General features: G+C 65.2%; 193 protein-coding genes, 4 tRNA genes, 1 other RNA gene and 2 pseudogenes (1 of these 200 cut by a window edge). 127 read left to right on the top strand and 73 right to left on the bottom strand.

Features of this window, described 5'->3' with window-relative positions; translation table 11 throughout:
- Positions 1-360 precede the first annotated feature (360 nt).
- Entirely contained in the window at positions 361-2,925 is a 2,565-nt protein-coding gene (clpB, locus tag HNP46_RS11035) for an ATP-dependent chaperone ClpB (RefSeq protein ID WP_184588752.1), read from the top strand.
- A 264-nt stretch (positions 2,926-3,189) separates the two neighbouring features.
- Here the strand turns inward: clpB and HNP46_RS11040 are convergent, their stop codons facing one another.
- Both HNP46_RS11040 and HNP46_RS11045 read right to left on the bottom strand, forming a co-directional pair.
- Entirely contained in the window at positions 3,190-3,543 is a 354-nt protein-coding gene (locus tag HNP46_RS11040) for a PilZ domain-containing protein (RefSeq protein WP_184588758.1), read from the bottom strand.
- 11 nt (positions 3,544-3,554) lie between these two features.
- Positions 3,555-5,849 (bottom strand): DUF1631 domain-containing protein, encoded by a 2,295-nt coding sequence (locus HNP46_RS11045; RefSeq protein WP_184588759.1) that lies wholly within the window; start codon positions 5,847-5,849, stop codon positions 3,555-3,557.
- 215 nt (positions 5,850-6,064) lie between these two features.
- On the opposite strand from HNP46_RS11045, the gene HNP46_RS11050 reads away from it, so the two are divergent.
- From HNP46_RS11050 to cyoE, 14 genes are all read left to right on the top strand, one after another.
- Positions 6,065-6,140, top strand: a tRNA-Asn gene (locus HNP46_RS11050).
- 9 nt (positions 6,141-6,149) lie between these two features.
- A tRNA-Pro gene (locus HNP46_RS11055) sits at positions 6,150-6,226 on the top strand.
- A gap of 6 nt (positions 6,227-6,232) precedes the next feature.
- Positions 6,233-6,308, top strand: a tRNA-Lys gene (locus HNP46_RS11060).
- Positions 6,309-6,731: 423 nt separating this feature from the next.
- The gene (locus HNP46_RS11065; protein WP_184588760.1) at positions 6,732-17,948 is read left to right on the top strand and encodes an Ig-like domain-containing protein; all 11,217 of its coding nucleotides are present in this window, start codon (positions 6,732-6,734) and stop codon (positions 17,946-17,948) included.
- 104 nt (positions 17,949-18,052) lie between these two features.
- Positions 18,053-18,958 carry an OmpA family protein gene (locus HNP46_RS11070; RefSeq protein ID WP_184588761.1) on the top strand — a complete coding sequence of 302 codons (906 nt, stop codon included), beginning with the start codon at positions 18,053-18,055 and terminating at the stop codon, positions 18,956-18,958.
- 444 nt (positions 18,959-19,402) lie between these two features.
- Positions 19,403-21,592, top strand: coding sequence for a type I secretion system permease/ATPase (locus tag HNP46_RS11075; protein ID WP_260403135.1), 2,190 nt, complete (start codon positions 19,403-19,405; stop codon positions 21,590-21,592).
- Between the two features lie 7 nt (positions 21,593-21,599).
- On the top strand, positions 21,600-22,904 hold the full coding sequence (locus HNP46_RS11080) for an HlyD family type I secretion periplasmic adaptor subunit (RefSeq protein WP_184588762.1): 1,305 nt from the start codon (positions 21,600-21,602) through the stop codon (positions 22,902-22,904).
- Between the two features lie 5 nt (positions 22,905-22,909).
- A complete protein-coding gene (locus HNP46_RS11085) occupies positions 22,910-24,517 on the top strand; it encodes a TolC family protein (RefSeq protein WP_184588764.1) in 1,608 nt (535 codons plus the stop codon).
- A 174-nt stretch (positions 24,518-24,691) separates the two neighbouring features.
- Complete coding sequence (locus tag HNP46_RS11090) at positions 24,692-24,940, top strand: hypothetical protein (RefSeq protein ID WP_184588767.1); 249 nt, start codon at positions 24,692-24,694, stop codon at positions 24,938-24,940.
- A gap of 510 nt (positions 24,941-25,450) precedes the next feature.
- Entirely contained in the window at positions 25,451-26,443 is a 993-nt protein-coding gene (gene cyoA, locus HNP46_RS11095) for a ubiquinol oxidase subunit II (RefSeq protein WP_184588770.1), read from the top strand.
- Between the two features lie 6 nt (positions 26,444-26,449).
- The gene (gene cyoB, locus HNP46_RS11100; protein WP_184588772.1) at positions 26,450-28,432 is read left to right on the top strand and encodes a cytochrome o ubiquinol oxidase subunit I; all 1,983 of its coding nucleotides are present in this window, start codon (positions 26,450-26,452) and stop codon (positions 28,430-28,432) included.
- 4 nt (positions 28,433-28,436) lie between these two features.
- Entirely contained in the window at positions 28,437-29,066 is a 630-nt protein-coding gene (gene cyoC / locus HNP46_RS11105) for a cytochrome o ubiquinol oxidase subunit III (RefSeq protein WP_015475724.1), read from the top strand.
- Positions 29,066-29,431, top strand: coding sequence for a cytochrome o ubiquinol oxidase subunit IV (gene cyoD, locus HNP46_RS11110; RefSeq protein ID WP_184588774.1), 366 nt, complete (start codon positions 29,066-29,068; stop codon positions 29,429-29,431). The genes cyoC and cyoD overlap by 1 nt, the downstream gene beginning before the upstream one ends.
- Positions 29,432-29,442: 11 nt before the next feature.
- Entirely contained in the window at positions 29,443-30,330 is an 888-nt protein-coding gene (gene cyoE / locus HNP46_RS11115; RefSeq protein WP_184588776.1) for a heme o synthase, read from the top strand.
- Between the two features lie 274 nt (positions 30,331-30,604).
- Here cyoE and HNP46_RS11120 read toward each other — a convergent pair whose 3' ends face one another.
- The 3 genes from HNP46_RS11120 to HNP46_RS11130 form a co-directional block, all read right to left on the bottom strand.
- A complete protein-coding gene (locus HNP46_RS11120; protein WP_184588778.1) occupies positions 30,605-31,903 on the bottom strand; it encodes an NAD(P)/FAD-dependent oxidoreductase in 1,299 nt (432 codons plus the stop codon).
- Positions 31,904-31,956: 53 nt separating this feature from the next.
- Entirely contained in the window at positions 31,957-32,127 is a 171-nt protein-coding gene (locus HNP46_RS11125) for a DUF3094 domain-containing protein (RefSeq protein ID WP_184588779.1), read from the bottom strand.
- A 94-nt stretch (positions 32,128-32,221) separates the two neighbouring features.
- Positions 32,222-32,851 (bottom strand): DUF1780 domain-containing protein, encoded by a 630-nt coding sequence (locus HNP46_RS11130; protein WP_184588781.1) that lies wholly within the window; start codon positions 32,849-32,851, stop codon positions 32,222-32,224.
- Between the two features lie 121 nt (positions 32,852-32,972).
- Here HNP46_RS11130 and HNP46_RS11135 point away from each other — a divergent pair, with 121 nt between their 5' ends.
- The 3 genes from HNP46_RS11135 to HNP46_RS11145 all read left to right on the top strand — a co-directional run bounded on the left by HNP46_RS11135 (position 32,973) and on the right by HNP46_RS11145 (position 34,415).
- The gene (locus HNP46_RS11135) at positions 32,973-33,407 is read left to right on the top strand and encodes an FAD/FMN-containing dehydrogenase (RefSeq protein WP_184589161.1); all 435 of its coding nucleotides are present in this window, start codon (positions 32,973-32,975) and stop codon (positions 33,405-33,407) included.
- Positions 33,404-34,093, top strand: a complete 690-nt coding sequence (locus HNP46_RS11140) for an energy-coupling factor ABC transporter permease (RefSeq protein WP_184588783.1) — start codon at positions 33,404-33,406, stop codon at positions 34,091-34,093. Before HNP46_RS11135 ends, HNP46_RS11140 begins: the two co-directional genes overlap by 4 nt.
- A 106-nt stretch (positions 34,094-34,199) precedes the next feature.
- Positions 34,200-34,415 carry a hypothetical protein gene (locus HNP46_RS11145; RefSeq protein WP_184588785.1) on the top strand — a complete coding sequence of 72 codons (216 nt, stop codon included), beginning with the start codon at positions 34,200-34,202 and terminating at the stop codon, positions 34,413-34,415.
- Positions 34,416-34,537: 122 nt separating this feature from the next.
- On the opposite strand, the gene yacG is transcribed toward HNP46_RS11145, so the two are convergent.
- The 5 genes from yacG to pilB form a co-directional block, all read right to left on the bottom strand.
- Positions 34,538-34,741 carry a DNA gyrase inhibitor YacG gene (gene yacG, locus HNP46_RS11150; protein WP_184588788.1) on the bottom strand — a complete coding sequence of 68 codons (204 nt, stop codon included), beginning with the start codon at positions 34,739-34,741 and terminating at the stop codon, positions 34,538-34,540.
- Positions 34,738-35,346, bottom strand: a complete 609-nt coding sequence (gene coaE / locus HNP46_RS11155; protein ID WP_184588790.1) for a dephospho-CoA kinase — start codon at positions 35,344-35,346, stop codon at positions 34,738-34,740. The genes yacG and coaE overlap by 4 nt, the downstream gene beginning before the upstream one ends.
- Positions 35,347-35,411: 65 nt before the next feature.
- A complete protein-coding gene (locus HNP46_RS11160; RefSeq protein ID WP_184588792.1) occupies positions 35,412-36,284 on the bottom strand; it encodes a prepilin peptidase in 873 nt (290 codons plus the stop codon).
- A 3-nt stretch (positions 36,285-36,287) separates the two neighbouring features.
- Positions 36,288-37,505 carry a type II secretion system F family protein gene (locus HNP46_RS11165; RefSeq protein WP_184588794.1) on the bottom strand — a complete coding sequence of 406 codons (1,218 nt, stop codon included), beginning with the start codon at positions 37,503-37,505 and terminating at the stop codon, positions 36,288-36,290.
- Positions 37,506-37,508: 3 nt separating this feature from the next.
- The gene (gene pilB, locus HNP46_RS11170; RefSeq protein WP_184588796.1) at positions 37,509-39,212 is read right to left on the bottom strand and encodes a type IV-A pilus assembly ATPase PilB; all 1,704 of its coding nucleotides are present in this window, start codon (positions 39,210-39,212) and stop codon (positions 37,509-37,511) included.
- A 135-nt stretch (positions 39,213-39,347) separates the two neighbouring features.
- On the opposite strand from pilB, the gene HNP46_RS11175 reads away from it, so the two are divergent.
- The 6 genes from HNP46_RS11175 to HNP46_RS11200 all read left to right on the top strand — a co-directional run bounded on the left by HNP46_RS11175 (position 39,348) and on the right by HNP46_RS11200 (position 44,509).
- Entirely contained in the window at positions 39,348-42,230 is a 2,883-nt protein-coding gene (locus tag HNP46_RS11175) for a hypothetical protein (protein ID WP_184588798.1), read from the top strand.
- Positions 42,231-42,302: 72 nt separating this feature from the next.
- Positions 42,303-42,779: a pilin gene (locus tag HNP46_RS11180; protein ID WP_409372429.1), complete on the top strand. Its 477-nt coding sequence runs from the start codon at positions 42,303-42,305 to the stop codon at positions 42,777-42,779.
- 154 nt (positions 42,780-42,933) lie between these two features.
- Positions 42,934-43,338 (top strand): pilin, encoded by a 405-nt coding sequence (locus HNP46_RS11185; RefSeq protein ID WP_184588800.1) that lies wholly within the window; start codon positions 42,934-42,936, stop codon positions 43,336-43,338.
- A 60-nt stretch (positions 43,339-43,398) separates the two neighbouring features.
- Positions 43,399-43,725, top strand: a complete 327-nt coding sequence (locus tag HNP46_RS11190) for a hypothetical protein (RefSeq protein WP_184588802.1) — start codon at positions 43,399-43,401, stop codon at positions 43,723-43,725.
- Between the two features lie 19 nt (positions 43,726-43,744).
- Complete coding sequence (locus HNP46_RS11195) at positions 43,745-44,392, top strand: class I SAM-dependent methyltransferase (protein WP_184588804.1); 648 nt, start codon at positions 43,745-43,747, stop codon at positions 44,390-44,392.
- Between the two features lie 41 nt (positions 44,393-44,433).
- Positions 44,434-44,509, top strand: a tRNA-Thr gene (locus HNP46_RS11200).
- 56 nt (positions 44,510-44,565) lie between these two features.
- Here HNP46_RS11200 and galE read toward each other — a convergent pair.
- Both galE and nadC read right to left on the bottom strand, forming a co-directional pair.
- Entirely contained in the window at positions 44,566-45,582 is a 1,017-nt protein-coding gene (galE, locus tag HNP46_RS11205) for a UDP-glucose 4-epimerase GalE (protein ID WP_184588806.1), read from the bottom strand.
- Positions 45,583-45,698: 116 nt separating this feature from the next.
- Complete coding sequence (gene nadC / locus HNP46_RS11210; RefSeq protein WP_184588808.1) at positions 45,699-46,547, bottom strand: carboxylating nicotinate-nucleotide diphosphorylase; 849 nt, start codon at positions 46,545-46,547, stop codon at positions 45,699-45,701.
- A 278-nt stretch (positions 46,548-46,825) separates the two neighbouring features.
- Between nadC and HNP46_RS11215 the strand changes: the two genes are divergently transcribed.
- From HNP46_RS11215 to HNP46_RS36185, 5 genes and pseudogenes are all read left to right on the top strand, one after another.
- Positions 46,826-49,117: a DUF1631 domain-containing protein gene (locus tag HNP46_RS11215; RefSeq protein ID WP_184588810.1), complete on the top strand. Its 2,292-nt coding sequence runs from the start codon at positions 46,826-46,828 to the stop codon at positions 49,115-49,117.
- A gap of 75 nt (positions 49,118-49,192) precedes the next feature.
- Positions 49,193-49,771, top strand: a complete 579-nt coding sequence (ampD, locus tag HNP46_RS11220) for a 1,6-anhydro-N-acetylmuramyl-L-alanine amidase AmpD (protein WP_184588812.1) — start codon at positions 49,193-49,195, stop codon at positions 49,769-49,771.
- Positions 49,768-50,604 (top strand): regulatory signaling modulator protein AmpE, encoded by an 837-nt coding sequence (ampE, locus tag HNP46_RS11225; RefSeq protein WP_184588814.1) that lies wholly within the window; start codon positions 49,768-49,770, stop codon positions 50,602-50,604. Before ampD ends, ampE begins: the two co-directional genes overlap by 4 nt.
- A 1,184-nt stretch (positions 50,605-51,788) precedes the next feature.
- A pseudogene (locus tag HNP46_RS36180) lies at positions 51,789-51,992 on the top strand (HAMP domain-containing protein); the annotation flags it as partial.
- A gap of 153 nt (positions 51,993-52,145) precedes the next feature.
- On the top strand, positions 52,146-52,850 hold the full coding sequence (locus tag HNP46_RS36185; protein WP_371318962.1) for a methyl-accepting chemotaxis protein: 705 nt from the start codon (positions 52,146-52,148) through the stop codon (positions 52,848-52,850).
- Positions 52,851-53,445: 595 nt separating this feature from the next.
- Here HNP46_RS36185 and HNP46_RS11235 read toward each other — a convergent pair.
- On the bottom strand, positions 53,446-54,225 hold the full coding sequence (locus HNP46_RS11235) for a TatD family hydrolase (RefSeq protein ID WP_184588818.1): 780 nt from the start codon (positions 54,223-54,225) through the stop codon (positions 53,446-53,448).
- Positions 54,226-54,229: 4 nt separating this feature from the next.
- Positions 54,230-55,222, bottom strand: coding sequence for a catabolite repressor/activator (gene cra / locus HNP46_RS11240; protein ID WP_184588820.1), 993 nt, complete (start codon positions 55,220-55,222; stop codon positions 54,230-54,232).
- Between the two features lie 202 nt (positions 55,223-55,424).
- On the opposite strand from cra, the gene ptsP reads away from it, so the two are divergent.
- The 4 genes from ptsP to HNP46_RS11260 all read left to right on the top strand — a co-directional run bounded on the left by ptsP (position 55,425) and on the right by HNP46_RS11260 (position 62,144).
- On the top strand, positions 55,425-58,319 hold the full coding sequence (ptsP, locus tag HNP46_RS11245) for a phosphoenolpyruvate--protein phosphotransferase (RefSeq protein ID WP_184588823.1): 2,895 nt from the start codon (positions 55,425-55,427) through the stop codon (positions 58,317-58,319).
- Positions 58,319-59,266 (top strand): 1-phosphofructokinase, encoded by a 948-nt coding sequence (gene pfkB / locus HNP46_RS11250; RefSeq protein ID WP_184588825.1) that lies wholly within the window; start codon positions 58,319-58,321, stop codon positions 59,264-59,266. The genes ptsP and pfkB overlap by 1 nt, the downstream gene beginning before the upstream one ends.
- Before the next feature lie 26 nt (positions 59,267-59,292).
- Positions 59,293-61,047: a PTS fructose-like transporter subunit IIB gene (locus tag HNP46_RS11255; protein ID WP_184588828.1), complete on the top strand. Its 1,755-nt coding sequence runs from the start codon at positions 59,293-59,295 to the stop codon at positions 61,045-61,047.
- 101 nt (positions 61,048-61,148) lie between these two features.
- On the top strand, positions 61,149-62,144 hold the full coding sequence (locus HNP46_RS11260) for a hypothetical protein (protein WP_184588830.1): 996 nt from the start codon (positions 61,149-61,151) through the stop codon (positions 62,142-62,144).
- A 39-nt stretch (positions 62,145-62,183) separates the two neighbouring features.
- Here the strand turns inward: HNP46_RS11260 and HNP46_RS11265 are convergent, their stop codons facing one another.
- The 8 genes from HNP46_RS11265 to arnB are packed head-to-tail and all read right to left on the bottom strand — an operon-like array spanning position 62,184 to position 71,073.
- The gene (locus HNP46_RS11265; RefSeq protein ID WP_184588832.1) at positions 62,184-63,572 is read right to left on the bottom strand and encodes a UDP-glucose dehydrogenase family protein; all 1,389 of its coding nucleotides are present in this window, start codon (positions 63,570-63,572) and stop codon (positions 62,184-62,186) included.
- 38 nt (positions 63,573-63,610) lie between these two features.
- Positions 63,611-64,039, bottom strand: coding sequence for a 4-amino-4-deoxy-L-arabinose-phosphoundecaprenol flippase subunit ArnF (arnF, locus tag HNP46_RS11270; RefSeq protein WP_184588834.1), 429 nt, complete (start codon positions 64,037-64,039; stop codon positions 63,611-63,613).
- On the bottom strand, positions 64,036-64,380 hold the full coding sequence (gene arnE / locus HNP46_RS11275) for a 4-amino-4-deoxy-L-arabinose-phosphoundecaprenol flippase subunit ArnE (protein ID WP_184588837.1): 345 nt from the start codon (positions 64,378-64,380) through the stop codon (positions 64,036-64,038). The genes arnF and arnE overlap by 4 nt, the downstream gene beginning before the upstream one ends.
- Positions 64,377-66,026, bottom strand: a complete 1,650-nt coding sequence (gene arnT, locus HNP46_RS11280) for a lipid IV(A) 4-amino-4-deoxy-L-arabinosyltransferase (RefSeq protein ID WP_184588839.1) — start codon at positions 66,024-66,026, stop codon at positions 64,377-64,379. The genes arnE and arnT overlap by 4 nt, the downstream gene beginning before the upstream one ends.
- Positions 66,023-66,907: a 4-deoxy-4-formamido-L-arabinose-phosphoundecaprenol deformylase gene (arnD, locus tag HNP46_RS11285; RefSeq protein WP_184588841.1), complete on the bottom strand. Its 885-nt coding sequence runs from the start codon at positions 66,905-66,907 to the stop codon at positions 66,023-66,025. The genes arnT and arnD overlap by 4 nt, the downstream gene beginning before the upstream one ends.
- Positions 66,907-68,928, bottom strand: coding sequence for a bifunctional UDP-4-amino-4-deoxy-L-arabinose formyltransferase/UDP-glucuronic acid oxidase ArnA (gene arnA / locus HNP46_RS11290; RefSeq protein ID WP_184588843.1), 2,022 nt, complete (start codon positions 68,926-68,928; stop codon positions 66,907-66,909). The genes arnD and arnA overlap by 1 nt, the downstream gene beginning before the upstream one ends.
- The gene (gene arnC / locus HNP46_RS11295; protein ID WP_184588845.1) at positions 68,925-69,926 is read right to left on the bottom strand and encodes an undecaprenyl-phosphate 4-deoxy-4-formamido-L-arabinose transferase; all 1,002 of its coding nucleotides are present in this window, start codon (positions 69,924-69,926) and stop codon (positions 68,925-68,927) included. Before arnC ends, arnA begins: the two co-directional genes overlap by 4 nt.
- A gap of 7 nt (positions 69,927-69,933) precedes the next feature.
- A complete protein-coding gene (arnB, locus tag HNP46_RS11300) occupies positions 69,934-71,073 on the bottom strand; it encodes a UDP-4-amino-4-deoxy-L-arabinose aminotransferase (RefSeq protein ID WP_184588847.1) in 1,140 nt (379 codons plus the stop codon).
- 285 nt (positions 71,074-71,358) lie between these two features.
- On the opposite strand from arnB, the gene HNP46_RS36055 reads away from it, so the two are divergent.
- The 4 genes from HNP46_RS36055 to HNP46_RS11320 all read left to right on the top strand — a co-directional run bounded on the left by HNP46_RS36055 (position 71,359) and on the right by HNP46_RS11320 (position 75,799).
- The gene (locus HNP46_RS36055) at positions 71,359-73,398 is read left to right on the top strand and encodes an aminotransferase class I/II-fold pyridoxal phosphate-dependent enzyme (protein ID WP_184588849.1); all 2,040 of its coding nucleotides are present in this window, start codon (positions 71,359-71,361) and stop codon (positions 73,396-73,398) included.
- 69 nt (positions 73,399-73,467) lie between these two features.
- A complete protein-coding gene (locus tag HNP46_RS11310; RefSeq protein ID WP_184588851.1) occupies positions 73,468-74,253 on the top strand; it encodes a transporter substrate-binding domain-containing protein in 786 nt (261 codons plus the stop codon).
- A gap of 72 nt (positions 74,254-74,325) precedes the next feature.
- Positions 74,326-75,036: an ABC transporter permease gene (locus HNP46_RS11315; RefSeq protein WP_184588853.1), complete on the top strand. Its 711-nt coding sequence runs from the start codon at positions 74,326-74,328 to the stop codon at positions 75,034-75,036.
- Between the two features lie 13 nt (positions 75,037-75,049).
- Positions 75,050-75,799 carry an ABC transporter permease gene (locus HNP46_RS11320; RefSeq protein ID WP_184588855.1) on the top strand — a complete coding sequence of 250 codons (750 nt, stop codon included), beginning with the start codon at positions 75,050-75,052 and terminating at the stop codon, positions 75,797-75,799.
- Between the two features lie 146 nt (positions 75,800-75,945).
- Here HNP46_RS11320 and HNP46_RS11325 read toward each other — a convergent pair whose 3' ends face one another.
- Entirely contained in the window at positions 75,946-76,569 is a 624-nt protein-coding gene (locus HNP46_RS11325; RefSeq protein ID WP_184588858.1) for a TetR/AcrR family transcriptional regulator, read from the bottom strand.
- Between the two features lie 130 nt (positions 76,570-76,699).
- On the opposite strand from HNP46_RS11325, the gene HNP46_RS11330 reads away from it, so the two are divergent.
- Positions 76,700-77,713 carry a succinylglutamate desuccinylase/aspartoacylase domain-containing protein gene (locus HNP46_RS11330; protein WP_184588860.1) on the top strand — a complete coding sequence of 338 codons (1,014 nt, stop codon included), beginning with the start codon at positions 76,700-76,702 and terminating at the stop codon, positions 77,711-77,713.
- 428 nt (positions 77,714-78,141) lie between these two features.
- Here HNP46_RS11330 and HNP46_RS11335 read toward each other — a convergent pair whose 3' ends face one another.
- Together HNP46_RS11335 and HNP46_RS11340 are read right to left on the bottom strand one after the other, a co-directional pair.
- Positions 78,142-79,725, bottom strand: coding sequence for a peptide chain release factor 3 (locus HNP46_RS11335; protein ID WP_184588862.1), 1,584 nt, complete (start codon positions 79,723-79,725; stop codon positions 78,142-78,144).
- 127 nt (positions 79,726-79,852) lie between these two features.
- Entirely contained in the window at positions 79,853-81,124 is a 1,272-nt protein-coding gene (locus HNP46_RS11340) for a cation:proton antiporter (protein ID WP_184588864.1), read from the bottom strand.
- Between the two features lie 434 nt (positions 81,125-81,558).
- Here HNP46_RS11340 and HNP46_RS11345 point away from each other — a divergent pair, with 434 nt between their 5' ends.
- The 5 genes from HNP46_RS11345 (at position 81,559) to HNP46_RS11365 (ending at position 86,890) form a co-directional block, all read left to right on the top strand.
- Positions 81,559-82,275: an ABC transporter permease gene (locus HNP46_RS11345; protein WP_184588866.1), complete on the top strand. Its 717-nt coding sequence runs from the start codon at positions 81,559-81,561 to the stop codon at positions 82,273-82,275.
- An 11-nt stretch (positions 82,276-82,286) separates the two neighbouring features.
- Positions 82,287-83,225, top strand: coding sequence for a glycine betaine ABC transporter substrate-binding protein (locus HNP46_RS11350; RefSeq protein ID WP_184588868.1), 939 nt, complete (start codon positions 82,287-82,289; stop codon positions 83,223-83,225).
- Position 83,226: 1 nt separating this feature from the next.
- Complete coding sequence (locus HNP46_RS11355; protein ID WP_024765896.1) at positions 83,227-83,892, top strand: ABC transporter permease; 666 nt, start codon at positions 83,227-83,229, stop codon at positions 83,890-83,892.
- Positions 83,893-83,894: 2 nt separating this feature from the next.
- Positions 83,895-85,061, top strand: coding sequence for a betaine/proline/choline family ABC transporter ATP-binding protein (locus HNP46_RS11360; protein WP_184588870.1), 1,167 nt, complete (start codon positions 83,895-83,897; stop codon positions 85,059-85,061).
- 665 nt (positions 85,062-85,726) lie between these two features.
- Positions 85,727-86,890 carry a type III PLP-dependent enzyme gene (locus tag HNP46_RS11365; protein ID WP_184588872.1) on the top strand — a complete coding sequence of 388 codons (1,164 nt, stop codon included), beginning with the start codon at positions 85,727-85,729 and terminating at the stop codon, positions 86,888-86,890.
- A gap of 669 nt (positions 86,891-87,559) precedes the next feature.
- Here the strand turns inward: HNP46_RS11365 and HNP46_RS11370 are convergent.
- The 3 genes from HNP46_RS11370 to HNP46_RS11380 form a co-directional block, all read right to left on the bottom strand.
- The gene (locus HNP46_RS11370) at positions 87,560-89,359 is read right to left on the bottom strand and encodes a phosphoethanolamine transferase CptA (RefSeq protein WP_184588875.1); all 1,800 of its coding nucleotides are present in this window, start codon (positions 89,357-89,359) and stop codon (positions 87,560-87,562) included.
- 97 nt (positions 89,360-89,456) lie between these two features.
- A complete protein-coding gene (locus tag HNP46_RS11375; RefSeq protein ID WP_184588877.1) occupies positions 89,457-90,251 on the bottom strand; it encodes a tetratricopeptide repeat protein in 795 nt (264 codons plus the stop codon).
- A gap of 6 nt (positions 90,252-90,257) precedes the next feature.
- Positions 90,258-90,938 carry a Fe2+-dependent dioxygenase gene (locus HNP46_RS11380; protein WP_184588879.1) on the bottom strand — a complete coding sequence of 227 codons (681 nt, stop codon included), beginning with the start codon at positions 90,936-90,938 and terminating at the stop codon, positions 90,258-90,260.
- Positions 90,939-91,139: 201 nt separating this feature from the next.
- Here HNP46_RS11380 and HNP46_RS11385 point away from each other — a divergent pair, with 201 nt between their 5' ends.
- Positions 91,140-93,443 carry a TonB-dependent receptor gene (locus HNP46_RS11385; protein ID WP_184588881.1) on the top strand — a complete coding sequence of 768 codons (2,304 nt, stop codon included), beginning with the start codon at positions 91,140-91,142 and terminating at the stop codon, positions 93,441-93,443.
- A 186-nt stretch (positions 93,444-93,629) separates the two neighbouring features.
- Positions 93,630-96,179 (top strand): sulfite reductase flavoprotein subunit alpha, encoded by a 2,550-nt coding sequence (locus HNP46_RS11390; RefSeq protein WP_221454936.1) that lies wholly within the window; start codon positions 93,630-93,632, stop codon positions 96,177-96,179.
- Positions 96,180-96,520: 341 nt separating this feature from the next.
- Here the strand turns inward: HNP46_RS11390 and lpxO are convergent, their stop codons facing one another.
- Positions 96,521-97,420 carry a lipid A hydroxylase LpxO gene (gene lpxO, locus HNP46_RS11395; protein WP_184589165.1) on the bottom strand — a complete coding sequence of 300 codons (900 nt, stop codon included), beginning with the start codon at positions 97,418-97,420 and terminating at the stop codon, positions 96,521-96,523.
- Between the two features lie 130 nt (positions 97,421-97,550).
- On the opposite strand from lpxO, the gene HNP46_RS11400 reads away from it, so the two are divergent.
- Genes HNP46_RS11400 through HNP46_RS11410 form a run of 3 tightly spaced genes read left to right on the top strand, consistent with a single transcriptional unit; the run spans position 97,551 to position 99,894 of the window.
- Positions 97,551-98,306, top strand: coding sequence for a 5-oxoprolinase subunit PxpA (locus tag HNP46_RS11400; protein WP_184588886.1), 756 nt, complete (start codon positions 97,551-97,553; stop codon positions 98,304-98,306).
- The gene (gene pxpB / locus HNP46_RS11405) at positions 98,303-98,980 is read left to right on the top strand and encodes a 5-oxoprolinase subunit PxpB (protein WP_184588888.1); all 678 of its coding nucleotides are present in this window, start codon (positions 98,303-98,305) and stop codon (positions 98,978-98,980) included. The genes HNP46_RS11400 and pxpB overlap by 4 nt, the downstream gene beginning before the upstream one ends.
- Positions 98,977-99,894, top strand: a complete 918-nt coding sequence (locus tag HNP46_RS11410) for a biotin-dependent carboxyltransferase family protein (protein WP_184588890.1) — start codon at positions 98,977-98,979, stop codon at positions 99,892-99,894. Before pxpB ends, HNP46_RS11410 begins: the two co-directional genes overlap by 4 nt.
- 2 nt (positions 99,895-99,896) lie before the next feature.
- Here HNP46_RS11410 and prfH read toward each other — a convergent pair whose 3' ends face one another.
- From prfH to HNP46_RS11425, 3 genes are all read right to left on the bottom strand, one after another.
- Positions 99,897-100,508 (bottom strand): peptide chain release factor H, encoded by a 612-nt coding sequence (prfH, locus tag HNP46_RS11415; protein WP_184588892.1) that lies wholly within the window; start codon positions 100,506-100,508, stop codon positions 99,897-99,899.
- Positions 100,508-101,644 (bottom strand): RNA ligase RtcB family protein, encoded by a 1,137-nt coding sequence (locus tag HNP46_RS11420; RefSeq protein ID WP_184588894.1) that lies wholly within the window; start codon positions 101,642-101,644, stop codon positions 100,508-100,510. Before HNP46_RS11420 ends, prfH begins: the two co-directional genes overlap by 1 nt.
- Before the next feature lie 211 nt (positions 101,645-101,855).
- Positions 101,856-102,338 (bottom strand): Lrp/AsnC family transcriptional regulator, encoded by a 483-nt coding sequence (locus HNP46_RS11425; protein WP_184588896.1) that lies wholly within the window; start codon positions 102,336-102,338, stop codon positions 101,856-101,858.
- A gap of 135 nt (positions 102,339-102,473) precedes the next feature.
- Between HNP46_RS11425 and HNP46_RS11430 the strand changes: the two genes are divergently transcribed.
- Positions 102,474-103,100 (top strand): LysE family translocator, encoded by a 627-nt coding sequence (locus HNP46_RS11430; protein ID WP_184588898.1) that lies wholly within the window; start codon positions 102,474-102,476, stop codon positions 103,098-103,100.
- A gap of 295 nt (positions 103,101-103,395) precedes the next feature.
- Here the strand turns inward: HNP46_RS11430 and HNP46_RS11435 are convergent, their stop codons facing one another.
- The 9 genes from HNP46_RS11435 to HNP46_RS11475 all read right to left on the bottom strand — a co-directional run bounded on the left by HNP46_RS11435 (position 103,396) and on the right by HNP46_RS11475 (position 113,804).
- Positions 103,396-104,064, bottom strand: a complete 669-nt coding sequence (locus HNP46_RS11435; RefSeq protein WP_184588900.1) for a hypothetical protein — start codon at positions 104,062-104,064, stop codon at positions 103,396-103,398.
- A gap of 160 nt (positions 104,065-104,224) precedes the next feature.
- Positions 104,225-105,196 (bottom strand): peptide ABC transporter ATP-binding protein, encoded by a 972-nt coding sequence (locus tag HNP46_RS11440; RefSeq protein ID WP_184588902.1) that lies wholly within the window; start codon positions 105,194-105,196, stop codon positions 104,225-104,227.
- Positions 105,193-106,170: an ABC transporter ATP-binding protein gene (locus tag HNP46_RS11445; RefSeq protein ID WP_184588904.1), complete on the bottom strand. Its 978-nt coding sequence runs from the start codon at positions 106,168-106,170 to the stop codon at positions 105,193-105,195. The genes HNP46_RS11440 and HNP46_RS11445 overlap by 4 nt, the downstream gene beginning before the upstream one ends.
- A gap of 121 nt (positions 106,171-106,291) precedes the next feature.
- Positions 106,292-107,203, bottom strand: a complete 912-nt coding sequence (locus HNP46_RS11450; RefSeq protein WP_184588907.1) for an ABC transporter permease subunit — start codon at positions 107,201-107,203, stop codon at positions 106,292-106,294.
- A gap of 12 nt (positions 107,204-107,215) precedes the next feature.
- Positions 107,216-108,226, bottom strand: coding sequence for an ABC transporter permease subunit (locus HNP46_RS11455; RefSeq protein ID WP_184588909.1), 1,011 nt, complete (start codon positions 108,224-108,226; stop codon positions 107,216-107,218).
- Between the two features lie 74 nt (positions 108,227-108,300).
- Positions 108,301-109,887, bottom strand: coding sequence for an ABC transporter substrate-binding protein (locus HNP46_RS11460; RefSeq protein ID WP_184588912.1), 1,587 nt, complete (start codon positions 109,885-109,887; stop codon positions 108,301-108,303).
- A gap of 11 nt (positions 109,888-109,898) precedes the next feature.
- The gene (locus HNP46_RS11465) at positions 109,899-111,272 is read right to left on the bottom strand and encodes an OprD family porin (RefSeq protein ID WP_184588914.1); all 1,374 of its coding nucleotides are present in this window, start codon (positions 111,270-111,272) and stop codon (positions 109,899-109,901) included.
- A 162-nt stretch (positions 111,273-111,434) separates the two neighbouring features.
- On the bottom strand, positions 111,435-113,042 hold the full coding sequence (locus HNP46_RS11470) for an ABC transporter substrate-binding protein (RefSeq protein ID WP_184588916.1): 1,608 nt from the start codon (positions 113,040-113,042) through the stop codon (positions 111,435-111,437).
- Between the two features lie 198 nt (positions 113,043-113,240).
- Entirely contained in the window at positions 113,241-113,804 is a 564-nt protein-coding gene (locus HNP46_RS11475) for a helix-turn-helix domain-containing protein (protein WP_184588918.1), read from the bottom strand.
- Between the two features lie 171 nt (positions 113,805-113,975).
- Here HNP46_RS11475 and HNP46_RS11480 point away from each other — a divergent pair, with 171 nt between their 5' ends.
- On the top strand, positions 113,976-115,193 hold the full coding sequence (locus tag HNP46_RS11480) for a M24 family metallopeptidase (protein WP_184588920.1): 1,218 nt from the start codon (positions 113,976-113,978) through the stop codon (positions 115,191-115,193).
- A 106-nt stretch (positions 115,194-115,299) separates the two neighbouring features.
- Here the strand turns inward: HNP46_RS11480 and HNP46_RS11485 are convergent, their stop codons facing one another.
- From HNP46_RS11485 to HNP46_RS11495, 3 genes and pseudogenes are all read right to left on the bottom strand, one after another.
- Positions 115,300-116,904, bottom strand: a complete 1,605-nt coding sequence (locus HNP46_RS11485) for an ABC transporter substrate-binding protein (RefSeq protein WP_184588923.1) — start codon at positions 116,902-116,904, stop codon at positions 115,300-115,302.
- 52 nt (positions 116,905-116,956) lie between these two features.
- A pseudogene (locus HNP46_RS11490) lies at positions 116,957-118,558 on the bottom strand (ABC transporter substrate-binding protein).
- Positions 118,559-118,780: 222 nt separating this feature from the next.
- Complete coding sequence (locus HNP46_RS11495) at positions 118,781-119,497, bottom strand: SIMPL domain-containing protein (RefSeq protein WP_184588926.1); 717 nt, start codon at positions 119,495-119,497, stop codon at positions 118,781-118,783.
- A 231-nt stretch (positions 119,498-119,728) separates the two neighbouring features.
- Between HNP46_RS11495 and HNP46_RS11500 the strand changes: the two genes are divergently transcribed.
- The 13 genes from HNP46_RS11500 to HNP46_RS11560 all read left to right on the top strand — a co-directional run bounded on the left by HNP46_RS11500 (position 119,729) and on the right by HNP46_RS11560 (position 136,800).
- Positions 119,729-120,985: an ATP-binding protein gene (locus HNP46_RS11500; protein WP_184588928.1), complete on the top strand. Its 1,257-nt coding sequence runs from the start codon at positions 119,729-119,731 to the stop codon at positions 120,983-120,985.
- Positions 120,986-121,009: 24 nt separating this feature from the next.
- Positions 121,010-121,570, top strand: coding sequence for a response regulator transcription factor (locus HNP46_RS11505; RefSeq protein ID WP_017518181.1), 561 nt, complete (start codon positions 121,010-121,012; stop codon positions 121,568-121,570).
- A gap of 70 nt (positions 121,571-121,640) precedes the next feature.
- Complete coding sequence (locus HNP46_RS11510) at positions 121,641-123,374, top strand: ABC transporter ATP-binding protein/permease (RefSeq protein WP_184588930.1); 1,734 nt, start codon at positions 121,641-121,643, stop codon at positions 123,372-123,374.
- Between the two features lie 190 nt (positions 123,375-123,564).
- Positions 123,565-124,545: a M23 family metallopeptidase gene (locus HNP46_RS11515; RefSeq protein WP_184588932.1), complete on the top strand. Its 981-nt coding sequence runs from the start codon at positions 123,565-123,567 to the stop codon at positions 124,543-124,545.
- Positions 124,526-124,903, top strand: a complete 378-nt coding sequence (locus tag HNP46_RS11520; RefSeq protein ID WP_260403150.1) for a hypothetical protein — start codon at positions 124,526-124,528, stop codon at positions 124,901-124,903. The genes HNP46_RS11515 and HNP46_RS11520 overlap by 20 nt, the downstream gene beginning before the upstream one ends.
- 28 nt (positions 124,904-124,931) lie before the next feature.
- Positions 124,932-125,366 (top strand): bactofilin family protein, encoded by a 435-nt coding sequence (locus tag HNP46_RS11525; RefSeq protein WP_184588934.1) that lies wholly within the window; start codon positions 124,932-124,934, stop codon positions 125,364-125,366.
- 69 nt (positions 125,367-125,435) lie between these two features.
- The gene (locus tag HNP46_RS11530; protein WP_184588936.1) at positions 125,436-126,377 is read left to right on the top strand and encodes an AEC family transporter; all 942 of its coding nucleotides are present in this window, start codon (positions 125,436-125,438) and stop codon (positions 126,375-126,377) included.
- A gap of 170 nt (positions 126,378-126,547) precedes the next feature.
- Positions 126,548-127,360 (top strand): YfaP family protein, encoded by an 813-nt coding sequence (locus HNP46_RS11535; RefSeq protein WP_184588938.1) that lies wholly within the window; start codon positions 126,548-126,550, stop codon positions 127,358-127,360.
- A gap of 38 nt (positions 127,361-127,398) precedes the next feature.
- On the top strand, positions 127,399-129,153 hold the full coding sequence (locus HNP46_RS11540) for a DUF2138 domain-containing protein (RefSeq protein ID WP_184588940.1): 1,755 nt from the start codon (positions 127,399-127,401) through the stop codon (positions 129,151-129,153).
- Positions 129,123-129,782 (top strand): DUF1175 domain-containing protein, encoded by a 660-nt coding sequence (locus tag HNP46_RS11545; RefSeq protein ID WP_184588942.1) that lies wholly within the window; start codon positions 129,123-129,125, stop codon positions 129,780-129,782. Before HNP46_RS11540 ends, HNP46_RS11545 begins: the two co-directional genes overlap by 31 nt.
- Positions 129,779-134,332, top strand: a complete 4,554-nt coding sequence (locus HNP46_RS11550) for an alpha-2-macroglobulin family protein (RefSeq protein WP_184588944.1) — start codon at positions 129,779-129,781, stop codon at positions 134,330-134,332. Before HNP46_RS11545 ends, HNP46_RS11550 begins: the two co-directional genes overlap by 4 nt.
- Before the next feature lie 3 nt (positions 134,333-134,335).
- Entirely contained in the window at positions 134,336-135,979 is a 1,644-nt protein-coding gene (locus tag HNP46_RS11555; RefSeq protein WP_184588946.1) for a DUF2300 domain-containing protein, read from the top strand.
- 5 nt (positions 135,980-135,984) lie between these two features.
- Complete coding sequence (locus HNP46_RS11560; RefSeq protein ID WP_184588948.1) at positions 135,985-136,800, top strand: YfaP family protein; 816 nt, start codon at positions 135,985-135,987, stop codon at positions 136,798-136,800.
- A 664-nt stretch (positions 136,801-137,464) separates the two neighbouring features.
- On the opposite strand, the gene HNP46_RS11565 is transcribed toward HNP46_RS11560, so the two are convergent.
- Genes HNP46_RS11565 through gatC form a run of 5 tightly spaced genes read right to left on the bottom strand, consistent with a single transcriptional unit; the run spans position 137,465 to position 141,521 of the window.
- A complete protein-coding gene (locus HNP46_RS11565; RefSeq protein WP_184588950.1) occupies positions 137,465-137,854 on the bottom strand; it encodes a carboxymuconolactone decarboxylase family protein in 390 nt (129 codons plus the stop codon).
- Positions 137,855-137,864: 10 nt separating this feature from the next.
- On the bottom strand, positions 137,865-138,248 hold the full coding sequence (locus HNP46_RS11570) for a septal ring lytic transglycosylase RlpA family protein (RefSeq protein WP_184588952.1): 384 nt from the start codon (positions 138,246-138,248) through the stop codon (positions 137,865-137,867).
- Positions 138,249-138,302: 54 nt separating this feature from the next.
- Positions 138,303-139,748: an Asp-tRNA(Asn)/Glu-tRNA(Gln) amidotransferase subunit GatB gene (gene gatB, locus HNP46_RS11575; RefSeq protein WP_184588954.1), complete on the bottom strand. Its 1,446-nt coding sequence runs from the start codon at positions 139,746-139,748 to the stop codon at positions 138,303-138,305.
- Between the two features lie 11 nt (positions 139,749-139,759).
- On the bottom strand, positions 139,760-141,214 hold the full coding sequence (gene gatA / locus HNP46_RS11580) for an Asp-tRNA(Asn)/Glu-tRNA(Gln) amidotransferase subunit GatA (RefSeq protein ID WP_184588956.1): 1,455 nt from the start codon (positions 141,212-141,214) through the stop codon (positions 139,760-139,762).
- 19 nt (positions 141,215-141,233) lie between these two features.
- Positions 141,234-141,521 (bottom strand): Asp-tRNA(Asn)/Glu-tRNA(Gln) amidotransferase subunit GatC, encoded by a 288-nt coding sequence (gene gatC / locus HNP46_RS11585; protein WP_184588959.1) that lies wholly within the window; start codon positions 141,519-141,521, stop codon positions 141,234-141,236.
- 239 nt (positions 141,522-141,760) lie between these two features.
- On the opposite strand from gatC, the gene mreB reads away from it, so the two are divergent.
- The 8 genes from mreB to tldD all read left to right on the top strand — a co-directional run bounded on the left by mreB (position 141,761) and on the right by tldD (position 152,914).
- On the top strand, positions 141,761-142,798 hold the full coding sequence (gene mreB / locus HNP46_RS11590) for a rod shape-determining protein MreB (RefSeq protein ID WP_017518164.1): 1,038 nt from the start codon (positions 141,761-141,763) through the stop codon (positions 142,796-142,798).
- 132 nt (positions 142,799-142,930) lie between these two features.
- Positions 142,931-143,956, top strand: coding sequence for a rod shape-determining protein MreC (gene mreC, locus HNP46_RS11595; RefSeq protein WP_409372430.1), 1,026 nt, complete (start codon positions 142,931-142,933; stop codon positions 143,954-143,956).
- A complete protein-coding gene (gene mreD / locus HNP46_RS11600) occupies positions 143,956-144,444 on the top strand; it encodes a rod shape-determining protein MreD (RefSeq protein WP_184588961.1) in 489 nt (162 codons plus the stop codon). The genes mreC and mreD overlap by 1 nt, the downstream gene beginning before the upstream one ends.
- Positions 144,445-144,505: 61 nt before the next feature.
- Complete coding sequence (locus HNP46_RS11605) at positions 144,506-145,090, top strand: Maf family protein (RefSeq protein ID WP_184588963.1); 585 nt, start codon at positions 144,506-144,508, stop codon at positions 145,088-145,090.
- Between the two features lie 47 nt (positions 145,091-145,137).
- Positions 145,138-146,595 carry a ribonuclease G gene (gene rng / locus HNP46_RS11610; RefSeq protein WP_184588965.1) on the top strand — a complete coding sequence of 486 codons (1,458 nt, stop codon included), beginning with the start codon at positions 145,138-145,140 and terminating at the stop codon, positions 146,593-146,595.
- 152 nt (positions 146,596-146,747) lie between these two features.
- Positions 146,748-150,566 (top strand): YhdP family protein, encoded by a 3,819-nt coding sequence (locus HNP46_RS11615; protein ID WP_184588967.1) that lies wholly within the window; start codon positions 146,748-146,750, stop codon positions 150,564-150,566.
- A gap of 54 nt (positions 150,567-150,620) precedes the next feature.
- The gene (locus tag HNP46_RS11620; RefSeq protein ID WP_184588969.1) at positions 150,621-151,469 is read left to right on the top strand and encodes a carbon-nitrogen hydrolase family protein; all 849 of its coding nucleotides are present in this window, start codon (positions 150,621-150,623) and stop codon (positions 151,467-151,469) included.
- 2 nt (positions 151,470-151,471) lie between these two features.
- Entirely contained in the window at positions 151,472-152,914 is a 1,443-nt protein-coding gene (tldD, locus tag HNP46_RS11625) for a metalloprotease TldD (protein WP_184588972.1), read from the top strand.
- A 40-nt stretch (positions 152,915-152,954) separates the two neighbouring features.
- On the opposite strand, the gene yjgA is transcribed toward tldD, so the two are convergent.
- A complete protein-coding gene (gene yjgA, locus HNP46_RS11630; protein ID WP_260403152.1) occupies positions 152,955-153,479 on the bottom strand; it encodes a ribosome biogenesis factor YjgA in 525 nt (174 codons plus the stop codon).
- Positions 153,480-153,595: 116 nt separating this feature from the next.
- Here yjgA and pmbA point away from each other — a divergent pair, with 116 nt between their 5' ends.
- From pmbA to HNP46_RS11660, 6 genes are all read left to right on the top strand, one after another.
- Positions 153,596-154,945 (top strand): metalloprotease PmbA, encoded by a 1,350-nt coding sequence (gene pmbA / locus HNP46_RS11635; protein ID WP_184588976.1) that lies wholly within the window; start codon positions 153,596-153,598, stop codon positions 154,943-154,945.
- A gap of 148 nt (positions 154,946-155,093) precedes the next feature.
- The gene (locus HNP46_RS11640; RefSeq protein ID WP_184588978.1) at positions 155,094-155,477 is read left to right on the top strand and encodes a FagA protein; all 384 of its coding nucleotides are present in this window, start codon (positions 155,094-155,096) and stop codon (positions 155,475-155,477) included.
- Complete coding sequence (fumC, locus tag HNP46_RS11645) at positions 155,470-156,846, top strand: class II fumarate hydratase FumC (RefSeq protein WP_184588981.1); 1,377 nt, start codon at positions 155,470-155,472, stop codon at positions 156,844-156,846. The genes HNP46_RS11640 and fumC overlap by 8 nt, the downstream gene beginning before the upstream one ends.
- A gap of 29 nt (positions 156,847-156,875) precedes the next feature.
- Complete coding sequence (locus HNP46_RS11650) at positions 156,876-157,325, top strand: hypothetical protein (protein ID WP_184588983.1); 450 nt, start codon at positions 156,876-156,878, stop codon at positions 157,323-157,325.
- 33 nt (positions 157,326-157,358) lie between these two features.
- A complete protein-coding gene (locus HNP46_RS11655) occupies positions 157,359-157,985 on the top strand; it encodes a superoxide dismutase (protein ID WP_184588985.1) in 627 nt (208 codons plus the stop codon).
- A gap of 22 nt (positions 157,986-158,007) precedes the next feature.
- On the top strand, positions 158,008-158,901 hold the full coding sequence (locus HNP46_RS11660; protein ID WP_409372431.1) for a ZIP family metal transporter: 894 nt from the start codon (positions 158,008-158,010) through the stop codon (positions 158,899-158,901).
- Positions 158,902-158,913: 12 nt separating this feature from the next.
- Here HNP46_RS11660 and HNP46_RS11665 read toward each other — a convergent pair whose 3' ends face one another.
- From HNP46_RS11665 to HNP46_RS11710, 10 genes are all read right to left on the bottom strand, one after another.
- Entirely contained in the window at positions 158,914-159,186 is a 273-nt protein-coding gene (locus HNP46_RS11665; protein WP_184588989.1) for an HPr family phosphocarrier protein, read from the bottom strand.
- A 34-nt stretch (positions 159,187-159,220) separates the two neighbouring features.
- Positions 159,221-160,078 carry an RNase adapter RapZ gene (rapZ, locus tag HNP46_RS11670; RefSeq protein WP_184588991.1) on the bottom strand — a complete coding sequence of 286 codons (858 nt, stop codon included), beginning with the start codon at positions 160,076-160,078 and terminating at the stop codon, positions 159,221-159,223.
- Positions 160,079-160,080: 2 nt separating this feature from the next.
- Positions 160,081-160,548, bottom strand: a complete 468-nt coding sequence (ptsN, locus tag HNP46_RS11675; protein ID WP_037009823.1) for a PTS IIA-like nitrogen regulatory protein PtsN — start codon at positions 160,546-160,548, stop codon at positions 160,081-160,083.
- A gap of 9 nt (positions 160,549-160,557) precedes the next feature.
- The gene (hpf, locus tag HNP46_RS11680; protein ID WP_184588994.1) at positions 160,558-160,866 is read right to left on the bottom strand and encodes a ribosome hibernation-promoting factor, HPF/YfiA family; all 309 of its coding nucleotides are present in this window, start codon (positions 160,864-160,866) and stop codon (positions 160,558-160,560) included.
- Between the two features lie 77 nt (positions 160,867-160,943).
- Positions 160,944-162,449: an RNA polymerase factor sigma-54 gene (locus HNP46_RS11685; protein WP_184588997.1), complete on the bottom strand. Its 1,506-nt coding sequence runs from the start codon at positions 162,447-162,449 to the stop codon at positions 160,944-160,946.
- A gap of 255 nt (positions 162,450-162,704) precedes the next feature.
- Entirely contained in the window at positions 162,705-163,430 is a 726-nt protein-coding gene (lptB, locus tag HNP46_RS11690; RefSeq protein WP_184588999.1) for an LPS export ABC transporter ATP-binding protein, read from the bottom strand.
- Complete coding sequence (gene lptA, locus HNP46_RS11695) at positions 163,430-163,966, bottom strand: lipopolysaccharide transport periplasmic protein LptA (RefSeq protein ID WP_184589001.1); 537 nt, start codon at positions 163,964-163,966, stop codon at positions 163,430-163,432. Before lptA ends, lptB begins: the two co-directional genes overlap by 1 nt.
- Positions 163,953-164,525: an LPS export ABC transporter periplasmic protein LptC gene (gene lptC, locus HNP46_RS11700; RefSeq protein WP_184589003.1), complete on the bottom strand. Its 573-nt coding sequence runs from the start codon at positions 164,523-164,525 to the stop codon at positions 163,953-163,955. The genes lptA and lptC overlap by 14 nt, the downstream gene beginning before the upstream one ends.
- Before the next feature lie 8 nt (positions 164,526-164,533).
- Positions 164,534-165,058, bottom strand: a complete 525-nt coding sequence (locus tag HNP46_RS11705) for a KdsC family phosphatase (RefSeq protein ID WP_184589005.1) — start codon at positions 165,056-165,058, stop codon at positions 164,534-164,536.
- Positions 165,059-166,033, bottom strand: coding sequence for a KpsF/GutQ family sugar-phosphate isomerase (locus HNP46_RS11710; protein ID WP_184589007.1), 975 nt, complete (start codon positions 166,031-166,033; stop codon positions 165,059-165,061). It lies immediately after the preceding gene.
- Between the two features lie 237 nt (positions 166,034-166,270).
- On the opposite strand from HNP46_RS11710, the gene HNP46_RS11715 reads away from it, so the two are divergent.
- The 10 genes from HNP46_RS11715 (at position 166,271) to hisC (ending at position 174,112) form a co-directional block, all read left to right on the top strand.
- Complete coding sequence (locus HNP46_RS11715; protein WP_184589009.1) at positions 166,271-167,080, top strand: ATP-binding cassette domain-containing protein; 810 nt, start codon at positions 166,271-166,273, stop codon at positions 167,078-167,080.
- The gene (gene mlaE, locus HNP46_RS11720; RefSeq protein ID WP_184589012.1) at positions 167,080-167,877 is read left to right on the top strand and encodes a lipid asymmetry maintenance ABC transporter permease subunit MlaE; all 798 of its coding nucleotides are present in this window, start codon (positions 167,080-167,082) and stop codon (positions 167,875-167,877) included. Before HNP46_RS11715 ends, mlaE begins: the two co-directional genes overlap by 1 nt.
- On the top strand, positions 167,877-168,350 hold the full coding sequence (gene mlaD / locus HNP46_RS11725; RefSeq protein WP_184589014.1) for an outer membrane lipid asymmetry maintenance protein MlaD: 474 nt from the start codon (positions 167,877-167,879) through the stop codon (positions 168,348-168,350). The genes mlaE and mlaD overlap by 1 nt, the downstream gene beginning before the upstream one ends.
- Positions 168,351-168,361: 11 nt before the next feature.
- The gene (locus tag HNP46_RS11730) at positions 168,362-169,009 is read left to right on the top strand and encodes an ABC transporter substrate-binding protein (RefSeq protein ID WP_184589016.1); all 648 of its coding nucleotides are present in this window, start codon (positions 168,362-168,364) and stop codon (positions 169,007-169,009) included.
- Positions 169,006-169,314 carry an STAS domain-containing protein gene (locus HNP46_RS11735; protein ID WP_184589019.1) on the top strand — a complete coding sequence of 103 codons (309 nt, stop codon included), beginning with the start codon at positions 169,006-169,008 and terminating at the stop codon, positions 169,312-169,314. Before HNP46_RS11730 ends, HNP46_RS11735 begins: the two co-directional genes overlap by 4 nt.
- 110 nt (positions 169,315-169,424) lie before the next feature.
- Positions 169,425-169,670 (top strand): BolA family protein, encoded by a 246-nt coding sequence (locus HNP46_RS11740; protein ID WP_184589021.1) that lies wholly within the window; start codon positions 169,425-169,427, stop codon positions 169,668-169,670.
- Between the two features lie 19 nt (positions 169,671-169,689).
- A complete protein-coding gene (gene murA, locus HNP46_RS11745) occupies positions 169,690-170,958 on the top strand; it encodes a UDP-N-acetylglucosamine 1-carboxyvinyltransferase (protein WP_184589023.1) in 1,269 nt (422 codons plus the stop codon).
- Between the two features lie 14 nt (positions 170,959-170,972).
- Entirely contained in the window at positions 170,973-171,608 is a 636-nt protein-coding gene (hisG, locus tag HNP46_RS11750; protein ID WP_169888221.1) for an ATP phosphoribosyltransferase, read from the top strand.
- A 122-nt stretch (positions 171,609-171,730) separates the two neighbouring features.
- Positions 171,731-173,053 carry a histidinol dehydrogenase gene (gene hisD / locus HNP46_RS11755; RefSeq protein ID WP_184589026.1) on the top strand — a complete coding sequence of 441 codons (1,323 nt, stop codon included), beginning with the start codon at positions 171,731-171,733 and terminating at the stop codon, positions 173,051-173,053.
- Between the two features lie 3 nt (positions 173,054-173,056).
- Positions 173,057-174,112, top strand: coding sequence for a histidinol-phosphate transaminase (gene hisC / locus HNP46_RS11760; RefSeq protein ID WP_184589028.1), 1,056 nt, complete (start codon positions 173,057-173,059; stop codon positions 174,110-174,112).
- A gap of 69 nt (positions 174,113-174,181) precedes the next feature.
- Here hisC and algW read toward each other — a convergent pair whose 3' ends face one another.
- The gene (algW, locus tag HNP46_RS11765) at positions 174,182-175,330 is read right to left on the bottom strand and encodes a Do family serine endopeptidase AlgW (RefSeq protein ID WP_184589030.1); all 1,149 of its coding nucleotides are present in this window, start codon (positions 175,328-175,330) and stop codon (positions 174,182-174,184) included.
- 113 nt (positions 175,331-175,443) lie between these two features.
- On the opposite strand from algW, the gene HNP46_RS11770 reads away from it, so the two are divergent.
- Positions 175,444-176,202, top strand: a complete 759-nt coding sequence (locus HNP46_RS11770; protein WP_184589032.1) for a Nif3-like dinuclear metal center hexameric protein — start codon at positions 175,444-175,446, stop codon at positions 176,200-176,202.
- 148 nt (positions 176,203-176,350) lie between these two features.
- Here HNP46_RS11770 and mltB read toward each other — a convergent pair whose 3' ends face one another.
- Positions 176,351-177,448, bottom strand: coding sequence for a lytic murein transglycosylase B (gene mltB / locus HNP46_RS11775; protein ID WP_184589035.1), 1,098 nt, complete (start codon positions 177,446-177,448; stop codon positions 176,351-176,353).
- A 337-nt stretch (positions 177,449-177,785) separates the two neighbouring features.
- Between mltB and cysD the strand changes: the two genes are divergently transcribed.
- The 6 genes from cysD (at position 177,786) to HNP46_RS11805 (ending at position 185,382) form a co-directional block, all read left to right on the top strand.
- On the top strand, positions 177,786-178,703 hold the full coding sequence (gene cysD / locus HNP46_RS11780; protein ID WP_184589037.1) for a sulfate adenylyltransferase subunit CysD: 918 nt from the start codon (positions 177,786-177,788) through the stop codon (positions 178,701-178,703).
- 59 nt (positions 178,704-178,762) lie between these two features.
- The gene (locus HNP46_RS11785) at positions 178,763-179,104 is read left to right on the top strand and encodes a four helix bundle protein (protein ID WP_184589039.1); all 342 of its coding nucleotides are present in this window, start codon (positions 178,763-178,765) and stop codon (positions 179,102-179,104) included.
- 53 nt (positions 179,105-179,157) lie between these two features.
- A complete protein-coding gene (cysN, locus tag HNP46_RS11790; protein WP_184589041.1) occupies positions 179,158-181,056 on the top strand; it encodes a sulfate adenylyltransferase subunit CysN in 1,899 nt (632 codons plus the stop codon).
- 281 nt (positions 181,057-181,337) lie between these two features.
- The gene (locus tag HNP46_RS11795) at positions 181,338-181,844 is read left to right on the top strand and encodes a sigma-70 family RNA polymerase sigma factor (protein WP_184589043.1); all 507 of its coding nucleotides are present in this window, start codon (positions 181,338-181,340) and stop codon (positions 181,842-181,844) included.
- Positions 181,841-182,821: a FecR domain-containing protein gene (locus HNP46_RS11800; RefSeq protein WP_184589045.1), complete on the top strand. Its 981-nt coding sequence runs from the start codon at positions 181,841-181,843 to the stop codon at positions 182,819-182,821. The genes HNP46_RS11795 and HNP46_RS11800 overlap by 4 nt, the downstream gene beginning before the upstream one ends.
- A gap of 101 nt (positions 182,822-182,922) precedes the next feature.
- Positions 182,923-185,382 (top strand): TonB-dependent siderophore receptor, encoded by a 2,460-nt coding sequence (locus HNP46_RS11805; RefSeq protein ID WP_184589047.1) that lies wholly within the window; start codon positions 182,923-182,925, stop codon positions 185,380-185,382.
- A gap of 222 nt (positions 185,383-185,604) precedes the next feature.
- On the opposite strand, the gene HNP46_RS11810 is transcribed toward HNP46_RS11805, so the two are convergent.
- On the bottom strand, positions 185,605-186,045 hold the full coding sequence (locus tag HNP46_RS11810) for a YhcB family protein (protein WP_184589049.1): 441 nt from the start codon (positions 186,043-186,045) through the stop codon (positions 185,605-185,607).
- A gap of 139 nt (positions 186,046-186,184) precedes the next feature.
- On the opposite strand from HNP46_RS11810, the gene HNP46_RS11815 reads away from it, so the two are divergent.
- From HNP46_RS11815 to zapE, 3 genes are all read left to right on the top strand, one after another.
- Positions 186,185-186,811, top strand: coding sequence for an alpha/beta hydrolase (locus HNP46_RS11815; RefSeq protein WP_184589051.1), 627 nt, complete (start codon positions 186,185-186,187; stop codon positions 186,809-186,811).
- A 60-nt stretch (positions 186,812-186,871) separates the two neighbouring features.
- Positions 186,872-188,212 (top strand): tryptophan--tRNA ligase, encoded by a 1,341-nt coding sequence (locus HNP46_RS11820; protein WP_184589053.1) that lies wholly within the window; start codon positions 186,872-186,874, stop codon positions 188,210-188,212.
- 94 nt (positions 188,213-188,306) lie between these two features.
- Positions 188,307-189,401 carry a cell division protein ZapE gene (gene zapE / locus HNP46_RS11825; RefSeq protein WP_184589055.1) on the top strand — a complete coding sequence of 365 codons (1,095 nt, stop codon included), beginning with the start codon at positions 188,307-188,309 and terminating at the stop codon, positions 189,399-189,401.
- Between the two features lie 162 nt (positions 189,402-189,563).
- Here zapE and HNP46_RS11830 read toward each other — a convergent pair whose 3' ends face one another.
- Both HNP46_RS11830 and HNP46_RS11835 read right to left on the bottom strand, forming a co-directional pair.
- Entirely contained in the window at positions 189,564-190,529 is a 966-nt protein-coding gene (locus HNP46_RS11830; protein WP_184589057.1) for a hypothetical protein, read from the bottom strand.
- Between the two features lie 91 nt (positions 190,530-190,620).
- The gene (locus tag HNP46_RS11835) at positions 190,621-191,520 is read right to left on the bottom strand and encodes a GlxA family transcriptional regulator (protein ID WP_184589172.1); all 900 of its coding nucleotides are present in this window, start codon (positions 191,518-191,520) and stop codon (positions 190,621-190,623) included.
- Between the two features lie 252 nt (positions 191,521-191,772).
- Here HNP46_RS11835 and HNP46_RS11840 point away from each other — a divergent pair, with 252 nt between their 5' ends.
- The gene (locus HNP46_RS11840; RefSeq protein WP_184589060.1) at positions 191,773-192,918 is read left to right on the top strand and encodes an acyl-CoA dehydrogenase family protein; all 1,146 of its coding nucleotides are present in this window, start codon (positions 191,773-191,775) and stop codon (positions 192,916-192,918) included.
- 96 nt (positions 192,919-193,014) lie between these two features.
- Here HNP46_RS11840 and HNP46_RS11845 read toward each other — a convergent pair whose 3' ends face one another.
- Positions 193,015-194,052: an NADP(H)-dependent aldo-keto reductase gene (locus HNP46_RS11845; protein WP_184589062.1), complete on the bottom strand. Its 1,038-nt coding sequence runs from the start codon at positions 194,050-194,052 to the stop codon at positions 193,015-193,017.
- Positions 194,053-194,298: 246 nt separating this feature from the next.
- Here HNP46_RS11845 and rplM point away from each other — a divergent pair, with 246 nt between their 5' ends.
- The 7 genes from rplM (at position 194,299) to HNP46_RS11880 (ending at position 199,095) form a co-directional block, all read left to right on the top strand.
- Positions 194,299-194,727, top strand: a complete 429-nt coding sequence (gene rplM, locus HNP46_RS11850) for a 50S ribosomal protein L13 (RefSeq protein WP_015475857.1) — start codon at positions 194,299-194,301, stop codon at positions 194,725-194,727.
- Between the two features lie 14 nt (positions 194,728-194,741).
- Positions 194,742-195,134 carry a 30S ribosomal protein S9 gene (gene rpsI / locus HNP46_RS11855; protein WP_015475858.1) on the top strand — a complete coding sequence of 131 codons (393 nt, stop codon included), beginning with the start codon at positions 194,742-194,744 and terminating at the stop codon, positions 195,132-195,134.
- A gap of 250 nt (positions 195,135-195,384) precedes the next feature.
- Positions 195,385-195,975 (top strand): ubiquinol-cytochrome c reductase iron-sulfur subunit, encoded by a 591-nt coding sequence (gene petA / locus HNP46_RS11860; RefSeq protein WP_184589063.1) that lies wholly within the window; start codon positions 195,385-195,387, stop codon positions 195,973-195,975.
- The gene (locus HNP46_RS11865; RefSeq protein ID WP_045209611.1) at positions 195,975-197,186 is read left to right on the top strand and encodes a cytochrome b; all 1,212 of its coding nucleotides are present in this window, start codon (positions 195,975-195,977) and stop codon (positions 197,184-197,186) included. Before petA ends, HNP46_RS11865 begins: the two co-directional genes overlap by 1 nt.
- A complete protein-coding gene (locus HNP46_RS11870) occupies positions 197,186-197,968 on the top strand; it encodes a cytochrome c1 (RefSeq protein ID WP_184589065.1) in 783 nt (260 codons plus the stop codon). Before HNP46_RS11865 ends, HNP46_RS11870 begins: the two co-directional genes overlap by 1 nt.
- A gap of 93 nt (positions 197,969-198,061) precedes the next feature.
- Positions 198,062-198,679, top strand: coding sequence for a glutathione S-transferase N-terminal domain-containing protein (locus HNP46_RS11875; RefSeq protein ID WP_184589067.1), 618 nt, complete (start codon positions 198,062-198,064; stop codon positions 198,677-198,679).
- 11 nt (positions 198,680-198,690) lie between these two features.
- Positions 198,691-199,095: a ClpXP protease specificity-enhancing factor gene (locus HNP46_RS11880; protein ID WP_184589069.1), complete on the top strand. Its 405-nt coding sequence runs from the start codon at positions 198,691-198,693 to the stop codon at positions 199,093-199,095.
- Positions 199,096-199,156: 61 nt separating this feature from the next.
- Here HNP46_RS11880 and HNP46_RS11885 read toward each other — a convergent pair whose 3' ends face one another.
- Genes HNP46_RS11885 through HNP46_RS11900 form a run of 4 tightly spaced genes read right to left on the bottom strand, consistent with a single transcriptional unit; the run spans position 199,157 to position 202,542 of the window.
- Positions 199,157-199,735, bottom strand: coding sequence for a BON domain-containing protein (locus HNP46_RS11885; RefSeq protein WP_184589071.1), 579 nt, complete (start codon positions 199,733-199,735; stop codon positions 199,157-199,159).
- Complete coding sequence (locus tag HNP46_RS11890; RefSeq protein WP_017518113.1) at positions 199,732-200,325, bottom strand: phosphoheptose isomerase; 594 nt, start codon at positions 200,323-200,325, stop codon at positions 199,732-199,734. Before HNP46_RS11890 ends, HNP46_RS11885 begins: the two co-directional genes overlap by 4 nt.
- A 28-nt stretch (positions 200,326-200,353) precedes the next feature.
- Complete coding sequence (locus tag HNP46_RS11895; RefSeq protein ID WP_184589073.1) at positions 200,354-200,731, bottom strand: YraN family protein; 378 nt, start codon at positions 200,729-200,731, stop codon at positions 200,354-200,356.
- On the bottom strand, positions 200,728-202,542 hold the full coding sequence (locus HNP46_RS11900) for a penicillin-binding protein activator (RefSeq protein WP_184589075.1): 1,815 nt from the start codon (positions 202,540-202,542) through the stop codon (positions 200,728-200,730). Before HNP46_RS11900 ends, HNP46_RS11895 begins: the two co-directional genes overlap by 4 nt.
- Positions 202,543-202,669: 127 nt before the next feature.
- Between HNP46_RS11900 and rsmI the strand changes: the two genes are divergently transcribed.
- The 18 genes from rsmI (at position 202,670) to lpxC (ending at position 221,979) form a co-directional block, all read left to right on the top strand.
- Complete coding sequence (gene rsmI, locus HNP46_RS11905; protein WP_184589077.1) at positions 202,670-203,518, top strand: 16S rRNA (cytidine(1402)-2'-O)-methyltransferase; 849 nt, start codon at positions 202,670-202,672, stop codon at positions 203,516-203,518.
- Positions 203,519-203,558: 40 nt separating this feature from the next.
- An RNA gene (gene rnpB, locus HNP46_RS11910) (RNase P RNA component class A) lies at positions 203,559-203,917 on the top strand.
- A 307-nt stretch (positions 203,918-204,224) separates the two neighbouring features.
- Positions 204,225-204,680: a division/cell wall cluster transcriptional repressor MraZ gene (mraZ, locus tag HNP46_RS11915; RefSeq protein ID WP_184589079.1), complete on the top strand. Its 456-nt coding sequence runs from the start codon at positions 204,225-204,227 to the stop codon at positions 204,678-204,680.
- An 8-nt stretch (positions 204,681-204,688) separates the two neighbouring features.
- Positions 204,689-205,630 (top strand): 16S rRNA (cytosine(1402)-N(4))-methyltransferase RsmH, encoded by a 942-nt coding sequence (rsmH, locus tag HNP46_RS11920; protein ID WP_184589081.1) that lies wholly within the window; start codon positions 204,689-204,691, stop codon positions 205,628-205,630.
- On the top strand, positions 205,627-205,920 hold the full coding sequence (gene ftsL / locus HNP46_RS11925; RefSeq protein WP_184589083.1) for a cell division protein FtsL: 294 nt from the start codon (positions 205,627-205,629) through the stop codon (positions 205,918-205,920). Before rsmH ends, ftsL begins: the two co-directional genes overlap by 4 nt.
- Positions 205,917-207,665 (top strand): peptidoglycan D,D-transpeptidase FtsI family protein, encoded by a 1,749-nt coding sequence (locus HNP46_RS11930; protein WP_184589085.1) that lies wholly within the window; start codon positions 205,917-205,919, stop codon positions 207,663-207,665. The genes ftsL and HNP46_RS11930 overlap by 4 nt, the downstream gene beginning before the upstream one ends.
- Complete coding sequence (locus HNP46_RS11935; protein WP_184589087.1) at positions 207,665-209,128, top strand: UDP-N-acetylmuramoyl-L-alanyl-D-glutamate--2,6-diaminopimelate ligase; 1,464 nt, start codon at positions 207,665-207,667, stop codon at positions 209,126-209,128. Before HNP46_RS11930 ends, HNP46_RS11935 begins: the two co-directional genes overlap by 1 nt.
- Complete coding sequence (locus HNP46_RS11940; protein ID WP_184589090.1) at positions 209,121-210,485, top strand: UDP-N-acetylmuramoyl-tripeptide--D-alanyl-D-alanine ligase; 1,365 nt, start codon at positions 209,121-209,123, stop codon at positions 210,483-210,485. Before HNP46_RS11935 ends, HNP46_RS11940 begins: the two co-directional genes overlap by 8 nt.
- Positions 210,486-211,568: a phospho-N-acetylmuramoyl-pentapeptide-transferase gene (mraY, locus tag HNP46_RS11945; RefSeq protein ID WP_184589092.1), complete on the top strand. Its 1,083-nt coding sequence runs from the start codon at positions 210,486-210,488 to the stop codon at positions 211,566-211,568. It abuts the gene before it with no gap.
- Positions 211,569-211,581: 13 nt separating this feature from the next.
- Positions 211,582-212,928, top strand: a complete 1,347-nt coding sequence (gene murD / locus HNP46_RS11950) for a UDP-N-acetylmuramoyl-L-alanine--D-glutamate ligase (RefSeq protein ID WP_184589094.1) — start codon at positions 211,582-211,584, stop codon at positions 212,926-212,928.
- Positions 212,928-214,127, top strand: coding sequence for a putative lipid II flippase FtsW (gene ftsW, locus HNP46_RS11955; protein ID WP_045209625.1), 1,200 nt, complete (start codon positions 212,928-212,930; stop codon positions 214,125-214,127). The genes murD and ftsW overlap by 1 nt, the downstream gene beginning before the upstream one ends.
- A complete protein-coding gene (gene murG, locus HNP46_RS11960) occupies positions 214,117-215,190 on the top strand; it encodes an undecaprenyldiphospho-muramoylpentapeptide beta-N-acetylglucosaminyltransferase (protein WP_184589096.1) in 1,074 nt (357 codons plus the stop codon). Before ftsW ends, murG begins: the two co-directional genes overlap by 11 nt.
- Positions 215,183-216,637 carry a UDP-N-acetylmuramate--L-alanine ligase gene (murC, locus tag HNP46_RS11965; RefSeq protein WP_184589097.1) on the top strand — a complete coding sequence of 485 codons (1,455 nt, stop codon included), beginning with the start codon at positions 215,183-215,185 and terminating at the stop codon, positions 216,635-216,637. The genes murG and murC overlap by 8 nt, the downstream gene beginning before the upstream one ends.
- Positions 216,634-217,581 (top strand): D-alanine--D-alanine ligase, encoded by a 948-nt coding sequence (locus HNP46_RS11970; protein ID WP_184589099.1) that lies wholly within the window; start codon positions 216,634-216,636, stop codon positions 217,579-217,581. The genes murC and HNP46_RS11970 overlap by 4 nt, the downstream gene beginning before the upstream one ends.
- A 3-nt stretch (positions 217,582-217,584) precedes the next feature.
- The gene (locus HNP46_RS11975) at positions 217,585-218,448 is read left to right on the top strand and encodes a cell division protein FtsQ/DivIB (RefSeq protein WP_184589101.1); all 864 of its coding nucleotides are present in this window, start codon (positions 217,585-217,587) and stop codon (positions 218,446-218,448) included.
- 21 nt (positions 218,449-218,469) lie between these two features.
- Positions 218,470-219,717, top strand: a complete 1,248-nt coding sequence (gene ftsA, locus HNP46_RS11980) for a cell division protein FtsA (protein WP_184589103.1) — start codon at positions 218,470-218,472, stop codon at positions 219,715-219,717.
- Positions 219,718-219,770: 53 nt separating this feature from the next.
- Entirely contained in the window at positions 219,771-220,955 is a 1,185-nt protein-coding gene (ftsZ, locus tag HNP46_RS11985; RefSeq protein WP_184589105.1) for a cell division protein FtsZ, read from the top strand.
- A gap of 112 nt (positions 220,956-221,067) precedes the next feature.
- Positions 221,068-221,979: a UDP-3-O-acyl-N-acetylglucosamine deacetylase gene (gene lpxC / locus HNP46_RS11990; protein ID WP_184589107.1), complete on the top strand. Its 912-nt coding sequence runs from the start codon at positions 221,068-221,070 to the stop codon at positions 221,977-221,979.
- A gap of 82 nt (positions 221,980-222,061) precedes the next feature.
- Here lpxC and HNP46_RS11995 read toward each other — a convergent pair whose 3' ends face one another.
- Positions 222,062-222,523 carry a DUF721 domain-containing protein gene (locus HNP46_RS11995; RefSeq protein ID WP_184589108.1) on the bottom strand — a complete coding sequence of 154 codons (462 nt, stop codon included), beginning with the start codon at positions 222,521-222,523 and terminating at the stop codon, positions 222,062-222,064.
- Positions 222,524-222,813: 290 nt separating this feature from the next.
- Between HNP46_RS11995 and secA the strand changes: the two genes are divergently transcribed.
- The 4 genes from secA to HNP46_RS12015 all read left to right on the top strand — a co-directional run bounded on the left by secA (position 222,814) and on the right by HNP46_RS12015 (position 228,779).
- Positions 222,814-225,567, top strand: a complete 2,754-nt coding sequence (secA, locus tag HNP46_RS12000) for a preprotein translocase subunit SecA (protein ID WP_184589110.1) — start codon at positions 222,814-222,816, stop codon at positions 225,565-225,567.
- A gap of 136 nt (positions 225,568-225,703) precedes the next feature.
- Positions 225,704-226,921 (top strand): bifunctional glutamate N-acetyltransferase/amino-acid acetyltransferase ArgJ, encoded by a 1,218-nt coding sequence (argJ, locus tag HNP46_RS12005; protein WP_184589112.1) that lies wholly within the window; start codon positions 225,704-225,706, stop codon positions 226,919-226,921.
- A 197-nt stretch (positions 226,922-227,118) separates the two neighbouring features.
- Positions 227,119-227,748 (top strand): glutathione S-transferase family protein, encoded by a 630-nt coding sequence (locus HNP46_RS12010; RefSeq protein WP_184589114.1) that lies wholly within the window; start codon positions 227,119-227,121, stop codon positions 227,746-227,748.
- Between the two features lie 71 nt (positions 227,749-227,819).
- Positions 227,820-228,779, top strand: a complete 960-nt coding sequence (locus HNP46_RS12015; RefSeq protein WP_184589116.1) for a Nudix family hydrolase — start codon at positions 227,820-227,822, stop codon at positions 228,777-228,779.
- A 320-nt stretch (positions 228,780-229,099) separates the two neighbouring features.
- Here HNP46_RS12015 and HNP46_RS12020 read toward each other — a convergent pair whose 3' ends face one another.
- Complete coding sequence (locus tag HNP46_RS12020) at positions 229,100-229,672, bottom strand: cob(I)yrinic acid a,c-diamide adenosyltransferase (RefSeq protein ID WP_184589119.1); 573 nt, start codon at positions 229,670-229,672, stop codon at positions 229,100-229,102.
- A gap of 3 nt (positions 229,673-229,675) precedes the next feature.
- Positions 229,676-230,686 carry the end of a sensor histidine kinase gene (locus HNP46_RS12025; RefSeq protein WP_184589174.1) on the bottom strand. It continues 1,041 nt past the right edge of the window, so the window shows 1,011 of its 2,052 coding nt (coding positions 1,042-2,052); the start codon falls outside the window, past its right edge; it ends in the stop codon at positions 229,676-229,678.

Consider the following 230,686-nt stretch of genomic DNA (forward strand, 5'->3'; position numbering starts at 1 on the left):
TCGTTCAACTGTTCGGGCTTTGGTCAGAGGACGGCGCAAGGCAGCTTGGGCTCCTACTCGTGCTCGAACACTGCGGACCTGCAGCTTGCCTTGCGCCGCTCTCACCTCCGATCGTATCGGGAAAGGCAGACACAAGCGGACTCCGTCCGCGATGTGTTACCGGCAGCTCGGAATAGTGGCTTATCGAACGCGGACAGAGTCCGCTCCTGCGCGGCTCTCAACAGCATCATCTGACGGGTGTCATGGCCAAATGGCTTGAACCGGCCAAAATCGTCCTTATCTATCTGGCATCCCGGCGGGTTAGTCGTGACCAGGGGCACTCATCGCTCCGGCCCGCCATAGAAAGGAAGGACGACCCTCATGCGAATCGACCGTTTGACCAGCAAGCTCCAGCTTGCACTCTCCGATGCCCAGTCCCTGGCCGTCGGACATGACCACCCGGCCATCGAGCCGGTGCACCTGCTGTCCGCCCTGATCGACCAGCAGGGCGGCTCCATCAAGCCCCTGCTGATGCAGGTCGGCTTCGATATCCCGGCGCTGCGTACCTCTCTGAATAAAGAGATGGACACGCTGCCGAAGATCCAGAACCCCACCGGCGACGTGAACCTGTCGCAGGACCTGGCGCGCCTGCTCAACCAGGCCGACCGCCTGGCCCAGCAGAAGGGCGACCAGTTCATCTCCAGCGAACTCGTGCTGCTCGCCGCCATGGACGACAGCACCAAGCTCGGCAAGCTGCTGACCAGCCAGGGCGTGTCCAAGAAGGCCCTGGAAAACGCCGTGGCCAACCTGCGCGGCGGCGAGGCGGTGAATGACCCTAACGCCGAGGAATCGCGCCAGGCGCTGGACAAGTACACCGTCGACATGACCAAGCGCGCCGAGGACGGCAAGCTCGACCCGGTGATCGGCCGTGACGATGAAATCCGCCGCACCATCCAGGTCCTGCAGCGCCGTACCAAGAACAACCCCGTGCTGATCGGTGAGCCCGGCGTCGGCAAGACCGCCATCGTCGAAGGCCTGGCCCAGCGCATCGTCAACGGCGAAGTGCCCGACGGCCTGAAGGACAAGCGCCTGCTGGCGCTGGACATGGGCGCGCTGATCGCTGGCGCCAAGTTCCGCGGTGAGTTCGAGGAGCGCCTGAAAGCCGTGCTCAACGAGCTGTCCAAGCAGGAAGGCCGCGTCATCCTGTTCATCGACGAACTGCACACCATGGTCGGCGCCGGCAAGGCCGAGGGCGCCATGGATGCCGGCAACATGCTCAAGCCGGCCCTTGCCCGTGGCGAGCTGCACTGCGTGGGCGCCACCACCCTGGACGAATACCGCCAGTACATCGAGAAGGACGCCGCCCTGGAGCGCCGCTTCCAGAAAGTCCTGGTGGATGAGCCGAGCGAGGAAGACACCATCGCTATCCTGCGTGGCCTGAAAGAGCGCTACGAAGTGCACCACGGCGTGACCATCACCGATGGCGCGATCATCGCCGCGGCCAAGCTCAGCCACCGCTACATCACCGACCGCCAGCTGCCGGACAAGGCCATCGACCTGATCGACGAGGCCGCCAGCCGCATCCGCATGGAGATCGACTCCAAGCCGGAGGCGCTGGATCGCCTGGAGCGCCGCCTGATCCAGCTGAAGATCGAGCGCGAGGCGCTGAAGAAGGAAGACGACGAGGCCACCAAGAAACGCCTCGCCAAGCTTGAGGAAGACATCGCCAAGCTCGAACGCGAGTACGCCGATCTCGAGGAAATCTGGAAATCGGAGAAAGCCGAGGTCCAGGGTTCCGCACAGATCCAGCAGAAGATCGAGCAGGCCAAGCAGGAAATGGAAACCGCGCGGCGCAAGGGCGACCTGGAAACCATGGCGCGCATCCAGTACCAGACCATTCCGGACCTGGAGCGCAGCCTGCAGATGGTCGACCAGCACGGCCAGACCGAGAAACAGCTGCTGCGCAACAAGGTGACCGACGAGGAAATCGCCGAAGTGGTCGCCAAGTGGACCGGCATCCCGGTGTCGAAGATGCTCGAAGGCGAGCGCGAGAAGCTGCTGCGCATGGAAGACGAGCTGCACCGGCGCGTCATCGGCCAGAACGAAGCGGTGGTGGCGGTTTCCAACGCCGTGCGGCGTTCCCGCGCCGGCCTGGCGGACCCGAACCGGCCCAGCGGCTCGTTCCTCTTCCTCGGCCCGACCGGGGTGGGCAAGACCGAGCTGTGCAAGGCGCTGGCCGAGTTCCTCTTCGATACCGAGGAAGCGCTGGTGCGCATCGATATGTCCGAGTTCATGGAGAAGCACTCCGTGGCTCGCCTGATCGGCGCACCGCCGGGCTACGTCGGTTATGAAGAGGGCGGCTACCTGACCGAAGCCGTTCGTCGCAAGCCTTACTCCGTGGTGCTGCTGGACGAGGTGGAGAAGGCTCACCCGGACGTCTTCAACGTGCTGCTGCAGGTGCTGGAAGATGGCCGCCTGACCGACAGTCACGGGCGGACCGTGGACTTCCGCAATACCGTGGTGGTGATGACCTCCAACCTGGGCTCGGCGCAGATCCAGGAGCTGGTGGGGGATCGCGAGGCCCAGCGGGCTGCAGTCATGGATGCGGTGAATAGCCACTTCCGTCCGGAATTCATCAACCGGATCGATGAGGTGGTGGTCTTCGAGCCGCTGGCCCGTGAGCAGATCGCTGGTATCGCCCAGATCCAGATGAGCCGCCTGCGCAAGCGGCTGGCCGAGCGCGAGCTGGGCCTGGAGCTGAGCGACGAGGCCATGGACAAGCTGATCGCGGTCGGTTTCGACCCGGTGTATGGCGCTCGCCCGCTCAAGCGTGCGATCCAGCGCTGGATCGAGAACCCGCTGGCGCAACTGATCCTCGCCGGCAAGTTCCTCCCCGGTCAGCAGATCCATGCCCGGGTGGAGAACGACGAGATCGTCTTCTCCTGAGCCGAGGCCTAAGAAAAAGCCCGCCAATCGGCGGGCTTTTTCATGGGGCTTTTGTAGGAGCGAGCTTGCTCGCGAACAGACTCTGCTGCGGGGCACGGGTTCGCGAGCAAGCTCGCTCCTACAGGCTGGCTCACCGGCCGGATCACGACGCACAGGAGCGGGCTTGGTCCGCGATAAGTCGGAATCGCGGCGGATGCCATCGCGGACGGAGTCCGCTTCTGCACAGGGTGGTCAGCGGCGGAATCTCCTGGTAGGAGCCGATGCTCAGTCGGTCTCGCGTGCACCGCCCAGCAGGCCCAACAGTTGCTCGATCAGCTCGGCCTGGTCCTCGGCAATATCGATGATGTGGAAGCCCGCCCAGCCCAGCTGGCCGTCCAGGCCCGCGCGGCTCCACAGGCAGTCCGCGCCCAGCTGGATCACGCCGATCTCGTCCAGCGGCGGGGCCGGCACCAACTGGCAATCCCACACCGAGTCGGCTTCCGGCACGTCCGCGCCGCAGAGCATGAAGCCCTCGGCGGACAGGTCGGCGAGCCGGCCCAGGCTGCGCCCGGAATGGCGGTCGAAGACTTCCACGGTCAGCCCGGTCTGCTGCCGGCTGTGCTGGCGACGTTCTGACATCGACTGCTCCTTCAGTTCTGAGCCGGGCTGCGCCCGGAGGTAAAGCGTTGCAGGACCCGGTAGATCGCGCTCAGGGCACGGTCCATCAGCGGGGCGGAGTGCTCCGTCGGCACCAGGCGGACCTTGCCGGCTTCCATTTCCTGGGCCAACTGCACTATGGGTTTGACCGCCACCCGCTGCCCGGTGTGGTCGACGAACATGTAGTTGCGGGTGGTCGGGCTGAACCACGACAGCTTGAGGCGCCGCGCCGGGGTGGTGTCGCTGAACTCGAACCAGGTGCCGAACTCCAGGTGGCTGAGTTCCTTCATCAACACTCGCACCCGTTCGGACAGCGCCTCGCCGCCGGGCTTGGCCAGGGTATGGCCCTCGGCGCCGAGCATGGCGCCCAGCGGGCTTTCCGGCAGTTCCTGCTTGAGCTGGGCGGCGATCTGCGGCTGCTTGGCCTGGATCGCGTGCTGGCAGGCCACCAGGTCCTGCAGCAGCCGGCGGATACCGTCTTCGTGGTAGCCGCCCAGCACCTCCAGGCCCTTGCGCAGGTCGTCCAGCAGACCGACGCGCAGGTCGCGCAGGTGCAGGCGGCCTTCCTCGTCCAGCGGCGTGACGCTCCAGGCCAGTTGTTCGGCCACTTCGCAGGCACGCTTCCATTCGTCGCTGTGTTCGCCGCTGCGCAGAACGATGAAGGTCAGAGCATCGCACCAGCTCATGTCGAGGAAGTTACGCACCAGCTCGGGCAGCTCGCGCTCGCGGGTGACCTTGCCGATCGCCTCCAGCGCCTGCTCGCGGGCCGCCAGCAGGCGGTCGCGCCCGCGCGCCGCCTCCATGGCGCGGCGTTCGCGCAGCTCGACCTTCTGCCGCAGGTTGCCGACGTACTCGTTGAACTCGCCCAGCAGGGTGTCGAACAGGCCGAAATCGCCGGCGAAGTCCTGGATCACCCGTTCGACTATCCAGTGCATCTTCGCCAGCAGGTTGCGCTCCTCGCCCTCGCCGCCGTACAGCACGCCGGCCTGGGCCATGGCGTTGAGCAGCTTGCGCGCCGGATGGTGGTGCTGGGTGAACAGCTGCTTGTCCAGCAGCGCGACCTTGAGGAACGGCGTGTGCAGGTGGGAAAGCGTGGCCTTGCAGCTGTCGGGCAGGTTCTCGTCGTCGAGGATGAAGTCGAAGACCATGCCGACCAGGTCGATCACGTCGGCTTCCTGCTCGGTCAGGCGGGTGTTGCCCGGCTGTGCGGCCTTGGCTTCCAGCTGGCGCTGCAGGTCGGCTTTGAGCGCCTGCACCGGTTGCGGCTGGCGCAGGCGCTGGGCCATTTCCTGGGCAGACTCGCGTTGCAGGCGGTTCAAGGCTTCCAGCAGCTCGTTGGCGCTGTAGGTCGTGGTGGCGGTGGCCGGGCCAAAGCTGACGATGCTCTGGCTGTTGCCGAACAGGGTCGCCTTGTCGCCGCGCCGGCGGTGCTCGGCGAGCAGCACGGCGAGGCCGCCGAACAGGGCGTTGCGGTCGGCCGGGGGCGTCTCCGGCAGTTCGCCGACGTTGTAGTAGGGCTGCAGCGGTGGCGGGCTTGGCATGCCGCCGGTCGGCTTTTCCGCCGCCGCGGGACGAGGCGGCGGGGCGGGGCGTTGCCCCTGGGGGCGGTACTTCAGGTTCGGCAGGATGCCGCCCTCGGCCAGGCGCTGGTTCAACTGTTCATATAAAGGCTGCAGGTGCTGCATGACCTGCTGATCGAACAGCACATAAAGGATGGTCTTGATCCGCAGCGGGAAGTCACTGCGCGCCAGGGTGTCGCGGAATGCCTGGGCGATGGCCTGGGGACCGAACGGATTGCGCTCCTCGCCCAGCTTGCTGCCGTTGTTGAGCAGCGCCAGGCGCTGGTCGAGGGCGAACAGCAGTTGTGCGCAGTGTGCGCGGACCTGATTCACCATGTTGGTGACCAGCAGCGTCTCCTCGTATTCCTCGTTGCCGACCAGGGTCAGCTGGTCCACGTCCAGCTCCTCCAGCGGCTCGGCGAGCGGCAGCTTGCCTTCCAGGAAGTCATTCAGGCCCTGGGCGATGCGCTGGTGGTAGTAACGCTCCAGGTTCGGCCGCTCGCGGCGGATTTCCCGCATGCTGTCGAAGAACAGCGCCTGGACCTGGTTGTTCTCGGCTTTCTCCGCGCATTCGAAAAGAGTGTCGTCCACCTGGGCGAAGACATTGCCCAGCAGTTCGGCGAGCCGATTCATCGCCAGCTGGCGGCAGCCCTGGACCAGTTCGCCGAAGCGGGGCTGGATCATGCGGCTGGCGATGGGGGAGGGGGGAGGGGTGTCCTTGCTGCTCATGGCCATCCTGTGCGTGATCGTGGCGTGTACGCCCGCGGGGATCACTCGTGTTTTTCCATGCAGATATAGCAACCAGTCCGGCTCCCTGCAAAGCACAGAAAAACTTTTTGGATCAGAGTGTTGACAGGCGTTTCGATATACGTAAAATGGCGCGCCTCTGATACGGGATTCCGGTGAAGCCGGAAGCGAAGTGGAGGAGATTGAAGGTTCTAAGTTCCGCGATAGCTCAGTCGGTAGAGCAAATGACTGTTAATCATTGGGTCCCTGGTTCGAGTCCAGGTCGCGGAGCCAACTTTCAAACGGGGTATAGCGCAGTCCGGTAGCGCGCTTGCTTTGGGAGCAAGATGTCGGGAGTTCGAATCCCCCTACCCCGACCAACATTTGGGTCGTTAGCTCAGTCGGTAGAGCAGTTGGCTTTTAACCAATTGGTCGTAGGTTCGAATCCTACACGACCCACCATATTAAAGGTGCCTGTGCAAAGCAGGCACTCGAAGCGGAGTCCAGCACTCCCTTCGCTGAGAAGCCCGCCTGAAAAGGCGGGCTTTTTTGTTTTCCTTCAGGGATTTTCTCGTTGCATGACGCCGGAAGTGCGCTGATTCCGCCTGGATGGTTGGAGTCCGACATCGACTTCAGTGGCTTTCGTTCTAAGGATCAGGATTCTGGGTGAAGGATTGGTTCTTCACATTCCTGGATGCTTTCTGATGCTTGAAGAGATTTCTCGTCGGAAGAATCCCTTTCTGATTGTGGTCGATTTCTTTCACCTTCCACGCAGGTGTTCAGATAACTCGGCCTGACGGTCAGAGTGTTCTGATCTCCCCCATTGCCCCTGCTGATTAAGCTCCCCCCCTCGAAAATTCTGTATCCCTCCCGAGGTGGGCTTAAATGGCAATCGAAAATATCGGCCTCATCGCCGTCACTCAGAACGCAGCCATGAAGGTGGCGGTCAAGACCGGCGGCAAGGTCAAGGCCAAGGCGGGCACCAAGTACCTGCTCCAGGTCGAGAATGGTGACATCGCGCCGGAGAACGTGACGGTCAAGCGCGTCGGCAAGGATCTGTTGATCTCCTTCGAAGGCAGCGACAAGGCTGATCTGACCCTCGAGAATTTCTATGCCGACGGCATGGAGCAGCAGCTCTATGGCGTTGCTGAGAACGGTCAGCTCTACGCGTACGTGCGCACGGACGGCGAAGGATTCTACGGTCAGTTGCTGCTGGCGGACGGCGAGAGTGCACCGATCGCCCTGGGTGGCGCGGGCCTTGGGCCGATGCCGGTACTGTCGGGTGAGACCGACGATGCAGCGGGCTTCCTGCTGTGGCCGATGCTGGCCCTGGCGGGCGTGGTTGCAGGCGTGGCAACGGCAGCGATCATCCATCACAACCAGCAGCAGGATGATAAGAAGAAGACCAGCGGCGTTCCGACGGACGTCAAGGCAATCGACCATGTCGGGCCGATCCAGGGCGAACTGCACAACGGTGATATCACCGACGACTCGCATCCGGAAATCTGCGGTGTCGGCATTCCTGGCGCGATCATCCGTGTGTTCGACAATGGCCAGGAAATTGGCTCGACCACGGTAGCGGCGGACGGCACCTGGTCGTTCTACCCGGCACTTGCCGATGGCGCCCACCAGATCGATATCACGCAGCAGGTACCGGGGCAGAAGCCCAGCGCCCACCTGCCGGTCGTGGATATTGTCGTCGATACCGGCGCACCTGCCGAGCCAACCGCGGAAATCGAAGGTTCCAGGACCGACAACGGTCATACCTACAGCAAAGACGATACGCCGACCATCCACGGTGGTGGCGAGCCGGGCGATACCATCATCATCATCTTCCCGTCTGGCGAGACGGTGATTGCCAAGGTCGACGACAATGGCGAGTGGGTGGCTCCGAAGCCGACCCAGCCGCTGCCCGAGGGCGAGAACGAGATCAAGGTGATCGCGCAGGATCCTGCCGGCAACCAGACCGAGATCATTGTTCCGGTGATCATCGACATCACCGCTCCGGAAGCGCCGAAGGCCGGGCTGGACCCGGATTCCGACACCGGCATCAAGGGTGACGGGATCACCAGTGAAACCCAGCCCACCATCAGCGGCAATACCGAGCCGGGTGCCGACATCAGCGTCACCATCCCGTCCACCGGCGAAGAGATCCACGTCAGGGCTGACGAGAACGGCGATTGGGAGATCACTCCGACTCTGCCGCTGCCCGAAGGCAATAACGATATTACGGTGATCGCCACCGACCCGGCGGGCAACCAGAGCGAGCCGGTCGTCATCCGCGTCGTTATCGACACCGATGCTCCGGCGGAGCCCGAAGCGCATCTGGCCGCGGAATCCGATACCGGCATCAAGGGCGACGGCATCACCAGTGATACCCGGCCGACCATCGAGGGCAATACCGAGCCGGGCGCCCAGATCACCATTGTCTTCCCTGGCGGCGAAAGCGTAATTGCCCAGGCTGACGAGAACGGCGACTGGTCGGCGAAGCCGACCCAGGATCTGCCCGAGGGCAACAACGACATCATCATCGTCGCCACCGATCCTGCCGGCAACAGCAGCGAGCCGCTGGTCATTTCCGTGGTAATCGACACCCTGGCTCCGGAAGCTCCGCAGGCCTGGCTGGATCCGGCGTCCGACACCGGCATCAAGGGCGATGGCATCACCAGCGACACGCGCCCGACCATTGATGGCAGGACCGAACCGGGCGCCGACGTCAAGGTGATCTTCCCCTCGGGCGAAGAGGTTCACACCAAAGCCGATGCCAACGGCGACTGGACTGTAACCCCGAGCCAAGAGCTGAGCGAAGGTGGCAACGACATCGTCATCACGGCGACTGACGCTGCCGGTAACGAAAGCAAGGCGACTCTCATTCACGTGGAGATCGATACCACCGCTCCGGACGCCAGCAAGCTGGCGATTACCGGCGTGCTCGATGATATCGGCCTGGTGACCGGTAATATCGAGAAGGGTGGCAGCACCGACGATGCACACCCGACCATCAGCGGTACCGGTACTGCTGGCGACACTATCGTGGTGTATGCCAAGGACAGTACCGGTGATCATCCGATCGGCAGCACCACCGTTGCAGCAGACGGCACCTGGTCGCTGACCCCGGAGCTGCCGCTGGTTTCTGGTCTGAACGAATTGACCGCGCATGAGTTCGATGCGGCGGGCAACGAGGCTATCAGCCAGCCTTACGCCATCACCCTGGACATGGGCAAACCGTCCGCTCCGACCATCGAGAGCGTATACGACGATGTGGGCGCCTATCAGGGCTTCCTGCAGAAGGGCGATGTCACCGACGACAACACCCCGACCGTGGCGGGCACTGCCCAGGCCGGCAGCGTCGTGCGCCTGTACGACACCAACGGCGCCCTGATCGGCAGCACCACCGCTGACAGCAAAGGCAACTGGAGCATCACCACCAGCGAACTGGCCGACGGCAAGCATGAAATCCATGCCACCGCCACCAACAGCATCGGCGTGGTCAGCGACCCCACCGGCAAGTGGGACTTCAGCGTCGATACCAGTGCTCCGGCCAACGTGACCGACCTGGTCATCACCGACAACGTCGGCGATGTCACCGGCCCGCTGCATGAAGGCGATACCACCGATGACAACCGTCCCACCTTCAGCGGTGACGCCGAGCCGGGAGCCAAGGTCATCATCTACGACAATGACGAGAAGATCGGTGAAGTCGAGGTCGGCCCCGATGGCAAGTGGGAGTTCATCCCCGGCGAGTCGCTGGAGGATGGTCCGCACGCTATCTCCACCGAGGTGCTGGACCCGGCGGGCAACAGCAGCGGCAAGAGCGATCCGTTCCATGTGGTCACGGACACAACTGCCGTCGAAGTGGCCATCGTTCGTCTGATCGATGACGTGGGTAGCATCACCGGCAACATTGCACCCAACGGTGTGACCGATGACCAGCGACCGGAGATCCAGGGCACCGGCAAGGCCGGCAGCCTCGTCAAGCTCTACGACGGCAAGGTAGAGCTGGGCAGCACCACCGTCGACAGCCGCGGCAACTGGAGCTTCACCCCGTCCCAGGACCTGGCCGAAGGTGCGCACAGCATCACTGCCCAGGCCACCGACAAGGCGGGTAACACCAGCGAATCGGCGAAGTTCGATTTCAGCATCGACATCACGGCGCCGAACAGGCCCAGCATCGAGCAGGTTCTCGACGATGTGGGCGCCATTCAGGGCCTGGTGCAGAACGGCGGAATGACCGACGATCCGACGCCGACCCTGTCCGGCAAGGCCGAAGCGGGCTCCATCGTCACCGTCTATGACAATGGCGAGAAGCTGGGCAGCACCACCGCCGACAAGGACGGCGAGTGGACCTACACCCCGACCACGCCGATCAGCGAAGGCGAACACCGCTTCGAAGTCACCGCCACCGACAAGGCCGGCAACACCAGCGCCAAGTCCGAGCCGTTCAACATCGTCACCGACTACACCGCTCCGGATGCCAGCAAGCTGGCCATCACCGGCGTGGAAGACAGCGTTGGCGACGTCACCGGCAATATTGCCAACGGCGGCACCACCGACGATGCACGTCCGGTCATCAGCGGCACCGGCAGCGCCGGCGACCTGATCACCGTCTACAGCAAGGACAGCACCGGTAACCACAAGATCGGCACCGCCATTGTCGACGCCGATGGAAAGTGGTCGCTGACACCGGAACTGCCACTGATCCTCGGGCTGAACGAGCTGACCGCGGTGGAGACCGACGCGGTCGGTAACGCGACTGCACCGAGCGCGCCTTACAGCATCACTCTCGACACCAACGAGCCGGACGTACCGGTCATCGTCAACGTGTACGACGATGTGGGTCCGTATCAGGGTTTCCTGCAGAAAGGTGATGTCACCGATGACAGCCAGCCGACCATCAACGGCACTGCCCAGGCCGGCAGCCTGGTCAAGCTCTACGACAACGCCAATGTCCTGATCGGCAGCGCCACCGCCGACGCCGACGGCAACTGGAGTATCACCCCGATCGCAGCCCTGGCCGACGGCAAGCATGAAGTCTATGCCACCGCCACCAGCGACGTTGGCGTGGTCAGTCAGCCCACCGGCAAATGGGACTTCATCGTCGATACCGGCGCACCGTCCAACGTATCCAACCTGGTTGTGATCGACGACGTCGGCCCCAAGACCGGCCAGTTGTTCGATGGCGACACCACGGATGACAACCGCCCGACCTTCAGCGGCGACGCCGAGCCGGGAGCCAAGGTCATCATCTACGACAATGACCAGAAGATCGGCGAAGTCGAGGTCGGCCCTGACGGCAAATGGGAGTTCACCCCGACCGCCGCGATGGATGATGGCGCGCACGCCATTTCCACCGAAGTGCTGGACCCGGCGGGCAACAGCAGTGGCAAGAGCGAGCCGTTCCATCTGGACACGGACACCAGCGCTGTTGGCGTCAGCATCACCCGGGTGATCGATGCCATCGGCAGTATCACTGGCGATATCGCACTCAATGGCGTGACCGATGACAAGCGCCCGGAAATCCAGGGCACAGCCAAGGCTGGCAGCCTCGTCAAACTCTATGACGGCAGCGTCGTCCTGGGCAGCGTCACCGCCGATGCCAAGGGCAACTGGAGCTTTGCTCCGACCAAGGACCTGGCCGAAGGCGCACACACCATCACCGCCATTGCCACCGACAAGGCAGGCGTGGTCAGCGACCCGTCCCGATTTGCCTTCAGCGTCGACACCACCGCACCGACCCGCCCGAGCATCGAGCAGGTCTACGACGACGTGGGCAATATCCAGGGGCCGGTCGCCAATGGCGGCGTCACCGACGACTCCACCCCGACCCTGTCGGGCAAGGCCGAAGCGGGCTCCATCGTGATCGTCTACGACAACGGCGCCAAGCTGGGCAGCACCACCGCCGACAAGGACGGCCAGTGGAGCTACACCCCGACCACGCCGATCGGTGAAGGCGAACACGAGTTCGAAGTCACCGCCACCGACAAGGCTGGCAACACCAGCGCCAAGTCCGAGCCGTTCAACATCGTCACCGACTACACCGCTCCGGATGCCAGCAAGCTGGCCATCACCGGCGTGGAAGACAGCGTTGGCACCGTCACCGGCAATATCGCCAACGGCGGCACCACCGACGATGCACGTCCGGTCATCAGCGGCACCGGCAGCGCCGGCGACCTGATCACCGTCTACAGCAAGGACAGCACCGGTAACCACAAGATCGGCACCGCCATCGTCGATGCCGACGGCAACTGGTCGCTCAAGCCGGAACTGCCGCTGATCTCGGGTCTCAACGAACTGACCGCGGTAGAGTCCGACGCCGCCGGCAACGTCACTGCGCCGACCGAGAAATACAGCATCACCCTCGACCAGAGCGCGCCCCAGTCCCCGGTCATCGTCAGCGTCTATGACGACGTCGGCCCGTACCAGGGCTTCCTGCAGAAGGGCGATGTCACCGACGACAACACCCCGACCGTGGCGGGCACTGCCCAGGCCGGCAGCGTCGTGCGCCTGTACGACACCAACGGCGCCCTGATCGGCAGCACCACCGCCGACAGCAAAGGCAACTGGAGCATCACCACCAGCGAACTGGCCGACGGCAAGCATGAAATCCATGCCACCGCCACCAACAGCGTTGGCGTGGTCAGCGACCCCACCGGCAAGTGGGACTTCAGTGTTGATACCGGCAAACCGTCCAACGTCAGCAACTTGGTCGTCACCGACAACGTCGGCGATGTCACCGGCCCGCTGCATGAAGGCGATACCACCGATGACAACCGTCCGTTGTTCAGCGGTGAAGCTGAGCCCAACGGCAAAGTCATCATCTATGACAATGGCGTAAAACTGGGCAGCGTCGATGTCGATGCCGACGGTAAATGGGAATTCTCTCCGGTCAGGCCGTTGGCCGATGGCGATCACCAATTCACCACCGAGGTGCTGGACAAGGCGGGCAACAGCAGTGGCCAGGGCGACAAGCTGGCTGTGATCGTCGATACCGCCAAGGTCGGCATCAGCATCACCCACGTCATCGATCGCACCGGCAGCATCACCGGTGACATCGCCAATGGCGGCGTCACCGATGACAAGCGTCCGGAGATCCAGGGCACAGCCAAGGCTGGCAGCATCGTCACGCTCAAGGATGGCGCTACTGTCCTGGGTAGCACGACTGCCGACACCAAGGGGCAGTGGAGCTTCACCCCCTCCAGCGACCTTGCCGAAGGCGCACACAGCATCAAGGCCAGCGCGGTCGAGAAGAGCGGCAACAGCGTTGGTCCGGCCAGCTTCGACTTCAGCGTCGACACCACTGCGCCGACCCGCCCGAGCATCGAGCAGGTCTACGACGACGTGGGCAATATCCAGGGTCCGGTTGCCAATGGCGGCGTCACCGACGACTCCACCCCGACCCTGTCGGGCAAGGCCGAAGCGGGCTCCATCGTGATCGTCTACGACAACGGCGCCAAGCTGGGCAGCACCACTGCCGACAAGGACGGCCAGTGGAGCTACACCCCGACCACGCCGATCGGTGAAGGCGAACACGAGTTCGAAGTCACCGCCACCGACAAGGCCGGCAACACCAGCGCCAAGTCCGAGCCGTTCAACATCGTCACCGACTACACCGCTCCGGATGCCAGCAAGCTGGCCATCACCGGCGTGGAAGACAGCGTTGGCACCGTCACCGGCAATATCGCCAACGGCGGCACCACCGACGATGCACGTCCGGTCATCAGCGGCACCGGCAGCGCCGGCGACCTGATCACCGTCTACAGCAAGGACAGCACAGGTAACCACAAGATCGGCACCGCCATCGTCGATGCCGACGGCAACTGGTCGCTCAAGCCGGAACTGCCGCTGATCTCGGGTCTCAACGAACTGACCGCGGTAGAGTCCGACGCCGCCGGCAACGTCACTGCGCCGACCGAGAAATACAGCATCACCCTCGACCAGAGCGCGCCCCAGTCCCCGGTCATCGTCAGCGTCTATGACGACGTCGGCCCGTACCAGGGCTTCCTGCAGAAGGGCGATGTCACCGACGACAACACCCCGACCGTGGCGGGCACTGCCCAGGCCGGCAGCGTCGTGCGCCTGTACGACGCCAACGGCGCCCTGATCGGCAGCACCACCGCCGACAGCAAAGGCAACTGGAGCATCACCACCAGCGAACTGGCCGACGGCAAGCATGAAATCCATGCAACCGCCACCAACAGCGTCGGCGTGGTCAGCGACCCCACCGGCAAGTGGGACTTCAGCGTCGACACCAGTGCTCCGGCCAACGTGACCGACCTGGTCATCACCGACAACGTCGGCGATGTCACCGGCCCGCTGCACGATGGCGATACCACCGATGACAACCGCCCGACCTTCAGCGGCGACGCCGAGCCGGGAGCCAAGGTCATCATCTACGACAATGACAAGAAGATCGGCGAAGTCGAGGTCGGCCCCGACGGCAAGTGGGAGTTCATCCCGACCGAAGCACTGGAAGACGGCCCGCACGCCTTCTCCACCGAGGTCCTGGACCCGGCGGGCAACAGCAGCGGCAAGAGCGATCCGTTCCACGTGGATACGGACACCACCAGCGTTGGCGTCAGCATCAGCCACGTCATTGACAGCGTGGGCAGCATCACCGGCGACATCGCCAACGGCGGCGTCACCGATGACAAGCGCCCGGAAATCCAGGGCACTTCCAAGGCCGGCAGCCTGATCAAGCTCTACGACGGCGACGTCGAACTGGGCAGCGTCACCGCCGACTCCAAAGGCAACTGGAGCTTCAAGCCGAGCGCCGATCTGGCCGAAGGTGCGCACAGCATTCAAGCCATCGCCACCGACAAGGCCGGTAACGACAGTACCCCGGCGAAATTCGACTTCAGCGTCGATACCACCGCGCCGACCCGCCCGAGCATCGAGCAGGTCTACGACGACGTGGGCAATATCCAGGGGCCGGTTGCCAATGGCGGCGTCACCGACGACTCCACCCCGACCCTGTCGGGCAAGGCCGAAGCGGGCTCCATCGTGATCGTCTACGACAACGGCGCCAAGCTGGGCAGCACCACCGCCGACAAGGACGGCCAGTGGAGCTACACCCCGACCACGCCGATCGGTGAAGGCGAACACGAGTTCGAAGTCACCGCCACCGACAAGGCCGGCAACACCAGCGCCAAGTCCGAGCCGTTCAGCATCGTCACCGACTACTCGGGCCCGGATGCGGACTCAACGCAGCTGACCATCGACGACGTCACGGCCGACAACTCCGTCAACATTGCCGAGGCGTCCGGCAACGTGACCGTCAGCGGCACGGTTATCGGTGAGTTCACTGCGGGCGACAAAGTCAGCTTCAAGCTTGACGGCACTACCTACAGCGCCACCGTGGGGGCTGACGGCAAGTGGAGCGTGGACGTTCCAGGCAGCAAGCTGGTCGATCACTCCGCCCACAGCATCGATGCCACCCTGCTTGCCCATGATGCGGCGGGCAATACGGGCAGCATCACGGCGGTGCACCCCTATGAAGTGCGGGTCAACAACGTTTCGATCACCAGCATGAGCAAGGACACCGGCCTGGACCAGGCCCATGCCAGCAACTTCGCGACGGCCGATGGCTCGGCGGGACGCGGGGTGTACGGCAAGCTCCAGGAGGAGCTGACGCCCGCTCAGAAGGTCCAGGTGTCCTTCGACGGCGGAGCCACCTGGAAGGATGCGACAGCGTCCGGTCTTGACTGGGTCGCGGTGGATACCGATTCCCATGATGCCAGCTGGATCATCCAGGCGCGTATCGTGGAGAACGGTGTGGCCGAGAACGGTGTGGTCAGCCGGGAAGTGACACTGCTTGACGCTATCGGTGCGCCGACGATCACCGGCATTCCTGGCAGCGACGGTATCTATACCTCGGTGCAGGCGGCCGAGGGCAATGAAATGGACGTTTCGCTGGATGGCACCAATGCCAAGGCTGGCGATACGTTGCACATCATCTGGGGCAACACGACCTACGACCAGGTACTGACGCAGGCTGACATTTCCGCGGGCCAGCTGACCGTTGCGGTCCCTGCCGAGCAGACCAAGGCCCAGGGCGGTCAATGGGACTTCTCGGTCAGCGCGCAGATCGTGACTACCGAAGGCCAGGTGAGCCCTCAGAGTGCTGTGGTTGAACTGTTCGGCGAAGGCTGGAGTACCCTGGCCATCGATGACCTGCAGCGGGACATCGACATCGCCCAGAACAACATGACCATCTACCAGGGTGGTGGCGTCACCATCAACTCCAACACCAAGCTCGCCCACGCGAATGCTACGGGCAGCTCGAATGCGGGCTTGCAGATCAAAAACGATGGCAGCTCGTCGAATCAGAGCCACTACGCCGAGATCAGCTTCACCCAGCCGGTCGCGAACTTCGCCATTTGCATCAGCGATCTGCAGAACCAGCAGGGCGGCTCGCGAGTAGTGGTCTTCGACACGAAGGGCAACATCATCTCGGATACGAAGGTTCTGGCTGACGGTTCGGGTGGGCCGGCGGCTTCGAAGCTTTATAACTTCGCCGCTCCCGTCGGTACGGATATCGGCAAGGTGATGATTTATGGCGATGGCGTCGGCAACGACGGCAAGGCCGGCGGTGGCATTGTCCTGGACTCCCTCAAGTTCAATCAGGTCTACCACGGGCCGGGGTTCAACGACACCTTTACCAATGAAGTGGGCAAAAGCACCTCGGGTTCGGGCTTCCACAGCGATGAAGGGCATTTCACCCTGACTTCGCAAGGCTCGGTCTCCGTACGCAGTGCCGAAGACCACAACCTGGACGGACCGTACCTGTACATCGGTACCGGCTCGAGCAAGATCAATGAGTCGGCGGCGATCTTCACCTTCGACCAGCCGGTGCAGTCGTTCTCCTACAACCTCTGGGGTCTGGAAACCGAGAAGAGCATTCCCGGCAACTACTCGAAGATGGAGGTGTACGACACCAATGGCGTACTGGTCTTCAGCCGCAATACCACCAATAACGGTGGCGGTACCTTCAACTACGTTCAGGTCTCCTACACGGCGCCGCAAGGTATCAATATCGGCCAGGTGAAGGTGTTCCAGGATGCCAACGGCCTGATGCTGGACAACTTCACCACCATGCTGGCACCCACCGCTCCTTCGGGGCAGAAGCTGATCGACAACAGTTGGGAAACCTACTTTGGCGAAAGCAGCGTGACCAAGAATGTCGAGTGGAAGGCGCAGGCGTTCACCACCAGCACCTTCTCCGGCGGCGGCTCACTGGTGGGATACCACAGCGATGCGGGTGGGTTCACCATCACCGGCTCTGCGAGCAAGACGATCTCCGGGGCACCCTGGACCAACTCGGCGACAGGCTCCATGGCTGTCGAGGAAGGCAAGTCCGCGGTGCTGACGTTTGACTCGGCACGCTCCAAGGTCGAAGTCTCGCTCACCGGTGTCGAAGCCACTCCGACCAAGGACAACAAGGCTCTGCTGAAAATCTTCGACACCACCGGCAAGTTGCTGGACACGGTCGAGATGAAGAACAGCGTCGGGACCTACGACATCCTCACGTTCACCTACGAAAGCGACAGCAACAATATCGGTCGCATTGAAATCGTCGGTGACCAGGTTCGTACGCACGTCACCAGCGTTTCGTCCTCGGTCACGCATGTGACGGTGGAGAGCGATGTCGTGGCGATGCTGGTCGATCCGGTGGAGTACTTCGCCCAGGACTCGGCGCACATCTTCGGTAGCAGCGGGGTGGACACGCTCAAGCTCACCGGCGCGAACCAGGTCCTGGATCTTCGTTCGCTCACCGGCGACAGCGGCGCGGCGAAGATCAGCAGCATCGAGAAATTCGACATCACCGGAACTGGGAATAACACCCTGAAGATCTCGCTGAACGATGTGCTGCACCTGGGCGAAACCGATCTGTTCCGCAAGGACGGCAAGGTCCAGGTCATGGTCGATGGTGATGCTGGCGACAAGGTCGAACTGCATGCCTTGCATGACCACGGTGCGACCTTCGGCTCCTGGACCAGTGCCGGTACCGCCAACATCGGTGGCGCGACCTACAACGTGTACACCTATGGCCAGCTGGATGCCGAAATCCTGATCAAGCAAGCCGTCACCAGCACCATCATCTAAGCCAATCCCGGCAAGGGGGGCGGGGTGCGAACCCCTCCCCCCTCCGAAGAACGCCGCCTCATCCCATGGGTGAGGCCAGAGAGAGTTCCTAAATGATTTCGCAAATGATCCAACCGCGCGCCGCGCAGTCCAAACACTCGTGGCGCCTGGCCTTTGCAGTGCTGGCGGCAGCCGTATGCGTGGGGCTGCAAACCCCCGAGAGCTTGGCGGCCTCCAGCAACCGAGCAATCTACGGCGAGCCCTATCAGAAGGTCGAAGCCGTGGCTGCCAATCAGTCGCAGATCGTCATGTTCCGCGGCAACGACACCGGCAAGGAAGCCGCCCACGTCTACATTGACGGTCAGCTGCAGAGCGCCCTGATGCCCGGCGGCTATACCACCTTCTGCACCCCGGCCGGCGAGCACTCGCTGGAGACCTACATCGGCGACGCGCCGCTGTATACCGGCAAGCGCAACCCGCAGAGCTACGCCAAGCTCAGTGGCGGCCAGACCTACGTCCTGGAAGCCCCGCTCACCGGCAGCACGCCGATCGTGCACACCGGCCGCGAAGCCGAGCAGAGCCTGCAAGGCCTGCGCCGGCAGATCCACGTGATCAGCCGTGCCAGCTCGGTAGTGCCGTGCCAGGGTGAAACCAAGCTCACCCTGCGCAGCGACGTACTCTTCCTGTTCGGCAAGAGTGGCTACAAGGACCTGACCCCTGAAGGTCGCGAGATGCTGAACAAGGCCGTACAGGACATCCAGCAGCAGCCCAACGTCAGCAGCATCGATGTAGTCGGCCACGCCGACTCCATCGGCAAAGCCGCAGCCAACCTGCGTCTGTCCCAGCAGCGCGCCGAAACCATCCGCCGTGTTCTGCAGGAACAGGGCATCCAGGCCAGCCTGCTGCACGCCAGCGGCCGCGGCAGCTCCGAGCCGGTGGTGCAGTGCGAAAGCGGTTCGCGCAATGCCCGCATCGCCTGCAACGCGCCAAACCGCCGCGTGGAGGTGATCATCCAGAACGGCCAGGAGTAACCCCGGCCTGCGGGTTCAGGTGCCCTGGCGTTTCGATCGCCCACCTCGGTCCTGCATAGCGCCAGGAGCGGAACAACAAAGGCCCCGGAAGGGGCCTTTGTCTTGCCTGGTTCTTCAGATGCCCTGCGTGTCCTCTTGCGCCTGAATCCTGCTGCAAGTCGCCTCGGGCCTGGCGACCGTAGCGAGCAGGAGCGGCTGCGTCGCCTGCTGTCGGGCGAACTTGCCCTCGACTTTCCAGCGGCGCCGGAACGCTGCGCTGCCTGGGAACCAAGCCGGCTTCACGTCACGGTTTTCCCGTTCACGGACGACCTTTGAAGAGGGCCGGGGCATTCGCCTAGTCAGGCGAAGGAAAGGTACGTCAGCCCAATCAGGGTTTTCTGATGCCCGTGGAATCGGGGCATTTCTACCATGCGCACAGCTTCTCCTCCCCTTAAGGTGCGCGCCATGAATCCCTCTCCAACGCCCATGACGACCGAGGTCGACCTGGGCGTTTCTTCCGATAACGACAGCCTGCTGGCGGGGGTACGCTGGTTCTGCGCCCACTTCGAGCGTCCGGTGTCCTTGGAGTCTCTGTACGCGGGTTTGCCGCGCGACCAACGCCTGCGGCCGAGCATGGTCGTACGCATGCTCGAACAGGTTGGCATCGGCGCCGGCTGGGTCAAGCGGCGCCCCGCGGAGCTGTCTTCCTATCTGTTCCCGCTGATGCTGCTGTTCCGCAATGGCGAGGCGCGCATCCTGGTCGCCCGCCGCGGCGAGGAATTCGAATTGCTGGTGCCCGAGGCGGGTGGCGGCAGCATCACCCTGAGTGCGGCCGAGCTGCAGGAAAACTACCTGGGCTACGCGCTGCTGGTGCGTCCCAAACCTGCTCCGGATGCGCGTACCGAGATCCCGCGAGGGGAAGGCAAGGGCCACTGGCTGTTCTCCACGCTGTGGAAGTACCGCCGCTTCTATTACAGCGCCGCCCTGGCCACCCTGCTGATCAACGTCCTGGCGCTGGCCAGCACCTTCTTCATCATGAACGTGTACGACCGGGTCGTGCCGACCCAGGCCTATGTCACCCTCTGGTCGCTGGCGGCCGGCGTGCTGCTGGCGATTGGCTTCGAATTCACCTCGCGGCAGGTGCGCGCCTTCCTGATCGACAGCGCCGGCAAGAAGGCCGACCTGATCCTGGGCTCGATCCTGTTCCGTCAATTGCTGGAGGTTCGACTGGAGCACAAGCCGCCGTCAGCCGGCTCCTTCGCCAACCAGTTCCGCGAGTTCGAGTCGGTCCGCGACTTCATCACCTCGGCTTCGCTGGCTACCCTGGCAGACCTGCCCTTCGTCCTGCTGTTCATCTTCGTCCTGTTCCTCATCGGCGGCCCGCTGGCGATGGTGCCGCTGGGCTCGATGATCGTTCTGCTGGGGCTATGCGCCTACATCCAGTTGCCGCTGTCTCGCTTCATGAAGGAAAACCTTCGCGAGGCCTCGCAGAAGCATGGCCTGCTGATCGAGGCGATCGAGGGCGTCGAGACGCTCAAGGCCACCCACGCCGAAGGCAGCATGCTGCGTCGCTGGGAAGACTTCAGCGCCCAGCTGGCTGCCTCGTCGATCAAGACCAAGGCGCTGTCCAACATGGCCGCCAACTCGGTGTCGCTGATCACCCAGCTGACTACCGTGATGCTGGTGCTGTGGGGCGTCTACCGGATCGGCGATGGCGACATGACCCAGGGTGCGCTGGTCGGCATGGTGCTGCTCAGTGGCCGTGCCCTGGCCCCGCTGGCCAGCGCCGTGGGTCTGGCGGTGCGCTACCAGCAGGCGAAGACCGCACTGCACTCGCTGAACCAGCTGATGGAGATTCCCACGGTTCGCGATAACAGCCGGCGCTACCTGGATGCACCGAAGAACGCCACCTTGTCGCTGCGCCGCCTGAAGTTTTCCTACCCGGCGCCACCGATGCAGCCGCGCCCCACGGTGCTGAACAACATCAGCCTGACGATCAAGCACGGCGAGCGGGTCGCCATCGTCGGCAGTATCGGCAGCGGCAAGTCCACCCTGTTGCGGGTCATGGCGCGGCTCTACCAGCCGGTGGAAGGCCAGTTGCTGATCAATGGCATCGACGCCGAGCAGATCGACCCGGCGGACTGGAACTCCGCGGTCGGCTTTGTCGGCCAGGACGCGCGCCTGTTCTTCGGTTCACTGCGCGACAACCTGGTGATCGGCAAACCCTCGGCGACCAGCGAGGAGCTGGTCCACGTGGTCAAGCTGACCGGCCTGGATGCGGTCGCGGCCAGCCATCCGCTGGGTTACGACCGTCCGGTGGGCGAGATGGGCCAGGCGCTGTCCGGCGGGCAGCGCCAACTGGTCGCCCTGGCGCGCTCGCTGCTGCTGCAGCCCCAGGTGCTGCTGCTCGACGAGCCCACCAGCGGCATGGACATGCAGACCGAGCGCCTGTTCCTCCAGCGCCTGGAGAGCGCCACCCAGGGACGCACCCTGGTGGTGGTCACGCACCGCTTCTCGGTGCTGGAGCAGATCGATCGGCTGATCGTCGTGGATTCCGGGCAGATCGTTGCCGATGGGCCCAAGGATGAAGTGCTGCGTGCCCTGCAGGCCAACAACTCTGCTGCGCCGGGCAAGGCCCCGGCCGCTACTCGGTGAACATGCGATGACTGATACCCCTGACACCCAAGCGTCGGTGCCGGCCGTGGTGGAACCCGCCAAGGCCGTGGCGCCGAACATCACTCCCTATGCCAAGGAAGTGGCGCGTCTGCGTGAGAACGACCTGTCCTACGTCTCCGATCTGCAGGCGGCGCTGATCTCGCAGAAGACAACGGCGAGCACCGTGGTACTGCTGCTGATCGCGGCAGTTTTTACCGGAATCATCGTCTGGGCCTACTTCGCCAGAGTGGAGGAGATCACCAAGGGCGAGGCCCGGGTGATTCCTTCCAGTCGCGAGCAGGTCATCCAGAGCCTGGAGGGCGGCATTCTGGAGCAGATGAACGTCAAGGAAGGCGACGTGGTGGAGGCGGGGCAGGTTCTGCTGAAGATCGACCCGACCCGCGCCAACGCGAGCTACCGCGAAGCGCAGTCCAAGGCTCTGGCACTCAAGGGGCAGCTGGTCCGCCTGCGATCGGAGGCCTACGGCCAGCCGCTGGTATTCCCTGATGACGTGAAGGCGGTGCCTTCGATCGTCGAGGCCGAGACGGAAGCCTATAACGCCCGCCGTCATGCGCTGGAGGATGGCATCGCCGGCCTGCAGAAGAGCCTGTCGTTGGCTCAGGGCGAACTGACCGTGTCCGAACGACTGGCCAAGCAGGGCCTGATTTCCGATGTGGAGATCCTGCGCATGAAGCGCCAGGCCAACGAGTTCAACCTGCAGATCAGCGAGCGGCGCAACAAGTACCGCTCCGATGCCAACGCCGATCTGACGCGGGTGGAGAGCGAACTGGCGCAGTCCCTGGAAAGCGCCGCCGGCCGCGAGGACGTGATGAAGCGCACCACTATCACTGCGCCGCTCAAGGGCATCGTGAAGAACGTGCGGGTCAACACCATTGGCGGGGTGATCCAGCAGGGGCAGGACATCATGGAGATCGTCCCGCTGGAGGATCGCCTGCTGGTCGAGGCAAAGATCCGTCCTGCCGACGTGGCCTTCCTGCGCCCCGGCCTGCCAGCCACGGTGAAGATTTCCGCCTACGACTACGCCATCTACGGGGGCCTCACCGGCAAGGTCGAGCTGATCAGTCCCGACACCATCAAGGATGACGAGATGGCCCGTGCGGGCCGTCCGGACACCTCGTTCTACCGCGTTCTGGTACGTACCGACGAAGCGGAACTGAGCAAGGGCGACAAGCATTTCCCGATCATTCCCGGCATGACCGCGACCGCGGAAATCCGTACCGGGGAAAAAACCATCCTGGATTACATACTCAAGCCTGCGCTGAAAGCGCGTGAGGCTTTCCGCGAGAGATGACAGCAATGAAAACCCTTAAAGACTTCTCCTATCAACCTTCTGGAAAGCGTTGGCGATTCTGCCGTTCCGCTCTGATCGCGGCGATCTCCTCGCTGGGCGCTGGTGTCGACGCCGTCTTGGCCGATGACAACCTGGGCGGGGCGCTGAGCTTTTATTCCCAGCCCAAGGAAGCTACTGCTGTGACACTGACCGGCGGTGCGTTGCGTGGCGAGCTGGTGGCCTCCATCGCTACTGCGACGCCTTCCGAAACCAAGCAACCGGTCGCCCCGGTGGAGCGCTCTCAACCGGCACAGGCGAAGACGCCTTCCGCCAGTCCTGACAAGGCTCCGGCAGCCAAGCTTGATCTGAGCCTGCCGGAGGAGATCAAGCCCGGTGTAGCGGTCAGCAGCCTGGGCAGCAACGAAGCTTCGCTGGCCTACATCCGCGAACTGGTGGGCACGGCATTGCGCATCAGCCCGGAAATGCGCCAGGCCGATGCCAATTGGCAGGCGGCCAAGGGCGACGTGGATCAGGCCAAGGGCGCGCGTTGGCCGCAGGTACAGATCAGCGCCGCGTCCAAGACGTTGCAGAGCAGCAAGAGCGACTACGAAAACAACGGCTCCACCACGGTGCAGATGGTTACCCCGGTGTATGACTTCGGCGCTATCGGCCACACCATCGACAGCCGCAAGAACACCGCGAACGCCCAGGAGGAAGCCAAGGCGCAGTCTGAAGTCTCGGTGGCCTACAACACGGCTTCATCGGTGGTGGAGCTGGCCCACCAGCAGAATTCGCTGGAAATCAGCGACCGTTACGTGGCGCGCATGCGTGAGCTGGTGAATATGCTGTCGCAGATTGCCGAGGTCGACCCCGGTCGACGCAGTGAAGTGGTGCAGGCCCGTTCGCGCCTGCTGCAGGCAGAAACGGCTCGTGACCTGGTGCAGTCCAAACTGCAGCAGACCAAGACGACCCTGGCCAAGCTGGTGGGCGAAGACATTACCGTGCCGGCCAACGCCAAGTGGGATTGGACGCCGATGCCGATGCAGGATGCGCTGGCCCAGCTCAACGACACGCCGTCCCAACGTCAGGCACGCTGGGAGAAGGAAGCTGCGCTGGCCAACGCCGATTCGGTGAAGTCCGCGCGTTTCCCGAAACTGAACTGGGTCGTGGGTCGCAACACCGGCGAGAACATGCTCGATAACAAGGAGCCCTGGTCGACCGGGCTGGCGGTGGAGTGGACGGCCTTCTCCGGCGGTTCTGCCTCGGCGGCGCAACGTGCGGCCTATGCCCGGGCCAATGCGGCGGAGCAGAAGATGGAGAGCTCGCGGCGCGAGTCGGAATACCTGATCCGCAACCTGGCCGAGCAGCGTGACCTGTCGGCATCGCGGGTCCAGGACTACCAGGCGCTGCTCGCCGAATCCGACCGCGTGCGCAAGATGTTCTATGACCAGTGGTATCACCTGGGCAAGCGCACCCTGCTGGATGTGCTGATCGCTGAGAACGAGTACTACACGGCGCAGATCGCGGCTTCCGATACCTACTTCGACGCGAAGACTTCCGACCTGCGCATCCGCGCTGAAACCAGCGGCCTGATGGCCTGGCTGGCTCCAGGCGACGAGTCGGCCACCCGCTGATCGAGCGGCGCGGCAGACTGCCCAGCCTCTGGCACCACCCCCTCTTTCCGACATGTCCGCCACGGCGGTCGTGATGGCTCGACTCGTCCGTGAGTATGTGCGGGCATGCCGTGAAGAGTTTCTCCCGCAGGTGCACTTCCTGCACCATCGTCACAATTTGAATGACTTTGCGCCTTGCAAAAGTTCCGCTGCGTCGATGTGTCGCAGGGTGCGCAGGGCGTATTCAGCGCTTTCGAAAAGGTTCTTGATCGCCGTCATGGCAAGGTCTTTGCCAAAGGCGTTGGCCGTTCTCCAGGCTGCTCTCCCGATGCGCTGGAAGCCGCGTGTTTCATGGTTCTGACACAGTCCCATGGCACGCGCGTGCAAGCCCCTGGCAGGGAGGCAATAGCCCTGCGCCGGCTGAGTGAATTGGTCGTTTTCTGAGCGATTGTGCCCAAGACTGTTTCTCTGGCTGAGAAAATATCTTGTTAAAAATGGGCAGAATGGGCCTTGAAAGGGGTTTCTGAAATGCTTTGTAATACCCGCCGTCCATTTCCTACCCCCAAATCGCTGAGTCGCACTGACGCAGATCATGGCCAGTGTTCACCCATCGGTGCAGCGGCATAACAACAGGGGGCTGCCATCGGTGGGCTCCTGTCATAAGACGAGGCGGGCAATCCCCTCGTGCATTAGGTGTGCGACGCGCGTGTCCGAAACGAGCGCCAGTCCAGACACCCCACGCTGAACAATCACGGAACGAATCAGCTGACGAAATCGGTTTCGCATCGCGAATACCGGGCGACCTCCCTTTGCCCGGAATCCCTGCGGCCGCGTTCGTGAATCCATGACAGCCCTGGCAGGCGACCTGGAAGGGTCGCGGGTAACGAGTCGTCGAGCGATGTCTGGCGAAGGCTCATGGGCGGTGAAGCGATTTTCATCCACTAAGGCCGCATGATGAAAAAAGAGCAGTACACAGGAATTTTGAAGAGACTTGCGTGGCTGCCGATGCTGATGCTCGGTGGTTGCAACATGGCGCTGTTCGACCCGAAAGGGCAGGTCGGCGCCGACGAGAAGTCCCTGATCATCACGGCAACCCTGCTGATGCTGATCGTGGTGGTGCCGGTCATCCTGATGACCTTCGGTTTCGCCTGGAAATACCGGGCTTCGAACACCAAAGCCACCTACATGCCGGACTGGTCCCACTCGACCAAGATCGAGCTGGTGGTGTGGCTGGTTCCCTGCCTGATCATCGCCGTGCTCGGCTGGATCACCTGGGAGAGCACCCACAAGCTGGACCCGTATCGTCCGCTGGACTCCGAGGTCAAGCCGGTGACCATCCAGGCCATCTCGCTGGACTGGAAGTGGCTGTTCATCTACCCGGAACAGGGCATCGCCACCGTCAACGAAATCGCCTTCCCGAAAGACACCCCGGTGAACTTCCAGATCACCTCGGATTCGGTGATGAACTCGTTCTTCATCCCGCAGCTGGGTAGCCAGATCTACTCCATGGCCGGAATGATGACCAAGCTGCACCTGATCGCCAACGAAGAAGGCGTGTTCGACGGCATCTCCGCGAACTACAGCGGCGGCGGTTTCTCGGGCATGAAGTTCAAGGCCATCTCCACCTCCGAGCAGGGCTTCCAGGATTGGGTCGCGAAGGTCAAGGCCTCGCAGCAGACCCTGAACCTGGATCAGTACCCGGAGCTGGTGAAACCCACCGAGAACGTCCCCGCGACCTACTTCGCCACCGTCAGCCCCGAGCTGTTCTCCCACGTGCTGAACAAGTGGGAACACGCTGGCCACGCAATGGCCAAGGCCCACGAAGCCAAAGAGCAGGCCGAGAGCGGCGAGCACGGCAAAGCCCATGACGAGACCGCCATGGCGGGCCACGACATGAGCAACATGCAAGGCATGCCTGGCATGCAAATGAATCCGAGCCAGGAGTAACTGCAGATGTTCGGGAAACTGACACTGTCGGCCGTGCCGTATCACGAGCCGATCATCGTCATCACGCTGGCTGTCGTCGCCCTCGCGGCGCTCGGCGTGTTCGGCGCGATCACCTACTACCGCAAGTGGACCTACCTGTGGACCGAGTGGCTGACGTCCATCGACCACAAGAAAATCGGCGTGATGTACATCATCGTCGCCCTGGTCATGCTCCTGCGCGGCTTCGCCGACGCCATCATGATGCGCGGCCAGCTCGCGCTGGCTGAAGGCGCCAACCACGGCTACCTGCCGCCGGAACACTACGACCAGATCTTCACCGCTCACGGCGTGATCATGATCATCTTCATGGCCATGCCCTTCATGACCGGTCTGATGAACCTGGCCGTGCCGCTGCAGATCGGCGCACGCGACGTGGCGTTCCCGTTCCTGAACTCGCTGAGCTTCTGGTTGCTGGTCGTCAGCGCCATGCTGGTGAACGTCTCGCTGGGCCTGGGCGAATTCGCCCGTACCGGCTGGGTCGCTTACCCGCCGCTGTCCGAGCTGGCCTACAGCCCGGGCGTGGGTGTGGACTACTACATCTGGGCACTGCAGATATCGGGTATGGGTACCTTGCTCACGGGTATCAACTTCCTGGTGACCGTGTTCAAGATGCGCACCCCCGGCATGAAGCTGATGCAGATGCCGATCTTCACCTGGACCTGCACCTTCGCCAACATCCTGATCGTTGCGTCGTTCCCGATCCTGACCGCGGCCCTGGGCCTGCTGTCGCTGGACCGCTACTTCGACATGCACTTCTTCACCAACGAGCTGGGCGGCAACGCCATGATGTACATCAACCTCTTCTGGGCCTGGGGCCATCCTGAGGTGTACATCCTGATCCTGCCGGCCTTCGGTATCTTCTCCGAAGTCACCGCGACCTTCGCTGGCAAGAAAATGTTCGGCTACACCTCGATGGTGTGGGCGAGCGCCGCGATCACCTTCCTCGGCTTCACCGTGTGGCTGCACCACTTCTTCACCATGGGCTCGGGCGGCGACGTCAACGGCTTCTTCGGCGTGGCGACCATGCTCATCTCCATCCCCACCGGGGTGAAGCTGTTCAACTGGCTGTTCACCATCTACCGTGGCCGCCTGCGTTTCGACACCCCGATCCTGTGGACCCTGGGCTTCATCGTCACCTTCACCATCGGTGGCATGACCGGCGTTCTGCTGGCCATCCCGGGCGCTGACTACCTGCTGCACAACAGCCTGTTCCTGATCGCCCACTTCCACAACACCATCATCGGTGGTGCGGTGTTCGGCTACCTGGCCGGCTTCGTCTTCTGGTTCCCGAAAGCCTTCGGCTTCAAGCTGGACGAGAAGTGGGGCAAGCGCTCGTTCTGGTGCTGGCTGGTCGGCTTCTACATGGCCTTCATGCCGCTGTACGTACTCGGCTTCATGGGCATGACCCGTCGCCTGAACCACTACGAAAACCCGATGTGGCAGCCGTACATGGTGGTGGCCTTCTGTGGCGCCGTGCTGATCTTCTTCGGTATCGCCTGCCAACTGATCCAGCTGTTCGTCTCGATCAAGAACCGCGACAAGCTGGCCGACCTGACCGGCGACCCGTGGGGTGGCCGTACCCTGGAATGGTCCACTTCCTCGCCGCCGCCGTACTACAACTTCGCCGAACTGCCGAAGGTCAACGACATCGACGCGTTCCACGAGATGAAGCAGACCGGTACCGCGTACCGCAAGCTGCCGGCCTATGCACCGATCCATATGCCGAAGAACACCGCCGCTGGTTTCTCCATCGCGCTGTTCGCCTTCATCTTCGGCTTCGCCGCCATCTGGCACATCTGGTGGCTGGTGGGCGTTGGCTTCGTCGGCATGATCGCTTCGGTCATCGTGCGCAGCTACATCACCGATGTGGACTACTACGTCCAGCCGGATGAGATCGAGCGCATCGAAAACGCCAACTTCCAGAAACTCGCCACCGCGCAGCAGGTATAAAACCATGTCGACGGCAGTACTGAATCAACACCTGGTCGATACGCACGAAGCGGCGCACGACCACGACCACGCGCACGACAGCGGCGGCATGACGGTCTTCGGCTTCTGGCTGTACCTGATGACCGACTGCATCCTGTTCGCCAGCGTCTTCGCCACCTACGCCGTGCTGGTCAACCACACGGCCGGCGGCCCGAGCGGCAAGGACATCTTCGAACTGCCCTACGTGGCCGTCGAAACCGCGATCCTGCTGATCTCCTCCTGCACCTACGGCCTGGCCATGCTGGCCGCGCACAAGGGTGCCAAGGGCAAGGCCATCGCCTGGCTGGGCGTGACCTTCCTCTGCGGTGCCGCGTTCATCGGCATGGAACTCAACGAGTTCCATCACCTGATCGTCGAAGGCTTCGGCCCGAGCCGCAGCGCCTTCCTGTCGTCCTTCTTCACCCTGGTCGGCATGCACGGCCTGCACGTATCCGCAGGCCTGCTGTGGATGCTGGTGCTGATGGCACAGATCGGCACCCGTGGCCTGACCGCGCAGAACAACACCCGCATGATGTGCCTGAGCCTGTTCTGGCACTTCCTGGACATCGTCTGGATCTGCGTCTTCACCGTCGTCTACCTGATGGGGGCTCTGTAATGTCCGCTGCTGCACATCATCACGACTCCCATGGCGCCCACGGCAACGACAACCACGGTGCCGGCCACGGCAGCCTGGGCTCGTACGCCATCGGCTTCGTGCTCTCGGTGATCCTGACCGCGATCCCGTTCTACATGGTCATCGACGGCGGCTTCTCGCGTCACGCCACCCTGCTGACCATGGTGATCCTGGGTCTGGTCCAGGTCGTCGTGCACCTGATCTGCTTCCTGCACATGAACTTCAGCTCCGAAGGTCGCTGGAACGTCATGGCATTCATCTTCACCGCCATCATCATCCTGCTGGTGGTCGGTCTGTCGCTGTGGATCATCTACACCGCAGACACCCTGATGATGCCGATGCCCTGAGGGCCGATGCCGTGAAACTCAAGCGTTACCTGCTGGTCGCAAAGCCAGGCATCATCTTCGGCAACCTGATCGCGGTGGCGGGGGGATACTTCCTCGCCGCCCGCGGCAGCGTTGACCCGATGCTGCTGCTGGCCACCGTGATCGGCCTGTCCCTGGTCGTTGCCAGCGGTTGTGTATTCAACAACTGCATCGACCGCGACATCGATCGCTTCATGGAGCGTACCCGCAGCCGTGTCACCGTGACCGGGCAGATCTCGCTGAAGGCCGCCCTGGCCCACGGCGTGGTCCTCGGCGCGGCGGGCTTCGGCCTGCTGATGTGGAAGACCAACGTACAGGCAACCCTGCTCGCTGCGTTCGGCTTCTTCGTCTACGTCGTGCTCTACAGCCTCTGGCTCAAGCGCAGCTCGGTCTACGGCACGCTGGTCGGCAGTCTCTCCGGAGCCATGCCGCCGGTGGTGGGCTACTGCGCCGCCAGCGGTCACTTCGACATGGGCGCGGCGGTGCTGCTGCTGATCTTCTGCCTCTGGCAGATGCCGCACAGCTACGCCATCGCGATCTTCCGCCTCAACGACTACCGCGCCGCCGGGATTCCCGTGCTGCCGGTGGAGCGGGGCATCGAAGCGACCAAGAAGCAGATCCTCTACTACGTCGTGGCCTTCGGCCTGGCGACCCTGCTGCTGACCGTGACCGGCTTCGCCGGCTACGGTTACCTGGTGGTGGCGCTGGCCGTCAGTGCCTGGTGGCTGTTCATTGCGGTCAAAGGCTTCAGTGCCGAAGACGACCGCCGCTGGGCGCGCCAGTTGTTCGCCTTCTCCATCATCGCGATCAGCGTGCTGAGCCTGATGATGTCCATCGACTTCCAGGCCATCCCGGCCCAGTCGATGCTGGCGGCGCTGTAAGGCTGCTCGCTGCAACGAAAAAGCCGCCCTTCGGGGCGGCTTTTTTGTGCCTGGCATCTTTTGGTGGGAGCGAGATTGGAGGCTTGTGCCAAGCGTTGCCCTCACCCCAACCCTGGCTACGCGCCCCGCTCCGAAGGGAGAGGGGCCGTCCGTGCCGGCTGATACTGAGGTGCCAACCTGCACTGAACTGTCCCCTCTCCCGCTTGCGGGAGAGGGTTAGGGTGAGGGGCTTTTGATCTTGTAGGAGCGGACTCCGTCCGCGATAGCTATCCGATCAGTGCAGCTTCAAACGCGGCTCGGTACTGCGCCCAATACGATCCGCGATCATCAGCAACGCCGTGCGGAACGGCCCGTACAACGCCATCTGGTGCATGCGGTACAGCGACACGTAGAACATCCGCGCCAGCCAGCCTTCGAGCTTCACGCTGCCCATCAGGTTACCCATCAGGTTGCCCACCGCGCTGAAGCGCGACAGCGAGATCAGCGAGCCATAGTCGGTGTAGCGGTACTCCGGCAGCGGCTTGCCCTCCAGGCGCGCGACTATGGCCTTGGCCAGCAGCGAAGCCTGCTGGTGCGCAGCCTGGGCGCGGGGCGGCACGGTACGGTCGCTGCCGTCGCCCATGGGGCAGGCGGCGCAGTCGCCGAAGGCGAAGACGTTGTCGTCGCGGGTGGTCTGCAGGGTAGGGCGGACCACCAGCTGGTTGATGCGGTTGGTCTCCAGGCCATCGATGTCCTTGAGCAGGCTCGGCGCGCGGATGCCCGCGGCCCAGACCTTCAGGCTCGCCGGAATGAACTCGCCCACTGCCGTGCGCAGGCCTTCGGCCGTCACTTCCTGCACAGCCGAACCCGTCAGCACGCGCACGCCGAGCTTCTCCAGCGTCTGGTGCACCGGGCGGCTGATGCGCTCGGGCAGCGCCGGCAATACGCGCGGGCCGGCCTCGATCAGGGTGATGCGCATGTTCTGCGGCTGGATGCCGGTCAGGCCGTAGGCTGCCAGCTCCTGCGCGGCGTGGTGCAACTCGGCTGACAGCTCGACGCCGGTGGCACCGGCACCAACGATGGCAACGCTGATCTGGTCGTCCTTGTCCTGCCCGGCGTGGGCGCGCAGGTAGTGGGTCAGCAGCTGCTTGTGGAAGCGCTCGGCCTGCTCGCGGGTATCCAGGAAGATGCAGTGATCCGCGGCGCCCTGGGTGCCGAAGTCGTTGGTCGTACTGCCGATGGAAAGGACCAGCGTGTCGTATTCCAGGCTGCGTGCCGGCACCAGCTCTTCACCCTGCTCATCGAGCGTGGCGGCGAGCTGGATGCGCTGGCTCGCGCGGTCCAGGCCGTCGAGACGGCCGAGCTGGAATTCGAAGTGGTTCCATTTCGCCTGGGCGACATAGTTCAGCTCATCCTCGGAGGAGTTGAGCGAGCCAGCGGCGACTTCGTGCAGCAGGGGTTTCCAGATGTGGGTGAGGTTGGCGTCGACGAGCGTAATGCGCGCCTTGGCCTTTTTACCCAGGGTGCGGCCGAGACGGGTCGCGAGCTCCAGCCCGCCGGCGCCGCCGCCGACGATCACGATACGATGGGACATGGTGCATTCTCATAGCTTAAGGAATCCTGTATCGGCCCGTGGCGGCACGGCGCTCACGCAAGGTAGGCCAGGAGGCGGCTCAGCAAACCCAGGGCGATGACCACAGCGAGCAAGGCCCCCATCATCAGCCAGGGTTTGAACGGCTGGCGTTCGACCTGGTGGACGGGAGAGCTGAGGTACTGATCGACCTTCTGCTGGTCTTCGGGGCTCAGGCGACTGGGCATGGGCGGCCTCCGTTTATAATGTCGAGCATTCTAGTAGGGCTTGCGCGGCCTCTCAATGCGCCGCCGATCAATGCAGCTTTGCGTGGGCGTCTGTTTACAGGCCGACGCCCATGTCGAACAGGATGCTGCGGCCCAGGCTACCGCGCAGAAAATCCGGCGCATCGCTATGGGCGAACAGCACGCGGGCGAAAGTCGGGCCGACCACCGACAGCGAGCGCCAACCCTGGCGCAGGTACTCGGTGGGTGGGGGGAAGGGCGTGTTGAAGTCCGGCGTCTCGCGCTTGAGGCTGACGAAGGCCAGCAGATCCAGTTCGCGCGGGTCGATGCCGCGCTCGGTGTAGTTGTGCGCCTTCTTGCGCAGCGTCGGCGCCAGGCGCGCCTGCAATTCCGCACAGGGAATCCGCTTGGGACGCTGCTCGCGGCGGATCAACTGGTTAAGACTCTGGGCCATGCGCCGGCGCAGCAGCTCTTCCTTCCACTCCTCGTTGAGCCGGCGGCCCTGATCGAGGACGAAGAACACCTCGAAGCTGGCGTCGCGGAACAGCACGTCCGGCGGTTGCTGCGTGGGGGCGATGAAGTCTTCCTGGCGATACGGCACCTTCAGTGCCTGCAGCAGCCGCTGGCAGGCCCAGCACTCCCGCTCCCACTTGCGCGAGTTGGAGAGGAAGTCGTTGGCTTGTTCCGCCTGGCGTGTCAGCAGGCGCAGATAGTCGGACTCGTTCATGCCTCCAGCATAGTTGCTGGCGGCAGCGGGCGGGCGTCCAGTGCGGTGTAGACTGTTGCCAATCATTGACCGTTGCGGACGAGGGGGAAGCGTGAGACGACTGCTGGGCGGATTGCTGTGGATGGTTCTGGCGAGCGTGGCGGTGGCGCAGGATGCGCCCGCCATTGGCTGGACCTTGCTGGACCAGTTCGACAAGCCCTACACGGCGAACGCCGACCTCAAGGTCCTGCTGGTGGCCCACGACATGGCCGGCTCGAAGCTGGTGAAGGCCGCGCTGGCGGATCGCCCGGCCGGCTATCTGGAGGCGCGCAATGCCGCCTTCGTTGCCGATATCAGCCGCATGCCCGCGCCCATCTCGAAGATGTTCGCCGTCCCCGCCATGCGCGATTACACCTACCGCGTGTTGCTCGATCGCGAACCGCGGGTGGCCAGCCGCTTCCCAGCCCAGGCCGACGCGGTGACCTGGCTGCAACTGGAGCATGGCCAGGTAGTCACTACCCAGCAGTTCGATTCGGCCCAGGCCCTGCGTCAGGCGCTGGAGCGAGGCACGCCGTGATCGCCGCGCAGTTGCTGTCGGCGGAAACTCTGGAGATCGGCTGGGCGATCTACCTGCCCATCGTCGCCTGGGCCATCTGGCGCGCGCCGTGGCTGGAGCTGGTCAGCGACTTCCGCCGCCAGCATCTGGTGTTCGGCACCATGCTCGGGCTGTTCCTGCTCTGGCTGGTGCGGCGGGATTTCGCTTCCGGGGTGTCCTTCCACTTCATCGGCATGACTGCCGTAACCCTGCTGCTGGACTGGCCGCTGGCGATCATCGTTGGCCTGGTCGCGCAGCTCGGCCTGTGCGCCATCGGCCGCCAGGACTGGGCGGCCATTGGCGTCAACGGCATCCTGCTGGTGCTGATCCCGGTGGTCATCACCGAGCTGGCGGCGATCCTCGTCGAGCGCCGGCAGCCGCGCAACCTGTTCGTCTACATCTTCTGTTCAGGCTTCTTCCCGGCGGCGCTGGCGGCGGTGTGCAGCCTGCTGCTGGGCCTCGGTCTGCTATGGATGGACGGGCTGTTCCCGATGCCGCCATGGATCGAGGATTTCATCGGCTACCTCTGGCTGATCATGTTCCCCGAGGCCTTCATCAACGGCACCATCGTCACCGGGCTGGTGGTCTTCTATCCGGACTGGTTGGAAACCTTCAACCGCACGCGCTACCTGCAGGCACCGTGGAAGGATGACGATGAGCCGCGCTGATGTTCGGCCATCGGTGAGACCCATGGCTCCGGCGGTTTGATCCAGGTCAGTTCGGAAACCTCCCAGTATCAGGGAAGCTTGGCCCCCCTTCGCAAGGAGATTGCCAATGAGCATTCACAGCTGGGCCGAACAGCGCCTCCAGGAACTGCTGATCGAGGCCGAGGCGGCCGGACAGGACCCACAACTGACCCTGAGGGCGCTGCTGAGCGTGGTGGTGCAGGCCAATGCCCAGGTGCGTAGCGAGGCCGATCTGGGTGCGGAACTGAACTTCCTCGCCGATAACCTGGATACGGAAAGGGACTACACCTTCATGCGGCCCTGAACGAAAAAGCCGCCTCGAAAGGCGGCTTTTGGCTTTTCGTAGGAGCGAGCTTGCTTGCGAACCACCGTCGATGACAGTGCTTGCAGTGGCTCGCGAGCAAGCTCGCTCCTACAAGGGCAGACTCAGTGCCCGCGCGGCTTGTCCAGATCGCCGGAAAACAACTCGTCTTCCAGATTGTCACCCGGAATCGCGTGCTCTTCCGCCGCCCAGGCGCCGAGGTCGATCAGCTTGCAGCGGTGCGAGCAGAAGGGCCGGTATTCGTTCTTGGCAGTCCATTCAACTGGGGCGCCGCAGGTCGGGCATTCCACGGTCAGGGGTTGGCTCATGGTTGTCCTCCACGCAGGCCGAGATAGAACTGATGCAGACGCTCGACCTGCTGGTGCAGGTGGTCGAGGTCGCCATCGTTGAGCAGCACGTCGTCCGCGTGCTTGAGTCGGTCATCGCGCAAGGCCTGGGCCTTGAGAATCGAGCGGACCTGTTCTTCGGACACCTGGTCGCGGCGCATGGTGCGCTCCAGTTGCAGATGTTCCGGCGTATCCACCACCAGCACGCGCTGGGTCATGCGGTACTGGCCGGACTCCACCAGCAGCGGCGAGACCAGGATGGCGTAGGGCGATTGCGCCTGCGCCAGGTTGGAAGCGATCTCCTGACCGATCAGCGGGTGAAGCAGGTGCTCCAGCCAGCGACGTTCCTCTTCGGCCTTGAAGATGCGCTCGCGCAGGGCGGCGCGGTTGAGTTGGCCGTCAGGCAACAGCATGGCGTCGCCGAAACGCTCGACGATCTTCGCCAGGGCAGGGCGGCCAGGCTCGACTACCCAGCGCGCGGCATGGTCGGCGTCGACCATGTGGATGCCCAATGAGGCGAAATGCTCGGCGGCGGCGCTCTTGCCGCTGCCGATTCCGCCGGTAAGGCCCAGAATCCAGGGTTTCATCGTTCTCCTTTCAGCCGTCCCGCCGGCCGTCCGGAAGCGCCGAAGAGACTCGGCGTGGGAGACGGCTAGCGGAAACCGGCGAACTGCAGATAGGTCGCGGTTATTTGATCACCCCAGAGCAGCGCAATCCAGCCGGCAATCGCCAGATAGGGGCCGAAAGGGATCGGCGTACTGGTCTCGGCGTTGCGCAGGCGCAGCATGATCACGCCCAGCACCGCGCCCACCAGGGACGACAGCAGAATGGTCAGCGGCAGCACCTGCCAGCCCCCCCAGGCGCCCAGCATCGCCAGCAGCTTGAAGTCGCCGTAGCCCATGCCTTCCTTGCCGGTGATCAGCTTGAACAGCCAGTACACCGACCATAGGCTCAGGTAACCGAACACTGCGCCCCAGAGCGCATCGCCGAGGTTGGTGAACAGCCCGAAGTAATTGACGATCAGCCCCAGCCAGAGCAGCGGCAGCACCAGGACGTCCGGCAGCAGCTGGTGATCGACGTCGATCATGCTCATCGCCAGCAGACCCCAGCCCAGCAGCAACATGGCGCCGGCTTGCCAGCCGAAGCCGTAATGCCAGGCGATGTATGCCGACAACACGCCGCTGGCCAGCTCGATCAGCGGATAGCGCTTGCTGATCGGCGCCTTGCATGAAGAACACTTGCCGCGCAGCGCCAGCCAACTGACCAGCGGAACGTTTTCCCAAGGCTTGATCTCATGACCGCACTGGGGGCACTGCGAGTTCGGCAGGATCAGGTTATAGGTGCCCGTGGAGGGTTCCTCAGGCAACCCCAACGCTTCCCTGGCCTCCCGCTGCCAGCCCAGCTCCATCATCTTCGGCAGGCGATGGATCATCACATTGAGGAAGCTGCCAACCAGCAGGCCGAGCACGAGGACGCATAAAACAAAGGCCAGCGGGGTGCTGGCCAGGAAGTCGAGAACAGGCATGATTTAGACGACGTTGCCCAGTTGGAAGATCGGCAGGTACATGGCGATGATCAGGCCACCCACGAGAACACCCAGCACAGCCATGATCATCGGCTCCATCAGGGTGGTGAGGTTGTCGACGGCGTTGTCCACTTCTTCTTCGTAGTAACCAGCAACTTTATCCAGCATGTTGTCCAGCGAGCCGGACTCTTCGCCGATGGCTGCCATCTGGATAGCCATGCTGGGGAACACACCCGTGGTGCGCATGGAGAAGTTGAGCTGAGTGCCGGAAGAAACGTCTTGCTTGATCTTGTTCACCGCGTTGCGGAAGACCACGTTGCCTGTCGCGCCGGAAACGGAGTCCAAAGCTTCGACCAGGGGAACACCCGCTGCGAAGGTGGTCGACAACGTGCGTGCATACCTTGCTACGGCAGACTTGTAGAGGATATCGCCGACTATGGGTACCCGAAGCACGCCGCGATCAACGGAGTCCCTGAACTTCTCGGAGCGCCGATGAAGCTCCCTTAGTGCGAACGCGGCTGCAAAGAGCGCTATCAGTACGATGAACCACCACTCCTGCAGGACATCTGAAAGAGAGATGACCATTCGAGTGAATGCTGGAAGCTCCGCTCCAAAGTTGGCAAAAACGGCTTGGAACTGAGGGACTACCTTGATCAACAGGATGGCGGAAACGATGACTGCCACCACCACCACGGCGATCGGATAGGTCATCGCCTTCTTGATCTTCGCCTTAAGCGATTCGGTTTTTTCTTTGTAAGTCGCCACTCGATCCAGCAGAGTTTCCAAAGCGCCGGATTGTTCGCCAGCGTCTACCAGATTGCAGTAGAGATCATCGAAATACTGTGGCTTCTTGCGCAGTGAGTTAGCCAGGCTGTTACCTGATGCGACTTCCTGTTTAACCTCTTCGACTAGCTTACGCATATTCGGGTTATCGAAACCCTCGCCGATGATGTCGAACGATTGCAGCAGGGGGACACCAGAGCCCATCATCGTCGCCATTTGTCGGGTGAACAGGGCGATGTCCATGGGCTTGATCTTCTTGCCACGGCTCAGCAGCGAAATGCCCTTCTTGCGTACCTTGGTCGGGTTGATGCCTTGCTTGCGCAACTGGGCCTTGATCAAGGCCGTATTGGTCCCCGACAGCTCCCCTTTGACCTTCCCACCCTTGCGATCAGTGCCTTCCCAGGTAAAGACACTGCTCTTCAATACTTTTTCCGCCATGGATTAATCCTTGGTCACGCGGTTGACTTCCTCGAGGCTGGTGATGCCTTGCATGGCCTTGAGCAGGCCCGAGGTGCGCAGATCGTTGAAGCCTTCTTTGCGGGCCTGTTCGGCGATCTGAATGGAATTGCCTTCTTCCATGATAATGCGCTGTAGGGCGGGCGTGATTTTAACCACTTCATAAATACCCACACGTCCCTTGTAGCCGTTCTTGCAATTTTCGCACCCTACAGGGGAATAAAGCTTGAATTTGCCGACGCTGTCTGCGGGGAACCCTTCGTGCAGCAACGTTTCCTGAGGAACCTCATGTTCCTTCTTGCAATGCGAGCAAAGCTTGCGGGCTAGGCGTTGGGCGATGATCAGGTTGGTGGAGGTGGCCAGGTTGAACGACGCTACGCCCATGTTCAACAGGCGCGTCAGAGTCTCCGCGGCGCTATTGGTGTGCAAGGTCGACATCACCATGTGCCCGGTCTGCGCAGCCTTGATGGCGATTTCGGCCGTTTCCAGGTCACGGATTTCGCCCACCATGATCACGTCGGGATCCTGGCGCAGGAAGGCGCGGAGAGCTTGCGCAAAATCCATGCCTTGACGAGGGTTGACGTTGACCTGATTGATGCCTTCCAGGTTGATCTCCACGGGATCTTCAGCCGTGGAAATATTGATATCCGATGTATTGAGAATATTAAGGCCGGTATAGAGCGACACAGTCTTGCCGGAACCAGTAGGCCCGGTCACTAAGATCATGCCCTGGGGTTGCTTGAGGGCGTCGAGGTAAAGCTGCTTCTGTGCTTCTTCATAACCCAGGGCATCGATTCCCATTTGCGCGCTGGCAGAGTCGAGAATCCGCATGACAATTTTCTCACCCCACAGGGTTGGCAGCGTATTCACGCGGAAGTCGATCGACTTGGTCTTGGAAACACGCATTTTGATGCGGCCGTCCTGCGGCTTACGGCGCTCGGAAATATCCAGCCCAGCCATCACTTTCAGACGTGCGGAAATTCGGCTGGCCAGTTGAATGGGGGGTTTGGCAGCTTCGTGCAACATTCCGTCAGTGCGGAAGCGAACTCTATAAATCCTTTCATAAGGCTCGAAGTGCAAGTCGGAGGAGCCACCTTTGATGGCATCAAGCAACATTTTATTGACGAAACGTACGACGGGGGCGTCATCGGCGTCGGAAGTCGAGGTGTTGTCCTGCTTCGATTCATCGACGGTTTCCAGATCCAGTCCATCGAGATCTACATCGGCGAGATCGGCAAGGCTGTCCGAACTGCTTTCAAACAGTTTTTCTATCGCTTCGCCCAGTTTATTGTCTTCGACCAGGATCGCTTCAGTGGTCAGGCCGGTACTGAACTGGATGTCGGTTATGGCTTGATGGTTAGTGGGGTCAGATATTCCGATGAAAAGTTTGGTGCCGCGCTTCCATAAAGGGATGATGCGGTGCTGTCGTACCAGCTTCTCGGAAACCAGCTCCTTGGGGATCCATTCCTTATCAAGTGTGCTTAAGTCGAAGTAAGCAATGCCGAATTGTTCGGCAGAAACTTCGGTGACTTTCAGGCTGTCTATTATTTTATTTTGCGAAAGAAAGGTTGGTAGCGGGATCCTGTCTTTCTTCGCTTGCATGTAAGCCTGGGTTGCAGTTTTTTCATCTAGGAGCCCGGTTAATACAAGTTGCTTGGCGAGTCCCGTAAGGTTTACGATATCGTTCATATGTGGCTCTTGGCTGGCTCTGCTTCCAAAATTGCAGGTTAGTATGATTGCTGCTCTATTTCAATGAGTGTGACCTGGCCCGCATCTTTCTTGTGTGGAGCCTGCCAAGGTCAAAATTTACGGGGAGTGGGCTGCATGTTCTGGGGGTTGGTTAAAACGTTGTTTGCGGCGAAGAGGCCGGCTGTCGCTGTGTCGGATGTCGGGCAGTTGCTTGCCAAAGCAGGTGCTCATCGCGACAAGGGGCAGGTGCTGGAAGCCATCGAGGCTTTCGAAGCCGTGCTTGCCATTGATCCCTACAATCCTGTAGCGATGAATGACCTTGCTGCCAGTTTGATGATCCTCGGGCGTGAAGGTGAAGCACGGCTTTACTTCGAAAAGGCCGCGCTCGTGGACGATACCTTTGTTCCAGCCCAGGTCAACTATGCAGCCAGCTTGAGTGAATCCTACGAAAGTGCGCGGGCGTTGGAGATTTTGCAGGATGCACGCAAGCTGATGCCGGATGCGGGCTATATCGACTCGGCAATGGCGCGGATCAAGACGAGCTGGGGGGAGGCTGAAGAGGGGAGAGAGCTTTTCCTTTCTGCGTGGTTGAAAGAGTTCGATGACGCGCGATTTGCCGAGAATTATTTATTTAATAGCTGCTCGGTAGAGTCGGTCAGCTCTGCGCATTTATATGCGGAGCATGCTTTCTGGGCTGATACATTGCCAGATATTGGGCTGGCACCGGTGCGTGACGGTGAAGAGAGAAGGTCTGGGCGAATCAGGATTGGTTATTTGTCGCCAGATATGCGTCAGCATTCGGTTCGTTATTTCTTCAGGCCGTTGCTGGAGGGGCATGATCGTGATCGCTTCGAGATATATGCGTACTATGAATCTGGCGCTGTTGATGCGCAGACTGAATTAATTAGGTCGCGCTGTGATTATTTTCGCCATATTCCAGGGTTGATGGACGCCGACTTCGAGAAAATTGTTCTCGATGATGATTTGGATATTCTTGTTGAATTGGCTGGGCATACTTCCGTTAATCGCACCGGATACTTACGTCGCCGGTTGGCACGCGTGCAGATGACTGCGCTCGGCTATCCACCCACAACCGGACTTTCGCAGATCGATTATAAAGTAGTCGATAAGCATGCTGCGCCTGAGGGAACCGAAGGGTTTTATTCCGAGAGATTGCTGCGCCTGCCCAATACTTTCTGGTGTTTTAACCCTCTGGAGCCGACTCCTGATCCCGCTCCGCCTCCATCGGTGGAGAAGGGCTATGTAACCTTTGGCTGCTATGGCAATATTGGAAAAGTCTCAGTCAGCATGCTCGCCAGTTGGCGAGAAATTCTCGAGCGAGTGCCTTGTAGCCGCTTGATTATCAAGTCCATAAACTTTCAGGATCATTCTTCCCGCGAGCACTTTGCCTCTCGTATGGTGGGTGCGGGTATCGAGCTTGCGCGAGTCGATCTAGTGTTGCCGGACCAACCGGCAGCGCTATTCAGCTCTTATGCAGAAATAGACCTGATCCTCGACACTTTCCCATTCAACGGTGGCACGACAAGCGCTTTTGCGCTGTGGATGGGGGTGCCTCTGGTGACACTGCAGGGCGACATCCTGCTGTCTCGCATGGGAAGTTCGATGCTCCGCGAAGTGGGGTTGCAGGACCTTATTGCGGATCATTTGGATGACTATGTCGAGCGGGCGGTAGCACTCGCAACCGACACGCAGCGCCTGGTGGACATCCGTGCGAGTATGCGCACCAAGCTCTTGGCCTCCCCGCTGGGCAATGGTCAATTGTATGCAAGTCAATTCGAGGCTGCTTGCTTGGTAGCCTTGGAGAGTGACTCGGAAGTAGATTTTTCTGATGTCGAGCGAGAGGTTTTGCCCGAGTCGGTTCTGGTTGAACGTGCAGCAACCGTTTATCGCAGTGGCAATTACGGTGCGGTGACAAGAATTGTCAGATATTGCCTTAATCGTTATCCGAAATGTCTGGAGGCGCACGTCCTACTGGCGAGAGTGCTCGAGCACCAGGAGGGGCCGCAACAAGGCTATGACAGCCTGGTCGCCGCCAGCCAGTCGATGGAAAGGCCGCTCGATCCGCAGGTGGCTCTCGCGCTCGCGCGGCTGCAGATACTGCTGGGGCTTAATGTCGAAGCTATGAATGGAATCGACAGCTTTGTTGCGCCTACTGAGGACGCCGAAAAATACGCACTGTCGCTTCGTGTCTATCAGGCTGTCGCCCGTGCCCGGACTGCGAAACCCGATACCACGGTGAGATCGGGAGAGGGCTTCCTTTCCGTTCTGGTGCACTGCGACAGCGATGCGAAGTTCGCCGAAATCAGCCAGGGATTGAAAGCTATTCTGCCTCCGCAGAGTTTCGAGTTGTTGCGCGGCAGGGCTGTCTCTCGCGCTGTTTCATATCGCCAGTTGCTTGGCCAGGCGCGTAGCGATCTCATTGTGCTGCTGCACGAGGATGTGGCGATCTTGTCTCCAGATTTTCACCGCCAGGCCATTCTGGCGATGGAGCGCTTCGATGTCGTAGGTCCTGCAGGCACGCGCCAACTGCTGTCGCCGCTATGGTTCGAGGTGGACGAAGGTGCGCCTAGTGGCGCGCTGATCCTGCCTTCTGGGGGCGGTGTGGATGAATTGTGTGTCTACTCGAGTGAACGCTACTCGGAAGACATCGAGGCACTCGAAGGTGGGTTGATCGTCGCGCGCCGCTCGGCATTTGCTGCAGTCGAACTGGACGAAGGTGCTGAGGATGTGGTTTGCCTGGCCGAGGTGGAATGGTCATTCAGGGCCTCTCAGGCAGGTTTGCGCCTTGCTGCCGTGCCAGGTTTGGGCGTCGCGAGGCGGGTATTCGACATGCCGCGGGATGATCAGTGGCGACGCTACGCCATGACGCTGGCGGAGAAGCATGCTCGCCTGCGGGCCTCCAAGTCTCGGGTAGTCCCTCAAGGAGTATCCATTCCGTTGAGGAGCGGGCTGGACGCTATGCTGGTTTTGCGGACGCTTTACCTGACCGACCAGTAAGTATCTGGATTGGATCACTGTCCGACCTTTCGCTAAGTTGTTTGACACGCTTCACAAGGTTAGGAGTGAATTATGAAGCTGGCATCGTACTTGCTTCGAAAGATTGCGCGGCCTTCGTATACCGCAAAATCCAAGGAGAAAAGCATGAAATCGCTTCAGAAGGGCTTTACCCTCATCGAATTGATGATCGTCGTAGCGATCATCGGCATTCTGGCGGCCATCGCTCTGCCGGCATACCAGAACTACACCGTTAAAGCTCGTGTATCGGAACTGATCCTGGCGGCGAGCAGTGCTCGTACCTGCGTGACCGAAGTTTCCCAATCGGTAGGTACTCTGAACGCTTCCGGTTGTAACATCACCGCGACTGGTCGTGTGACGGGCGCCACCGTAGCCTCCGGCGGCACCATTACCGTCACTGGCAGCGCGGCAACTACCTCGGTAGGTCGTGCGGTAACTGTGACCCTTGCTCCGACCTGGACCAACGGCACTGTGACCTGGGCCTGCAGCGGTACTCCGATCGAAGTTATGCCGGGCTCCTGCCGCGGCTGATCGTCGGCCACTGGCTTTCACCTTCCAACGAAGGTGGGCCTTGTGGCATGTACCCATGGATATCGAAGCGCCGGCAGATTCCCGAGATCGGTGCCGATATCTAGGTCGACAGGCGGCGAATTTGCCGCCTGTTTGCTTTTTGGCAGAGGTGCGCATGAAGACGATTCAGAAAGGTTTCACGCTCATCGAGCTGATGATTGTGGTGGCCATCATCGGAATTCTGGCGGCGATTGCCCTTCCCTCGTATCAGAATTACGTGGTCAAGGCGCGGGTGAGCGAATTGTTGCTCGCGGCAGGCAGCGCTCGCACCTGTGTTACGGAGATGTCGCAGTTGGCCGGTTCCGCCAACGGCTCTGGCTGCACACTCACGGCTGTAGGGCGAGTCACCGGTGCGACTGTTGCATCCAATGGTGTGGTCACGGTGACCGGATCTGCAGCCACCACTTCTGTGGGGCGTGCGGTGACAGTGGTCCTGCAGCCCACATGGACCGCTGGCACGCTAACATGGGTCTGCAGCGGTACGCCGACCGAAGTTATGCCGGCTTCTTGCCGCGGCTGATCTTTCCATTCCGGATGCGTTGGTTTCCGGAGATATCAGATATTCAAAGAGGTTAGTGGCGTGGGGTTGATTGCATTCTTCACCGGAGCAAGCGCGCGCGAATATGCTGTCGGATTGGCAGAGGAGCTGTCGAAAACCTTGCCGCCCAAGCTGGTTGATGGTTCTTCCAAGGTTCTATCCGTCAATAAGGTGACTAAGATCCTCGAAGGACTTTACGCCAAAGCCTCCGAGTACCGTGTGAACTCGAAGATTGGATTCATGCGTCAGGCGATGTTCGCCAATACCTTCCGCTGGCAGTTGACGGAGCTGGGGTATCCCGAGGCGTTCGTGAAGATGGCTACTGAAGGTCTTGTGCTGGCAATGACCAAAGTGCGTGAGCTCAAATAGACAACGGTGAGTGTACTTGGTGTCCATACAATCGGTTTTGCATGTCGGCTGTGGTCCTTCCCGTCTTGGAGATTTGCCTGCACTTTTCCAAACGGGCGAATGGCATGAGGTTCGTCTCGATATTGATGAGGGTGTGGAGCCGGATATCGTCGCGTCGATGCTGAATATGGATTTCGTCGAAGACTGTTCGGTCGATGCGGTGTTTTCTTCACACAATATCGAGCACTTGTATCCTCACGAGGTGCGAACTGCGCTCAGCGAGTTCCTTCGTGTCTTGAAGCCGGAGGGTGCTCTGATTCTGAAGTGCCCTGACGTCCTCTCGGTCGCCCAGGCTATTGTCGAGAGCGGCAGTGTCGACAGTCCGTTGTACGACTGTAGTGCAGGACCTATTGCGGCTCTGGATATCTTGTATGGGCACCGGCCTTCCATGGAAGCGGGCAACCTGTTCATGGCACATAAGACCGCATTTACTTCTAGTTCTCTGGCGAGCGAATTATTCTCAGTGGGTTTTCGTCGTGTTGTGATCGCACGCGATATCCTTTACGGATTGCATGTGGTGGCATACGGCTTTGCTGTTGATGATGATCGTATCCAGCGTGATTTACAGGGCGTACTCCCGGTGCAGGAAGCGCTGAAGGAAACGACGCTATACGTTCCTCAGAATTGATTTGGCCTTGGCGTGGTGCTAACTTCCGCCCCGCGAAATTAGCCGGTGTAGCTCAGTCGGTAGAGCAGCTCATTCGTAATGAGAAGGTCGGGGGTTCGATTCCTCTTACCGGCACCAGTTTCACCAAAAAGCCCCGCTTGTAGCGGGGCTTTTTGTTGGGCGCAGAAAAGGTGTCAGGCGTAGCCGGAAGGGTTCTGGCTTTGCCAGTTCCAGGCGTCGCGGCACATGTCTTCGATGTTGCGGCTGGCGCTCCAGCGCAGTTGTTCGCCGGCCAGGGTCGGGTCGGCGTGGTAGCTGGCGATGTCGCCGTCGCGGCGGGGGAGGAACTGGAAAGGCAGTTCGCGGCCGCAGGCCTTTTCGTACGCGCGGATGATTTCCAGCACGCTGTAGCCGCGGCCGGTGCCGATGTTGAAGGTCTTCGCGCCGTTGTCGCCGTCGAGCCAGCGCAGGGCGGCGAGGTGGGCGCTGGCGAGGTCGCTGACGTGCAGGTAGTCGCGCACGCCGGTGCCGTCCGGGGTCGGGTAGTCGTTGCCGAATACGCGGATGAAGGGCTGTTTGCCGGTGGCAACCTGGGACACATAGGGCATCAGGTTGTTGGGGATGCCGTTGGGGTGCTCGCCGATCTGCCCGCTGGCGTGGGCGCCGACCGGGTTGAAGTAGCGCAGGATGGCCATGCTCCACTGCGGATCGGCGCGGGCGATGTCGCGCAGGGCGATCTCCGCCATCAACTTGGACTGGCCGTAGGGGCTGGCCGGCCCCGTGGGGGCGTCTTCGCGGATCGGGCTTTCGGCCGCCATGCCGTAGACGGTGGCGGAGGAGCTATAGATGAAGCGCTTCACGCCGTGGCGCTGCATGGCCTGGCAGAGGGTCACGGTGCCGGCGAAGTTGGTCTGGTAGTAGGCGATGGGATCGGCGACGGATTCGGCGACGGACTTCAGGCCGGCGAGGTGGATGGCTGCGTCGATGTCGAAGTCGCGCAGCAGTCGATCGAGGACGGCCTCGTCGCGGACATCGCCCTCCACGAAGGGGATGGCCTGGCCAGTCAGTTGTTCGATGCGCTGCAGTGGAATGACCGAGCTGTTGCTCAGGTTGTCGAGGACGATGGGGCGGAAGCCCTGCTCGATCAGTTCCAGGCAGATGTGGGAGCCAATATAGCCGCAGCCCCCGGTCAACAGAATCCGTTTCGTCATGTTCGCGCCTGCGCTCCCTGTGCTCGTTCGCCGGTTCGGCCGCACCTGAGTATGTCAGAGGCGGACGAATCGGCGCGCGTGATCCTGTCGGCAGGTCTGCAGGCGGATGTGGCTGCTTACAGGCTCAGGCGCATGGACAGGTCGAGCGCCTTGATGTCCTTGGTCAGGGTGCCGATGGAGATGTAGTCCACGCCCGTTTCGGCAATGGTGCGCAGGGTCGCCTCGGTGATGCCGCCGGAGGCTTCCAGCTTGGCGCGGCCGGCGGTGAGGGCGACCGCGGTGCGCATGTCGTCCAGGCTCAGTTCATCGAGCATGACGATGTCGGCGCCGGCGTCCAGGGCCTGGCGCAGTTCGTCCAGGTCTTCCACTTCGATCTCCACCGGCTTGCCGGGGGCGATGCGCTGGGCCGCGGAGATCGCCTGGGCGATGCCGCCACAGGCAGCGATATGGTTTTCCTTGATCAGGAAGGCGTCGAACAGGCCGATACGGTGGTTATGGCAGCCGCCGCAGGTGACCGCGTACTTCTGCGCCAGGCGCAGGCCGGGCAGGGTCTTGCGGGTGTCGAGCAGCTTCACGCCGGTGCCTTGCACCAGATCGACGTAGTGACGGGCGCGGGTCGCCGTGCCGGACAGCAGCTGGAGGAAGTTCAGCGCGCTGCGCTCGCCGGTGAGCAGGGCGCGGGCCGGGCCTTCGAGGGTGAACAGCGTCTGGTCGGCGCTGACCTGCTCGCCGTCACGGACCTGCCAGTTCACCTGCACGCGCGGATCGATCTGGCGGAACACTTCGTCGACCCAGGCGCTGCCGGCGACGATGGCGTTCTCGCGGGTGATGATACGGGCGGTTGCGTCGCGCTCGGCGGGGATCAGTTGCGCGGTGATGTCGCCGCCGCCGACGTCTTCGGCCAGTGCGGCGCGGACGTTGGCCTGGATTTCCCCGGTCAGCTCGGCGAGGGTGAGGTTGGGCATGGAAGGCTCCTGTTCGCAGTGGCGCGATTATACGGAGGAGGGTGCGTGGCGGGCAGTGGCGGCGTTTTTTTGTGCTTTCCTGCGATTTCTCTGACGGACGGTGCCTGCGGCTATGTGAATTTCTTCAAGAATGCGTGAAATGTCTCTTGGTTGCGTAAGAAGCTTCCCTATAATGACGTTGAATCTTTCCGCTTTTTGACGCCACTAATTTGACGTTACGGATGACGCTTCGATGACTGTTGGTGCCGCCAGATGGGTCTGACGGCAGGAGACTTGCGATGCAGAACGACGCGAATGTAGTGCCGCTGAACAAGCAGGCCAGCGAGCAGTCGCAAACCTCGTTCTCCGGGCGTTTGCCGGCGGGGCTCGTTGCCGTGCGCGACAAAGTGGCCGTGCAGCTGCGCCATGCCATGCAGGCGTTGTTCGACAACGCCGACGATACCCTGTTCGAGATGGCCGACCGTGCCGCCAACAACGCCGAACAGAGCGCCTATTTCGAAGCCATGCGCGACCTGCGTCTCAAGCGCAAGGGTATCGAGCGTGGCTTCCTGCAGAAAGTCTTCGAGAACTTCGCCAATCTCAATCAGTACGAGATAGGCAAGGCCCCCAGCCTCGACAGCGTTTCCTACGACAACCTGACCCTGGTGCAGAACGACGAGCTGGAAGAGTCCGTCGCCCTCGACGCCATGGTCGCCAAGGTGATGAGCCGCGACGGTGTCGCCCTCACGCACCTCACCACCCGCATCAATACCCTGGTCAGCAAGAAGGTCGAGGACAAGAGCAACCCGCTCGGTCCGCGCCAGCTCTGCGAGGCCTTCCTTGAGGCCTGCCGCGGCCTGGGCGTGGAGATCAAGGTCAAGCTGATCATCCTCAAGCTCTTCGAGAAGTATGTGCTGGCCGATGCCGAGCACCTCTATGCGGAAGCCAACCAGAGCCTGATCGCCCTGGGCGTGCTGCCGGAGCTCAAGTCGGTGCCGCTGCGCCGTCCGCCGCAACGCACCGTTCCCAGCAGCCAGGCAGCGGCCCCGTCCGCCGGCGCCGAGCCGGGCGTACCGGGCGTCGCGGCTCATTACATGGACGCCGATAGTCAGGCCGCCTTCGCTGCCCTGCGCGAGCTGCTCTCGCAGGTTCGCGATGGCGCTGCACCCAGTCGCCCGATGCCGGCCGATGCGGTGCCGATCAGCAGCAACGACCTGATGCGCCTGCTCTCGCACCTGCAGTCGCACCTGCCGGCGCAGACCATCGATGAGATCGACGTACGCCAGCACCTGGATCACCTGCTGACCCGCGTCAGCAGCAAGAGCGGCCGCTCCCGCGTGGTCGGCCAGGTCGACGAGGACGTCATCAACCTCGTCTCGATGCTCTTCGAATTCATCCTCGACGACCGCACCCTGCCGGATTCGCTCAAGGCCCTGATCGGCCGCATGCAGATCCCGATGCTCAAGGTCGCGGTTCTCGACAAGACCTTCTTCAGCCGTGGCAGCCATCCGGCGCGTCGCCTGCTCAACGAGATCGCCTCCGCCGCCCTGGGCTGGGCCGAGCAGACCGACGGCCAGCGCGACCACCTGTACCAGAAGATCGAGCAGGTGGTGATGCGCCTGCTCAACGACTTCGTCGACGACCCGGCGATCTTCTCCGAGATGCTCGACGAGTTCGTTGCCTTCACCGGTGACGAGCGCCGCCGCAGCGACCTGCTGGAACAGCGCACCCGCGATGCCGAAGAGGGCCGCGCGCGCGCCGAACTGGCCCGCCAGGACGTCGAGAGCGTGCTCAACCAGCGCCTGCTCGGCCGCACGCTCCCCGAAGTGGTGGTGCGCCTGCTGCAGGAAGCCTGGAGCAAGGTGCTGCTGCTCACCTGCCTGAAGCACGGTACCCATTCCGCCGAGTGGGAAGCCGCCCTGGCGACCATGGACGACCTGATCTGGAGCGTGGAGCCCCACGAGGATCCGGATTCGCGTCTGCGCCTGCTGGAAATGGTCCCGCAACTGCTCAAGTCGCTGCGCGACGGCCTGACGTCCGCCGCCTTCGACCCGTTCTCCACCGGCGAATTCTTCAGCCGCCTGGAAGGGCTGCACGTGCAGGCCTTCCAGCGCTACAAGCAGGTCGAGGAAGCGCCGCTGCTCGATGCGGACGATGACCTGCCGCTGCTCGACGAGCCGCTGGATGAGCCGGCAGCGGTCATGCCGGAGGCGCCGCAGGCGGGCATGGTCGCGGTGGTCGAGGAAATCGTCCTGGCCACGCCCGAAGAAGCCCGCACCGTGGAGCCCGAGGAAGTCTTCGCCGAAGACGACGATTGCCTGCGCAAGGTCGACGAGCTGCGTGTCGGCAGCTGGGTGGAGATCCAGGAAGACGAAGAACACAAGCTGCGCTGCAAGCTGGCCGCGGTGATCCGTCCCAGCGGTCGCTACATCTTCGTCAACCGCACTGGCATGAAGGTGCTGGAGAAGACCCGCATGGGCCTGGCCGTGGAGTTCCGCCGCAACGCCGTGCGCCTGCTCGACGATGCCCTGCTGTTCGATCGTGCGCTGGAGTCGGTGATCGGCAACCTGCGCCGCCTGAAGAACGCCTGAGCCCGCTGGCCGCGTGCCAGCGAGTGCATTTCCCCCGCCGCCTGCTTTAGAGTGGGGCTCTGCCAAGGAGCCTCCATGCAGATCGATCCCGAATCCGGCTGGTGCCTCGACGCCCAGCGCTGCCCCTCGCCGAACTTCAACGCCCGCCCCGACGGCGAGCAGGTGTCGTTGCTGGTGATCCACAACATCAGCCTGCCGCCCGGCCAGTTCGGTACCTGCAAGGTGCAGGAGTTCTTCCAGAACCGCCTCGACGCCGACGAGCATCCGTACTTCGCCAGCATCTGCAGCCTGACCGTGTCGGCGCATTTCCTGATCGAGCGCGACGGCTCGCTGTTCCAGTTCGTCTCCTGCAATTCGCGCGCGTGGCACGCCGGCGTGTCGAGTTTCGACGGTCGCGAGAACTGCAACGACTTCTCTATCGGCATCGAGCTGGAGGGGACGGATACCGAGCCCTACAGCGACCGCCAGTACGAGGTGCTCGCCGAGCTGACCCGGCAGCTGCGCAAGGTCTACCCGGCGATCACCCCGGCGCGCATCCAGGGCCACTGCGACATCGCCCCGCAGCGCAAGACCGACCCTGGCGAGTCGTTCGACTGGCCGCGTTTCCTCGGAGATATCGGCGCCGAGCGTGCCGCGAAGAAGGAGTCGACATGAGTTTCCTGGTGCTGTTGCTGGTCCTGCTGATCGAGAAGTTCTCCGGCTGGCGGGCGCGGATACAGCGTGACGGCCTGTGGCTGGGCTGGCTGGATGCAGTGGGCGGGATCAAGGCGCTGGTCGAGCGGCCCTGGCTGGGCATGCTGGTGGCCGTGCTGCCGCCGCTGTTGTTGCTGGCGCTGCTGCTGACCATTCTCGATCCGGTCGCCTATGGCCTGCTGGCGCTGCCGGTGCAGTTGCTGGTGGTGCTCTGGAGCCTGGGCCGCGGCGACGTGCTGCGCGCCATCGGCCCGTTCCGCGATGCCTGGCGCCGCGAGGATGCCCAGGGCGCCTACCACGTGGCCGAGCGCGACCTCGGTGTGCAGGCCGAGGGCGACGACGATCTCCTCGCCCAGGTGCAGGGCACGCTGGTGTGGCAGGCCTACCAGGCGTTCTTCGCGGTGATCTTCTGGTACGCGCTGCTCGGCCCGGTGGCCGCGCTGGCCTACCGGCTGCTGGCGATTGCCGCGGAGCAGGGCCGCCAGCCGGCGCTGCGCGAACGCGCGGCGCAGTTGCGGCACGCCTTCGACTGGCTGCCGGCGCGGGCGCTGGTGCTGAGTTTTGCCCTGGTGGGCAACTTCGTCGCGGTCACCCGCATGCTGCTGCACGATTTGCTGGCCTGGGACGTGCCTGCCGCTCGTCTGCTCGCGCGCGCCGGTTACGTGGCCGAGGACTTCAACGAAGGCGGGCTGGGCGCCAAGGGTGTCGCCAGCCTGGATGCCTTGTGGCAGTTGCTGGTGCGCTCCGCCGTGCTCTGGTATGCAGTGTTCGCCATCTGGACCCTGCTGCTCTGAAACGCCCGGATCGGGCCGGCGCCCGCCGGTCCGGTGATGGCATTTTAACCTTAAGTTACAGAACTCCCTGCCGATATCAGGTACACATCCAGACCTGAGCGCGGGGTGGCAGTCACTGCCGGTCACCTTGAGCGCTCGCGGCGACGACCCATCCAGGGCGCGCCGTACCATCCCCGACAAGCGACATAACAATAACGGGAACAGGAGACGTCTTTGTGAGGACCGTGCTCTATCCGGCCATCGCGCTGATGAACCGTCTGAGCTTCGGCATGAAGTTCAGCCTGATCAGCGTGCTGTTCTTCCTGCCGATGATCATCACCAACTTCTACCTGGTGCGCGATTCCTACGGGCAGTTCGTCAGCACCCGCGCCGAGCTGGAAAGCCTGCAACTGATCGGCGACGGGCTGAAGATCCGCCGCAACCTCGAAGCCTACAACGACCTGCTGCAGATCAACGGCGTGCTCGGCCAGTCCAGCAAGTCCGGCGGCCTCGACTCGCGCATCGGTCAGTTGCACAAGGACCTGCAGGCACAGATCGGCGGCCTGCAACCGGTGACCGCCGATGCCGAACAGATCGCCGAATTCACCGCCAAGCGCGACGAGTTGCTGGCCAGCCTGAAGGGCGTCGACGCCGAGGGTTCGCTGCAGAGCAAGTCCGCCATGGCCGCGCGCCTGCTCAGCGAAGTCCAGGTGTTCAACAAGCTGCTGGTGTCCCAGGCCGGCCTGAGCCAGGACGACGCCCGCGACCTGCGTCAGCTCGCCGAGCTGATCACCTCCGGCACCCCGCACGTCACCGAGACCCTCAGCCAGGGCCGCACCATGGGCGCCAGCGCGCTCGGCCAGGGCTTCCTCAATTCCTCCACCAGCAGCAAGCTCGATGACCTGCTGCAGGAGCTGGAGAAGCTCCACGCCGAGTACGGCCTCAAGCTGCAGGATGCCCTGGGCGCCAGCGCCGCGGCGCAGAGCGAGCTGTCCGCCGATGCCCAGGCCAGCCGCGAAACCATCAAGGCGATGGGCAAGCTGTTCGAGGATAAGGTGGTGATGGCCGACACCCTCGACACGCCGTGGCTCGATTTCTACGAGCAGGTCAGCAAGGCGATGGAGCAGACCTACCGCCTGGACGACCACGTCCTGCAATTCGTCGATGGCGCCCTGCAGGCGCGCCTGGCCAGCAAGCAGCGGCAGATGGTGCTGCTGGTGGTGGCGTTGCTGGTGGTGTTCGTCTCCATCGTCTACCTCTATGGCGGCTTCTACGTCTCGACCCGCACTACGCTGAAGAGCCTGGGCAAGATGATGGAGCGCGTTGCCGCCGGCGACATGACCGTCAACTTCCAGGCCCAGAGCCGCGACGAACTGGGCGAGCTGGGCGATGCGTTCAACCAGACCGTGTCGAAGATCCACGACCTGATCGAGCAGGTCGGTCGCACCGTCAGCGAAGTCGAGCGGCAGACCGTGCGCGTGGAGTCGGTGTCCGCCGAGAGCAACCAGGCGGTGGCTGGCCAGCGCAACCAGATCGAGCAGGTCGCCACCGCGATGAACCAGATGGCCGCGACTGCCCAGGAAGTGGCGCGCAGCGCCGCCGTGGCAGTGGGCAGCGCACACAATGTGAACCAGGAAACCACCAGCGGCCGCGCCCTGGTGGAGTCCCAGGTGGGCAGCATCCAGCGCCTGGCCGGCGAGATCGATGAATCGGTGGCAGTGATCAACCAACTGGCCGCCGACAGCGCTTCCATCAGCCGCGTGCTGGACGTGATCAAGGGCATCGCCGAGCAGACCAACCTGCTGGCGCTCAATGCTGCCATCGAGGCTGCACGAGCAGGCGAGCAGGGCAGGGGCTTCGCCGTGGTCGCCGACGAGGTGCGCACCCTGGCCAAGCGCACCCAGCAGTCCACCGAAGAGATCGAGCAGATGATCGCGCGCCTGCAGAACGGCGTCGGCGCCGCGGTGAAGGCCATGGGCAGCAGTCACCAGACCGCCGACGGCACCGTCAGCCAGTCGGCCCAGGTGCAGCAGGCGCTGGAGAACATCCTCAGCGCGGTGGGCGCCATCGTCGACCAGAACCAGCAGATTGCCGCCGCTGCCGAACAGCAGACCGCCGTGGCCCACGACATCGACCAGAACATCGTCGAGATCAACCAGGCTGGCGAGCGCACCTCCGAAGGCGCCAGCGAGACCGAGCGCGCCAGTCGCGAACTGGCCGGGCAGGTGGTGGAGCTCAAGCGGCTGATCGGCGCGTTCCGCGTCTGATCGTCATGGATTCGGGGGCGGCCTGCGCAGGCCGTCCCGTCATCGGGTTTCGCCAGCAGGCCGATGTCCGTGGGTCGCATGGATGCACCCCATCTCACGGGCGTCGGTTTGTCGGTGAATCTGTAGGAGCGAGCTTGCTCGCGATCGAACTGGAGGCTTCTGCGCCGCATCGGCGTGCGCTGATATCCCCTGTTTCGCCCCCTCGGGCGACCTACTTTGGCAAACGACCCAAAGTAGGCAAAGGTCTTGCCCCTTCATCCGGTTTTTCGCTTAGGCGAAAAATTCCCTCGTTGAAGCGCAGTTTCAGGGGCCCGCCGCGAAGGGCCATCCCTGGCCCATCGCGGCTCTCGCGACATCCATGTCGCTCAACCCCTGAAACTGCGCTTCAACGAGGCCTCCTGAAAGGGGCATTCCGGAGCGTGCGGATGTTTCTCTGGAAGACCTCAAAAGCGGGTGCGGGTGCGGGTGCGGGTGCGGGTGCGCAAGCGCAAGAGTTGCGTGCGTATCCGTAGGAGCGGACTCTGTCCGCGATTGGCCTCCGGCGAGCAGTGAGCCCGATCGCGGACGGAGTCCGCTCCTACGCAAAGCCCGACCGTCATTTCCAGCCGAACAGTTCCATTGCATTGCGCGTGCTGGCGCTGGCCAGTTCCTCGGGGCTGATGCCCTTCAGTTCGGCCAGTGCCACGCAGATATCCGGCAGGTGCTCGGGGCTGTTGCGCACGCCGGGGTACATCGCCGGCGCCATGTCCGGCGAGTCGGTTTCCAGCACGATGGACTCCAGCGGAATCTCCGGTACCACCTTGCGCAGGCGGTTGGCCTGCGGCCAGGTCGGCGCGCCGCCCAGGCCCAGGCGGAAGCCGAGTTTGAGGTATTCGCGGGCCTCCTCGCGGCTGCCGGCGAAGGCGTGGATGATGCCCTGGCGTGCGGGCTTGTAGCGCTTGAGCGTGGCGATCATCGCGGCGTGGGCGCGGCGCACGTGCAGCAGCACTGGCAGCTCGAAGTCGATGGCGATACGCAGCTGCTCCTCGAAGAGGGCCTGCTGGGCATCGCGGTCGAGGTCTTCCAGGTAGTAGTCCAGGCCGATCTCGCCCACCGCGCAGAGCTTCGGGTGGCCGGCGAGGCGCTGCAGCCATTCGCGTAGCGCGACGATATGCTCCGGCCGATGCCTCGCCAGGTAGATCGGGTGCAGGCCGAGGGCGGCGTAGAGGCCCGGCTCGCTGTCCGCCAGCGCCCAGACGTCTTCCCAGTTCTCGCGAAATACTCCCAGCAGCACCTGGCGCTCCACCCCCAGCTCGCGGCTGCGTTGCAGCACGGCGGCGCGGTCCTGCTCGAAGTCCGGGCAGTCCAGGTGGTTGTGGGTGTCGATCAGGCGCATCAGCTCACTCCGTGCGCAGCTTGAGGTTGCGCGGGATCGGGTGCACGCCGGGGGTGTAGCTGTTCTGCTCGATGGCGGCCAGCGCCAGGTCCAGCGCGCGATCGGCGATCAGCGCGTGCTGCTGGGAGATGGCGTTGACCTTGAGCGGGACGAAGTCCAGCAGTTGGGTGTCGCCGAAGGTGGCGATGCGCAGGCCGGCCGGCCAGCCTTCGGGGCGGGTCTGGAGGACGTCGAACACGCCTTCGAGCAGCACGTAGGAGGTGGTGATCAGCGCGTCGGGCAGTTGCCCCTGGCCGGCCAGCAGCTCTTCCATCAGGCGCCGGCCGCAGTCGCGGCTGAAGGTTTCGCCGTGTTCGATCAGCACCTGACCCTTGAAGTCGCGCAGGGCGCTGCGGAAGCCCGCGGCACGCTCCTGGGAGATGATCAGTTCCGGCCGCGCGCCGAGCAGGGCGATGCTGCGCGGCGCCGGTTTCAGCAGGCTGGCGGTGAGGCGCTGGCTGGCATCACGGTCGTCGCTGACCACCGAGCAGAAGCGCTGCGGGTCGAGCTGGCGATCCACGGCGATGATCGGCACGCCGTCGGCCTGCAGGCGCCCATGGCTTTCGTCACTGGCCGGCAGGCAACTGGCGACTATCAAAGCGTCGCAGCGTCGCGCGCGGAACAGGCTGAGCACCTGGCGCTCGGTGTCCGGCTCGTCGTCCGAGCAGGCGATCAGCAACTGGTAGCCGCGCGCCCGGGCGCCCTGTTCCAGCAGCTTGGCGAGCTTGGCGTAGCTGGGGTTCTCCAGGTCCGGGAGGACGAAGCCCAGGGTGCGGGTCTGGCCGCGGCGCAGGCTGGCGGCCTGCTGGTCGGGGTGGTAGCCGTGCTCCTCGATCACCGCGCGCACGCGTTCCACCGTGGCGGCGCTGATGCGGCGCTGGACGGCCTTGCCGTTGATCACATAGCTGGCGGTGGTGACCGAAACACCGGCCAGGCGGGCGATATCACTGAGTTTCAACGCGGGATGCTGCCGATAAGGGGGGCTTCAAGGATCACGCATTATCGAGTAACGTGCCAGTCTCAATAGGTGAAACGATTCAGCATCGTGCACGCAGCATTGCCTGAGCCCTGTTCCTGCGCTGCAACTTCTAAGCTGATCACCGTACAAGCGGATAACCGCCCCAACGCCGGGTCGCGCCAGCGCCGGTGAGGAGAACACGATGCTCGAATTCAACGCGCAGCAGGTCCGCATGGGCCAGCGCGCTGCCGACAAGCAGGCCGCGCTGGCCATGCTCGGCGCGGCCCTGGAGGACGACGGACTGGTCGCCGCGGGTTATCTCGCCGGCATCCAGGCCCGCGAAGCGCAGGGCTCCACCTACCTCGGCCAGGGCATCGCCATTCCCCACGGCACCCCGCAGACGCGCCATCTGGTGCAACGCACCGGCGTGCGCCTGATGCATTTTCCCGAGGGCGTGCACTGGGGCGACGGGCAGACCGTGCACCTGGCCATCGCCATTGCTGCCAAGTCCGACGAGCACCTGCGCCTGCTGCAATTGCTCACCCGCGCCCTGGGCGACGGCGAAGTGGGCGCGGCGCTGCGTGCGGCGCAGAAGCCCGAGGACCTGCTGCAGTTGCTCAAGGACGGAGCGCCACAGCCGCTGCTGTTCGACGAACACCTGGTCGGCCTGGGCGTCGCCGCTGAGGATTTCGACGAGCTGGCCCTGGTCGGCGCACGCCGGCTGAAGAAGGCCGGCTGCGTCGTTCCGGGATTCGCCGCCGCGCTGCATGACCAGGAAGCGCTGCCGCTGGGGGCCGGCCTCTGGTGGCAGGACAGCGAGCAGTGCGTCACCCGCCCCGGCCTGGTATTCGTTACCCCCGCGCGCGAGCTGAGCCATGCCGGCCAACCGGTGCGTGGGCTGTTCTGCCTGGCCCGCCAGGGCGACGCCCACGACGCCGTGTTCGCGCGCCTTTGCGATCTGCTGGTGGATGGTCGCGCCGAGGAGCTGGCTGGCGCCACTTCCGTGCGTGCGCTGCTGGAGGCCCTGGGCGGCGAATTGCCGGTGGACTGGCCCAGCGTACGCGTCCCCCTGGCCAACCCCCACGGCCTGCACGCGCGCCCGGCGCAGGTATTGATGCTGCTGGCGCGGGACTTCAGCGGGGAAATCCGTGTGCGCATCGCCGAAGGCGACAGCGCCCCGGTGTCGATCCGCAGCCTCAGCAAGCTGCTCAGCCTCGGCGCGCGGCGCGGGCAGATGCTGGAGTTCTTCGCCGAGCCGGAAATCGCCGAGGCCGCGCTGGCTGCGGTGCGCGCGGCGGTGGAGCAGGGCCTGGGCGAGGCAGTCGAGCCGCTGCCGGAAGCCCTCGAACTGATCGTCGAAACGGTCCACCTGGCCGAGCCGGAGATTCAGGCCGTGCGGGCTCCCGAAGCGGGCGCGCAACTGCAGGCCATCGCCGCGTCGCCGGGGATCGCCAGCGGACCGGCCTATCTGCAGGTCGTGCGGGCCTTCGACTACGCCGAACGTGGCGCGGGCGCCGAGGCGGAGCGCCAGCGCCTGGACCAGGCCCGCGCGGCCATCGGCGGCGAGATCGAGGCGCTGGTGCAGCGCAGCGAGGTGCAGGCGATCCGCGACATCTTCGCCACGCACCAGGCGTTGCTGGATGATCCCGAACTGCTCGCCGAGGTGCAGGCGCGCCTCGCCACCGGTGCCAGCGCCGAAGCAGCCTGGAGCGAGGTGATCGAGCGTGTCGCCAGCCAGCAGGAGGCCCTGCGCGACGCGCTGCTGGCCGAGCGCGCGGCGGACCTGCGTGACGTCGGTCGCCGCGTGCTGGCGCACCTGTGCGGCGTCGAGAGCGCGGTGGAACCCGCTGAGCCCTACATCCTGGTGATGGACGAGGTCGGCCCGTCGGATGTGGCGCGACTGGACCCGGAGAAGGTCGCGGGCATCGTTACCGCACGCGGCGGCGCGACTTCGCACAGCGCGATCATCGCCCGAGCGCTGGGCATTCCTGCCCTGGTGGGCGCCGGCGAAGGCGTGCTGGCGCTGGAGTCCGGCACCGCCCTGCTGCTCGATGGCGAGAAGGGCGAGCTGAGCATTGCGCCGGACGCGCAGACGCTGCAGGCCGCCTGGCGCCAGCGCGACCTGCGCCAGCGCCGCGCCGAGCAGGCCGAGGCGCGCCGCCACGAGCCGGCCGTTACTCGCGACGGGCATGCCGTGGAAGTCTGCGCCAACCTCGGCGACACCGCCGGCGCGGCGAAGGCGGTGGAGCTGGGCGCCGAGGGCGTCGGCCTGCTGCGCACCGAATTCGTCTTCATGGACAACCCCCAGGCGCCCGACCAGGCGACCCAGGAAGCCGAGTATCGTCGCGTGCTCGATGCCCTCGACGGGCGCCCGCTGGTGGCGCGCACGCTGGATGTCGGCGGCGACAAGCCGCTGCCCTACTGGCCGATCCCCGAGGAGGCCAACCCCTACCTGGGCATCCGCGGCGTGCGCCTGACCCTGCAGCGCCCGCAGATTTTCCGCACCCAGCTGCGGGCATTGCTCAGCGCTGCCGGCGGACGGCCGCTGCGCATCATGTTCCCCATGGTCGGCCAGGTGGAGGAGTGGCGGCAGGCCCGCGACCTCACCCTTGAACTCTGCAAGGAGCTGGGCGGCGAACACGACCTGCAACTGGGCATCATGGTCGAGGTGCCATCCGCCGCGCTGCTGGCGCCGGTGCTGGCGCGCGAGGTGGACTTCTTCAGCGTCGGCACCAACGACCTGACCCAGTACGCCCTGGCCATCGACCGCGGCCATCCGAGCCTGTCCGCCCAGGCCGACGGCCTGCACCCGGCGGTGCTGCAACTGATCGACATGACCGTGCGCGCCGCCCATGCCCACGGCAAGTGGGTGGGGGTGTGCGGCGAGCTGGCCGCCGACCCGCTGGCGGTGCCGCTGCTCATCGGCCTGGGGGTGGACGAGCTGAGCGTCTCGGCGCGCAGCATCCCGTTGGTGAAGGCGCGGGTCCGCGAGCTGGACCTGCCGACCTCCTGCGAGCTGGCGCAGGCAGCGTTGGGCCTGTGCTCGGCGGCGGACGTGCGCCAGAGTGTCGCCCTGGCCCTGCCGGAGGTGCATTGATGGCCCGTATTCTGACCCTGACCCTGAACCCCGCGCTGGACCTCACCGTGCGCCTGCCGACGCTTGCGCCCGGCGAGGTGAACCGCAGCGAGGCGTTACTCGGCCAGGCCGCCGGCAAGGGCGTGAACGTCGCCCAGGTGCTGGCCGACCTCGGGCATTCGCTGACCGTGGCCGGCTTTCTCGGCGCGGACAACGCGCAGCCCTTCGAGGCGCTGTTCCGGCGCCGTGGCTTCATCGACGCCTTCGTCCGCGTGCCGGGGGAGACCCGCAGCAACATCAAGCTTGCCGAAAGCAGCGGACGCATCACCGACATCAACGGGCCTGGCCCGCAGGTCAGCGACAGCCAGCAGGACGCACTGCTCGATCGTCTGGACCTGATCGCTGGTGATTTCGAGCTGGCAGTGGTGGCTGGCAGCCTGCCGCGCGGCGTCGATCCGCAGTGGTTGCGCGATTTGCTGCTGCGCTTACAGGGCCACGGTTTGAAGGTCGCCTTCGATTGCAGTGGCGCCGCCCTGCGCGCCGGTATCGAAGCCGCGCCCTGGCTGATCAAGCCCAATGACCAGGAACTGGGCGAGGCCTGTGGACAACTGGCTGGCAGCGACGCGGAGCTGGCCGCGCAGGTCGAATCGCTGCGCGCTCGTGGCGTCGGGCAGGTGGTGCTTTCCCAGGGCGCCGCGGGGGTGCGCTGGTTCGGCCCGCAGGGCGTCTGGCAGGCCGTGCCGCCGCAGGTGGAGGTCGCCAGCACCGTCGGCGCCGGCGACTCGCTGCTGGCCGGCATGGTCCACGGCCTGCTCGCCGGTTGGCCGGCCGAGCGCATCCTGCGCCAGGCCACGGCGGTGGCCGCGCTGGCGGTCACGCAACTGGAGTTCGGTATCGGCGATGTACAGCGCCTGCAACGCATCGAAGACGCCGTACAGGTTCAGGCCCTGGCTGCGAGTCAGCCCTGAGCGACAGAACAACAAGAGGTATGACGATGAACCTTGCCCTGATCACGGCCTGCCCCAACGGCCAGATTTCCAGCGTGCTCAGCGCTCGCCTGCTGCGCGCGGCGGCCGAGCGCCTGGGCTGGTCGGTGTGTGTCGAACAACGCGATCCGCAGCATCCGGAACGCCAGTTGAGCGAAGGCCAGATCGCCGCCGCCGACTGGGTGCTGGTGGTCAGCGCGCAGCCACTGGACCTCTCGCGCTTCGCCGGCAAGCGCCTGGTGCAGGCACGGCCGGCCGAGGCGCTGGCCGAGCCGGCGGTGTTCCTCCAGCGCGCCTTGCAGGAAGCGGTGATCTGGTCGGGCGATGAAGCGCCGAACTTGCCCGCCGAGCAGAACAGGGCGGCGAAGATAGTCGCCGTGACCGCCTGCCCGACCGGCGTGGCGCACACCTTCATGGCCGCCGAGGCGCTGCAGCAGGCGGCGCAACGGATGGGCATCGAGCTGCGGGTGGAAACCCAGGGTTCGGTGGGCGCGCGCAACCCGCTGAGCGCTGAGGAAATCGCCGCTGCCGATGTGGTCCTGCTGGCGGCGGATATCGAGGTCAACCCCGTGCGCTTCGCCGGCAAGCGCATATTCCGTTGCGGCACCGGGGTGGCGCTCAAGCAGCCGCAGGAGATCATCCAGCGCGCGTTGCAGGAGGCGACGGCGGAATCCGCCTCGTCCGCCGGCAGCCAGGCGGCGCCGGCCGGAAGCGAGGCGCGCGGCGTCTACAAGCACCTGCTCACCGGCGTGTCCTTCATGCTGCCGATGGTGGTGGCCGGCGGCCTGCTGATCGCGCTGTCCTTCGTCTTCGGCATCGAGGCCTTCAAGCAGCCGGGCACCCTGGCGGCGGCGCTGATGCAGATCGGCGGCGATGCCGCGTTCAAGCTGATGGTGCCGATGCTCGCCGGCTACATCGCCTGGTCCATCGCCGACCGCCCGGGGCTGGCGCCGGGGATGATCGGCGGCCTGCTGGCCAGCACCCTGGGCGCCGGCTTTCTCGGCGGCATAGTCGCCGGCCTGCTCGCCGGCTACTCGGCGCGCGCCATCGCGCAATGGATTCCGCTGCCGGCCAGCGTCGCGGCGCTCAAGCCGATCCTGATCATTCCGCTGCTGGCCAGCCTGTTCACCGGGCTGGTGATGATCTACGTGGTGGGTTCACCGGTGGCGGCGATGATGCGTTCGCTCACCGACTTCCTCGCCGGCATGGGCACCACCAACGCGATCCTGCTCGGCCTGCTGCTGGGCGGGATGATGTGCGTGGACCTGGGCGGGCCGATCAACAAGGCGGCCTATGCGTTCTCCGTCGGCCTGCTGGCTTCGCAGAGCTATGCGCCGATGGCCGCGGTGATGGCCGGCGGCATGGTCCCGCCCATCGGCATGGGCATCGCCACGCTGCTGGCGCGGCGCAAGTTCGCCCAGAGCGAGCGCGAGGCCGGCAAGGCAGCGCTGGTGCTGGGGCTGTGCTTCATCTCAGAAGGGGCGATTCCCTTCGCCGCCAAGGACCCGTTGCGGGTGATCCCGGCGAGCATCGTCGGTGGTGCGCTGACCGGCGCGCTGTCGATGCTGTTCGGCTGCAAGCTGCTGGCGCCCCATGGCGGGCTGTTCGTGCTGCTGATCCCCAACGCGATGAACCATGCGCTGCTCTACCTGTTGGCGATCGCCCTGGGCAGCGTGGTCACCGGCGTGCTCTATGCAGTGCTCAAGCGTGCCGAGGCGGCGCCGCTGCTGGTGATGGGCGAGCAGGCGGCGGGACGCGGCTAGGCCGGCCACCACATTCGGCGGGCGCTGGCCCGACTCCGTGTATTTCCGCCGCCGTTCGGCGACACTGGCGCCTTTGCGCAGGGGCAGACCAGGGAGTGGCTATGCGTGCGAGAGGATGGGGACTGCTGTGCCTGTTCGGTTGTCTGGCGGTGCAGGCGGCCGAGCGGGCCTACGTACCGCTGACTGACCAGGAGCTGGCGAATCGCTTGCCGATGCGTGAGGTGGCGCGGGTCACCTACGCCGATGAAGACCCGGACAGCCCGCCGCCGCCGGTGCGCCATTTCACCGCGGGCGCCGCAGGCGTGAGCATGCAGCGCAGCGCCGATGGCTGGCTGTTCCAGGGCCGGGACAAGGCCGGCAAGCCCTGGCGGTTGAGCACCGGTTCGATGAGCAATGCGGCCGGCGAGGGTGAAATCTACCAGGCCGACCTCGATCGCAACGGCCTCGACGACCTGGTGTTCTGGCTGCCCAATACCGGCGTGGGCCTGGCGCCGACGGCGGGGCTGGGCATCCTTACCTTCGAGGACTCCGGGCGGCCGGTCTACCTGGGTGTGTGGGGCTATTCCGGCCCCGCTCGCAACGGTGTCGAGGACCTGCTCGATCTGAAGCGCGATGGCCATGCACAACTGCTGACCATGGACTTCAGCGAAGGCTACTGGACCACCTCGCTGTACCGTCTGAAGGCAGCACGCTGGCAGCGCATCGAGGGGCAGTTCGGGCGCCTGCACTATCCGGTGCTGACGCGCTTCACCCACAACGGCAGCCGCCGCCCGGTCAGCCATATCAAACCGGGAAGGCACCCGGTTTCAGCGGATATCTCCAATGACCGCTCGCTCGCCGGGCAGCGCTATCGCCTGGCGGACGACAGCGCCAAGGCGTTCATTGGCCAGGCTGGAAACCTGCAACTGGTGAATGTGCCGTCTGTGGTGATCGACGATCGCGCCGAGGGCCGGACGCTGACGGTCTGGGGCAGCGCGGAGCAGCTGCAGCCGCTGTTCCAGGAGGCCCTGCGCGAGCGGCGCGAGGTGGAGTTGTACGGCCGGGACGAGAGCTATCCGGGGCTCGCAGCGCCGCACACGCTCTGGCTGTTGCCCTGAGCCTGGGGGCCGGCGTCGCGCCGGCCCCCGTGCTTCGCCTCAGGCGCTGCGCTTGTGCCGACTGACCGGGGCGGTGGCCGGCACCGGTACTGGCAGGCGGTGCGAGTCGCCGCGGCCCATGGGGAAGTATTCGAAGCCGTAACGGCTCAGGCGCTCGGGGTCGAACAGGTTGCGCCCGTCGAAGATCACCGGGGCCTTCAGGCGGCTGCTCATCAGGTCGAAATCCGGCGCCTTGAACTGCCGCCATTCGGTGCAGATCACCAGGGCGTCGGCGCCGCCGAGGGTGGCCTCGGGCGTGCCCATCAGGGTCAGGCGCTCATCGTGACCGTACAGGCGCTGGGCCTCGGGCATGGCTTCCGGGTCGAAGGCGCGGACCTTGGCGCCGGCCGCCCAGAGCGCTTCCATCAGCACGCGGCTGGGGGCGTCGCGCATGTCGTCGGTGTTGGGCTTGAACGACAGGCCCCAGAGCGCGAAGGTGCGGCCCTTGAGCTTGCCGCCGTAGTAGCTGTGGATGCGTTCGAACAGCTTGTTCTTCTGCCGCTGGTTCACCGCTTCCACGGCGCGCAGCAGGTCGCTGGAGCAATGCGCTTCGTCGGCGCTCTGGATCAGTGCCTGGACGTCCTTGGGGAAGCAGGAGCCGCCGTAGCCGCAGCCGGGGTAGATGAAGTGGTAGCCGATACGCGGATCGGCGCCCATGCCCTGGCGCACCGCTTCGATGTCGGCGCCCAGGTGCTCGGCCAGTTCGGCCATCTGGTTGATGAAGCTGATCTTGGTGGCGAGCATGCAGTTGGCCGCGTACTTGGTCAGCTCGGCGCTGCGCAGGTTCATGCTGAGGATGCGGTCGTGGTTGCGGTTGAACGGCTCGTAGATCTCGCGCATCACATCCAGCACCTGGGCGCTCTCGCAGCCGATGACGATGCGGTCGGGCTTGCGGCAGTCGGCCAGGGCCGAACCTTCCTTGAGGAACTCGGGGTTGGAGACGATCTCGAAGTCCAGGCTGCGGCCCTGCTCGGCGAGCACTTCCTGGATATGCGCCTTGACCTGGTCGCCGGTGCCCACCGGCACGGTGGACTTCTCGACGATGATCACCGGCTGGGTGCGGTGGCGGGCGATGCCTTCGGCCACCGCCAGCACGGCGCGCAGGTCGGCCGAGCCGTTGGGCAGCGGCGGGGTGCCGACGGCGATGAACTGCACGCGGCCATGGGCGGCGGCTTCGCCGACGTCATGGGTGAAGCGCAGGCGCCCGGCTTCGAGGTTGTCTTTCACCAGTTCGGCCAGGCCCGGCTCGAAGATGCTGATCTGGCCGCGCTTGAGCTTGGCGATCTTGTCCTGGTCGATGTCCATGCACAGGACGTCGTGGCCGACCTCTGCCATCACGGCGGCCTGCACCAGGCCCACATAACCGATACCGAATACGCTGATTTTCATGCTGTGCTCTCCCGATATGGGCTCGAAGCGGGATGGGGTCAGTCCAGCTGCACTCGCTCGCTGCGAGCGTCACTGGGTTTGATGACGGTTGTTCTGTCGTGCCGGCGCGGCGCGTTGATGGTGATCACCCCGGCAATCACCAGGGCGACGCCCAGGGTGCGTGACAGGCTCAGCGGCTCGCCGAAGCCGGGCAGCCAGGCGGCGCCGAGGTAGACCAGGGCGTAGCTCAGGCTGAGCAGGGAGTAGGCGCGGCTCAGCGGCAGGTGCCTGAGCGCCAGCAGCCAGCAGAGCATCGACAGCGCATAGGCCAGCACGGCGCCCGCCAGCGCCGACAGGGCGGCGAGGTCGAGTTGTGCCAGGTCGAAGGGCCAGTGCGTGGGCAGGCGCGTCATGCTCCAGCGCATGCCCAATTGGGCGCTGCTGACCAGCAGCACGCTGCCCAGGGCGAAACCGATGCCGGGCTTCATGCGTGCATCCCCAGCAGCGCCACGCCCGCGACGATCAGCGCCACGCCGAGCCAGTGGCGGGCGTCGATGTGCTCGCCGAACAGGCGGCTCGCCAGCAGGGTCACCAGCACGAAGTTGAGGCTCAGCATCGGGTAGGCGACGCCGACTTCCAGGCGCTGCAGCACCAGCAGCCAGAGCAGCAGGCCGCCGCCCAGGCAGCCCACGGCCAGCAGCAGCCAGGGTGAGAACAGCCTGGCGGCGATGCCGGCCGGCGCGTCGCGCCAGCTTTCCACGGCGAGCTTCTGCGCCATCTGGCCCAGGCAGGTCAGCAGGCACACGGCGGCGAGCAACAGGGCGGTCATGGCGCGGCCTGCGGGATCAGCAACACCACGATGTGGTTCTGCCGGTAGCTGATGGCGTCGCTGGGCAGCAGCGCCAGCTCGGCTTCGTCGTCATCGCTGTTGACGCGCATGACCACGCCGATGGAGCCCTCGGCGCGGGCGCGGTCGATCCAGGCACGGATGTCCTGGTCGGGAATACTGCGGCCCTGGCCTTCGGGATAGTTGCGCAGGCCGTACTTCAGTTCGCCTTCGGTATTGAACAGGGTCACGTCGCTGCGCCCGGTGCGCCAGGCCAGCGAGGTGGCCGCGCCGAGGTCGTTGCTCAGCAGGCTGCGCGCGCCGCGCAGGGCTTCCAGGTGCTGGGCGATGAACTGGTCGGGCATCTTGCTATCGATCAGCTTGTTCGGCATGGCATTGGGCACCAGGGCCACCAGCAGCCAGGCGGCCAGCGCGGGCGCGGCCCAGAAGCGCGTGGGGCGCAACAGCTGCAGCAGGCCGGTGACGATCCAGGCGACGCAGACCAGGACGATCATCAGCACGCTGGGCAGCTCGTCGTGGTACTGCGGGTGGCGCGCCTGCATGAACAGCAGGCCGGCCAGCGCACCGCTGCCCAGCAGCAGGTTGAGCGCGCCGTTGCATTTCAGGGCGAGCAGCCGACGCTGCTGCAGGGCACGGCCGATGGCGTCGGCGATCAGCAGGGCCAGCGGAGCGAAGCACGGCATGATGTAGGTCGGCAGCTTGCCCTTGGCCAGGCTGAAGAACAGGAACGGCATCACCAGCCAGAGCAGTACGAACAGGGTTTTCGGCGCGCGCCAGCCTTTGACGCCGTCACGCAGCGCCGGCAGCACCAGCACGGCCCAGGGCAGCGCGCTGGCCAGCAGCAGCGGCACGAAGAACCAGAACGGGCGGCCGTGCTGGGCGTCGTCGCCGGCGAAGCGGCGGATGTGCTCGTGCCAGAAGAAGAAATTCCAGAAGTCCGGCTCGCGGGCATGGATCAGCAGTGCCCAGGGCGCGCTCACCAGGGCCGCGACCATTACCGCCAGCGGTCCGTAGCGCAACAACTGGCCGAGGCGCTTCTGCAGCACGGCGTAGGGCAGGGCGACGATCACCGGCAGCAGGAAGGCGAGGAAGCCCTTGGTCATGAAACCGAAGGCGCAGGCGGCGCCCAGCAGGCTCCAGGCGGCGAAGCGGCCGCGTGGGGTGGCGGCATCGAAGGCGAACCACAGGGCGCCCAGGCTGAGGTTCACGCACAGGGTGAACTGCGGATCGAGGTTGGCATAGCCGGCCTGCCCGGCGATCAGTCCGAAGCTCAGGTAGAGCACGCCGGCGGCCCAGGTGCGCCGCGGGTCATTCCACAGGCGGCGGGCCACCAGCAGGACCAGCAGGGTACTCAATGCGGTGACCAGCGCCGAGGCGAAGCGCACGCCGAACAGGTTCTGCCCGAACAGCGCCTGGCTGGCCGCAGTCAGCCAGTAGCCGCCGGTGGGCTTCTCGAAGTAGCGCAGGCCGAGCAGGTGCGGCGACACCCAGTCGCCGCTCTGCAGCATGGCCTGGGAAATCTGCGCATTGCGTGACTCGTCGGGAATCCACAGGCCGTGGAAGCCCATGGGCAGCAGGATGCACAGGAAGAAGGCGGCGAGCAGCGTCGGGTAGGCCAGGCGCTTCATGGGCGCTGCACCCCCAGCCAGCCTTCGCGGCCGGCCAGTTCGCCGCGCACCAGGCGGGCGACGGCGAGGCTGGCGGGATCGTCCGGCAGCAGCCGGCCCAGGGGCACGAAGCGGATGCCTTGGCTGCGGGCCTGGCCCAGCAGGCGGCGGAAGTCGTGGGCCATGAGGATGCCCTCGACTTCGGCGTGGATGGTGTACACGTTCAGGGCGTCCATGTCGAAGCGTGAAAGGATGAAGTCGTTGAATGCGGCCGCCGGCAGCTGCGGCCCGACCACTTCGTCGAAGGTGGGCATATCCACCGGAATCTGCGGGGTGCCGGCGCGGCCGTCGGCCAGCAGCGGGCGGAACAGCGAGGTGCCGCGGCAGTCGCTGTTGTAGCGCAGGCCGAAGCGCTCCTTGGCTTCGACCGTGCGTTCATCGGCGCGCCAGCCGGCCACCGCCGAGCACTCCACCGGCTGGCCGAGGATGTCGGCCAGGGTGTCGAGGCCCTGGCGGATCTGTTCGGTCAGCTGCTCGGAGTTCCAGCGCCCGGCGTTGGCCTGCCAGCCGTGGTGGTCCCAGGCGTGCAGGCCGACTTCGTGGCCGGCCTCGCGGGCACGCCGCATCAGGTGACCGAGGTCACGACCGATGCGCTTGCCCGGCCAGGCGGTGCCGGCCAGGAGGATATCCCAGCCGTACAGCCCGGCCGCGTTGGAGCGCAGCATCTTCCACAGGAACTGCGGGCGGATCAGCCGCCACAGGTGGCGGCCCATATTGTCCGGGCCGACGCTGAAGAAGAAGGTGGCCTTGACCCCGGCCTCGTCGAGCATGTCCAGCAGCCGCGGCACACCGTCACGGGTGCCGCGGTAGGTGTCGACATCGATGCGCAGTCCCGCTCTCATCAGGCGATGCTTTTCTGCAGTGGGATGGCGTGGGGGACGCCGCCGGAACGTTCGGCCAGGGCCTCACGGAGGAAGAAGTCGAGCGTCTTGCCGATGGTCGCGGCCAGCTCCACGCTCGGCTGCCAGTCCAGCAGGCGACGGGCGTTGTCGATGCTCGGCTTGCGGTGCGACACGTCCTGGTAGCCGTCGCCGTAGAAGCTGCGGCTTTCCACTTCGCGGAAACCGGCGAAGGGCGGGAACTGGTCGCGCAGCGGGTGGGCCTCGAACTGGCGCAGCAGCTCCTCGCCCAGCTGGCGGATGCTGGCTTCGTTGTCCGGGTTGCCGATGTTGATGATCTGCCCGTCGCAGCGGCCGCCTTCGTTGTCGATGATGCGTGCCAGGGCTTCGATGCCGTCGTCCACGTCGGTGAAGCAGCGCTTCTGCGCGCCACCGTCGACCAGGCGGATCGGCGTGCCTTCCACCAGGTGCAGGATCAGTTGGGTGATGGCGCGGGAGCTGCCGATGCGCGCGGAGTCCAGGCGGTCCAGGCGCGGGCCCATCCAGTTGAACGGACGGAACAGGCTGAACCTCAGGCCCTTCTGGCCATAGGCCCAGATGACGCGGTCCAGCAGCTGCTTGGAGACCGAGTAGATCCAGCGCTGCTTGTTGATCGGGCCGACCACCAGGTTCGAGCTGTCCTCGTCGAAGTTGGCGTCGGTGCACATGCCGTACACCTCGGAGGTGGAGGGGAAGATCACGCGCTTGTTGTACTTGACGCAGTAGCGCACCAGCTTGAGGTTTTCCTCGAAGTCCAGCTCGAACACGCGCAGCGGGTTGCGGGTGTATTCGATGGGCGTGGCGATGGCCACCAGCGGCAGGACCACGTCGCACTTCTTGATGTGGTACTCGATCCACTCGGTGTGGATGCTGATGTCGCCCTCGACGAAGTGGAAGTCCGGGTTGCCCTTCAGGCGCTCGATGGCGTCGGAGCCGATGTCCAGGCCATAGACCTCGTAGTTGCCGTCACGCAGCAGGCGCTCGGACAGGTGGTTGCCGATGAAACCGTTGACCCCGAGGATCAGCACGCGGGTCTTGCGCTTGGGTTTGCCGCTGGCGCCGTGCAGGCGCGAGCCTTCCACCAGGCCCATCTCGCGGGCCAGTTGCGGGCCGGCGAGGAACAGGCCGTTGCCGCCCTGCTGGCCGGCGAGGATTTCCAGCGAGTCTTCGCCGCAGGCGATGCGCAGCGGATCAACCGCCAGCACCGAGCCGGGCGCCTTGCCGCCATTGCCGCTGACGACGCGCGAGCTCCAGACGATCAGCTTGCGCTCGCCCACCGGGGCGAAGGCGCCGGGGTAGGGCTGGGTCACGGCGCGCACCAGGTTGTGCAGTTCGCGGGCCGGACGCTGCCACTCGAGCAGGCCGTCCGCCGGGGTACGGCGGCCGAAGTAGCTGGCGCGCGATTCGTCCTGGGCGACTTCCTGCAGTTCGCCGCGGGCCAGGGCCGGCAGGGCGGCGGCGAGCAGTTCGCGGCTGGCTTCGCGCAGCTTGCCGTGCAGCACCAGCGCGGTGTCGTCGGCGCCGATGGCGACGCTCTGCTGGGCGAGGATGCCGCCGGCGTCGGCGCGCTTGACCATGCGGTGCAGGGTCACGCCGGTCTCGGTTTCGCCGTTGACCAGCACCCAGTTCGCCGGGGCGCGGCCACGGTAGCGCGGCAGCAGCGAGCCATGCAGGTTGTAGGCGCCCTGGCTGGCGCAGGCCAGCAGCTCTTCGTTGAGCAGGTGGCGGTAGTAGAAGGAGAAGATGAAACGCGGCTGCAGCTCGCGGATACGGGCGATCCACAGCGGGTGGTTGACGTCCTCCGGCGCGTGCACGGGGATGCCGAGACGGGCGCACAGCTGGGCGACGGAGCCGTAGAAGCGGTTCTCCTGGGGATCGTCGGCGTGGGTGAAGACGGCGTCGATCTGGTAACCGGCGGCGAGCAGGGCTTCGATGCCGGCGCAGCCGAAGTCGTGGTAGGCGAAGACGATGGTCTGCTGGGTCATGGCTGGATGGACTCGAAGGAAGAGGAAGGGGTGAGCTGGGCGCGCGGGGTATCGGCGCGCACGATGCGTTCGATGAAGAAGCGCGGGCGGGCGCGGACGTCGTTGTACATGCGGCCCAGGTACTCGCCGAGCAGGCCCATGCCCACCAGCTGCACGCCGGTGAACATGAACAGCACGGCGAACAGCACGAACACGCCGTGGCCGGCCCAGGCGGCGCCGAACAGCAGGCGCAGCACCACCAGCAGCAGCGCGAAGGCGAAGCCGGCCAGCGCCATGCCGCCGCCGACGAAGGACAGCAGGCGCAGCGGCGAGGTGGTCATGCAGGTGACCAGGTCGAACATCAGGTTGATCAGGCGCAGGAAGTCGTACTTCGACTCGCCGTGCTCGCGCTCGGCGTGGGCGACCTGGATCTCGGTGGTGTGGCGGGCGAAGCTGTTGGCCAGGATCGGGATGAAGGTGCTGCGCTCGCGGCAGGCGAGCATCGCCTTGACGATGCTCGAGCGGTAGGCGCGCAGCATGCAGCCGTAGTCACTCATGGCCACGCCGGTGGAGCGCTGCACGGCAAGGTTGATCAGCTTCGACGGCCAGCGGCGCAGGGCGGAGTCCTGGCGTTGCTGGCGCACGCTGCCGACCACGTCGTAGCCCTTGGCGGCTTCCTCGACCAGCCGCGGGATTTCCTCCGGCGGGTTCTGCAGGTCGGCGTCGAGGGTGATCACCAGGTCGCCCTGGCATTGCTCGAAGCCGGCCATGATCGCGGCGTGCTGGCCGTAGTTGCGGTTGAGGATGATCGCCACCACCCGGCTGCCTGGCGCCTGTGCGGCTTCCTGCAGCAGGTCGGCGGAGCGGTCGCGGCTGCCGTCGTCGATCAGCACGATCTCGTACGGGCGGGCGAGGCGCTCGCAGGCGGCGGTGGTGCGGCGCAGCAGTTCGGGGAGGCTGGCCTCCTCGTTGTACACCGGGATGACGATGGACACGAGATCGATCGGATAGGGTTTCACGGTGGCGTTACCGAGTCAGGTGTTCAATGGCGTCGACCACGCGGTCCTGGTCGGCGTTGGTCATGTCGGGGAACAGCGGGATGGAGCAGATCCGCGCCGAGTTCCACTCGGTGGCGGGCAGGTGGACGTCGGGGAAGCGCTGGCGGTAGTAGCTGTGCAGGTGGCTGCCGATGAAGTGGATGCCGCTGCCGATGCCGCGCTCCTGCAGGCCCTGCATGAAGGCGTCGCGATCCAGGCCGCAGCGCTCGGCGTCGATGCGCAGGATGTACAGGTGCCAGGCGTGGTGCTGCGGGTAGCTCGGCAGTGCCAGCGGCTGCACCGGCAGGTGCGCCAGGCGCTCGGCGTAGCCGGCGGCCAGCTCGGCGCGGCGGGCGTTGAGCGCTTCGAGCCTGGGCAGCTGCGACAACGCGATGGCGGCGTTGATATCGGTCAGGTTGTACTTGAAGCCGGGCTCCACCACCTGGGCCTGCGGCTTGCGGCCGTGGGTCAGGCGGTCATAGGCGTCCACGCCCAGGCCGTGGAACTTCAGGGTGCGCACGCGGTTGGCCAGGGCTTCGTCGTCGGTGACGAACATCCCGCCTTCGGCGCAGGTCAGGTTCTTGATCGCATGGAAGGAGAAGATCGCCGTGCCGCTCTGGCCGACGGGACGGCCGCGGTACTGCGTGCCGGCGGCGTGGGCGGCGTCTTCGATCACGGCGATGCCATGGCGGCGCGCCAGCGCGTTGATCGGGTCCATGTCGCAGGCCGCGCCGGCGTAATGCACCGGGACGATGGCGCGGGTGCGCGGGGTAATGGCGGCTTCGATGCGGGCGGCGTCGGTCATCAGGGTGTCGCGGTCGACATCGACGAACACCGGCGTGGCGCCCAGCAGGCAGATCATGTTGGCGGTGGAGACCCAGGTCTGCGACGGGGTGATCACCTCGTCACCCGGACCGATGCCCAGGGCCAGCAGGGCCAGGTGCATGCCACCGGTGGCGGAGGACAGCGCGACAGCGTGGCGGCAGCCGATGGATTGCGCTAAGCGCTGCTCCAGCTCCTGGTTCTTCGGGCCGGTGGTGATCCAGCTCGAACGCAGGACTTCGTTGACTGCCTGGATGTCGTCCTCGCCGATGCTGGGGCGGGAGAAGGGGAGGAAAGGCATTTCCATATCGGATTCCAAAGGCCGGCGGCTCTGTCTCAAGGTGAGCGAAAGCTACGACCCGGATGGTTAAGAACCCGTTAAGTGCTTGTGAGGAATCCGTTGATCGGCAAATTCCTTAAGGAAAATTGGGAATACCCCTGGGCCTGCTGTAGTCCAGTGACTGAACGTTCTGAAAGCGACATGGATGTGTCGGAAAACACTGTTGAACAGTCGTTCATCCTTGGCTAAGGTGGCCCCACGTTCCTTCGGACTAATCCGTAGGACTTTCCGTCATTCGGATGAGGCCCTTGCATGCGTTATTCGTCGCTTGTGGACAGGATGGTCGGACCCGGCGTTGCCGCCTGGGACATTCACTACGCCGCCATCGCCGCCCAGCGCGCCGGTCGCGACGTGATAGTGCTGAGCGTGGGCGACCCCGATTTCGCCACCCCGGAATTCATCACCGAAGCCGCCGTCACCTCGCTGCGTGGCGGCGATACGCACTACAGCGACGTGGCCGGCAAGCCGGCGTTGCGCCAGGCCATCGCCGAGCTGCACCAGCGACGATGCGGGCAGGCCGTGACGGCGGAGAACGTCATCGTCGTCGCCGGCGCGCAGAACGGTCTGTTCGCCGCCGCCATGTGCCTGCTGGAGAAGGGCGACGAGGTCGTCACCTTCGATCCGGTCTACGTCACCTACGAAGCCACGCTGAAGTCCACCGGCGCCGTGCTGGTGGGCGTGCCGACCCGCCCGGACAACGGCTTCCGCCCGGTGGCCGCCGACATCGCCGCAGCGATCACCCCGCGCACCAAGGCGATCTTCCTCGCCAACCCGAACAATCCCACCGGCGTCGTACTGAACCGCGACGAACTGCTGGCCATTGCCGAACTGGCCCGGGCCCATGACCTCTGGGTGGTGGTGGACGAGGTCTACGAAGGCCTGACCTTCGAGCGCGAGCACCAGAGCTTCGCCGCGCTGCCGGGGATGGCCGAGCGCACCCTGAGCATCGGCAGCCTGTCGAAATCCCACGCCATGACCGGCTGGCGCACCGGCTGGATAGTCGCCGAGAAGACCCTGGTCGGGCACCTGGAAAACCTTGCGCTGAACATGTTCTACGGGCTGCCGGGCTTTATCCAGGAGGCGGCCCTGGTGGCGGTGCAGCGTCACGACGAGGTGGTGGTGGAGATGCGCGAGATCTACCGCCGCCGCCGCGACCTGGTAGTCGCCGCGCTGAGCGATTGCCCGCGGGTGAAGGTGCTGTCGCCCGAGGCCGGCATGTTCGTCATGGTCGACGTGCGCGACACCGGGCTGAGCTCGCTGGACTTCTCCTGGCAGCTGTTCCATGCCACCGGCGTGTCGGTACTCGACGCTGCGGCCTTCGGCCCGCAGGCGGAAGGCTTCGTACGCCTGTCCTTCGGGCTGAGCGACGAGAGCATGGCGGAGGCCTGTGCGCGGATCATCCGCTTCGTCGAGTCGCTGCCGGCATCCTCGGGTCGCGTAGGAGCGGACTCCGTCCGCGATGTCCCTCGTGCCGATGCCGATCGCGGACGGAGTCCGCTCCTACAAGAGCCGGTCGTTGCCTCGAAACCGGTGATCGAAGTCCGCGATATCCACAAGCGCTTCGGCGATTTCGAGGTGCTCAAGGGCGTGTCGCTGTCGGCCCGCGAAGGCGAAGTGATCTCGCTGATCGGCGCCAGCGGCTCGGGCAAGAGCACCCTGCTGCGCTGCATCAACATGCTGGAGATTCCCAACCAGGGCTCGGTCACCGTCAGCGGCGAGACCATCGCGCTGGCGCAGAACCGCCACGGCGAGCCGATGGTGGCCGACCAGAAACAGCTCACGCGCATCCGCTCGCAGCTGGGCATGGTGTTCCAGAGCTTCAACCTGTGGCCGCACCGCACCGTGCTGGAAAACCTGATCGAGGCGCCGACCTTCGTCCTCCATGAGAGCAAGGCCGAAGCCCGTGAGCGCGCCGAGGCGCTGCTGGAGCGGGTCGGCCTGGCGGAGAAGCGCCATGAATACCCGGCGTTTCTGTCCGGCGGCCAGCAGCAGCGCGTGGCCATCGCGCGGGCGCTGGCGGTACGGCCTAAAGTGATGCTGTTCGACGAGCCGACCTCGGCGCTGGACCCGGAGCTGGTGGGCGAAGTGCTGAAGGTGATCCGTTCGCTGGCCGAGGAGGGGCGGACCATGATCCTGGTCACCCACGAGATGGCCTTCGCCCGCGATGTGTCCAGTCATGTGGCGTTCCTGCACAAGGGCCTGATCGAGGAGGAGGGCACCGCCGAGGAGGTCTTCTCGCGGCCGCGCAGCGAACGCTGCCGGCAGTTCGTCAACGCGCACCAGAATCGCTGACCGATGCCGCGCTGACGGCGCATCGATGAGCGTGACCCAACACTAAATAAAACAAAGCAGGGGATCACGATGAGCAAGAAAGGTCTGTGCAATCTGATGGTGGGGGCGGCAATGCTGCTGGCCGGCGTGGCAAGCGCCCAGGCCGAGACGCTGCGCTTCGCCCTGGCCGCCGAACCCTATCCGCCGTTCTCGCAGAAGCAGCCCGATGGCAGCTGGGTCGGCTTCGAGCCGGACCTGATCCGCAAGGTCTGCGCCGAGATGAAGGCTACCTGCGAGATCGACGAAGTGGCCTGGGACGGCATCATCCCGGCGCTGCTGGCGAAGAAGATCGACGTGATCTTCAACTCCCTGTCGATCACCGATGAGCGCGAGAAGCAGATCGCCTTCAGCCGCCCCTACTACGACACCCCCGTGGCCGTCGCCGCGCCGCAGGCGGTGGACGTGCAGATCACCCCCGAGGGCCTCAAGGGCAAGGCCATCGGCGTGCAGATCTCCACCGTCAGCTCCAACTACCTGAAGAAGTACTACGAGAAGATCGCCGACGTGCGCTACTACGACACCCAGGACTCGGTGAACGCCGACCTGGTGGCCGGGCGCATCGACCTGATGATGGCCGACGGCATCGCCGTGGCGTCCTTCGTCAAGTCGCCGGACGCCCAGGCGGCCGGCATCGTCAACAAGGGCGAGGTGAAGTACGACCCGCTGTTCGGTCGCGGCGTCGGTGCCGGCCTGCGCAAGGGCGATACCGAGTTGAAGGCAAAGCTCGACGACGCCATCGGCAAGCTGCTCGCCAGCGAGGACTACAAGGCACTGTCGGACAAGTACTTCGGCATGAGTGTCGCGCCCAAGCAGTGATCCTGGCTTGAGCTGGACCCGTGCCCGCGGCGGGCACGGGGTGACCCTGAGCCTCCCTTCCTGGAGACGGCCATGCAAAGCATCTTCGACCTGATCGGTTTCGGCCCAACGGGCTGGGGCCCGGCCCTGCTCAAGGGCCTGCTGGTCACCCTGCAGATTTCCGTGGGCGCCTTCCTGGTCGGCCTGCTCATCGGCCTGGCTGCGGCCAGCGCCAAGATCAACGGCCCACGCCCGTTGGCCATGCTCGCCCGTGGCTACACCACGCTGTGCCGGGCGGTGCCGGAACTGCTGCTGATCCTGCTGCTGTTCTACGTCGGCTCCATGGGCCTGAACCAGTTCTTCGAGTGGCTGGGCTACGGCCAGGTGAAGCTCAACGGCATGATGGTGGCCATCGTCGTGCTCGGCCTGGTGCAGGGCGCCTACGCCTCGGAGATCTTCCGCGGCGCCATCCAGTCGATTCCCTATGGCCAGATCGAGGCGGCGCGCGCCTACGGCATGCACGGCTTCGGCCTGTTCCGCCGGGTGACCCTGCCGATGATGGCGCCCAACGCCCTGGCCGGGATGGCCAACCTGTGGGTCAACCTGATCAAGGACAGTGCGCTGATCAGCGTGGTGGGCACCAACGAGCTGCTCTACACCGCCAAGCAGGCGGCCGGCTCGACCCGTCACTACCTGACCTTCTACCTCACCGCGGCGGCGCTGTATTACGTGCTCACCGTGCTTTCCAACCTGTTCTCCGGCTACCTGGAGCGGCGCTTCCGCCGCTGGATTCCGGCGGTCTGAGCGAGGCACGGCAATGAACGAACACTGGTTATTCGTCTACGGTGCCCTGCTGCTCAAGGGCCTGGGCACCACCCTGGTGATCCTGCTGATTTCCGCCACGCTGGGCTTCGTGCTGGCGCTGGGCGTGGCGCTGGCGCGGATGTCGCGCAATTTCCTGGTCTCGCGCCTGGCGCTGGCTTACACCAGCGTGATCCGCGGTACGCCACTGCTGGTGCAGATCTACATCTTCTACTACGGCCTGGGCAGCCTGTTCGCGCAGTTCCCGCTGATCCGCGGCAGCTTCCTCTGGCCGTACCTGCGTGATGGCTTCTGGTACATCGTCATCGCGCTGATCCTCTCGGTCGGCGCCTATGTCGGCGAGGTGGTGCGCGGCGGCCTGAAGGCCGTGCCGCGCGGCGAGCTGGAAGCGGCGGCGGCGTTCGGCATGAACCGCAAGCTGGTGCTGTATCGCGTGTGGCTGCCGCGGGCGATCCGCCTGCTGCTGCCGACCCTGGCGGGGGAGAGCGTGATGCTGCTCAAGTCCACCGCGCTGGCTTCCACCATCGCCGTGGTCGACCTGCTCGGCGCGGCCAACGTGGTGCGCGCGCAGACCTTCCAGGTCTACCAGCCGCTGCTGCTGGTGGCGGCGATCTACATCTGCCTGACCTTCATCATCGAGGCGCTGTTCGCGCTGCTGGAGCGCACCACGCCGGTCCGTCGCGAGACGACCAAGCCGGTGCAGCGCTCCTGGTTCGGCAAGCGGCGGGCAAGAACGGCGGTTTGAACATTCTCGGCGCGCCTGACGATCTGGCAAGCCAGCGCTGGATCAGGCAGGTGTCGCCCGAAGAGCGGCGTTTGCGCCGGTCTTCGGGCATCTGAGAGCGGCGCCCAACGACATCCAGCCGACGCGCAGCAGATTGTTGCCACACTTCAGGCGTAGGCGCCGCGACGAAGTCCCTCGACCCAGCAGCGGCTGAGTTCCAGGCCGTCGGCGGCGCTGAAGGTCGCGGGGTTCAGGCACCACTCCAGCCACAGGCCGTCGAGCATGGCGGAGAGGCCGATGGCGGCCAGGCGCGGACGCGCCACGCTGAAGCCTTCGGCGCTGGCGAGTTCGCTGATGAGTTTTTCGAGGATGGCGAGGTAGCTGTGGTAGCCGCGCTCGTGGGCCTGGTTCACCGGCGGCGAGTGGCGGATCAGGCTCCAGAACACCACCCAGGGGCTGAGCAGGTCCGGGTCCAGCACCTGGGGCGAGAAGGAGCCGGTGAGGAAGGCTTCCATGCGTGCGGCAGGGTCGTCGCCGACCGCGTCGACCTGCTGGTAGAGCGCCTGGGTGACCTCGCTGGCGAGGGTTTCGTAGGCCTGCGCGACCAGTGCGTCGATGCTGCCGAAATGGTGGTTGACCAGGCCCACGGCGACACCGGCTTCCCTGGCGATGCGGCGCACCGAGATGCCCGCGTGGCCATCGGCGATCAGGCACTTGAGGCAGGCGCGGACCAGGTGGTCGCGGCGTTCCTCGGAGGTGGCGCGCTGGGCTTTCTGGCGGGGGATATCCAAGGGGCGGTGTCCTGTGTTGCGTGGTGCCGTCAGCCGGCGAACGGTTTCGATACTAGGAGGCGCCGCGGAAGATTTCCACGGGCCTTTTGGCTAGAGAGCAGACAGAGACCAGACAGAGGAGAGAGGGCGGATGATCAGCGACGTATCCTTCAGTGTGCCGGGCGACTCCGGCAGTGAGCTGCGTGTTCATGCCTGGCGCATCAATGGCGGCAAACCGGGGCCGAAGGTGCACCTGCAGGCCGGTGTGCACGCCGATGAGATTGCCGGCATGCTGGTGCTCCACGAGCTGCTGCCGCGCCTGCGCGAGGCTGCCGAGCGCGGCGCTCTCAACGGTACGGTGACGGTGGTGCCGCAGGCCAATCCGATCGGCATCGGGCAGTTCCGCCAGGGGCGGATTCTCGGCCGCAACCACGACTCCACCTCGCGCAACTTCAACCGGGGTTTCATCGCCTCGGCGGCTGCCAGTGGCACCCTCGACAACCTCACCTTGTGGCAGAAGCGCGTGGCCGAACTGGCAGCGCCGGCGGACATCGTGCTGGACCTGCACACCGACGACGAGGCGCTGCAGTACGTCTACGTCCACGAGTGCTTCTGGCCCGCCGCGCAGGACCTGGCAGCGGCGTTGCGCGCGGAGCTGGCGATCATCTGGGAAGGCGATGGCGATGGCGCTTTCGAAGAGGTGGTGATCGCGCCGTGGCTGGCCGAGCAGCGTTTCGATGGACGCCTGGTGGCGACGGTCGAACTGCGCGGCCAGGGCGACGTCAGCGATGCGCTGGCGCAGCAGGATGCCGACGGCCTGTATCGCTTCCTCGGTGCTCGCGGTGTCGTCACCGACGCGGGCGAGTTGCCGCAATGGAAGGGCGTCGCCACGCCCATGGGCTTCATGGAAACCGTGTTCGCCCCGGCCGCCGGCGTGCTGGTATTCGAGCGCGAACTGGGCGAGTGGATCGAGGCGGGCGAGCGCTTCGGCCGCATCGTCTCGCGCCCCGGCGATGCCAGCAGCGAGCACATCCTGCGCGCCCCGCAGGCCGGCCTGCTCGCCACGCGCTACCGCGACCGCCTGATCCCCCAGGGCGCCATCGCCGCCAAGCTGACCGGCAGCACTACCTCCAGCACCTGGAGCTCCGGCGCGCTCGATCCGTGATGGGCTGTTGCATTTCGTAGGAGCGGACTCTGTCCGCGATAGGTCCGCATCGCGCCGGAGGCCAATCGCGGACGGAGTCCGCTCCTACGCAAAGGGCTCCATCGGCGCAACCGCCGAAGGTGGTGCAAACAAAAACGTCCGCACAAGGCGGGCGTTGTTCGCGAGCGGCGAGCTCAGTCTGGTAGGGCGCATAACGCGTCAGCGTTATCCGCCGTGCAGATGGGTCGGCGGATAACCTGTTCCAGGTTATCCGCCCTACGGACTGAATCCCGTAGGAGCGGACTCTGTCCGCGATAGGTCCGCATCGCGCTGGAGGCCAATCGCGGACGGAGTCCGCTCCTACGCAAAGGAAGACGTCGGCGCACGAGTCGAGGGTGGTATCAACAAAAACGCCCGCACAAGGCGGGCGTTTTTCGTGAGCGGCGAACTCAGTGGTGTTCGCGGGTGGCGCGGAAGGTGACGTCCGGCCAGCGCTCTTCCATCAGGCTCAGGTTGACGCGGGTCGGGGCCAGGTAGGTGAGGTGGCCGCCGCCGTCCACGGAGAGGTTCTCGAAGGCCTTGTCCTTGAACTCCTTGAGCTTCTTCTCGTCCTTGCACTCGATCCAGCGCGCGGACCAGACGTTGATCTGCTCGTAGGCGCACTCGACCTTGTATTCCTCCTTCAGGCGGCTGGCGACGACGTCGAACTGCAGCACGCCGACGGCGCCGAGGATGATGTCGTTGTTGCGCTCGGGGAAGAAGACTTGCGTCGCGCCTTCCTCGGCCAGTTCCTGCAGGCCCTGGCGCAGCTGCTTGGACTTCAGCGGGTCCTTCAGGCGCACGCGGCGGAACAGTTCCGGGGCGAAGTGCGGGATGCCGGTGAAACCCAGCGCCTCGCCTTCGGTGAAGGTGTCGCCGATCTGGATGGTGCCGTGGTTGTGCAGGCCGATGATGTCGCCGGCGAAGGCCTCTTCCAGCTGCTCACGCTCGCTGGAGAAGAAGGTCAGCGCGTCGGCGATCTTCACGTCCTTGCCCAGGCGCACGTGGCGCATCTTCATGCCCTTCTCGTACTTGCCCGAGCAGATGCGCATGAAGGCGATGCGGTCGCGGTGCTTGGGGTCCATGTTCGCCTGGATCTTGAACACGAAGCCGGAGAATTTCTCCTCGGTCGGCGCCACGGTGCGCTCGTGGGCGCCGCGCTCCAGCGGTTGCGGGGCCCAGTCGACGATGCAGTCGAGCACCTGGTCGACGCCGAAGTTGCCCAGCGCGGTACCGAAGAACACCGGGGTCATCTCGCCCTTGAGGAAGGCGTCCTTGTCGAACTCGTGGCAGGCGCCCTGCACCAGTTCCAGCTCTTCGAGGAAGTTGTCGTAGAGGTCGCCCAGGTGCGCGCGCGCCTCGTCCGAGTCGAGCTTGTCGATGACCTTCGTCTCGATGCGCTCGTGGCCGTGGCCCGGCACGTAGACGATGATCTTGTCCTGGGCGAGGTGGTACACGCCCTTGAAGTCCTTGTAGCAGCCGATCGGCCAGGTGATCGGCGCGGCCTTGATCTTCAGCACCGCCTCGATCTCGTCGAGCAGCTCGATGGGGTCGCGGATGTCGCGGTCGAGTTTGTTGATGAAGCTGACGATGGGCGTGTCGCGCAGCCGGCAGACTTCCATCAGGGCGATGGTGCGCGGCTCTACACCCTTGCCGCCGTCGAGGACCATCAATGCCGAGTCCACCGCGGTCAGGGTGCGGTAGGTGTCTTCGGAGAAGTCTTCGTGGCCGGGGGTGTCGAGCAGGTTGATCATGTGCTCGCGGTAGGGGAACTGCATCACCGAGGTGGTGATGGAGATGCCGCGCTGCTTCTCCATCTCCATCCAGTCGGAGGTGGCGTGGCGGTCGGACTTGCGCGACTTCACGGTACCGGCGACGGCGATCGCCTTGCCCATCAGCAGGAGCTTCTCGGTAATGGTGGTCTTACCGGCGTCGGGGTGGGAAATGATCGCGAACGTGCGGCGCTTCGCGACTTCGGCGGCTTGGATGCTCATGGATGGGTGCCTGGTCGATTCGGTGAAGACGGGCGGCGAGCGGCCCGAAAAGCGCGGGATTATAGCGTAAAGCGCAGCGTCGCCGGCAGACCCGGCGACGCAAGGCGCTTGGCCCTGGCAGGGGCCGTCAGTGGTCGCTGTCGGCGACCGGCTCGGCGCCCTTGTAGAGACGGCGTACCAGCGGGCCGATGGACAGGCCCTGGAGCAGGATCGACACCAGCACCACCACGTAGGTCAGGCTGAGGATCAGGTCGCGCTGCTCGCCCAGCGGCAGGGACAGCGCCAGGGCCACCGAGACGCCGCCGCGCAGGCCGCCCCAGACGAGGATGCGGATGGTGCCGGCGGGTACCTGGCGGCGGCCGTTCTCGGTCTGCCGCAGTACGAGGATGGCCGGGGCCACGGTGAGCAGGCGCGAGACCAGCACCGCGCCGCCGAGGACGAAGGCGGCCACCACGTGCAGCCAGTTGAACGGCAGCAGGAGCAGTTCCAGGCCGATCAGGGCGAACAGCAGGGCGTTGAGGATCTCGTCGATCAGCTCCCAGAACTTGTCGATGTAGCGCCGCGTCTCGTCGGACATGGCGTACTGCCGCGCCTGGTTGCCGATGATCAGGCCGGCCACCACCATGGCGATCGGCGCCGACACGTGCAGCCGTGCCGCCAGCGCCGCGCCGCCGATCACCAGGGCCAGGGTGAGCATGACTTCCACCTGGTACTGGTCGATGCCGCGCATCATCAGGAACACCCCGTAGCCCAGCGCCGCGCCGAACAGGATGCCGCCGATGGCCTCCTGCACGAACAGCCAGGCGATGGTGGTGGCGGTGGGCGTCTCGCCGGCCAGCAGGATGCCCAGCAGGATGGTGAACACCACCACGGCAGTGCCGTCGTTGAACAGCGACTCGCCGACGATGGTGGTGGCCAGCGGCTTGGGCGCGCCGGCGGACTTGAGGATGCCCAGCACCGCGATGGGGTCGGTGGGCGAGATCAGCGCGCCGAACAGCAGGCAGTAGATGAAGTCCACGTGCCAGCCGAAGAGGGCGAAGGTGTAGTAGGCCAGGTAGCCGATCACGGTGGTGGCGATCAGCACGCCGAAGGTGGCCAGCAGGCCGATGGGCCATTTGTAGTTGCGCAGGTCGGACAGGTTCACGTGCAGGGCGCCGGCGAACAGCAGGGCGGGCAGGAACCAGGTCATCAGCACGTCGGAGAAGTCGATGCGGCTGATCATCTGCTGCATCTCGACCTCCAGCACCGGATAGCCGATCAGCGACATGCCCTGGGCAACGAAGGAAAACACCAGGGCGGTGGCCATCACGCCAATGGTCGGCGGCAGGCGGATGAAGCGGTAGTTGACGTAGGTGAGCAGGGTGGTCAGCGCGATGAACGCTGCGGCCAGATCAAGCATGGCGATGTATCTCCGTGGTAGGCAAGACGCCGGCCCCGAGTGACCTATCCATGGGTCGGGGGCACGCGAAAGGAATCCGATGATAACCGCTGAGCGTCATCGCCGGGCGCATTCGGCGTTGGGCAAGTCGCGAACGGTGATGGTTCAGTCGGTTCAGCGGTTTTTTTGAAAAAAATTCTCTCGGCCCTAGCCCCCGGACCATGGGGGCTACGGGCGAATGCGGCGCTGCGCGATGGCAGAAGGATGGCAATTTTATTGAACGCAACGGCACGCGAAGGGGTCCATCCCTTCGCGACGACAATCCGCCTGCCATTTGCAAGTGCTTGATTCTGGTCGCGTTTAATTGCGGTCCCAACTAGCTTTCTGGACGGGGCCGAGCGTCAAGTGAGCGTGGCGATGCCAGTCGTCGCGCACCCGAAGGGAGTCCCCCAACCATGGTGAAGACCACCACGGGCAAGGCCCTGTTCGGCGTCTGCTTTGCAGTCGTTGTGCTGGCTTTGCTGATCCACTGGATCACCCCCGCCACCCTGTGGCAGTACCGCGAAGACCTGCTGTTCTATCTGCAGGCGCACCTGTTCCTGGTGTTCGTGTCCATGCTGGCCGCCGTTGCGGTCGGTATCCCCGCCGGCATCCTGCTCAGCCGTCCGGCCCTGCAGGGCCAGGCCGAGCGCCTGATGCAGGTGTTCAACGTCGGCAACACCATCCCGCCGCTGGCCGTGCTGGCCATCGCCCTGGCGATCGTCGGGATCGGCAACGGCCCGGCGATCCTCGCGCTGTTCCTCGCCTCGCTGTTGCCCATCGTGCGCAACACCTACGAAGGCCTGCGCGCTGTGCCGGCCTCGCTCAAGGAAGCGGCCACCGGCATCGGCATGACCCCGCGCCAGGTGCTCTGGCGCGTCGAACTGCCCAATGCGGTGCCGCTGATAATGGGCGGCGTGCGCATCGCCCTGGCGCTGAACGTCGGTTCCGCGCCGCTGGCCTTCCTGATCGGCGCCAACAGCCTGGGCAGCCTGATCTTCCCCGGCATCGCCCTGGACGACCAATCCAAGCTGCTGCTCGGCGCCGTGTGCACCGCGCTGCTGGCGCTGGTGCTCGATGGCCTGGTGGTGCTGTTCAGCCGCACCGTGCTGGAACGGGGGCTGACGCAATGAAAGGAATTCTTATGAAACCTCTGCTGGGCGCGCTGGGCCTGCTGCTCGCCGCCGCCACGGGAGCTGCGCACGCGGCCGACGTGATCCGCATCGGCGGCAAGCCGTTCACCGAGCAGCGCATCCTCACCGCCATCACCGCGCAGTACCTGCAGAGCAAGGGCTACGAGGTGAAGGTCACCAACGGCCTGGGCAGCACGCTGGCGCGCAGCGCCCAGCAGAGCGGCCAGCTGGACCTGGTGTGGGAGTACACCGGCTCGTCGCTGATCGTCTACAACAAGGTCAAGGACAAGCTCGACGCCCAGCAGTCGCTGGCGAAAGTCCGCGAGCTGGACGGCAAGAAGGGCCTGGTCTGGCCCAAGCCGGCGCCGTTCAACAACACCTATGCCCTGGCGATGCCCGAGGAGCAGGCCGACAAGCTCGGCGTGCGTACCCTGAGCGACCTGGCGCGGGTGATGAAGGAGCAGGGCGACAGGAAGACCCACCTGTTCGCCATGGACCCGGAATTCGCCGGGCGCCCCGACGGCCTCGGCCCGATGAGCGAGCTGTACGGCTTCCACTTCACCCGCGACGACGTGCGGCAGATGGATGCCGGGCTGGTCTACACCGCGCTGAAGAATCGCCAGGTGTTCGTCGGCCTCGTCTACACCACCGACGGCCGCCTGAAGGACTTCAAGCTGCGCGTGCTGGAAGACGACAAGCACTTCTTCCCCTTCTACAACGCCGCCCCGGTGCTGCGCGCCGACGCGCTGCAGAAGCACCCGGAACTCAAGACCCTGTTCGAGCCGATCTCCGACCTGCTCGACGACAAGACCATGCAGGCACTCAACGCCCAGGTCGACATCGAGCAGGAGCCGCCGCAGCGCGTGGCGCAGAAGTTCCTGCGCGAGCACAAGCTGCTCGGCGACAAGGCCCAGTCCGCCAACGATCAGGCAACCGGGGAGGACAACTGACATGGACTTCATGACCGTGATCTCCCGCCTGGACTGGGTCCAGGTCGGGCAACTGACCCTGCAGCACCTGATGCTGGTGTCCATCGCCGTGGGCCTGGCCATCGTCGTCGGCGTGCCGCTGGGCGTGCTGATGACCCGCTTCAAGTGGCTGGCCGGCCCGCTGCAGGGCGCCGCCACCGTGGTGCTGACCATCCCCTCCATCGCCCTGTTCGGCCTGATGCTGCCGCTCTACTCGAAGATCGGCCAGGGCCTCGGCCCGCTGCCGGCGATTACCGCGGTGTTCCTCTATTCGCTGCTGCCGATCCTGCGCAACACCTACCTGGCGCTGACCAACGTCGAGCCCGGCATCCGCGAAGCCGGCAAGGGCATCGGCATGACCTTCTGGCAGCGCCTGCGGATGGTCGACATCCCCATTGCCGTGCCGGTGATCCTCGCCGGCGTACGCACCGCCGTGGTGATGAACATCGGCGTGATGACCATCGCCGCCGTCATCGGCGCTGGCGGCCTGGGCGTGCTCATCCTCAATTCCATCAGCCAATCCAACATGCCCATGCTGGTGGTCGGCGCCGTGCTGGTGAGCCTTCTGGCCATCGCCGCCGACCTGCTGCTGCAGTGGTTGCAGCGTGCGCTCACCCCGAAGGGCCTGCGCCCGCAGACAGGAGACTGAACATGATCGAACTCGACCAACTGACCAAGACCTTCACCCTCAAGGACGGCAAGGAATTCCGCGCCGTCGACAAGGTCAGCCTGACCGTGGAGAAGGGCGAGATCTGCGTGTTCCTCGGCCCCTCCGGTTGCGGCAAGACCACCACGCTGAAGATGATCAACCGCATCATCCAGCCCACCTCCGGGCGCGTGCTGATCGATGGCCAGGACACCGCAGAACTGGACGAGGTGACCCTGCGCCGGCAGATCGGCTACGTTATCCAGCAGATCGGCCTGTTCCCCAACATGACCATCGAGGAAAACATCATGGTCGTGCCGCGCCTGCTCGGCTGGGACAAGCAGAAGTGCAAGGAGAAGGCGCGCGAGCTGATGGCCATGGTCAAGCTCGAACCCAAGCAGTACCTGTCGCGCTACCCGCGCGAGCTGTCCGGCGGCCAGCAGCAGCGCATCGGGGTGATCCGCGCGCTGGCGGCGGATGCGCCGCTGCTGCTGATGGACGAGCCCTTCGGCGCAGTGGACCCGATCAACCGCGAGTCGATCCAGAACGAGTTCTTCGAGCTGCAGCGCAAGCTGGGCATGACCGTGATCATGGTCAGCCACGACATCGACGAGGCGATCAAGCTGGGCGACAAGGTGGCGGTGTTCAAGAGCGGCCGCCTGCTCCAGTACGACCACCCGGACACCCTGCTGGCACACCCGGCGGACGAGTTCGTCAGCGCCTTCACCGGCCAGGACAGCACCTTGAAGCGCCTGCTGCTGGTGCGCGCGGAGGATGCCGCCGACAGCAGCATCGTCACCGCCAGCCCCGGGACCAGCGTCGCCGAGGCGGTGGAGAAGATGGAGGAAGACGATCGCCGCTACCTGGTGGTGGTCGATGCCAACGGCAAGGGCCTGGGCTACGTGCGCCGCAAGGACATGCGCCGCAAGGACGGCGTGTGCAGCGACTTCCTCAACGAGTTCCGCGTCACCGCCAGCCACGACGAGCACCTGCGCATCCTGCTGTCGCGCATGTACGAGTTCAACAGCTCGTGGCTGCCGGTGCTGGATGCCGAAGGGCAGTTCCTCGGCGAGGTGACGCAGGAGTCGATTGCCGATTACCTGAGCTCCGGGCGCTCGCGTGGGCGCAAGACCACTATCGTGTCGCCGGCGGAGGTGGCGCAGGCCTCCTGATTGAAAAGGGCGCCTGGCTTTTCCCGCCAACGCGGACTCCGCAGCGGACTGCTGCCCTCTCCCTAACCCTCTCCCTGAAGGGAGAGGGGACTGGATCGCAGCTAAGTGTCGGACCGTGGTTCGTCTGACGCTGATGCGTCAAGAGAGCGCAGCAGTTCCAGGCAACTCGGATACTCCCTCTCCCTTCAGGGAGAGGGCGGGGGAGAGGGGCGCCCAGCTCCGATTTTCCCCACTGCACCTCTCAAGAAAATCCCCCCCCGCACCACCCATCCCAATCCACTGAACTCCCCCCTCTGTCACCGGTCGTTAATCCAGTAGCACGATGATGCAGAAACCCGTCGAAAGCCCCGTTCTGTGCGGTATTCCGTGCATTTTGTTGAGTATCTGAAACAGTCAACCGGCAGTGCGACAAAGGGATGCGAAAAAGCGGCAATTCAGGGTTGAACTCAAGAACTTCAGGTCCTAAAGTTCGCGCCCGAACGTCCATGCTGGAAACGATCCATCCGGCTCAAGTACTGACGACGAGAGATAGCCGGTGCCTTTGCCCGGTATCGGTAATGCTCGGCGACATGCCTTGGGAAGTAGGCGAACCAAAGTGGGGAAACGGATTCGACGTTCAGCTTCACCCCTACGAATAACCTGTTCTGCCATTTGGAGTCCCAACCATGTCCATCAAGGTCGAGGATTACTTCGCCCCCGAAACCTTCCAGCGCATGAAGGCGTTTGCCGACAAGCAGGAAACCCCCTTCGTCGTCATCGACAAGCAGACCATCGCCGATGCCTACGACCAGCTGACCGGCTGCTTCCCCTTCGCCAAGATCTACTACGCGGTGAAGGCCAACCCGGCCACCGAGATCACCGAGCTGCTGCGCGACAAGGGTTCGAACTTCGACATCGCCTCCATCTACGAGCTGGACAAGGTGATGAAGGCCGGCGTGCGCGCCGAGCAGATCAGCTACGGCAACACCATCAAGAAAGCCCGCGACATCCGCTACTTCTACGAGAAGGGCGTGCGCCTGTTCGCCACCGACTCCGAAGCCGACCTGCGCAATATCGCCAAGGCCGCACCGGGCTCCAAGGTCTACGTGCGCATCCTCACCGAAGGCTCGACCTCGGCCGACTGGCCGCTGTCGCGCAAGTTCGGCTGCCAGTCCGACATGGCCATGGACCTGCTGGTGCTGGCCCGCGACCTGGGCCTGGTGCCCTATGGCGTGTCCTTCCACGTGGGTTCGCAGCAGCGTGACATCGGCGTGTGGGACGCGGCCATCGCCAAGGTGAAGGTCATCTTCGAGCGCCTGAAGGAAGAGGACGGCATCGAGCTGAAGCTGATCAACATGGGCGGCGGCTTCCCGGCCAACTACATCGCCAAGACCAACAGCCTGGAAACCTACGCGGAAGAGATCATCCGTTTCCTCAAGGAAGACTTCGGCGACGAGCTGCCGGAAATCATCCTCGAACCGGGCCGCTCGCTGATCGCCAACGCCGGCATCCTGGTCAGCGAAGTCGTGCTGGTGGCGCGCAAGTCGCGCACCGCGGTGGAGCGCTGGGTGTTCACCGACGTGGGCAAGTTCTCCGGCCTGATCGAAACCATGGACGAGTCCATCAAGTTCCCGATCCACGTGGAGAAGGCGGGCGAGCTGGAAGAAGTGGTGATCGCCGGCCCGACCTGCGACAGCGCAGACATCATGTACGAGCACTACAAGTACGGCCTGCCGCTGAACCTGGCCGCTGGCGACCGCCTGTACTGGCTGTCCACCGGCGCCTACACCACCAGCTACAGCGCGGTGGAATTCAACGGCTTCCCGCCGCTGAAGGCGTTCTACCTGTAAGGCTTCGTCCTTGCTGAAAAAGCCCCGCTGATGCGGGGCTTTTTCTTTTGCGTTGGTGCCCCTCGTAGGAGCGGACTCCGTCCGCGAAAGGTCCGCATCGCGCCTGAGACCATCGCGGACGGAGTCCGCTCCTACGAATAGTCATACCACGGCGTCTTGCCCAGCCCAGGCTCTGGTTTTTCAAGACTTCCAGCGAAACATCCGCACGCTCCGGAGTGCCCCTTTCAGGAGGCCGAAGGTGATCGGAGTTTCAGGGGTTGAGCGACATGGATGTCGCGAGAGCCGCGATGGGCCAGGGATGGCCCTTCGCGGCGGGCCCCTGAAACTCCGAGGAACCGAGGGTACTTTTCGCGAAGCGAAAAGCCGGATGGCAGGGGCGAGACCTTTGCCTCCTTTGGGGCGTTTGCCAAAGGAGGTCGCCCGAGGGGGCGAAACAGAGAGTCTGCGCGCACACCGAAGCGGCGCAGGAACACTGAAACTGAGGCAAGACATCGCGGACGAAGTCCGCTCCTACGCAACCGGATAAATCGGAGCCGGCCAGCGGGCGCCGGCCCTGTCGGCGGATCGCGGGCACGGCCTGGGCCGCCGCCCGTCCTGCAGGTTGAGCAGTGCGGGGCGGAAAGAAAAACGCCCCGCACAGCGGGGCGTTTTCATCACATCACGGCAAACTCAACCCTCATTGGGTTGCGGCTTTACCGGAGCCTGCGCCGTGGCCGGCGCCTTGGCCTGGGTGGCGATCTCCTGCGGCGCAGCCTTGTCCTGCGGCAGCTTGTCGAACTCGTGCAGACCGTCCTTCGCGTAGGGGTCGCCGATCCAGCGTGGGGCATCGGTGAACTGCGCGTTGACCACACTCCGGGTCGGATCGAAGTGGTCGTAGCTCAGGCCGGCGAGGTCCGACAGCGTGTGGATCAGGTGCGAACTGCTGTACGAGCGGTTGGCCAGCGCCTGCAGGTTGCGCGGGTGCTCGGCCTGCCAGCTCGGCGAGGTCCAGACCATGAAGGGGATGGTGTACATCGGCCGGGTCGGGTCCGTCTCGTTGCGGCCCAGGCGGTCGTGGTTGCCCGAGCTGTAGACCTCCTCGCCGTGGTCGGAGAGGTAGAGCATGAAGCCGTTGGCGTTGGACTCGGAGTAGCGCTTCATCAGGCTCGACACCACGAAGTCGTTGTAGCGCACTGCGTTGTCGTAGAAGTTGTAGGTCTCCACCTGGTCATCCGACAGTGCCGCCGGCACGCCCTGGCGGTCCTTGAAGTAGGCGAACTCGTCCGGGTAGCGGTAGCGGTAGTCCATGTGCGTGCCCAGCAGGTGGATCACGATGAACTTCTTCTGCGCCGGATCGCGCAGCGCCTTCTCGAACGGCGCCAGCACCACGCCGTCGTACTGGCTGGCGTTCTGGTTGCGCTGGTTGTTCAGGTACACCGGCTCGTCCGTCTGCTGGGAGAAGGTGGTGAGCATGGTGTTGCGCTTGGTCATCGTCTGCTGGTTGGTGATCCAGAAGGTCTTGTAGCCCGCCTGTTTCATCAGGTTGATCAGCGACGGATCGGTGAGGAACTTGTCCGGGTTCTGCTCATCGCCGAAGGTGAGGATCTGCTGCATCACCTCGATGGTGTAGGGGCGCGGCGCGACCACGTTGTTGAACACGGTCAGGTTCTCGCCGCCGGCCGCCAGGGCGTCGAGGTTGGGCGTGGTATCGCGGTTGTAGCCGTACAGGTGCATGTGCTGGCGGGTGGTGGATTCGCCCAGCACCAGCACCAGGGTGCGCGGCTCGTCGCCGCTGCTGTCCTTGAGGTTCTGCAGCGGCGGCAGGGAGGCGTTCTGCTGCAGCAGCTTCTGCATGTTGTCCAGCTGCTGGCGGTACTGGACGTAGCCGACCACCAGTTGCCAGGGAACCGCCGGCTCCATGCGCGATTGCACCTTTTCCAGTGCCTGGGCGAAGGTGCGCTCCTGGGTGACCATCTGCTTGTAGAAGGGGTAGAACAGGTTCAGCACGACCAGCAGCACGGCCAGCGGCACGCGGGCGTAGGCCGGCATGCTGATCGGGCGGATGCGCTTCCACAGCAGTACGGCGACCACGCTGTAGACCAGCAGGGCGAGGCACAGCCAGAGGCTGAAGTACTGGCTGAAGTACTCGCCGGCTTCGGCGGTGTTGGACTCGAACATCACGAAGATGACGCTCTGCGAGAACTCCTGCTTGTAGATGCCGAAGTAGCTCAGGCCCACCAGCGAGGCGCCCCACAGCACCAGGCCGATGAGTGCGGCGATGCCCCTGGTGAAGCGCGGCAGCAGCAGCGGCGGTGCGAGCCACAGGCTGCTGAGGAAGAAGGCGTCGCGGAAACCGGCGAAGCCGGTGGTGCCGCTGAACAGGATCAGCGCCTGGGTAACGCCGGAGAAGTACCAGAAGAACAGCAGGAGCCAGCCCAGGGCGGCCCAGTCCACGCCTTTGCGCGCTGCAGGAGAGTTGGTGTTCGACACTTGCGCCTCATTGTTGCCGGGCGGCCGCCGAAGGTTCCGGCAGCCAGGATGGCTGGCGAAGCTAGCAAAGCGTTGGTGAAAATTACGTCAAGGCGTGTCAGACGGCGCCCAGATGCTCGGCAAGTTGATGCAGGTCCGAGTCATCGCCCAGTTCGGCAGCCTTCTGGAAATAGGCCAGGGTCAGCTCTGAAAGGCTTGGTGGCATGGACGCGGCCAGTTGCTGGCGGGCGACCCGCAGGAAGTTCAGGTTGCCGCCCTGCAGCGCGCGCTCCAGCCAGATGCGCGCGGCTGGCAGGTCGCCGCGCTCGGCCAGCACCGAGGCGTGGCTGAACTGGCCGCGGAAATCCCCGGCCTCGGCTGACCGGCGGTACCACTGGTGCGCGCTTTCCAGGTTCTGCGGCGCCACCAGGCCTTCCTCGTGGAAGCGCCCGACCAGGTTCATCGACTTGGCGTGACCCAGCGCTGCCGCGCTCTGATACAGCTCTAGCGCGCGGGCATCGTCGCGTGCCACGCCACGGCCGGTGGAGAGCAGGTTGGCCAGGTTGTACATCGCCCAGTCGAGCTTCTGCCGGGCCGCCAGCTCGTACTGGCGGGCGGCGGCGGCTTCGTCCCTGGCGCAGCCCCAGCCGTGCTCCAGGCAACGCCCGAGCATGTTGCGCGCCATGGCGTGGCCACGGTCGGCGGCGAGGCTGAACCAGGTCACTGCCAGGGGCACGTCCTGCTCGATGCCGTGGCCGTCGAGGAGGATCTGCCCGAGCAGGGCCTGGGCTTCGAGGTCGCCCTCGCGGGCCCCGGCGAGGATCAGCCGGGCGGTCTGCCGCGGGTCGTCGGCCAACTGGCCGGTGAGGTCTTCGACGTTGATTTCTTCAGTGCGACGCAGGACGAAACTCATGGCAGGTCAGACGTCCACCCAGCGGCGCAGCAGGTTGTGGTAGGTGCCGGTCAGCTCGATCAGCGCCGGATGGTCCGGCACGTCACGGGTCAGCGCCTGGATCGACTGGTCCATCTGGAACAGCAGGGCGCGCTGGCTGTCCTCGCGTACCAGGCTCTGCGTCCAGAAGAACGAGGCGATGCGCGCGCCGCGGGTCACCGGGTTGACCTTGTGCAGGCTGGTGGCGGGGTAGAGCACCAGGTCGCCGGCCGGCAGCTTGACCTGCTGGGTGCCGTAGGTGTCCTGGATCACCAGTTCGCCGCCGTCGTAGTCGTCCGGGTCGCTGAAGAACAGCGTCGAGGACACGTCGGTACGAACCCGCTCGCGGCCGCCCTGGGTATCGCGCACGGCGTTGTCGATGTGGAAGTCGAAGGAGCCGCCACCGGTGTAGAGGTTGAACAGCGGCGGGAAGACCTTGCTCGGCAGCGCTGCCGACTGGAACAGCGGGTTGCTCCACAGGCGCTGCAGCATGGCTTCGCCGATCTCGCGGGCCAGCGGGTGGTCCTGCGGCAGTTGCAGGTTGTGCTTGGCGCGGGACGATTGGTAGCCGGCGGTGACCTTGCCGTCGGCCCATTCGGCCTGCTCCAGGGCAGCGCGGATGCGCGTCACCTCATCGCGGGTGAAGACGCCGGGAATGTGCAGCAGCATGGGGCGATTCCGTCAGAACTGGATAATTTGCCAATGATAATGATTTGCAACATATCGGTACACCGGCATACCCCTACTTCCGACAGGGAGAAAGTGTAAATGTTGTAAATCATATGCGTATAGGAATGTTTGCGAATTGATGCAGCTTCTCAATTGCAATAGATTGCGCGGCCTTCATGAGCCCCTGGGGAGGGAGTTTCGATGTCGCGTCAATCCACCGAGTTCGCCGGCAGCAAGCCGCGTCTGCTGGTTTCCGCCGTCGGCGTGGCGATCACCGCCATGTCCGGCACCCACCTGGCCCACGCCGCCGAGGCGTCGGACAAGAAGTCCGGCCAGGACGTGCTGTCCCTGGACGCCGACACCGTCGTCGGCCAGCAGCAGGACCCGACCACCTACAACGTCGAGAAGTCCGCGTCGAAGAAGTACACCGCGCCGCTGCTGGATACGCCGCGCTCGGTCACCGTGGTGCCGCAACAGGTGATCAAGGACACCGGCGCGCTGACCCTGCAGGACGCCCTGCGTACCGTGCCGGGCATCACTTTCGGCGCCGGTGAGGGTGGCAACCCGACGGGTGACCGTCCGTTCATCCGTGGCTTCGACGCGCAGAGCGACACCTATGTGGACGGCGTCCGCGACACCGGCGCGCAGTCCCGCGAGGTCTTCAACCTCGAGCAGATCGAAGTCAGCAAGGGCCCGAACTCGGCCTTCGGCGGCCGCGGCTCCGCCGGTGGCAGCCTGAACCTGATCAGCAAGCAGGCCAAGGCCGGCAACTTCACCGACGGCAGCTTCACCTACGGTTCCGACCAGACCCGTCGCTACACCCTGGACACCAACCAGGAGTTCCTCGACGGCAACGCCGCCTTCCGCCTCAACCTGATGACCCACGACCAGAACGTCGCCGGTCGCCAGGCGGTGGACGCCAGCCGCTGGGGCATCGCGCCGTCCGTGACCTTCGGCCTCAACGGCCCGACCCGCGTGACCGTCAGCCACTACCACCTGGAAAGCGACGACACCCCGGACTCGGGCATCCCGTACGCCAAGAGCGCCGACCGCAGCAAGCACAACCCCGACAAGCCGGTGAACGTCGACCGCGACAACTACTACGGCCTGGAGGATCGCGACTTCCAGAAGAGCCGCATCGACACCAGCACCATCACCTTCGAGCAGGACTTCAACGACAACCTGAGCCTGCGCAACACCACGCGCTACGGCACGGCGCACCAGGACTACATCTGGACCCAGCCCGACGACAGCCAGGGCAACATCAACAACGGCACGGTCTGGCGGCGCAACAACAACCGCATCAGCACCACCACCACCGCGACCAACCAGACCGACCTGTTCGGCGAGTTCTACCTGGGCGGCTTCAAGAACAGCTTCACCACCGGCCTGGAGTTCACCCGCGAAGACAGCAAGCGCGACGGCTACACGGTGAACACCAACACCGGTTCCAGCGCTGGCGCCAACAAGTGCCGCCCGGCCATCGTCGGCGCGCCCAGCGGCTACAACTGCACCAGCCTGGAAAACCCCAACCCGCACGATCCGTGGAACGGCAGCATCGTCCGCAACTACAAGCCGCTGAACACCGTCGCCACTACCAAGGCGATCTACGGCTTCGACACCATCGACCTGAACGAGCAGTGGCAGGTCAACCTCGGCGCGCGCTTCGACAGCTTCGAGACCACCGCGAAGAACCACGGCGTGAGCCCGACCACCAAGTTCGAGGACAGCTCCAGCTTCTGGAACTGGCAGGCCGGCGTGGTCTACAAGCCGGCGCCCAACGGCAGCATCTATGCGTCCTACGCCACTTCCGCAACGCCGCCGGGCTCGATGCTGGACAACGGTGATACCGGCAACGCCGTCGACACCTTCGCGGTGAAGAACAACCTGGAGCCGGAAGAAACCACCAACTACGAAATCGGCACCAAGTGGAACTTCCTCGACGAGCGCCTGGAGCTGACCGCAGCGATCTTCCGCACCGACAAGGACAACGCCCGCGTACTGGTCTCCAACCAGACCTACGACAACGCTGGCCAGTCCCGCGTCGACGGCATCGAGCTGTCCGCCAGCGGCAAGCTGACCGACAAGTGGAAGGTCTTCGCCGGCTACAGCTACCTCGACAGCGAGCTGGTCAAGGCGGGCAAGTCCGGTCGTAGCGGCACGGTGAACGCCGCCGCCGCCTCCAACGACGGCAACCGGATGCCCAACACCCCGGAAAACAGCTTCAGCCTGTGGACCACCTACGACGTACTGCCCAACGCCACCATCGGCGGCGGCACCTTCTACGTCGACAAGGTCTACGGCGACGTGGCCAACACCATGTATGTCCCGGACTACTGGCGCTACGACGCGATGGCCGCCTACAAGCTGAGCAAGAACGTCGACTTCCAGCTCAACGTGCAGAACGTCTTCGACAAGAAGTACTTCGACAAGGCCTATGCCGCGCACTACGCGTCGCAGGCGGCCGGCCGCACCGTGCTGCTGTCCACCAACTTCCACTTCTAAGGTCGCGCAACGCTGGTGACCCGCCCCGGCCGATGCTCCTTGGCCGGGGCTTTTCTATATCCGGGCCTTGGCTTGTCCGCCGCAGGTAAGGCCAGGGTAAAGATTGTTAAATCGGCTGCGCTTGCGAGCCATTCTCATTAAAATGCCCGCCCTGCGTGATGGGTGTCCGAAGGTGAAGCCGCGGTGTTGAAGAAAGTCCTGTTCCAGTTGCATTGGCTGTTCGGCATCAGCGCAGGTCTGGTGCTGGCGCTGATGGGCATCACCGGGGCGATGCTGTCGTTCCAGGATGAAATCCTGCGCGCCATCAACCCCGACAGTCTCGTCGTGGAAAAGCGTGCCGCCGCCGTGCTGCCGATGGACGAACTGATCCACCGGGTGGAGAGCGCCGAGCCGGGCAGGAAGGTCGCCTTCCTCTGGCTGAAGACCGAGGGCGTGGAGTCCGCGCGTATCTTCTTCACCCCGCCGCCGGGCCAGCGCCGTGGCGAATCGCGCTACGTCGACCCGTACACCGCACAGGCACTGCCCGCGCCGGTGGGCGAGGGCGCCTTCATGTTCATCATGCAGCTGCACCGCTTCCTCGCCGCCGGCGAAGTCGGGCAGCGGATCACTGCCGCCTGCACCCTGATCCTGATCTTCTTCTGCCTCTCCGGTCTGTACCTGCGCTGGCCGCGCCAGGCGCTGAACTGGCGTACCTGGCTGACCTTCGACTGGGCGAAGAAGGGCCGCGCCTTCAACTGGGACCTGCACGCCGTGGCCGGTACCTGGTGCCTGATGTTCTACCTGCTGGCCTCGCTGACCGGCCTGTACTGGTCCTACGAGTGGTACCGCAACGGCCTGTTCAAGCTGCTCGACGACGCCCCCGCCGGCCAGGCCAAGGGCGGCCAGCGTGGCGGCGGCAAGCGCGGCCCGGCGCCGGAAGGCCCGCCGCCGGTAGTGGACGCCAGCGCCATCTGGAACACCATCCAGCAGACCGGCGGCGCCGCCATGACCGCCTACAACCTGCGCCTGCCGCCGGTGAAGGGCCAGCCGGCCACCGTGTTCTACCTCCTCGATGACGCCGCCCACGAGCGCGCCTTCAACGAGATGACCATCGACCCGGCCACCGGCAAGCTGCTGGGCGATCGCCGCTACAACGACAGCAGCGCCGGCAAGCAACTGCTCACCAGCGTCTACGCCCTGCACGTGGGCAGCTACTTCGGCCTCACCGGGCGCATCCTGATGATGCTCGCCAGCCTCGCCATGCCGCTGTTCTTCATCACCGGCTGGCTGCTCTACCTCGACCGCCGACGCAAGAAACGCGCGGCGCTGGCCGCCCGTGGCGCACTGGATAACAGCGCAGGCGGCGCCGACTCCTGGCTGGTGGGCTACGCCAGCCAGAGCGGTTTCGCCGAGCAACTCGCCTGGCAGAGCGCCGGCCAGCTGCAGGCCGCCGGGTTGCCGGTGCGCGTCGAGCCGCTGGGCAAGCTCGACCGCGCGCAGCTGGAGCAGACCCGCAACGCGCTGTTCGTGGTCAGCACCTTCGGCGAAGGCGAAGCGCCGGACAGCGCCCGCGGCTTCGAGCGCCAGGTGCTAGGCCAGGCCCTGGGTCTCAATGACCTGCGTTTTGCCATGCTGTCCCTGGGCGACCGCCAGTACGAACACTTCTGCGGCTTCGCCCGGCGTCTGCAGGGTTGGCTGCAAGGGCAGGGCGCGCGCCCGCTGTTCGATGGCGTGGAAGTGGACAACGGCGACGCCGCCGCGCTGCACGACTGGCAGGTGCGCCTGGCCGAACTGTCCGGTGGCGCGCCGCAGGTGGCGTTCACCGCGCCGGCCTTCGAGGTCTGGACGCTGAGCGGCCGCGAGCACCTCAACCCAGGCAGCCAGGGCGAATCCACGTGGCTGCTGCGCCTGAGCGCACCGAGCGATTCGCAGATCGACTGGGCTGCCGGCGATCTGGTGGAAATCATCCCGCGCCAACCGGACGTCCTCGTCGCCCGCTGGCTCGAACGGCTTGGCCTGGATGGCGCCGCGAAGGTGCAGGTGGATGGCCTGGCCATGCCGCTCAAGGACGCCCTGGCCGGCTGCCTGCTGCCGGGCAACCTCGAACACCTGGTCGGCCAGCATGGCCAGGCGGTCTACGACGCGCTGATCAAGCTCTCGGTGCGCCAGTACTCCATCGCCTCGCTGCGCAGCGAAGGCGCCCTGGAGCTGATCGTCCGCCAGGAGCAGCACGCCGACGGCTCGCTGGGCATCTGCTCCGGCTGGCTGACCGAGTACTTGCCAGTGGATGGCAACCTGCTGCTGCGCCTGCGCCGCAACCGCAGCTTCCACCTGAGTGAGGAGGATCGCCCGCTGATCCTGATCGGCAACGGCACCGGCATCGCCGGCCTGCGCGCGCTGTTGCAGGCGAGCGTCGCCGAGGGCCGTTCGCGCAACTGGCTGCTGTTCGGTGAGCGCAACATCGCCCACGATTTCTACTGCCGCGAGGAGCTGGAAGGCATGCTCGCGCGTGGTGAACTGCAGCGTCTGGACGTCGCCTTCTCCCGCGATCAGGCCGAGAAAATCTATGTGCAGGACCGCCTGCGCGCCAGCGGTGAAGTGCTCGCCCAGTGGCTCGACGACGGCGCCGTGATTTACGTCTGCGGCAGCCTGCAGGGCATGGCCGAAGGCGTCGACCGCGCCCTGCGCGAGATGCTCGGCGATGCCGCGGTCGAGGCGCTGCTGGAGAGCGGGCGCTATCGCCGCGACGTTTATTGATCCGACGCTGGGTGTAGCCAATCGCGGACGGAGTCCGCTCCTACGAATACCGGTTGGCACAAGGTGTAACCCGGCGTAGGAGCGGACTCCGTCCGCGATGTCTTCCCCCGGCACACCAACAAAAAGGCCCCCGCCAATGCGGAGGCCTTCTTGATTTCAGGACCTGGCTCAGATCCAGTTTCGTAGGGCGCATAACGCGCCAGCGTAATCCGCCGATGGGCAGCCGGCGGATAACCTGTTCCAGGTTATTCGCCCTACGCAGGGCTCCTCCAATGGCGCGAACAAAAAGGCCCCCGCGAATGCGGAGGCCTTTTGCTAGGAGGGCGCTTAAACCCTGCGCCTCATATCCACAGGAAGACCGCCAGCACCGCCGCGAAGAACCCCCACTTCTGCAGGTAGTACAGCTTGCGGTTGCGCTTCTTCAGCGCCTTGCCCTGCAGGCGGATCTTGTACAGCGAAGCGAAGGCGCGGTTGATGCCGCCGGTCTTGTCGCCCGCGTCGTTGGGCGAGGCGGCTGCGGCCATCACGTTGCGGCTGAACCAGCGGTTGAAGGCCGTCACCCAGCGGTACTTCAGTGGCCGCTCGATATCGCAGAAAAGGATCACCCGGTCATGGTCCGTGGTGTTTTCCGCGTAGTGGATATAGGTCTCGTCGAACACCACCGCCTCGCCGTCGCGCCAGTGGTAGCGCTCGCCGTCCACCTCGATGAAGCAGCCCGGATCATTGGGCGTCAGCAGCCCCAGGTGATAGCGCAGCGAACCGGCGTAGGGGTCGCGGTGGCGCACCAGCCGCGAGCCCGGTGGCAGCTCGGCGAACATCGCCGCCTTCACCGACGGAATCTGCCGCAGCAGTTCGGTGGTCTTCGGGCACAGGGCGTCGGCGGACGGGTGGCTGTCGTCGTACCACTTCAGGTAGAAACGCTTCCAGCCGGTCTTGAAGAAGGAGTTGAAGCCCACGTCGTTGAGCTGGTCGGAGCGCTTGATGCTGCCGGCGTCGCGCAGGTGCAGGGCTTCGCTGCGGATGGTTTCCCAGTTCTGGGTCAGCAGGCTCATGTCGGGGAACTGCTCGGTCGCCAGGTACGGGCGGCTGGGTACCCTGGAGAACAGGTACATCAGGCAGTTGATCGGCGCCAGGAAGCTGGAGTGGTCGCTCAGCTGGCGGGTGAATTTGTGGCGCACCTGCCCACGCAGGTGGACATAAACGATGCTCAGGCCGAAGGCGGCCAGAATGGCGGCTTTGATCATTCGGGGAAACTTTCAGCGGGTATAGACCGGCGATAGTACGCCTTCTGAACGTGACTGAGTATTCTCCGAAGGCCATAGGTGATTGTCTGATTTACCATGTGGGAATGATGGGAGGAAGACGAGAACGATGACCGAGCATACGACGCGAATCCTGCTCAACTGCGACATGGGCGAAAGCTTCGGCGCCTGGCGCATGGGCGACGACCTTCACGCCATGCCGCTGATCGACCAGGCCAACCTCGCCTGTGGCTACCACGCCGGCGACCCGCTGACCATGCAGCGGACCGTGCAGCTGGCGGTGGAGCAGGGCGTCAGCATCGGCGCGCACCCGGCCTACCCGGACCTTGCCGGATTCGGCCGCCGGCACCTGAGCTGCTCGCCCGAGGAAGTCCACGCCCTGGTGCTCTACCAGATCGGCGCGCTGGATGCGTTCTGCCGCGCCGCTGGCACCCAGGTGGCCTACGTGAAGCCCCACGGCGCGCTGTACAACGACCTGGTGCGCGATGACGCGCTGCTCGCGGCGGTGCTCGACGCCTGCGCCGCCTACCGCAAGCGCCTGCCGCTGATGGTGCTGGCCCTGGCCGACAACCGCCGCGAGCTGCAACTGGCCGACGTGGCCGACGTGCCGCTGATGTTCGAAGCCTTCGCCGACCGCGCCTACCTGCCCGATGGCCAGCTCGCCCCACGCCGTCTGCCCAACGCCGTACATCACGAGCCACAGCACATCCTCGACCAGGCCCTGGCCATCGCCCGTGGCGAGCCGTTCCCGGACATCGACGGCAACCCGTTGCGCCTGCGCGCCGACAGCCTCTGTGTACATGGCGACAACCCCGAGTCCCTGGCGGTGCTGCGGCGCCTGCGTGGCCTGCTGGACCAGGCATGATCCGCGTCGAAGCCTTCGGCGCCACGGCGCTGCTGATCACCCTGGCCGAGCAGCCTGGCGACGCGCTGCCACTGCGTATCGCCCGCCTGGCCGAGCGACTTCGTCACGAGCTCGGCCCAGTGCTGACCGATTGCGTGCCGGGCTGGACCACGCTGTTGCTGCACTACGACCTGCTACGCATCGATCTCCCACAGCTGCATAGCCGCGTGCAGGCGGCCCTGGCGGAGTGGCCCGGCGATCTGGACGGCGAGGTCAGCGGGCGCCTGCATGAAATCGCCGTGTGGTACGCCGGCGAGGACCTCGCGGAAGTCGCCCGTCTCTGCGGGATCAGCCCAGCCCAGGTGATCGACCTGCACGCCGGCCGCGACTACCGTGTCGGCGCCATCGGTTTTTCCCCTGGCTTCGCCTACCTCGGCGAGCTGGACCAGCGCCTCTCCCTGCCGCGCCGGGCGACGCCGCGCACACTGGTGCCCGCCGGCAGCCTGGCGATCGCTGAGCGGCAGACGGCGGTTTATCCACAGGCCTCGCCCGGTGGCTGGCACCTGCTCGGGCGCACCGCACAGATCCTGTTCGATCCGCATCGCGAGCCGCCTTGCCCTCTGGCGGTGGGCGACAGGGTGCGCTTCGTGCCCATCGACGAGGCGGCTTATCGCTCCGCTGGGGGCCGGTCATGAGCCTCAAAGTCATCGCCTGCGGCCCGCTGTGCCTGCTGCAGGATGGCGGTCGGCAGGGCTGGCAGCACCTGGGCGTGTCGCCCGGTGGGCCCGTGGACAAACCGGCGGCGGCCTGGGCCAATCGCCTGGTCGGCAACCTCCATGGCGAGTCCTTGCTGGAGATCACCCTGGGCGGTGTGGAGCTGGAGGCGCAGGCGGATACCTGGCTGGCGCTGACCGGCGCCGAGCTACCGGCAACCCTGGACGGCGAGACGCTGCCGGACTGGTCGCGCTTTCGCATACGGACGGGGCAACGCCTGAAACTGGGCTTTGCCCGCGCCGGGCTGCGGGCTTATCTCGCCGTCGCCGGAGGTTTCCAGGCGCAGCCGGTCCTGGGCAGCGTCGCGACCCAGGCGCGGGAAAAGCTCGGCGGTCTGGCCGGCAATGGCCAGCCGCTGGCGGCGGGCGATCTGCTGGAGTGCGCGGCCCTGGCCGAACGCTTCACTCGCGGTGCCAGCGTGCCCTGGCCTTATCGAGCGGATTACCGCGAGCCGCCGACCTTGCGAGTGCTGCCCGGCGCGGATGTTTTCAGCGACGAACAGCGTCAGAGCTTTTTCGCCCAAGATTGGCCGGTCAGCCCGCAGTCCGACCGCATGGGCGTGCGACTGCGCGGCGAGGCGCTGATTGCGCCTCGCCGGCAATGGTCGTTGGGGATAGTGGAAGGTGCCATCCAGGTGCCGCCGGACGGCCAGCCGATCGTCCTGCTGGCCGACCGCCAGAGCATGGGCGGCTACCCGTTGCTGGGCGTGCTGCACCCGCTGGACATCGGCCGCCTGGCGCAATGCCCGGCGCACAGCGTAGTGCGCTTTGCCCCGGCCAGCGTGGAACAGGCGCAGGCGGACCTGCGCGCGTTCCTGCGCTTCTTCTGCGGCTGAAATCAGCCTTCGAAGCGCTCGCCGCGAAACACCCGGCGCGGATTACCGCGCTCCAGCTGGTGATGCACCAGCCGGCGTTCGGCGCGCAGCTCGCTACTGGCCTGCTCCGCGCGTTCCTCCAGCTTGCGGGAGATCAGCAGCAGCGCCAGGCGCTTGTTGGCGTGCTGGCTGCGTTCGCTCTGCACCTTCACGCTCAGGCCGCTGGCAACGTGGGTGGCACGCACCGCCGAGTCGGTGGTGTTGACGTGCTGCCCGCCTGGACCGGAGGAGCGCAGTGTTTCGAAGCGCACTTCACCTTCGAGGCTGGCCGGCGGCGCACTGAACCGCGCGCCGCCGAAGTACCAGTTCTTGCGTCCGTGGCTGGGCCGGTAAGGGCTGGCGCAGACCCATTGCAGGGTGCCACTCCAGTCCTCGGCCAGCTCGGCCGCTCGGTTGCCTTGCAGCGCCAGCAGCACCGAGAGCAGGGTGCCCCGGCGTGGGCCGGCTTCCTCCTCTATCACTTGGACCTCGGTGCCGCTGGCCTCGGCCTCGCGCAGCAGGCGCTGCAGGGCCTTGGCCACGGCCAGCGCGCATTCGTCCGGCCCCTGGGCCGCGGAGAGTTGCAACAGGATCATCAGCAGCACTCCCCGCGGGTCTTGTAGGTCAGCACCGGCTTGAGCCGCGCCAGTACCCGCAGCAGCCCCGCTTCACGCAGCGCGCCGACCACCGAGTCGATGGCCTTGTAGGCTTCCGGCGCCTCCTCGTAGATCAACCCGCGATCACCGCAGATCACCCGGCTGCCCAGCGCCGTGCGGGCCAGTTGCTCGACGCGGTAGCGCGCCGAGAGTCGGTCCTTGCACTCGCTGCGCATCCACTTGCGACCCGCGCCGTGGGCCAGGGAAAACAGGCTGCGCGGATCGGCCACCGGCTCCACCAGGTAGCTGTAGTCGCCGCGCGAACCGGGGATGACCATCACCCCGCGATCCGCCGGCGTCGCGCCCTTGCGGTGCAGCCAGCCGTCGACGCCTTCGACCTGCGCCGGGCTGACCAGGTTGTGGTTCACGTCCAGCACCTGGGCGCCATCCGCCCGCAGGCGGTCGAGCATGCGCAGGGCGATCAGCTGGCGGTTGGCTTCGGCGAAGCGCAGCGCACCGTCGTGGCGGGCCAGGTAGTGCGCGCACTCTCCAGTGCCGGCTTCCAGGCCCTGATGGCTGAAGCGGTCCACCTGTTCGCGCAGGATGGCTTCACCCAGGCCGCGGGAGCCGCTGTGCACCAGCAGGAGCAGGTGCCGGCGATCGAGGCCGAGGGCTGCCACGGCGGCTTCGTCGTAGAGCTGGTCGAGTTGCTGCAGCTCGGCGAAGTGGTTGCCGCCGCCGATGGTGCCCAGCGAATGCTCGTGGCCGCAGGGTGGCAGGTTGAAGCTGGCGATGCGCTCGCTCCAGTCGTCGTCCAGCGGACCGTCGAGGTTGCCCAGGCGCTTTTCCAGCTTGTCCAGGTTCAGCTTGGCGGTGGCGATATCGGTACGCCACAGCGCCATGCCGCAGCCGATGTCGTTGCCCACCAGCGCCGGGTACAGGCGGCCAGTGGAGAAGAACGCCGCGCCGATCGGGTAGCCGCGGCCGGGGTGCAGGTCCGGCATGCCGGCAACTCGCTGCATGCCCGGCAGGCGGGCGGTGGTTTCTAATTGCTGGATCGCTTTACCTTCGATCCAGGTGTCGTCCGCGGCGATCAGGGTGATGCCGTCGGACAGATTTTGGATGCAATTGCCCATTGTCCAATCCCATGAGGAATGAAACGAAAAAAGAGGATGGGGGCAGGCCGGAGCCGGGCAATGCGATGCCGCCGGAGGGGCGGCGGGGAAGCGATTACGCCAGACGCGACCTGCAAAGGGTGATCAGTGCTTGCATGATGTCTCTCCTTTGCTGTCGGTGGATGGGAAGGTGGCGAATGATAGGCGCGCGGCGGCTTGCGCGCAATCTCCGTTACTTCGGCAGGTGCTGCAGCGGCAGCGGTGCCGACTCCTTTACCGTCTGGATGGCGAAGTTGCTGCGGATGTCGCTGACGCCTGGAAGCTTGAGCAGGGTGCCGGTGAGGAACTGCTCGTAGGCGCGCAGGTCGGGCAGTACCACCTGCAGGAGGAAGTCCGACTCGCCGCTGACCAGGTGCACCGAGATGACCTCGGGCAGGTCGATCACTGCCTGGCGGAAGGCGGCGGCGCTGCTGTCGCTGTGGCGCTCGACCTTCACCCCGACGAACACGGTCAGCCCCAGGCCGACTTCGTCGCGGCCCAGTTCGGCGTGGTAGCCACGGATCATTCCGGCTTCTTCGAGGATGCGCACCCGGCGCAGACAAGGGGAGGGAGACAGGCCGATTTCCTCGGCGAGCTGCACGTTGGTCAGGCGGCCGTCGCGCTGCAGGGCGGCGAGGATGCGGTGATCGTAGGCGTCCAGTTTCGGGATTGGCATGAATGCTCACTGACATTGTTTTGTATTGGCAGGGTATGCCAATTGATAGCGTCACGCTGGTTGAATACGCAAGTACCTGCCTTGGCCTTCAGGCATAGAATCCTTATCCGCAATCACTGCTTCGGAGCTGCAATTGTGGATATCGGCGTGTTCCTGCTGGCCCTGGCGATGGTCTACCTGCTGCCGGGGCCGGACATGATTCTCCTGTTGCACACCGGCGCCCGTGACGGCTGCCGCGCGGCCCTGGCGACCGCCCTCGGGCTGGGCGTGGCGCGGGGCTGCCATGTGATCCTGGCCGCGACCGGGCTGGCGCTGCTGTTCCGCACCGCGCCGTGGACCTTCGACGCCGTGCGTATCGGCGGTGGTCTCTACCTGGCGTGGATCGGCCTGCAGCTATTGCGCGCGCCGCTGGGCTTGCCCGTCGCGACCGGCGCGGCCGGGTTATCCACCGTCAGTTACCGGCGTGCCTTTCGCCGCGGCCTGCTGACCAACCTGCTCAATCCCAAGGCGCTGCTGTTCTGCTCGGTGCTGCTGCCGCAGTTCATCCAGCCGCAGAACGGCCCGCTGGCGCTGCAGTTCGCCTTGCTGGGCGGCGTGCTGGTGGTGGTCGGGCTGGGATTCGACAGCTTCTACGCGGCCAGCGGTGAGCGCATGGGGCGCTGGCTGGCACGGCATCGAACGATGCAGCGCGTTCAGCAGTGGGGCTTCGGCGGCATCCTGCTGGGCTTCGGCGTGCGCCTGGCGCTGCTCCGCGACCTGTAGGAGGGCGACCTGCGCTCCTGCAGGTCTACTCCGTCGCCTTTCTGAGCGTAGGAAAAGCTCCAGCGGCCGCCGATCGCTACCGTAGGGCGCATAACGCCTACGGCGTTATCCGCAGTCGTGGCGGATAACCCGTTCCGGGTTATGCGCCCTACAAAAAGCTTAGGGGGCGTAGGAGCGGACTCCGTCCGCGATGTGCATCAGGCCCGCTCAGAACTGCCGGCAATCTATCGCGGACAGAGTCCGCTCCTACGGGGGCCGGATGTGACCGTGCAAGGCCGCAGACGTGGATTGTTTGTCAGAGGTCTTCGGGCTGGATCTTCCACAACCGCGCCACCGAGGGCTTCTGCGGATTGCGCGCGACCACCAGCAGGCCCAGTTCCTGGCCGCGCAGTTCGCGCAGCAGCTGCGCGCCCTTGCAGGACTTCAGATTCTCGGCGAGGTGCCCCAGGGCAATGGCGGCGGCTGCCGGATGCGTGGCCACCGGCACGTAGCTGCCGTCGTCCATGTCCAGCACCACGTGCTTTTCGCCTGGGTCAGGCGTGGGAATGTGCAGGCTGGCCTTTAGCAGATAGGCCATGGCCTCGTCGCGCTGGGCGGCGGACAACTGCCCCGGCGGCAGCGCGCGCTCCAGCGGGAAAAAATCGTCCACAGGTTCGGCTTTTGGTCTGGCTGGCGCGGGTGGTGCAGGCGGCGCTGGCGGAATCGGCGCTTTGGCCCGGGCTGGCTCGGCAGCTGGCTTTGGTACGGGCGCAGGCGTCTCGAAATCCAGCTCTTCCTGGTCGAGGCCGTTCCAGTCGATTTCGTCGAGATCGAGTTCTCCCCGGGCTTTCTTCCTGGTTGCCGGTTTCTTCTGCGACTTCACCGACGCGCGCACGTCCATCCGCCGCTGACGCTTCCACTTGTGCAGCTGGACGTTGGCGACGATGGCGGTGATCAGGATGAGCAGAAGGAAGAATGGCAGCATGCAGACAGTGACCTTGTGGATAACGGCCACGGCGATGCAGGCGTGGCGGGGTGCCACCCTGGCGGGACTGTCGGGACTAGTCCATAGGACTGTTCTCGTTGCGTTGTCGGACGCAGTTGGTTCCGAAAGAGGGGCCGGCGTATGACCGGCCCGTTTCGCATCAGTTCAGGAACTGCTCCGCATGGTGGCAGGCCACCTGGCGTTCATCGAGCAGGCGCAGCTCCGGCACTTCGCTCCTGCAGCGCTCGGTGGCGTACGGGCAACGCTTGTGGAAGGCGCAGCCGCTGGGCGGGTTGAGCGGGTTGGGCAGTTCGCCCTGGATCTTGATCTTGGGCTTGTCCGGATCGGGGTGGATCGCCGGGGTCGCCGACAGCAGCGCCTGGGTGTAGGGGTGCAGCGGGCGCTCGTAGAGCTTGTCCGCCGGGCCCATCTCGGCGGGGCGGCCGAGGTACATCACCAGCACGTCGTCGGCGACGTGGCGGACCACGGCGAGGTTGTGCGAGATGAACACGTAGGCGGTGCCGAACTCCTGCTGCAGGTCCATGAAAAGGTTGAGCACCTGGGCCTGGATCGACACGTCCAGCGCCGAAGTCGGTTCGTCCGCCACCAGCACCTTGGGCCGCAGCATCATGGCGCGGGCCAGGGCGATGCGCTGGCGCTGGCCGCCGGAGAACATGTGCGGGTAGCGCTGGTAGTGCTCGGGGCGCAGGCCGACCTGCTTCATCATCGCCTGCACGCGCTCGCGGCGTTCGGCGCGGGACAGGCTGGTGTTGATGACCAGCGGCTCGGCCAGCTGGTCGCCGATCTTCTGCCGAGGATTGAGCGAGGCGTAGGGGTTCTGGAAGACCATCTGCACGTCGCGGCGCAGCTGCTTGCGGGTGTCGTGGTCGGCGCCCTTCACCTCGTGGCCGGCGATCTGCAGCGAGCCGGAGGTGGGCTCCTCGATCAGCGTCAGCGCGCGGGCGAGGGTGGACTTGCCGCAACCGGATTCGCCGACCACGGCCAGGGTCTTGCCGGCCTGCAGGTCGAAGGACACGCCGTTGAGCGCGCGCACCAGGGCGTGGGGCTTGAACAGGCCCTGGGAGATTTCGTAGTGACGGGTCAGGTCGCGGGCGGTCAGAACGGCGTTCATCGGGCCACCTCGGTGTTCAGGTTGAGCGGGTAGAAGCAGCGCACGGCGCCGCGCTCGTGGGCTTCCAGGGCCGGGCGCACGCTGCGGCAGTTGTCCTGCACGTAGGGGCAGCGTGGCGACAGCAGGCAGCCCTGCGGGCGGTCGTACTTGCCGGGGACGATGCCGGGCAGGGTGGCCAGGCGCTCCTCGCCGGCACTGTGCTCGGGGATCGCCTTGAGCAGCGCCTCGGTGTACGGGTGAGTCGGCAGGTCGAACAGCGCCGGTACTTCACCGATCTCCACTGCCTGCCCCGCGTACATCACGCAGACGCGCTGGGCGGTCTCGGCGACCACGGCGAGGTCGTGGGTGATCAGGATCAGCGCCATGCCCTGGTCGCGCTGCAGGTTCAGCAGCAGCTCCATGATCTGCGCCTGGATGGTCACGTCCAGCGCGGTGGTGGGTTCGTCGGCGATCAGCAGCTTGGGTTCGCCGGCAATCGCCATGGCGATCGCCACGCGCTGGCTCATGCCGCCGGACAGCTGGTGCGGGTAGGCGTCCAGGCGCTGGGCGGCGCCGGGGATTTCCACCCGTTCGAGCAGTTCCAGGGCGCGCTGGCGCAGCGCCTTGCCGCGCAGGCCGAGGTGCAGCTTGAGCACTTCCTCGATCTGGTAGCCGACGGTGAAGCTGGGGTTGAGGGCGGTCATCGGGTCCTGGAAGACCATGGCGATGTCCTTGCCGACGATGCGCCGCCGCTCGCGGCCCTTCAGGCGCAGCATGTCGGTGCCGTCGAACTGCATGGTGTCGGCGGTGATGATGCCGGGGGCGTCGATCAGGCCCATCAGGGCCATCATGGTCACCGATTTGCCGGAGCCGGATTCGCCGACGATGGCCAGGACTTCGCCCTTGTCCACCGAGAGGTCGAGGCCATCCACGACGGGGATGGCGTTGCGGTCGCCGAAGCGCACCGAGAGATTGCGCAGGTCGAGGAGGCTCATACGGCGGTCTCCATCTTTTTGTAGGAGCGAGCTTGCTCGCGAACAGGAGACGCGGGGGATTGCAGGTTCGCGAGCAAGCTCGCTCCTACAGTCAGTGCGAAGGTCATCATGGGGGCCTTCCTCACGCCGCATTCTTCAGCTTCGGGTCCAGCGCGTCGCGCAGGCCGTCGCCCATCAGGTTGATTGCCAGCACGCTGAGCAGGATGGTCAGGCCGGGCAGCGAGACGACCCACCAGGCGCGTTCGATGTAGTCGCGCGCGGAGGCCAGCATGGTGCCCCACTCGGGCGTCGGCGGTTGCACGCCGAGGCCGAGGAAGCCCAGGGCGGCGGCGTCGAGGATCGCCGAGGAGAAGCTCAGGGTGGCCTGCACGATCAGCGGCGCCATGCAGTTGGGCAGCACGGTGACGAACATCAGGCGCAGGGTGCCGGCGCCGGCCAGGCGCGAGGCGGTGACGTAGTCGCGGTTCAACTCGCCCATCACCGCGGCGCGGGTCAGGCGCACGTAGGCCGGCAGCGAGACGATGGCGATGGCGATCACGGTGTTGATCAGGCCCGGGCCGAGGATGGCGACGATGGCTACCGCCAGCAGCAGCGAGGGCAGCGCCAGCATGATGTCCATCAGGCGCATGATCACCGGGCCCAGGCGGGTCGGCGAGAAGCCGGCGAGCAGGCCGAGGAAGATGCCGGGGATCATCGAGATCAGCACCGAGGTCAGGCCGATCATCAGCGACAGCCGCGCGCCGTGCATCAGGCGCGAGAGCAGGTCGCGGCCCAGCTCGTCGGTGCCCAGCAGGAACTGCGAATTGCCGCCTTCGAGCCACAGCGGCGGGGTGAGCAGGAAGTCGCGGAACTGCTCGCTCGGGTCATGGGGCGCGACCCAGGGGGCGAACAGCGCGCAGAACACGATGACCAGCATGAACAGCAGGCCGCCCACCGCGCCCTTGTTGCGCGAGAAGGCCTGCCAGAATTCCTTCAGCGGGGACGGGTAGACCAGGCTCGGGTCGCTGGCGGGAGCTTTGCTTGCAGCACTCATTGCACGGGCTCCTTAGCGCTGGTGGCGGATGCGTGGGTTGGCGAGGCCGTAGAGGATGTCCACGATGAAGTTCACCAGGATCACCAGGGTCGCCACCAGCAGGATGCCGTTCTGCACCACCGGGTAGTCGCGGCGGCCGATGGCGTCGATCAGCCATTTGCCGATGCCGGGCCAGGAGAAGATGGTCTCGGTCAGTACCGCACCGGCCAGCAGCGTGCCGACCTGCAGGCCGAACACGGTGAGCACCGGGATCATGGCGTTGCGCAGGGCGTGCACGAACACCACGCGGGCCGGCGACAGGCCCTTGGCGCGGGCGGTGCGCACGTAGTCCTCGCGCAGCACTTCGAGCATCGAGGAGCGGGTCATCCGGGCGATCACCGCCAGCGGGATGGTGCCCAGCACGATGGCCGGCAGGATCAGGTGGCGTACGGCGTCCAGGAAGGCGCCTTCTTCATCCGAGAGCAGGGTGTCGATGAGCATGAAGCCGGTTTTCGGCTCGATGTCGTAGAGCAGGTCCAGGCGCCCGGACACCGGCGTCCAGCCCAGGGACACGGAGAACAGCATGATGAGGATCAGGCCCCACCAGAAGATCGGCATGGAGTAGCCGGCCAGGGAGATGGTCATCACCCCGTGGTCGAACAGCGAGCCTCGTTTCAGCGCCGCGATCACCCCGGCGAGCAGCCCGAACACGCCGGCGAACAGCAGGGCGGCCAGGGACAGTTCGAGGGTCGCGGGGAACAGGGTGAGGAACTCGTGCCAGACGCTGTCGCGGGTGGTCAGCGACTCGCCGAGGTTGCCCTGGGCGAGGTTGCCGATGTAGTCGAGGTACTGCTGGTAGAGGGGCTTGTCGAGCCCCAGGCGGTGCATGGCCTCGGCATGCATCTGCGGATCGACGCGGCGTTCACCCATCATCACTTCCACGGGGTCGCCCGGAATCAGGCGGATCAGCGCGAAGGTGAGCAGGGTGACGCCGAAGAAGGTCGGGATCAGCAGACCGAATCGGCGTGCGATGAAACTCAGCATGGTGGTCGGGGGCTCCTCATCGAGCGGCTACCCGTCGGATCACGACGGGCGCCGGTTTCTTATGACCTCGCCGGTTACTGGATCTGAACATCGGCGAAGTTGTTTTTGGTCAGCGGGCTGATGGTGTAGCCCTCGATATTGCTGCGGCGCACATTGAACAGCTTAGGATGGGCCAGGGGAATCCACGGGGCCTGTTCGTGGAATATGGATGTCGCCTTTCTGTAAAGTTCCGCCCGTTTTGCGCTATCGCTGGTCTGGCGGGCTTCCTGGATCAGTGCCTCGAAGCGCTGATCGCACCAGAACGCGTGGTTTTCGCCCGATTTCGCTGCGGCGCAGCTGAGGTTGGGCGAGAGGAAGTTGTCGGGGTCACCGTTGTCGCCCGCCCAGCCGCCGTACAACGAGAGGTCGTGTTCGCCGGCCTTGATGCGCTTGATCAGCTCGCCGAATTCCAGGGTGCGGATATCCAGGGTGATGCCCACCTGGGCCAGATCGGACTGCAGCATCTGTGCCATCTGGGCCGCGTTGGGAATGGTCGAGGAGCTGCCGTTGCGGGTGAACAGGGTCAGCCTGAGGTTCTCTACCCCCGCCGCCTTGAGCAGGGCCCTGGCGCGCTCGGGGTCGTGCGGCCAATCCGCCAGGTCCTTGTCGTAGCCCAGCAGGGTGGCGGGATAGGGGTTGATGGCCGGTGTGGCGGCGCCGGGGCCGTAGACGGCATCCAGCATGGCTTTCTTGTCGAACGCCAGGTTGATCGCCTGACGCACGCGCACGTCGTCCAGCGGCTTGTGCCGGGTATTGAGAGCGACATAGGTGGTGAGCAGCGCATCGATGCTGTCCACGGCCAGGTTCTTGTCCTGCGCCAGGCCGGGAACGTCCGACGGCTTGGGATAGAGAGCGATCTGGCACTCGTTGCGACGGATCTTCTGCAACCGGACGTTGGAATCCGGGGTGATGGCGAACACCAGGTTGTCGATCTTCGGCTTGCCGGCGAAGTAGTCCGGGTTGGCGCGGAAGCGCACCTGGGCGTCCTTGGCATAGCGATGGAAGACGAAGGGGCCGGTGCCGATGGGCTGGTTGTTGAGCTGGCCCTGCTTGCCGGCGGCGAGCAGCTGGTCGCCGTATTCGGCGGAGTAGATGGAGGCGAAGTCCATCGCCATGTCGGCCAGGAATGGTGATTCGGGGTGGTTCAGGGTGATGCGCACCGTGAGGTCGTCCACCTTCTCCACCGCCTTGATCAGCTCGCGCATGCCCATGGCGTCGAAGTACGGATAGCCGCGGGCGGAGGACTCGTGCCAGGCATGCCGCGGATCGAGCGGGCGCTGGAAGGTCCAGAGCACGTCGTCGGCGTTGAAGGCGCGGGTCGGCTTGAAGTAGTCGGTGGTGTGGAACTTCACGTTCGGCCGCAGGTGGAAGGTGTAGGTCAGCCCGTCGGGGCTGACCTCCCAGCTCTGCGCGAGGGACGGCACGACTTCGGTGGTGCCGGGACGGAAATCCGCCAGACGATTGAAGACGGTCTGGCCACTGGCATCGGCGGTCACCGCGCCGGTGTACTGCACGATGTCGAAGCCTTCCGGGCTGGCTTCGGTGCAGACCACCAGGTTCTGCGCCAGGACCGTGCCGCTGCTCAATGCCAGCAGCAGGGGAATCACGCGCGAGAGGGGCATGGCGGTACTCCTTACAGCAGGTTGAAGGGGAGGGTGCTGACCAGGCGGATCTCGTTGACGCTGCCGTCCACCTGGTTCTGGCTGGCCAGGTGCTTCATGTAGCTCAGGCGGAAGCTGCTGCGCTTGAGCGGGCCGTCCTGCAGCGTATAGCTGGCCGACAGGCCCAGCTCGTGGTGCTTTTCGTCGTCCTGGTTGCGCACTTCGGCATAGTTGCCATAAGCGCCGTTGCGGTCGCCATCGTAGTGGGTGCCGTCGATGCCCCAGCCCTTGGCGTACCAGGCCATGGTGGCCAGCCCCGGCACGCCGAACGCGGCCCAGTCGGTGGAGTAGCGCAGTTGCAGGGACTTCTCGTTGGGGCCGTTGTAGTCCGACAGCAGCGAGTTGGCCAGGTAGATGGCCGAGGTCTCGTGCACGTAGTCGAAGTACTCGTCGCCGCGCACCTGCTGCCAGCCGAGCAGGACGGCATGGGCGCCGTGGGTCAGGGTGAAGGCCAGGCTGTAGATGTCGTTGTCGATGTAGCCGGCCTTGCGCGAACCGGTATCGCCGGTGTGGTAGTAGTTCAGGCTGGTATTGAGCGCCAGGCTGGCGGGGTCGCCCAGGTCGTGGGAGGCGCCGAAGTAGTACTGGTTCCAGACATCCTCGAACTGGCCGCCGTAGGCCGTGACCTTGAGCTGGTCGCTGATCGCGTAGCTGCCACCCAGGTAGCTGTAGCGATCGGCGCGCACCTCGCGGGTGCCGTATTCGGTGGTGAAATGCTCGCGGTCCGAGCCGGTGCGCGGGCTGGCGCGGGTGAAGGTGCCACCCTGCAGGTCGAGGCCGCTGAACTCGTTGCTGACCAGGCTCAGGCCGTCGAAGGAGGAAGGCAGCGCGCGGTTGTCGATGGGGTTGAACACCGGCGTTTCCGGCTGCTGGCGCCCGGCCCGCAGGATGGTATTGGAGGCGCGCAGCTTGAGGCTGGCGAGGCCGATCTTCGACCACTCGGCCACGGCGTCGCCGTCGCTGTCGGCCAGGGTGCGGTTGCCGCCGCCGGCGATGCGGCCGTGGCCGCGTTCCAGGTTGATCGCCTGGAAGCCCGCCACGTCCAGGCCCACGCCCAGCGTGCCCTGGGTGTAGCCGGACTGGTACTTGAGCTGGCTGCCCTGGACCCAGGTGTAGCGGCTGTGGGTGGATTCGGTATAGCCGTCCTTCTTGATGTTGAAGTGGAAACTGTCCTTCATCAGCTCGCGGGAGAAGAAGTTGCGCGTGCTGAGGCTGAGGCTCTGCTCCTCGATGAAGCCCTTGGCAGCCGCCTGGCCGGAAGCTTCCTCGGCGGCCAGGACGGTGCCCGTGGATGCAGCGCCGATGACCAGGGCGAGCAGGGATCGGGTGAGGGTCGGATAGTGCATGGTTGCTCCTTGTTGTTGTCGGTTTTCCTAGCAACGAATGCATCCCCTCCACCCATCGAGCAGATGGGGGAGCCGGCAGGCGGAGGGGAAGGCGGATAGTGCCGCCCGATCTGTGCCGGGCTGGCGCTCAGGCGGCCTGGGCCGCCGGGGTCGGGGTGGCGGTCAGGGCTGGTTGGCCACGCCGTAGAAGGAGTTGCGCCCGAAGGGGCTGATCAGGAAGCCCTGCACGGACTTGCGCATGGGCTGGTAGACGGTGGAATGGGCGATGGGGCTGATCGGCAATTCCTGCACCAGCCGCTGCTGCGCCTGCTGGTAGAGGCTGACGCGCTGCTCGTGGTCGGTGGTCGCCTTGGCCTGGCGTACCAGCTTGTCGTAGTCGCGGTCGCACCACTTGGAGATGTTGTTGCCCTCGACCGAATCGCAGCCGTAGAGCGTAGCCAGCCAGTTGTCCGGGTCGCCGTTGTCGCCGGTCCAGCCGAACAGCGCGGCGTCGTGCTCGCCGGCGTGGGCGCGCTTGATGTATTCGCCCCACTCGTAGCTGACGATCTTCGCCTGGATGCCGACCTTGGCCCAGTCGGCCTGGATCATCTCGGCCATCAGCCTGGCGTTGGGGTTGTACGGACGCTGCACGGGCATGGCCCAGAGGGTGATCTCGGTGCCTTTGGCGACGCCGGCTTTGTTCAGCAGCACCTTGGCCTGCTCCGGGTCGTAGGCCTGGCCCTTGATGCGGGTGTCATAGGACCACTGGGTCGGCGGCATGCCGTTGACCGCCAGTTGGCCGGCACCCTGGTAGATCGCGTCGATGATCGCCTGCTTGTTGATCGCCATGTCCAGCGCGCGGCGCACGTCGGTCTTGTCCAGCGGCGCATGGGTGACGTTGTAGGCCAGGTAGCCGAGGTTGAAGCCCGCTTGCGAGGGCATGTTCAGGTTCGGGTCCTGCTTGAGCGCCTCCAGGTCCGCCGGGCGCGGGTTGAGGCTGATCTGGCATTCGCCGGCCTTGAGCTTCTGCATGCGCACCGAGGCATCGGTGTTGATGGCGAAGACCAGGTTGTCGACCTTCACGTCCTCGGGTTTCCAGTAGTCCTTGTTGCCCTTGAAGCGGATCAGCGCGTCCTTCTGGTAGCGGCTGAACACGAAGGGCCCGGTGCCGATGGGTTTCTGGTTGATCTGCGCCGCCTTGCCCTGCTGCAGCAACTGCCCGGCGTACTCGGCGGACTGGATCACCGCGAAGTTCATCGCCAGGTTCTGCACGAACGCGGCGTCCACTTCGTTGAGGGTGAACCTGACGGTCATCTCGTCGACCTTCTCCACCCTGGCAATGTTGCGGTCCAGGCCCATGTCGGTGAAGTAGGGGAATTCGGTGGGGTACGCCTTACGGAACGGCTGGTCCTTGTCGAGCATGCGGTTGAAGGTGAACAGCACGTCGTCGGCGTCGAAGTCGCGGCTTGGCGTGAAGTACTCGGTGGTGTGGAACTTCACCCCGGGGCGCAGGTGGAAGGTCCAGGTCTTGCCATCGGCGGAGGTATCCCAGCTCTCGGCCAGGGCCGGCTGCGCCTCGGTACCGCCGCGCTGGAACTGCACCAGTCGGTTGAACAGGGTTTCGGAGGTGGCGTCGTAATCGGTGCCGGTGGTGTATTGGCCGGGATCGAAGCCCGCCGGGCTGCCTTCGGAGCAGTACACCAGGGTGGAGGCGGCGTGGGCCGCGGAGCCGGCGATCAGCAAGCTGCCCAGGGCGAGTGCTTGCAGGGGATTACGTCGCATCTTGCGCATTGCCTGACCTCATTCTTGTTTTTCTGAGGGGCCGGCGCACCGATCGGGTTAGCAGCCGGCTGGATCGAACCGGGCCGGATGGGGCCTGTTCGTTCAGGGCTGGGCGGTGCCCGGCCATGCCGACGCCGAAATTAAGTCAGGCTGAAATTAAGTTCAACTGAAAATTCAGTGCCACTGAAAATTTTGCGCTCCTGTGAATCAGGTAGCGGGATGCTCGCCGAATAACGGCAGGGTGGTGACGGTGAGCATTTCCGCCACGCTGTCGCCGGTATTGCGCAGGCAGTGGCGCTTGCCGGAGTCGAAGTGGACGGAGTCGCCCGGGCCCAGGGGGTAGGTGTGACCGTCGATCACATAGGCCAGGCGACCGCTGAGGACATAGGCGAACTCCGAACCGTCGTGGGTGATCAGCTCGGACTCATAGCCGATCGGCACTGTCACCTTCACCGCGTTCAACTGGTTGCCGGGGAAGCTGCTGGATAGTCGCTCGTAGCTCAACGGCTGGCCTTCGATGGTGTAGCGCACCCGCTCGCCCTGATGGGAATCGGGCGGGATCTGCGGCGGCGAGTCGAACAGGGCATTGAGGGGGACGTCGAGCGCCTGGGCGATGCTGGCCAGGGAGGACAGGGAAACGCCGGTGAGATTGCGCTCGGCCTGGGACAGGAAGCTGGCGGTGAGACCGGATTCGGCGGCCACCTGGTTCAGGGTTTTCTTCGCCGCGCGCCGATAACGGCGCAGGCGTTCTCCGATGCGATCTGCAGACATTGGCTAGGCTCTCGTGGGACGACGGCAGCATACCAGTGTCCTCGCCGGGTGGAAGCATCGAGCCATCAGCGGGCGGTAATCGTCCCGGGAGACGCTGGGCAGCGAAAGCCTTTGACCAGAAATTTCAGTGCTGCTTAAATTTCGCGTCGTTTCATTCCTCGGGAGAGTCGCATGACATTGGGAGTAGGGGGCACGAGCCCCGAGCAGGCGCTGGCGCAATTGTCGGTGATGACGGCGGGTGCTCGTCCCATTGTCCTCGGGGAGTTCCAGGCGCGGATCGCCCGGCTGCAGGGCCTGATGCAGGACCAGGGGATCGCGGCGGTGTTCGTCGATGCCGGTACCTCGCTGGTCTATTTCACCGGCCTGAAGTGGAACCCCAGCGAGCGGCTGGTGGGGGCACTGGTGCCGGCGCGGGGTGAGGTGCGCTATATCGCCCCGGCGTTCGAGGAAGGCACCGTCCGCGATCTGCAGGTGCTGCCCGGCAGCATCAGCGTATGGGCCGAACATGAAAACCCCTTCGCCCTGCTGGCCGTGATGCTGGCGGACATCGAAGTGGTCGATGGCGCACGAGTAGGGCTTTCACCCAGCCTGCCGTTCGGCATGGTCGAGCGCCTGCGCCAGGCCGCGGGCAAGGTGCATCTGGTGGACGCCGGTGTGCTGATCGAACGCTGCCGTCGCTGCAAGTCGCCCGCCGAGCTGGCGCTGATGCAGCAGGCAAAGGACATGACTCTGCAGGTGCACAAGGCCGCCGCCAGCATCCTGCGCGAAGGCATCACCAGCACCGAGGTGACGCGCTTCATCGAGGCGGCGCACCGGCAGGTGGGCGCGCCGGGCTCGACCTTCTGCATCGTGCTGTTCGGCGAGGACAGCGCTTTCCCCCACGGCGTGCGCCAGCCGCGTCCGCTGCGCAACGGCGATATGGTGCTGATCGACACCGGCTGCCAGCTGTTCGGCTATCACTCGGATATCACCCGCAGCTACGTGTTCGGCACGCCCAGCGAGCGCCAGCGCGAGCTGTGGAATCTGGAAAAGGCCGCGCAACAGGCCGCGTTCGCTGCCGCCATGCTCGGCTCGCCCTGCGAGCAGGTGGACGCCGCCGCCCGCCGCTGCCTGGAAGCCGGTGGCCTGGGGCCGGACTACGCACTACCCGGCCTGCCGCATCGCACCGGCCACGGTATCGGCCTGGATATCCATGAAGGTCCGTACCTGGTGCGTGGCGACGCCACGCCGCTGGACGTCGGCATGTGCTTCAGCAACGAGCCGATGATCTGCGTGCCGGGGGAATTCGGTATCCGCCTGGAAGACCACTTCTACATGACGGCCGAAGGCCCGCGCTGGTTCACCCAGCCAAGCCATTCGGTGGACGATCCCTTCGACCTGAAGGCCTGATCGCTTGGGGGCAACTCCCGCTGCGGAGCAAATCCATGCGCAGGAGCGGACTTCGTCCGCGATAGGCCTGAATCGAACCGGACCCCATTGCGGACGAAGTCCGCTCCTACGGGGCGAGTTCAACCCGCGAGAAGTTGTTCGACCCCAGCGGGCTCAAGGTAAACCCACTCACGCCGGGCCGCACCACGGCGAACTGTTTCGGATACGCCAGGGCGATCCACGGCGCCTCGCGCTGGTAGATCGCCAGCGCCTGGCGGTACAGCCCGGCGCGGGTGTCCTGGTCGGTGATGGCGCGGGCCTGGCGCAGCAGTTCGTCGAACTCGGCGTTGCACCAGCCGGCCTGGTTCTCGCCGCTTTTCGCCGCCGCGCAGGACAGGTTCGGCGTGAGGAAATTGTCCGGATCGCCATTGTCGCCGGCCCAGCCCATGAAGATCAGGTCGTGCTCGCCCTGTTTGGCGCGCTTGATCAACTCGCCCCACTCGAACACCCGGATGTCCGCCTGGATGCCGACTTGCGCGAGGTCACTCTGCAGCATCTGCGCGCCGATGCCGGGGTTGGGGTTGGTCGGTCCGCCGCCGGGGCGGGTCCAGATCGACAGCTTCAGGCCGGGCTTGATACCGGCGGCCTCCAGTAATTGCCTGGCCCGCGCCGGGTCGTGGGGCCAGACCTTGAGCTGCGGATCGGAACCCCACAACGTCGGCGGGTAGGGCGCCACGGCGAGGCTGGCGGCGCCTTCGCCGAACTGTGCGCGCAGGTAGGCGTCACGATCGAAAGCGAGGTTGATCGCCTGGCGCACGCGCACATCGTCCAGCGGCTTGTGCCGGGTGTTGATGCCGACGTAGGCGACCAGCAGCGAGTCCAGTTCCTCGACCTTCAGCTTCGCGTCCTGGCGCAGCGCGGGTATATCGGTGGGCTTGGGGTAGACGGCGATCTGGCAGTCGCCGGCCTTGACCTTCTGGATGCGCACGTTCGGGTCGGGGGTGATCGCCAGCAGCAGGCGCTCGATCTTCGGCTTGCCGCCCCAGTAGTCGGGGTTGGCGGCGAAGCGCACCTGGGCGTCCTTCTGATAACGCTGGAAGACGAAGGGGCCGGTGCCGATGGGCAGGTTGTTCAGCTGGTCGGCCTTTTCCGCCGCCAGCAGCAGGTCGCCGTATTCGGCGGAATAGATGGAGGCGAAGCCCATGGCCAGGTCGGCGAGGAAGGGCGCCTCGGGGTGGTTCAGGGTGAAGCGCACATGCTGGTCGTCGAGCTTTTCCACCGCGCGTATCAGGCTGGGCAGGCCCATCGCTTCGGCATAGGGGAAACCGCGCGGAGCCAGCTTGTGCCACGGGTGCTGCGGGTCGAGCTGGCGCTGGAAGCTCCAGAGCACGTCGTCGGCAGCGAAGTCGCGGGTCGGCTTGAAGTAGTCGGTGCTGTGGAACTTCACGCCCTGGCGCAGGGTGAAGGTGTACTGCAGGCCGTCGTCGCTGATCGTCCAGCTTTCGGCCAGCGCCGGCACCACGCGGGTGCTGCCGGGGGCGAACTGCACCAGGCGTTCGAACACCGTCTCGGCCGAAGCATCGGCGGTGGTCGCGGCGGTGTACTGGGTGATGTCGAAGCCTTCCGGGCTGGCCTCGGTGCAGACCACCAGGGACTGGCCCAATGCCGGCGCGCAGCCGAGCAGGCTCGCCAGGAGGATCCCGGAAAGGCCTGCGAGGCAGTGGCGGGGCATGCGCGGTGCGGGTCGTGCAACGGCCGCCGGCGAGCGCCGGCGGCCATTGGCCTTACTTGCCGACGCTGACGCCGTAGAACGAGTTCAGCGCGAACGGGCTGATCTTGAAGTCCTGCACGGTCTTGCGCATCGGCTGGTACACGGTGGAGTGGGCGATCGGGGTGATCGGCACCTGCTCCTTGAGGATGTGCTGGGCCTGCTTGTACAGCTCGGTGCGCTTGGCCTGGTCGGGGGTGCGCTTGGCATCCTTGATCAGCTTGTCGTAGGCCGGGTCGCACCATTTGGAGAAGTTGTTGCCGTCCACGGCGTCGCAGCCGTAGAGGGTGCCCAGCCAGTTGTCCGGGTCACCGTTGTCGCCGCTCCAGCCGATCAGCATGGCGTCGTGTTCGCCGCCCTTGGCGCGCTTGATGTACTCGCCCCATTCGTAGGTGACGATCTTGGCCTTGATGCCGACCTTGGCCCAGTCGGACTGCAGCATCTCGGCCATCAGCTTGGCGTTGGGGTTGTACGGGCGCTGCACCGGCATGGCTCACAGGGTGATCTCGGTGCCTTCGGCCACGCCGGCCTTCTTCAGCAGTTCCTTGGCCTTCTCCGGGTTGTAGCCGGCGTCCTTGATGGTGTCGTCGTAGGACCACTGGGTCGGCGGCATGCCATTCACGGCGAGCTGGCCGGCGCCCTGGTAGACGGCGTCGATGATCGCCTTCTTGTTCACCGCCATGTCCAGCGCCTCGCGCACTTCGAGCTTGTCGAAGGGCTTGTGGGTGACGTTGTAGGCGATGTAGCCGAGGTTGAAGCCCGGTTGCGAGGGCATGTTCAGGTTCGCGTCCTTCTTCAGCGATTCCAGGTCGGCGGGACGCGGGAAGAGGGTGACCTGGCACTCGTTGGCCTTGAGCTTCTGCATGCGCACCGAGGCGTCGGTGTTGATGGCGAAGATCAGGTTGTCGATCTTCACCTCGCCCTTGTTCCAGTAGTCCGGGTTGGCCTTGAAGCGGATCATCGCGTCCTTCTGGTAGCGATTGAACACGAACGGGCCGGTGCCGATGGGCTTCTGGTTGATGTCGCTGGCCTTGCCCTGCTTGAGCAGCTGGTCGGCGTATTCGGCGGACTGGATCGAGGCGAAGCTCATGGCCAGGTTCTGGATGAACGCGGCGTCGACTTCGTTGAGGGTGAACTTGACGGTATGGTCGTCGACCTTCTCCACCTTGGCGATGTTCGCGTCCATGCCCATGTCGGTGAAGTAGGGGAATTCGGTCTGGTACGCCTTACGGAACGGATGGTTCTTGTCGAGCATGCGGTTGAAGGTGAACAGCACGTCGTCGGCGTTGAACTCGCGGGTCGGCTTGAAGTAGTCGGTGGTGTGGAACTTCACGCCCGAACGCAGGTGGAAGGTGTAGGTCTTGCCGTCATCGGATACATCCCACTTCTCCGCCAGGCCCGGGATGACCTGGGTACCGCCGCGCTCGAACTGGGTGAGGCGGTTGAACACCGTCTCGGCCGAGGCGTCGAAATCGGTGCCGGTGGTGTACTGGCCGGGGTCGAAGCCTGCGGGGCTGCCTTCGGAGCAGTAGACCAGGTTGTTGGCGGCGTGGGCGAGCGGAGCGCTGGCGATCAGCCCAGCGGCAATCATGGAGCGGATGACGGCGTTATGACGCATACGGACCTCTGTTTATTCTGGTTGTCATCGAGGCACAACCTTGTGGGCTGCGTTGCGTGAAGCTATGCACGGCACATGCCGGGTGCAAGCGGCTGACGCGGATCAGTGTAGAAGTTGTGACGCGGGTGCAAGGGAATGTCGCAATTTCGACAATGGGAACCGTGCGCTCAGGCGGCGGCGTCCCGGTTCCCGGAAACGCCGCGCTGCAAGAGGCCGAGCGTGTTACGGCATCTGCACCTCGATGGTTCCGTCGGCGCTGACGGTGACCTGGCTGGTGCCGGCTTCGATTTCCTGCGCCGGGGCCGAGTCCATGGAGGAGAACTTGGCGGCCGCCATGCGCACCATCGGCATCGGCCGCGGCGCACCGGAGGTATTCAGATTCAGGCTGACCAGCTTGTAGCCCTTGCCGCCGAGAGCGTCGGTGAGTACCTGGGCGCGGGCCTTGAAGGCATCCACGGCGCCCTTCATCAGCGCGTCCTCGTTCTTGGCGCGGGTGGCGTCGGCGATGCTGAAGTCCATGCTGCCCATCTTCAACTTGCCCAGCAGGTCGGCGGTGAGCTGGGAGAGGGCGGCGAAGTCGGTGCTTTCCAGACGGATTTCCGCGCGCTCGCGCCAGGCGGTGATCTTCTGGCCCTTGTCGTCATACACCGGGTAGCTGTTGCGGCTGCCCAGGCTGACGGTCACGCCCTTCACCTTGCGCGCCTGTTCGACCGCCGCGTTCAGCGCGGTGGTGGTTTCGCCGGCGAGCTTGGCCGGGTCGGTGCCCTGGCTCTCGCTGAACAGGGTCACGTGCATCAGGTCGTGGGCAACTTCCTGGCTGACCTCGGCGCGCAGCGACACCTGGTTGTAGCGCGGCTCGTCGGCCATGGCCCCGAGGCTGGTGGCGCACAGGGCGATGGCGGCGGCGATGGCGGTGAAGGGTTTCTTCAGTACAGACATGGGTGACTCCTTGCTCCAGAAAAGTGTCCGGGCCACAGCTTAGTAGAGGCAGCGGCGAGGACTGTCAGACCCTTTGACGAGGCGGGTGTCGCGTTCGGGTTGATGACGGATGTCACCAATTGTTTCAGCCGGGAGCGGCGAGCGGCGGGTGCGCTGGAGTATGCTGTGGCGCTATGCCGCATAAAGGAGAGGGGGCACTTGGCTATACTCGCGCAAATTCCGGAATTCACCATGCGCCCACCGGTTTTCCAGCTGTCCGCCAGTCGTCAGAACCTCCTGCATCTGACGCTCATCCGTATTCTCGTGCTCGCCGCCCAGGCCGGCTCCGTCGGGCTTGCCTACAAGGCCCAGCTGATCCAGCTGCCCTGGCTCGCCCTGGGCGTGACCCTCGGCGTCTCCCTCGTGCTGTGCCTGGGCACCGCGCTGCGCCTGCGCGGCCCGTGGCCGGTCACCGAGCTGGAGTATGCCGTCCAGCTGGCCTGCGACCTGATCATCCACAGCGTGCTGCTGTATTACTCGGGCGGCTCGAGCAATCCCTTCGTCTCCTATTACCTGGTGCCGCTGACCATCGCCGCGGCGACCCTGCCGTGGCTCTACACCATCGTCCTGGCCGGCCTCGCCCTGGCCAGCTACACGGTGCTGCTGGTGTGGTTCCACCCGCTGGAGATGGCCTCCGGGCAGCGCGATAACCTGCTGATCTATGGCATGTGGCTGAGCTTCGCCCTGGCCGCCGCGCTGATCACCTTCTTCGTCGCCCGCATGTCCGAGTCGTTGCGCCGCCAGGAGCAGTTGCAGGCCCAGCGCCGCGAGGAAGGCATGCGTGACCAGCAGCTGCTGGCCGTCGCCACCCAGGCCGCCGGCGCCGCCCATGAACTGGGCACGCCGCTGGCGACCATGAGCGTACTGCTCAAGGAATTGCGCCAGACCAATGCCGACCAGCCGCTGTTGCAGGAAGATCTCGCCCTGCTGCAGGAGCAGGTCAAGCTCTGCAAGACCACCCTGCAGCACCTGGTGCGCGCCGCCGAGGCGGATCGTCGCCAGGCGGTGGAAGAGCAGGGCGCCAACGAATGGGTCGAAGCCGTGCTGCGGCGCTGGCACCTGATGCGCCCCGAGGCAAGCTATCGCTACCAGACGCTGGGCAAGGGCAAGGCGCCGCGGATGATTCCGCCCACCGACCTGAGCCAGGCGCTGCTCAACCTGCTGAATAACGCGACGGACGCCTGTCCGGACGATCTGGACATCCGCCTGGACTGGGATGCCGGTGAAATCTGCCTGAGCATCCGCGACCAGGGCCCCGGCGTGCCGCTGGCGATTGCCGAACAGCTCGGCAAGCCGTTCTTCACCACCAAGGGCAAGGGCTTCGGCCTGGGGTTGTTCCTCAGCCAGGCCAGCGTGACCCGCGCGGGTGGAACGGTGAAGTTGTATAACCATGAAGATGGCGGCACTCTGACCGAGTTGCGTCTGCCCAGAAGCTACGGCGTGGCCTGAGAGCCACGCCCGCGAGGAAGTACCATGAGCGAAGAGATCCTGTTCGAAGGCGAAGAGCAGCCCCACCTGCTGCTGGTGGACGACGATGCCACCTTTACCCGCGTCATGGCCCGCGCCATGACCCGTCGCGGGTTGCGGGTGTCGGTCGCCGGCTCCGCCGAGGAAGGCCTGGCCATGGCCAAGGAAGATCTGCCCGACTACGCCGTGCTCGACCTGAAGATGGACGGCGACTCCGGCCTGGTCCTGTTGCCCAAGCTGCTGGAGCTCGACGCCGAGATGCGCGTGGTGATCCTCACTGGCTATTCCAGCATCGCCACCGCGGTGGAAGCGATCAAGCGCGGCGCCACCAACTACCTGTGCAAGCCGGCCGACGCCGACGACGTGCTGACCGCACTGCTGTCGCAACATGCGGACCTGGAGACCCTGGTGCCGGAAAACCCCATGTCGGTCGACCGCCTGCAGTGGGAACATATCCAGCGCGTGCTTGCCGAACATGACGGCAACATCTCCGCGACCGCCCGCGCGCTGGGTATGCACCGGCGCACCTTGCAACGTAAGCTGCAGAAGCGCCCGGTGAGGCGTTAAGCGATCGATAACACGAAGGAGCGCCAATGAGCGCTCCTTTTTTGTATGTACAGCCGTGCGAGCCGACCCCATGACCGATAGCGCCGAGTACCGCGCCGCGAACGATGCCGTTCGCAGTCGCTTCTTCCACCGCGTCTGGCACCTCACCGCGCTCTACTGGCGCAGCGAAGAAAAGGGCATGGCCTGGCTGCTGCTGATCGTGGTGATCGCCCTCTCGCTGGTGGGCGTGGCCCTCAGTGTCTGGCTCAACAGCTGGTACCGCGACTTCTACAACGCCCTGCAGAACAAGGATCTGAACAGCTTCATCCACCTGATGCTGATGTTCTCCGGGATCGCCGCGGTGTTCATCCTCACGGCGGTCTACCGGCTGTACCTGACCCAGATGCTGACCATCCGCTGGCGCCGCTGGCTGACCGAGAAACACTTCGCCGCCTGGCTGGGCGACAAGAGCTACTACCGCCTGGAGCAGCGCGGCCACACCGACAACCCCGACCAGCGCCTGACCGAAGACCTCGACAACTTCACCAGCACCACCCTGAGCCTCGGCCTGGGCCTGATCCGCAACGTGGTCAGCCTGGTGTCCTTCTCGGTGATCCTCTGGGGCGTTTCCGGCAGCATCGAGTTGTTCGGCATCACCATCCCTGGCTACATGTTCTGGGTGGCACTGGTTTACGCAGCGGTGGGCAGCTGGCTCACGCACCTGATCGCCCGTCGCCTGATCGGCCTGAATAACCAGCAGCAACGCTACGAGGCCGACCTGCGCTTCGGCCTGGTGCGGGTGCGCGAGAACGCCGAAAGCATCGCCCTGTACAACGGCGAGGCCAACGAGAACGCGCGCCTGATGAGCCGCTTCCGCAACGTCTGGGGCAACTTCTGGGAGCTGATGAAAGTCCAGAAGCGCCTGACCTTCTTCACCTCCGGCTACGCCCAGATCGCCACCGTATTCCCCTTCATCGTCGCCGCTCCGCGCTACTTCTCCGGGCAGATCCAGCTGGGCGAGCTCATGCAGATCAACTCCGCCTTCAGCAACGTGCAGGACAGCATGAGCTGGTTCATCGATGCCTACACCAGCCTCGCCAGCTGGCGGGCGACCAGTGATCGTCTGCTGAGCTTCCGCGGCGCCATGGCCGAGACCACCCAGGAAGCGGCGAATATCGACGTGCGCAAGACCGGCAGCAGCCTGCAGCTGCACGACCTGACCCTGAGCCTGGGCAATGGCCGCGAACTGCTGGAGCCGACCCGCCTGACCATCAACGCCGGTGAGCACGTACTGATCGGCGGCCCTTCCGGTGGCGGCAAGAGCACCCTGCTGCGCGCCATGAGTGGCCTGTGGCGCTATGGCAGTGGCGTGGTGCAGATGCCCGAAGGGCGCAGCCTGTTCGTCCCGCAGAAGCCCTACCTGCCCATTGGCACCCTGGCCGAAGCCCTCTGCTACCCGGAACCCGGCAACAGCCACGATGCCCAGCGCATGAAGGAAGTGCTGCACCTGTGCCGCCTGGACACCCTGGCGGCGCGCCTGGATGAAGCCGACCACTGGCAGCGCGTGCTCTCCCCGGGCGAGCAGCAGCGTCTGGCGATTGCCCGTGCGCTGCTTTACGCGCCGCAATGGCTGTTCCTCGACGAGGCCACCTCGGCCCTGGACGAGGCCGATGAGGCTGCGCTCTATCAGGTACTGCTGGAGCAGCTTGCCGACGTCACGCTGGTCAGCATTGGCCACCGGGCCAGCCTCAAGCGCTTCCACCCGCGTCAGCTGCGCCTGGAAGAACATCGCCTGCAGGAAATGGAAGCGGTCCTGCCGGCGTAGTGGCAGTTTGATTCACTGGGATGATTGGAGGTCTCTGGTGGGAATCATCTGAAAGTTTTCATAGACAGAATGATTTTTTCTTATTTGTTACCATTTTCCAGTGTTTGATCACTGCGGGTGACTCAATAACAGGTACCCTGTGCGCCCGGTCGCCGAGCGGCCGGTTGAATGTGCATCCAATGGTACCGATATGAGCTCCCTTTCCCCCACACGCCAGGCGCTGACCCGCTCGGACCTGCGCCTGGTCGACTCGCGCCGTCTGCTGCTGGTGGGCGCTTGCGTGGCCCTGGCCGGCGCACTGGCGGCCTTTGCCGGCGGTTTCTGGATCGGCCGCGCCAATCCGGGCGCCGCACCTGTCACCCAGGTGGTTCAGGCCGAGCCGGTGAACGAGGCCGAAGGGGATTCCACGGAGCGCTTCACTGCCGAGCGCATTGGCGAGCTGGCCGGTCGTCTGCAGGTGCTGGAAAAGGACGCTACCTACCTGCTCCAGGCCGTGGACAGCCACGAGGAGATCGCCCGCAAGCTGGCGAAGGTCGATCCGGAACTCGTCCCCAGACCCAAGTCCAAGCCCGCTGCTGGCAAGGGCGAAGGCGGCATCCTGCTGCCCCCCCGGCCCTGTGCAGAACCGCTGCCCGGCGCGGCCGCGGACCTGGAGCGCAACGAGCATTCGGCCAAGTGCCTGCGACGGGTATTCGACCTGCTGATGGATCAGGTCGCACGTCGCAACGCCGATTTCATGACCATCCCCGCGCGCCGGCCGATGGAACAGGCGCGCCTGGGCTCGCCGTTCGGCAATCGCGTCGACCCGTTCAACCGCCACCTGGCCTTCCACTCCGGACAGGATTTCTCCGCCCCGACGGGAACCGCCATCCATGCTGCCGCAGGTGGCCGGGTGATCGTTTCGGGGCCCAATCCGTCCTATGGCAACCGCGTGGAAATCGATCACGGCAATGGCCTGGTGACCCGCTACGCCCACGCTTCGAAGCTGCTGGTGAAGGTGGGCGACGTGGTCCTGCCCGGGCAGGAAATCGCCAAGGTCGGTTCGACCGGGCGCTCCACCGGGCCGCACCTGCATTTCGAGGTGCTCTACCACGGCGAATTCGTTGACCCGCAGAACTTCCTCTCCCTGGGCGGCATGGAAATCGACAGCGATGGCCTGGCCGCGGATTAAAAAAACGTCAACCCGCGACCTGCTGCGCGCCGAACATCGTCCCCATGTGCCCCGTGGTTCGGCCTGGCTCAGTCGGTCGATGGCGGTGCTGGTGGTGCTGGGGCTGCTGGTGCTGGCAGGCATCTGGATGCTGCGTAGCCAGAGCGATACGCAGGTGCGCGAGCAGGCGCAGGAGCTGGTCGCGCTGCATGCGCAGATTGCCCAGCTCACCGCGGACCTGGAGGAAAAGCGCCTGCAGGTCGAGGAAGACCACGCCAATGGCGAACAACTGATGCGGCGTATCGATGCGATGTCGGCCGAAATCAAGAAACTCAAGACCGAGCTGGCCTTCTTCCGCCAGCAGAAACCTGGCAAGTGATGGGCGCCGCGGGCGCAAGGGAAAAGCGATGTTCAGCAACAGCAAGAAGAAGGCTCCGCAGGTGTCGGTGGACAAGTTCTCCAGCCTGCTCTCGGGCAATGTCGATCTGGTCGGCAACCTGCAGTTCCAGGATGGCCTGAAGATCCTCGGCACCGTGAAGGGCAATGTCTGCCACAAGCCCGGCGCAGCCAGCCTGCTGGCGCTCAGCGCGGAAGGCCGGATCGAGGGCAACGTCAGCAGCTACGACGCGCTGATCGACGGCACCATCATCGGCGACCTGTATGTCGAGCACCTGCTGGAGCTGCACTCCAACGCACGGGTGGTCGGCAACATCCAGTACCGCCAGCTGAGCATGGAAAACGGCGCCACGGTCGACGGCAAGCTGACCCGCCTGGCCGACGACGAGGCGCCACGTCCGCTGGAGCTGCCGGCGCCGCTGCAGGAAGAGCCGAGCGAAGCCTGATCGACTGCGGCGGGACAGGTACTTAGCTTGCTATGATTGCCGCTCCCACCGCCCGGACGCCCGTGTTCCATGCTCGCACTCCTGCTCCAGACCTTCGCCATCACCGCGCCGGTCTTCGCCATGCTGTTCCTCGGAGTGCTGCTGCGCCGCGTCGGCGCGATCAATCCGGAATTCATCCAGACCGCCTCGGCCCTGGTGTTCAACGCCACCATGCCGGCGATGCTGTTCCTCGGCATCTACCATTCCGACCTGCACAGCGCGGCGCGTCCGCAGGTGCTGCTGTACTTCTGCGCGGCGACCCTGGCGGGCTTCCTGCTGGCCTGGGGCTGGGCGGCGTGGCGGGTGCCGCGCGCGGACCGCGGGGTCTTCGTTCAGGGTTCGTTCCGCGGCAACAACGGCATCATCGGCCTAGCCCTGGCCACCAGCCTCTACGGTGAGCACGGCCTGGCGCTGGGCTCGGTGCTCGCCGCCCTGGTGATCCTCTGCTACAACACGCTGTCCTCGGTGGTGCTGGCGATCTACAGCCCGAGTCTGAAGTCCGACCCGCTGAGCATCGCCCGCAACGTCATCGGCAACCCGCTGATCATCAGCGTGCTGGCGGCGCTGCCGTTCTCCTGGTTCGGCATCGGCCTGCCGCAATGGCTGCTGACCTCCGCCGATTACTTCGCACAGATGACCCTGCCGCTGGCGCTGGTCTGCGTCGGCGGCACGCTGTCGCTGGCCTCGTTGCGTGAAAGCGGTGGTCTGGCGGTCAGCGCCAGCCTGATGAAAATGGTCTGGCTGCCGCTCATCTGCACCACCGTCGCCTGGACGCTGGGCTTCCGTGGCGCCGAACTGGGCGTGCTGTTCCTCTACTTCGCCAGCCCCACGGCGGCGGCCAGCTATGTCATGGCCCGCGCGGCCAACGGTAACCACGAACTGGCGGCGTCGATCATCGTCATCACCACCCTGGTGGCGGCGTTGACCACCAACGTCGGCATCTTCGTCCTGCAGTGGGGCGGCTGGATGTGACTCGCCTGGAGGCGAGGTTCTTCCAATTGCTATTGCGTCAAAAGCTATATGTCTTGTAGGAAATTTCTGAAAGATAGCTCTGTTTCGCAACGCCGCGCGAAGTCCGTTCCGCGCATCGACAAGACCGGTTACATTTGGCTCCCCCCGCTATGCACGATCAAGGAATGTTCATGCAGCCCACGCGTCGGTTGGTACCTGCCGTCTTCATTCTGTCAGCCAGTTTCCTGGCTGCGACGGTCGCTGCCGCACCGAGTGCGGAGATCAGCAGCCCGACCGGCGGCTGGCGCTATTCCGGCCTGACCGATGACCCCAGCGTGCCTCGCGTGGCCTACCCGACACCGCCGATCGATCGTGGCGGCGTGCGTGGCCGCAGCCTGATCGAGGGCCACCTGCGCGAAGTGGCCGGCGTCGACCGCGCCCAGCGCCTGGTGCTCAACGGCAACCCGCTGCCGCTGTACACCGACGCCGAAGGCAAGTTCGTCCGCCCCTACAACTTCGGCGCCGGCAGCAACAGCGTCGAAGTCGCCAGCGCCGAGGGCAAATCCCTCAAGCGCATCCAGTTCTACGAGGCCAACAACAGCCGCATTCCGCCGCGCATCCGCCTGGCGCTGGGCTGGAACGACCCCAAGGCCGAGCTCGACCTGCATATCGTCACGCCCGACGGCCAGCATGCCTTCTGGGCCAACCCGCGGCTGAGCAACGGCGGCGGCCTCGACCCGGACGGCGTCGACGGCCCCGGCCCGGAAATGTTCACCATGGCCGCGCCGCTGCACGGCACCTACCTGGTCTACGTCAACTACTGGGGCAACTACAACGCCAGCCAGGGGTACAACTTCCAGGAAGGCAATCACGAGCAGGATGTGATCACCGCCGAGATCAACCTGGTGTTCAACGAAAACACCATCAACGAGAAGCGCGAGACCTTCGTGGTGCCCATGCGCACCATCGGCGATCTGGTGCTGGTGAAGACCTTCAATTACTGAATTCGCCCCTCGCAGGGATGACACGGGACCAGCGATCCATGAGCGACAACACTCCAACCAGCAGCCCAGACAGCACTCCCGCCGCCCCGGCCGCACAGCCTCAACGCCGTGGCCCGCTGATCGCCATCGGTGCGCTCGCCGCCGCCCTGGTGGCCGGCGGACTGGCCCTGGCCTTCGGCCTGATTCCCGCCTTCCACTCGGCGCCGGTGGGGACCCTGGAAGCGCCGGAAAACCCGGAAGTCGTGCGTGACCTCAAGCGCCCGGACGCGCTGCTCGAGAGCGCCTCCCTCAGCCAGTTGCCCAAGGCAGTGCTGGAAGTGCCGCTGCTGCGCGACGTGCTCACCGAGGACTTCGTCTTCTACTACGAGAACAACGCCGACCGTCTGGGTCTGACCGGCACCCTGCGACGCATCGTCTACGAGCACGACCTGACCCTGAAGGACAGCGTGATCGAGGAGCTGCTCGACCAGCCGGCCCAGGTCGCCCTGTGGCGCGGCGCCGACGGCCGCCTGCGCGACTTCCTGCTGGTGCTCAAGCGCGGCGGGTTGGCCAAGGTGCTGGAGCCGCTGGCCAAGGTCGCGGCCGATGACACCCAGCTGAAGAAAGTTGCGGAAATCCAGGTGAAGGGCGGCGCCACTCCGGTCTACAGCCTGCGTTACGGCGCCGAGAAAACCCTGCTGTTCGTCTCCCGCGGCGACCAGATGCTGGTGCTGTCGAACCCGAAGATGCTTTTCCCCAATCCGGAATACGACAATCTGGGCGAGCCGGATGCGGCCGTGGCCAAGGATCTGGGCGCGGCGCTGGAAGGCGAACCGCTGTTCGCCAGCGACTTCGGCCTGGAGCCGCGTGGTGAGCTGAAGCAGCGCATCACCCTGGGCGCCGGTGTGCTCGCCATGGGCTACCAGCGCTTCATCCCGACCTTCGCCGGCGTCCGCTTCGAGCAGGGCAAGGAAGGCGGTTGGCACAGCTACCTGGCGCTCAACGAAGTGGCGCGCCAGCCGGACCTGGACTTCACCCCCGTCTGGCAAGCCATGCCCATGGGCGCCAGCGCCTGCGTGGCACTGCCGGTGACACCGGGCCTGTACGACAACATGCTGGTGAAACTGGGCGCTGAAGCGAAGATGGCCGCTTCCTTCTCCGAACACCTCTCCGGCGCTGCCGGCCTGTGCTGGTACCCCGATTCGCGCCTGCATTCGCCGCTGCTGGCGGTGAAGCTCGACGCCCCGGCCGGTCCGGAGCTGGACGAGGAACTGGGCAAGCTGTTCGGCAGCATGGTCGGCGCCTACGAGGCCAACGTGGACGAGAAGGTCTTCCCGGTTCAGAGCCAGGCCGAGGGCGAAGGCCACCTGTGGCAGCGCCAGGTCAGCTCGCGCTTCGGCCAGTACCCGGCCAGCGAGGCGGAGAATCCCGACCAGGTCAGCGGCAACGGCTTCTTCCGCGTCAGCCTGCTGCGCGATGGCAACACGCTGCTGTTCTCCATCGACGACAAGCTGCTCGACAAGGCCCGCAATACCCTGGCCAAGCGCTACCCGCCGCTGGCCGACGTGCTGCCCAAGGATGCCCTGGTGCCTGCCTATCTGGCGCCCAAGACGCTTTCCGACCTGCTCAAGCGCGAGACCCTCGACAGCCTGCCGCAGGATATCGAGCCGGTATTCCGCAACGCCGCCGACACGCTGCTCCTGCCGCGCCTGAAGACGCTCGCCGGCAACGGTTCCTACGCCCTGACCCTGCCGGCCGGCAGCGAGCCCAGCGGTGAATGGAAATGGCTGCCGCTGGACTGGAAGGCGCTGTGATCCGAGCTTCCCTCACGCTGCTCGCCGGTCTGCTGGTCGCCACGCTGGCGCAGGCAACCGAGCCGGCGCTGGATGCGCAGCAGACCCAGGTGTTCCGTGCCTGGTTCGTGCGCATCGCCGAGGAGCAGCTGCGCCGTGGGCCGAACCCGCGCTGGTACCAGCAGGACTGCGCCGGCCTCGTGCGCTTCGCCGCCAACGAGGCGCTGAAGGTGCATGACGCCAAGTGGTTGCGCGCCAACGGCATGTCCAACCGCTACCTGCCGCCGGAGCTGCAACTCACCGATGCCCAGCGCAATCTGGCGCAGAGCTGGCAGCAGGGCGGCGGCAAGAGCGGCCCCTACGTCAACGCGATCAAACTCATTCAGTACAACAGCCAGCTCGTCGGCCGCGACCTCAACCAGGCCCGGCCGGGCGACCTGATGTTCTTCGACCAGGGCGATGACCAGCATCTGATGATCTGGATGGGCCGCGACATCGCTTACCACACCGGCACTCGTACGGCGACCGACAACGGCATGCGCTCGGTCAGCCTGCAACAACTCATGACATGGAAGGACACCCGATGGATACCCGACGAATCCAATCCCAACTTTATCGGCGTCTATCGCTTGTCCTTCCTGACCCGATGAACACGCTGCGCGGCGTTGCCGCTGCCCTGGCCTGTGTCGGCCTGTTCGCCGCCGCTCCCGCACTGGTGCAGGCGGACGACGACGTCCCGGCCAGCGGCTACACGCCCATGGCCGGCGAGTCGTTCTTCCTGCTCGCCGACTCCAGCTTCGCCTCCGACGAAGTGGCCAAGGTGCGCCTCGAAGCACCGGGCCGCGACTACCGTCGCTACCGCATGGAGCCCTACGGCGGTGCGGATATCCGCGTCTACCGCATCGACCAGCCGCTGGACTTCCTCAAGCGCCAGAAGAACCTGCACCGTGTGCTGTCCGAAGGCCAGTTCAAGGGCGAAGGGCTGTCCAACACCCTGGCCTACCTGTGGGACAACTGGTACCGCAAGTCGCGTCGGGTGATGCAGCGGACCTTCTCCTACGAGTCGCGCCAGCAGGTCACCGAGGTGGTGCCCGAGCTGAAGATGGGCAATGCCATCGCCGCGCCCACGCCCTATGACGCGCAGCCGCAGTACGCGCCGATTCCCGGCCTGCCGCTGGTCAGCCAGTTCCGCTACCCGCTGTGGGACGCCAAGCCCATCCAGCCGCCGAAGGAAGTCACCCTCGCCGGTTCCTCCAGCGAATTCATCAACGTCGCCCCGGGCAACGTCTACGTGCCGCTGGGCAAGCTCAAGCCCGGCCTCTATCTGGTGGAAGCGCTGGTGGGCAAATACCGCGCGACCACCGTGGTATTCGTCTCCAACAGCGTTGCGGTGAGCAAGATCGCCGGTAACGAGCTGCTGGTGTGGACCGCGCGCAAGCATGAAGGCACGCCGGTCGGCGGCGCCAAGGTGCTGTGGACCGACGGCCTGGGCGTGATGAGCAGCGGCAGCAGCGACGCCGACGGCCTGCTGCGCCTGCAGCACGTCAGCCCCGAGCGTTCCTTCGTGATCGGCGAGGACGAGGAGGGCGGCGTCTTCGTCTCCGAGAACTTCTATTACGACAGCGAAATCTACGACACCAAGCTCTACGCCTTCACCGACCGCCCGCTGTACCGTCCGGGCGACTGGGTGTCGCTGAAGATCGTCGGCCGCGAGTTCAAGAACTCCCGCGAATCGCAGTCGCCGCAGAGCGCGCCGCTGCGCCTGTCGGTGATCGACGCCGCCGGCACCACGCTGCAGACCCTGGACCTCAAGTACGACGCCAGGAGCGGCACCAACGGTCGCTTCCAGCTGCCGGCCAACGCCGTCGCCGGCGGCTACGAGCTGCGCTTCGACTACCGCGACCAGACCTACAGCAGCGCCTTCCGCGTCGCCGAGTACATCAAGCCGCACTTCGAAATTTCCCTGGACCTGGCCAAGCCCGACTTCAAGACCGGCGAGCCGGTGAAGGGCAACCTGATCCTGCTCTACCCGGACGGCAAGCCGGTGGCCAATGCGCGCCTGGAACTGAGCCTGCGCGCCCAGCAGCTGTCCATGGTGGACAACGAGCTGCAGTACCTGGGCCAGTTCCCCGTGGAGCTGACCAGCGCGCAGATCACCACCGACGACCAGGGCCGCGCCGCACTGGACCTGCCGGCGGCGGAGAAGCCCAGCCGCTACATGCTCACCGTGTTCGCCAGCGATGGCGCCGCGTACCGGGTGAAGACCAGCAAGGAAATCCTCATCGAGCGTGGCGCCGCGCGTTATCGCGTGAGCGCGCCGCAGCGCTTCAGCGCCGCCGGTGACAAGGTCGAGTTCAGCTACGCCGCCGAACAGCAGACGCAGATCCAGCCGACCGCCTACCGCTGGCTGCGCCTGGAAGACCGCAGCAGCGGTGACGGCGCGGTGGACGGCGGCAAGTTCGCCATCACCTTCGACAAGCCCGGCACCTACAGCGTCGAGATGCGCGACAAGGCCGGCCAACTGCTCGGCGGCACCGGCCACTCGGTCAGCGGCGACGGCGTGAAGGCCGTGCCGGGCACCGTGGAGATCGTCCTCGACAAGGCCGAGTACCAGGCCGGTGAAGAAGCCCTGGCGCTGATCACCTTCCCGGAAGCCGTGGACGATGCGCTGCTGTCGCTGGAGCGTGACAAGGTCGAGGCCACCGCACTGCTGTCCAAGGGCGGCGACTGGCTGAAGCTGGAAAAGCTCAACCCGACCCAGTACCGCGCACGCATCCCGGTGAAACCGGAGTTCTCGCCGAACCTGACCTTCTCCGTGCTCTACACCCGCAGCGGCGACTACAGCTTCCAGAACGCCGGCATCAAGGTCGCCGTGCCGCAGGTGGAGATCGCCGTCAGCACCGACAAGGAACGCTACGAGCCGGGCGAGACGGTGACCGTCAACCTCGACACCGCCTACGCCGGCAAGCCGGTCTCCAGCCACCTCACCGTCAGCGTGGTGGACGAGATGATCTACGCGCTGCAGCCGGAGATCGCTCCGGGCATCGACCAGTTCTTCTACCACCCGCGCCGCAACAACGTGCGCACCAGCGCCAGCCTGGCGTTCATCAGCTACGATGTCGCACTGCCCGGCACGCCCAGCGCGCCCGGCCGCGCCAACCGCAGCGAGCGTGGGGTGAAGGTGCTGGAGCGTCCGCGCCGCGAGGAAGTCGACACCGCCGCCTGGGAACCGGAGCTGGTCACCGATGCCAACGGCAAGGCGCAGTTCAAGTTCCGCATGCCCGATTCCCTGACCCGCTGGCGCATCACCGCCCGCGCCATGGATGACCAGGGCCAGGTCGGCCAGAAGAAACAGTTCATCCGCTCCGAGAAACCGCTGTACCTGAAGTGGAGCGGGCCGAAACGCTTCCGCACGGGGGATGCGCCGGACCTCGGCCTGTTCGTCTTCAACCAGGGCGAGCAGGACACCAAGGCCGAACTGCTGATCCGCGCCAACGGCGCGGAGAAGACCCAGGCGCTGGAGCTCAAGCGTGGCGTCAACTACATCGCCCTGCCGCAGCAGCCGCTCAGCGATGGCGACTGGAGCATGGAGCTGCGCCAGGACGGGCAGGTACGCGACAGCCTCGGCGTGCACTTCAGCCTGGTGGCCGACAGCTGGCAGGTGCTGCAGTCCAGGCCGCTGCAGGTCAACGCGCAGAACACCCCGCTGCAACTGCCGGCGGATGCCCGCGACGTGACCCTGCGGCTGGACGACAGCGCCCAGGCCCTGCTGCGCGGCAATCTCGACGCGCTGCTCGACTATCCCTGGGGCGGCGTTGAGCAGACCGCCAGCCAGCTGCTGCCGCTGAGCATCGCCTACCCGACGCTGGCCAGCGCCGAGCCGCGCGTACGTGACCGCCTGCGCCTGATCCTGCAGACCAGCCGCCTGCGCCTGGTGCAGATGGCCGGTCCGGACGCCTACTTCACCTGGTGGGGCGGCGAAGACAACGATGCCTTCCTCACCGCCTACGCCTACTACGCCGACTGGTACGCCAGCCGCGCGCTGGAAATCCAGCTGCCGGCGGATCACTGGCAGCGCGTGCTGGAGCTGTACTCCGCGCGCGCCAGCGCCACGCCGCTGCTGCAGCGCGCGCTGATCCTGGCCTTCGCCCGCGACATGCAGCTGCCGGTGCAGACCCTGGTCAGCGGCCTGCTCACCGACCTGCAGAACGCCGGCGACGGTGAGTCGGCCAAGTCGATCAACGAGCTCGACATCGATGGCAGCCTGGTCATGGGCCAGCCGGATTCCGAGCTGGGCCTGGCCGTTGCCCGCGTGCTCGCCGCCAGCCTCGCCGAGCAGAACAAGGTCGCGCTGCCGGCGGGCTTCGCCAAGCAGCTGGATGGCGCGCGCCTGAAGCTGAATACCAGCGAGCAGCCGTTCGCCCGCGCGGTGCAGCTCTACAGCGGTCCGGTGGATGCCAGCCGCGCCCGTACGCTGCTGCAGAGCCTCGCTCCGCAGCAGTCCACCCTCGAGCGCGCCCTGGCCCTGGCCTGGACGCAGCGTGCCGTAGCGGCCGCTCCGGCGGCGGAACTGCCGCAGCCGGTGGCGGACTGGAAGCAAGGCCGCAGCACCACTGGCGATGCCTTCTGGCAATGGCAGGGCCAACAGGCTCCGGCTCAGCTCGATCTGAGCGCCGCGCCTCCACGCACGCTCAACGCTTCGCTCACCTTCCGCAGCGCCGAGGCTCCGGCCAGCCAACTGCCGGTGACCATCAAGCGCCGCCTGCTGCGCCTGGTGCCGGGCGACGAGGCCTTCAACTTCAAGGCCGAAGAGCTGGGCAACAAGCCGCTGTCCAGCGACGAGCTGTACCTGGATGAAGTGACCCTCAGCACCGATCAGGCCCAGGCCCTGCGCTACGGCATGCTGGAAGTGCCGCTGCCGCCGGGCGCGGACGTCGAGCGCACCACCTGGGGCCTGCAGATCAGCGGCCTGGGCGGCGTCGAGGCGACCAGCCTGGAGCGCGCACGCAACGAGCCGGGTGACCTGTTCTACGGTGTGCCGGTGGATACCTTGAGTGGCGAGCTTCGCTTCCGCCACCTGGTGCGCTTCTCGCAGAAGGGCGAGTTCGTCCTGCCGCCGGCGCGTTATCAGCGCCTGTATGCGCCGCAGGAGCAGGCGCTGGAGCAGCAGCCGGCCCTGGCGAAGATCAAGGTCCAGTAAGCCATGCGCGCGTGCCTGGCCGGGCTGATCCTGCTGTTGCCGCTGAGCGCCCTCGCGGCGCCCGGCGGGCAAGAGCAGGCGCAACTGGCCTGGCGCACCGCACAGGGCGATGAATTGCTGCGGCTCGGGCCGCAGCAGGTACTCGACCGCCAGCCGCTGCCGGCGGACCTGCACGCGCCGCTGGGCAGCCTGTGGAAACTTTTCGTCTATGCCTGGCTCAGCGACACCGGCCAGCAGGAGCCGGCCTACCAGTGCCGTGGCGAGAGCCGCGAAGAGGTCTATTGCTGTTCCGCCGGGCAGAGCATCGAGCGCGACGCCGCGCTGGTGAAATCCTGCGGCCTGTATTTCCAGCCGCAGCGCCTGGGCATCGATGGCGCGCTCTGGCAGCAGTACTGGCAGGCGCGCCAGGCGCCGGCCTGGATCGCCCAGCTGGACAAGCTGGCGCCGCAGACCCAGGTCCCGGTCGCCGAATTGCTTGATCAGCTGCAACACCTGCCGGCTCAGGAGCAGGCACGCAAGGTGCTGCTCGACGTCAGCCTGGCCGCCGACGAAGGCCGCGCACCGGCTGCACTGGGCGGACGCCTGCGAATCAAGACCTGGAGCTGGGACGAAGGTGGCAAGCGCGAAGGTGGTTTCGCCGGCTGGCTGGTCGATGGCACGCCGCTTTGGGCGCGCGGGTCGGGTACCAGCAAGACAATGCTGGCCAAGTACGGCAATGCCATCGGTGCGGCTTTGCCTGCGCCCTGGCCCAGCGATCCTGGGCGCTGCGTGGAGGTTGGACTGTTCAGCCGCTATCCGTTGAAAGAGGTCTACGACGCCCGCAACCAACCGGCTGCCGAAGGCCTGCTGCAAGGTCGGCAGAACGTGCTGTTCGCCAATGGCGTCCGCCTTGATGTGAACAGCAGCGGTGACCTTTTCCTCGAACGCGATGCGCAGGGCCCGCGCCTCACCGCGCGCCTGTCTCGCGAGGAATACGTCGCCCGCGTGCTCGACCGCGAGGCTTCCGCCACGCCGCCGGAAGCGGCCAAGGCGCTGGCGGTGACCATCCGTACCTACCTGTTGCAGAACGGCGCGCCGCGCGGCGACTGCCTGAGCATCGATGACAGCAGCCAGCGCCAGCGCGTGGCGCCGCGCCCGGCCAGCGAGGCGGCGCGCGGCATCGCCGCCTGGACCGCCGATCTGGTCCTGGCCGGCGGCACCGTCACCTATCACTCGGACGAGGCCGGGCAGTCGAAACTGTCCTGGCGCGATGCCCAGGAGCAGGCGGCCAAGGGCCTGCGCTACGACGCCATTCTTGCTCGCGCCTTCCCGCGCACCAGCCTCAGCCGCTGGAGCAACCCGATCGCCGCCTGCCAACCGCTGCCCGAGGCCGAGCGCTGGCTCAAGGCGCAGCGCCGCGACTGGCGGCCGCGCCTGGAAGGCGAGGCGGGCTACGAAGAGTTGCAGTCCTTCGCCGTCTGCCGCCTGAGCAGTGGCCGCCCCTATGTCGACCGCGAGCGCCAGCGCATCTTCGTGCGCGGCCTGTACTCCCAGCAGGATCGCCTGGACCTGACTCACGAATACCTGCACCTGGCCTTCCAGGCGCACCCCAACGGACAAGACGAGGGCTACGTGGAAAGCCTGGCCCGTCGCCTGATACTGGAATGATCGCCATGACACTCGCCCATGCGCTCCGCCTGACCCTGCTCGCCAGCCTGATCCCGCTGGGCGCCCAGGCCGCCGACTCGCCGATCCGCCTGGACACCCCGCTGGGCGGCTGGCGCGCGGGCGACGGCGACAAGGCCGACTTCCGGCAGACGGTGAACTACCCGGCGTCCTCGGTGAACTCGCGGGACGACCAGTCCGACACCGCGCGCATCCGCGGCGAAATCCGTGGCCTGCCCAAGGACAGCAAGGAGCCGGCGCGCCTGGTGGTCAATGGCGTGGCGATGCCGATGCGAGTGGAAAACGATGGCAGTTTCGATCGTCCGTTTGCCTTCCCGGCAGGCTCCAACAGCGTCGAGGTGATCAGCCCGAACGGCCAGCAGCACAAGCGCGTGCAGTTCTACCATGGCGGTGGCGGCGGTGAAGTGGCAGCCAAGTTGCGGGTGCTGCTGTCCTGGGACTCGGACAACACCGACCTCGACCTGCACCTGGTGACGCCCGATGGCGGCCACGTCTGGTACGGCAACCGCTCGCTGCCCAACGGCGCGGCCCAGGACGTCGACGTGACCACCGGCTACGGCCCGGAGATTATCGCCAGCCCGACGCCGCTCAAGGGCCAGTATCTGGTCTACGTGAACTACTACGGTGGTGGCTGGAGTTCGGATGACAGCTCCGGCGACGTCAACGCGGCCAAGCCGCTGACCACGGCGCAGGTGACCATCGTCACGGAGGAGGGGACGGTGAACGAGAAGCAGGAGTCCTTCCTGATCCCGATGCGTCAGCCGGGGGAGCTGACCCTGGTGAAGCGGTTCAGTTATCCCTGACTGCAATCTGAAGCTCTCGTAGGAGCGGACTCCGTCCGCGATGGGCTCCGGCGCGAGGCGAACCTGTCGCGGACAAGGTCCGCTCCTACAGGGGCACGCCACGCTCGGTTTGTAGGGCGAATAACGCGCCAGCGTTATCCGCCGTCGCGGCTTTGGCGCATAACCCGTTCCGGGTTATGCGCCCTACCTACTGAACGCTGCGAGCTCGGCGTCTATTGGGGTACGCGGCTTCTGCTTGGGGGTAAGGCTTTCAGCGCCGCTTCGGCGTGCGCGCGACCTTCTTGTTTCGCCCCCCTCGGGCGACCTACTTTGGCAAACGACCCAAAGTAGGCAAAGGTCTTGCCCCTGACATCCGGCTTTTCGCTTCGCGAAAAGTACCCTCGGTTCTTCGGAGTTTCAGGGGCCCGAACTAGGCGTCCCCCTGACGAAGGGCCGTCCCTGGCCCATCGCAGCTCTCGCGACCTCCATGTCGCTCAACCCCTGAAACTCCGATCACCTTCGGCCTCCTGAAAGGGGCACTTCGGAGTGCGCGGATATTTCTCCGGAAGACTTTTAAGAGCCAGAGCCAGAGCCAGAGCCAGAGCCAGAGCCAGAGCCAAAGTTGGATACGCTTTTCGTAGGAGCGAGCTTGCTCGCGAACAGCGCCTGTTGGCGCTGCCTGAAATCAGCCCTGCTGATCCGCCTGCCAAGCCTCGATCACTTCCTGCGCCGCGCGGAAGGCATCGATAGCCGCCGGAACCCCGGCGTACACCGCGCAATGCAACAGCGCCTCGCGAATCTCCTCCACCGTGCAGCCGTTGTTCAGCGCGCCGCGCACGTGGCCCTTCAGCTCCTGCGGGCACTTGAGCGCAGTCAGCGCAGCCAGGGTGATCAGGCTACGGGTCTTGCGTGGCAGGCCCTCGCGGTTCCACACGCCGCCCCAGGCGTGCTCGTTGACGAAATCCTGCAACGGCTGGGTAAAGTCGGTGGCGTTGTTCAGCGCGCGGTCGACGAAGGCGTCGCCCATCACTTCCCGGCGAACCTGCTCGCCGGCCTTGCGGTTGTCGTTGCTCATTCCAGCTCCTTCAGAGTCCTTCCAGGCGTACCGGCGCGGTGCCGGAGCGCAGCATGTTGAGTTGTTCGGCGGCGGCCTTGGAGACGTCGATGATGCGCCCACGGCCGAACGGCCCGCGGTCGTTGATGCGCACCACGACGCTGCGGCCATTGTCGAGGTTGGTGACCTTCACCCGAGTGCCGAAGGCCAGGGTTCGGTGCGCGGCGGTCAGGGCGTTCTGGTTGAAGCGCTCGCCGCTGGCGGTGCGCTTGCCATGGTGCGCCTTGCCGTAATAGGAAGCGGTGCCTTCGGCGCGGTAGCCGCGGCCGGAGACCTCCGAATCGCTGTCGTATGACGTGGTGCTACAGCCGGCCAGCAGGGCCAGGCAGCCGACGAGGGCCATGGGTCGCAGCATCGAACCTCCGGACGAAAAAACGCCGGGCAAGCCCGGCGTCGTTGAAGTTTGGGCTCAGGCTTCGAGCTTCTTCTTCAGCAGTTCGTTCACTTGCGCCGGGTTGGCCTTGCCCTTCGCGGCCTTCATGGCCTGGCCGACGAAGAAGCCGAACATCTTGCCGCGCTTGGCTTCGTCGCTGGCGCGGTACTGTTCGACCTGCTCGGCGTTGGCTGCCAGTACGTCGTCGAGCAGCTTCTCGACGGCGCCCGAGTCGGTGTTCTGCACCAGGTCCTTGGCCTTGATGATCTCGTCCGGCGAGCCTTCACCTTCGGCCAGGGCGGCGAACACGGTCTTCGCCGCCTTGCCGTTGATGGTGCCGTCCTTCAGACGCAGGATCATCTCGCCCAGGTGCTGGGCGGATACCGGCGACTGCTCGATTTCCAGGCCGTCCTTGTTGAGCAGGCTGGACAGCTCGCCCATCACCCAGTTGGCCGCCAGCTTGGCGTCGCCGCAGGTGGTCTGTACCTGTTCGAAGTAGTCGGCCATCTCGCGGCTGGCGGACAGCACGCTGGCGTCGTAGGCGGACAGGCCGTACTGGCTCTCGAAGCGCTCGCGCTTCTGGTCCGGCAGCTCCGGCAGCTGGCCGCGCAGTTCTTCGAGGAAGGCACGCTCGATCACCACCGGCAGCAGGTCCGGGCAGGGGAAGTAACGGTAGTCGTTGGCTTCTTCCTTGCTGCGCATGGAGCGCGTTTCGTCCTTGTTCGGGTCGTACAGGCGGGTTTCCTGCACGACCTTGCCGCCGTCCTCGATCAGCTCGATCTGGCGCTGCACTTCGTGGTTGATCGCCTTCTCGATGAAGCGGAAGGAGTTCACGTTCTTGATCTCGGCACGGGTGCCGAACTCGGCCTGGCCCTTCGGCCGCACCGAGACGTTGCAGTCGCAACGCAGCGAGCCTTCGGCCATGTTGCCGTCGCAGATGCCCAGGTAGCGCACCATGGCGTGGATCGCCTTGACGTAGGCCACGGCTTCCTTGGCGCTGCGGATGTCCGGCTCGGAGACGATCTCCAGCAGCGGCGTGCCGGCGCGGTTCAGGTCGATGCCGCTCATGCCGTGGAAGTCTTCGTGCAGGCTCTTGCCGGCGTCTTCTTCCAGGTGCGCGCGGGTGATGCCGACGCGCTTGATGGTGCCGTCTTCCAGGGTGATGTCCAGATGCCCCTTGCCGACGATGGGGTGGTCCATCTGGCTGGTCTGGTAGCCCTTGGGCAGGTCCGGGTAGAAGTAGTTCTTGCGCGCGAAGACGTTGCGCTCGGCGATCTCGGCGTTGATCGCCAGGCCGAACTGGCAGGCCATGCGCACGGCTTCCTGGTTCAGCACCGGCAGCGTGCCGGGCATGGCCAGGTCGACCAGGCTGGCCTGGGTGTTCGGTTCGGCGCCGAAGGTGGTGGCGCTACCGGAGAAGATCTTCGATTGGGTGGAGAGCTGTGCGTGGATTTCCAGCCCGATCACGGTTTCCCATTGCATGTGTGTCGTCCTCAGAATCCAGCCGGTGCTTGTTTGTGCCAGTCGCTGACCAGTTGGTACTGGTGCGCGACGTTGAGCAGGCGGCCTTCCTGGAAGTACGGCGCGAGCAGCTGGACACCCACCGGCAGGCCATCGACGAAGCCGGCGGGCATGGACAGCCCCGGGATGCCGGCGAGGTTGGCGGTGATGGTGTAGATGTCTTCCAGGTACTGGGCGACCGGGTCGTTGTTCTTCTCGCCCAGCTTCCAGGCCGGATTCGGCGTGGTCGGGCCGAGGATCACGTCGACTTCGGCGAAGGCGCTGACGAAATCGTTCTTGATCAGGCGGCGAATTTTCTGAGCCTTCAGGTAATACGCGTCGTAGTAGCCGGCGGAAAGCGCGTAGGTGCCGACCATGATGCGGTTCTTCACCTCGGCGCCGAAGCCTTCGGCGCGGGAGCGCTTGTACAGGTCCTGCAGGTCCTTCGGGTCCTCGCAGCGGTAGCCGTAGCGCACGCCGTCGAAACGCGACAGGTTGGAGCTGGCTTCTGCGGGCGCGATCACATAATAGGCAGGGATCGCGTGCTGCATGTTCGGCAGGGAAATCTCCTTGACCACCGCGCCGAGCTGCTTGAGCTGCTCGACCACTTTCATCACCGTGTCGGCGATGCGGCTGTCCAGGCCGGCGCCGAAGTACTCCTTCGGCAGGCCGATGCGCAGGCCGGTCAGCGGCTTGGCCAGGGCGGCGAGGTAATCGTCCACCGGCTGGTCGACGCTGGTGGAGTCCTTCGGATCGAAGCCGGCCATGGCGCCGAGCATCAGCGCGCAGTCCTCGGCGGTGCGGGCCAGCGGGCCGCCCTGGTCGAGGCTGGAGGCGTAGGCGATCATTCCCCATCGGGAAACCCGTCCATAGGTGGGCTTGATGCCGGTGAGGTTGGTCAGCGCCGCCGGCTGACGGATCGAGCCGCCGGTGTCGGTGCCGGTGGCGGCCGGGATCAGGCGCGCGGCCACGGCGGCGGCGGAACCACCGGAGGAGCCGCCCGGTACGCGGGAGGTGTCCCAGGGGTTCTTCACCGCGCCGTAGTGGCTGGATTCGTTGGCCGAGCCCATGGCGAACTCGTCCATGTTCAGCTTGCCCAGGCTCACGGTGCCGGCGTCGGCCAGGCGCTCGACGACGGTGGCGTCGTAGGGCGAGACGAAGGCATCGAGAATCTTCGAACCACAACTGGTGCGCACGCCCTGGGTGCAGAACAGGTCCTTGTGGGCGATCGGTGCGCCGAGCAGGGCGCCGGTCTCGCCTTTGGCGCGCCGCTCGTCGGCCGCCCTGGCCTGGGCCTGGGCGCTTTCCTCGGTGACGGTGATGAAGCTGTTCAGCTGCGGGTCGAGCTGCTGGATGCGCGCGAGCAGGGCTGTGGTCAGTTCCTGGGCGGAGAATTGCTTGTCGGCGAGTCCGCGGGCGACTTCGGCGAGGGTCAATTGATGCAGCATATGTCCGTGTCCTTAGCGCTTACTCGATGACTTTCGGGACGAGGTAAAGGCCGTCTTCCACGGCCGGCGCGATGGCCTGGTAGGCTTCGCGGCGGTTCTCCTCGGTGACGGCGTCGGCACGCAGGCGCTGCGTGGCTTCCAGCGGGTGGGCCAGGGGCTCCACGCCGTCGGTGTCGACCGCCTGCATGGCGTCGATCAGGCCGAGGATGTTGTTCAGGGTGTCGGTGGTCCGCGAAATGTCGGCTTCCGCCAGGCCCAGACGGGCGAGGTGGGCGATCTTTTCCACGTCGGAGCGTTCAAGCGCCATCGGGGTCTCCAGCTAGAGCGGCCCGGTTCGAACTGGACCTGGCCGGAAGGAATGGGTGGGGCAGGGAACAGAACCCGCGGCGAATGGTCGAAGGCCGCTGGGACGGGCCGGCAGGCCCGAAAAACGAGGAATCTAGCATAAATTGCCGCCTTGCCCAAAACCCCCGTCATTGTTAGAGTTTGCCGCACTTTTTTACCCGCGCACTTTTCACCCACGCGCCACCTATGGGTTTCTTTCCAATGTTCAAAAAACTGCGTGGCATGTTCTCCAGTGATCTGTCGATCGACCTGGGCACTGCCAATACCCTTATTTATGTGCGCGAGCGCGGCATCGTCCTGAACGAACCGTCCGTGGTCGCCATTCGTAGCCACGGCAGCCAGAAGAGCGTGGTAGCGGTCGGTACCGAAGCCAAGCGCATGCTGGGCCGTACCCCGGGCAACATCGCCGCCATCCGTCCGATGAAGGACGGCGTGATCGCCGACTTCAGCGTCTGCGAGAAGATGCTGCAGTACTTCATCAACAAGGTGCACGAGAACAGCTTCCTGCAGCCCAGCCCGCGTGTGCTGATCTGCGTACCGTGCAAGTCCACCCAGGTGGAACGCCGCGCCATCCGTGAATCGGCCCTGGGCGCCGGCGCACGTGAGGTGTACCTGATCGAAGAGCCGATGGCCGCGGCCATCGGCGCCGGCCTGCCGGTGGAAGAGGCCCGTGGTTCCATGGTCGTCGACATCGGCGGCGGCACCACCGAGATCGCCCTGATCTCCCTCAACGGCGTGGTCTACGCCGAATCCGTCCGCGTCGGCGGCGACCGCTTCGACGAAGCCATCGTCACCTACGTGCGCCGCAACTACGGCAGCCTGATCGGCGAATCCACCGCCGAGCGCATCAAGCAGGAAATCGGCACCGCCTTCCCGGGCGGCGAAGTCCGCGAAGTCGACGTCCGTGGCCGCAACCTGGCCGAAGGCGTACCGCGCAGCTTCACGCTGAATTCCAACGAGGTGCTCGAAGCGCTGCAGGAATCCCTGGCGACCATCGTCCAGGCGGTCAAGAGCGCCCTGGAGCAATCCCCGCCGGAACTGGCTTCGGACATCGCCGAGCGCGGTCTGGTGCTGACCGGTGGCGGCGCGCTGCTGCGCGACCTGGACAAGCTGCTTGCCCAGGAAACCGGCCTGCCGGTGATCGTCGCCGAAGACCCGCTGACCTGCGTCGCCCGTGGCGGCGGCAAGGCGCTGGAAATGATGGACCGTCATTCGATGGACCTGCTTTCCACCGAATAAGGTAGGAAAGTTCTGTAAAGGTTGGTTGACGTTTCGTCTTTGCTGGTGAAACTTCAACCGACCTCGCACAGCTAGGAGCCGGTCATCAAACCGATATTCTCCAAAGGGCCCTCGCTGGGCGCGCGCCTGCTGGTGCTCGCTGTCCTGTCGGTCGCCTTGATGGTGGTCGACGCCCGCTTCGATTATCTGAAACCGGTACGCAGCCAGATGGGCCTCGTGCTGAGTCCTTTCTATGGCGTCGCCGATTTCCCCGTGCGTGCGTGGGAAGGCGTGCGCGACCAGTTCACCAGCCGCAGCGAGCTGCAGGCCGAGAACGAGCGCCTGAAGGCCGAGCAACTGTTGATGCAGCGCCGCCTGCAGAAGCTGGCCACCCTCACCGAACAGAACGTGCGCCTGCGTGAGCTGCTCAACTCCTCCGCGCTGGTCGACGACAAGGTGCTGGTGGGCGAGCTGATTGGCGTCGACCCCAACCCCTTCACCCAGCGCATCCTGATCGACAAGGGCGAGAAGGACGGCGTGTTCCAGGGCCAGCCGGTGCTCGACGCCAGCGGCCTGATGGGCCAGGTGGTCGAGGTCATGCCTTACACCGCGCGCGTGCTGCTGCTGACCGATACCACCCACAGCATTCCGGTGCAGGTGAACCGCAATGGCCTGCGCGCCATCGCCGTGGGCACCGGCAACCCGGAACGCCTGGAACTGCGCTACGTCGCCGACACCGCCGATATCAAGGAAGGCGACCTGCTGGTCAGCTCCGGCCTTGGCCAGCGCTTCCCCGCCGGTTACCCGGTGGCGGTGGTCAAGGAGGTGCTGCACGACACCGGCGGGCCGTTCGCCACCATCCGCGCGGTGCCGACCGCCAAGATGAACCGCAGCCGCTACGTGTTGCTGGTCTTCACTGACAGCCGCACGCCCGAGCAGCGCGCCACCGATGCCGCCGAAGCCCAGGCCGAAGCCGACCGCAAGGCCGCCGAGTCTGCCGCGCCCGGTGCCGCCACGTCGCCGACCGCGCCGCCGCATAACGGCGCGCAACCGGCCGCACCGGCCGCACCGTCTGCACCTGTCACGCCAGCGGCCCAGCCGGCGGGTGGCCATAATGGCACTGCGCCCGCAGCGCCCGGCGCTCCGGCCGCGCATCCCGATGCAAGGGCCCGACACTGATGGCCGCACAGGGCTCCAACAACGGCTGGGCGATCTGGCTGACCCTGCTGCTGGCGTTGCTGCTGTCGGTGGCGCCGATGCCCAGCTTCATGGAGATCGGCCGTCCGCTGTGGCTGGCGATGTTCCTCACCTACTGGGTGCTCTACCTGCCGCAGAAGGTCGGCATGCTCAGCGCCTGGGTGCTGGGCGTGGCCGAGGACGTGCTGTACGGCAGCCTGCTGGGACAGAACGCGCTGATCCTCAGCCTGATCATTTTCCTGGTGCTGGCGCTGCATCAGCGCCTGCGCATGTTCCCCATCTGGCAGCAGTGCCTGGTGCTGCTGGTGGTCTTCGGTCTCGCCCAACTGGTCCAGCTGTGGATCAGCGCCCTGACCGGCAACCGCCCGCCGACCCTGGTGTTCCTCCTGCCGGCGCTGGTCAGCGCGCTGCTCTGGCCCTGGGTCTATACGCTGCTGCGGGCCCTGCGGCTGCGCCTGAACATCAACTGATCGCCCCCCTGGCGGGGCAATCGCCGGGCCCGCGTCGCGCGGACCCGCTTCGGAGTCCCTGATGGCCCAGCTGTACCTCGCCTCCAGTTCGCCGCGCCGCCGCGAGCTGCTCACCCAGATCGGCCTGCCGTTCCATATCGTGCCCGCCTCCATCGACGAAACGCCGCAGCCCGGCGAGTCGGCGCTCGCCTATGTCGAACGCCTGGCTCGCGGCAAGGCCCAGGCGGGGCTGAACTTCCTCGCCCAGCGCGCCGACGTCTGCGTGCTCGGCGCCGATACCGCCGTGGTGCTGGATGGGCGCATCCTCGGCAAGCCGCTGGATCGCGACGACGCGCTGGCCACCCTGCGCCAGCTGTCCGGGCGCGAGCACGAGGTGCTGACCGCCGTGGCGGTGGCCGACCGCGAGCGCTGCGAAGCCCGCGTGGTCAGCAGCCGGGTGACCTTCCGCGAGATTTCCGTCGAGGAAGCCGAGCGCTACTGGGAAACCGGCGAGCCCCAGGACAAGGCCGGTGGCTATGCTATCCAGGGGCTCGCGGCGATCTTCGTCAGCCGCGTCGAGGGCAGCTACAGCGCCGTGGTCGGCCTGCCTTTATGCGAAACCTCGGCATTGCTGGCTGACTTCTCCATCCCTAGCTGGCAGTCTTGATCGGAAAGTAGCGCTGGCAAGACTCCGGGCGCGATAAGGAAGGGCGCATGAGCGAAGAGATCCTGATCAATATCACGCCGATGGAATCGCGCGTGGCGGTGGTGGAGAACGGCGTCCTGCAGGAAGTCCACGTCGAGCGCACGCTGCGCCGCGGGATCGTCGGCAACATCTACAAGGGCAAGGTCGTGCGGGTGCTGCCGGGCATGCAGGCGGCCTTCGTCGACATCGGCCTGGAGCGCGCGGCGTTCATCCACGCCGCGGAGATTTCCACCCGCGAGGGCAGCGCCGTGGAGAGCATCGGCGCGCTGGTCCACGAAGGGCAGAGCCTGGTGGTGCAGGTCACCAAGGACCCCATCGGCACCAAGGGCGCACGCCTGACCACGCACCTGTCGATCCCCTCGCGCTACCTGGTCTACATGCCGCGCACCAGCCATGTCGGCATTTCCCTGAAGATCGAGGACGAACACGAGCGCGAGCGCCTCAAGCAGGTGGTCGCCAAGTGCGTCGAGGCCGAAGGCATCGTCGAGCGCGGCGGCTTCATCCTGCGCACCGCCGCCGAGGGCGCCGGGGAGGACGAGATCCTTGCCGACATCCGCTACCTGCGCCGCCTGTGGGACCAGATCGACGCGCAGATCAAGACCGTCGGCGCGCCGACGATGATCTACGAAGACCTGTCCCTGGCCATGCGCACCCTGCGTGACCTGGTGAATCCGCGGATCGAGAAGATTCGCGTCGATTCCCGGGAGAACTTCCAGAAGATCACGCAGTTCGTCGAAGAACTCATGCCGGAAATCGCCGACCGCCTGGAGCACTACCCCGGCGAGCGGCCGATCTTCGACCTCTACGGGGTCGAGGACGAGGTGCAGAAGGCGCTGGAGCGCAAGGTGCTGCTCAAGTCCGGCGGCTACCTGATCATCGACCCGACCGAGGCGATGACCACCATCGACGTCAACACTGGCGCCTTCGTCGGCCACCGCAACCTCGAAGAGACCATCTTCAAGACCAACCTCGAGGCCGCCACCGCCATCGCCCGCCAGCTGCGCCTGCGCAACCTGGGCGGGATCATCATCATCGACTTCATCGACATGGAAGACGAGGAGCATCGCCGCCAGGTCCTGCGCACCCTGGAGAAGCAGCTCGAACGCGACCATGCCAAGACCAACATCATCGGCATCACCGAGCTGGGCCTGGTGCAGATGACCCGCAAGCGCACCCGCGAAAGCCTGGTGCAGGTGCTCTGCGAGCCCTGCCCGTGCTGCCAGGGGCGCGGCAACCTGAAAACCGCCGAGACCATCTGCTACGAGATCTTCCGCGAGATTCTCCGCGAGGCGCGGGCCTACCAGGCCAACTCCTACCTGGTGCTGGCCAACCAGAAGGTGGTGGACCGTCTGCTCGACGAGGAGTCGGGCAACGTCGCCGATCTGGAGCTGTTCATCGGTCGGCCGATCAAGTTCCAGGTCGAAGCCATGTACTCCCAGGAGCAGTACGACGTTGTCCTGCTTTGAGCAGCGCGTCGCACGGCGCTGCGTTGCGGGTGGGGAACGCTTTGCCCCGCGGGTTTGCGGAGCTTTACCTGTTCCACACTGTCAGACCCTGATCGACTGTCCAAGGCTGGGAGGCCGCCCGATGATCCTTCGCACCCCGGTATCCGGCTGACATGGAAAAAGCCGGCCGCCTGCTCGCCACCACGCTGCGTCTCGTGCTCGGGCTGCTTGCCCTGGGCCTGGTGCTGCTCGCGCTGTATGTCAGCCTGGGTCGGCAACTGGTGCCGCTGGTGGCGGAGTACCGCGACGACCTCGCGCAGCAGGCCAGCCAGCAGCTTGGCCTGCCGGTGGGCATCGGCGCGCTGGAAGGGCACTGGCGCGGCTTCAGCCCGATCATCGTGGTGCGCGACATCCAGCTGGGCGAGGGCAACGACTCGCTGCGCCTGGAGCGCGTGCGCCTGACCCCGGACATCCTCGGCAGCCTGATGGCGCGCCAGCCGCGCGTCGACAGCCTGGAGCTGGAAGGCCTGCACCTGACCCTGCGCGAGGACGAGGCCGGCCAATGGCACGCCGATGGCCTGCCCAACCGCAACACCGCCACCGACCCGCGCAAGCTCATCGACCTGCTGCTCACCCCGCGCCGGCTGTCGCTGATGGACAGCCAACTGACCGTGCTGCCGCAGCAGGCCAACCCGCTGTCGCTGAACTACGTCGGCATGACCCTGCGCAGCGGCAGCCGCCAGCGCCTGGAAGCGCGCTTCAGCCTGCCGGGCGGCGAGCCGGTGGCGGCGCGCCTGGAAACCCGCCTGAACCGCGATGACTGGACGAAGAGTTCGGCGCAGGTCTACCTCAGCCTGCCCCAGGCCGACTGGGCCCAATGGCTGCCCGAGCGCCTGACCGGCGCCTGGCGGCTGGCCCAGGCCAAGGCCGGTGGGGAACTCTGGGCAACGGTCGAGCAGGGCGTGCCGGTCGCGGCCGTGGCGCGCCTGAACGCGCCGAAGATCGACGCCGCCCTGGGCGAGCGCAAGCCGGTGAGCCTGAGCGACCTCGGCGTCAGCCTGTTCTTCCAGCGCCAGGGCGACGATTTCGACCTGCGCGTTGCCGACCTGGCGGCGAATCTGGGCGATACCCGCTGGGGCGAAGTGGAGCTGGAGCTGACCCGGCGCATGAAGGACGAGGAGCATTGGCAGCTGCGCGCCGACCGCCTCGACCTGACACCGCTGGCGCCGATGATCACCGCCCTGGCGCCGCTGCCGGACAAGGCCGTCGAATGGCTGGACGGCCTCAAGCCCCACGGCGTGCTGCACAACGTCAACTTCGACTACTGGCCGCAGCGCGAAGGCGCCGAGCGCGTGGCCTACGCCACCAACCTGGAGAAGGTCGGCGTCAGCGCCTTCCATGACGTGCCCGCGGTGGCCAACGTCGATGGCACCTTCAGCGGCAACCTCGGCGGCGGCACGCTGGACGCCAATGCCCAGGACTTCATGCTGCACCTGGCGACGCTGTTCCCCGAGCCGTGGCGCTACCGCAGCGCCCACGCCCGTCTGTTCTTCCAGCTCAATGACGAGGCCTTCACCCTTGGCAGCCACCTGATGAAGGTGGAGGGCGAGGAGGGCACCCTGGCCGGCGACATGCTGATCCGCCTGATGCGCGACCCCGAGCTGGAAGACTACATGGACCTGCGCGTCGGCATGAGCAACGGCGACGCGCGCTACACCGGCAAGTACCTGCCCACCGTCATCCCGCAGATGAGCAAGGACCTCGCCGCCTGGCTCAAGGGCTCGATCAAGAGCGGGCGCATCGAGCAGGGCTATTTCCTCTGGCAGGGCTCGCTGCAGAAGCATTCGGCCCCCGAGGCGCACGCCATGACCCTGTACTTCAAGGTCCACGACGGCGTGCTCGACTACCAGCCCGGCTGGCCCGGCCTGAGCAAGGCAGAGGGGGAGGTGCGGGTGGAGGATACCGGCGTCAGCATCAATGCCAGCTCCGGGCAGATACTCAACAGCCAGGTGCGCGATGTACTGGTGGAGATTCCCCATTCGGCGCCGGGCGAACCTTCGCACCTGCACGTCAATGGCGATATCGACAGCAATCTGGTCGATGGCCTGAAGATTCTGCAGGACTCGCCGATCGGCGCCAGTCATACCTTCGAGGGCTGGGAAGGCGAAGGTGACCTCAGCGGCCACCTCAACCTGGATATCCCGCTGGCCAAGGGTGAGGTGAGCAAGGCGCGGGTGATAGTCGACTTCGACACCGACAAGGCCCGGCTGAAGATCGCCAAACCCGAGCTGAACCTGGAGCAGGTCAAGGGCAAGTTCCGCTACGACACCGACAGCGGCCTCAGCGGCCAGAACGTCGCCGCCCAGGTACTCGGTTCGCGGATCACCGGCAGCATCCGCGCCGAGGGCCGCAACGGCGTGCCGCGCACGCGTGTGCTGGTGGGCGGACAGGTCGCGGTGAAGTCCCTGCTGGAGTGGGCCAAGGTGCAGAAGCAGCTGCCGGTGGATGGCAAGGTGCCGTTCCAGCTCAACCTGCTGCTGGACGGCAAGGACAGCCAGCTGCAGGTCGCTTCCAACCTGCAGGGCGTGACCATCGACCTGCCGGCGCCGCTGGGCAAGGCCGCCCAGGAAACCCGCGAGAGCGAGTGGCGCATGACCCTGGAAGGCGCCGAGCGACGCTACTGGGCGACCTACGGCGACCGCGCCAGCCTGGCCTATGCCGCCCCGGCGGAGCAGCCACTGGTCGGCCGCGGCGTGCTGCGCCTGGGCGGTGATCCGGCGGTGCTGCCCAACTGGAGCGGCGTGCAGGTGCGCGGCAAGGTCGACGAGGTCGATGCCGATGCCTGGATGGCGGTCGCGAAGAAGTACTCCAACAGCGGCGTCGAAGGAGCGGCCGGCCTGCTGCGCGGCGCCGATGTGCAGATCGGCCGCTTCAAGGGCTTCGGCCAGACCCTGGAAAACCTCACCCTGGACCTGCTGCGCGTCGACAGCAGCTGGCAGCTCGGCCTGGTCAGCTCGCTGGTGTCCGGCAAGATCACGCTGCCGGACAACAAGTCGCGGCCGATCCAGATCGCCCTCGACCGCATCGACCTGCCCAAGGGCGAGGCCATCGACTCGGCCAAGGCGGTGGAGCAGCCCGACCCGCTGGCGAACATCGATCCGCGCAGCCTGCCGCCGATGGACGTCAGCATCCGCCAGGTCCTCAAGGCCGGCCAGCCGGTGGGCGCCTGGAGCTTCAACCTGCGCCCGACCACCACCGGCGCCGGCTTCAACGACGTCAACCTGGACCTGCGCGGCCTCTCGGTGAAGGGCAACCTGCGCTGGGACGGCACGGGAGCGAGCGCGCGCAGCACCTTCCAGGGCCAGCTCGAAGGCAAGAACCTGGCCGACGTGCTCAAGGCCTGGGACTTTGCCCCCAGCGTGACCAGCGAGCGCTTCCGCGTGGACATCAACGGCAACTGGCCGGGCTCGCCGGCAGCGCTGAACCTGCGGCGCTTCGGCGGCACCCTCGACGCCAGCCTGCGCAAGGGCCAGTTCGTCGAAGTGGAAGGCGGCGCCAACGCCCTGCGGGTGTTCGGCCTGCTCAACTTCAACGCCATCAACCGCCGCCTGCGCCTGGACTTCTCCGACCTGCTGGGCAAGGGCCTGAGCTACGACCGGGTGAAGGGCGTGCTCACCGCCACCGACGGCGTCTACTTCACCCGCGAGCCGCTGCGCTTGGACGGGCCGTCGAGCAACCTGGAGCTCAACGGCACCCTGGACATGGCCCACGACCAGATCGACGCCAAGCTGCTGGTGACCCTGCCGGTGACCAACAACCTGCCGCTGGCGGCGCTGATCGTCGGCGCACCGGCCATCGGTGGCGCGCTGTTCGTGGTCGACAAGCTGCTGGGCGACAAGGTCGCGCGCTTCGCCAGCGTGCAGTACAGCGTCAAGGGCCCCTGGCAGAGTCCGACCATCGCCTTCGAGAAACCCTTCGAAAAACCCCGTTGAGCAGACTGTGCGGCCATCGGTTAGCATGAAACCCAGGCACTACCGGAGCTTGCCATGTCCCTTGCCGTCATCCAGATGGTCAGCCAGGACGATGTCCTGGCCAATCTCGCCGCCGCCCGTCGCCTGCTCGAACAGGCCGCCGAGAGCGGTGCGCGCCTCGCCGTGCTGCCGGAAAACTTCGCCGCCATGGGCCGCCGCGATCTCGCCGAGCTCGGCCGCGCCGAAGCCCAGGGTATCGGGCCGATCCTGCCCTGGTTGAAAAGCACCGCCCGCGACCTCAGGTTGTGGATAGTCGCCGGCACTCTGCCGCTGCCGCCCGAAGGCCAGCCCGACGCCAAGGCCAACGCCTGCTCGCTGCTGGTGGACGAACGCGGCGAAGTGGCGGCGCGCTACGACAAGCTGCATCTGTTCGACGTGGACGTCGCCGACGCCCGTGGCCGCTACCGCGAGTCGGATGACTACGCCTTCGGCCAGCGCGTGGTGGTGGCGGATACGCCGGTGGGGCGCCTGGGTCTGACGGTCTGCTACGACCTGCGCTTCCCCGAGCTCTACACCGCGCTGCGCGAAGCCGGCGCGGAACTGATCAGCGCCCCGTCGGCCTTCACCGCGGTGACCGGCGCGGCGCACTGGGAAATCCTCGTCCGTGCCCGTGCCATCGAGACCCAGTGCTACCTGCTGGCGGCCGGACAGGGCGGAACCCACCCCAAGGGACGGGAAACCTGGGGCCAGTCGGCCATCGTCGACCCCTGGGGACGAGTCCTCGCCGAACAGGCCAAGGGCGAGGCCGTACTGCTGGCCGAGCGCGACAGCGAGGAACAGGCGGCGGTCCGGCAGCGCATGCCGATTGCCCGGCACAGAAGATTTTTCCCGCCGGTCGAACCACGACCGGCGCGTACGGAGTGAATATGAGCGAACTGTTGTCATCCGTCAGCCAGCACCTGCTGGCCCCCGGTGGTCTGGATATCGACCAGCTGTCGCCGATCCTGCACGAGCTGAGCGGTCCAGGCATCGATGCGGCCGACCTGTACTTCCAGAGCCAGGTCTCCGAGTCCTGGATGCTCGAGGACGGCATCGTCAAGGAAGGCAGCTTCCACATGGACCAGGGCGTCGGCGTGCGCGCGCAGTCCGGCGAGAAGACCGGCTTCGCCTACAGCAACGCGATCAACCATGAAGCGCTGATCCAGGCTGCCCGCGCCGCCCGTTCGATCTCCCGCGCCGGGCAGAACGGCAAGGTCCAGGCATTCCAGGCCGTGGTGCCGACGCGCCTGTACGCCGGCGAAAACCCGCTGGACGTGATGAGCCGTGCCGAGAAGGTCGAACTGCTGCAGAAGATCGACGCCGCCACCCGCGCCCTCGATCCGCGCATCCAGCAGGTCACCGTGAGCCTTGCCGGCGTCTGGGACCAGGTGCTGATCGCCGCAGCCGACGGTTCGCTGGCCGCGGATATCCGCCCGCTGGTGCGCTTCAACGTCAGCGTCATCGTCGAGCAGAACGGCCGCCGCGAGCGTGGAGGTCATGGCGGCGGTGGACGTACCGATTACAAGTACTTCCTCCAGGAAGACCGCGCCATGAGCTATGCCCGCGAGGCGCTGCGCCAGGCCCTGGTCAACCTCGAAGCGGTGCCTGCGCCGGCCGGCAGCCTGCCGGTGGTGATGGGCGCCGGCTGGTCCGGCGTGCTGCTGCACGAAGCCGTGGGCCACGGCCTGGAAGGCGACTTCAACCGCAAGGGCAGCTCGAACTACAGCGGGCGCATCGGCGAGAAGGTCGCTTCCAGCCTGTGCACCATCGTCGACGACGGCACCATCGCCGGCCGTCGCGGTTCGCTGTCGGTGGACGACGAAGGCACGCCGACCAATTGCAACGTGCTGATCGAGAACGGCATCCTCAAGGGCTACATGCAGGACAAGCTCAACGCCCGCCTGATGGGCGTGGCGCGCACCGGCAACGGCCGCCGTGAGTCCTACGCGCACCTGCCGATGCCGCGCATGACCAACACCTACATGCTGGCCGGGCAGAGCGATCCGCAGGAAATCATCGCCAGCGTCGAGCGCGGCATCTACTGCGCGAACCTCGGCGGCGGGCAGGTGGACATCACCAGCGGCAAGTTCGTCTTCGCCACCAGTGAGGCCTACCTGATCGAGAACGGCAAGATCACCCGCCCGGTGAAGGGCGCGACCCTGATCGGCAACGGTCCGGAAGTGATGAGCCGGGTGTCCATGGTCGGCAACGACCTGGCGCTGGACAGCGGCGTGGGCACCTGCGGCAAGGACGGCCAGTCCGTGCCGGTCGGTGTCGGTCAGCCGACCCTGAAGATCGACGCCATCACCGTCGGCGGCACGGGCGCCTGAGGCAGTTGCCGGTGAGGCTGGAGGGGATGTGCGCGGCCGCTCAACGCAGGCCGCGTTTGATCTCGTCCAGTTCGCGGATGTATTTGAAGATCTTCCGCGCCGCGGCCGGAGGCTTGTTGTGAGCGGCCTCGTGCTGGGCGTGGCGGATCAGTTGGAGCAGGTGCTGGCGATCGCTTTCGGGGTATTCACCGAAGAAGGCCGACAGCGCCGCGTCACCGCCGGTCACCAGGTGGTCGCGCCAGCGCTCCAGGGCGTGGAAGCGTTCGTTGTATTGACGGGTCGAGGTGTCGACCTGTTCCAGCAGGGCGAGGATGGCCTCGACGTCCTGGTCGCGCATCAGCTTGCCGATGAACTGCCGGTGGCGTTTCTTGGCGGCGTTGGCCTTGTGCTTGGGAGCTTCTTCCAGTGCGCGGCGCAGCGGATCGGTCAGCGGCATGCGGTCGAGCATGTCGGCCTTGAGCGTCGTCAGGCGCTCGCCGAGTTCCTGCAGCGCGTGCATTTCGCGTTTTACTTGCGACTTGCTCTTCTCATCGAAGGACGAGTCGTCATCGTGAATTTCAGCCATGGCGGGGGTCTCGTTGAAAACGCCGCCATGATAACGAGTCAGGGGCCGCTTGTCCGGCCCGCGCCGGTCGCCGCCGCCTGATGGCGGGGCCGGACCATGAACAGGAGAGGCATGCAATGAGCGAACACAACCCGGCAGTGAGCCCGGAGGTCCTTCCCGAACTGCGCGAGCAGGTCGAGCGGATCATCGCCGAGGCTTCCCGGCAGGGCGCCAGCGCCTGCGAGGTGGCGGTATCGGTGGAGCAGGGGCTGTCGACCTCGGTGCGCCAGGGGGAAGTCGAGACCGTCGAGTTCAACCGCGACCAGGGCTTCGGCATCACCCTGTACGTTGGCCAGCGCAAGGGCTCGGCGAGCACTTCGGCCACTGGGGAAGACGCCATCCGCGAAACCGTGGCGGCGGCGCTGGCCATCGCCAAGCACGCCTCCGAGGACGATTGCGCCGGCCTGGCCGATCCGGCCCTGATGGCCCGCGACCTGCCGGACCTGGACCTTTACCACGGCTGGTCGATCACCCCCGACCAGGCCATTGAGCGCGCCCTGGCCTGCGAAGCGGCCGCGTTCGCCACCGACAAGCGTGTCACCAAGGCCGACGGCACCACGCTGAATACCCACCAGGGCTGCCGCGTCTACGGCAACAGCCATGGCTTCGCCGGTGGCTACGCCAGCACCCGCCACAGCCTGAGCTGCGTGATGATCGCCGAGCTCGAAGGGCAGATGCAGCGCGACTACTGGTACGACGTGAACCGCCGCGGCGAGTTGCTGGCGACGCCCGAATCCATCGGCCGCCGCGCCGCCGAGCGCGCCGCCAGCCGTCTGGGAGCCCGTCCGGTACCGACCGCCGAAGTCCCGGTGCTGTTCGCCCCGGAAGTCGCAGTCGGCCTGTTCGGCCACTTCCTCGGTGCCATCTCCGGTGGCAGCCTGTATCGCAAGTCTTCGTTCCTCGAAGGCGCGCTGGGCCAACGCCTGTTCCCGGAGTGGCTGACCCTGGACGAGCGCCCGCTGCTGCGCGGTGCGCTGGGCAGCGCGTCGTTCGACAACGATGGGCTGGCGACCTACGCCAAGCCCTTCGTCGAGGGCGGCGAACTGGTCTCCTACGTGCTCGGCACCTACTCCGGGCGCAAGCTGGGCATGCCCAGCACGGCCAACTCCGGCGGCGTGCACAACCTGTTCGTCAGCCATGGCGACGAGGACCAGGCCGCCCTGATCCGCCGCATGGGTCGTGGCCTGCTGGTCACCGAGCTGATGGGGCAGGGCGTCAACCTGGTCACCGGCGACTACTCCCGTGGCGCCGGCGGTTACTGGGTAGAGAACGGTGAAATCCAGTTCCCAGTGCAGGAAGTCACCATCGCCGCCAACCTGCGCGACCTGTTCCGCAACATCGTCGCCATCGGCAACGACGTGGAGTACCGCGGCAACCTGCACACCGGCTCCGTGCTCATCGAAAAGATGATGGTCGCCGGCAACTGATCCACCCGTCGCGGCCCCGCTGGCCGCGGCGTCCAGCTTTTCTCCGAACTCTTCTCCAGAGCAGCCGCGCGGACCTTTGCGTTCACGCGGCTTGTTTTTTTGTCTCTCGGAAACAATAATCAATCTCATTATCGATTGAGAGATTGCCATGTTCGCCGACGTCGACAGCTCGATCACCGACCGCTGGTACCGCCTGGGTACCCGCATCCGCTGTGCCCTGGAGCCGGACGAGCCGCGCCTGGTCGAGCAATTCCTCGGTGAGGCGCGTTACCTGGCGGCCTGGGAACCGGTGCCGGCCTGGCGCCTGTTCGAGAAGTGCTTCGCGCTGCTGCTCGACAGCAGCCGCGACATCGCGCTGCCCTGGCATTGGCGCGTGCTCTGCCTGGACCACGCCTATCTCCCCCTGCGTGAACTGCAACGCCTGGCGACTTCGACCGCCCAGCGCCAACGCCTGAGCCTGCTGGCCCGGCGCATGGCGCAGCAAGAGATGGCGCCCTCCCTGAGACTGCAAGAAGGAATCGAGAATGACTGACAGCCGTATCGAACGCGACAGCATGGGTGAACTGCAGGTGCCGGCTTCGGCGCTGTATGGCGCCCAGACGCAGCGGGCGGTGAACAACTTCCCGGTGAGCGGCCAGCGTATGCCGCGTCCGTTCATCCGCGCCCTGCTGCTGGCCAAGGCGGCTGCGGCGCGTGCCAATGTCAGCCTGGAACAGCTGGACGCGGAAACCGGCGCCGCCATCGTCGCCGCCTGCGAGGAACTGCTGGCCGGCGACCTGCAGCAGCACTTCCCGGTGGACGTGTTCCAGACCGGCTCGGGCACCAGCTCGAACATGAACGCCAACGAAGTGGTCGCCACCCTCGCCAGCCGCCGCCTGGGCAAACCGGTCAACGCCAACGACCAGGTCAACTGCGGGCAGAGCAGCAACGACATCATTCCCTCGACCATCCACATCAGCGCGGCGCTGGAGATCCACCAGCACCTGCTGCCGGCGCTGGATCACCTGCACGCGACGTTGGAGAAAAAGGCCAAGGCGGTGCACCAGCACGTGAAGACCGGCCGTACCCACCTGATGGACGCCATGCCGGTGCGCCTGAGCCAGGTCCTCGGCGGCTGGGCCCAGCAGGTACGCCAGGCGTCCCAGGGCATCGAAGGGCAGTTGCCGGCCCTGCAACAGCTGGCCCAGGGCGGCACGGCCGTGGGCACCGGGGTGAATGCCCATCCGCAGTTCTCCGCGCGCTTCTGCGAGGAACTCAACGGCCTGACTGGCCTGGCGTTCCGCCCCGGTGACGACTTCTTCGCGCTGATCGGCGCCCAGGACATCGCCGTGGCTGCTTCCGGCCAGCTCAAGGCGCTGGCCGTGGCGCTGATGAAGATCGCCAACGACCTGCGCTGGATGAATTCCGGCCCGCTCGCCGGCCTCGCCGAGATCGAGCTGGAGGCGCTGCAGCCGGGTTCTTCGATCATGCCGGGCAAAGTCAACCCGGTGATTCCGGAAGCCACCGCCATGGTCGCCGCCCAGGTGATGGGCAACGACACCACCATCGCCGTCGCCGGGCAGTCCGGCAACTTCGAACTGAACGTGATGCTGCCGGTGATCGCCGACAACCTGCTGCACAGCATCCACCTGCTGGCCAACGTCAGCCGCCTGCTGGCGGACAAGGCCATCGCCAGCTTCAAGGTCAACGAGGCGAGCCTGCGCGAAGCGCTGTCGCGCAACCCGATCCTGGTCACCGCGCTGAACCCGATCATCGGTTACCAGAAGGCTGCGGAGATCGCCAAGCAGGCCTATCGCGAAGGGCGCCCGATCATCGAGGTCGCGCTGGAAAACACTGATCTGGACCGAGCCCGCCTCGAGCAGTTGCTCGATCCCGAGAAGCTCACCGCCGGCGGACTCTGAGTCCGCCCCACCCGCTGGAGGAACCTGCCATGCGTCATTGGCAACGCACCATCGAACTGGGCAACCGCTGCTTCATTCGTCAGGAACTGATCGATGCCCGTGAGCACTACCTCCACGCCCTGGCGCTGGCGCAGGTGCTGCTGGACCGCTGGCACGACGCCGAGGAAGCGGTGATGGCCTTCGTCATCTCCCACCACAACCTCGGCGACCTGCATCTGCAGCTGGGCCAGCCGGAAGAGACCGCCGAGTACCTCTGCGCCTGCCACGAGCGCCTGCTGTACCTGGGCGAAGACCTGCGCAAGCGCTCCGAACTGCGTGCGGCGGCGGTGCAGCACAGCCGCCGGACCTACGTCGAGCTGCTGAATTTCATCGGCGAGCACGGCACTTACCCGCGTACCCAGCGCCTGCTGCGTCGTCAGGGCGCAGTAGAACTGCGTCCGGGTCTGTTCACCGCCGTGCATTCCATGCGTTACCACTGATTCCGTGCACTTCCACTGACAGAAGGTTCGAAGATGCCTCACGTCCTGCCTGCCTTGCCCTACGCCTACGACGCCCTGGAACCGCACATCGATGCGCAGACCATGGAAATCCACCACAGCAAGCACCACCAGACCTACATCAACAACCTCAATGCCGCGCTCGAAGGCACCGAGTTCGCCGAAGTGCCGGTGGAGCAGTTGCTGCGCAAGCTCGACAGCCTCCCCGAAGCCCTGCGTGGGCCGGTGATCAACAACGGCGGCGGCCATGCCAACCACTCGCTGTTCTGGACCGTGATGGCGCCCGATGGCGGCGGCCAGCCGCAGGAAGAACTGCGCCAGGCCATCGATGCCGAACTGGGCGGTTACGACGCCTTCTGCCAGGCCTTCACCAAGGCTGCGCTGACTCGCTTCGGCAGCGGCTGGGCGTGGCTGAGCGTCAACCCGCAGGGCAAGTTGCTGGTGGAAAGCAGCGGCAACCAGGACAGCCCGCTGATGCTGGGCAACGTTCCGATCCTCGGCCTGGACGTCTGGGAGCACGCCTATTACCTGCGCTACCAGAACCGCCGGCCGGAATACATCGCCGCCTTCTACAACGTGGTCGCCTGGCCGGAGGTGCTGCGGCGCTATCGACTGGCGCAGCAGGTACGGGGACAAGGATGAAACCCAGGGTCGTCCCATGCGTCTGATCGTGCAGAGTCTGCGTGAAAGCGGAGGACGCAATTTGCGTTGGTTGCTGGGACTGAGCATTGTCCTCGGCGGCGGTGTGCTGGTGGTCAATCACCTGATGTTGCTGGCGAGGCTATCCCTGTCTGCACCGATGTACCTGGCCCTGCACGGCGGCATGCTCTGCGCGCTTGGCACCGCCCTGGGGGCGGTGCCGGTGCTGCTGGTGCGCAGCATGCCGGCGCGCATCGCCGACGCCATGCTCGGCTTCGGCGCCGGAGTGATGCTGGCGGCCACCGCCTTTTCCCTGCTGCTGCCGGCGCTGGAGGCCGCGGAAGCCGCCGGCCGCCCGACCTGGCTAGCCTCGCTGCTGGTCAGCCTCGGCCTGGCCCTGGGAGCTTTCGGTCTCGCGGTGTTCGGGCGTGTGCTGGAGGACGCCCAGGCGAATATCCAGGGCGTCGCCGAAGGCCAGGTGCCGGCGCGCATCCTGCTGTTCGTCGCTGCCATCGTTCTGCACAACATTCCAGAGGGGATGGCTGTCGGGGTTGCCGCCGGCGGCGAAGTGCAGGGCGCGAGCGGCCTGGCACTAGGCATTGCGCTGCAGGACGTCCCCGAAGGACTGGCGATTGCGCTGGTGCTGGCAGGGGCCGGCGTCTCGCGCGGCAAGGCGGCATTGGCCGGTGCGGCTTCCGGGCTGGTCGAGCCGCTGTTCGCGGTGCTCTGCGCCTGGCTCATCGGTATCTCGCAGATGTTCCTGCCCTGGGGGCTGGCCGCGGCGGCCGGTGCGATGCTTTACGTGGTGGTGCGCGAGATCATTCCCGAATCCCAGCGGCGCGGCCACGCGGCGCAGGCCACCCAGGGGCTGATCATCGGCTTCTGTCTGATGATGGTGCTGGATACGTCGCTGGGCTGAGGGCCCGGCGCGTCACTCGCCTTCGTCGAAGTAGTTGTTGATCAGCTCGACCAGCGCCTTCAGCGCTTCGTCTTCCTGCTCGCCTTCGGCGGCGAGGTGCAAGTTGGTGCCCTTGCCGGCCGCCAGCATCATCACAGCCATGATGCTCTTGCCGTCGACCGTGCTCTCGGGGTTGCGACCCACGCGCACCTGGCAGGGGAAACGACCCGCGACGCCGACGAATTTGGCCGCTGCACGGGCGTGCAGGCCAAGCTTGTTGATGATGGTGACTTCGAGGGCGGGCATCGCGAGGGGCTGTCCTTTTGTTGTCTGTCGCTGCTTAGCTCAGGTCGCGGTGGCGAATCTGTACGTTGGTGAGGGTTTCCTTGAGGGCCTGACCGATGCGCTCGGCAATATAGGTCGAGCGATGCTGGCCGCCGGTACAACCGATGGCGATGGTCACATAGGCCCGGTTGCTCGCGGCGAAGCGCGGCAGCCACTTGTTCAGGTAGGCAAGGATATCCTGGTACATCTCCTCGACGTCCGGTTGTGCCGCCAGGTACTCCTGGACCTCCACTTCCAGCCCGGTGTGCTCGCGCAGCTCAGGCTTCCAGTAGGGGTTGGGCAGGCAGCGCACGTCGAACACCAGGTCGGCGTCCACCGGCATGCCGCGCTTGAAGCCGAAGGATTCGACCAGGAACGCCGTGCCCAGTTCGGGCTTGTTCAGCAGGCGCAGCTTGAGCACGTCGCGCAGCTGGTAGAGGTTCAGGTTGGTGGTGTTGAGCTTGAGATCGGCCAGGTCGGCGATCGGCGCCAGAAGGTTGGTCTCGTCGGCGATGGCTTCGGCCAGCGAGCGGGTATCGGTGGTCAGCGGGTGGCGCCGGCGGGTCTCGGAAAAGCGCTTGAGCAGCGTTTCATCATCGGCATCGAGGTACAGCACGTCGCACTGGATGTGCTTGTCGCGGGCTTCCTGCAGCAGCTCGGGGAAGCGTTGCAGCTGGCTGGGCAGGTTGCGCGCGTCGATGGAGACGGCGACCTGCGGGTGCAGCAGCTCGGTGTGCAGCAGGGCGCGCTGGGCCAGGTCCGGAAGGAGGCTGGCCGGCAGGTTGTCGATGCAGTAGAAGCCGTTGTCTTCGAGCACGTTGAGCGCGGTGCTCTTGCCCGAGCCGGATCTCCCACTGACGATGATCAGGCGCATGCTCAGTGCCCGTTATTCTGGAAGTCCACGACGATCCGGTACAGGTCCTCGCCGTTGGCGGCGTGGCGCAGGCGGTCGCGGACGTCGGAGCGGTCGAGCATGGAGGCGATCTGCCGCAGCAGTTCCAGGTGTTCCTCGGTCGCCGCCTCGGGCACCAGCAGCACGAACACCAGGTCGACCGGCGCGCCGTCGAGGGCGTCGAAGTCCACCGGGTGATCCAGGTGCAGGATGGCGCTGATCGGCGACTGGCAGCCGGGCAGGCGGCAGTGCGGAATCGCGATGCCGTTGCCGAAGCCGGTGGAGCCCAGGCGCTCCCGGGCCACCAGGCTGTCGAAGATGTCTTGGGAATCGAAACCCGGCAGCTCGCGAGCCACCAGGTTGGCGATTTGTTCGAGGACGCGTTTCTTGCTGCCGCCCGGCACGTTCACCAGGGAACGGCCGGGGGTCAGGATTTGCTCAAGTCGGATCATAGAGAGGGGTTAACGAACACCGACACCTTGCTGGCGTTCGAGGTACTTTTCCTTGTGCTTGATCAGTTGGCGGTCGAGTTTGTCGGTGAGCAGGTCGATGGCCGCGTACATGTCTTCATGTTCCGCGCAGGCCACCACTTCGCCACCGGCGATGTGGAGGGTGGCTTCAATTTTCTGCTTCAGCTTTTCGACCTCCATGATGACCTGAACATTGGTGATCTTGTCGAAGTGGCGCTCCAGCCGGCTCAGTTTCTCGCCGACATAGTCGCGCAGGGCGTCGGTCACATCCAGTTGATGTCCACTGATGTTGACTTGCATACCGCTTTCTCCTTGTTGCCGTGTGTAAGTGGCAGGTTAGGTGGCCTGCCGCCGGAACACTTTGGCGTGGATCAACGTCATACCAGTCGCTTGCGTTCGCTGGAGGGAGAGATTCCTAGGGACTCCCGGTACTTGGCGACGGTGCGACGTGCCACTTGAATGCCCTGTGCCTCCAGTAAACCAGCGATCTTGCTGTCACTCAATGGCTTTTTCGGACTTTCCGCCGCGACCAGTTTCTTGATGATCGCGCGGATGGCGGTGGACGAGCATTCGCCGCCTTCGGAGGTGCTGACGTGGCTGGAGAAGAAATATTTCAGCTCGAAGATGCCACGCGGCGTGTGCATGAACTTCTGCGTGGTGACGCGGGAGATGGTCGACTCGTGCATGCCCACCGCTTCGGCGATGTCATGCAGGACCAGCGGTTTCATCGCTTCCTCGCCGTATTCGAGGAAGCCGCGCTGGTGCTCGACGATCTGCGTCGCCACCTTCATCAGCGTCTCGTTGCGGCTCTGCAGGCTCTTGATGAACCAGCGCGCCTCCTGCAACTGGTTGCGCATGAAGGTGTTGTCGGCGCTGGAATCGGCGCGGCGCACCAGGCCCGCGTACTGCGAATTCACTCGTAGGCGCGGCACCGCTTCCTGGTTCAGCTCCACCAGCCAGCGTTCGTTATGTTTCCGAACGATGACATCCGGCACCACGTATTCGGCTTCACCGGACTCGATCTGCGAGCCGGGACGCGGGTGCAGCGACTGGATCAGCTCGATGGTTTCGCGCAGCTCGTCTTCCTTGAGCTTCATGCGGCGCATCAGCTGGGTGTAGTCGCGGCTGCCGAGCAGGTCCAGGTGGTCGCTGACCAGGCGGATGGCCTCGGCCTGCAGGTAGGTCTTGGCCGGCATCTGGCGCAACTGCAGCAGCAGGCATTCACGCAGGTTGCGCGCGCCGACGCCGGCCGGTTCGAGCTGCTGCACGCGGCGCAGGACGACTTCCACCTCGTCCATCTCCACGCCGAGCTCGGGGTCGATGGAGGCGAGGATGTCGTCGAGGGATTCGTCGAGGTAACCGTCATCGGTGATGCCGTCGATGATGCTCAGGGCGATCAGGCGGTCGGTATCGGACATCGGCAGGAGGTTGAGCTGCCACAGCAGGTGGCTCTGCAGGCTTTCGCCGGCGGAGGTGCGGGAGGTGAAATCCCACTCGTCGTCATCGTTGCTGGGCAGGCTGCTGGCGCTGGTCTGGTAGATGTCTTCCCAGGCGGTGTCGACCGGCAGTTCGTTGGGGATGCGTTCGGCCCACTGGTCTTCGTCGATGCTGTCGACGTTGTTGGGCGTGGAGCTCTCCTGGAAGTTGTCCTGGGAGCTGCTGGTGCTGCCGTTGGTAGCCGATTCGGCGCCGTCGGCCATGGGGTCGCTGTTGTCGAAGTCCTCGCCTTCTTCCTGGCGCTCCAGCATCGGGTTGGACTCCAGGGCTTCCTGGATTTCCTGTTGGAGGTCCAGCGTGGACAGCTGGAGCAGTCGGATGGCCTGTTGCAGCTGCGGAGTCATCGTCAGCTGCTGGCCCATCTTGAGGACTAGCGATGGTTTCATGGCTGGAACTTGGCACCTTGTTCGCTGGCGCAAAGCGCGCCATATCCACGACTACGGACGCCAGGGCGCCGCGAGGAAGCAAATTATATGCCTGAGTTTGGACGCTTTGCCTAGGCCCTGTCGACCTTTCGTTACAACCCGGTTGCGCCAGGGTAGTCCAGGCAGGCGGATACGTCGCGGAATGGCCGACGGGCCGCGCCACGCGTGGGGGAGGGATGGAGCTGCCGCGCCCAGGCCGGGCGCGGCCAGGTGCGCTTAGAGGCGGAACTCGTGGCCCAGGTAGACTTCCTTCACCAGGTCGTTGGCGAGGATGCTCTCGGCGCTGCCTTCGGCGATCAGCTGACCGTCGTTGACGATGTACGCCGTTTCGCAGATATCCAGGGTCTCGCGGACGTTGTGGTCGGTGATCAGTACACCGATGCCCTTGGCCTTGAGGTGGTGGATGATCTGCTTGATGTCGCCCACGGAGATCGGGTCGACGCCGGCGAAGGGTTCGTCGAGCAGGATGAACTTCGGCGAGCTGGCCAGGGCGCGGGCGATTTCCACGCGGCGGCGTTCACCACCGGACAGGCTCATGCCGAGGTTGTCGCGGATGTGGTGGATGTGGAACTCCTCGAGCAGGCTTTCCAGGGCTTCCTGGCGACCGGCGCGATCGAGGTCGCTGCGGGTTTCCAGGATCGCGCCGATGTTGTCCGCCACCGACAGCTTGCGGAAGATCGAGGCTTCCTGCGGCAGGTAGCCGATGCCGGCGCGGGCGCGGCCATGCATGGGCAGGTGGGTGACGTCCTGCTCGTCGATGCGCACGATGCCCTGATCGGCGCGCACCAGGCCGACGATCATGTAGAAGCAGGTGGTCTTGCCCGCTCCGTTGGGACCGAGCAGGCCGACGATCTGCCCGCTCTCGATGCTCATGCTGACATCGCGGACGACTTGCCGGCTCTTGTAGCTCTTGGCGAGGTGCTGGGCGGTGAGGGTAGCCATTACTGCGCTTGATCCTGCTTCTTCTTCGGCTGGATGACCATGTCGATACGCGGGCGCGGGGTGGTCACCTGGGAGCCGGTGGCGCGGCCTGCGTTGACGATCTGGCGCTGGGTGTCATAGACGATCTTCTCGCCTTCGAAGGTGTTGCCTTCCTGGATCACCTTGGCCTGGTCGATCAGCACGACGCGGTTCTGGGTGACGAAGTACTGGATCGTCAGGCCGTAGGCCTGGGTGATCTGCTTGTCCGGCGCCGGCTTCTGCTCGAAGTAGGCAGGCTTGCCGACCGAGGTGACGACCTCGATGTCGCCGTTCTTGTTCTGCTTGAGCGTAACGGTGTTGCCGGTCAGCTTCATGCTGCCCTGGGTCACTACCACGTCGCCGCGATAGACGGCCACGCCCTGCTTGTCATCCAGTTCGGCGCTGTCGGCCTGGACGCGGATAGGCTGTTCCCGGTCGGTGGGAAGTGCCCAGGCGGCAGAGCTGCCAATGGCGGCAACGAGGCTGAAGAAAAGGGGGAGGGTGTTAACGAGCCTCATGCTGACCTCTTACGTTGGACAGCAGGAGCATCCGGCTGTCTTTCAGATACGCTTTCATGCCGACGGCCGTGGTCACACCGTTGGGTTCGGTGATCTTCACGGGTTGCTCTGTCTGCGCATAGTCCTTGTCTGGGAACACCGTCATGCGGGTAGTGTTGAGCAGGAGGGTGCGGTTCTGCGAGTCGGTGCGCGCAACGCGCACGTCATCGATCAGTTCGACTTCCTTGCCTTCCGGGCCCACCTCGGCGCGAACGCTCTGGACATGCCACGGCTGCGGCTCGTTCTCCCGGTGGAAGTAGAGGTCCGGCGTGGTGACCAGGGTCATATCGGTTGCTTTCAGGTGTTCGAGCTTGTCGGCGGTCATCTCGTAGGCGAGGGAACCGTCGACGCGGTACTGAACGCTCTTGGCGTTCACCACGTAGAAATCGATGGAATCGCTGGTCTGCGACTTGAGCTGGCGTTCGCTGAAGTCCAGGCGCACGTTCCAGTAGTAGCCCAGGGCGATCAGCCCGATGGCGATCAGGGCGAGCAGTAGCTTCTGGCGGAGTGTCTTGGGCATGTTCGGCTCTAGAGGTACGCGCTCTGGGCGGCTTCGAGATTGCCCTGGGCGCGCAGGATCAGTTCGCAGAACTCGCGCGCGGCGCCTTCGCCGCCACGAGCCTGGGTCACGCCGTCGGCGTGCTGGCGCACGAACGCGTCGGCGCTGGCGACCGCCATGCCCAGGCCGGCACGGCGGATGGCCGGCAGGTCAGGCAGGTCGTCGCCCAGGTACGCGACTTCCTCATAGCCTAGACCGAGTTGCGCGAGCAGCTCGTCCAGCGCTACCAGCTTGTCCTCGCGGCCCTGGTACAGGTGGTTGATGCCCAGGTTCTGCGCGCGGCGCTCGACCACCGGGCTGGAGCGACCGGTGATGATCGCGGTGCGCACACCGGAGTTCATCAGCATCTTGATGCCCTGGCCGTCCAGGGTATTGAAGGTCTTGAACTCACCGCCATCGGGCAGGAAGTAGAGCTTGCCGTCGGTGAGCACGCCGTCGACGTCGAACACCGCCAGGCGTACCGCCTTCGCGCGTTGCAGCAGGTCTGCGGTCATTCAGATGACTCCCGCGCGGGTCAGGTCGTGGACATGCAGCACGCCGACCGGATGTTCCTTGTCGTCGACCACCACCAGCACGTTGATCTTGTGGTCGTCCATGATCTTCAGGGCTTCGGCGGCGAGCATGTCCGGGCGGGCGGTCTTGCCGTGCACGGTCATCACCTGGTCGATGGTCACCTGGCGCACGTCCAGGCCCTTGTCCAGGGTGCGACGCAGGTCACCGTCGGTGAATACGCCGGCGAGGCGGCCGTCTGCGCCGAGGATGATGGTCATGCCCAGGCCCTTGCGGGTCATTTCCAGCAGTGCGCCGCTGAGCGAAGTGCCGGGGGAGACCTGCGGCAATGCTTCACCCACGTGCATGATGTTTTCCACTTTCAGCAACAGTCGGCGGCCCAGGGCGCCGCCCGGATGCGAGAAGGCGAAGTCTTCGGCGGTGAAGCCGCGGGCTTCCAGCAGGGCGATGGCGAGGGCGTCGCCGAGCACCAGGGAGACCGTGGTGGAGGAGGTCGGCGCCAGATTCAGCGAGCAGGCTTCGTGCTCCACGCTGGCGTCCAGGTTGACCGCGGCGGCCTTGGCCAGCGGCGACTCGGCATTGCCGGTCATGCTGATCAGGGTGATGCCCAGGCGCTTGATCAGCGGCAGCAGGGTGATGATTTCCGCGGTGGAACCGGAGTTGGAGAGCGCCAGGACCACGTCGTCCTTGGTGATCATGCCCATGTCGCCGTGGCTGGCCTCGGCCGGATGGACGAAGAACGAGGGGGTGCCGGTGCTGGCCAGGGTCGCCGCGATCTTGCGGGCGATGTGCCCCGACTTGCCCATGCCGACCACCACCACGCGGCCCTTGCAGTCGAGCATCAGCTCGCAGGCGAGGGAAAAATTGGCGCCGATGCGCGGCAGCAGGGCGTCCACCGAGTCGCGCTCGAGGCGGATGGTGCGCTGTGCCGACTGGATGAATTCGTGATTCTGGCTCATGTTCCAAAGGCGTGGGGCGAAATGAAGTGCGAGATTATAACGGGAAAGCGGGTCCGGCTTCACCACAGACATCTCATGTTGACCGCATTTTGCTGAACTGAGCCTTAACAGCGCCTTAGCAGCCCTTGGGGCGGGCCTTGGCGGGGTGTTATAGTTCGCGGCCGTTCGGCCTGTCGCGCCGTGTGTCTGCCGTGAGACAGACGGAGCAAGGGACAGTGCCGTGATGAAAGGAGTTCTATGAGCACCAATGACCAATACGCGGTCGAGCTGAAGGGCCTGAGCTTCAAGCGTGGCGCGCGTACGATTTTCGACAACGTGGACATCCGCATTCCACGCGGCAAGGTCACCGGGATCATGGGGCCGTCGGGCTGTGGCAAGACCACCCTGTTGCGGCTGATCGCCGCCCAGCTGCGTCCGTCGAAGGGCGAGGTGTGGGTCAACGGCCAGAACCTCCCGAGCCTGGGACGCAGCGACCTGTTCGACATGCGCAAGCAGTTCGGCGTGCTGTTCCAGAGCGGCGCGCTGTTCACCGACCTGAACGTCTACGAGAACGTCGCCTTCCCGCTGCGGGTGCACACCGAACTGCCCGACGAGATGATCCGCGACATCGTCCTGATGAAGCTGCAGGCCGTGGGCCTGCGCGGGGCGGTGGAGCTGATGCCGGACGAGCTGTCCGGCGGCATGAAGCGCCGCGTGGCGCTGGCCCGCGCCATCGCGCTGGACCCGCAGATCCTCATGTACGACGAGCCCTTCGTCGGCCAGGACCCGATCGCCATGGGCGTGCTGGTGCGCCTGATCCGCCTGCTCAACGACGCCCTGGGCATCACCAGCATCGTGGTCTCCCACGACCTGGCGGAGACCGCGAGCATCGCCGACTACATCTATATCGTCGGCGACGGCCGTGTGCTCGGCCATGGCACGCCTGATCAGCTCAAGGGTCTGGACGATCCCCGCGTGCGCCAGTTCATGAAGGGCATCCCGGACGGCCCGGTGCCGTTCCACTATCCTGCCCGCGATTACCGCGCCGATCTGCTGGGAGAACGCTGATGCGCAAGACTTCACCGCTCGAGCGAATTCGCCTGCTCGGGCGAGCGGGCCTCGACGTGCTCGAGGCGCTCGGCCGTTCGACGCTGTTCCTGGTGCATGCGATCTTCGGTCGCGGCGTGCACAGCGGCGCGTTCCAGCTGCTGGTCAAGCAGCTCTATTCCGTCGGCGTGCTGTCGCTGGCGATCATCGTCGTCTCCGGCCTGTTCATCGGCATGGTGCTGGCCCTGCAGGGCTACAACATCCTGGCCAGCTACGGCTCCGAGCAGGCCGTCGGGCAGATGGTGGCGCTGACGCTGTTGCGTGAACTGGGGCCGGTGGTGACCGGTCTGTTGTTCGCAGGACGTGCCGGTTCCGCGCTGACCGCCGAGATCGGCAACATGAAATCCACCGAACAGTTGTCGAGCCTGGAGATGATCGGCGTCGATCCGCTCAAGTACATCATCGCCCCGCGCCTGTGGGCCGGCTTCATCTCGATGCCGCTGCTGGCGGCTATCTTCAGTGTGGTCGGCATCTGGGGCGGCGCCCTGGTGGCCGTGGACTGGCTGGGCGTGTACGACGGCTCGTACTGGTCGAACATGCAGAACAGCGTGCAGTTCACCAAGGACATTCTCAATGGCGTGGTCAAGAGTGTGGTGTTCGCCTTCGTCGTGACCTGGATCGCCGTGTTCCAGGGCTATGACTGCGAGCCTACCTCCGAAGGTATCAGCCGCGCCACCACCCGTACCGTTGTGTATGCCTCCCTGGCCGTGCTGGGGCTGGACTTCATCCTGACCGCTTTGATGTTTGGAGACTTCTGATGCAAACCCGCACCCTGGAAATCGGTGTAGGCCTGTTCATTCTGGCCGGTCTGCTGGCCCTGTTGCTGCTGGCCCTGCGCGTCAGCGGACTGACCGTGGGCGGCACCGGTGACACCTACAAGCTGTACGCCTACTTCGACAACATCGCCGGCGTCACCGTGCGTGGCAAGGTGACCATGGCCGGCGTCACCATCGGCAAGGTCACCGCGGTCGACCTGGATCACGACAGCTATCGTGGTCGGGTGACCATGGAGATCAACCGCCAGGTCAACAACCTGCCGGACGATTCCACCGCCTCCATCCTCACCGCCGGCCTGCTGGGCGAGAAGTACATCGGCATCAGCGTTGGTGGCGATGAAGAGCTGCTCAAGGAAGGCGATACCATCAAGGACACCCAGTCGGCACTCGTGCTGGAAGACCTGATCGGCAAGTTCCTGCTGAATTCGGTCAACAAAGACGACTCGAAGAAATGAGGACTCACTCCATGTTGAAAACCTTGCGCCGCGGCTTCCTGGTCCTGCTCGCCATCCTGCCGCTGTTCGCCCAGGCCGAGCAGACCGCCCAGCAGGTCGTGCAGCAGACCGTCGACAGCCTGCTGTCGGACCTGAAGACCAACAAGGCCAGCTACAAGGCCAATCCCCAGGCCTTCTACGACACCCTCAACCGCATCCTCGGCCCGGTGGTGGACTCCGAAGGCATCGCCAAGGGCGTGATGACCGTCAAGTATTCGCGCCAGGCGACTCCGGAGCAGATCAAGCGCTTCGAGGAGACCTTCAAGAACAGCCTGTTCCAGTTCTACGGCAACGCGCTGCTGGAATACGACAACCAGGACATCCGCGTGCTGAACACCGGCAAGCAGGAGCAGGATCGCGCTTCGGTCAACATGCAGGTGGTCGGCGGCAACGGTGCCGTCTATCCGGTGCAGTACACCATGGTCAACCAGGGCGGCGACTGGCGCCTGCGTAACGTGATCATCAACGGCATCAACATCGGCAAGCTGTTCCGTGACCAGTTCGCCGACTCCATGCAGAAGAACCGCAACGACCTGGAGAAGACCATCGCCGGTTGGGGCCAGGTGGTCGCCAACGCCAAGGACGCTGCCAAGGGCCAGCCGGAAGGCGGCGCGCAATGACCCAGGGCAGTATCACGGAGCGCGCCGAAGGCCAGCTGGCGCTGGCCGGGGTGCTGGATTACAGCACCGGCCCGAACCTGCGTGAGCAGGGCGGCCGGCTGATCGCCGCCAGCAAGGCCAGTGCACTGCACCTGGACTGCTCGGCAGTGGAGCGCTCCAGCAGCGTCGGATTGTCGCTGCTGCTGTCGTTCACCCGTGATGCGCGCAAAGCCGGGAAATCGCTGCAGATCGCCGGTATGCCCAAGGAAATGCAGGAGATCGCCAAGGTTGGCGGTCTGCTGGAGATTCTGCCGTTACAGCAGTGAGACACTGAAAAGGCCCTCCGTCCGCGACTTCCCCTGCCGGGGTTCGCAGGCGGGGGGCTTTTTTGTATCATTGCCGACCCGCGCGCGTAGGGCGCCGAACGAGGTTGAGCATGCAGGCCGTAGAAGTCAAAAACTTCCTGGAATCGAAACTGCCAGGTACCCAGATTGAAGTGGAAGGCGAAGGCGAAGGCTGCAATTTCCAGCTGAACCTGATCAGCGACGAACTGGCGGGCCTGAGCCCGGTCAAGCGCCAGCAACAGATCTATGCCCACCTGAACGACTGGATCGCCTCGGGCGCCATCCATGCCGTCACCATGAAATTCTTCAGCCGCGCCGCCTGGGCCGAGCGTTCCTGAGCCCACGGGGAATATTGCAATGGACAAACTGATCATTACCGGCGGCACTCGTCTCGATGGCGAGATCCGCATCTCCGGCGCGAAGAACTCGGCGCTGCCGATCCTCGCCGCCACCCTGCTGGCGGACACCCCGGTGACCGTCTGCAACCTGCCGCACCTGCACGACATCACCACCATGATCGAGCTGTTCGGTCGCATGGGCGTGCAGCCGATCATCGACGAGAAACTCAACGTCGAAGTCGACGCCAGCACCATCAAGACCCTGGTGGCGCCGTACGAACTGGTGAAGACCATGCGTGCCTCGATCCTCGTGCTCGGCCCGATGGTCGCCCGCTTCGGTGAAGCCGAAGTGGCGCTGCCCGGCGGCTGCGCCATCGGCTCGCGTCCGGTGGACCTGCACATCCGCGGCCTGGAAGCCATGGGCGCGCAGATCAGCGTCGAAGGCGGCTACATCAAGGCCAAGGCTCCGGCTGGCGGCCTGCTGGGCGCGCACTTCTTCTTCGATACCGTCTCCGTGACCGGTACCGAGAACATCATGATGGCCGCCGCGCTGGCCAACGGCCGTTCGGTGCTGGAAAACGCCGCGCGCGAACCCGAGGTCGTCGACCTGGCCAACTTCATCAACGCCATGGGCGGTGATGTACAGGGTGCCGGTACCGACACCATCGTCATCAACGGGGTGAAGAGCCTGGGTGGCGGTGCCAAGTACAACGTCATGCCCGACCGCATCGAGACCGGTACCTACCTGGTCGCCGCGGCGGCCACCGGTGGCCGCGTCAAGCTCAAGGACACCGATCCGACCATCCTCGAGGCGGTCCTGGCCAAGCTGGTCGAAGCCGGTGCACACATCACCACCGGCAGCAACTGGATCGAGCTGGACATGAAGGGCAACCGGCCGAAGGCGGTGAACATCCGCACTGCGCCGTACCCGGCATTCCCCACCGACATGCAGGCGCAGTTCATCTCCCTGAACGCCATCGCCGAAGGCACCGGCGCGGTCATCGAGACCGTGTTCGAGAACCGCTTCATGCACGTCTATGAAATGAACCGCATGGGCGCGCAGATCCTGGTCGAAGGCAACACCGCCATCGTCACCGGCGTCGAGGAGCTCAAGGGCGCACCGGTCATGGCGACCGACCTGCGCGCTTCCGCCAGCCTGGTGATCGCCGCCCTGGTGGCCGATGGCGACACCATGATCGACCGCATCTACCACATCGACCGTGGCTACGAGTGCATCGAAGAGAAACTGCAACTGCTCGGCGCCAAGATCCGCCGCGTACCGGGCTGAGGCAGAACCAGACGATGCTGACGATTGCCCTGTCCAAGGGCCGGATCCTCGACGACACCCTGCCGCTGCTCGCAGCGGCAGGCATCGTGCCGACCGAGAATCCGGACAAGAGCCGCAAGCTGATCATCCCCACCACCCTCGATGACGTGCGCCTGCTGATCGTGCGCGCCACCGACGTGCCGACCTATGTCGAGCATGGCGCCGCCGACCTCGGCGTTGCCGGCAAGGACGTGCTCATGGAGTACGGTGGCCAGGGCCTCTACGAGCCGCTGGACCTGAAGATCGCCAACTGCAAGCTGATGACCGCGGGTGCGGTCGGCGCGCCGGAGCCCAAGGGCCGCCTGCGCGTGGCCACCAAGTTCGTCAACGTCGCCAAGCGCTACTACGCCGAACAGGGCCGCCAGGTCGATGTGATCAAACTGTACGGCTCCATGGAGCTGGCGCCGCTGATCGGCCTCGCCGACAAGATCATCGACGTGGTCGATACCGGTAACACCCTGCGTGCGAACGGCCTGGAACCCCAGGAACTGATCGCCCACATCAGCTCGCGTCTGGTGGTGAACAAGGCCTCGATGAAGATGCAGCATGCGCGCATCCAGGCCCTGATCGACACCCTGCGCGAAGCGGTGGAGTCTCGACACCGGGCGTAATTCATACCGCGACTCCGGTCGCGGCCGCCTATCCGTGTCATAGCCAAATTTTCTCGGGTGCCCGCACGGAAGGCTTGATAGTCTTGCGGCGCCCGAGATCATGCCAATTAAAGAGGCCAGCTATGACCGCACCCTTCGCAATCCGTCGACTCAACGCCGCCGATCCGGACTTCGCGCGTCATCTGGACCATCTGCTCTCCTGGGAAAGCGTGTCCGACGAGTCGGTGAACCAGCGCGTGCTGGACATCATTGCCGACGTGCGCGAGCGCGGTGACGCCGCCGTGGTGGAGTTCACCCAGCGCTTCGACGGCGTCGACGCCAAGTCCATGGCTGACCTGATCCTGCCGCGCGAGCGCCTGGAACTGGCCCTGACCCGCATCACCCCGGCCCAGCGCGAGGCGCTGGAAACCGCGGCCGAGCGCGTACGCAGCTACCACGAGAAGCAGAAGCAGGACTCCTGGCGCTACACCGAGGCTGACGGCACCGTGCTCGGCCAGCAGGTTACCCCGTTGGACCGCGCCGGCCTGTACGTGCCCGGCGGCAAGGCTTCCTACCCGTCGTCCGTGCTGATGAACGCCATTCCGGCCAAGGTCGCCGGCGTCGCCGAAGTGGTGATGGTGGTGCCGACCCCGCGTGGCGAGATCAACGAGATCGTCCTCGCGGCCGCCTGCATCGCCGGCGTCGACCGCGTGTTCACCATCGGCGGCGCCCAGGCCGTGGCCGCGCTGGCCTACGGCACCGAGAGCGTGCCGCAGGTGGACAAGATCGTCGGCCCGGGCAACATCTACGTCGCCACCGCCAAGCGCCACGTGTTCGGCCAGGTGGGCATCGACATGATCGCCGGCCCCTCGGAAATCCTCGTGGTCTGCGACGGCGGCACCGATCCGGACTGGATCGCCATGGACCTGTTCTCCCAGGCCGAGCACGACGAGGACGCGCAGTCGATCCTGGTCAGCCCGGACGCCGCCTTCCTGGACAAGGTCGCCGCCAGCATCGAGAAGCTGCTGCCGACCATGGAACGCGCCGAGATCATCCGCACCTCGCTGACCAACCGTGGGGCGCTGATTCTGGTCGCCGACCAGGAACAGGCCTGCCAGGTTGCCAACCGCATCGCCCCGGAACACCTGGAGCTGTCGGTGGAAAACCCGGAAAGCTGGCTGCCGAAGATTCGCCACGCCGGCGCCATCTTCATGGGCCGCTACACCGCCGAGGCGTTGGGCGACTACTGCGCCGGGCCGAACCACGTGCTGCCGACTTCCGGCACCGCGCGTTTCTCCTCGCCGCTGGGTGTGTATGACTTCCAGAAGCGTTCCTCGATCATCTTCTGCTCCGCGCCGGGCGCTTCCGAGCTGGGCAAGACCGCTTCGATCCTGGCCCGCGGCGAGTCGCTGACCGCCCACGCGCGCAGCGCCGAGTTCCGCATCCTTGACGGCAAGAGTGAGTAACCGATGAGCAAATTCTGGAGTCCCTTCGTCAAGGAACTGGTCCCCTACGTTCCGGGCGAGCAGCCGAAGCTGGCCAAGCTGGTCAAGCTGAACACCAACGAGAACCCCTACGGCCCGTCGCCGAAGGTGGTCGCCGCGATCCAGGCCGAGCTGAACGACACGCTGCGCCTGTACCCGGACCCGAATGCCGACCGCCTCAAGCAGACCATCGCCGAGTACCACGGCGTGAAGACCTCCCAGGTCTTCGTCGGCAATGGCTCGGACGAAGTCCTGGCGCACGCCTTCCACGCGCTGTTCCAGCACGGCAAGCCGCTGCTGTTCCCCGACGTGACCTACAGCTTCTACCCGGTCTATTGCGGTCTGTACGGCATCGACTTCGAAGCGCTGCCGCTGGACGAGCAGTTCCAGATCCGCGTCGAGGATTACGCGCGCCCGAACGGCGGCATCATCTTCCCCAACCCCAACGCGCCCACGGGTTGCCTGCTGCCGCTCGAAGCCGTCGAGCGCCTGCTGCAGGCCAGCCCGGACAGCGTGGTGCTGGTGGACGAGGCCTACGTCGACTTCGGCGGCGAAACCGCGATTTCCCTGGTCAACCGCTATCCGAACCTGCTGGTGGCGCAGACCCTGTCCAAGTCGCGTTCGCTGGCGGGCCTGCGGGTCGGCTTCGCGGTGGGCCACGAGGACCTGATCGAGGCGCTGGAGCGGGTGAAGAACAGCTTCAACTCCTACCCGCTGGACCGTCTGGCCCTGGCCGGCGCGGTGGCGTCCTTCGAGGACCAGGCCTACTTCGAGCAGACCTGCAGCGCGGTGATCCACAGCCGCGAGAAGCTGGTGGCCGAGCTGATGACCCTGGGCTTCGACGTGCTGCCGTCGGCGGCGAACTTCATCTTCGCCCGCCACCCACAGCGCGACGGCGCCGAACTGGCCGCGGCCCTGCGCGAGGAGGGCGTGATCGTGCGCCATTTCAAGCAGCAGCGGATCAACCAGTTCCTGCGTATCAGCATCGGCACCGAGGAGCAGAACCAGGCTCTGATCGATGCCCTGCGGCTGAAGCTGTAAGGCTTTTGCTGGAAAAGAAAACGGCGCCCTCGGGCGCCGTTTTTCATTGCTCTGGAAAGGAGCGCTGGATCAGTTGGCGTTGGGCGCGGGCGGCGGGCGCAGGCCGACTTCGGCGTTGAGCGTCACCGGCTTGCCGTTGCGCAGCACTTCGATGCTGATCTTCTCGCCCGGCTTGGTCCTCGCCACCTGGTTCATCGAGCGGCGGCCGTCGCTGGCGGCCTCGCCATCGATATTCAGGATGATGTCGCCCGGCAGCAGGCCGGCCTTGGCGGCGGGGCCGTCGCGGTAGACGCCGGCGACGACGATGCCAGCCTTGTCCTTGAGGTCGAAGGACTCGGCCAGTTCCGGAGTCAGCGGCTGCACTTCGACGCCGAGCCAGCCGCGGATCACCTGGCCGTGCTCGATGATCGACTGCATGACTTCCAGGGCCAGCTTGGTCGGGATGGCGAAGCCGATGCCCTGGGAGCCGCCGGACTTGGAGAAGATCGCGGTGTTGATACCGATCAGGTTGCCGTTGGCGTCCACCAGCGCGCCGCCGGAGTTGCCCGGGTTGATCGCCGCGTCGGTCTGGATGAAGTCCTCGTAGGTGTTCAGGCCCAGCTGGTTGCGGCCGGTGGCGCTGATGATGCCCATGGTGACGGTCTGGCCGACGCCGAAGGGGTTGCCGATGGCCAGGCAGACGTCGCCGGTGCGGATGCCGTCGGAGCGGCCGAGCATGATCGAGGGCAGGTCCTTGAGGTCGATCTTCAGCACCGCGAGGTCGGTCTCGGGGTCGCTGCCCACCAGGCGGGCGATGGTCTCGCGGCCGTCGCGCAGGGCCACGACGATCTGGTCGGCGCCGGAGGTCACGTGGTTGTTGGTCAGCAGGTAGCCTTCGGGGCTCATGATCACCGCCGAACCCAGGCTCGACTCCATGCGCTTCTGCTGCGGCAGGTTATCGCCGAAGAAGCGCCGGAACAGCGGGTCGTCGAGCATCGAGTTGTTCGGCTTGCTGACCATCTTGGTGGTGTACAGGTTGGCCACCGCCGGCGAGGAACGGGTCACGGCGTCGGCGTAGCTGACCGGGCCCTGCTGGATGCGGCTGAGCAGCGGGGCTTGTTGCAGGTGCACTTCCTGCTGCGGAAGGCCGACCCATTGCGGGTTATGCTGGATGATCAGCAGCGCCAGAAGCACGCCAACCAGCACGGGCCAGCCGAGGAAACGCAGGGCCTTCAGCATCGAAGAAAATCCTTGGGGTTGCTTGGCCGGGGGAGGGCCGATAGGGTGGCGGCCATTATACGGGCGGCGAGCCAAGAAAATAGACGCGCGCCGCCGTTGTTGGAGGAATTTCGATGGCTATCGCACTGAGCACGCTGGTCGAGGAAGCGGACCGTTTTCTCGACGCGGCGAAGATCCAGGATTACTGCCCCAACGGCCTGCAGGTCGAGGGCCGTCCGCAGGTGCGCCGCATCGTTTCCGGCGTCACCGCCAGCCAGGCGCTGCTGGATGCCGCCGTGGCGGCGGACGCCGATGTGGTGCTGGTCCACCACGGCTATTTCTGGAAGGGCGAGGATGCCCGCGTGGTGGGCATGAAGCAGCGTCGCCTGAAGACCCTGCTGAACCATGACATCAGCCTGCTGGCTTATCACCTGCCGCTGGACCTGCACGGCGAGGTCGGCAACAACGTGCAGCTGGGCCGTCAGCTCGGCTTCGACATCGAAGGCCCGCTGGAGCCGGGCAACCCGCGCTCCATCGTGTTGCTCGGCTCGCTGGCCGAACCCATGCTGCCCAGCGATCTGGCCATCCACGTGCGCGACGTGCTGGGCCGCGAGCCACTGCTGGTGGACGGCGGCCAGCCGATCCGCCGCATCGCCTGGTGCACCGGTGGCGCCCAGGGCTACATCGACCAGGCGATTGCCGCGGGCGTCGATGCCTACCTGACCGGCGAGGTCTCCGAGCAGACCGTACACAGCGCGCGGGAGAACGGCATCAGCTTCATCGCCGCCGGCCACCATGCCACCGAGCGCTACGGCGTACAGGCGCTGGGGGATTACCTGGCCAAGCGTTTCGCCATCGAGCACCTGTTCATCGATTGCCCGAACCCGGCCTGATGCGGCGGCTTTACTTGTAGGAGCGAGCTTGCTCGCGAACAATCCTCGGCACCGCGCCAAGGTTCGCGAGCAAGCTCGCTCCTACAGGTCACCCCAGCGCATGGGATAAAAAAAGCCGGCTCAGTGAGCCGGCTTTTTCGTGGGCGCCTCAGCGGTAGCCGTGGCGCTGGCGGTCCACCGCCTTGCCCAGCTCCCACACCGCCATCGCGTAGTGCGTGCTGTGGTTGTAGCGGGTGATCACGTAGAAGTTCGGCAGGCCGTACCAGTACTGGTAGGTGTTGCCCACGTCCAGGCGCAGCAGGCTGGCGCTCTGGTGGTTGCCCAGCGAGCCCTGCGGGCGCAGGCCGGCGTTGGCCAGCACGCTGATCGGGTACTGGGTCTTGAAGCCATCCTCCAGCGAGCGCGCCTGGCCGATGGCCGGGATCGCCACGGCATCGCCGGTGACCCAGCCATGCTGCTTGAAGTAGTTGGCCACGCTGCCGATGGCGTCGCGCGGGTTCCACAGGTCGCGGTGGCCATCGCCGTCGAAGTCCACCGCGTACTTGGTGAAGGAGGAGGGCATGAACTGCCCGTAGCCCATGGCGCCGGCGTAGGAGCCGCGCAGCGACAGCGGGTCGACGCCTTCCTTGCGCGCCTGCAGGAGGAACTGCTCCAGCTCGCCGCTGAAGAATTCCGCGCGGCGTGGATAGGAGAACGACAGGGTGGCCAGCGCGTCGATGATCCGCGTCTTGCCCATCACCCGGCCCCAGCGGGTTTCCACGCCGATGATGCCGACGATGATTTCCGGCGGCACGCCGTAGGTGCGCGACGCACGCTGCAGGTCGGCTTCGTATTCGTTCCAGAACTGCACACCCTTCTGCACGTTGTCCGGGGTGATGAATTTCTTCCGGTAGCGCAGCCAGGCCCCGTTCGGGCCGCTGGGCGCGGTGTAGGTGGGCGCCTGGCGATCCATCAGACGGATCACCCAGTCCAGTTCCTGGGTCTGGGCGAACAGGTCGTGCAGGCTCTGCCGGTTGAAGCCGTACTGGCTGACCATCCGGTCGATGAAACGGTTGGCGTTGGCGTTGTTGGCGTAGTCACCGCGCAGTGGTGTGATCGGTTGCACCGAGCCGAAAGCCGGGTGGGCACTGGGAGTGATCAGCGTCGGCGCCCTGGGTTTCGGCGCCGGCTGCGGAGCGGGGGTCGGTTTGCTGCTGCACGCGCAGAGGAAGAGGAACAAAGGCAGGGTGAAAGCGATGCGGCGCATGGGAAATCTTCTGGGACAGGAAAACGTGGTCGCTATGCTAGCGCAGTGCCGCGCAGGCACAAGTCGGGAGCCGGTTGTACGAGGCTGACACTGTTGCAGGAAAAGTCCTGCACTGATCCTTCCCAAGGACTTCAGCAGATGCCTTGCGAGTCCGCTAATCGGGGCCCGGGGAGGTGGCGGATGCTTCGCTGGATACCCGCTGCTCAACTGAGCGCGGATGGCTATATCAGTATATTTTTTCGGTATAACCCGCTCCCCGGTTAGAGCCTTGCGCTGTGATAGAGTGCGCGCTCGTCTACGGCCCGCCGGCCGTCCATAAGCAATTCCGTGAGTAGCCATGGTCGACAAACTGACGCATCTGAAACAGCTGGAGGCCGAGAGCATCCACATCATTCGCGAGGTCGCCGCCGAGTTCGACAACCCGGTGATGCTGTACTCGATCGGCAAGGACAGCGCGGTGATGCTGCACCTCGCGCGCAAGGCCTTCTTCCCCGGCAAGCTGCCGTTCCCGGTGCTGCACGTCGATACCCGCTGGAAATTCCAGGAAATGTATCGCTTCCGCGAGAAGATGGTCAGCGAATACGGCCTGGACCTGCTCACCCACATCAACCCCGATGGCGTGGCGCAGGACATGAACCCCTTCACCTACGGCAGTGCCAAGCACACCGACGTGATGAAGACCGAGGGTCTGAAGCAGGCGCTGGACAAGTACGGCTTCGACGCCGCCTTCGGTGGTGCCCGCCGCGACGAGGAGAAATCCCGCGCCAAGGAACGTGTCTACTCCTTCCGTGACAGCAAGCACCGCTGGGACCCCAAGAACCAGCGCCCGGAACTGTGGAACGTCTACAACGGCAAGGTGAAGAAGGGCGAGTCGATCCGTGTCTTCCCGCTGTCCAACTGGACCGAGCTGGATATCTGGCAATACATCTATCTGGAACAGATCCCGATCGTGCCGCTGTATTTCGCCGAAGAGCGCGAAGTCATCGAGATGAACGGCGCGCTGATCATGATCGACGACGAGCGCATCCTCGAGCATCTCACGCCCGAGCAGAAGGCCAGCATCCAGAAGAAGATGGTGCGTTTCCGTACCCTGGGCTGCTACCCGCTGACCGGCGCAGTGGAGTCCACGGCAACCACGCTGCCGGAAATCATCCAGGAAATGCTGCTGACCAAGACCAGCGAACGCCAGGGGCGGGTCATCGACCACGACCAGGCCGGTTCGATGGAAGAAAAGAAACGTCAGGGGTACTTCTGACGAAGAGCTGCAAGTTGCAAGCGGCAAGCGGCAAGTAAAAGCGAGCTGAGGTCGTCGGCATGGATTTTGAGAAGCTCGAAGTCTGGCAGCGATCCAGGCGCCTGGCAGTTGCGGTCTTCAAGTCGATGGCGGAGTGCCGCGACTTGGGGTTCAGGGATCAGATAACGCGATCTGCGCTTTCGATTCCGAGCAACATCGCTGAAGGGATGGAAAGGGAAAGCGACAAGGAAAAATGCCGCTTTCTCTGGATTGCCAAGGGCTCCTGCGGAGAACTCAGGACTCAGGTGATGATCGGCGCTGAAATTGGCTACCTTGCGCAGCCACTTGCAACTGAATGGATTAATGAAGCCCGTGAGCTGTCGCGAATGCTGCACGGGTTGATCAGCAAAATTTCTGTCTAGCTGTGCACTGACAAGCTTGCCGCTTGAAGCTTACAGCTTGGAGCTCGAATGAAATGAGTCACCAATCCGATCTGATCAGCGAGGACATCCTCGCCTACCTGGCCCAGCACGAGCGCAAGGAACTCCTGCGCTTCCTCACCTGCGGCAACGTCGACGACGGCAAGAGCACCCTGATCGGGCGCCTGCTGCACGACTCCAAGATGATCTACGAAGACCACCTGGAAGCTATCACCAAGGATTCCAAGAAGGTCGGCACCACCGGCGACGACGTCGACCTGGCGCTGCTGGTGGACGGCCTGCAGGCCGAGCGCGAGCAGGGCATCACCATCGACGTGGCGTACCGCTACTTCAGCACTGCCAAGCGCAAGTTCATCATCGCCGACACCCCCGGCCATGAGCAGTACACCCGCAACATGGCCACCGGCGCGTCCACCTGCGACCTGGCCATTATCCTGATCGACGCCCGCTACGGCGTGCAGACCCAGACCCGCCGGCACAGCTACATCGCCTCGCTGCTGGGCATCAAGCACATCGTCGTGGCCATCAACAAGATGGACCTGAAGGACTTCGACGAGAGCGTGTTCGAGCAGATCAAGGCCGACTACCTGCAGTTCGCCGACAAGATCAACCTGAAGACCAACTCCCTGCACTTCGTGCCGATGTCGGCGCTCAAGGGCGACAACGTGGTCAACAAGTCCGAGCGCTCGCCGTGGTACACCGGCCAGTCGCTGATGGAAATCCTCGAGACCGTGGAAGTCGCCGGCGACCGCAACCTCGACGACATGCGCTTCCCGGTGCAGTACGTCAACCGCCCGAACCTGAACTTCCGCGGCTTCGCCGGCACCCTGGCGAGCGGCGTCGTGCGCAAGGGCGATGAAATCGTCGCGCTGCCGTCGGGCAAGGGCAGCAAGGTCAAGTCCATCGTTACCTTCGAGGGCGAGCTGGAACAGGCCGGTCCTGGCCAGGCCGTCACCCTGACCCTGGAAGACGAGATCGACGTTTCCCGCGGCGACATGCTGGTGCATGCCGACAACCGTCCGCAGGTCACCGACGGCTTCGACGCCATGCTGGTGTGGATGGCCGAAGAGCCGATGCTGCCGGGCAAGAAGTACGACATCAAGCGCGCCACCAGCTACGTGCCGGGTTCGATCCCGAGCATCAGCCACAAGGTGGATGTGAATACCCTGGAAGAGACTCCCGGCAGCGAACTCAAGCTCAACGAGATCGCTCGCGTGAAGGTCAGCCTGGATGCGCCCATCGCGCTGGACGGCTACGGCCAGAACCGCACCACCGGCGCCTTCATCGTCATCGACCGGCTGACCAACGGCACCGTCGGCGCCGGCATGATCATCGCCGCGCCGCAGGCCGGTCAGGGCGCCGCCGTGCACCATGGCGGCGGCCATGTCGCCCGTGAGGAACGCGCCGCTCGCTTCGGCCAGCAGCCGGCCACCGTGCTGTTCAGCGGCCTGTCCGGCGCCGGCAAGAGCACCCTGGCCTACGCCGTGGAGCGCAAGCTGTTCGACATGGGCCGCGCAGTCTACGTGCTGGACGGCCAGAACCTGCGCCATGACCTGAACAAGGGCCTGCCGCAGGACCGCGCCGGTCGCAACGAGAACTGGCTGCGTACCGCCCATGTGGCCAAGCAGTTCAACGAAGCCGGCCTGATCAGCCTGTGCGCCTTCGTCGCGCCGAGCGCCGAAGGCCGCGAGCAGGGCAAGGCGCTGATCGGCGCCGAGCGCTTCGTCACCGTCTACGTCCAGGCGTCCCCGCAGGTCTGCCGCGAACGCGACCCGCAGGGTCTGTACGCTGCCGGCCAGGACAACATCCCGGGCGAGTCCTTCCCCTACGACGTGCCGCTGGATGCCGACCTGGTGATCGACACCCAGAGCCAGTCGGTGGACGAGGGCGTCAAGGCGGTTCTCGACCTGCTGCGCCAGCGCGGCGCGATCTGATCGCCCCCGCGTTGTGAACAAGCCCCGCACCTGCGGGGCTTTTTCTTTTGCTTTGCGTAGGCGTGAGCTTGCTCGCGAACCTCCTGAAATGCTGCTGTCCAGGCAATGTTCGCGAGCAAGCTCGCTCCTACGAACAGCCTCTGGGACGACCTGCGAAGATTCACTGGCAGATGGCTATTGCTGTCGAACTGCACCTGCATATAATGCGACTGATTATTATTTGCTGAATAGCAGGTGCGGCGGTGTCGCTACTGGGTCGTACACAACTGGCGGATCACGACATGCATCGCCTCTACGCCGACCACCATGGCTGGCTGCAGGGCTGGATCCGGCGCAAGACGGGCTGTTCGCAACGTGCCGCCGACCTGGCCCAGGATACTTTCCTGCGCGTGCTCATGGTCCGCGCCAGGGGCGTGGCGGTGTACCTCGAACAGCCGCGCGCCTACCTGGCGACCATTGCCCGTGGCCTGGTCGTCGACCACTGGCGCCGCCAGCAGCTCGAACAGGCGTGGCTGGAGTCCCTGGCCGCCCAGCCCGAAGCCGTGCAGTCGTCCCCCGAACAGCTGGCGCTGATCCTGGAAACCCTGCACCAGGTGGATGCCCTGTTGCTGCGTCTGCCGGTCCAGGTGCGCCGGGCTTTCCTGCTGGCCCAGCTGGATGGCCTGCGCTACCGCGAAATCGCCGTGGAGCTGGGCGTGTCCGAGCGCATGGTGAAGAAGTACCTGGCCCAGGCTTTCCTGCATTGCGCCGTACTGGAAGCCGAGCTGGACGGAGTGCTGGTGCAATGAACCGCACTGACGGCACCCTCAGCCACGCCAGTCTCCAGCAGGCGGCGAACTGGTACGTGCTGCTGCAGGACGAGAACCCTTCTGCACAGACGCACGCGCAATGGCGTCAGTGGCTCGACCAGCACGCCGAGCACCAGGCTGCCTGGCATTACGTGGAGCGTATCGGCCAGCGTTTTGCACCGCTGCAGGGCGAGCGCCAGCTGGCGGGGCGGGTGCTCAAGGCCAGCGGCGAGCGCCAGCTGTCCCGCCGCCAGGGGTTGAAAAGCCTGCTGGTGCTGGGCGCCGGCACACTGCTGGGATGGGGCACCTGGCGCGGTACCGCGCTGCCGAGACTGGTGCAGGGCTGGAGCGCCGACTACAGCACGAGCACCGCCGAGACCCGCGAAGCCATCCTGGCGGACGGCAGCCACCTGTGGCTCGCGGCGGTCAGCGCGGTGGATGCCGACTTCGGCCCGGAGCAGCGCCTGCTGCGCCTGCGTTTCGGCGAAGTGCTGGTGGATACCGCCAAGGACGCCGCACAGCGGCCCTTCCTCGTCGAGACCGAACACGGGCGTCTGCGCGCCTTGGGCACGCGCTTCGCCGTCAAGCAACTGGGCGACGCCACGCGCCTCAACGTCTACGGCGGCGCGGTGGAAATCCGTACTGCCGACAGCGGCGAGCGCCGCGTGCTGCAAGCCGGCCAGCGGGCCGATTTCACCCGCCTGGCCATCGGCGAGGTGGCGCCGGCGCAGACCGCGGGCGAGTCCTGGGTGCGCCACGTGCTCACCGCCGAGGACATGCCGCTGGGGCAACTGGTCGAGGAGCTGGGGCGCTATCGCCACGGGCACCTGGGCTGCGATCCGGCGGTGGCGCAATTGCCGGTGATGGGCGCCTTCCCCCTGGACGACACCGATCAGGCCCTGCGCCTGCTGGCTGCCGCCCTGCCGGTGAGGGTCGAGCGCCTGACTTCCTGGTGGGTCAGCATCGAGTCCGTCTGAGGCGCCGGAAAAAATCTTTCCGTTCAGGTTCCCCTTTTGGTTTCTCGTTCGGTCACTCCTGAGAACGCACTTCTACCCACTGCACCGAACCAGGGAACCCCATGTACTTGTCCACTCAATCCTCGCGCCGCTTCGCCCGGCGACCGCTGGCGCTGGCCATTTCGTTGTCGCTGTGCAGCGCCGCTGCGCTGACCCTGCCCACCGCGCCGGTCCAAGCCGCGTCCGGCTCGGAGCAGAGCGCCACGCACGAATACCACATCGCGCCGGGCGCCCTGGCGGCGGCACTCAACCAGTTCAGCAGCCAGGCCGGCATCTACCTGGTCGGTCACAACGACCTCACCGCCGGTAAATCCAGCCAGGGCCTGAATGGCCGCTACAGCGTCGACCGGGCACTGGCGCTGCTGCTGGATGGCACCGGCCTGCAGGCGATCGCCCAGGAATCCGGCGGCTACGTGCTGCAGCCGGATCCGAGCGGTTCGGTGCTGCAGCTGGATTCGACCTCGGTCATCGGCACCGGCATCAGCGGCGAGCAGCTGGCAGACAAGGGTTACAACGCCAAGGTCAGTTCCACCGCGGGCAAGACCAGCACCTCCCTGGCGGAGACGCCGCGTTCGATCTCGGTGGTGACCCGCCAGCGTATGCAGGACCAGCAGTCGCAGACGCTGACCGATGTGCTCGGCTACGTACCGGGGATCTTCGCCCCGCCGTTCGCCGCCGGCGACGGCCAGGCCGGCGACCTGTTCTTCATTCGCGGCTTCAACGCCACCGACTGGGGCTATGGCCTGCTGCGCGACGGCCTGCGCGTGCAGGGCAACCGCTACGACACCAGCAGCGAGCCCTATGGCCTGGAGCGCGTCGAAGTGTTCCGTGGCCCGACCTCGATCCTCTACGGCGAGAACGCTCCGGGCGGCATCGTCAACCTGGTGAGCAAGCGGCCCACCGCCGATCCGCGCGGCGAGGTGCAGCTCACCTACGGCTCCCACGACCGCAAGCAGCTGGGCGTGGACGTCTCCGGTCCGCTGACCGACGAAGGCAACATCCTTGGCCGGGTGGTGATGCTCGGGCGCGACTCCGGCACCCAGGTCGATCACCAGCCGGACGACCGCATCTACATCGCGCCGTCGATGACCTTCAACTTCGACGACGCCACCGCGCTGACGCTGCTCTCCACCTACCAGCGCGACCGAACGCTGATGGAACTGGGCTACCCGGCGGCCGGCACCCTGCTGCACAACCCCAACGGCAAGATCAGCAAGAGCACGCTGCCGGGCAACCCGGACTGGGACAACTTCGAACGCGAAACCTGGACCCTGGGCTACGAGTTCAGCCACCAGCTCGATGACACCTGGCAGTTCCGCCAGAACTCGCGCTACATGCAGTCGCGCATCGACCGCCGCGAGATGTGGCCGGGCAGCCTGAACAACGGTGGTTTCGGCACCAACGTCAACTTCACCGCCTACGACCGCTACAACAAGTCCATGACCTACTCGCTGGACAACCAGTTCGAGGGGCACTTCCAGTCCGGCGAGCTGGCCAACACCGTGCTGGTCGGCGCGAGTTTCGACCGCACTTCGTTCAACCAGGACTGGGACGCTGGCGCCGGCGGCTCGGTGAACGTGTTCGATCCGGTCTGGACCACCAAGCCCAGCACGCCGATCCACGTCCAGGACGCGCTGCTGGAGCAGAAGATGTACGGCCTCTATGGCCAGCTGCAAAGCCGCTACGACAACTGGATCGCCCTGCTCGGCGGGCGTCTGGACGAGGTCAACAGCCAGTACCGCAACCGCGCCGGCACCACCAACGGCCTGGCCGACCTCGACTACTGGGACCACGACTTCACCTGGCAGGCCGGCCTGATGTACCAGTTCGAGAATGGCCTGTCGCCCTACGTCAGCTACTCCACCGCCTTCGCTCCGACCCAGCAGACGTCGAGCAAGTCCGGCACCCTCGACCCGACCACCAGCGAGCAGTACGAGATCGGCGTGAAGTACGAGCCCAAGGGCTGGAACACCTCGATGACCGCCTCGCTCTACGACCTGCGCAAGACCGACGACGTCATCTACGACAGCGTGGTGGGCGACTACCGCCAGGTCGGCGAAAGCCGCGCCAAGGGCCTGGAACTGGAGGTCAACAGCGACGTCACCGAGAACCTCAGCCTGACCGCGTCCTACACCTACACCGATTCGCGCATCACCAAGGACGCCCCCGGCTCGCTACTGGAAGACCACCAGATGACCGGCGTACCGCGCAACCAGGCCTCGGCCTGGGGCACCTACCGCTTCCTCGACGGCTACCTCAAGGGCCTGCGCGTGGGCGGCGGCGTGCGCCACTTCGACAGCACCTTCGCCTACACCCCGGCCTCGCTCTACGGCAAACTCGACACGGGCGACGTGACCCTGGTGGATGCACTGGTCGGCTACCAGCTCGATGAGCACTGGTCCGCCGAAGTGAACGCGAAGAACCTGCTGGACAAGGAATACGTCGCCGGCTGCAACAACGCCGGGCGCTGCTACTGGGGCGAGGAGCGCACCCTGCTGGGTAGCGTGACTTTCCGTTGGTGATGCTGGCTCTTTCGCATTGAGGAAAGCCCCGCCCTGGCGGGGCTTTTCTTTGCAACGAGCGGTGATTAACCGGCGTGCTTCATGTAGGAGCGAGCTTGCTCGCGAACCTTGCCGGATGACGAGGTATCAAGCAGTTCGCGAGCAAGCTCGCTCCTACAAAAGATGTTTCAGTGCAGGCAAAAAAAAGCCCCGCCATGGCGGGGCTTTTTTGTGGGCTGGACTTCAGTACTTGCTCTTCAATCCGTACGTCTCGTCCAGGGTGCCGGGGCCGTCGCCGGATTTGGGCGCATAGTCGCGCGGCGCCTCGTTGTTGGCCGGCGGGGTCAGGCGCTCGCGGCGCTCCGGGTACTCGTCGGTGTGCAGGGCGGCCAGCAGGCGCTGTTTGGTCTGCTCGTCCAGGGCCAGGCGTTCGGCGCCCTCGGAGAGGTGCTCCTGGACGTCCTGGTAGCTCTGGGTGAGCCTCTTCATCAGGTTGGCGGAGGTAGTGAAGTGGGTCACCACTTCGCGCTGGTAGCTATCGAAACGATCCTGCATGTCGTCCACCTGACGCTGCAGCTTGTTCGGCGCAGCATTGGGCAGCAGACGGGCGATCAGAAAGCCGATGCCGACCCCGACGATCAGGGCGAGTAGCGGCAGCAACCAGGTGGTGAGGGACTGTTCCACGCGAATCCTTCCTCTATAGACGGCTTTGCTTTACGTTAGCGGCTTGCACCTGTGCTTGTATACCGTGGCGAATGCTTCGCCGCCTGCGCAGGTATTGAGCTAGACGAGACGACCCGCCACGGGGTCACGGAGCTGTTGTTTGACCACCCGCGAAATCCCCCTGTTCCTCGACGGCCCCGAAGGCCAGCTGGAAGCCCTGCACCTTGCCACGCCAGACGCCCAGGGTGTCGCGCTGATCTGTCATCCGCATCCGCTGTTCGCCGGCACGATGCAGAACAAGGTGGTCGCCACCCTGCAGCGCGCTGCTCGCGATGCAGGATACGCCACCCTGCGTTTCAATTTTCGTGGCGTGGGTCAGAGCGCCGGCAGTTATGCCGAAGGCCGTGGCGAGATCGACGACGCGCTGGCTGCCGCACACTGGCTCGCCGGGCAGCATCCGGGCCTGCCGCTGACGCTGATGGGCTTCTCCTTCGGCTCCTGCGTGGCCGGCAATGCCGCCGAGCGCCTGGAAGAGCAGGGCGCCGAGCTGGCGCAACTGTTCATGCTGGCGCCGCCGGTGGAGCGCTTCGACGTCGACCTGCCCGAGCGCTGCCCGCTGACGGTGATCCAGCCCGAGGCCGACGAAGTGGTCACGCCCGAGCGCGTCTATGCCTGGAGCGCCGAGCTGAGCAAGCCTCACGAACTGATCCGCATCCCCGACTGCAGCCATTTCTTCCACGGCAAGCTGATCGAGCTCAAGGACCTGATACAGGCCCGGCTCGCCTAGGTCGGCGCGCCGCGTTACCATCCGGCCCGACCTTTCCATTGCGTTGATTCCTGGATTCCCATGACGACCCGTATCCTGACCGGCATCACCACCACCGGTACTCCGCACCTGGGCAACTACGCCGGCGCCATCCGCCCGGCGATCGTCGCCAGCCGCGATCCGCAGGCCGATTCCTTCTACTTCCTGGCCGACTACCACGCACTGATCAAGTGCGATGACCCGGCGCGCATCCAGCGTTCGCGCCTGGAGATCGCCGCCACCTGGCTGGCCTGCGGCCTGGATGCGGACAAGGCGACCTTCTATCGCCAGTCCGATATTCCCGAAATCCCCGAACTGACCTGGCTGCTCACCTGCGTCAGCGCCAAGGGCCTGCTCAACCGCGCCCATGCCTACAAGGCCTCGGTGGACAAGAACGTCGAGGCCGGCGAAGACCCGGACGCCGGCGTCACCATGGGCCTGTACAGCTACCCGGTGCTGATGGCCGCGGACATCCTGATGTTCAACGCGCACAAGGTGCCGGTCGGCCGTGACCAGATCCAGCACGTGGAAATGGCCCGTGACATCGGCCAGCGCTTCAACCACCTGTTCGGCAACGGCAAGGAACTGTTCACCCTGCCCGAGGTGGTGATCGAGGAAGACGTGGCGACCCTGCCGGGCCTGGACGGTCGCAAGATGTCCAAGAGCTACGACAACACCATCCCGCTGTTCGGCAGCGCCAAGCAGCTCAAGGACGCCGTGGCGCGCATCGTTACCGACTCCCGCGCGCCGGGCGAGGCGAAGGACCCGGACAACTCGCACCTGTTCACCCTCTACCAGGCCTTCTCCACCCAGGAGCAACAGGCGGCGTTCCGCGCCGAGTTGGTTGGTGGTCTGGCCTGGGGCGAAGCCAAGCAGCGCCTGTTCGAACTGCTCGACAACGAACTGGGCGAGGCCCGCGAGCGCTACCACGCGCTGATCACCCGCCCGGCTGACCTGGAGGACATCCTCCTGGCCGGTGCCGCCAAGGCCCGCCGCATCGCCACGCCGTTCCTCGGCGAGCTGCGTGAGTCCGTCGGCCTGCGCTCGTTCCGCGAGCAGGTGCAGGTGGCGACCGAAGGCAAGAAGAAGGCCGCCAAGGCTGCGCGTTTCGTCAGCTTCCGCGAGGACGACGGCTTCCGCTTCCGTCTGCTGGATGCCGCCGGCGAGCAGTTGCTGCTGTCCGTCGCCTTCGCCGATGGCAAGGCCGCCGGCCAGGTAACCAAGCGCCTGCAGGCCGAGGAGCTGGACCTGCACGCTGAGCTGAACGCCTTCAGCGTGCGCCTGGATGGCGAAGCCGTGGCCTACAGTCCGGAGTTCTCCACCGACGCAGAGCGCGACGCCGCCATGCAGCGTCTGCGCGAGGCTCTCGCTCCCCAGGAGTGAGGGTCGGCAGGCCGGTCCGACTACCGGCCAATTGCCAAGCAACGGGGGCGCCGCTAAAGTGTGCGCCCCCGTTTTCGTTGCCTTGCTACCGATCATGACGCCTCTTCAGCGCTACCAGGAAGACCTCAAACGCCCCGATTTCTTCCACGACGCCGCGCAAGCGAACGCCGTGAAGCATCTGCAACGCCTCTACGACGAGCTGGTCGCCGCCGACAAGGGCAAGACCGGCCTGTTCGGCAAGCTGCTCGGCAAGAAGTCCCAGGAGCCGGTGAAGGGCCTGTACTTCTGGGGCGGCGTCGGCCGTGGCAAGACCTATCTGGTCGACACCTTCTTCGAAGCGCTGCCGTTCAAGCAGAAGATGCGCACGCACTTCCACCGCTTCATGAAGCGCGTCCACGAGGAAATGAAGACCCTCAAGGGCGAGAAGAACCCGCTGACCATCATCGGCAAGCGTTTCGCCGACGAGGCCCGGGTGATCTGCTTCGACGAGTTCTTCGTCTCCGACATCACCGACGCGATGATCCTCGCGACCCTGCTGGAAGAGCTGTTCAAGAACGGCGTCAGCCTGGTGGCGACCTCCAACATCGTGCCGGACGGCCTGTACAAGGACGGTCTGCAGCGCGCCCGCTTCCTGCCCGCCATCGCCCTGGTCAAGCAGCACACCGAAGTGGTCAACGTCGACAGCGGCGTGGACTACCGCCTGCGCGCCCTGGAGCAGGCCGAGCTGTACCACTGGCCGCTGTCCGAGCAGGCCGAGCAGGCCATGACCCGCGATTTCAAGGCGCTGACCCCGGAGTGCGCCGCGGCCACCCGCGACGACGCACTGATGATCGAGAACCGCGAAATCCGCGCGCGCATCACCTGCGATGACGTGGCCTGGTTCGAGTTCCGCGAGCTGTGCGACGGTCCGCGCAGCCAGAACGACTACATCGAGCTGGCGAAGATCTTCCACGCCATCCTGATCTCCAACGTCGAGCAGATGGGCGTGGCCAAGGACGACATGGCCCGCCGCTTCATCAACCTGGTGGACGAGTTCTACGACCGCAACGTCAAGCTGATCCTCTCCGCCGAGGTCGAGCTCAAGGACCTGTACACCGGTGGTCGCCTGGAGTTCGAATTCCAGCGCACCCTGAGCCGCCTGCTGGAGATGCAGTCCCACGAATACCTGAGCCGCCCGCACCGTCCCTGACGGTCCGGCGAACGAAAAAGGCTGCCCAAGGGCAGCCTTTTTCGTTTCAGCTCTTCGTAGAAGCGCGCTTGCTCGCGAACACTTCTCCGGCAGCTCAGGTGCTGGGCGGGTCGCGAGCCAGTTCGCCCCTACAGGAAAGCCATTCCGCGTGGCCTGCAACCATCAGCGCTGCGCCATCTCCTGCTGCGCCTTCTTCAGTAATTGCTGGGCATGGGCCACTTCCAGCGCTTCCATGGCATTGATCGGTTTGATCGCCACGGCCTTCTTCAACTGTTCCAGTGCCTTCTGTTCCTCGTCTTCGCCGTACACGTAGCCCAGCGCGTTGGCGTATTCGTAGTGGCCGATGGGCAGGTCGTCGGAGGCGCGGAACGAGCGGGCAAAGTACTGCTCCATCTTGTCCGCGCTGACCCCGTAGGTCATCTTGCCCACCAGCTTGCCGACCTTGCGGATCACCCCCGCCTCGTAGCCGCCATACAGCGCCAGGGCGAACGGCTGGTTCGGCTGCTTGGCCAGCAGGGCGTCCAGTTCCTTGGGGATCTCGCTGGTGTAACCGCGCTTGAGCACCACCGGCACCGGCAGGTCCTCGGCCAGGCGGGCCTTGGCGTAGGCGCGGCCGAACTGGGCGATGGGGTCGGCGTTGAGCAGCGGGCCGGCCTCGTCGGTGTAGCTGATGACTTCCTCCAGCAGCCGTTGTTTCTCGTCCTGATTCGGCGCCAGGAACATGGCGTAGAGCACCTGGGCGAACATGCCCGGCACCTGCCCGCCGACGCCCAGCGCCAGGCCATCCTGCTTGGCCTGGGCAAAGTCGCCGCGGAACACCTTGCGCCAGACGTCCTGCAGTTTCTCGGCGTAGACCTGCGCCTCTTCCGGCTTGCCGCTGAAGCCGGTGCCGGCGGCCACGGTCTTCTCCAGCGCCTCGGGGTGCCGGGTGGCCATGGTCACCACCCAGTCCGCATCCGGGAAGGGGTAGTTGGCGCCGAAACCGCGGGTCAGCCGCGGCCAGGCTTCACGCAGCTTGTCGCCGCTGTAGTCGAAGGCGCTCTGGTCGTAGGGGAAGGGTTTCCAGGTGTCGTCCGCCACAGCGTTGAGGCTGAAGACGGCCAGCAGGGCAAGCAGAAAGCGGCGCATGGCGATATCCCGTCGGGTTCTTGTTGTGGGGAGCTGCCCTGATCATAGGGCGGCCTCCGGTGACGTGAACCCATCCTAGGGATGGCCTGTTTCAGGCTTCCTTCTGCTCGTACTGGCGCCGGTAATGATTCGGCGACAGCCCGGTGTGCTGTCTGAACAGACGGGCGAAGAAGCTGGCGTCGTCGTAGCCGACTTCGTAGCTGATGGTCTTGATGCTCTTGCGGGTGGTCGACAGCAGGTTGCGCGCGGTCTCGATACGCAGGCGCTGCAGGTAGTGCAACGGCTTGTCTCCGGTGGCCGCCTGGAAGCGCCGCATGAAGTTGCGGATGCTCATGCCGTGCTCGCGGGCCACGTCCTCGAAGCGGAACTTGTCGCAGAAGTGTTCTTCGAGCCAGTGCTGGATCTGCAGGATCGCCGGGTCGTGGTGCAGCTTCTGCCCGCCGAAGCCCAGGCGACCTGGGGTGTAGCTACGCTGCACCTCGTAGAGGATGTCGCGGGCCACGCCCTGGGCCACGGCGGCGCCGCAGAAGTGCTCGATCAGGTAGATGTACAGGTCGCGCACCGAGGTCAGGCCGCTGGCGCTGTAGATGTTGTCGGCGTCGGCGATGTGCTTGTCGGGGTTGAGCAGCACCTTGGGATAGCGCTCGGCGAACTCGCGGTAGAAGCGCCAGTAGGTGGTCGCCTCCTTGCCGTCCAGCAAACCGGCCTCGGCCAGCCAGAACACCCCGGAGACTTCGCCGCAGAGCACGCTACCGGCGGCGTGGCGTTCGCGCAGCCAGGGCAGGACTTCCGGGTGGCGGTTGAGCAACTCATCGAAGTCGCCCCAGAAAGCCGGGAGGATGATCAGCTCCGGTTCGTCCAGTGCGCCCTGCGCCGGCAGCATGTCGCCGCTGAAGCTCAGTACGGGTTGGCCATCGGGGCTGATGATGCGGGTTTCGAAGCTGGGTTGCAGGCCCAGGCCCTGCTGGCGGCCATGGCGCAGGGCGGCCATGTGGAAAAAGTCCTTGGCCTGCATCAGGGTGGAGCCGAACACGCCATGGGTGGCGAGAATGCTGACACGGCGCAGCACGCGGGAAGCTGGGTTGGGCATCGGTTGTTGTACTTCTTATGGATGTCTTTGCATGACGCTGAAGTGGTCATGATGCGGCTGGATCGTCTTATTTTTTGGCGAAAGTGTCCAGTGCAGAGCGGTTCGTGCTGGCCTACAGTCGGCCTTCCAATAATTCCTACAATCGATCCGCAGGTGCAGCGCATGATTCCCAGAACCCTGTTCAGTTCCGACCACGAGCTGTTCCGCGACAGCGTCCGCAAGTTCCTCGAACAGGAGGCGGTGCCCTTCCATGCCCAGTGGGAAAAGGACGGCCACATCGACCGCCAGCTGTGGAACAAGGCCGGCGAGGCCGGGATGCTCTGTTCGCACCTGCCCGAGGCCTACGGCGGCATGGCCGCGGACTTCCTCTACAGCGCCGTGGTGATCGAGGAAATCGGCCGCCTGGGCCTGACCGGCATCGGCTTCTCGCTGCACTCGGACATCGTCGCGCCCTACATCCTTCACTACGGCAGTGAAGAGCTGAAACAGCGCTACCTGCCGAAACTGGTGTCCGGCGAGATGGTCTCGGCCATCGCCATGACCGAACCGGGCGCCGGGTCCGACCTGCAGGGCGTGAAGACCACCGCCGTGCTGGATGGCGACGAGTACGTGATCAACGGCTCGAAGACCTTTATCACCAACGGCTGGCTGGCCGACCTGGTGATCGTGGTCGCCAAGACCGATCCCAAGGCCGGTGCCAAGGGCACCAGCCTGTTCCTGGTGGAAGCCGGCACGCCGGGCTTCAGCAAGGGCAAGCGCCTGGAAAAGGTCGGCATGAAGGCCCAGGACACCTCCGAACTGTTCTTCCAGGACGTGCGCATCCCCAAGGAAAACCTGCTGGGCAAGGACGGGCAGGGCTTCATCTACCTGATGCAGGAACTGCCCCAGGAACGCCTGACCGTGGCCCTTGGCGCATTGGCCTCGGCCGAAGCGGCGCTGAAGTGGACGCTGGACTACACCCGCGAGCGCAAGGCCTTCGGCAAGTCCGTCGCCGATTTCCAGAACACCCGCTTCAAGCTCGCCGAAATGGCCACTGAGATTCAGGTCGGCCGGGTCTTCGTCGACCGCTGCCTGGAGCAGCACCTGGAAGGCAAGCTGGACGTGCCCACAGCAGCGATGGCCAAGTACTGGACCACCGACCTGCAGTGCAAGGTGCTCGATGAGTGCGTGCAGCTGCACGGCGGCTACGGCTACATGTGGGAATACCCCATCGCCCGCGCCTGGGCCGATGCGCGAGTGCAGCGCATCTATGCCGGTACCAACGAGATCATGAAGGAGATCATCGCCAGGGCGCTTTAATAGAGCGGCTGCAGGCTACAGGCTACAGACACAGGCCAGAACGGGGCGGCTGGCTCTTGCCTGCCGCCTGAAGCCTGCCGCCTGTAGCCGCTTCTATCAGGGCGCCGGGTTCGGCTGATCCTTGTGGATCGCCTCGATCCCGGCCAGCACCTCATCGGAGAGCTTCAGCTCGAAGCTGCCGAGGTTGGCCTCCAGCTGTTCGAGGTTGGTCGCGCCGATGATGTTACTGGTCACGAACGACCGGCTGGTGACGAAGGCCAGGGCCATCTGCGCCGGGTCCAGGCCGTGCTCGCGGGCCAGTGTCACGTAACGGTCGCAGGCGCTGGCGGTCTGCGGGTTGGTGTAGCGGGTGAAGCGGCTGAACAGGGTGATCCGCGCATTGGCCGGGCGCGCGCCGCCGAAGTACTTGCCCGAGAGCATGCCGAAGGCCAGGGGCGAGTAAGCCAGTAGGCCGATCTGCTCGCGGATGGCAATCTCCGCCAGGCCCACTTCGAAGCTGCGGTTGAGCAGGTTATAGGGGTTCTGGATCGACACCGCACGCGGCCAGCCGCGCTCCTGGGCGATCTGCAGGAAGCGCATGGTGCCCCACGGGGTCTCGTTGGACAGACCGATGTGGCGGATCTTGCCAGCGCGCACCTGCTCGTCGAGCGCTTCAAGGGTGTCTTCCAGCGCCGTGAAGCTTTCTTCCTTGTGCTGGTAGCCCAGTTGGCCGAAGAAGTTGGTGCTGCGCTCGGGCCAGTGCAACTGGTAGAGGTCGATCCAGTCGGTCTGCAGGCGTTTCAGGCTGCCGTCCAGCGCCGCCACGATGTTCTTGCGGTCGAGGCGGGGCTGGCCGTCACGGATATGGCTGATGGAATTGCCCGGGCCGGCAATCTTGCTGGCCAGTACCCAGTCGGCGCGATCGCCGCGCTGAGCGAACCAGTTGCCGATGATCTGCTCGGTGCGGGTGTAGGTTTCCGCACGTGGCGGTACCGGGTACATCTCGGCGGTATCGATGAAATTCAGACCGGCGGCCTTGGCCCTCTCGATCTGCGCGAAGGCTTCGCTTTCGCTGTTCTGCTCGCCCCAGGTCATGGTCCCCAGGCACAGGGCGCTGACTTTCAGTTCGGTGCGGCCAAGCGGGCGGTACTCCATGCAGCTCTCCTCATGAAAACAAGTGCGTAAGACGGTTGAAAATTCTGCCGGAATCTGCATAATTCCGCAGCCTTTCATCGGTGGGGGATGCCAAAGCCTGCCGATCGATACATCTAGTCGTTACGGACGCACACCGACCCGAGCCCCAATTCGTGTCTGTCTTCGGCTGTCCTTGACTTGTCAAGGCAACCACTGTCCAGTAAGATTCGCCGTCTTATTTTCAGGCGGCCCCTGAGGCTATAACGAATGAAAACTTATACCGCGAAACCAGAAACTGTTAAGCGCGACTGGTTCGTCGTCGACGCTGCTGGCCTGACCCTGGGTCGTCTGGCTACCGAAATTGCTACCCGCCTGCGCGGCAAGCACAAGCCGGAATACACCCCGCACGTTGACACCGGCGACTACATCGTCGTCATCAACGCCGAGCAGGTTCGTGTCACTGGCGCCAAAGCTACCGACAAGATGTACTACCATCACTCGGGCTTCCCGGGCGGTATCAAGTCGATCAACTTCGAGAAGCTGATCGCCAAGGCTCCTGAGCGCGTTATCGAGACTGCCGTCAAAGGCATGCTGCCGAAGAACCCGCTGGGCCGCGACATGTACCGCAAGCTGAAAGTGTACAAGGGTGCCAACCACCCGCACACCGCTCAGCAGCCTCAAGAACTGAAGATTTAACGGGATAGCTCATCATGTCGGCGACTCAAAATTACGGCACTGGCCGTCGTAAGACCGCTACCGCTCGCGTCTTCCTGCGTCCGGGTACTGGCAAAATCTCCATCAACAACCGCTCCATCGAGCAGTTCTTCGGTCGTGAGACCGCTCGCATGGTTGTCCGTCAGCCGCTCGAGCTGACCGAGAACACCGAGAAGTTCGATATCTACGTCACCGTCGTCGGCGGTGGTGTAAGCGGCCAGGCCGGTGCGATCCGTCACGGTATCACCCGCGCCCTGATCGAGTACGACGAGACCCTGCGCAGCTCGCTGCGTAAAGCCGGCTACGTCACTCGCGACGCCCGCGAAGTTGAACGTAAGAAAGTCGGTCTGCGCAAAGCGCGTAAGCGTCCGCAGTACTCCAAGCGTTAATTCGACGCTTCGAAAAAAAACGCCCAGTTCCTTTGGACTGGGCGTTTTTTTATGTCTTCAATAAGTTCGTGCGGCAAGGTGTCGCATCCGCGTAAGCCGCGCGGCGCAAGGGCTCCAGGGGTTGCGTAACAGGCTATTACCTTGTCATCACAAGGGCTTTTCTTTACCATTTGGCGAATTTTTTGCGCGGCTCGAATTTTTACTTAAAAGCCTGATTTGAACAGGCTTGAAGCTGATGGGAGACGACTGAATGAGTAATGACGGCGTGAATGCAGGCCGGCGTCGCTTCCTCGTCGCGGCCACCTCGGTGGTTGGCGCGGCAGGAGCGGTCGGAGCTGCGGTCCCGTTCGTGGGGTCATGGTTCCCTAGTGCCAAGGCGAAGGCTGCCGGCGCGCCGGTGAAGGTCAACGTAGGGAAGATCGAGCCGGGCCAGCAGGTCATCGCCGAATGGCGTGGCAAGCCGGTGTTCCTGGTGCATCGCACCAAGGAAATGCTCGACGCGCTGCCGACCCTGGATGGGCAACTGGCTGACCCCGAGTCGAAGGCTTCGGAGCAACCGACCTATGTCGATCCCAAGGTGCGTTCGATCAAGCCGGAACTGGCGGTGATCGTCGGTATCTGCACCCACCTGGGCTGCTCGCCGACCTTCCGCCCCGAAGTCGCTCCCGCTGACCTCGGTCCGGACTGGAAGGGTGGCTACTTCTGCCCGTGCCACGGCTCCCATTACGACCTCGCCGGCCGCGTTTACAAGGGACAGCCCGCGCCCCTGAACCTGCCGATTCCGCCCTATTCGCTTGATGGTGACGAGTTGACCATCGGTGTGGACCAGGAGAAAGCCTGATGAACAAGTTCATGGCTTGGGTCGATGCCCGCTTCCCCGCGACCAAGATGTGGGAAGACCATCTGAGCAAGTACTACGCCCCGAAGAACTTCAACTTCTGGTACTTCTTCGGCTCCCTCGCACTGCTGGTCCTGGTTAACCAGATCCTCACCGGTATCTGGCTGACCATGAGCTTCACCCCGTCGGCCGAAGAAGCTTTCGCGTCCGTCGAGTACATCATGCGAGATGTAGATTACGGCTGGATTATCCGCTACATGCACTCCACCGGTGCATCGGCGTTCTTCGTGGTCGTCTACCTGCACATGTTCCGTGGCCTGCTGTACGGCTCCTACCAGAAGCCGCGCGAGCTGGTGTGGATCTTCGGCATGCTGATCTACCTCGCCCTGATGGCCGAGGCCTTCATGGGCTACCTGCTGCCCTGGGGCCAGATGTCCTACTGGGGTGCCCAGGTGATCATCTCGCTGTTCGGCGCCATTCCGGTGGTCGGCGAAGACCTGGCCCAGTGGATCCGTGGTGACTTCCTGATCTCCGGCATCACCCTGAACCGCTTCTTCGCCCTGCACGTGATCGCGCTGCCGATCGTCCTGCTCGGCCTGGTCGTGCTGCACATCCTGGCGCTGCACGAAGTCGGCTCGAACAACCCCGATGGCGTGGACATCAAGAAGAAGAAGGACGAGAACGGCATCCCGCTGGATGGCATCCCGTTCCACCCGTACTACACCGTGAAAGACATCGTCGGTGTCGTGGTCTTCCTGTTCGTCTTCTGCACCGTGATCTTCTTCTTCCCGGAAATGGGCGGTTTCTTCCTCGAGAAGCCCAACTTCGAGATGGCGAACCAGTTCAAGACCCCCGAGCACATCGCTCCGGTGTGGTACTTCACGCCGTTCTACGCCATCCTGCGCGCCGTTCCGGACAAGCTGATGGGCGTGATCGCCATGGGTGCCGCCATCGCCGTACTGTTCGTTCTGCCGTGGCTCGACCGTAGCCCGGTGCGCTCGATCCGTTACAAGGGCTGGCTGAGCAAGATCTGGCTGGTGATCTTCGCGGTGTCCTTCGTGATCCTCGGCTACTACGGCTCGCAAGCGCCGTCGCCGCTGGGCACCACGCTGTCGCGCCTGTGCACCATTCTGTATTTCGCCTTCTTCATCCTGATGCCGTTCTACACCCGGATGGAGAAAACCAAACCGGTTCCGGAAAGGGTGACTGGCTGATGAAAAAGCAATTCGCTGCATTTGTTCTGGCTCTGCTGCCCGTCTTCGGCTTTGCCGCCGAAGGCCATGGCCCGGCCCTCGACAAGGTCGACATCGACCTGACCGACAAGGCCGCCATGCAGGATGGCGCGCGTACCTTCGCCAACTACTGCATGGGCTGCCACAGTGCCAAGTTCCAGCGCTATGAGCGTGTCGGCCGTGATCTGGGTATCCCCGAAGAGCTGATGCTGAGCCACCTGGTGTTCACCGGCGGCAAGATCGGCGACCACATGGATATCGGCATGAAGCCGGCTGACGCCAAGGTATGGTTCGGTGCTGCGCCGCCGGACCTGACCCTGGTGGCCCGCGTACGCGGCGCCGACTGGCTGTACACCTACCTGCGTTCGTTCTACGAAGATCCCAAGCGTCCGTGGGGCGTGAACAACAAGGTCTTCCCGAACGTCGGCATGCCCAACGTGCTGGTGAGCCTGCAGGGTCGCCAGGTCGTCGGTTGCAAGCAGGTCCAGGTCGTCGAGGATGGCAAGAAGCAGTACGATCCGCTGACTGGCACCCCGCTGACCCACGAGGCTTGCGACCAGCTGACCATCGTGCCGAAGTCGGGCCAGCTGACCGAAGCCCAGTTCGACGAGAAGGTGAAGAACCTGGTGACCTTCCTGGCTTATTCGGCTGACCCGAACAAGCTGGATTCCCACCGCATCGGCACCTACGTCCTGCTGTTCCTGGCCTTCTTCTTCGTGTTCGCCTACCTGCTCAAGCGCGAATACTGGAAGGACGTGCACTAAGCATCACCCGTCGTAGTAACAAGCGCGCGCCCTCCGGGGCGCGCGTGCGTTTTTCTACCTCCCACAAGAAAATCCTGCGAGGAGGCGCGCGGCATGGCCGCCATCAACAAGCTCACCTGCTTCTCCGACCCTTCCTGCCATTACAGCCATCGCGTGCGCCTGGTGCTGGCGGAAAAGAACGTCGTCGCCGATGTCATCGACGTGCCTGTCGGCAACATCCCGGCCAAACTCGCCGAAGTGAACCCCTATGGCAGCCTGCCGACCCTGGTGGATCGCGATCTCGCGCTCTACGAATCGACGGTGGTCATGGAATACCTCGATGAACGTTATCCACATCCGCCGCTGCTGCCGGTCTACCCGGTGGCCCGCGCCAACAGCCGCCTGCTCGTGCATCGCATCCAGCGCGACTGGTGCAGCCTGGTGGATCGCATCCTCGACAAGCGCCAGAAGGAAGCCGAGCGCGCCTTGGCGCGCAAGGAATTGCGTGAGAGCCTGACGGGTGTATCGCCGCTGTTCGCCGACAAGGCCTACTTCCTCAGCGACGATCTGAGCCTGGTGGATTGCTGCCTGTTGCCGATCCTCTGGCGCCTGCCGATCCTGGGCATTGAACTTCCCCGTCCAGCCAAGCCTCTGCTGGATTACATGGAGCGGAATTTTGCACGGGAGACTTTCCGTGCCAGCCTGTCTTCTATCGAACGTGATATGCGCTAAGGAGCCCGATGATGAACTCCAGTCGTCCCTACCTCGTGCGAGCCCTCTATGAGTGGATCGTCGACAACGGCTGCACCCCGCATATCCTGGTGAACTCCGAGTACCCGGGTGTACGCGTGCCACCGGGCTATGCCAGTGACGGGCAGATCGTGCTCAACGTCTCGCCGACCGCCGTGCGCCACCTGCAGATGGACAACGAGGCGGTCCGCTTCGAGGGTCGCTTCGGTGGTGTTGCCCAGGGCCTGTACGTCCCGTCCCAGGCGGTGATGGCCATCTATGCGCGGGAGAACGGCCAGGGCATGGTCTTCGACCTGGAGCCGCCGGTGCCCACCGATGACGAGGAGCTGCCCGATGACGGCCCTTCCGACGAGCCGCCGCGCCCCAGTGGCCGGCCGAGCCTGAAGGTGGTGAAGTAATAAAAAAGGCGACCCGAGGGTCGCCTTTTTCATGCCTGCATTGCTGCAACCAATGGCCCGGTCAGTCGATGTACTCGAACAGCCGGACGATCTTCTGCACGCCGTCCACGCCCTGCACCACCTGGGTGGCCAGGTCGCCTTCCTTGCGGGTCACCAGGCCCAGCATGTAGACGATGCCGTTCTCGGTCAGGACCTTGATGCGGGTGGAGGGCACGTTGGCGTCCGCGAGCATCTGGCTCTTGATCTTGGTGGTCAGCCAGGTGTCGTTGCTGCGGGCGGCCAGGGACGAGGGCTGCAGGACCTGCAGCTCGTTGTGCACGGTCTTGACCTTCTGCACTTCCTTGGCGGCCTGCTCGGCCTTGTTCTTCAGGTCGGCGCGCGGCGTCTGGCCGGCCAGCAGCACCACGCCGTTGTAGCTGATCACCACGACGTGGGAGTTGCGGTCGAGGTCCGCATCGGCCTTGGCGACGTTCACCGCCACCTTGGTTTCGATCAGCGAGTCGTCGATCTTGCTGCCCAGGGTACGGGTACCCTTGTCATCGTCGATGGGTTTGTCGCGGGTGGCGCTGACAAAGCTGCTGCAGCCACCCAGTGCCATGGTCACGGCCAGTGCGGCTGCGATCAGAGGGGTACGGGTCATTCTTCACTCCCGAACAGTTGACGGTCGATTAGGTCGCACAGGCAATGGATGACCAGCAGGTGGACTTCCTGGATGCGTGCGGTGACCTTGGCCGGAACGCGGATCTCCACGTCTTCGGGCAGCAGCAACGATGCCATGTTGCCGCCGTCGCGGCCGGTCAGAGCTACGACAACCATTTCGCGATCATGTGCGGCCTGGATCGCCTGAATGACGTTCGCCGAGTTGCCGCTGGTGGAAATCGCCAGCAGCACGTCGCCGGGTTGGCCCAGGGCGCGGATCTGCTTGGAGAAGACTTCGTTGTAGCTGTAGTCGTTGGCGATCGAGGTGATGGTCGAGCTGTCGGTGGTCAGGGCGACCGCCGGCAGGCTCGGGCGCTCGCGCTCGAAGCGGTTCAGCAGCTCGGAGGAGAAGTGCTGGGCGTCGCCGGCGGAGCCGCCATTGCCGCAGGAGAGAATCTTGCCCTCGTTCAGCAGGGCGTTGACCATGACCATGCTGGCCTGCTCGATATGCGGGATGAGCACCTCGGTAGCCTGTTGCTTGGTCTCGATGCTGGCATGGAAGAGCTGGCGGATACGGGATTGCATGTCCATCAGGTGTGACCTTTCGTCGGGCGTCTGATCAGGTGTCAAAAGCGTTGGGAATCCAGTTCAAGTGCCCTGCGGAGCCTGGGCCGCGCGTGTCGATGGCGACGATGTCGAACCGGCAGGGGTGACTGCTCCAGCGGGCGTTCTGTTGCAGGAAGAGTTCGGCGGAAAGGGTCAGGCGCTCACGCTTGCGCCAATCCACGCTCTCCAGCGCTCCTCCCCAGGCGGAATGCCGGCGGGAGCGAACTTCGACGAATACTACTGTATCGCCGTCCAGCATGACCAGATCAAGCTCGCCGCGGCGGCACGTCCAGTTCTGCGCCAGGAGGCGCAATCCATGCTGCTGCAGGTGGGCCAGGGCGGCGGCTTCGGCCTGCCGCCCGGCCTGCTGGGTAGGGCTGTTGCCGATCAAATACCGCTGTTCTCCAGCGCCTGGACCTGGCCGTTCTTGAACTCGGCCCAGGGCAGGCGGCGCTCGACGCGCTGGCTGGCGCTGACGCTGAGGGTGCCGGTCAGGCCGTCGAGCTGCATGCTCGGTACTGCCTTGAGCTCCGGCAGGCGCGGGGCCAGCTGGTAGGCGTCGGCGCCCATGGCGTAGAGGCGGCCGAGGCTGCCGTTGGCCGCCGGCCACTGCGCGGCGACCTGCTGGCGCAGGGCGTTGTTCGGGTTCAGCAGCCACGGCGTTTCGCAGAAGCGGATGCCGTTCAGGTCCTGGTCCTGGGCCGGGTTGTTCACCCCGGTGTACAGGTTGGAGGTGGCGTAGACCGGCAGGTCGCCGGCGTACTGGAAGGCCAGGGTCGGCTTGATCTGGCGCGCCTGCTGCGGGGTGGCGGCGAGGAAGATGAAATCGATGTCCTGGCGGCGCGACGGCTGGGTGTCGACGCTGCTGTCGAGCACGCCCTGCAGGCGCTTGGCGCGGCCTTCGCTCTGGCGCAGTTGCAGCAGGTCGGCGATCTGCCGGGCCAGTTCGACCGGCTGGTCGACATGCTCGGCGGCGATCAGGGTGCCGCCGGCGGCCTGCCAGTTGCGGCTGAAGGAAGCGAGTACACGGTCACCCCATTCGCCGCGCGGCACCAGGGCCACGGCGCGGCGCATGCCGTCGTTCCAGGCGCGGTTGGCGACTTCGCGGGCTTCATCCTCGGCGGACAGGCCGAACTGGAACAGCTGGGCCGGGCCTTCCTGGGCGCCATCGGCGTAGTTCAGCGCCAGGGTAGTGATCGGCAGTTGCTGCTGGCTGCTCATCTGCTTGACCAGGTTCTTCTCCAGCGGGCCTACGACCAGCTGCACGCCGTCGGCCTGGGCCTGGCGGTAGAACTCGTCCAGCGAGCGGACCTGGGTGCTGTCGTAGAGCTTGATCGCCGGCTGCGCCTGGCCGCCCTGCTGGGCCTGGTAGTGCGCGGCGAGGAAGCCGTCCTGCAGGGCGCGAGCGACGGAAGCCAGCTGGCCCTGCTGCGGCAGCAGCAGACCGATGGTGTTCAGCGGCTGGGCGGCCAGCGACTTGAGCTTGGTCAGGGCGTCCGGCAGTTGCTTGGCGGCCGGGTGATCCGGGTTCTGCGCGACCCACTGGTCGATGTTCGCCTGCTGCTCCTTGAGCGTCGACGAAGTCTTGGTGATGCGCGCCAGTTCCAGCCAGCCGTTCAGGTCGCCTTCGTTGCTGCTGGCCTGCATCTGCTCGACCGGCAGGCTGGAAACCAGTTTCCAGATTTCCTCGCGGTTGGCCTTGGCGGCCTCGGCATTGAGCAGCGGATCGATGAACACGCGCTCGCGGGCGGCGCTCAGGGCCTGACCGTCGGCGGCCAGGGCCAGGGATTTGACCATGCCGGCGCGGGCCTGCAGGTCCACCGGCATTTCGCCCAGGCGCTGGAAGTTGGGGTTGTCGAAGGCCTTCAGGGCGGCTTTGGTCTTGTTGCGGGCCAGTTCCAGCTGGGCGCGCAGGGTGCTGGCGAACACCTGCTGGGCGGGCTTGAGGCTGTCCATCGGGATCTGATCGAGGATCTGCGTGGAGCGGCCGAGATCCTTCTGCTTGTAGGCCAGGTCGGCGGCGGACAGGCGCAGTACGTTGGCTTCGTCCGGCTGGGCGGTGGAGGCCTGCTGCAGCAGCTGTTCGATGCTGGCGTCCGGCGTGCGCGGCAGCTCGCCGAGAGTGGACGACGGGGAGGACGCGCAGGCGGCGAGCATGCCGGCAAGGAACAGAGCGGATAGCGGACGCAGGCGAGCGATCATGTCTGGCTTCTCGTGACGCATTCAAAGAGCTGCCGATTGTACCCAAGCGGCGAGGGTGACGCGATGGCGGCTGCCGGAATCGGGATACAATGCGTCTTTTCCGACGCTTTCGGTGAGGTTCTCCCGCGTGACTCTAGGCACTCTCTATGTGGTGGCCACCCCCATCGGCAACCTCGACGACATCAGTGCTCGTGCGCTCAAGGTGCTGGCGGACGTGTCGCTCATCGCCGCCGAAGACACCCGCCACTCGGTGCGCCTGCTGCAGCACTTCGGCATCCAGACGCCGCTGGCGGCCTGCCATGAGCACAACGAGCGGGAGCAGGGCGGACGTTTCCTGACCAAGCTGCAGGCTGGCGAAGATGTCGCGCTGATTTCCGATGCCGGCACGCCGCTGATTTCCGATCCGGGCTACCACCTGGTGCGCCAGGCGCGCGCCGCCGGTATCCCGGTGGTGCCGGTGCCGGGTGCCTGCGCCCTGATCGCGGCGCTTTCGGCGGCCGGCCTGCCGTCGGATCGCTTCGTCTTCGAGGGCTTCCTGCCGGCCAAGGCTGCAGGGCGCCGGGGCCGCCTGGAGGCATTGCTGGAAGAGCCGCGCACGCTGATCTTCTACGAGGCACCGCACCGCGTGCTGGAGTGCATCGAGGACATGGCGGCGATCTTTGGCGACGAACGGCCGGCGCTGCTGGCTCGCGAACTGACCAAGACCTTCGAGACCCTGAAGGGGCTGCCGCTGGGCGAATTGCGCGAATTCGTCGCGTCCGACAGCAACCAGCAGCGTGGCGAATGCGTGCTGCTGGTGGCCGGCAAGCCAGCGCCGGAAGGCGATGAGGCGGTGGATGCGCAGACCCTGCGGGTGCTCGATCTGCTGCTGGCGGAACTGCCGGTCAAACGCGCGGCAGCGCTGGCGGCTGAGATTACCGGGGCGCGCAAGAATCAGCTTTACCAGATCGCGCTGGAGCGCCAGGGCAAGGCTTGAGCTTGTCCTGAGCGCCGTCACCCGCTAACCTTGCGGACTGAGAGTCGATTGGACAGTCGCTGTCTCGTGATGTTCCGCATCATGGGGTGGAGGAAAGTCCGGGCTCCATAGGGCAGAGTGCCAGGTAACGCCTGGGAGGCGCGAGTCTACGGAAAGTGCCACAGAAAATAACCGCCTAAGCGCGCAAGCGCCGGTAAGGGTGAAAAGGTGCGGTAAGAGCGCACCGCGCGGCTGGCAACAGTTCGTGGCTAGGTAAACCCCACTCGGAGCAAGATCAAATAGGAACCCATTGGCGCGGCCCGCGTTGGGTTCGGGTAGATCGCTTGAGGCATGCAGTGATGTATGTCCCAGAGGAATGGCTGTCCTCGACAGAACCCGGCTTACAGATCGACTCTCACCACTTTTCCTCCACTTCTTCCCACATGACCATTTGTCGCTGACCGGAAGAAGTGCAGAACTTAAGAAATCACTTTAAGTATGAAAGCCCAGTGTTTTGAAAACACTGGGCTTTTCTGTTTTTCAGCGCGTCAAAATCCCTCCCCGAACCTCGCAAAAGCACGCTAAATCTCGGTCCTGTAAGGATTTTTCCCCTCCGACTCGCCTTGACGGTGGGGAGCGCGGATTTCTATAGTGTGCGGAAGTGGTACGAAGTGGGTAAAAGTGGGATCAACAGGCATGGATAGCCAACCACAGGGGAAGCGCTGACGTGTTTCGCGGAGCTAACGCCATCAGTCTCGACGCCAAAGGGCGCCTCGCGATGCCGAGTCGGTATCGTGACGAGCTCGTTTCGCGTTGTGCTGGCCAGCTCATCGTCACCATTGATGCCGTCGACACCTGCCTCACCGTCTACCCCCTCCCCGAGTGGGAACTCATCGAAGCCAAGCTGCGCGAGCTGCCCTCGCTGCGTGAAGAAACGCGGCGCCTGCAGCGTTTGCTGATTGGTAATGCCGTTGACCTGGAGCTCGACAGCGCCGGGCGTTTTCTCATTCCGCCGCGCCTGCGCGAGTACGCAGGCCTGGACAAGAAAGCCATGCTGGTCGGCCAGCTGAACAAGTTCCAGCTGTGGGACGAAGACAAGTGGAATGCGGTTGCCGAGGCCGACCTCGCAGCCATCAAAGAACCCGGCGGCCTGCCGGATGAATTGCGCGACCTTATTCTGTGAGCCTGCCTGTGACCAGTACCTTCCAACACATCACCGTTCTGCTCGAGGAGGCCGTCGAAGCGCTGGCCCCCCTGGAGGGCGGCCGCTATGTGGACGGGACGTTCGGCAGGGGAGGGCACAGCCGGGCCTTGCTCGGCAGGCTTGGCCCAGGCGGTCAACTGCTCGGGTTCGACAAGGACCCCCAAGCGATCGCGACGGGAAAAACACTGGCGGCCGAAGACGGCCGCTTCGTCATTGTGCAAAGGTCCTTCGCCGAGATGGCCGAGGAGTTCTCCGCGCGCGGCCTGCAGGGCAGCGTGGACGGGGTTCTGCTGGACCTGGGCGTGTCCTCGCCGCAGCTGGACGATCCGCAGCGCGGCTTCAGCTTCCTCAATGATGGCCCGCTGGACATGCGCATGAACCCGGACCAGGGCGTCAGCGCCGCGCAGTGGATCGCCACGGCTGCGGAAGACGAAATCGCCCGCGTGTTCAAGGACTATGGCGAAGAGCGTTTCGCCAAGCGCATGGCCCGCGCCATCGTCCAGCGCCGGGCAGAAGCGCCCTTCGAGCGCACTGCCGACCTGGCCGCCGTGGTCACCGAGGCCAATCCGGCCTGGGAGAAGGGCAAGAACCCGGCGACCCGTGCCTTCCAGGGCCTGCGCATCTTCATCAACAACGAGCTGGGCGATCTGGAGCGCGGCCTTGAGGCTGCCATGGAAGGTCTCGCCGTGGGCGGCCGTCTGGTGGTGATCAGCTTCCACTCGCTGGAAGACCGCATCGTCAAGCAGTTCATGCGCCGTCAGGTGAAGGGCGAGGCAGACAACCTGCCGCGCAACCTGCCGATCCAGGTCAAACCCTTCGAGCCACGCCTGAAGCTGATCGGCAAGCCGGTCTACGCCTCCGAGGCCGAGCTCAAGGCCAACCCGCGCTCGCGCAGCGCGGTCATGCGCATCGCGGAGAAGCTCAGATGAGCCGGCTCTTCTCCAAGCGCCTGCCTACCGGCAGCTTCTTCATGTTGCTGCTATTCATCGGCGTACTTCTGTCGGCGATTTCCGTTTCCTACAGCGCGTACTGGAACCGCCAGTTGCTCAACACGCTGTTCTCTGAATTGAACGTGCGCGACAAGGCACAGGCCGAGTACGGCCGGTTGATCCTCGAACAGAGCACCTGGACGGCCCACAGCCGTATCGAAGGCCTGGCCACCGACCAGCTGAAGATGCGCGTGCCCGATCCGACCGAAATCATCATGGTGGCGCCATGAGAGACCTGGCCGGCGCTCGCTACCCCTGGCGCTTCCGCGTCGTCATCGCCCTGCTGCTGGCGATGGTGGCGGCGATCGCCTGGCGGATCGTCGACCTGCACGTCATCGACCACGATTTCCTCAAGGGCCAGGGTGATGCGCGCAGCGTGCGGCACATCTCCATTCCCGCGCACCGCGGCCTGATCACCGACCGCAACGGCGAGCCGCTGGCGGTCAGCACCCCGGTCGCCACCCTCTGGGCCAACCCCAAGGAGCTGGTGCTGGAGCGCGAGAAGTGGGGCTTCCTCGCCGACGCCCTCGGCCAGCCCAAGGCCGCGCTGAGCGAGCGCCTGGATGCCAATGCCGACAAGGAATTCATCTACCTGGTCCGCGGCATGACCCCGGAGCAGGGCGAAGCCGTAATGGCCCAGGTGAAAGCGCACCGGATTCCCGGCGTGTACTCGGTGGAAGAGTTCCGCCGCTTCTATCCGTCTGGCGAAGTCGCTGCGCAGGTGGTGGGCTTCACCGACGTCGACGACCGTGGTCGCGAGGGCGTGGAACTGGCCTTCGACAGCTGGCTGGCCGGCGTGCCGGGCAAGCGCCAGGTGCTCAAGGATCGTCGCGGGCACCTGATCCGTGACGTGCAGGTCACCCGCAACGCCAAGGCCGGCAAGACCCTGGCGCTGTCCATCGATCTGCGCCTGCAGTACCTGGCCAACCGCGAACTGCGCAATGCGCTCGTAGAGAACGGCGCCAAGGCCGGCAGCCTGGTGATCCTCGACGTGAAGTCCGGCGAAGTGCTGGCCATGGCCAACCAGCCGACCTACAACCCGAACAACCGCCGCAACCTGCAGCCGGCGATGATGCGCAACCGCGCCATGATCGACGTATTCGAGCCGGGTTCGACCATGAAGCCGTTCTCCATGAGCGCGGCCCTGGAAACCGGCCGCTGGAAGCCCTCCGACAAGGTCGAGGTCTACCCCGGCACCCTGCAGATCGGCCGCTACACCATCCGCGACGTATCGCGTACCGAAGGCCCGGTGCTGGACTTGACCGGCATCCTGATCCGCTCCAGTAACGTCGGCATGAGCAAGGTCGCCTTCGATATCGGCGGCGAAGCCATCTACAACGTGATGCAGAAGGTCGGCCTCGGCCAGGACACCGGCCTGGGCTTCCCCGGCGAGCGCGTCGGCAACCTGCCCAACTACCGCGAGTGGCGCAAGGCCGAGACGGCCACGCTGTCGTACGGCTACGGCCTCTCGGTGACCGCCATCCAGCTGGCCCATGCCTATGCCGCGCTGGCCAACAACGGCCGCAGCGTGCCGCTGACCATGGTCCGCGCCGATCGTCCGGCCGATGCCGTGCAGGTCATTCCCGAGCCGGTCGCCAAGACCATGCAGGGCATGCTCCAGCAAGTGATCGAAGCGCCCAACGGCGTGTACCGCGCCCAGGTGCCGGGTTACCACGTGGCCGGCAAGTCCGGTACCGCGCGCAAGACCAACACCGGCACCAAGGGCTATGCCGAGAACTCCTATCGCTCCCTGTTCGCCGGCTTCGCGCCGATGAACAACCCGCGTTATGTCGCCGTGGTCGTCATCGACGAACCCAGCAAGGCCGGCTACTTCGGTGGCCTGGTTTCTGCTCCGGTGTTCAGCAAGGTGATGTCCGGCACGCTGCGCCTGATGAATGTGCCGCCAGACAATCTGCCGGCGACCCCGCAGCAGCAAGCCGAAGCTGCGCCCGCTACCAAAGGAGGGCGTGGCTGATGCCGATGAGCCTCAACCAGCTGCTGCCCCAGGCCGAAAGCGGCGAACTGATCCGTGAGCTGACCCTGGACAGCCGTACCGTCAAGCCAGGCGACCTGTTCCTCGCCGTACCGGGTGGAAGCCAGGACGGCCGCGGCCATATCGCTGCCGCCCTCAAGCTGGGCGCTGCCGCCGTGGCCTACGAAGCCGAAGGCGCCACCGACCTGCCGCCCAGCGATGTGCCGATGATCGCCATCAAGGGCCTGGCCCGGCAGCTGTCGGCCATTGCCGGGCGCTTCTATGGCGAGCCGAGCCGCGGCGTCGACCTGGTCGGCGTCACCGGCACCAATGGCAAGACCAGCGTCAGCCAACTGGTGGCCCAGGCGCTGGACCTGCTCGGTGAGCGCTGCGGCATCGTCGGCACGCTCGGCACCGGTTTCTACGGTTCGCTGGAAAGCGGCCGTCACACCACGCCCGACCCGCTCGCGGTGCAGGCGACCCTGGCACGCCTGAAGCAGGCCGGCGCCAGAGCGGTGGCGATGGAAGTATCTTCCCACGGTCTGGAGCAGGGCCGCGTCGCCGCGCTGGGCTTCGACGTGGCGGTGTTCACCAATCTGTCCCGCGACCATCTGGACTACCACGGCTCGATGGAAGCCTACGGTGCCGCCAAGGCCAAGCTATTTGCCTGGCAGGGGCTGCGTTGCCGGGTGATCAATCTGGACGACGACTTCGGTCGCCAACTGGCCGCTGAGTCCCACGAATCCCGCCTGATGGGTTACAGCCTCAGTGACCCGTCGGCCTATATCTATTGCCGCGAAGCGAAGTTCAGCGACGCCGGCGTGCAGGCGCAGATCGTCACGCCGCAGGGCGAAGGCCTGCTGCGCAGCTCGCTGCTGGGCAAGTTCAACCTGAGCAACCTGCTGGCCGTGGTCGGCGCGCTGCTGGGCCTGGACTACCCGCTGGGCGACGTGCTCAAGGTACTGCCGCAGCTGGAAGGCCCGATCGGCCGCATGCAGCGCCTGGGCGGCGGTGACAAGCCGCTGGTGGTGGTGGATTACGCCCACACCCCGGATGCGCTGGAGAAAGTCCTGCTGGCCATGCGCCCCCATGTGCACGGCCAACTGCTCTGCCTGTTCGGCTGCGGTGGCGACCGTGATCGCGGCAAGCGCCCGATCATGGCGCAGATTGCCGAGCAGCACGCCGATCGCGTGCTGGTCACCGACGACAACCCGCGTACCGAGAAGAGCGAGGCGATCATCGCCGACATCCGTGCCGGTTTCGCCAAGCCCGAGGCGGTCGAGTTCGTATCCGGCCGCGGTGAGGCCATTGCCCGCCTGATTGCTTGCGCCGGTGTCGACGATGTCGTGCTGCTGGCCGGCAAGGGGCACGAGGATTACCAGGAGATCGACGGCGTTCGCCAGCCGTTCTCCGATCTGGAACAAGCCGCCAAGGCGCTGGCTGCCTGGGAGGTGAAACGTGCTTAAGCCCTTGTCGCTCACTGAAGTTGCCGACGCGCTGCAAGGCCGCGTGGTCGGTGCCGACGTCTCGTTCGATGCCGTGAGCACCGACAGCCGCGCTATCGCACCGGGCCAGCTGTTCATTGCCCTGACCGGGCCGCGCTTCGACGGTCACGACTACCTTGCCGACGTCGCCGCCAAGGGTGCAGTCGCCGCGCTGGTTGAACGCGAAGTCGCCGATGCGCCACTGCCGCAACTGGTGGTGGCCGATACCCGCGTCGCCCTGGGCCAGCTCGGCGCGCTGAACCGTGCCGGGTTCACCGGCCGTGTCGCTGCCGTCACCGGTTCCAGCGGCAAGACCACCGTCAAGGAAATGCTCGCCAGCATCCTGCGCACCCAGGGCGAAGTCCTGGCGACCCGCGGCAACCTGAACAACGACCTGGGCGCGCCGCTGACCCTGCTGCAACTGGCGCCCGAGCACCAGAGCGCGGTCATCGAGCTGGGCGCCAACCGCGTCGGCGAGATTGCCTATACCGTGGCGCTGACCTGCCCGCAGGTCGCCATCATCACCAACGCCGGCACCGCCCACGTGGGTGAGTTCGGCGGCCAGGACAAGATCGTCCTGGCCAAGGGCGAGATTCTCGAAGGGCTGGCCGCCGATGGCGTGGCCATCCTCAATCGCGACGACAAGGCCTTTGATACCTGGCAGGCCCGCGCCGCCGGTCGCCGGGTGTCCAGCTTCGGCCTGCACGACGCGCGCGCCGACTTCCGTGCCAGCGATGTGCAGCGCGACGCCCGTGGCTGCCCCGGCTTCACCCTGCAGGACCCGGCCGGCGAGGCGGCCATCCAGCTGAATCTGCTGGGTGAGCACAACGTCACGAACGCGCTGGCCGCCGCCGCTGCCGCCCACGCCCTTGGCGTGCCGCTGGTCGGGATCGTTGCCGGCCTGCAGAACCTGCAGCCGGTCAAGGGTCGCGCGGTAGCTCAGCTGGCGACGAACGGCATGCGTGTGATCGACGACAGCTACAACGCCAACCCGGCTTCAATCTGCGCGGCGATTGATATACTCGCCGGCTTTTCCGGCCGGACCGTCCTGGTCCTCGGGGACATGGGCGAACTGGGTGCCTGGGCGGAGTCGTCCCACCGCGAAGTGGGAACCTACGCCATTGGCAAAGTCGCCGCGCTCTATGCCGTCGGTCCGCTGATGAGCCACGCCGTGCAGGCGTTCGGTTCCGCGGGCCGGCACTTCGCCGATCAGGCCAGCCTGATCCGGGCCCTGGCCGAAGAAGCTTCGACAACCACCATTCTGATCAAGGGTTCCCGCAGCGCGGCGATGGACAAGGTCGTCGCGGCGCTCTGTGGTTCCTCCGAGGAGAGTCACTAAATGCTGCTGCTGCTCGCCGAGTACCTGCAACAGTTCTACAAGGGCTTCGGCGTCTTCCAGTACCTGACCCTGCGCGGCATCCTGAGCGTGCTGACCGCGCTCGTCCTGTCGCTCTGGCTGGGCCCGTGGATGATCCGCACCCTGCAGATCCGCCAGATCGGCCAGTCGGTGCGCAACGACGGTCCGCAATCGCACCTGTCCAAGAAAGGCACGCCGACCATGGGCGGCGCGCTGATCCTCACCGCCATCGCCATCAGCACCCTGCTCTGGGCGGACTGGTCGAACCGCTACGTGTGGGTCGTGCTGGCCGTGACCCTGCTGTTCGGCGCCGTCGGCTGGGTTGATGACTACCGCAAGGTGATCGAGAAGAACTCCCGTGGCCTGCCGAGCCGCTGGAAGTATTTCTGGCAGTCGGTATTCGGCCTGGGCGCGGCGATCTTCCTTTATATGACCGCCGAGACGCCGGTCGAGACCACCCTGATCGTGCCGATGCTGAAGAACGTCGAGATCCCCCTGGGCATCTTCTTCGTGGTGCTGACCTACTTCGTCATCGTCGGCTCCAGCAACGCGGTGAACCTCACCGACGGCCTCGACGGCCTGGCTATCATGCCCACCGTGATGGTCGGCGGTGCGCTGGGGATCTTCTGCTACCTGTCGGGCAACATCAAATTCGCCGAATACCTGTTCATCCCGAGCGTGCCGGGTGCCGGCGAACTGATCATCTTCTGCGGCGCCATCGTCGGTGCGGGACTGGGCTTCCTCTGGTTCAACACCTACCCGGCCCAGGTCTTCATGGGTGACGTCGGCGCGCTGGCCCTCGGCGCTGCGCTGGGCACCATCGCCGTGATCGTCCGCCAGGAAATCGTGCTGTTCATCATGGGCGGCGTGTTCGTCATGGAAACCCTGTCGGTGGTGATCCAGGTCGCTTCCTTCAAGCTGACCGGCAAGCGGGTGTTCCGCATGGCGCCGATCCACCACCACTTCGAACTCAAGGGCTGGCCGGAGCCGCGCGTGATCGTGCGCTTCTGGATCATCACGGTGATTCTCGTGCTGATCGGCCTGGCCACGTTGAAACTGCGTTGAGGACTGATCGAGCATGAGCCTGATCGCTTCCGACCAATTCCGCATCGTTGTCGGCCTCGGCAAGAGCGGCATGTCCCTGGTGCGCTACCTGGCGCGCCAGGGCGTGCCCTTTGCCGTGGCCGATACGCGCGCGAATCCGCCGGAGCTGGCAACCCTGCGCGAGCAGTATCCGCAGGTTGAGGTGCGCTGCGGCGACCTCGATGCCGATTTCCTCTGCCGCGCCCAGGAGCTCTACGTGAGCCCGGGCCTGTCGCTGCGCGTGCCGGCGCTGATCGAGGCTGCTGCCCGTGGCGTACGCCTGTCCGGCGACGTCGACCTGTTCGCGCGTCACGCGAAGGCACCCATCGTCGCCATCACCGGTTCCAACGCCAAGAGCACCGTCACCACCCTGGTGGGCGACATGGCCAAGGCAGCTGGCAAGCGCGTCGCCGTCGGCGGCAACCTCGGCACCCCGGCCCTGGACCTGCTGGCCGATGACGTCGAGCTTTACGTGGTGGAACTGTCCAGCTTCCAACTGGAAACCTGCGAGCGCCTGAACGCCGAAGTCGCCACCTGCCTGAACGTCAGCGAAGACCACATGGACCGCTACGACGGCATGGCCGACTACCACCTGGCCAAGCACCGCATCTTCCGCGGCGCCAAGCAGGTCGTGGTGAACCGCGCCGATGCCCTGAGCCGCCCGCTGATCGCCGACACCGTGCCGTGCTGGACCTTCGGCACCAACAAGCCGGACTTCAAGGGCTTCGGCCTGATCGAGGAAGACGGGGAGAAGTGGCTGGCCTTCCAGTTCGAGTCGCTGATGCCGGCCCGCGAGCTGAAGATCCGTGGCGCGCACAACCAGTCCAACGCCCTGGCGGCGCTGGCGCTGGGGCATGCCGTGGGCCTGCCGTTCGAGCCGATGCTGCAGACCCTGCGCGAGTTCGCCGGTCTCGCCCACCGCTGCCAGTGGGTACGCGAGCGTAACGGCGTGAACTACTACGACGACTCCAAGGCCACCAACGTCGGCGCCGCCCTGGCGGCCATCGAAGGCCTGGGCGCCGATATCGACGGCAAGCTGGTGCTGATCGCCGGTGGCGACGGCAAGGGTGCTGATTTCCACGACCTGCGCGAGCCGGTCGCCCGGTATTGCCGCGCCGTGGTGCTGCTGGGGCGCGATGCCGAGCTGGTCAGTGCTGCCATCGGCAACGCCGTTCCCAAGGTCCGCGTGAATACCCTCGAAGAGGCCGTCGAGCACGCTGCCGACCTGGCCCTGCCGGGTGACGCCGTGCTGCTGTCGCCGGCCTGCGCGAGCCTGGACATGTTCAAGAACTACGAAGAACGCGGACGCCTGTTCGCCAAGGCCGTGGAGGAGCTCGCCTGATGTTCTCCTTCCTGCGCCCCTATCCGTCCCCGCTGATCAGCCGCAACGGCATCGACATCGACTTCCCGCTGCTCGCGGGTTGTCTGGCGCTGCTCGGCCTCGGCCTGGTGATGGTCACTTCGGCTTCCTCCGAAGTCGCTGCGGCGCAGTCCGGCAACCCGCTGTACTTCTCGGTCCGTCACCTGATCTACCTCGCCATCGGCTTCGTCGCCTGCGGCGTGACCATGATGGTGCCGATGGAAACCTGGCAGCGCTGGGGCTGGAAATTGCTCGCCGTGGCCTTCCTGCTGCTGGTGATGGTGATCACCCCCGGCATCGGCCGCGAGGTGAACGGTTCCATGCGCTGGATCGGCTTCGGCCTGTTCAACATCCAGCCCTCGGAGATCGCCAAGGTCTTCGTGGTGATCTTCATGGCCGGCTATCTGGTGCGTCGCCAGGAAGAAGTGCGCGAGAGCTGGCTGGGCTTCTTCAAGCCGTTCGTGGTGCTGCTGCCCATGGCCGGCCTGCTGCTGCGCGAGCCCGACTTCGGCGCCACCGTGGTGATGATGGGCGCGGCTGCGGCAATGCTGTTCCTCGGCGGCGTGGGCCTGTTCCGCTTCGGCCTGATGGTCGCTCTGGCGGTGGGCGCTGTGGTTCTGCTGATCCAGACCCAGCCTTACCGGATGGCGCGCCTGACCAACTTCACCGACCCCTGGGCCGACCAGTTCGGCGCGGGCTACCAGCTCAGCCAGGCGCTGATCGCCTTCGGCCGTGGCGGCTGGACCGGCATGGGCCTGGGCAACAGCATCCAGAAGCAGTTCTACCTGCCCGAAGCGCACACCGACTTCGTGTTCGCCGTGCTCGCCGAAGAACTGGGCATCGTTGGTGCCATGGCCACTGTCGCGCTGTTCGTCTTCGTCAGCCTGCGCGCGCTGTACATCGGCATCTGGGCCGAGCAGTCGAAACAGTACTTCTCCGCCTACGTTGCCTACGGCTTGGCCTTCCTGTGGATCGGCCAGTTCCTGATCAACGTCGGCGTGAACGTCGGCCTGCTGCCGACCAAGGGCCTGACCCTGCCATTCCTCAGCTACGGCGGCAGCTCTCTGGTGATCTGCTGTGCCCAGCTGGGAATGCTGCTGCGCATCGAATGGGAACGCCGCACCGTGATGGGCAGCGAGGAATATGAATTCAGCGAAGAGGACTTTGCCGATGAAAGGTAACGTCCTGATCATGGCTGGCGGCACCGGCGGACACGTGTTCCCGGCCCTGGCCTGCGCCCGTGAGTTCCAGGCGCGCGGTTACAGCGTGCACTGGCTGGGCACGCCGCGCGGCATCGAGAACGACCTGGTGCCCAAGGCCGGCCTGCCGCTGCACCTGATCAACGTCAGCGGCCTGCGCGGCAAGGGCCTCAAGTCCCTGCTGCGCGCGCCGTTCGATCTGCTCAAGTCGCTGTTCCAGGCGCTGGGCGTGGTACGCCAGCTCAAGCCGGTGTGCGTGCTTGGTCTGGGTGGCTATGTCACCGGCCCAGGCGGCCTGGCGGCCAAGCTGTCCGGCGTGCCGCTGGTGATCCACGAACAGAACGCCGTCGCCGGCACCGCCAACCGCAGCCTAGCGCCGCTGGCCAAACGGGTCTGCGAAGCCTTCCCGGACACCTTCGACAGCAGCGCCAAGCGCCTGACCACCGGCAACCCGGTGCGCGTCGAGCTGTTCCTGGAAGAGGGCGCCCGCGCGCCGCTGGCCGGTCGCCGGGTCAACCTGCTGGTGCTGGGCGGCAGCCTGGGCGCCGAGCCGCTGAACAAGCTGCTGCCCGAAGCGCTGGCACAGGTGCCTGCGGAAATCCGTCCGGCCATTCGCCATCAGGCCGGCCGTCAGCATGACGAAATTACCGCGGAGCGTTATCGCACCGCCGGTGTCGAAGCGGACGTAGCTACGTTCATCGCCGACATGGCCGCGGCCTACGCCTGGGCCGATCTGGTGATCTGCCGCGCTGGCGCGCTGACCGTCAGCGAGCTGACCGCCGCTGGCCTTGCGTCCTTCCTGGTGCCGCTGCCCCACGCGATCGACGACCACCAGACCAAGAACGCCGAATTCCTGGTGCGCGAGGGCGCGGCCCTCCTGCTGCCACAGAAATCTACCAGCGCCGCCGAACTGGCCGCGCAGTTGTCCGAGGTATTGATGCATCCCGATTCCCTGACCCGCATGGCCGCTCGCGCTCGCAGCCTGGCCAAGCCCGAGGCTACCCGTACGGTAGTCGATGCCTGCCTGGAGGTGGCCCGTGGTTAAGGAACCCACTGGCGTCACCCGCACCATGCGGCGCATCCGCCGCATCCACTTCGTCGGCATCGGTGGCGTGGGCATGTGCGGTATCGCGGAAGTGCTGCTCAACCTCGGCTACGAAGTCTCCGGCTCCGACCTCAAGGCGTCGCCGGTCACCGAGCGCCTGCAGAAGTTCGGCGCAGAAATCTTCATCGGCCATCGCGCGGAGAACTCCGACGGCGCCGATGTGCTGGTGGTGTCCAGCGCGGTGAACAAGTCCAACCCGGAAGTCGCCGCCGCGCTGGATCGCCGCGTGCCGGTGGTACCGCGCGCCGAGATGCTTGCCGAGCTGATGCGCTATCGCCACGGCATCGCCGTCGCCGGTACCCACGGCAAGACCACCACCACCAGCCTGATCGCCTCGGTGTTCGCCGCCGGCGGCCTGGACCCGACCTTCGTCATCGGCGGCCGCCTGAACGCTGCCGGTACCAACGCGCAGCTGGGCACCAGCCGTTACCTGGTGGCCGAGGCCGACGAGAGCGACGCCAGCTTCCTGCACCTGCAGCCTATGGTCTCGGTGGTCACCAACATCGACGCCGACCACATGAGCACCTATGGCGGCGACTTCAACAAACTGAAGCGCACCTTCGTCGACTTCCTGCACAACCTGCCGTTCTACGGCCTGGCGGTGGTCTGCGTGGACGACCCGGTAGTGCGTGAGATCCTGCCGCAGGTCGCCCGTCCGACCGTGACCTACGGCCTGAGCGAGGACGCCGACGTCCGCGCCATCAACATCCGCCAGGAAGGCATGCGCACCTACTTCACCGTGCTGCGCCCCGAGCGCGAGCCGCTGGACGTCTCGGTGAACATGCCCGGCCTGCACAACGTGCTGAACTCCCTGGCGACCATCGTCATCGCCACCGATGAAGGCATCTCCGACGAAGCCATCGTCCAGGGCCTGTCCGGCTTCCAGGGCGTCGGCCGGCGCTTCCAGGTCTATGGCGACCTGCAGGTGCAGGGCGGCAGCGTGATGCTGGTCGACGACTACGGCCACCACCCGCGCGAAGTCGCGGCGGTGATCAAGGCCGTGCGCGGCGGCTGGCCGGAGCGCCGTCTGGTGATGGTCTACCAGCCGCACCGCTTCAGCCGTACCCGCGATCTGTACGACGACTTCGTGCAGGTACTGGGCGAGGCCAACGTGCTGATGCTGATGGAGGTCTACCCGGCTGGCGAAGAGCCGATTCCCGGCGCCGACAGCCGTCACCTGTGCCACAGCATCCGCCAGCGCGGCCAGCTCGACCCGATCTACCTGGAGCGTGGCGGCGACCTCGCCTCGCTGCTCAAGCCGCTGCTGCGTCCGGGCGACATCCTGCTCTGCCAGGGCGCCGGTGATATCGGCGGGCTGGCTCCGGCACTGATCAAGAATCCGATGTTCGGCGCCGCCGCTGCGGGCGTCGAGGGGAAGAAGCAATGAGTGACGCCCTCAAATCCGCCCTCGAGCCCCGCGCCTTCGGTCGCGTCGCCGTGCTGTATGGTGGCAAGAGCGCCGAGCGCGAGGTGTCGCTGAAGTCCGGCGCCATGGTCCTGCAGGCTCTGCAGGGTGCAGGCGTCGACGCTTTCGGCATCGACGTGGGCGACGACCTGCTGGAGCGTCTGACCCGCGAGAAGATCGACCGCGCCTTCATCATCCTCCACGGCCGTGGCGGGGAAGACGGCACCATGCAGGGCCTGCTGGAGATCGCCGGTATTCCCTACACCGGCAGCGGCGTGCTGGCTTCCGCTCTGGCCATGGACAAGCTGCGCACCAAGCGCGTGTGGCTGAGCCTGGGCCTGCCGACGCCCGACCACGCCGTGCTGGCCAGCGAGGACGATTGCCGCGCTGCTGCGGCGAAGCTCGGTTTCCCGCTGATCGTCAAGCCGGCCAACGAGGGTTCGAGCATCGGCATGGCCAAGGTGAACAGCGAGCAGGAACTGATCGCTGCCTGGGCCGATGCCGCGAAATACGATCCGCAGGTGCTGGTCGAGCAGTGGATCAGCGGCCCCGAATACACCGTGGCGATCCTCCGTGGCCAGGTGCTGCCGCCCATTCGACTGGGCACTCCGCACACCTTCTACGACTACGACGCCAAGTACCTGGCCAACGATACCCAGTACCAGATTCCCTGCGGCCTCGATGCCGACAAGGAGCAGGAACTCAAGGACCTGACCGCGCGCGCCTGCGATGCCCTCGGCATCCAGGGCTGGGGTCGGACCGACGTGATGCAGGACGCCCAAGGGCGCTTCTGGCTGTTGGAAGTGAACACCGCACCGGGCATGACCGACCACAGCCTGGTGCCCATGGCCGCGCGCGCGGCCGGCCTGGACTTCCAGCAGCTGGTGCTGGCGATCCTCGCCGACAGCGTCGAGGCAAGGGGGTAAGTCATGAACGGCGCGCAGCTTCGTCACCAGAATCCCGGAATCGGCCGTGCCCCTGCACGCAAGCCGGTGCCGCGCGGCGCCAGCCGTCTGGTGGCCAAGGAGCCGCTCAGCGCCCGCATGCCCAAGCCCAGCTTCGGCTTCCTGAAGGTGCTGCTGTGGCCTCTGGTGCTGGGTGTGCTCGGCGGTGGCGCTTACTACGGCGCGCAGTATGTGCTGCCCTACGCGGACCGGCCGATTGCCAAGGTCAGCGTGGAAGGCGACCTGAGCTACATCAGCCAGGCGGCCGTGCAGCAGCGGATCAGCCCCTACGTGTCGGCCAGCTTCTTCACCATCGACCTGGCCGGCATGCGTCAGGAGCTGGAGCAGATGCCCTGGATCGCCCATGCCGAGGTGCGCCGCGTCTGGCCCGACCAGGTGGTGGTCCGCCTGGACGAGCAATTGCCCATCGCCCGATGGGGTGACGAAGCCCTGCTGAACAACCAGGGTCAGGCTTTCGCCCCGCGTGAAGTGGCCAACTACGAGCACCTGCCGCGCCTGTCCGGCCCGCAGCGTGCTCAGCAGCAAGTGATGCAGCAGTACCAGATTCTCAGCCAGATGCTCCGCCCGCTGGGCTTCACCATCGCCAGCCTGGACATGAGTTCGCGCGGCGCCTGGACCCTGGGCACCGCACAGGGTGTGGAGATCATGCTGGGCCGCGATCACGCGGTGGAACAGATTCGCCGGTTCGTGACCATCTACGACAAGGCGCTGAAAGAACAGATTACGAAAATTGCCCGCATCGACATGCGCTACCCCAACGGCCTGGCCGTGGGTTGGCGCGATCCGGTGCCGGAAGCGACGGTGGCTCAGACCACCGCCGCGCAGTGAGTTGAGGAGACTTCGATAAACATGGCAAGCGTGCAGAGCGGCAAAATGGTCGTCGGCCTCGACATCGGCACCTCCAAGGTGGTGGCGCTGGTGGGTGAAGTGGCGGCCGATGGCAAGCTGGAAATCGTCGGTATCGGGACGCATCCGTCCCGCGGCCTGAAGAAGGGCGTGGTGGTCAACATCGAGTCCACAGTGCAATCGATCCAGCGCGCCATCGATGAAGCCCAGCAGATGGCGGGCTGCCGTATCCACTCGGCCTTCGTCGGGATTGCCGGCAACCATATCCGCAGCCTGAATTCCCACGGCATCGTGGCGATCCGCGATCGTGAAGTCAGCGGCGCCGACATCGAACGCGTACTGGACGCGGCCCAGGCCGTGGCCATCCCGGCCGACCAGCGTGTGCTGCACACCCTGGCCCAGGACTACGTGATCGACAACCAGGAAGGCGTGCGCGAGCCGCTGGGCATGTCCGGCGTGCGCCTGGAAGCCAAGGTGCACGTGGTGACCTGCGCGGTGAACGCCGCGCAGAACATCGAGAAGTGCGTGCGCCGCTGCGGTCTGGAAGTGGACGACATCATCCTCGAGCAGCTGGCTTCGGCCTATTCCGTGCTCACCGAGGATGAGAAGGAACTGGGCGTGTGCCTGGTGGACATCGGCGGCGGCACCACCGACATCGCCATCTTCACCGAGGGCGCGATCCGCCACACGGCGGTGATCCCGATCGCCGGCGACCAGGTCACCAACGACATCGCCATGGCGCTGCGTACCCCGACCCAGTACGCTGAGGAAATCAAGATTCGCTACGCCTGTGCACTGGCCAAACTGGCCGGCCCCGGCGAAACCATCAAGGTGCCCAGCGTCGGTGATCGTCCGCCGCGGGAACTGTCGCGCCAGGCGCTTGCCGAAGTGGTCGAGCCTCGTTACGACGAGCTGTTCACCCTGGTTCAGGCCGAACTGCGCCGCAGTGGCTACGAGGACCTGATTCCAGCCGGGATCGTCATGACCGGCGGCACCGCCAAGATGGAAGGCGCCGTCGAGCTGGCCGAGGAGATCTTCCACATGCCGGTACGCCTGGGCGTACCCCACAGCGTCAAGGGACTGGCCGACGTCGTGCGCAATCCGATCTATTCCACCGGTGTGGGGCTGCTCCTGTACGGACTGCAAAAGCAATCCGACGGCATCTCCCTGTCCGGCAGCAGCTTCAGCAGCGACGAACCCAAGACACCGGTACTGGAAAAGCTCAAACGCTGGGTCCAGGGCAATTTCTGATTTACCACCGCGGTAAACGTAGGCAACACAACTAGAAAGGAAGGAGAGGGGAAATGTTTGAACTGGTAGATAACGTCCCGCAAACAGCAGTCATCAAGGTGATCGGCGTAGGTGGTGGCGGCGGCAACGCCGTGAACCACATGGCCAAGAACAACGTTGATGGCGTCGAATTCATTTGCGCCAACACCGATGCGCAGGCGCTGAAGAACATCGCCGCGCGCACCGTGCTGCAGCTCGGCCCGGGTGTGACCAAGGGCCTGGGCGCTGGCGCCAACCCCGAAGTAGGCCGCCAGGCCGCCATAGAGGACCGCGAGCGTATCGCCGAAGTCCTGGAAGGCGCCGACATGGTCTTCATCACCACCGGCATGGGTGGCGGTACCGGTACCGGTGCTGCGCCGATCATTGCCGAGGTTGCCAAGGAAATGGGCATCCTCACCGTGGCCGTGGTCACCCGTCCGTTCCCGTTCGAAGGTCGCAAGCGCATGCAGATCGCCGACGAGGGCATCCGCTCGCTGGCGGAAAGCGTCGACTCGCTGATCACCATCCCGAACGAAAAACTGCTGACCATCCTGGGCAAGGACGCGAGCCTGCTGGCCGCCTTCGCCAAGGCTGACGATGTACTGGCCGGTGCCGTTCGCGGTATCTCCGACATCATCAAGCGCCCGGGCATGATCAACGTCGACTTCGCCGACGTGAAAACCGTCATGAGCGAAATGGGCATGGCGATGATGGGCACCGGCTGCGCCAGCGGTCCGAACCGTGCTCGCGAGGCGACCGAGGCGGCGATCCGCAACCCGCTGCTGGAAGACGTCAACCTGCAGGGCGCCCGCGGCATCCTGGTGAACATCACCGCCGGTCCCGACCTGTCCCTGGGCGAGTACTCCGATGTGGGCAACATCATCGAGCAGTTCGCTTCCGAGCACGCCACCGTGAAGGTGGGCACCGTGATCGATCCGGACATGCGCGACGAGCTGCACGTCACCGTGGTCGCCACCGGTCTGGGCGCGCGCCTGGAAAAACCGGTCAAGGTCGTCGACAACACCGTTCAGACCCAGGCCGTCAGCAGCCAGGCTCCGGTTCAGCGCGAGCAGCAGTCGGTGAACTACCGCGACCTGGACCGTCCGACCGTCATGCGCAACCAGAGCCACGGCGGCGCAGCCACCGCGGCCAAGCTGAACCCGCAGGACGATCTGGACTACCTGGACATTCCGGCCTTCCTGCGTCGCCAGGCCGATTGAGTCGATTTATCAGGAGTATCAATGTGATTGGTGTTCAGCAAAGGGCGGTTCTGCTATCATCGCCGCCCATTGTTGACAACAGTTCGCAACTTGCGCGAAAGCGGCCAAAGCCATGATCAGACAACGCACCTTGAAGAACATCATCCGGGCGACCGGTGTCGGCCTGCACTCCGGGGAGAAGGTTTACCTGACCCTGAAGCCGGCTCCCGTCGATACTGGCATCGTGTTCTGCCGGACCGATCTCGACCCCGTGGTGGAAATTCCCGCCCGTGCCTCGAACGTCGGCGAAACCACCATGTCGACCACCCTGATCAAGGGTGACATCAAGGTGGATACCGTGGAGCACCTGCTCTCGGCCATGGCCGGCCTGGGTATCGACAACGCCTATGTCGAGCTGTCCGCGTCGGAAGTACCGATCATGGACGGCAGCGCAGGTCCCTTTGTATTCCTGATCCAGTCCGCTGGCCTGCAAGAGCAGGAAGCGGCCAAGAAGTTCATCCGTATCAAGCGCGAAGTGACGGTGGAAGAGGGCGACAAGCGCGCCACCTTCGTTCCGTTCGACGGCTTCAAGGTGAGCTTCGAGATCGATTTCGATCACCCGGTCTTCCGAGGTCGCACCCAGAAAGCCGTGGTGGATTTCTCCAGCACTTCCTTCGTCAAGGAAGTCAGCCGCGCCCGTACCTTCGGGTTCATGCGCGACATCGAGATGCTGCGTTCGCAGAACCTGGCGCTTGGTGGCAGCGTGGAGAACGCCATCGTGGTCGACGAGTATCGAGTGCTCAACGAAGACGGTCTTCGTTACGAGGACGAGTTCGTCAAGCACAAGATCCTGGACGCCATTGGTGACCTGTACCTGCTGGGTAACAGCCTCATCGGCGAGTTCATCGGCTACAAGTCCGGTCACGCCCTGAACAACCGTCTCCTGCGTACCCTCATCGCAGACAAGGACGCTTGGGAAGTAGTGACCTTCGAGGACGCCAAGACCGCGCCGATCTCCTATATGCGACCCGCTGCGGCCGTATAAGGAACCTCCTCCTTTCAGCTATAACTTCAAAGGCCACCCTCGGGTGGCCTTTTTTTATGCCGGCTGTTTAGTGCCTGGCGGATTACTCTTCGGACGGTTTCCGGCTGCGGCTGGCGAGGCGTTCGAGGGCGGCCTTGAGCTGCGGGTTGTTGCAGATGCCGTCGGCGGCCTCCTGCAAGGTGGCGGAAGCGGCGGCGGTCAGCTGGTTGGTATTGACCGGCCTTGCCGGCTGGGTGACCGGCTGCACCTTGAACAGGATGCGCACCAGCCCGGTGAACTCCTCGTGGGCGGCGAGTTGCCGCAGCAGGCGGTTCTGCTGGTAGCGCAGGCGCGTGGCCCAGTGGCCGTCGGTGACGACCAGCAGCAGGCTGCCCTCGCGCCAGGACGCGACGCGGCAGAACGGCCGTGCAGCCGGCTGCAGTTGCGCATCGAGCAGTTCCTGCAGGCGCGACAGACGCTGGGCCTGGACGAACAGCGACTGCAGCGGCTTGGCTTCGCGCAGCAGCTTGGTCATCGCCTGGGCGGGCAGGGGGCGGAAGGCCATGGTGAGGAACCGGGGGATGAATAAGGAAAGATGGTAACAGATGCGGGTCGGGCCATAGGCCATCGTGGCCCTTGAAGTTGCCCGCCTGCGTCACCATATCACCCACACGGATCGAAAGTTGTCGCCCCATGCATTGCCGGAAAGCGCGCAGGATGCGAAGCTTCCAAGGATGACTTCGGCACTTTTCTCCCGGATGTTTCCGGGTAGAATGCCCGCTTCATTGCCGTTCCGCGCCGCGGCCAGCCAGTCGGGCAGCCCTCCAATTCTCCAGTTCGGATGACCCAGTCGATATGTTTGCGCCTTTGTTGAAAAAACTCTTTGGAAGCAAGAACGAGCGCGAAGTGAAGCGCATGGCCAAGCAGGTCCAGGCCATCAATGCACTCGAGCCCCAGATGGTCCCGCTTTCCGATGAGCAACTGAAGGCCAAGACCGAAGAGTTCAAGGCGCGCGTCGCCAAGGGCGAAACCCTCGACCAGATCCTCCCGGAAGCTTTTGCCGTGGCCCGCGAGGCCGGCAAGCGCGTGATGGGCATGCGTCACTTCGACGTCCAGCTGATCGGCGGCATGTCCCTGCACGAAGGCAAGATCGCCGAGATGCGTACCGGTGAGGGCAAGACCCTGGTGGGTACCCTGGCCGTCTACCTGAACGCCCTGTCCGGCAAAGGCGTGCACGTGGTCACCGTGAACGACTACCTGGCCCGCCGCGACGCCAACTGGATGCGTCCGCTGTACGAGTTCCTCGGCCTCACCGTCGGCATCGTCAGCCCGTTCCAGCCGCCGGAAGAGAAGCGCGCTGCCTACGCCTCCGACATCACCTACGGCACCAACAACGAATTCGGTTTCGACTACCTGCGCGACAACATGGCGTTCAGCCTGGAAGACAAGTTCCAGCGCGAACTGAACTTCGCCGTGGTCGACGAAGTGGACTCCATCCTCATCGACGAGGCGCGGACTCCGCTGATCATCTCCGGCCAGGCCGAAGACAGCTCCGAGCTGTACATCAAGATCAACAAGCTGATCCCGCGCCTGAAGCGCCATGTCGAGGAAGTCGAAGGCCAGGTGACCCAGCAGGGCCACTACAGCATCGACGAGAAGACCCGTCAGGTCGAACTCAACGAACAGGGCCACGCCTACGTCGAGGAACTGCTGACCCAGAACGGCCTGCTGGCCGAGGGCGAGAGCCTCTACTCGGCGCACAACCTCAGCCTGCTGACCCACGTCTACGCCGCGCTGCGCGCCCACACCCTGTTCCACCGCAACGTGGAATACATCGTCCAGGGCGACCAGGTCCTGCTGATCGACGAGCACACCGGCCGTACCATGCCGGGCCGCCGCCTCTCCGAGGGCCTGCACCAGGCCATCGAGGCGAAGGAAAACCTGCCGATCCAGGCCGAGAGCCAGACCCTGGCCTCGACCACCTTCCAGAACTACTTCCGCCTCTACACCAAGCTGGCCGGCATGACCGGCACCGCCGACACCGAGGCCTTCGAATTCCGCCAGACCTACGGCCTGGACGTGGTGGTGATCCCGACCCACCGGCCGGTTGCGCGTAAAGACTTCAACGACCTGGTCTACCTGACCCAGGACGAGAAGTACGCCGCCATCATCACCGACGTGCAGCAGTGCCAGGCGCTGGGCCGTCCGATCCTCGTGGGTACCGCTTCGGTGGAGACTTCCGAGTACGTCTCGCAGCTCCTGGAAAAGGCCGGTATCCAGCACAAGGTCCTGAACGCGAAGTACCACGAGAAGGAAGCCGAGATCATCGCCCAGGCCGGTCGTCCGGGCTCGGTCACCATCGCCACCAATATGGCCGGTCGGGGTACCGACATCCTGCTGGGCGGCAACTGGGAAGTGGAAGTCGCCGCGCTGGAGAACGCCACCGACGAACAGGTCGCGCAGATCAAGGCCGACTGGCAGAAGCGTCACCAGCAGGTCATCGAATCGGGTGGCCTGCACGTGATCGCGTCCGAGCGCCACGAATCCCGCCGTATCGACAACCAGCTGCGCGGCCGTGCCGGCCGTCAGGGCGACCCGGGCTCCAGCCGCTTCTACCTGTCGCTGGAAGACCACCTGATGCGCATCTTCGCCTCCGATCGGGTGAAGAACTTCATGAAGGCCCTCGGCATGCAGCCGGGCGAAGCGATCGAGCACCGCATGGTGACCAACGCCATCGAAAAGGCCCAACGCAAGGTCGAAGGCCGCAACTTCGACATCCGTAAACAACTGCTGGAGTTCGACGACGTCGCCAACGAGCAGCGCAAGGTGATCTACCACATGCGCAACACCCTGCTCGCGGCGGACAACATCGGCGAAACCATCGTCGAGTTCCGCGAAGACACGCTGAACAACACCATCAACAACCACATTCCGCCGCAGTCGCTGCCCGAGCAGTGGGATGTCGCCGGCCTGGAAGCTTCGCTGTACAGCGACTTCGGCCTGAAGCTGCCGATCCAGCAGTGGCTGGACGAAGACGACAAGCTCTACGAAGAGACCCTGCGCGAGAAGATCCTCGCCGAGCTGGTGGCCGCCTACAACGAGAAGGAAGACCTCGCCGGCGCCGAAGCCCTGCGCACCTTCGAGAAGCAGATGCTGCTGCGCGTGCTGGACGATCTGTGGAAGGACCACCTGTCCACCATGGATCACCTGCGCCACGGTATCCACCTGCGTGGCTACGCACAGAAGAACCCGAAGCAGGAATACAAGCGCGAGTCCTTCAACCTGTTCCAGGAACTGCTCAACTCCATCAAGCGCGACACCATCCGCGTGCTGTCCTTCGTTCAGGTGCGCCGCGAAGACCCGGCCGAAGAAGAAGCCCGTCTGCGCCGCGAAGCCGAGGAGATGGCCAAGCGCATGCAGTTCCAGCACGCCGAGGCGCCGTCCATGGACCAGGTCACCGGCGAGCCGGAAGAGGGTGAGCTGGCGGATATCACCGATAACGTGGTGCCGATGGAACCGGTCCGCAACGACGCCAAGATCGGCCGCAATGAGCCCTGCCCGTGCGGTTCCGGCAAGAAGTACAAGCACTGCCACGGTCAGGTGGAATAACCCCTCCCGACCCTGATACCAACGCCGCGACCGGCCCTGCCGCTCGCGGCGTTTTGCTCATTTGATCCACCGATCAGATGATTCACCGACTCGATTCTCTGACTAGAGATTCTCTGACTCGATAGGAGCGCGCCACATGGCTGTTGGTCTCGGCCCCATGTCCACCCTGCACCCGGTCCCCGGTTTCGAACTCGGCATCGCCTCCGCCGGCATCAAGCGACCCGGCCGCAAGGACATCGTGGTGATGCGCTGCGCCGAAGGCTCCACCGTGGCCGGCGTGTTCACCACCAACGCCTTCTGTGCCGCTCCGGTGATCCTCGCGCGCAAGCGCTTCCTGGGCCCGGTGCGCTACCTGCTGACCAACACCGGCAACGCCAACGCCGGTACCGGCGAGCCGGGTCTGGCCAATGCCAGCCGTACCTGCGCCAAGCTGGCCGAGCTGGCCGGCGTGCCGGAAATCGCCGTGCTGCCTTACTCCACCGGGGTGATCGGCGAGCCGCTGCCGGTCGAGAAGATCGAAGCCGCGCTGCCCGCCGCGCTGGCCAACCTGTCGGTGGATAACTGGGCCGACGCCGCCACCGGCATCATGACCACCGACACCCTGCCCAAGGGCGCCAGCCGCCAGTTCCAGCACGATGGCGTGACCATCACCGTCACCGGCATCAGCAAGGGCGCCGGCATGATCAAGCCGAACATGGCGACCATGCTCGGCTACATCGCCACCGACGCCAAGGTGGCCCAGGCCGTGCTGCAGGACCTGCTGCGTGATGCCTCGAACAAGTCGTTCAACCGCATCACCATCGATGGCGACACCTCCACCAACGACTGCTGCATGCTGGTTGCCACCGGCCAGGCTGCGCTGCCGGAAATCACCGCGGCCACTGGTGCGCTGTTCGCCGCGCTGAAGCAGGCGGTGCTGGAAGTCTCCATGGAACTGGCCCAGGCCATCGTCCGTGATGGCGAAGGCGCCACCAAGTTCGTCACCGTGCAGGTGAACGGCGGCGCGACTCACCAGGAGTGCCTGGACGTCGGCTACGCCGTGTCCCACTCGCCGCTGATCAAGACCGCGCTGTTCGCCTCCGACCCGAACTGGGGCCGCATCCTCGCTGCCGTCGGCCGTGCCGGCGTGGCGGACCTGGACGTGAGCCTGATCGACGTGTTCCTCGACGACGTGGCCATCGCCAGCCGTGGTTGCCGCGCCACCAGTTACACCGAGGACCAGGGCGCCAGGGTCATGGCCCAGGAAGAGATCACCATTCGCATCGATCTCGGCCGCGGCACCTGCAGCGAGACCATCTGGACCACCGACCTGTCCCACGAGTACGTGAAGATCAACGCGGAATATCGCACCTGACGGCAGCGACAAGCTTGAAGCTGCAAGCCATAAGCAAAAGCTTCCCGGCTTGCAGCTTGCAGCTTGCAGCTTGCAGCTTGCAGCTTGCAGCTTTACGCCGGATTCCCGATTTTCATGGATAGATGAAAATCGGGAATTTGTTTTCATGGCTGCCGCGCTCTAAGGTCTTCTGACCGACCCTCAAGAGCATCGCGTCCATGTCCCTCACCCTGATCATCGGCAGCAAGAATCTCTCCTCCTGGTCCCTGCGCGGCTGGCTGGCCATGCAGCTCACCGGCGCCGAGTTCGAGGAAGTCCTCATTCCCCTCGGCGGTCAGGACGTCACCCGGCGTATCCGCGAACACTCGCCCAGCGGCAAGGTGCCGGCGCTCAAGTGCGAGCACGGGCTGATCTGGGACTCCCTGGCGATTGCCGAATACCTCGCCGAGCGATTCCCCGAAGCCCACCTCTGGCCCCGTGGCGAAGCCGCGCGCGCCCTGGCCCGTTCGGTTTGCGCCGAGATGCACAGTGGCTTCATGGCGCTGCGTTCGCACATGCCCATGGATATCCAGCGCAACCAGCCCCTGGTGGACGTGCCCGAGGCAGTGGAGGCGGACATCGCCCGCGTCGTTGAGCTGTGGGCGCTGTGCCGCCAGCAGTTCGGCCAGGACGGCCCGTTCCTGTTCGGCCACGCCAGCATCGCCGATGCCTTCTACGCGCCCATTGCCACGCGCCTGCGCAGCTACTGCGTGACCCTGCCCATCGAGACGCAGAACTACGTGGATGCGATCTACGCCTGGCCGGCGTTCCGTCCCTGGCTGGACGCGGCGATGGTCGAACGCGCCTGATCCCGGTCGCCAATGACGGTAGAATGCCCCTCTGCGCGGGCCCTGCCCGGATCGGATTGAGGAGTAGCACTGTGAAACGAGTACATGTCGCCGCCGCCGTGATTCGCGGACTCGATGGCCGGGTACTGATCGCCCGCCGTCCGGACGACAAGCACCAGGGCGGACTCTGGGAGTTTCCCGGTGGCAAGGTGGAGGAGGGCGAAGCGGTGCAGGTCGCCCTGGCCCGCGAGCTGAAGGAAGAGCTGGGCATCGACGTCGAGCAGGCGCGCCCGCTGATCCGCGTGCAGCACGACTACAGCGACAAGCACGTGCTGCTGGACGTCTGGGAAGTCTCCGCCTTCTCCGGCGCGCCCCATGGCGCCGAGGGGCAGCCGCTGGCCTGGGTCGCCCCGCGCGACCTGGTGGATTACGAATTCCCTGCGGCCAACGAGCCCATCGTGCAGGCCGCGCGCCTGCCCGATCGTTACCTGATCACTCCCGACGGCCTGGAAATCCCGCAACTGGTGCAGGGCGTGCGCGCTGCTGTCGCCAGCGGCATCCGCCTGATCCAGCTGCGCGCGCCGAACATGTACAGCCCTGAGTACCGCGACCTCGCCGTCGACGTGCAGGGCCTGTGCGCCGGCAAGGCGCAGCTGATGCTCAAGGGCCCGCTGGAGTGGCTGGGCGACTTCCCGGCGGCCGGCTGGCACCTGACTTCCGAGCAGTTGCGCAAGTGCGCGCCCAACGGCCGGCCGTTCCCCCGCGAGCGTCTGCTGGCGGCTTCCTGCCACAGTGCCGAGGAGCTGGAGCTGGCCGTGCGCATGGGTGTTGATTTCGTCACCCTGTCGCCGGTGCAGCCCACCGAGAGCCATCCGGGCGAGCCGGCACTGGGTTGGGAAGCGGCGGCCGAACTGATCGATGGGTTCAACCAGCCGGTGTTCCTGCTCGGCGGCGTCGGTCCGCAGGACATCGAGCGCGCCTGGCAGGCCGGTGCCCAGGGCGTGGCGGGGATTCGTGCGTTCTGGCCGAAGGCCGATCAAGCGCCGCACTGAAGGCTTGTTGTAGGAGCGAGGGGACGCCATCGTTATTGCTCGCGAACCGCTTGGCACCGATGCCCGGCTTGTTCGCGAGCAAGCTCGCTCCTACAGGTTGGCGCCGACATACCTCGTCACGTAGGAGCGGAGCTTGTCCGCGATGTCCTGCCGCCGCCTCGGTGCTCGAACGTTATGCGCCATGAGTGGGCGTGATGCCGGGGACGCTACCCGGCAGAAAGTCTTCCGCCGCGTTGGATTTCGCGGACAAGGTCCGCTCCTACGGCAGTTACCAACTCGCCGGCCGTTGTCGTCATTGCCGCAAGTGGCCGTGGGAAGGGTCAGGCCGGCTTTTCAGCAGCCTGCCAGAGAATCTCTTCCACGCCCTGGCGGCGGGCGATGAAGCGGGCGGCAACGAACAGCAGGTCGGATAGCCGATTGAGGTAGCGCAGGCCTGCGCCTTCCAGCGGTTCCTCGACATTCAGCTGCTGGCAGCGGCGTTCGGCGTTGCGCGCCTGGGCGCGGCACAGGTGGGCGAGGGCCACCAGGCGCGAGCCGCCGGGCAGGATGAAGTTCTTCAGCGGCCCGAGTTCCTCGTTCCAGCGGTCGATCACCGTTTCCAGCCGCTCGATTTCGGCGTCGTTCAGCGCACGGTACTCCGGCATCGCCAGCTCACCGCCGAGGTCGAACAGGCGATGCTGGATCGGTGCCAGGACGCCGATCACTTCCTCCAGCGCACTGCTGCGCGCCTCGTTCAGCCCGGCCAGCAGCAGGCCGAGGTGGCTGTTCAGCTCGTCCACCGCGCCCATGGCTTCCACCCGCGGGTGGTGCTTGGGCACGCGGCGGCCGTCGGCCAGGCCGGTTTCCCCGGCGTCGCCGGTGCGGGTGTAGATCTTCGACAGGCGATTGCCCATGGCTCAATGCTCCTTGTCGCCCTGCGCCAATAGCGGCAGCGGCGGGGAAATCTCGGCGGTCAGCGGCAGGCGGATGGTGAAGCAGGTGCCCATGCCCAACTCGGACTGCACTTCCATCTGCCCCTTGTGGTTGTTGGTGACGATGAAGTACGAGACCGACAGGCCCAGCCCGGTGCCCTGGCCGACTTCCTTGGTGGTGAAGAAGGGTTCGAAGATGCGCTTGCGCACGTTCTCCGGCATGCCGCAGCCGTTGTCCTCCACCTGGATTTCCGCCCACGGCGGATTGAGCCGGGTGCGCAGGGTGATGCGGCCGTACTCGCCTTCCTCTTCGTCGTCGCGCAGGTGGATGGCCTGGGCGCCGTTCTTCAGCAGGTTGAGCAGCACCTGTTCGATCTCGTTGGCGATCACCGGCACCGGGCCCAGGCGCTGGTCGTACTCGTGGACGATCTCCAGCGACTTGAAGTCGAAGCCGCCGGTGAGGTCGAAGTCGTTGCCGGCGATCTCCACCGCCTGTTCCAGCAATGCCGGCAGCTCGCAGGCGGCCATCTGCCGGTGGCTGCGGCGGCTGAAGGAGAGCATGTGGGTGACGATCTTGGCGGCGCGGGAGCCGGCGTACTGGATGCCGTCCATCAGCTTGGGAATCTCCCGCGCTTCCAGGTAGTGGTTCAGGTCGTCCAGGCGCACGCCCACTTCGCCGGCCACCTCGAGGTTCTTCGGCAGTTCCTGCGACAGGCGCCGGCGGATGTTCTGCACGTTGTGCAGGATGGCGCCCAGCGGGTTGTTGATCTCGTGGGCCATGCCGGCGGCGAGACCGCCGACGGAGAGCATCTTCTCCGACTGCACCATCATCTCTTCCATGCCCAGGCGGTCGGTGATGTCGTCGATGCGGATCACCGCGCCGCGGCCGGTGCCGCCCATCAATGGGTAGAAGGTCAGGGCGTAGTGGCGCGGGGCGTCGGTGAGGGCCCAGGTGACCCGCTCGACGCGCTCGACCTTGTGCTGCTCGGCGGCACG

Origin of the sequence: Pseudomonas nitroreducens, assembly GCF_014204515.1 — a bacterium.
GTDB lineage: Bacteria > Pseudomonadota > Gammaproteobacteria > Pseudomonadales > Pseudomonadaceae > Pseudomonas > Pseudomonas nitritireducens_A.

Coding starts and splice junctions, on each gene's coding strand:
- HNP46_RS11465 (WP_184588914.1), bottom strand. CDS start 111,272: ATGCACTATCCGACCCTCACCCGATCCCTGCTCGCCCTGGTCATCGGC.
- HNP46_RS11800 (WP_184589045.1), top strand. CDS start 181,841: ATGAACCGCACTGACGGCACCCTCAGCCACGCCAGTCTCCAGCAGGCG.
- HNP46_RS11685 (WP_184588997.1), bottom strand. CDS start 162,449: ATGAAACCATCGCTAGTCCTCAAGATGGGCCAGCAGCTGACGATGACT.
- HNP46_RS11400 (WP_184588886.1), top strand. CDS start 97,551: ATGACCGAGCATACGACGCGAATCCTGCTCAACTGCGACATGGGCGAA.
- arnB (WP_184588847.1), bottom strand. CDS start 71,073: ATGGAAATGCCTTTCCTCCCCTTCTCCCGCCCCAGCATCGGCGAGGAC.
- gatB (WP_184588954.1), bottom strand. CDS start 139,748: ATGCAATGGGAAACCGTGATCGGGCTGGAAATCCACGCACAGCTCTCC.
- HNP46_RS11260 (WP_184588830.1), top strand. CDS start 61,149: ATGCGTGCGAGAGGATGGGGACTGCTGTGCCTGTTCGGTTGTCTGGCG.
- HNP46_RS11085 (WP_184588764.1), top strand. CDS start 22,910: ATGAAAACCCTTAAAGACTTCTCCTATCAACCTTCTGGAAAGCGTTGG.
- HNP46_RS11530 (WP_184588936.1), top strand. CDS start 125,436: ATGCTCGCACTCCTGCTCCAGACCTTCGCCATCACCGCGCCGGTCTTC.
- ampD (WP_184588812.1), top strand. CDS start 49,193: ATGCAGATCGATCCCGAATCCGGCTGGTGCCTCGACGCCCAGCGCTGC.
- ptsP (WP_184588823.1), top strand. CDS start 55,425: ATGCTCGAATTCAACGCGCAGCAGGTCCGCATGGGCCAGCGCGCTGCC.
- HNP46_RS11865 (WP_045209611.1), top strand. CDS start 195,975: ATGAACAAGTTCATGGCTTGGGTCGATGCCCGCTTCCCCGCGACCAAG.
- HNP46_RS11165 (WP_184588794.1), bottom strand. CDS start 37,505: ATGGCGGAAAAAGTATTGAAGAGCAGTGTCTTTACCTGGGAAGGCACT.
- HNP46_RS11565 (WP_184588950.1), bottom strand. CDS start 137,854: ATGAGCAACGACAACCGCAAGGCCGGCGAGCAGGTTCGCCGGGAAGTG.
- HNP46_RS11125 (WP_184588779.1), bottom strand. CDS start 32,127: ATGCCCAGTCGCCTGAGCCCCGAAGACCAGCAGAAGGTCGATCAGTAC.
- HNP46_RS11145 (WP_184588785.1), top strand. CDS start 34,200: ATGAGCATTCACAGCTGGGCCGAACAGCGCCTCCAGGAACTGCTGATC.
- yacG (WP_184588788.1), bottom strand. CDS start 34,741: ATGAGCCAACCCCTGACCGTGGAATGCCCGACCTGCGGCGCCCCAGTT.
- HNP46_RS11235 (WP_184588818.1), bottom strand. CDS start 54,225: ATGCGCCTGATCGACACCCACAACCACCTGGACTGCCCGGACTTCGAG.
- HNP46_RS11420 (WP_184588894.1), bottom strand. CDS start 101,644: ATGGGCAATTGCATCCAAAATCTGTCCGACGGCATCACCCTGATCGCC.
- HNP46_RS11315 (WP_184588853.1), top strand. CDS start 74,326: ATGCAAAGCATCTTCGACCTGATCGGTTTCGGCCCAACGGGCTGGGGC.
- HNP46_RS11215 (WP_184588810.1), top strand. CDS start 46,826: ATGCAGAACGACGCGAATGTAGTGCCGCTGAACAAGCAGGCCAGCGAG.
- HNP46_RS11805 (WP_184589047.1), top strand. CDS start 182,923: ATGTACTTGTCCACTCAATCCTCGCGCCGCTTCGCCCGGCGACCGCTG.
- petA (WP_184589063.1), top strand. CDS start 195,385: ATGAGTAATGACGGCGTGAATGCAGGCCGGCGTCGCTTCCTCGTCGCG.
- HNP46_RS11605 (WP_184588963.1), top strand. CDS start 144,506: ATGGCCCAGCTGTACCTCGCCTCCAGTTCGCCGCGCCGCCGCGAGCTG.
- HNP46_RS11040 (WP_184588758.1), bottom strand. CDS start 3,543: ATGTCAGAACGTCGCCAGCACAGCCGGCAGCAGACCGGGCTGACCGTG.
- arnE (WP_184588837.1), bottom strand. CDS start 64,380: ATGACCGCCCTGTTGCTCGCCGCCGTGTGCCTGCTGACCTGCCTGGGC.
- HNP46_RS11135 (WP_184589161.1), top strand. CDS start 32,973: ATGGTTCTGGCGAGCGTGGCGGTGGCGCAGGATGCGCCCGCCATTGGC.
- HNP46_RS12020 (WP_184589119.1), bottom strand. CDS start 229,672: ATGGGCAATCGCCTGTCGAAGATCTACACCCGCACCGGCGACGCCGGG.
- HNP46_RS11520 (WP_260403150.1), top strand. CDS start 124,526: ATGGCCTGGCCGCGGATTAAAAAAACGTCAACCCGCGACCTGCTGCGC.
- mraY (WP_184589092.1), top strand. CDS start 210,486: ATGCTGCTGCTGCTCGCCGAGTACCTGCAACAGTTCTACAAGGGCTTC.
- tldD (WP_184588972.1), top strand. CDS start 151,472: ATGAGCGAACTGTTGTCATCCGTCAGCCAGCACCTGCTGGCCCCCGGT.
- HNP46_RS11615 (WP_184588967.1), top strand. CDS start 146,748: ATGGAAAAAGCCGGCCGCCTGCTCGCCACCACGCTGCGTCTCGTGCTC.
- rplM (WP_015475857.1), top strand. CDS start 194,299: ATGAAAACTTATACCGCGAAACCAGAAACTGTTAAGCGCGACTGGTTC.
- HNP46_RS11265 (WP_184588832.1), bottom strand. CDS start 63,572: ATGAAAATCAGCGTATTCGGTATCGGTTATGTGGGCCTGGTGCAGGCC.
- HNP46_RS11935 (WP_184589087.1), top strand. CDS start 207,665: ATGCCGATGAGCCTCAACCAGCTGCTGCCCCAGGCCGAAAGCGGCGAA.
- HNP46_RS11715 (WP_184589009.1), top strand. CDS start 166,271: ATGAGCACCAATGACCAATACGCGGTCGAGCTGAAGGGCCTGAGCTTC.
- HNP46_RS11360 (WP_184588870.1), top strand. CDS start 83,895: ATGATCGAACTCGACCAACTGACCAAGACCTTCACCCTCAAGGACGGC.
- HNP46_RS11175 (WP_184588798.1), top strand. CDS start 39,348: ATGTTCTGGGGGTTGGTTAAAACGTTGTTTGCGGCGAAGAGGCCGGCT.
- HNP46_RS11065 (WP_184588760.1), top strand. CDS start 6,732: ATGGCAATCGAAAATATCGGCCTCATCGCCGTCACTCAGAACGCAGCC.
- HNP46_RS11540 (WP_184588940.1), top strand. CDS start 127,399: ATGAGCGACAACACTCCAACCAGCAGCCCAGACAGCACTCCCGCCGCC.
- mreD (WP_184588961.1), top strand. CDS start 143,956: ATGGCCGCACAGGGCTCCAACAACGGCTGGGCGATCTGGCTGACCCTG.
- HNP46_RS11445 (WP_184588904.1), bottom strand. CDS start 106,170: ATGAGCCTCCTCGACCTGCGCAATCTCTCGGTGCGCTTCGGCGACCGC.
- HNP46_RS11820 (WP_184589053.1), top strand. CDS start 186,872: ATGACGACCCGTATCCTGACCGGCATCACCACCACCGGTACTCCGCAC.
- HNP46_RS11375 (WP_184588877.1), bottom strand. CDS start 90,251: ATGAGTTTCGTCCTGCGTCGCACTGAAGAAATCAACGTCGAAGACCTC.
- ampE (WP_184588814.1), top strand. CDS start 49,768: ATGAGTTTCCTGGTGCTGTTGCTGGTCCTGCTGATCGAGAAGTTCTCC.
- HNP46_RS11320 (WP_184588855.1), top strand. CDS start 75,050: ATGAACGAACACTGGTTATTCGTCTACGGTGCCCTGCTGCTCAAGGGC.
- HNP46_RS11640 (WP_184588978.1), top strand. CDS start 155,094: ATGTTCGCCGACGTCGACAGCTCGATCACCGACCGCTGGTACCGCCTG.
- HNP46_RS11075 (WP_260403135.1), top strand. CDS start 19,403: ATGAATCCCTCTCCAACGCCCATGACGACCGAGGTCGACCTGGGCGTT.
- HNP46_RS11160 (WP_184588792.1), bottom strand. CDS start 36,284: ATGCCTGTTCTCGACTTCCTGGCCAGCACCCCGCTGGCCTTTGTTTTA.
- arnT (WP_184588839.1), bottom strand. CDS start 66,026: ATGAAGCGCCTGGCCTACCCGACGCTGCTCGCCGCCTTCTTCCTGTGC.
- HNP46_RS11080 (WP_184588762.1), top strand. CDS start 21,600: ATGACTGATACCCCTGACACCCAAGCGTCGGTGCCGGCCGTGGTGGAA.
- HNP46_RS11340 (WP_184588864.1), bottom strand. CDS start 81,124: ATGCTTGATCTGGCCGCAGCGTTCATCGCGCTGACCACCCTGCTCACC.
- argJ (WP_184589112.1), top strand. CDS start 225,704: ATGGCTGTTGGTCTCGGCCCCATGTCCACCCTGCACCCGGTCCCCGGT.
- ftsA (WP_184589103.1), top strand. CDS start 218,470: ATGGCAAGCGTGCAGAGCGGCAAAATGGTCGTCGGCCTCGACATCGGC.
- HNP46_RS11070 (WP_184588761.1), top strand. CDS start 18,053: ATGATCCAACCGCGCGCCGCGCAGTCCAAACACTCGTGGCGCCTGGCC.
- HNP46_RS12010 (WP_184589114.1), top strand. CDS start 227,119: ATGTCCCTCACCCTGATCATCGGCAGCAAGAATCTCTCCTCCTGGTCC.
- HNP46_RS11710 (WP_184589007.1), bottom strand. CDS start 166,033: ATGAGCCAGAATCACGAATTCATCCAGTCGGCACAGCGCACCATCCGC.
- HNP46_RS11995 (WP_184589108.1), bottom strand. CDS start 222,523: ATGGCCTTCCGCCCCCTGCCCGCCCAGGCGATGACCAAGCTGCTGCGC.
- HNP46_RS11410 (WP_184588890.1), top strand. CDS start 98,977: ATGAGCCTCAAAGTCATCGCCTGCGGCCCGCTGTGCCTGCTGCAGGAT.
- mlaE (WP_184589012.1), top strand. CDS start 167,080: ATGCGCAAGACTTCACCGCTCGAGCGAATTCGCCTGCTCGGGCGAGCG.
- HNP46_RS11870 (WP_184589065.1), top strand. CDS start 197,186: ATGAAAAAGCAATTCGCTGCATTTGTTCTGGCTCTGCTGCCCGTCTTC.
- HNP46_RS11890 (WP_017518113.1), bottom strand. CDS start 200,325: ATGGACATGCAATCCCGTATCCGCCAGCTCTTCCATGCCAGCATCGAG.
- fumC (WP_184588981.1), top strand. CDS start 155,470: ATGACTGACAGCCGTATCGAACGCGACAGCATGGGTGAACTGCAGGTG.
- HNP46_RS11460 (WP_184588912.1), bottom strand. CDS start 109,887: ATGCCCCTCTCGCGCGTGATTCCCCTGCTGCTGGCATTGAGCAGCGGC.
- murG (WP_184589096.1), top strand. CDS start 214,117: ATGAAAGGTAACGTCCTGATCATGGCTGGCGGCACCGGCGGACACGTG.
- HNP46_RS11350 (WP_184588868.1), top strand. CDS start 82,287: ATGAAACCTCTGCTGGGCGCGCTGGGCCTGCTGCTCGCCGCCGCCACG.
- HNP46_RS11450 (WP_184588907.1), bottom strand. CDS start 107,203: ATGAGTGCTGCAAGCAAAGCTCCCGCCAGCGACCCGAGCCTGGTCTAC.
- ftsW (WP_045209625.1), top strand. CDS start 212,928: ATGTTCTCCTTCCTGCGCCCCTATCCGTCCCCGCTGATCAGCCGCAAC.
- cyoD (WP_184588774.1), top strand. CDS start 29,066: ATGTCCGCTGCTGCACATCATCACGACTCCCATGGCGCCCACGGCAAC.
- HNP46_RS11425 (WP_184588896.1), bottom strand. CDS start 102,338: ATGCCAATCCCGAAACTGGACGCCTACGATCACCGCATCCTCGCCGCC.
- mltB (WP_184589035.1), bottom strand. CDS start 177,448: ATGCGCCGCATCGCTTTCACCCTGCCTTTGTTCCTCTTCCTCTGCGCG.
- mlaD (WP_184589014.1), top strand. CDS start 167,877: ATGCAAACCCGCACCCTGGAAATCGGTGTAGGCCTGTTCATTCTGGCC.
- HNP46_RS36055 (WP_184588849.1), top strand. CDS start 71,359: ATGCGTTATTCGTCGCTTGTGGACAGGATGGTCGGACCCGGCGTTGCC.
- rpsI (WP_015475858.1), top strand. CDS start 194,742: ATGTCGGCGACTCAAAATTACGGCACTGGCCGTCGTAAGACCGCTACC.
- hisD (WP_184589026.1), top strand. CDS start 171,731: ATGACCGCACCCTTCGCAATCCGTCGACTCAACGCCGCCGATCCGGAC.
- arnF (WP_184588834.1), bottom strand. CDS start 64,039: ATGAAGCCCGGCATCGGTTTCGCCCTGGGCAGCGTGCTGCTGGTCAGC.
- HNP46_RS11535 (WP_184588938.1), top strand. CDS start 126,548: ATGCAGCCCACGCGTCGGTTGGTACCTGCCGTCTTCATTCTGTCAGCC.
- coaE (WP_184588790.1), bottom strand. CDS start 35,346: ATGAAACCCTGGATTCTGGGCCTTACCGGCGGAATCGGCAGCGGCAAG.
- HNP46_RS11185 (WP_184588800.1), top strand. CDS start 42,934: ATGAAGACGATTCAGAAAGGTTTCACGCTCATCGAGCTGATGATTGTG.
- HNP46_RS11335 (WP_184588862.1), bottom strand. CDS start 79,725: ATGAGCATCCAAGCCGCCGAAGTCGCGAAGCGCCGCACGTTCGCGATC.
- HNP46_RS11885 (WP_184589071.1), bottom strand. CDS start 199,735: ATGACCCGTACCCCTCTGATCGCAGCCGCACTGGCCGTGACCATGGCA.
- HNP46_RS11845 (WP_184589062.1), bottom strand. CDS start 194,052: ATGGAGTACCGCCCGCTTGGCCGCACCGAACTGAAAGTCAGCGCCCTG.
- secA (WP_184589110.1), top strand. CDS start 222,814: ATGTTTGCGCCTTTGTTGAAAAAACTCTTTGGAAGCAAGAACGAGCGC.
- HNP46_RS11655 (WP_184588985.1), top strand. CDS start 157,359: ATGCCTCACGTCCTGCCTGCCTTGCCCTACGCCTACGACGCCCTGGAA.
- HNP46_RS11440 (WP_184588902.1), bottom strand. CDS start 105,196: ATGAACGCCGTTCTGACCGCCCGCGACCTGACCCGTCACTACGAAATC.
- lptA (WP_184589001.1), bottom strand. CDS start 163,966: ATGAGGCTCGTTAACACCCTCCCCCTTTTCTTCAGCCTCGTTGCCGCC.
- HNP46_RS11555 (WP_184588946.1), top strand. CDS start 134,336: ATGCGCGCGTGCCTGGCCGGGCTGATCCTGCTGTTGCCGCTGAGCGCC.
- HNP46_RS11735 (WP_184589019.1), top strand. CDS start 169,006: ATGACCCAGGGCAGTATCACGGAGCGCGCCGAAGGCCAGCTGGCGCTG.
- HNP46_RS11470 (WP_184588916.1), bottom strand. CDS start 113,042: ATGCGCAAGATGCGACGTAATCCCCTGCAAGCACTCGCCCTGGGCAGC.
- HNP46_RS11835 (WP_184589172.1), bottom strand. CDS start 191,520: ATGGCCGCCCTGCGCCATGGCCGCCAGCAGGGCCTGGGCCTGCAACCC.
- HNP46_RS11785 (WP_184589039.1), top strand. CDS start 178,763: ATGGATTTTGAGAAGCTCGAAGTCTGGCAGCGATCCAGGCGCCTGGCA.
- HNP46_RS11485 (WP_184588923.1), bottom strand. CDS start 116,904: ATGCCCCGCCACTGCCTCGCAGGCCTTTCCGGGATCCTCCTGGCGAGC.
- cyoC (WP_015475724.1), top strand. CDS start 28,437: ATGTCGACGGCAGTACTGAATCAACACCTGGTCGATACGCACGAAGCG.
- pfkB (WP_184588825.1), top strand. CDS start 58,319: ATGGCCCGTATTCTGACCCTGACCCTGAACCCCGCGCTGGACCTCACC.
- prfH (WP_184588892.1), bottom strand. CDS start 100,508: ATGATCCTGTTGCAACTCTCCGCGGCCCAGGGGCCGGACGAATGCGCG.
- HNP46_RS11505 (WP_017518181.1), top strand. CDS start 121,010: ATGAGCGAAGAGATCCTGTTCGAAGGCGAAGAGCAGCCCCACCTGCTG.
- clpB (WP_184588752.1), top strand. CDS start 361: ATGCGAATCGACCGTTTGACCAGCAAGCTCCAGCTTGCACTCTCCGAT.
- zapE (WP_184589055.1), top strand. CDS start 188,307: ATGACGCCTCTTCAGCGCTACCAGGAAGACCTCAAACGCCCCGATTTC.
- cyoB (WP_184588772.1), top strand. CDS start 26,450: ATGTTCGGGAAACTGACACTGTCGGCCGTGCCGTATCACGAGCCGATC.
- HNP46_RS11830 (WP_184589057.1), bottom strand. CDS start 190,529: ATGCGCCGCTTTCTGCTTGCCCTGCTGGCCGTCTTCAGCCTCAACGCT.
- HNP46_RS11345 (WP_184588866.1), top strand. CDS start 81,559: ATGGTGAAGACCACCACGGGCAAGGCCCTGTTCGGCGTCTGCTTTGCA.
- HNP46_RS11665 (WP_184588989.1), bottom strand. CDS start 159,186: ATGCCCGCCCTCGAAGTCACCATCATCAACAAGCTTGGCCTGCACGCC.
- cyoA (WP_184588770.1), top strand. CDS start 25,451: ATGAAAAAAGAGCAGTACACAGGAATTTTGAAGAGACTTGCGTGGCTG.
- pmbA (WP_184588976.1), top strand. CDS start 153,596: ATGAGCGAACACAACCCGGCAGTGAGCCCGGAGGTCCTTCCCGAACTG.
- HNP46_RS11495 (WP_184588926.1), bottom strand. CDS start 119,497: ATGTCTGTACTGAAGAAACCCTTCACCGCCATCGCCGCCGCCATCGCC.
- lpxC (WP_184589107.1), top strand. CDS start 221,068: ATGATCAGACAACGCACCTTGAAGAACATCATCCGGGCGACCGGTGTC.
- HNP46_RS11620 (WP_184588969.1), top strand. CDS start 150,621: ATGTCCCTTGCCGTCATCCAGATGGTCAGCCAGGACGATGTCCTGGCC.
- HNP46_RS11900 (WP_184589075.1), bottom strand. CDS start 202,542: ATGATCGCTCGCCTGCGTCCGCTATCCGCTCTGTTCCTTGCCGGCATG.
- HNP46_RS11480 (WP_184588920.1), top strand. CDS start 113,976: ATGACATTGGGAGTAGGGGGCACGAGCCCCGAGCAGGCGCTGGCGCAA.
- hisG (WP_169888221.1), top strand. CDS start 170,973: ATGCTGACGATTGCCCTGTCCAAGGGCCGGATCCTCGACGACACCCTG.
- HNP46_RS11475 (WP_184588918.1), bottom strand. CDS start 113,804: ATGTCTGCAGATCGCATCGGAGAACGCCTGCGCCGTTATCGGCGCGCG.
- HNP46_RS11515 (WP_184588932.1), top strand. CDS start 123,565: ATGAGCTCCCTTTCCCCCACACGCCAGGCGCTGACCCGCTCGGACCTG.
- lptB (WP_184588999.1), bottom strand. CDS start 163,430: ATGGCTACCCTCACCGCCCAGCACCTCGCCAAGAGCTACAAGAGCCGG.
- pxpB (WP_184588888.1), top strand. CDS start 98,303: ATGATCCGCGTCGAAGCCTTCGGCGCCACGGCGCTGCTGATCACCCTG.
- nadC (WP_184588808.1), bottom strand. CDS start 46,547: ATGCCCAACCTCACCCTCGCCGAGCTGACCGGGGAAATCCAGGCCAAC.
- HNP46_RS11770 (WP_184589032.1), top strand. CDS start 175,444: ATGGCTATCGCACTGAGCACGCTGGTCGAGGAAGCGGACCGTTTTCTC.
- HNP46_RS11930 (WP_184589085.1), top strand. CDS start 205,917: ATGAGAGACCTGGCCGGCGCTCGCTACCCCTGGCGCTTCCGCGTCGTC.
- hpf (WP_184588994.1), bottom strand. CDS start 160,866: ATGCAAGTCAACATCAGTGGACATCAACTGGATGTGACCGACGCCCTG.
- ftsZ (WP_184589105.1), top strand. CDS start 219,771: ATGTTTGAACTGGTAGATAACGTCCCGCAAACAGCAGTCATCAAGGTG.
- murD (WP_184589094.1), top strand. CDS start 211,582: ATGAGCCTGATCGCTTCCGACCAATTCCGCATCGTTGTCGGCCTCGGC.
- arnA (WP_184588843.1), bottom strand. CDS start 68,928: ATGACCCAGCAGACCATCGTCTTCGCCTACCACGACTTCGGCTGCGCC.
- HNP46_RS11180 (WP_409372429.1), top strand. CDS start 42,303: ATGAAGCTGGCATCGTACTTGCTTCGAAAGATTGCGCGGCCTTCGTAT.
- HNP46_RS11975 (WP_184589101.1), top strand. CDS start 217,585: ATGAACGGCGCGCAGCTTCGTCACCAGAATCCCGGAATCGGCCGTGCC.
- rapZ (WP_184588991.1), bottom strand. CDS start 160,078: ATGCGCCTGATCATCGTCAGTGGGAGATCCGGCTCGGGCAAGAGCACC.
- HNP46_RS11525 (WP_184588934.1), top strand. CDS start 124,932: ATGTTCAGCAACAGCAAGAAGAAGGCTCCGCAGGTGTCGGTGGACAAG.
- murA (WP_184589023.1), top strand. CDS start 169,690: ATGGACAAACTGATCATTACCGGCGGCACTCGTCTCGATGGCGAGATC.
- HNP46_RS11380 (WP_184588879.1), bottom strand. CDS start 90,938: ATGCTGCTGCACATTCCCGGCGTCTTCACCCGCGATGAGGTGACGCGC.
- cysN (WP_184589041.1), top strand. CDS start 179,158: ATGAGTCACCAATCCGATCTGATCAGCGAGGACATCCTCGCCTACCTG.
- HNP46_RS11310 (WP_184588851.1), top strand. CDS start 73,468: ATGAGCAAGAAAGGTCTGTGCAATCTGATGGTGGGGGCGGCAATGCTG.
- HNP46_RS11355 (WP_024765896.1), top strand. CDS start 83,227: ATGGACTTCATGACCGTGATCTCCCGCCTGGACTGGGTCCAGGTCGGG.
- HNP46_RS11385 (WP_184588881.1), top strand. CDS start 91,140: ATGTCGCGTCAATCCACCGAGTTCGCCGGCAGCAAGCCGCGTCTGCTG.
- arnD (WP_184588841.1), bottom strand. CDS start 66,907: ATGAGAGCGGGACTGCGCATCGATGTCGACACCTACCGCGGCACCCGT.
- HNP46_RS11130 (WP_184588781.1), bottom strand. CDS start 32,851: ATGAACGAGTCCGACTATCTGCGCCTGCTGACACGCCAGGCGGAACAA.
- HNP46_RS11045 (WP_184588759.1), bottom strand. CDS start 5,849: ATGAGCAGCAAGGACACCCCTCCCCCCTCCCCCATCGCCAGCCGCATG.
- HNP46_RS11705 (WP_184589005.1), bottom strand. CDS start 165,058: ATGACCGCAGACCTGCTGCAACGCGCGAAGGCGGTACGCCTGGCGGTG.
- HNP46_RS11435 (WP_184588900.1), bottom strand. CDS start 104,064: ATGCTGCCATTCTTCCTTCTGCTCATCCTGATCACCGCCATCGTCGCC.
- HNP46_RS11880 (WP_184589069.1), top strand. CDS start 198,691: ATGAACTCCAGTCGTCCCTACCTCGTGCGAGCCCTCTATGAGTGGATC.
- HNP46_RS11970 (WP_184589099.1), top strand. CDS start 216,634: ATGAGTGACGCCCTCAAATCCGCCCTCGAGCCCCGCGCCTTCGGTCGC.
- HNP46_RS11255 (WP_184588828.1), top strand. CDS start 59,293: ATGAACCTTGCCCTGATCACGGCCTGCCCCAACGGCCAGATTTCCAGC.
- mreB (WP_017518164.1), top strand. CDS start 141,761: ATGTTCAAAAAACTGCGTGGCATGTTCTCCAGTGATCTGTCGATCGAC.
- HNP46_RS11455 (WP_184588909.1), bottom strand. CDS start 108,226: ATGCTGAGTTTCATCGCACGCCGATTCGGTCTGCTGATCCCGACCTTC.
- lptC (WP_184589003.1), bottom strand. CDS start 164,525: ATGCCCAAGACACTCCGCCAGAAGCTACTGCTCGCCCTGATCGCCATC.
- hisC (WP_184589028.1), top strand. CDS start 173,057: ATGAGCAAATTCTGGAGTCCCTTCGTCAAGGAACTGGTCCCCTACGTT.
- HNP46_RS11570 (WP_184588952.1), bottom strand. CDS start 138,248: ATGCTGCGACCCATGGCCCTCGTCGGCTGCCTGGCCCTGCTGGCCGGC.
- HNP46_RS11650 (WP_184588983.1), top strand. CDS start 156,876: ATGCGTCATTGGCAACGCACCATCGAACTGGGCAACCGCTGCTTCATT.
- HNP46_RS11560 (WP_184588948.1), top strand. CDS start 135,985: ATGACACTCGCCCATGCGCTCCGCCTGACCCTGCTCGCCAGCCTGATC.
- HNP46_RS11500 (WP_184588928.1), top strand. CDS start 119,729: ATGCGCCCACCGGTTTTCCAGCTGTCCGCCAGTCGTCAGAACCTCCTG.
- algW (WP_184589030.1), bottom strand. CDS start 175,330: ATGCTGAAGGCCCTGCGTTTCCTCGGCTGGCCCGTGCTGGTTGGCGTG.
- HNP46_RS11545 (WP_184588942.1), top strand. CDS start 129,123: ATGGCTGCCGCTGGACTGGAAGGCGCTGTGATCCGAGCTTCCCTCACG.
- HNP46_RS11510 (WP_184588930.1), top strand. CDS start 121,641: ATGACCGATAGCGCCGAGTACCGCGCCGCGAACGATGCCGTTCGCAGT.
- cysD (WP_184589037.1), top strand. CDS start 177,786: ATGGTCGACAAACTGACGCATCTGAAACAGCTGGAGGCCGAGAGCATC.
- HNP46_RS11740 (WP_184589021.1), top strand. CDS start 169,425: ATGCAGGCCGTAGAAGTCAAAAACTTCCTGGAATCGAAACTGCCAGGT.
- HNP46_RS36185 (WP_371318962.1), top strand. CDS start 52,146: ATGGCCGCGACTGCCCAGGAAGTGGCGCGCAGCGCCGCCGTGGCAGTG.
- HNP46_RS11875 (WP_184589067.1), top strand. CDS start 198,062: ATGGCCGCCATCAACAAGCTCACCTGCTTCTCCGACCCTTCCTGCCAT.
- rng (WP_184588965.1), top strand. CDS start 145,138: ATGAGCGAAGAGATCCTGATCAATATCACGCCGATGGAATCGCGCGTG.
- galE (WP_184588806.1), bottom strand. CDS start 45,582: ATGACGAAACGGATTCTGTTGACCGGGGGCTGCGGCTATATTGGCTCC.
- pilB (WP_184588796.1), bottom strand. CDS start 39,212: ATGAACGATATCGTAAACCTTACGGGACTCGCCAAGCAACTTGTATTA.
- gatC (WP_184588959.1), bottom strand. CDS start 141,521: ATGGCGCTTGAACGCTCCGACGTGGAAAAGATCGCCCACCTCGCCCGT.
- HNP46_RS11120 (WP_184588778.1), bottom strand. CDS start 31,903: ATGTCCCATCGTATCGTGATCGTCGGCGGCGGCGCCGGCGGGCTGGAG.
- ftsL (WP_184589083.1), top strand. CDS start 205,627: ATGAGCCGGCTCTTCTCCAAGCGCCTGCCTACCGGCAGCTTCTTCATG.
- HNP46_RS11365 (WP_184588872.1), top strand. CDS start 85,727: ATGTCCATCAAGGTCGAGGATTACTTCGCCCCCGAAACCTTCCAGCGC.
- HNP46_RS11795 (WP_184589043.1), top strand. CDS start 181,338: ATGCATCGCCTCTACGCCGACCACCATGGCTGGCTGCAGGGCTGGATC.
- ptsN (WP_037009823.1), bottom strand. CDS start 160,548: ATGATCCGACTTGAGCAAATCCTGACCCCCGGCCGTTCCCTGGTGAAC.
- HNP46_RS11550 (WP_184588944.1), top strand. CDS start 129,779: ATGAACACGCTGCGCGGCGTTGCCGCTGCCCTGGCCTGTGTCGGCCTG.
- yjgA (WP_260403152.1), bottom strand. CDS start 153,479: ATGGCTGAAATTCACGATGACGACTCGTCCTTCGATGAGAAGAGCAAG.
- HNP46_RS11730 (WP_184589016.1), top strand. CDS start 168,362: ATGTTGAAAACCTTGCGCCGCGGCTTCCTGGTCCTGCTCGCCATCCTG.
- gatA (WP_184588956.1), bottom strand. CDS start 141,214: ATGCTGCATCAATTGACCCTCGCCGAAGTCGCCCGCGGACTCGCCGAC.
- HNP46_RS11330 (WP_184588860.1), top strand. CDS start 76,700: ATGATCAGCGACGTATCCTTCAGTGTGCCGGGCGACTCCGGCAGTGAG.